Consider the following 230,686-nt stretch of genomic DNA (forward strand, 5'->3'; position numbering starts at 1 on the left):
GGCAGAGGGGCAGAGGGGCAGGGGAGAGAGTACCTTCATTCCCCCCTGCTCCCCTGCTCCCCTGCTCCCTTGCAGGGTCTACACAGCAATATTGGGTTGGTGAACTACTAGAGGTTTGTTGGCAAGAAGAAGATGCAGCCACATGGGATGAGGAATTTTTGCGCGATCGCCTCATTAAAGCAGCATACCATCCCTTCAATCTAGAGCAAGATTCTTTGATACGGGTGCGCCTATTTGCTCGCTCACCAACAGAACATATTCTGTTACTTGTTGTTCACCACATCATCGCGGACTTTTGGAGTCTCACCGTCTTAGTCGATGAGTTAGGAACACTGTACCAAGCCCACAAAAATCATACACCTGTGACTCTGCCGCCTTTGGTCTGGCAATACAGCGATTATGTGCGAGAACAGTCTCAAATGCTGGCAAGTCCAGCAGGCGATCGCCACTGGGACTACTGGCAAAAACAGTTATCAGGAGAATTACCTATATTAAATTTGCCCACTGACCGTCCGCGTCCCGTCATACAAACTTATCAAGGCGCGTCCTTGAGCCACAAACTGAGTACAGAATTAACTCAAAAGCTCCAAAATTTCAGCCGCCAACGGGGAGTTACGCTTTACATGACCTTGTTAGCGGCCTTTCAGGTGTTACTTTATCGTTATACAGGTCAAACAGACTTTTTCATAGGTTCCCCCACCACAGGCAGAACTCGAACTGATGCCACAGGAGTGGTAGGGTATTTTGTGAATCCGGTAGTATTGCGTTCACCCCTATCAGAAAATTTCACCTTTGATGAGTTTCTCATTCAAGTACGTTCCTGTGTGTTGGCTGCTCTTGATCATCAAGACTACCCCTTTGCCCGACTAGTTGAGCAACTACAACCAAAACGCGACCCCAGCCGTTCGCCCTTATTTCAAGTGATGTTTGTTCTGCACAAAGCTCACCTACTCAATCAAGAAGGTTTGGCGGCCTTTGCTTTAGGGGAAACAGGCGCAAAGATCACATTAGGAGAATTAGAGCTAGAATCCCTCGCCCTCGAACAGCGAATTGCTCAGTTTGACCTGAACCTTGTCATGGCTGGGGTAGATGACAGCTTATCTGCTTCTTGGCAATACAACACAGACTTATTTGATGCTGGTACTATTGCGCGGATGGCTGGTCATTTTCAAACTTTGCTAGAAAGTATTGTTGCTGACTCACAGCAGCAAATCTCACTCTTACCAATTCTGACGAAATTAGAACAGCAACAATTATTAATCGAGTGGAATACAACCCAAGTCGATTACACCAACCAAACTTGCCTTCATCAACAATTTGAGGCTCAAGTCAAACAGACACCAGATGCAGTGGCGGTAGTCTTTGAAACCGAACAACTCACATACACTGAATTGAATCGACGAGCCAATCAATTAGCTCATTATCTGCAAACTCTGGGAGTAGAACCAGATGTGTTGGTTGGGATATGCCTGGAGCGATCGCTTTTCATGGTAATCAGTCTCTTGGCGACACTCAAAGCCGGGGGCGCTTACCTTCCCCTAGATCCCTCCTATCCCCAAGAACGTCTAGCTTTCATGGTGGAAAATGCCCAAGTTGCCGTATTGCTGACCCAAGAGAAATTCCTGACAGCTTTACCTGTTCAGGGGGCGCAAGTTGTCTTGGTGGACAAAAATCATGAAGTTTGGGCTAGTGAAAAAGTAGACAACCCAGTTAGCCAAGTAACAACTGAGCATTTAGCTTATGTGATTTACACCTCCGGTTCCACTGGCAAACCCAAGGGAGTGATGAACCTTCATAGAGGCATTTGCAATCGTCTATCTTGGATGCAGGAAACTTATCAACTAACAACCGTAGATAAAGTGTTGCAAAAAACACCTTTTAGTTTTGATGTTTCCGTTTGGGAATTCTTTTGGCCTTTAACTACAGGGGCGCGTTTAGTCATCGCCCGTCCAGGAGGACATCAAGATAGCAGCTACTTGGTTGAGATTATTGCCCAGGAACAGATTACCACACTACATTTTGTGCCTTCGATGTTGCAAGTTTTTCTGGAGGAAGCTGATTTAGAAGCTTGTAACTGCTTGAGGCAGGTGATGTGCAGTGGAGAGGCGCTGCCTTTGAAACTGCAAGCAAGATTTTTTGAGCGTTTGGATGCAAACTTACATAATTTATACGGCCCAACGGAAGCTGCGATCGATGTAACATTTTGGGCTTGTGAACGTGAGACTCGTAAACAGACTGTTCCCATTGGTCGCCCCATTGCCAATACGCAAATTTATCTCCTAGATCATCACTTGCAACCAGTACCGATTGGTGTACCAGGAGAATTATATATTGGTGGTGTGGGTTTAGCGCGGGGTTATCTAAATCAACCAGAATTAACAAATATCAAATTTATTCCCAACCCGTTTAACAAGTCAAAATTACAATCAGAACGCCTTTATAAAACTGGGGATTTAGCACGCTACCTCAACGATGGCAACATTGAATACTTAGGACGACTTGACCATCAAGTGAAATTGCGGGGGTTCAGAATTGAACTAGGAGAAATTGAAGCGTTACTCAGTCAACATCCTGCCTTGCAACAAGTTGTGGTTTTGATCAGAGAAATTGAGCAGAAAAAACAGCACCGAGATTTCACCCCAGTGGTTGACGTAGAAAGTTCCTCAGCAATTACTGGTTTGCGTCGCTTACTCAAAGGAGAATCAGCTAATTCTCAGGCAGATTTTAGAAATCAGCAATTAGTTGCTTATTGCGTCACCCGGCATCAACCAGCACCCACCACTAGCGAATTACGTCAATTTTTGTTAGAAAAGCTCCCCGAATACATGCTTCCGGCGGCTTTTGTCTTACTGGATGCCATCCCTTTAACGCCAAATGGCAAGATAGACCGTCAATCTTTACCAATTCCTGGGAAAGTCAGACCTGAATTAGCAAAAGCATTTCTAGCACCCCGCACTTTTATAGAAAAAGCATTAGCAGAAGTTTGGCAAGAGGTGTTGGACATTGAACCGGTGGGGATTCACGACAACTTTTTTGAGTTGGGAGGAGATTCAATTCGCAGCATCCAAGTGCTATCTAGAGCTACTGCAAAAGGTTTAAGTTGCTCCTTAGCGCAGATTTTTCAGTATCAGACAATCGAATCCCTGGCTCAAGCCATTACATTTGTAGAACCAACAGCTTTAGTTACTAACAAAACAGAGCCATTTAGCCTAATTTCCCCCGCAGAACGGCAAAAACTCACCAAAGATATAGCTGATGCTTATCCCTTGGCTAGAGTTCAGGCTGGGGTGATTTTTCACACTCAGTCTCTGCCTGATGAGCCGATGTACCATGATATTTTTCTGTACAATTTGCAAGTTCATCTAGACATTGCGTTGTTTCAACAAGCTCTACAACAGGTTTTAGCTCGTCATGCTATCCTGCGGACATCCTTCGATCTGACTAACTTTAGTGAACCCTTACAGTTAGTACATCAACACGTTACTGCGCCTTTTCAGGTTGAAGACTTGCGTGATTTATCACCACAGCAGCAACAACAAGCACTCGCCACTTGGATAAAAGCTGAAAAACGACGAAATTTTGATTGGTCTTCCCCACCATTGATTCGCTTTTTTATTCATCGCCTCACAGAACAGTCTTTTTATCTCACCTTTAGCTGTCACACTTCTATTCTTGACGGTTGGAGCAAAGCTTGTTTGCTGACGGAATTGCTATATCATTATGATGCTCTGCTCAAGGGTACAAGCAATACCAATGAACCAGCCCCAACCATAGCTTATCGAGATTTTGTAGCTTTAGAGCGTGCAACATTGCGATCGCCCGATGCTCAAGATTTCTGGCGGCAAAAATTAGCAGGTTGTGTCACTACCAGATTAGCCCGTTGGGTAGGACTTCATCACAGCACAACTACCCCGGAAATTGGCTTTTTAGATGTCCCCATCTCCCGTGAACTTTCTGCGAAATTGCAAAAACTCGCCCGGTTAGCAGAAGTTCCCCTGAAAAACGTCTTGTTGGCTGCACATATCAGAGTCATGGGTTTGGTAAGTGGCGAGAGTGATATCCTCACAGGGTTAGAGTCTAATGGGCGCGTGGAAGCAGGTGACGGCGAAAAAACTTTGGGAATCCATTTAAATACCGTTCCCTTGCGTTTGCAACTGACTGGGGGAACTTGGTTAGAGTTGGTGCAGCAGGTTTTTGCAGCCGAAAAAGAGTTATTGCCCTTTAGACGTTATCCTTACGCAGATTTACATCAACTGGTTGGTCGTCAGGCTCTCCAACCCTTAGTAGAGACTGTGTTTAATTACACTAACTTTCATGTGTATGAGAGTCTGCAAAATCTCCAAGATGTAGAAGTTTTAGGGGCGAGGGGTTTTGGTGAAACTCATTTTACCTTGCGGTCGGAATTTAATCTCAATCATGCCTCAAATTGCATCCAACTCGATTTAGAGTGTGATTTGACACAGATAAGTCATGCCCAGTTAGAGACGATTGGCAGTTATTTTCAAGAAACTCTGACGGCAATGTCTACACAGCCCTTAGCACGTTATGAGTCGCAATGTCTTTTGGGCGATCGCCAACGTCAAATTTTACTGGAAGAATGGAATCAGACTGGCAGTAAATACCCTCAAGATTGTTGTATTCATCAATACTTTGAGGCTGTGGTAGCAGAAAATCCTGATGCGATCGCGATCGTGTTTGCAGATGAACAACTCAGCTACCAACAGCTAAATCAGCGAGCTAATGCTTTAGCTCATTACTTGCAGCGTCTAGGAGTAACTGCCGATGTGCCGGTGGCTCTGTGTGTCGAGCGTTCTTTAGAGATGATTGTGGGAATTTTGGCAATTCTCAAAGCCGGAGGAGCCTACGTACCTTTAGACCCCACCTATCCCCAAGAAAACCTTGCTTTTATCTTGGAAGATGCTCAAGTGCCAGTTTTATTAACTCAAGCGCGGCTAATTGAAAAGCTACCTAGCCACACAGCCAAGATTGTTTGCTTAGACTCAGATTGGCAGACAATAGCGCGGGAAAACGTCGCCAATCCCAGCAGTACAAGCACCTTAGACAACCTCGCCTACATTATTTACACATCAGGCTCTACAGGCAAGCCAAAGGGGGTACTCGTTACCCAGCAAAACTTAGCCCATTCCACCTTTGCCCGGATTAGTTATTACCCACAACCCGTTACTAATAGTTCACCAACCCAATATTGCTGTGTAGACCCTGCAAGGGAGCAGGGGAGCAGGGGAGCAGGGGGGAATGAAGGTACTCTCTCCCCTGCCCCTCTGCCCCTCTGCCCCTCTGCCAGCCACCACGCAAAGTTATCTTGGCAGACTACTAGGTGCTTCTGGAATTGTTGTATAGGTTTTCCGTCAATATTTGAGAAAGTCGCCCCCAAAATTGGATGGCGCTCCACTAAACTCTGAAAAGCTTGATGCAATGCCGTAATATCTATCTCACCACGAAGACGCACAGCATTTGCAATGTTGTAAGCCGGACTCTCTGGTGCTAACTGGTGTAAAAAGTACAAAGCCTGTTGACCGTAGGCAAGCGGGTACTCGGTGACAGTCTCACTAACTTGGGCTGGAAGGCTTTTAGAGACAGCAGAAATATCTGTTAACTGGGCAAGTATAACGGTTGCTAGTTGGTTAATACTCGAACCCCCCAGAAAACTAGTCATTGGTAAGACTATACCCAAGTTAGTTTCAATAGTGTGCTGGAGTTCGATCGCCATTAAGGAATCAATTCCCAAGGTGGTCAAGGGTTGCTCTTGATTAATTTGGGAAGAAGCTAGTTTGAGTACCTGAGCTACTTGCTGCTGGAGATAACAGGTTAACTGTAACTGACGCTCTTGCGGCTCTAGTGCCAGAACATCTGTATAAGTCAGACTAGCTCTATTGTCTGTAGTCGGAGATGCTTCTAAAACACTGCTGGCAATACTTTCCCAACTTCCTGCCAAAAAATTAGTCCGACAAGCATGGCGCTGAATTTTACCGCTAGTAGTTTTGGGGATACTACCGGGCTTGAGAAGTAACACTGCATAAACTTGCAGTTCATGTTCCGCTACTACTGCTTGACGGATAGTTCTAATAACTTCTTCTGTTGCCAAGTTCCGCAAGAAACTACGCTTTACTTCTTGAGCAATGATTAATTTTTCTTCGCCGTCAACATCAATAGTGAAGGCTGCACCACCACTAGGTTGTAATGAAGGGTGACTTTGTTCTACCGACCATTCAATGTCTTGGGGATAATGATTCCGACCCCGGATAATAATTAAATCCTTCAGACGACCTGTGACAAACAACTCTCCTGCCTGCAAAAAGCCCAAGTCTCCCGTCCGCAGAAACGGCCCTGCTTGAGTATCTTTCAGGTAGGCTCGGAATGTATATTCTGTTTGCTCTGGTTGATTCCAGTAGCCTTGGGTGACGCTTGGCCCTGCTACCCAAATTTCGCCTACTTCATTAGGTTGGCAACGAGTTAATGTTTCAGGATTAACTATGGCTATCTTTAAATCTTGTAAGACTTGACCGCAACCAACTATAGTCTGTATGCCTAGTTCATGTTCACCAAAAATATCAGGTTCAAAGCCTCGCCCCTTGTGGGTAATTGCTCCCTTGTTCCCCTGTCCCTCAACTTCCCCTGCTCCCCTGCTCAACGGCAGTTGCTCCTGGGGGAAACCCCCAAGACCGCACTGCCTCCCCTGCTCCCCTGCTTTTTCATTGGCTGGAACTATTTGATTTTGTAATAGTGCTTCTGACTGGACTGGTAACAACACAGGTGAAACTAATTTACTACCACCAGTCACAATCAGCGTTGTTTCTGCCATACCGTAGCAAGGATAGAAACTCTCACGCCGGAAGCCACATTCCGCAAAGGTGGCGCTAAACTGCTCTAGGGTTTGTTGCCGAATCGGTTCAGCACCGTTAAAGGCAACTTCCCAACTACTTAAATCCAAGGTAGCCCGTTGTTCAGGGGTAATTTTGCGGACACACAAATCATAAGCAAAATTCGGGCCACCGCTCGTTGTTGCTTGATATTTAGAAATTGCCTGGAGCCAGCGCCAGGGCTTTTGCAAAAATGCCACGGGGGGCATGAGTATACAAGGTATCCCCAAGTATAGGGGCTGGAGGAGATTCCCGACTAAACCCATGTCATGAAACAGGGGCAACCAACCCACGAAAAGGGTGTTTTCTGTGTGCTGCATTGCCTGTTGAATCAAGAGTTCGTTGTGTAGCAAATTCCCATGACTGACCATGACACCTTTAGGTGTACCTGTAGAGCCGGAAGTGTACTGCAAAAAAGCTAGGTCATTGTTATTTATCGATGGTTGTTGCCATGAATTGGTGAGGTCGAGAGGAATGTTATCGGTAGCAAGTAAATATAAAGTTTGTAAATTCTGATATTGGGCGAATTGTGCCTCGATATTGGCAAGAATCGTTTTTGTAGTTAGAGCAATTGTGGCTTGTGCGTCCGCTACCATAGCCTGGAGTCTGGACAAAGATTGGTTTGCCCTGGGTGGATAAGCCGGGACGGCAATTACCCCAGCATATAGACATCCGAAAAACGCCGCAATAAATTCTAAACCAGGGGGGTAGAGCAGTAGTCCACGCTCTCCTTTTTTGACCCCATAACTTTGCAGTCGGGCGGCAATACTTTGAGCTTGACGGTCTAGTTCTTGATAAGTCAAATACGATGCTTCTACCTCTCCATCCAGCAGAAAAGAGTAAGCCTTCTGCTCAGGTTTGAGAATTGCTCTCCAATGGAGAAGTTCAACCAATGAGGTGAATTGCTTCGGTAGTTGCCAAAGGTTTCTGCCCATTCATCCTACTCCATTTATGTAAGTATCTAGGTGGAGCCAAATTTATAGTTGGCGTGAAATGCGATCGCATTTTCAGCTTTTATTGATAGAGAATTTCACCGCATGAGCCAATAGCGGATTTTTTTGAGAAACAAGTTTTTATTTAAGAGTCGAAAACTTAACAGCGCCACCAATTCACACAAATTATGACTGAATTTGACAGCTTGGTAATATTCAAATTTTATCTATCTTTAAGGTTAATAAAAATCTTTATCATTAATTTTATCTGATTGTCAAGCATCTTCCTGTATACCAACAATTTTTATTTAAAATAGGTAGGCTTAGATTTTGATTATGGCTGTAAAATACTTATCAATACAGTCTATAAAAGCTAATTTTTCACTTAGGAATAACAAAAAACGAATAGGACAACTTGTCGAATTTTACAGAACTTATATCAAGTAGATTTTCTAGAGAAAACCGGTATACCATCAAAAAAACAAAAACCTTACCGATAGATGTACCAAATATTTCTATAGAAAAAATTAAATACAGTTATTTTTTTAACAAATAATTGTTTGTTTAAAATCATGAGAGACGTTGGTAATAATTCAGAATTTTGCCAATCAAAATAAATATAAATTTTGCAGTTATTTACTGTAGCAATTGCCAGTAACATTCGATGGCGATCGCGTGTAATCAATTCAGTGTGTCTTAATTTCGTCAATATTGTGGTGTGGAGGAAAATTTTGAAACTAAGACAGATGATCTATCTAGGGATTGTCGGAAGTATTTTTTTGTTGGAGACTCAAGCTGTCAAAGCACAATCAATCGCAAATATTCCCCAACTCAGTGATATTCCACGTCCTCACACCAATGTGAAAGACTGGCTGGCGCAGCAAAATCAACAACCTGAAGTCATACCAGTGACAGGCGTGAGTCTAAACCTGACTGCTAGTGGATTGGAAATTCTCTTAGCAACACCGACATCAGATAAATTACAAACCACCATCAAGAACGAAAACAATAGCTTGATTGCAGATATCCCCAATGCTCAACTGCAATTAACAGGTGATACTTCTTTCCGTCAAGAAAAGCCTGTGGCGGGAATTAAGGAAGTAGTAGTCAGCAATATAGACACCAATACTATCCGAGTCACAGTCACGGGTGAAGAAGGTATCCCGAAAGTCGAGTTAGACGATGATGACACAGGCTTAATTTTTGTTGTCACACCAGTTGTATCCTCCACACCAGCAGCACCAGATACCTCTCAACCTAATACTGAAACAACACCAACTCAACCAGCAGCTGATGTTAAAGAACCGATTGAACTGACGGTGACAGGAGAAAGTGATAGCTATTCAGTACTCGATGCGAGTACTGCAACCAGGACAGATACACCACTGAGAGATATTCCCCAATCAATTCAAGTGATTCCGCGTCAGGTGATTGAAGACCGCAATGTGGTACGTCTTTCGGAATTGGCAGATAATGTCAGTGGCGTACAACCAGAACGGGGATATGGGGGATTATCGTCATTAGGATATCGGGTGCGTGGGTTCCTGACGAATTTTGAAACTTTACGCAACGGTTTTCCTGATTATGGTTATTTCAGCCCGCGAGATGTGGCGAATATCGAGAGGTTGGAAATCCTCAAAGGGCCAGGGGCGGTACTATATGGCGGTAGTCCCACACAGTATGCAGGCGGAAGTGGTGTGGTGAATACAACTACTAAAAAGCCCCTGACAGAACCTTATTACAGCGCGAGTATGACCTATGGAAGTTACAACTTTTTGCGTCCGACTTTAGATATTAGCGGGCCACTGACGGATGACAAATCAGTGCTGTATCGTTTAAACGTCGCTTATGAAAGTTCCGAAAGTTTTCGTGATTTTGTAGAGTATGACAGCTTTTTTATCTCGCCTGTGGTAGAGGTGAAAGTAGGCGATCGCACTAAACTTTCCTTTGAATACGAATACCAAAAATATAACTTTGTTTTTGATAATGGTTTTCCCATTGAGCCAGAAATTCTCCAGCTTCCCCGCAGTCGATTTTTAGGAGAACCCAACTTTGCGAATGGGGAAGTGACATTTAACTCATTAACTTATAGATTAGAACACGACTTTGACGACAACTGGAAATTTCGCCAAGGATTTAATGTTCTCAATTCTACTTTAAGTGATGCAAGACAAGCATCTACTGGTTCTTTACGAGATGACCGTCGCACATTAGACCGTTTTTTCTTCGCTTCCGATGAAGAACACGAAAATATCACTTTCCAAAACGAAATTTCTGGCAAGTTTGCTACTGGTTCGATTCGCCATAATGTACTGTTTGGCGTAGATTTAGCGCGAAATTTATTTAACTACCTGTTCGCTCCAGACAGGGAATTATCAATAGATATTTTTGACCCTCAATATGGTGGAACCCCTACACTGGTCGAGGGAGGTTCCCCCTTTGGACGCAGAGTTGTCTCTGAGAATGTTGGTTTATTCGCTCAGAACTTAATTGAACTGACACCTAATTTCAAAGTTTTATTAGGTGGTCGCTTGGACATTAATGATTACCGTCTTCAAGACCGTGTAAGTGGCGATTTTCTGAATGAACAATCCAATACTCGATTTTCGCCGCGAGTGGGAGTGATATATCAACCAAGCGATACGACTTCCCTGTACTTCAATTGGTCGAATGGTTTTTCTCCGCAGTTTCAAGCCAGAAGTCGCACCAATGAACAGTTTGAACCTCAAACTAGCCAGCAATTTGAAGTGGGGATCAAACAAGATTTTCTCGACAATAAACTTTCTGCAACTTTGGCATTCTTTGACATTACTAGGCAGAATGTGTTGACACCAGACCCAGTAGATGATTTATTCAGTATCCAAACTGGAGAACAACGCAGTAGAGGAATTGAATTAGATATTGCAGGTGAAATATTACCTGGTTGGAAAATCATTGCCAACTATGCTTATATCGATGGCAAAGTGACCGAAGATAATCGGATTCCTGTAGGAGATAGATTATTTGGTGTACCAGAACATAGTGCCGGATTGTGGACAACTTATGAACTGCAAAGTGGTAGTTTGCAGGGGTTAGGATTTGGTGCTGGGTTATATTTTGTGGGCGAACAGGAGGTAGATTTACCAAATACATTTACACTACCAAGTTATTGGCGAGCCGATGCTTCTGTCTTTTATCGACGGCAAAATTATCGATTTGCAGTCAACTTTAAGAATATTTCTAATGTTAAATATTATGAGGTTGATGGTTTTAGTATTGATGCTGCGCCACCATTTACGGTGTTGGGAACAGTTTCAGTTGAGTTCTAATTGCCCAATGACTCATACCAATTCTCTATGAAGAAGCAGTTAATTTTTTTACGTAGACGCGCAAGCGGCTTGCCGCAGGCTACCGCCAAGAACGCCAAGTCAGACAAAAATAATTATTTCGTGCCAGCTTACAGAGAATTGGTATTAGCAGTGTTGACGCTGGGAATAATTTCAGGCTGTTCCAGCAATTTTGCTACCTCAAATGATCCTGACTCGAATGGGAGAAAATATACACCATTCACTCTGAAGAATTGTGATTTGACAATTACTTATAAACAACCACCAAAACGGGCTGTGACCATGATGCAATCGGCGACGGAAGTCATGTTAGCCTTGGGTCTAGAAAAGCGGATGGTGGGTACAGCCTACCTGGATAATCCGATTTTGCCAGAGTATCAACAGGCATATTCCCAAATTCCGGTATTAGCACCAAAGTACCCATCGCGGGAAGTTTTTTTGGCAGTCGAGCCGGATTTTGTCTTTTCTAATGAGGAAAGTGCTTTTGCCAAAGAAGTAATTGGCTCACAATCAGAGTTACTTAAACTAGGTATTTCTTCTTATTTGTTGCCCATTGAATGCGATCGCCCAGAACTCAGACCTGAGCGCGTAACGATGGAAAATTTATATCAACAAATTCGGGAAATTGGGCAGATTTTTGCAGTAGAACAACGAGCAGAAAAGTTAATTGGAGAATTGCGATCGCAACTCGCAGCCACCCAACAAAAGCTAGGGAAGGTGACAACCAAAAAGCGGATTTTTTGGTACGATTCTGAAGACCCTCCCCTAACTGTTTCTAATTGGGGAATGCCTAATCATATTATTGAATTAGCTGGGGGAGAAAATATCTTTAAAGATATCCAAGAAAAAAAAGCATGGGTAACAGTTAATTGGGAAGATGTGATTGCACGTCAACCAGATGTAATTGTGCTGATTGATGCTAACTGGTCATCGGCCGAAGAAAAGCGTAAATTACTCAAATCTCATCCTGTTTACTCTCAGTTAAAAGCAGTGCAGCAGGATAAATTTATTGTCATCGGTTTTAGCTACACCATGCCAGGAATTAGGAATGTTGCAGGGGTGAGAAAATTAGCCGAGGCTTTGTATCCAGAAAATTTTCAATGAGTAGGGGAGATGAGGGGACAAGGGGGACAAGGGGGGCGAGGGGGCGAGGGAGACAAGGGGGACAAGGGAGACAAGGGGGACAAGGTAGATAAGTCTGTAATATGACCAATCACAAATGACGAATGACCAATGACCAATCACAAATGACCAATCACAAATGACCAATGACTAATCTGATACCAAAGCAATTGCGAAAAAACAAGCAGCAACGCTACAAGCTGCTCATGGTAGCAATGGTTGTGATATTGTTGGTGTCTGTAACTTTGGCGGTGATGATTGGGCCTGTGCCGATTCCGCCTTTGCGAGTATGGCAGATAGCTTTATCCCAAGTGTTTCCCCAGGTGACAGGAGACTGGACGCAAGCACAAGTACAAATTGTCTGGCTGATCCGCTTTCCCCGTGTGCTGTTGGCTTTTTTTGTGGGTGCTGGACTATCGGTGGTTGGTGTGATTATGCAAGCACTGGTACGTAACCCGTTAGCTGACCCATTTATTCTCGGTATTTCCTCTGGCGCGTCCGTTGGTGCTGTTTTAGTCATTTTATTTGGGATTTTCTCATTTTTTGGTGTATATGCCTTATCTGTTGGGGCTTTTCTCGGTGCGCTGTTGGCATTTTTTGTGGTGTTTTTTTTAGCACGACGACAGAGAAACCTCTCCTCTACCCGCTTAATTTTAGTTGGTGTAGCAGTATCCTCTTTATTTGAGGCGGTAACAAGTTTTTTGGCGATTAAAGCGGGAAGTGGAGAAGCGACAAGACGAGTGTTATTTTGGCTATTGGGAGGACTTTCGGGAACAACTTGGACAGACTTAATTCTGCCTGTGCTGGCTTTGGTCTGGGGAATTTGGTATTTATTACTTCAGACGCGATCGCTCAATGCACTTCTCATCGGTGAAGAAACAGCACGGACTTTAGGAACTGACACCGATAGTTTCCGGAAACAGTTATTTTTTGTTACTTCCCTATTGACAGGTGTCATAGTTGCTGTAAGTGGTGTCATTGGCTTTGTTGGGCTAATGATTCCTCACAGTGTGCGTTTCCTTGTCGGTTCAGATCATCGCCGGGTGTTACCTGTGAGTCTTTTGCTGGGCGGCATTTTCCTCATTTGGGCAGATGTCCTAGCACGTACCATTGTCGCTCCAGAGGAACTACCGATTGGGATTGTGACTGCACTTTTCGGCGCTCCTTTTTTCATTTGGTTGATGCAAGGTAAAGGGGATGGAAAATGAATTTAGAGGTGAAACACCTATGTTGGAGTATTGAGGGAAAACAGATTTTGCATGACATTCATCTGCAAGTGTCATCGGGTGAGTTAGTAGGGCTGATTGGCCCTAATGGTAGTGGTAAATCAAGTTTGCTCAGATGTCTCTATCGTGTCCTGAAGCCAGATAGGGGGGTGATAACTCTCAACGGTAAGAATATCTGGCATTTGAGTACCCGTGAAATGGCACAAACTACAGCAGTTGTTTTGCAAGAGACATCTGCTGATTTTGACTTTACAGTTGCAGAAATGGTACTAATGGGGCGTAATCCCCATCAAGGTTTGTTTGACCGCGAGACAAAAAAAGACCACTTGATAGTTTTGAATGCTTTAATGCAGGTGGGAATGAATGACTTTGCAGAACGTAGTTTTATTTCCCTTTCTGGTGGAGAAAAACAGCGTGTATTAATTGCACGCGCCATCGCTCAACAAGCACAGTTTTTAATTTTGGATGAGCCGACTAATCACCTGGATATTCGCTATCAATTAGAACTTTTGGAACTGGTGAAGGGTTTGGGGGTGACGGCAATTGCAGCGTTGCATGATTTGAATTTGGCTGCTAGTTATTGCGATCGCATTTATGTTGTTCATCATGGCACAATCACAGCAGTCGGAACGCCCCAAGATTTATTACAACCTAGTTTAATTTGGGAAGTGTTTGGTGTGGGTTCAACCGTAGAAACCAACCCAAAGAATGGGAAGTTACACATCAGCTTTTTCTTAGATACAAAATAATACCATTTTGGATTTTAGATTTTGCGAAAAGTTGCGTGGGCGGGTTCCCCGACTTGAGCAAACTTTTCAAGACAGATTTTGGATTGGGTAAGGGTTGAACGGTAAGCTTTTGAGCCATCAATCTGTCGCAATCATTTTTTAATTTGGTATAAGTCAGTGTGAAAAAACAAAACTAAGTTAAAAAAAAGTCAACAAGCCTACCATCCTTTTCCCTCCCACCTCGCTTTCAAGCTAGGAAGCAAGAGTTTAAAATTCTTACTAGTAATGGCTTTAGAGCTTTTTTGCTAAAAAATATCGCTGATGACCGGGGGGAAAATCCTCTAAAATACCAAAGATTTGATAACCGAGACGTTGGTAAAAACCCAAGGCTTGAAAACTAAAGGTATCTAAGTATGCGTTGCCACAACCGCGTTGTTTAGCTAATTTTTCTGCCTCTAGCATCATTTTGCTGCCATATCCTTGACCGCGCAGTGTTTCGGATACCCAAAGATGCGAAATATACAGCCATTCCCAATTTGTTTTACCAACTAATCCAGCCACAATTGTACTGTCAGCATCTCGCACCCAAATAGCTAAAGGCTCGTATACATCTGGCTGTGTCTGACTGTTGTTATATTCCACCAGATGGCTGATGACAGTACGAATATCTTTTGCATCGGGTTGATGATCGATTGTAATTTTTAGATCACTCATCTGCGTCATTCGTACTAAATGGCGCTAGAATAACACGGAATCGCACTGCCGTAACTTTGGTCTTTCCGAGTCAAGCCTTTGTAAATCCTTCAACTATCTCAAGGTAGAGGTTTGGTAGCGGATTTGACACTATACCCAAATTAGGTTTGTAGCATCTATAACGCTAGTAAGATTTTTATGAATTCCCGGATTCGCTTTTTAATGTGTCCTCCTGACCACTATGATGTAGATTATGTGATTAATCCTTGGATGGAAGGGAATATTCACAAATCCTCACGCGATCGCGCTGTTGAACAGTGGCAGGGTTTATATCAAATTCTCAAAGAACATGCCATTGTAGATTTAGTTACACCGCAAAAAGGCTGGCCTGATTTAGTTTTTACCGCCAACGCCGGTTTAGTTCTGGGGGAAAACGTCGTTCTCAGCCGCTTTTTACACAAAGAACGCCAGGGAGAAGAACCATATTTCAAACAATGGTTTGAAGAAAATGGTTATAAAGTATATGAACTGCCCAAAGATTTACCATTTGAAGGTGCGGGTGATGCACTTCTAGACAGAGAAGGGCGTTGGTTATGGGCGGGATATGGTTTCCGTTCTGAATTAGATTCGCACCCATATCTGGCCAAGTGGCTGGATATTGAAGTGTTATCTCTGCGTTTAATTGATGACAGGTTCTATCACTTAGATACTTGTTTTTGTCCGTTAGCAAATGGCTATTTACTGTATTATCCCGGCGCGTTTGATTCTTACTCCAACCGCTTAATTGAAATGCGCGTCGCCGCAGAAAAGCGCATAGCCATCGCTGAAGCTGATGCTGTCAACTTCGCTTGCAATGCAGTGAATGTTGAGAGTATCGTGATTATGAATAAAGCCAGCGATGCTTTAAAATCTCGGTTGGCAGAAGTTGGTTTTCGAGTCCTGGAAACACCCCTCACCGAATTTCTCAAAGCTGGTGGTGCAGCTAAATGTCTCACTTTACGGGTGACAGAACCAGTCCGCGACGAAGTTCATGCCAATGTTTCTGTCGAAAGTCGGATTATTCGTTTAGAAGGACATTTGCTAGATTCTGGTTTAATTAACCGCGCCTTAGATTTGATTGTTGATACAGGTGGAAGCTTCCAAGTATTGAATTTCAACTTGGGAGAACAGCGCCAAAGTACATCGGCGGCTGAAGTCAAGGTATCAGCGCCATCTCACGAGGTGATGGAAGAAATTATCTCCCTGTTAATTGATTTGGGTGCGGTAGACTTACCCCAAGATGAACGGGATGCGAAACTGGAACCTGTGATTATGGCTGGTGTCGCGCCTGATGATTTCTACGTCAGCACAATTTATCCCACAGAGGTGCGGATCAATGGGCAATGGGTGAAGGTAGAAAATCAACGGATGGACGGTGCGATCGCCATTACTCAAAGTGCCAATGGTATAGTAGCAAGATGTAAAATTCTGCGGGATTTGGAAGTTGGGGAACAGGTAGTTGTCGATGTACTTGGTATCCGCACCATCCGCAAAACAGAATCGCGCGAACAACGCAACGCCCAAGAATTCAGCTTTATGTCCGCCGGGGTTTCCAGTGAACGCCGCGTAGAATTAGTGGTGGAACAAGTCGCTTGGGAATTACGTAAAATCCGTGATGCTGGTGGTAAAGTAGTTGTCACGGCTGGCCCTGTGGTGATTCACACTGGCGGTGGTGAACATCTTTCTCGCTTGATTCGAGAAGGTTATGTGCAGGCTTTACTGGGCGGAAATGCGATCGCTGTTCACGACATCGAGCAGAATATTATGGGAACATCTCTCGGTGTAGATATGAAGCGGGGTGTTGCAGTCCGGGGTGGACATCGCCATCACCTGAAGGTAATTAATAGCGTTCGTCGTCATGGCAGCATTGCCAAGGCTGTAGAGGCGGGGGCAATTAATAGTGGTGTGATGTATGAATGCGTCCGCAATAATGTACCGTTTGTCTTGGCTGGTTCTATTCGGGATGACGGGCCTTTACCTGATACCCAAATGGATTTAATCAAAGCGCAGGAAGAATATGCCCAAAATTTAGAAGGCGCAGAGATGATTTTAATGTTGTCATCAATGCTGCACTCCATTGGTGTGGGGAATATGACCCCATCTGGTGTGAAAATGGTTTGTGTGGATATTAACCCGGCTGTGGTGACTAAATTGAGCGATCGCGGTTCGATTGAATCGGTGGGTGTTGTGACAGATGTGGGATTATTCCTCAGTTTGTTAATCCAGCAGCTTGATAAGTTGACAAGTCCCTACGTTTCTAAGGTAGGTTAGTCAACAGACTACACTAGACGCACACAAAGGAAATGGTAAGAGTAGCTTTAACAAGAGAGTTGCAGATTAACTGGGTTAGTTTCATCGCTGACTTTATGTTGGTAGGAATGGTTTTCGGCCCTCCCATTGCTCCTTTTTTGGCTGCGTCTGGATTATGGTTACTTGGGGGTATTGCGAACATCATTTATTTCATGGGAAATCATGTGTGTCCGCAACCAGAAATGGGCTTAGATTTAGCACCCCCATTTATCATGGCTGTTTGTATGCGCTGTTATGGTACGGTTACAGGTTTGTTAATTACTCGGCTGCTGTATGCTGTGACTGGTGGTAAAGGTTTTTACTGGTTAAGTCAATACGGCTGGAATGGTGCTGCTTTCGCCAGTGTGTTGATGATGGCTTACCCGTTGGAATTAGCAGCACAAATTTTTGACTTGTGGGATTTTAATAATTATCTGGTTACGCCCTTTGGGTTAATTACAGGTTTGGCTTGGGGGCTGTTTACAATGCCGATTTTGCATAATGGGCAACGTGATTGAATACTGTATGAAGTAATAAAGGTGGGTAAAATCTACATATAAAGGCTAACTTATACTTAAACTATGCCTAAGTTAGATATTATTCACAATGCAGTAAAAAATGCACTGATAAAAGATGGCTGGGCAATTACACATGACCCTTATGTAATTCAGTATCGAAGAACAACATTATACGCTGATCTGGGTACTGATCGGGCGATCACAGCTCAGAGCTAATTACTTTATTGATGGCTCAACCGATTTCGGCGCTTGAGTAAAGATTATGAGGTTTATTCCGACGTGAGTGCAGCGATGATTTATGGTTCTTTGCTTCGTCTCATGGTTAGGCGATTAGCTATTTAATATTTACTTTACGAATCAGCTCTTATCCTGTGTTTATGCAATATTTTACAGAAAATAGGCGATCGCCTGCATACACAGCATAAGAGTAGGCTGAGTGCGATCGCATTAGAAGATTTTTCTATCCTCATAGTGAAAAAAAGCAGGATATTAAGGGCTATTCCTGCTTTCTACTATGATTTTGCTTGAACATTTAAAGCATATTCTTTAAATCTTTCTAAATCAGCCTGAATTGTTGATTCGACAACCCTGCCTAAAAACAGGTTATCCATAATTTTGCCAATAATGCCAGGGATAGCATAGGACACAGTTAGCTTGACAATACTACTAGTGTGGCGATCGTAAAACCGAATCGCTCCCTGATTTGGCAAACCATCAATTGATTTCCACTGGATAATCTGGTTAGGGATAATTTTGAGAATCTGAGATTTCCAGGTAAATTCTAAACCGCCAGTGTTGAGTTTCCAAATAGATATTTCTGGATCATCAGGCGGTATTTTGACCGAATCAATCCATTTCATCCATCGGGGCATTTGTTCTAAATCAGACCACAGACTCCACACTAAATCAATGGGAGCCTCTACTTCTACCTGTACACTATGCTCTAGCCAATCTGACATTCTTTGTTGTTCCTCTGGGGTGCGCTACTGCTTGATTGTCTCTAAAATCGCTTTTGCTGCCCGTCTTCCAGAAATTGTTGCTCCTTCCATACTATCGATATAATCTTGCTGGGTATAGCTACCTGCTAGGAAGAAATTAGGAATGGGAGTTTTTTGGTTGGGGCGGTATAAATCCATCCCTGGGGCTTCTCGATAAAGAGATTGGGCAAGTTTCACAACACCATACCAAGTCATGTTGAGTTCCCGCGATGAGGGGAAAAGTTCATGTACTTGCTTGAGGACGTGCTGGGCGATCGCTTCGTTACTTTCCTTAATAAATGGATCTCCCGGTGTGAGTACTAGTTGCAGTAACGAACCTTGTCCTGGGCGATAGTAATCACTAGGACTAGTCAACGCCAAGTCAGCAAAACAAGAAAAGTCTGCATCAGCAGTATACAGCAAGTTATCTATGCCTGCGGCATGGTTGAGTTGTTGACGTTTCTCAGCATCTTGCAATTCTGTCACCCAACCATCAAAACGCAACTGGACTGTAGCTACAGGTACTGCATCTAATTTATAAATATTGTCAAATTCCGACCATTTTCGCCAATCTGCGGGTAATATTCGCTGAATGCCTGGAATATCACAGGCGCAGACATAAGCATCTGCGGTGATGGTTTCTGTGGTATCACCTTGAGCTACGACTATCCCAGTAACGTGGGTTTGTCCATCTGCTTCGGCAAATTGAATTTCTCGGACTTGGCGACGAGTATAAACTTTCGTGCCTCTGGCTGCCAAATATTCCAGAATTGGTTTATGTAAATACCCTTCCGGGGAACCTTCCAACATCCGCAACACAGAAGCTTCGCTTCTGACTGCGAAAAACTGGAAGATAGTTAACATACAACGGGCAGAAATATTTTCACAGTCAATGAATCCCAACGCATAAGCGATGGGATTCCACATCCGTTTAATGCTACCTTCACTACCACCGTGACGACGAAACCAATCAGCAAAGCTAATTTTATCTAGGTTGCGGATGGTTTTCATTGCCCCGTCAAAGTCTACTAATCCTCTGACAATGGGACTGGTACCAAGGGCGATCGCATTTTGTAACTTATCTTGTAAAGATAGTTGGGAAGTTGTGAAAAATGCTTTCAAGCCATTAAAAGGCGCACCTGTGAAAAAACGAAAATCTAATGCACCGGTGCGTCCGCCCTTATTAATAAAAGTATGGGTGTGTTCTTTCAGGCGTAAATGTGACAACGCACCCACTTTTTCCATTAACTCAAACAATTGATAGTAGCAGCCAAAAAAGACGTGCAAACCCATTTCTACATGGTTGCCATCGCCATCTACCCAACTGCCGACTTTACCACCAACAAACGGACGGGACTCAAAAATCTGGACTTCACAGCCAGCATCGGCTAAATCTACTGCGGTTGCTAGTCCAGCCAATCCCGCACCTACAATTGCAACGCGCATTCCGTTCTACCTCTTCAGTTTCTTTACAAATTGTAACTGGGTTGGTGTCGGAATTTGCCACTAGCATCAAGCCGATTTGCGAGGTTTCACACTCGCTGAGTTAGAAATTAGTTGTCAGAGATTGATCAGGAGTCCACCAGTATGTAGATGCACTATGGGGTTCAACCCAGGAGTAATAAAAGCTATTTTATTACTTGATTTAATTCCTGATTACTAAATTTACTTCCTGCAAAATGCTTGTGTGGGGTTACACAAACAGAAGTAAAGGTGGACTGAAAAAGCATAATAGATATTTCTAGTCAAAGTAGTGACTATTCTAGGATGCTTTTTCTTTTCTATTTTGCTTCCTTGTTGTCATCAGATGTTGGTAATCCTCGAATCAGTTCTCGAATTACATCTGTTGCAGGTCTACCTGTCTGCTGACAATATTTTTCTAGCTTTTCTGCTTCCTGTGTTGCTAGATTCACAGTTATACGTTTAACGGCCCATTTTTTATTAGTCATTATCATGCTATCTGCTGTATGTTAACACCATCAAAACAACAAAAGACTCCAGATAAGGAGGTATAAGATTATCAGAGTTTGTGTCAAGAAACAAGCAATGCTACAGACACAAAAATCATCATTTTGTCAAATTATTCATCATTTTTGTGGAAGATAATCAGAACGGGATCACTATTGTGGCAGGAAAAGTCCTTGGTGTACATTCATGAGTTGTAACAATTGCACTAATGATGTTTTCAAGACAACCTGACATGAAATTTCATCAATTAATTTGAGATACCTAAGCTTCACTCAATTGAGATTACCGATATTTTTATTCAGAAAAAGTATTTCAACTTTTCTGCTGCATCACCTCATTTGTCAACAACGTTAGACGCTAATACATCTACTAGTTATTTAGGTGTGTATATTTGACTGGTAATTACCCAATAGTAAGCACCTACAAAGGTTCACTCCCAATATTCACCAGTTTTTATCTGAATTTAGGCATGATTTTTTGGTACTCATTGGGTGAATATATCAACAAATTATGGTTGATGATTTCAGCAATCATTGACTGACTCTTTTATCTCAAATGGGTAAAAATGAGATTTGATTAATTACTATTTTTAGTAGTAATACAGTGATGTTTGAGTTGATTACAAATTCTGTGCTGAAGTTTTCGTAAATTTTGCAATTATAGTTTTGTTCTGCACACATCACTATTTTCGTTTCATGATTTGATCAACTATGACAAGTCTCTAATTGATGAAACGAATTTTAGTCAGTCTGTCGTACAAACTTAGGAATAAATCTCAATTTGCTTTGGAAAAATTTTAATTCTTTTTTAGCTTCCCTCCTTGGAAATTCCAGTCCAAAATTATTTAATCAGCACTCACCTCATAAGGGAATAGTTGCTTGATTTTTAGTGTTAAGGCTATTATAACCATGATTTTTCGGCTTTAAATAATCTTCATTTAGTACTTGATTAGCAGGTTTATCGAACTTTATAAAAAAAATATAAAGGATAAAATGTCTGAAATAAAGTTTTCAGTAATTACTGAGAAAAATAACCTTGATGATTATCAAGAAGCCTCAGAATTTCAACATTTTAGGATAAAGTTCAAATAGTTATTTAACTTCCTCATTAAGATGTTCAAAAAATGATCACTGGAATAGTTATCATAATTTAGTGAAAAAATTACCGAAAATTTCCAGCATATCTATGCTTCATGAACTTTGCATAAAGTAATTTAGCCAAGCCCTAAATATTGATGGGCAGAATAATCTAAAAACACAAGCAAATCTGCTTTGTATTTGTCTTCACTAGCCAACTAAACAAATCCTGAAATTTTGGGATTTTGGGGGAAGATAAGGGAAAAGAGGCAAGAGGGAACACTGATCCTGCTGGAGACGCTACGCGAATGACAAGCTATACCAAGTTGCAATCAAAGACATTAATTTGAGCTGGGAGTGGGGAGTAGGAATACTATTTCTGAACGCAACCTATACCAAATTGAAGAATGATTGCGACAAATGAATTGCCCAAAAGCTTACCAGTAAAGCCTGTCTCAATCCAAAATCTAAAATCTAACATGGTATTGGTATAAGGATTTTAGACACATACACCCCTATACCCTCGCCAAAACCCTTGATTTTTCGTTTTTATGCGTAAGTTCTCATGTTGATGAAATTACAGTTGTGGCATAAGTTGTAAAGTGCCAAGACCCAAATCTTTGGGTGAAAGCGATCGCGCTTCAAACAAAGCCACCATATCGCGCAGTTGAGGATTACCGCGAGCTGCGCCGGTTAATCCTTTGGCAATAATTAAACCGCAGTAACCTTTGGTGTTCTTACACCTCTGATTCCATTTTTTGCGAGCTTCGACATGGATGGGATCATCATCTAAAAATTCGCCGAATAAAAACAATTCACCATTTTGAGTTTGCAGCAAACCCAAGTCGTAGCGATCGCCATCAAACGGATCAGCGCCAGGATTAAAGCAGATGGCTTTGAGTCCACCAGCCGCTTCTATATTTTCAATTACCGTCTTGGCTTTGGGGCGGGAAGTTTGAATCAAGATTACAGGTAATCCATCACCTACCTGTTTAATTTCCCCTGCTGGATGATAAGTTACACCTTTGCGGAGATATTCCAACATTTCCCAAGACACCACACCCAAGCTGAGAAAAGAATCTTCAGGAATTAAGTCATCGCGTAAAGACCGGAAAATCGGGGAATCTGATGTGTCTATTTCCGATTCATCTGTACCAAAGCCAGCCATTTCCTCTAACTCAGCAGCCAATTTTGGCATCGAAGCAACCTTCACTGGAACCGATTTAGTTGCGCCCTCGGCTTCGGGAAGAGAAATTCGATAGCGATGGCTGAGTTCCGGGAAGATGTCATCAGATAACTGACGACGATGGTCACGAATAAAACGACATAAACTTTCTAAAGCAACATAAACTACTAGCGCCTCTTCGTCATATAAAACAGAACGCAGTCCTTCTAAGGGGTGAATGTTGCCAAAAGTCGGGGCGATTTCTGATAACTCCATCTCGGCTAAATCGTCTGTTTCATCTTCATCCTCGTCATCCGCATCGAGGCTTTCAAAAGTGAGAAATAGACAATCTTGCTTGAGAAAAGCTTCTTCTAAATGTCCTTGGGAATCTTCATGTTGCAAAACTGCGGCCCGAAAACGTTGCAGGGATTCTTCCGAGCGATAAAACAAAATGCCGTACTCCATCCCCAACATTCCCATGACTGAGGCATAAAGTTTCCCGACATCCCATTTATTAATTTCGATGGAGATAATTTGCTGTTCTTCCAAAAATTCCCAAGGGGCTGCTTGCCAAAGGGCAAAAGCCTTTTCTTGCAAAGCTTGGGCATACTGTGGCGGTAAATCTGGAATTTGGCTATCAACAATTTCTGCAAAGCCGCGAAATAATTCATCAATTAAGGGTAAGTCTGGGGCGTAGTCAATCACAATATCTAAATCTTGCAGCACGCCACGCAGGTAAAATTGAATTTCTCGGTCTTTGACTACAATTTTTTGGGGTCTGGCAGGTTTAGCCGGACTGTGGGGATGCTCCATTGCCCGCATCAGGGTGCGAACAATTGCTTCTGGGCCTGTTTCGGGAGGTACTACATCCATGCCACGAACAACACCTTGTGAGCCATCAACCCAAAGAATACAATCACCATTGGCCGATGAGTCGGAATGCGGGATTGGTGACGATGACAATGGACGGCGATCGCCCTCCCATACAGAAGGAATTTGGGGTAATTTATTCAACCGACGATTGGTAGAGCGATTAAAACTTGTCATAGAGTCAGTTCATCAAAGGAAGCAATTTGTATATCAACTGTTGGGGATGGCTAACCTGGAAAGAAATTTTCCGGGCTGTACCTGGAGAGGAATGGCGACTCAGGTTGCCACAAGGCTGAAATTCTGAAAATACCGAATGTTTAAATACACCGAGTCTCTCAATTCTAGAATAAAAAGCTTTGCCTGCTTTTGACGGAGTGTTTACAATTGGCAATTTCTGGCCTCAATGTCGCTAGAATATATACACAAATTACCCATCAACCCAGCAGCAATTACAAGTTTGTATAAAGTTACTAGTTATTAAGGAGTTAACAAAATATGACACAAGCAACCCAACCTCAACAACGTGGCATTTTATTAAGCGAAGCAGCTTTGCGCCAAGTCAAACTCCTGCAAGCGCAACAAGGTCAAGATTTATGCCTGCGGGTAGGAGTGCGACAAGGGGGATGCTCCGGGATGTCTTATATGATGGACTTTGAAGACAAGAGCAAGATCACCCCCCAGGATGACGTTTTTGACTATGACGGCTTTCAAATTGTTTGCGATCGCAAAAGTCTGTTGTATTTGTATGGCTTGATGCTTGACTATAGCAATGCAATGATTGGCGGCGGTTTTCAGTTCACTAACCCTAACGCTAGTCAAACCTGTGGTTGTGGTAAGTCATTTGGTGTGTAGTAAGATTGTCATTTGTCATTTGTTCTTTATATTGACTAATGACTCTTGACCAATGACTATTGACTCTTGACTAATGACTAACACCGTTGAATCCTTGTTTGATGAAGGTTTGGAACGTTATAAAGCTGGCGAATCAGTGGATGCTTTGATCCCTGTGTTTAAGGAGGTATGCGATCGCGCTCCCAAAACCGCCGCCGCTTGGATTTGTCTAGCATGGTTATATATGTTAGACAACAAGTCCAACTTAGCTTATAAGGCTGCACAAAAAGCTGTCAAGCTAAGTCCCCAAGACCCACAAGCCAGAGTTAATTTAGCTATAGCAATGCTAGAAACTGGTCAAAAAGGGTTACGCCAACACATTGATGTTGTACAACAGTTATTCTTGGTAAACCCAGAATGGCGCGATGAAATTAACGGTAGTATTGAAGACGGTCTGAGTCGAAAACCAGACTGGGAAAGTCTCAGAAAAGTTAAGAAGTGGTTATTTGAAGAGTAGAGGTGAGAGGATAGAGGTTAGCGGCTAGGGGCTAGAGGTGAAAGTAACATCCTTAGTGAGCGTCACTTTGTCATAGCTAATTTATATTGCTTAATTTTTATATTCCTAACCTCTAGCCCCTAGCCCTAGCCCCTAGTCTCAAATTGTCGATATGAAAGATAAACTACTAAATTGGCTGAACTTGATTTTGGTAGCCGATGTGTTCTTGGTGTTATTTGGCTTTGGTTGGTTTGCGATCGCAGTTTTTGGTGATGCTGCGGGCATAAATTTGGGTCTTGATTTATGGCACAAGCTTTGGCAACCATTATTTAACCCCGCTATTGGCATCCTGATGGGGGGTGCAATTTTAAGCGGAATTATCAGTTGGGTATCTCGGAAATTTCTCACTGATTAGTTATTTGTCAATAGTCAATAGTCCAGTTTTTTGACTATTGACTATTGACTTTTATTATAAAATTTGCTTCAAAGCTGGTTGTAAATTGGGATATTGATAGGTGAAACCTGATTCTAAAGTGCGCTTTGGCAGAACCTGTTGACCTTCTAAAACGACAATTGCGCCGTCTCCCAGTAAAGCTTCAATGGCAAAAGCCGGAACAGGCAACCAAGAAGGACGATTTAAGACTGTTCCGACAGTTTGAGCCAGATCATTCATCCGTACCGGATTTGGAGCAGTGGCATTATATACTCCTTCCATATCTGACTTGCTTAAAGCTTGCAAAATTAAGTTCACTACATCGTCAATATGAATCCACGAAAACCATTGGCGACCACTACCAATTGGCCCTCCAGCAAACATCTGAAAAGGTGGAATCATTTTGGCTAAAGCTCCACCCTTACCAAGAACAATCCCAAAACGCAGAATTACCAGTCGCACACCCGCATCTTTAACCTTTGTGGCTTCTGCTTCCCAGGCTTGGCAGACTTGAGCCAAAAAATCATTACCCGATACACTGGCTTCATCAAAAGTAGCGGTTTCACTTGTACCGTAGAAACCAATAGCAGAAGTGTTAACTAATACTCTGGGTTTGGAGTTAGCTTTAGCTATGGCTTCAACTATTTTCTGAGTACCTAGCTGACGACTATTGAGGATTTCTTGCTTACGTTCTGCTGTCCAGCGTCCCTCACCAATAGGTTCGCCTGCCAGATTCACGACAGCTTCGCAACCACTAACGGCATCTTGCCAAGTACCTGATGTTGTTGGTGTGTATGTAATAATTTCTACACTAGGAAAATTGACGGCTGGAAACACCTTTTGAGCAAAACCAGCATTACGTGTTAATACCAATACTTGATGACCTTCGGTTTGCAGTCTTTCTACTAAACGACTCCCGACTAATCCTGTTGCTCCTGTAATTGCTACTTTCATTCTGCACCTCCCCAAAGCCTTATACAATTTTGGATTTTAGATTGAAAATTGCTGTCTCAATCTATGTTCGGCCAATCCATTTCCCGCCATTCTCTAGAAAATTGGACTTATTTTAAAGTTTTTTATCAAATTTTCAAGATGTGTTTCTCTGGTAAGTTAGGGAAAAGCACTGAATTTCAGCCAATTTGCCAGTACCTTTATGTAATCAATCTGTAATGTATTGCCGTTTGGCGGCTTTGGTATTATACGATGGACGGAGTGTTGCAATGCTTGGGGCTATTATGGCTCGCTATACCTGTTCATTTACAATTGGTCTTTCGATTGACCGTCTTCAGCCATTATTGTTAGAACTTCTCCAAGGCTGCGATTTGGAAATTCAGTATTACAAGTCAGATTACATTCTGGCTCGTGAAATTCCTGGTAATGTTTTCTTTTCTAAATCGGTCAAAGTTGAAGTATTCATTGACAGATCAAGCGCCACTGAAACAGAATCCCGGATGAGTGTCATTGTGAAAAATGAAGAATTGCCCATTTACTTGGAGAATCACTGCCAAAAAATGTTTGAATTTGTCAAACAGGAAATTGAACAAAGTCGCCATTGGCATTTAATTCAAAGTCTCGCTGGTTAATTACAGCAGATTTCAAGTGAGTGAAATACATCATTTAGTTGTTAAAGCTAAATAGATAGCCTATTCTCATTGTGAATTCTGCTGTAAGTGGAAGGCTACTAGTACAGGTCGGCTTAAATAAACAGACCACACTTCGGCTGCGCTCAGTACAAGTACGCTCAGTGACCATAAGAAATTGCTAAAAGGCTTGTGGTATAGTTATTATTTCTTTTTCCTTTTGCCTTATTGTACTAGGCTAACTGCGACAAATTGAGCTGGTGTAAAACAGGCGAACTATCCGCAAATTAGCTGATTTTTATTTTTGCACATCTTCTGGATCGTCGGTCATACCAGGGTTAATTAGAGTGATATCGTACTCACTGGAATCAGTTTGTCCTGAACGTTGAGTATTTCTCAAGAGATAATAAATGGCGCGTACTTGAGGGCCAAAAACAATTTCATCTTCATTTTTTAAATCGTGGGCTGGCATTTTGCGCCCATTAATCATCAGTCCATTGGCACTAGGTCTACCTTTGGCATCACCATCTACAATTCGATAGTAATCTGTTTGATTGTTTTTTCCTCTTGGCAATCTGACTAAGGTAGCATGATGGCGAGAGACAAACTGAGAGAATAAACGGATGTTGCAATCACGGTCTCGACCAATAGAGTAAACAGGATTTTCGAGAGAAAATTCCTTACGACCTTGATCATCTTCAAGAATCAGTAGATGGCTTTCATGAGTTTCTGGTGCCATTGATATATCGTGATCACTATCAACAGAATTTTGATTAATTAATGTTGGTCTATTATTATTTACTACCATTCTTGCTTACTACAGTCTGTGGTGATAACTCTGACAAACTTGAAAGCTGTTCTGACTCAGAAGAGTAGAACATTAAGGTTCTACTCTGTAAAACCATTTCACTTAAAAAGTGATACAGATACAAAAGCCGCGCCTCGACTTCTCCTGACGGAGACGCTGCGCGAACGCTCGGCGAACAGAAGGAGAGGTGCAGATAAAGTGATTTGTATCAGTAATTTCGTGAATTGGTATAAGATGTTTTACACCTAACTAACAATTCAGTTTAACCTGTGTTGAGAAAACTGGCATTCAGTTTGCATTCTCAGAAAATACTGAGTCACCGAAGTTTGCTCAACGCGGGGAACCCGCGCACGCAACTTCTCGCTGAGTGCTGAGTAAAAATACTAATAGGACTTACACAGTCAAACGAAAAATCAAAGGTGTAGAGAAGGGTGTGAAGGTATATGAGTATATATATCCAAAAACCTTACACCCTCAAACCCTTTCACCCCCACACCCAGTCTCCACAGACAATCTTTGTGCATAAGTCCTAACTAAGCTGATTGCCTGTGAGTTAGTCTTCGTAAGAATATGGAGTTAGTCACAACACTGACTGAACTAAAGGCCATGAGTGCGGCGGCGTTTGATGGACTGAGGACGAAACCCATACTAGGTAATAAAACACCAGCTGCTAAAGGAATCCCCAAGGTATTGTATGCAAAAGCCCAAAATAAATTTTGGCGGATTTTGTTGAATGTGGCACGACTGAGGCTAATGGATTCTACAACGTCACTTAAGCGATCGCGCATCAAGATAATTTCCGCAGTTTCCATTGCTACATCTGTGCCTGAGTGTAAGGCAATCCCGACATCGGCTTGAGATAAAGCGGGTGCATCATTAATGCCATCTCCCACCATCGCTACAATTGAGTGCCGAGTGTTGAGTGCTGAGTGCTGAGTCACCGAAGTTTGCTCAACGGGGGGAACCCCCGCACGCAACTTCTCGCTGAGTGCTGAGTGTTGGGTTTCAGTTTGTAGAGATTTAATTAGTTCGGCTTTTTTACTGGGTGGGACTCCGGCGACGATATCAGCATGATCTAATCCTAGTTGTTTACCGATCGCATTGGCGGCTTCTTGGCGATCGCCACTAAGTAACATTACCCTTAAACCCTTATGCTGCAATTTTTGTACTGTGGTTTTGGCATCAGGTCGTAAGGTATCTTGAATGGCGATGAGTCCCACTAAACTACCCCCAACAGCAACACATACAACTGTTTTGCCTGCTGTCGCCAGTCTTTGAATTTCGTATTGGGCAATTTCACTAACCACAACTCCATGCCAACTTAACCAATCTTGATTGCCTAACAGCACTATTGTTTCTTCTACTACCGCAGACACTCCTAACCCTGGTTCGGTATGGAAATCAACGGCATTGGGAATAGTTAATTGCTGACGTTGTACTTCTTGTTGAATGGCTTTAGCTAAGGGGTGATAAGTGCCACTTTCTACTGCTGCGGCTAGTTGCATGAGGGAGTAGGAAGTAGAGAGTGGGGAGTGGGCTAGTTCTAGGCAATCAGTAACAGTAGGATTACCAGTGGTGAGTGTGCCTGTTTTATCAAAAACGACTGTATTTAGTTTGTGGACTTTTTCTAAAACGTCACCGCCTTTGATTAATAAACCGCGTTCTGCGCCTATACCAGTGCCGACGAGAATGGCTGTGGGTGTGGCTAGACCTAAAGCACAGGGACAAGCAACTACCATCACGGCGATCGCTAGTTTTAAGCTAGTTAAGAGTGCTGAGTGCTGAGTGCTGAGTGCTGAGTTTGTATTGTGGGCGGTGTGACTCATCATTTCCATACCACTGGAGATGATGATATCAGGCCAAATGTTTGTGCCAAAAAAGTACCAAAAGACAAAGGTGAATACAGAAGCGGTCAACACGCCGTAGGTGAAGTATCCAGCGACTTTATCGGCTAATTTTTGTACAGGTGCTTTGCGGGTTTGGGCTGCTTCTACTAGGGCGACAATTTGCGCCAAGGTGGTATCGTTGCCTGTACGGGTTGCTTGAATTGCGATCGCACCTGATTGGTTGATTGTGCCGGCAGTAACTAGATCACCTGCTTGTTTACTTACAGGTACAGCTTCGCCCGTTAACATCGACTCATCTATGGTTGTCTGCCCAAAGCGCACTTCACCGTCTACGGGAATTTTATCTCCAGGTAATACCTGCAACCATTCACCCACCCGCACTTGTTCGGCGGGGATTTCGATACTGTTAGCCGCAATTCCCAATTTTTCTGGGTCTGGGTTGGGAATTAACCTGGCTACCTGTGGTTGGAGTGCGAGTAATTGCCGAAAGGCGTTAGCCGCCCTACCTCTGGCTTGTCTTTCTAAGGTTCTGCCCAAAAGGATAAAGCCTAACATCATCACTGGTTCATCAAAGAAGCACTCCCAACCCATTTGGGGAAACAACAGCGCCACTAAACTCGCAGTGTAAGCGGTGATTGTTCCCAAACCGATTAAGGTGTTCATATTGGGAGAATTGCGCCGCCAACCCAGCCAGCCATCAACAATAATAGGACGGCCAGGAAATAACAGTGCTACTGTTGCGAGTCCACAATGAAACCAGATGTTGTCTAATATTGGCCAAGTTATGCCAAAGAAACTGCTCAGATGCCCAATTCCCGACAACACCAGTAATATAGCAGCGATCGCTAATTGTCGGAATGCTGCACGCATTTCTTGGTGCTGTCTGTTGGCAGAATCTTCTAAAGCAGCTTGTTGGCTAGATTTGCGGGGTTGAGTTGGAAATCCAGCAGTAGTTAATCGCTTTGCCAGTGCATCTGCATCTACCGCCCCAACTTCTGACTCTACGACTGCAACTTCTGTCGCCAAATTGACGCAAGCAGTTTTGACCCCCGGATATTGAGTTAGCTGACGTTCTACAGCACTTACACACCCAGCACACTTCATCCCTCCCACATCCAGAATAATTGTCTCGGAAGCGGGGGCTAGTTCTGGGTCAAGGTTCGTTTTCGACACAAGTTGCATGGCAAGTTTTTAGATTCACTACGAACATCTAACGCCTGATTATAAGCGTCTCTATTTCGAGCGTAGGCGAAATTTGGAACTATGACTGAATATCAATAACATTAATTTTTCGGCGTTGCTAATGAGTGGGATGAATTTTGTTTCGCGCAAAGGCAAGGCACTTCCACCCTCACTGCGTCTGAAAAATATTCTGCACCATCACTTTATCTGTACTGCTTGCGGCTTTATCTAACTCTGCTATTTCGCCAGCATCGAGTTGCCAACCCAACGCACCAATATTATCTTGTGCTTGGGCGAGGGATTTTGCACCAGGGATGGGAATAGTCCCTTTACAGATACACCAGTTAATGGCTACCTGTGACATGGTTTTATTTTTTGATTGGGCGATTTCTTGTAAACATGCTAACAGCGATCGTACTCCCGGTAATAACTGTCTAAATAACAACCCACGCACACCTTTGGGAACATTCCCTGTCTCGGAATATTTACCTGTTAATATCCCCAAAGCCAAAGGACTGTAGGCAATTAATTTAATCCCCAATTCATCACACACATCTTTGAGTCCCAGTTGCGTCACCGGATAAGTCGATAATAAAGAATACTGCACTTGCAAGGTGGAAATCGGCACACCTCGTTCGGCAAATCTTTGCTGCACCATTTTTAAGCGTTTTGGCCCATAATTCGACAACCCAACACCTTTCACTAAACCTTGTTCGTAAAGATCAGCCAAACCCTCTAATAAACCTTTTTCTTGCCAAGGTGCATAATTAGCCGTAGACCAGTGCATCTGTACTAAATCAACATTTCTACCTAAACGCTGGGCGGAAGACTGACAAGCTTTAATCATTGACTGGCGCGTCCATCGCCAAGGATACGCAGCCAGCTTTGTTGCAATGCAAATCTTTTCCTGGTTTAAACCTTGATATGCTTGAGCAAATCGCCCCAAGAGTAACTCACTACGTCCATTTAATCTCCCAGTACCGTAAGAATCACCCGTGTCAAATAAAGTTACACCATTACTGACACATAAGTTAAACACAGCTTGTAGCTGCTCATCCATGTTTTCGTTGTATCCCCACAGCAGTTGGTTTCCCCACGCCCAAGTTCCGCAACCCATTTTTGCTAGGGATAGTTCTCGACTGATTTGCATTTTGATTGTCAATCACGCACCATCTGTATTATCGGCATACATCGGCCTTTAATTTCATCCTGAGTGCTGAGTGCTGAGTGCTGAGTGCTGAGTAATAAATTGTCTCCTACCTCCGGTTGGTGAGCTTGTCCTGAGCGTAGCCGAACCACTCCCCAACTCCCTACTCCCAACTCCCTACTTTTTCAAGCCAAGTGCATAAACACAAGTTTCAGCAGTTCTGCACGGGTAAAAGGTTTAGTTAAATAACCAGAGGCTCCGACTAATTTAGCTTTGACTTTATCCACAATTCCTTTATTACCTGTGACAAAAATAATCGGAGTATGTTTAAAGGTAGAATTATTGCGAATTATTTTGCATAATTCATAACCATCAATTCCAGCCATGTTGAGATCCAACAAAATTAAGTCTGGTTTATGGCGAATAATTGACATCACCGCTTTGAGGGGATCATCAATTGTCACTACAGAAAAATTCTCACTTTCCAAAAAACGACTAATTTCTTTGAGAATTGTCTGGCTATCATCCACAGAAATGATTTTATAGGTCTTTTTGGCGGTGACGGTAGTAGTCGTTACTCTTTCGGGCGGAGAGTTTATGGTATTTGGTATTGTTAATTCCTGAAGATTGTGAATTGATGGTGAGGTTGCTTGGGGCGATCGCACCACCAGGTTAAAATCTTCAACAGCCAGCGCCGTTTCTGCTTCTAGATAGCGACTACTGGGTTCTACTACTGTGTCGATGAATTGTCTGTTGAGTAATGCTGTTGTATATCGAGCAGATCCTGAAACTTCCGGCTGATGCTTTGGTAATTGATCAAATGGTGGATCTGGTTCGTGCATAATTACCCCTCCTTGCACAATATGAGGGTATAAATGTTGAGCCAGTTGCATTTCATCTTGATTCATAATTACAGCCAGATGTCGCAGGCTAAACCCTTTCATCCAAGCTGTTAATTCTCGTGGTAGTTGCGGTAAGTTCTTGCTGTGGAAATTCCTGTTAATTAACAGATATGGACGCTGATAAGGTGAAGAAATTTGGGGAGCGAAAGATTGCCAATTTTGTAGTCTAATGTGACAAATTTCTAGAGTTTTTTCGACATCCAGACGACAAATTTTGCTCAATGTTTGGGTTGCATCACTTAAAGCATAAGTACCTGTTTTTACTAACAAAAATGATTCCATCACTTCTTTGACAAGTTCTTGAATCAAAATTGTCGCTTGTGCATCATCCAGATAACCTTCTTTAATTAGCCAATGAATTGCTTGATAGTCAGCAGGCTGAGTTGATAAATCGTTGCTATTAGCAATGGCATGATTAAAAACATCAGATTCAAAATTCATGCGTAATTCTACGCGAATTTCGCTACTGAGCAAATTCAGGCGGCGCAGCTGGCGTTCTAATCTATCAAAAGGTTCAACTGAGTTTGTCGCGTAGGTGATGTTTCCCTGTTCTAAATAAATTAGCCATGTTACTAGGTTGCTAAATGCTTGTATACAAGTCGTTTCGACACTATGAGACAGTTGTTTTAATAAACTATGAGGACGTAAAACTGTAAATGTACCGAAATTAGACATTTTAAAAAATTGTTTTAGAAAATTATACAGAATCTATGCAAATTTGGATTCTTAAGTATGTTTTACTTTATTAGTTTTAATCTGTCTCCCGGACAATTATTCTCTCGACCGATAAAATAAATCGAGATTAACAGCTATGGAAATCAAAGTCTTACCCAGTCAGCTTGACAATCTACGAAGACAAAACAGCAATACCTATAAAATACTTTTCATTACTATTTCTGAAAAGTCATAGTGGAAGTTAGTATTTTTACTCAGTCAGGAGTCAGAGCTTACGCTTTACCAATCTTTACCCACAAATATTACCTTTAGGAGGCTCAAGTACCAACAGATCCAAGACACCAACCTAAATCAATCGAAATTTGACATTTGATTAAGAGTTACCCACACCCTAGATTCAAGCCCAGGAAAATACATCTGTCATCAGATAGATTATTTATGAAGAAGAATTAAGAACACATCCGTCAGAGTTCAGCATGAATTTTGTACGACACTTCTCCTGGCGGAGACGCTACGCGAAAGACAAGCTCAGTGCATCGCTGGATGATGAATATTGGTTTAAAACCTTGCCCCTTACGATGCACAAGGAAATTCAAGTATTCTTCCGACTAAAACTCCATCCCTCCATGAGTAGCGTATTCTGAATTCTGAATTCTGTTTTCTGACTCCTTTTTATTTTTGAGCCAGCTTGAGGAAAATGAATCAAAAACAAAATTTTTACTAGCTCAATTCCGTATTTAGCTAAAAAACCCGCTTGCAAGGTGACTGGAATGAGCAATTGAACGAGTTAATACTTTTGCCGGAGATAAAAATGAATATGTTCCACATAAAATCTTTAAATTTTTATCTGGGCAACTTTTGATGTTTATTATATTCTAGCGGTTGCCCTACATAAATCTTTGTAGTTCTGAGAATGCCGAAAACCAGAACTCTTGGTAAATTTGCGGTTGAGCAACGGTAACTTGATGAAAACTTTAATAAATGTGTAGAGAATTTAGGGAAAAGTATTTGTTTAATAGTACATAAAGACTCGACTGGCGATCGCCCGAAATTTGCTTATTCCCTGTGAGACTCCGGAAACTGAAATATATACTTTGAAAAAAGGAAAATAAAGCTTTGGACTATAACATAACACAAAAAGTTATGCAAGATACATTAACCCTGGATGAAGTAGTAGAATTTGCGGAAAACCCCGAACCCCGTTGCCCTTGTGTATTGTTACTAGATACATCTGGTTCCATGCAAGGCGAACCCATAGAAGCATTAAATCAAGGTTTGCTGAGTTTAAAAGATGAATTAGTCAAAAATTCCTTAGCATCTCGTCGAGTTGAGGTAGCAATAGTAACATTTGATAGTCAAGTAAATGTCGTCCAAGACTTTGTAACCGCCGATCAATTTAACCCGCCAATTCTCACTGCCCAAGGACTCACCAGTATGGGCGCAGGCATTCACAAAGCCTTAGATATGGTGCAAGAGCGTAAATCCTTATATCGCTCCAACGGCATTGCCTACTATCGCCCTTGGGTATTTATGATTACCGATGGTGAACCACAAGGTGAACAAGAACATTTAGTAGCTCAAGCCGCCCAAAGAGTTCAAGGAGATGAAGCCAGCAAGCGCGTAGCCTTTTTCTCTGTAGGTGTAGAAAATGCCAACATGACAACGCTCAATCAGTTAGCTGTGCGGACACCACTGAAATTGCGTGGATTAAACTTTGTGGAAATGTTTATGTGGTTGTCAGCAAGTATGGCGGCTGTTTCTCATTCCCAAGTGGATGAACAAGTAGCCTTACCTCCAATTGGCTGGGGTTCCATTTAATCGCCCTCGTGGGGTTTCATACTTACACAGCTAGCCCAGACACAGAATCTATGAACACATCAAAACAGATTGATCATTGGCGGGTAGTCGCCGCATCTGTATGTGGTACCAGCCACATCAGAAATAAGCAGCTGTGTCAGGATGCTCACAACTGGCAACTATTACCAGACAATATATTAGTAGCCGCAGCAGCAGATGGCGCAGGTTCTGCCAGTCAGGGGAAAATTGGCGCAATGGTGGCGACAGAAGCAGCTGTAGAACATTTATCGCACAAAGAAGTTTCTCGCGCTGTGTTAGCGGATGATTTGGAAGTGCAATCTTTGTTGAGTGATGCCTTGCTGGCTGCGAAAAAAGCCGTAGAAACAGAAGCCGCAGCTTGTAGCCAACAGCCCCAAGATTTAGCAACTACCTTAATCATTACCATCGCTACACCCCAAATGGTAGCAGCCGCCCAAATCGGTGACGGAATGGCAGTCGCAAAAAATCGTCAAGGAAATTTAATTGCGCTAACCATACCCAATAACGGAGAATATATCAACGAAACGACTTTCTTGACTTCCTTAGATGCTATAGACACAGCCCAAATGAGATTATGGCGAGAAGAAATAGTCAATGTTGGTATCCTCACCGATGGACTACAAATGCTGGCTTTAAACATGGTTGTTGGCGAACCTCACAAACCCTTCTTTTTTCCTTTGTTTGACTTTATCGAAAACGCCGAGGATAAGTCCTTAGCAAAAGAGCAACTCGTGAGGTTTTTAGGTTCTGAGCGGATAACACAACGTACCGACGATGATTTAACACTAATTATTGCTGCCTTCAACCGCTCATAAACAAGGATTCTGCAAGTTCGGTCTTTTTATCTAACCCCCGTTAACAGTGACTTAAACATGAAGGTACTACGTTGTCTTCCCCAGCCAGAAATTATCAACCTCAGCGTCAGCTTAGGACGAGGTGGTGAAGCCTGTGTTTATGCAGTGCCATCTGATGGCGATTTAGTGGCGAAGGTTTATCACAAACCCACAGCCAATCATGCTAAAAAACTGCAAGCGATGTTGGCAAACCCACCGGAAAACCCGACAGCTAATTTGGGGCATATTTCCATTGCTTGGCCACAGGAGTTAATCAAGACAGCAGATGGGAGTAAAACTGTCATTGGCTTTATCATGCCTCGGATTCGCGGGATGCGGCCAATTATTGACTTTTACAACCCCAGAACCCGTCGCCAACACTGCCCGTTATTCAACTATCAATATTTAGTGCGGACAGCGCGGAATTTAGCGGCGGCTTTTGCAGCCCTGCACAGTAGTGGTTATTGCGTGGGTGATGTCAACGAGTCCAACATCTTAGTCAGTGACACAGCACTGGTGAGTTTGGTAGATACTGACTCTTTCCAAGTGCCAGATTTAAATAATAATCTTGTCTATCGTTGTGCAGTGGGTAAACCAGAGTTTACTCCCCCAGAACTGCAAAACAAAGTTTTCGCCCAACACGATCGCACAATTGATCATGACTCCTTTGGTTTAGCAGTGCTGATCTTCCAATTATTAATGGAAGGGACACATCCTTTTTCGGGGATTTTTCAAGGCACTGCCGAACCGCCAGCCTACGAAGCCCGGATTGCGGCTGGACACTTCACCTACAGCCAAAACCGCCAAGTTCCTTACCTGCCGACTCCCATTGCGCCTCCTTGGGAAATTCTACATCCTAGCTTGCAGGCATTGTTTATCCAGTGTTTTGAAACTGGCCACAACAACCCGCAGCTACGTCCCAATGCTCAAGCTTGGTTGTCGGCTCTGACGGAAGCTGAAGATGCTTTAATTACCTGTACTACCAATCCTCAGCATCGTTACAGTAATCACTTGCATAGCTGCCCTTGGTGTGAACGAACTTTGCGTTTAGGCGGCCGAGATCCTTTTCCTTCACAACGGGCAATTGAAAATCGAGAACATCTCAAACCTGCCACCATCCCCACCAGACGCTACAATCAACCTCATCGCTTACCACAGCCAGTGATGTCATTTGCCAAGGGTAATTCTTGGCAACCAAATAATCAGCCGAATTATTTTCCTTATCAACGGCGCAAGATATCCAAAATTTACCCGATTGTTTTAGGTTGTCTGGGCTTAGGGATGTTGGGTTATTTGGATGTGATGGTGAAATTTACCCGTCCGTTTGTGTCGCAAAATGCCTATACTCAGCAAACCTTGATGACACATACCGCACCAAATCGGCAGGTGCTACATTTTGCTGATTATTACAAACAAGGTCATACTGCTTACCAAGTGCGTGACTATAAGCAAGCAGTCGAAAGTTTTACCAAAGCCATCCAAGAAGAACCAAAATACGCCAAATCTTTTATTAATCGAGGTAATGCTCGTTACAATCTTAAAGACTACGAAGGGGCATTAACAGACTATACGACAGCGTTGGAAATTAATCCCCAGGAAGTGAAAGCTTTTGTAAATCGTGGTAACGCTCGCTACATGCTGGCTGAGTATAGCAATGATCCAGATCGAGAATATCATTTAGCGATCGCAGATTTTAACAATGCCATCCGCCTCAACATCAAAGAAGCCGAAGCATATATCCGTAGAGGGATTGTCCGAGCGCAAATCGCCAAGTATAGTGGTGAATCTCTCAAAGAGTTCCAGCAAGCCATAGCCGATTTTTCCGCAGCGATTAAACTCAACGCCTCCAAAGCCGAAGCGTATTTTCAACGCGGCTCGGTATATTACCAAATGGCACAGTACAGCACCGAATACGCTCAACAATACCAAAATGCGATCGCTGACTTTGACCAAGCATTAAAACTTAACGAAAAATTGGCAAAAGCTTATCTCAAACGCGGTATGGTGCGCTATGAAGTCGCTCAATACGGTGGTAAAGAAGCAGACAAAAATAACCAAAAAGCCGTCGAAGACTTGCAATTAGCCGCCAAACTCGCCTTAGAACAAGAAGATACAGAAAATTATCAACAAGCACTCAGCAGTATGTGTGTGATCATTGAAAGTCAATGTAATGCTTTACTGCAAAGTTCTAGTGCTTGGGGAACTGTAGGCACAAATTAGCGGTAGTCATTGGTCATTTGTCGTAAGAATTCAGGAGTCAGAATTCAGAAGCCAGAAAAGTTGAAGAATGAGGAGAATTATTTGATGAATCAATTTACTAATCTACTAAATACCTCTAAATTCTGACTTCTGACTCCTGGGTACTGAATACTTACCATTTGTCAATAGTTCTTCTTCAATATTGAACAATTAGATACCTGACTTCTTAAAGAAGTCAGGTATCTGAGTTTATGTAAAAATTGGCACTAATTATTACTAGAAAATATTTTCTGCACTGTCCACAAAAGCTACAAATAAAACAAATCAATCAAATTCTTAATTGATCGGCGGTTAAATTTCTGATCTGATACTAAGTTGCGATCAAACATAATATTTCAACGCCCTATTCCCCATTCCCTACTCCCTATCTACACAACTAGATTCAGGAATCAAACCGTATTCCTATATATTACGTATATATTTATATTACACGTAAATTGAAATCATATTTTTGTTAAAAATTATATTCATTTACGTGATAATTTTTTTGTGTAAAAACTATTCATAAACCTTTTACACATTCCAGATTTTAATTTACTTTTCCTTCATACAAGTAGCAAAAATTCTAGTTAGATTATGTACGGAGAAAAACAGAGCAAAGACAAATTCTCTCCAACCAAGTGCATCCTCTTCATCTCCAGAAAATAAAAAATAATTCCCTACAAATCTCCGAGGTAATTGCATGAAAGCGGTGATTTTGGCTGGTGGACTTGGTACACGCCTCAGTGAAGAAACCAGTATCAGACCAAAGCCAATGGTTGAAATTGGTGGTAAACCAATTCTTTGGCACATAATGAAAACTTATTCTGCCCACGGCATTAATGATTTTATTATTTGTTGTGGTTACAAAGGTTACGTGATTAAGGAGTATTTTGCTAATTACTTCTTACACATGTCAGATGTAACTTTTGATATGCGTTTTAACCAAATGAATGTACATTCTGGTTATGCAGAACCTTGGCGTGTAACATTAGTCAATACTGGCGACAGTACCATGACTGGTGGACGCTTAAAAAGAGTTGCTGAACATGTCGGAAATGATACTTTCTGCTTTACTTATGGTGATGGTGTGAGTGATATAAATATCACTGAGCTAATTAAATTTCACAAACAACAAAAAACATTAGCGACACTCACAGCAGTACAACCAGCCGGACGTTTTGGCGCTATTTCCTTAGAACAAGAGCAAACAAAAATCACCAGCTTCCGTGAGAAACGCGACGGTGAAGGTGCTTGGGTAAATGGTGGCTATTTTATCCTAGAACCAGATGTTATCGATTTAATTGCGGATGACAGCACCGTTTGGGAGAAAGAACCATTAGAAAAGTTAGCTGACATGGAACAGTTATCTGCTTTTAAACATAATGGTTTTTGGCAGCCAATGGATACCTTGCGCGATAAAAATCATCTCGAAGAACTATGGCAGAGTGGTAAAGCGCCTTGGCAAGTATGGTAAGAAAAGTAGGAAGTATGAAGTCTGAAGTATGAAATTTTATGCTCAAGCTTCTACTTTCAGCTTTTTGACAAATGACAAATGACTAATGACAAATAATATGTACGATTTTGCGATTGTCGGCGGTGGCATAGTAGGTTTATCAACAGCGATGGCCTTGGGTAAACGCTATCCACAAGCACGCATTTTAGTATTAGAAAAAGAAAGTAACTGGGCATTTCACCAAACTGGCAATAATAGTGGGGTAATTCACTCTGGCATTTACTACAAACCAGGGAGTTTTAAAGCTAAATTTTGCCGTGATGGTAGTCGCTCGATGGTGGAATTCTGCCAAGAGCATGAAATTGACCATGAAATCTGCGGTAAAGTTATTGTTGCTACCGATGAACAAGAAATACCACGGTTAGAAAATCTCTATCAACGTGGTTTAGAAAATAACTTAAAAGTCCAGAAAATCAGCCCAGAAGAGGTAAAAGAAATTGAACCTCATGTAAGCTGTGTGGCAGGTATTCGGGTATTTTCAACTGGTATTGTTAATTACAAGCAAGTTTGTTTAAAATACGCCCAATTAATTCAAAATCAAGGTGGAGATTTACGCCTCAATACCAAAGTATTGAAAATCTCTGCGAGTGGGAAAAATCAAGTATTGGAAACCAATCAAGGCAACTTTGAAACGAAATTTATCATCAATTGTGCCGGATTGCATAGCGATCGCATTGCTAAGTTAGGTGGAGTCGAACCCAAAGCGAAAATCGTACCTTTCCGGGGCGAATATTACGAACTCACCCCAGAAAAGCGGTATCTGGTAAAAACCCTAATTTATCCAGTACCAAACCCTGATTTTCCCTTCCTGGGCGTTCACTTTACCAAAATGATTGATGGTACAGTTCATGCTGGCCCCAACGCCGTTCTCAGCCTCAAGCGCGAAGGTTACAAAAAAACCGACTTCGACTTGCGGGACTTTGCAGAAGTCATGACTTACCCCGGTTTCTGGAAACTTGCAGCCAAACACGCTGACGAAGGTATCCAAGAAATCATTCGTTCCTTTAGCAAAGCAGCATTTGTCAAAAGTTTGCAAAAACTGATTCCCGAAGTTCAAGCCGAAGATTTAGTTCCCACCCATGCGGGAGTCCGCGCCCAAGCTTTAATGGATGATGGCAAACTAGTAGACGACTTTTTGATCATTCCTGGTCAAAACTCCATTCATGTGTGCAATGCGCCTTCGCCCGCAGCCACATCTTCTTTAGAAATTGGCAAAGCGATCGCTTCTCAAGTTCCTCAACAGTCCCATCTTGAAACTGTAATTGTTGCATAAGTATTGGGAGTTGGGAGTGGCGTAAGTATCCCAGAGTGCCAGAAAATGCGTCAAAGTCCCCCTTTTTAAGGGGGATTTAGGGGGATCTCAAATGTCTTACTAGCAAATAGAGGGCTTTTAAAACATTTTCTGACTCCTGAATTTTTACCTCAAAACTTTTAAAGGAATTTCCACAAATGAAAATATTAGTAACCGGAACAGAAGGCTACTTAGGTTCTTTATTGCCTCCTCTGTTAATTGAACGTGGCCATGAAGTCATCGGTGTTGATACAGGCTTTTATAAAGTTGGTTGGCTATACAACGGTACAGAAATTACCGCTAAAACCCTCAACAAAGATATCCGCCACATCACCCCAGAAGATTTAGAAGGTGTAGAAGCAATTGTTCACATGGCGGAACTTTCCAACGACCCCACTGGACAACTAGCACCCAATATTACCTACGAAATCAATCATTTAGGTTCTGTACGCCTTGCTAATTTAGCTAAAACAATGGGTGTCCGACGCTTCGTCTATATGTCTTCGTGTAGTGTTTATGGTGTTGCTACAGAAGGCGATGTGACAGAAGAATCTCCCATCAATCCCCAAACTGCTTATGCAGAATGTAAAACCCTCGTTGAACGCGATGTTAGACCCCTAGCAGATGATGATTTTTCCCCAACATTCATGCGAAACGCCACAGCTTTTGGCGCTTCTCCTAGAATGCGGTTTGACATTGTATTAAACAACCTCGCTGGTTTAGCTTGGACAAGTAAAGAAATTAAAATGATCAGCGATGGTACACCTTGGCGGCCATTAGTCCACGCATTAGATATTTGTAAAGCCATTATCTGTGCCTTAGAAGCACCACGCGACCTTGTACATAATCAAATCTTCAATGTTGGTGATACCAGTAATAACTATCGCGTCAAAGAAATTGCCGAAATTATTGCTGATGCTTTCCCCGGCTGTAAACTAAGCTTTGGTCAAAATGGCGCAGATAACCGCAGTTATCGCGTATCCTTCGAGAAAATTAATAGCATTCTCCCTGGTTTTAAATGTGATTGGAATGCTCAATTAGGCGCACAACAATTATTTAACTTATTCAGTCAAATTGATATGACGGAAGACACCTTCTTATTTAGAGGTTTTACTCGCTTAAAGCAGCTAGAGTATCTCATCCGTACCGAACAAATTGACAAAGATTTCTTCTGGACTAAAAAGTAAATCCCAGTCTTAACAAAGTTATATCCCCGACTTCTTAAAGAAGTCGGGGATATAAGAATTAAGCCAATATTAACAATACTAAATTTCATCCTGTAATATATCTTAGCAAAAAAATGAATAAGTTGCTCACCATTGCAATTCCTACTTATAATCGTGCCGCACTGTTAGAACAACAACTATCTTGGTTAGCTAAATCCCTGCCAGGATTTGAATCTGAGTGTGAAATTATTATTTCTGATAATTGTTCTACAGATCACACTCAAGAAATCATTAAAAAATGGCAACCAATCTTTAGTGAAACTACATTTAAATATTATAGAAATCAAGAGAATATAGGTTTAATGCCTAACATCGCTGCCTGCATTCAAGCTGCTAGTGGTAAATATGTTTGGACAGTTGGCGATGATGACCCAATTCAAGATAATGCTCTAGCTTTTTTGTTAAAAACTATCAAGCAAAATCCTGAGACAGCACTGATTTTTTTGAATTGCTATGGCAGGGATAAGTTAACAAATGAAATTACTGTAAAACGCTGGTTTAACAGTGATAGTGATGCACCAATGACTAATGGCGAAGCGGCTTTACAACATTATCTCAAAGAAAGCTTTGGCGGCGTAATTTTTATGACTGCAACAGTTTATCAAACAGCATTAGTACAACGCGCTCTGCAACAGTGGCAATCTGCTTGTAAAAATTTGGCATCCCAAGCATATTGGACAGGATTTTGTGCAAGTAATGGCAGTGTGATTGTCACTAAAGATAATTATTTGGAATGTACAATGCACGCGAGTTATTTGGAGCAAGACCCAAAATGGTCATTCATGATGAGGTTTGTTTATATACCGGAAATTTATGCCAAACTTTTAGAAATTGGCTATTCTAAAACATTTTGTCTGCAAATGATTTTGCAGAATATCGTTACTAAAAGTGACTGGATAATTTTCTTGGGAGCTTTAAGAAGATGGCCAGGTTTAGCCATAAACATTATTATTTCATATCTAGTTTTAGTCATTGCATCTATACGTAAGTCATTTTTACCCGCAAAAGCACTAAAAGTTAGTTAATAAACCTGAAAAATTTCTCCATTTATGAATAAATTACTCACCATTGCCATTCCTACATATAATCGGGCTGAATTACTAGATAAACAGTTATCATGGCTCGGAAAAGCAATTCAAGGTTTTGAATCTGAATGTGAAATTTTAGTTTCTGATAACTGTTCTACAGATCATACTCAGGCTGTGATTCAGAAATGGCAAGCAAAACTGAGTAATATCACCTTTAGGTCAAATAGAAATCCTGAAAACTTAGGTGTAATGCGGAATATTATGTATTGCCTAAGTTCTGTGACCACCAAGTATGTTTGGACAATTGGAGATGATGATCCAATTCAAGATAGAGCTATTCCTTATGTAATTCATAAGCTCAAAGAACATGAAGATTTAGGATTATTATTTCTCAATTTTTCTGGAAGAAATAAAATTACCAACGAACCAGTTCATCCCCCCACAATTATGGGAAATCGCTGGTTTGATGCTGATGCAGAAGATGGTCGTGGAGATAGTAAAGCGATATTTGAACATTGCTTTGCTAAAAGCGTTGGCGCAGTTATTTTTCTCACAGCTAGTATTTACCGCGCTGACTTTATAAAACGTGCCTTACAAATTTGGCCGGATGCTGCAAGTAATTGGATTTCTTTAGCATATTTGGCTGGCTATTGCGCTGGACACGGTAAGATAATCGTCACTAAAGAAACTTATTTAGAATGTATTGTGGGTGTGAGTTATTGGCAAAAAGAGCCAAAATCAGCCTTATTAATGCAGTATAAACATATTCCCGAAGTCATTTTGAAACTAGAGGAATGTGGCTATTCTAAGCAATTTTGCAGACGGATGCTATTACAAAATGGCAAAGAAGTTAATTTAAAAGTTTTCTTGGGAGCTTTAAGAAGATGGCCTGTATCTGCCATTAAAGTAGCGGTTCCGTTTGTTGCTTTAGTTAGTCTTTCGGTGTTTGATGTGATGGCGTTGGGAGACTTGAAACTTGCCGAAGCTCACGAACCAACTCCCCAAGAAGTACGATGTGCAAATAACAGGCGATCGCAACCAAAATCTATTATCAAAACAAAATAATCTACCTATGCTAAATATACTTCAAGACAAGATAGAAGCAATAAACTCAGAGTTAGCTTATAGAATCAAACTCTGGCAGTATACTCCAAATTTACCAACCCTAGACCCAGGCGATCGCTTAATCGTTGATACCCTCAAACGCGAAGGTATTTACATAACAACACTCGCTGATTTGGGATTAGCCACTACACCACAATTACTCGAAGCTGCTAATAGCTTATTACCAAATATTGGTACTGATAACTATACAGCTTCTGCTCAAAATCCTCCAGAAATTTACACAGTTACCCATTTGCCTAACTTTTATAACTGGGGAAAGGAAACAAGGCTGTTAAATATTCTGGAAAATTATATTGGTCTTCCTGTTGCCTATCATGGTGTACAAGTACGTAAAGACTTTGTAAATACTAGTCAATTCAGCACCATGCTATGGCACAGAGATTCAGAAGATCGCCGGATTATTAAAATTATCATTTACTTAAATGATGTAGAACAAAAAAACGGCCCTTTTGAATATGTACCAGCATCGTTTACTTCTATCTCTAATCTTAATTTCTATCGCCTGTATTCCAAAATTTATAACACAGGCATTGACGATGCAACCTTAGACAAAATTGTGCCTAAATCAGCGTGGAAGTCATGTCCAGGTAAAGCCGGTACCGTCATTATCGTTGATACCCAGCGACTTTTACATCATGGAACTGTACGCACTCAAGAGCGTTCCACACTATTTTTTGTCTACACTGCTAACCCACCTAAACGACCAGGACTTTGTACTCAATACTGGGATGATACTTATCCTAAACCAGAAACACTCCAGAAAATCTAAGGATTCAGAATACGGAATTTAGGAGTCAGAGTTGAATCAAATTTGACAATTAATACATAGAAACTTACAAAATTTCTATCTAGCAGAATTCTGACTCCTGAATTCTGGTTTCCAACGCTTATTAACGTAATCACAGTAAATTAATGGGGTATTTGTGCCATGCTGAATACACTAAAAGGCAAAATGGCAACACTCAACTCAGAGTTAGCTTATAGAATGAGAATCTGGCAGCATACAGCCAAACTGCCGGCATTAGAATCAAGCGATCGCTTGATTGTCGAAACCCTCAAACGAGAAGGTGCTTATGTAACCACACTTGCCGATTTAGGCTTACCATCCACCCCAGAAATGCTACAAGCTGCTAATCAACAATTAAGCAGAATGGCAGATGTTCATAACTCTCATTTGAATAAGCGACTACCACAAATTTATACAGTCACAGATTTACCAGAATTTTATCAATGGGGAAGTAATAACAGACTATTAAAGATAATTGAAAATTATTTAGGTTTACCCGTTGCTTTTCACGGTGTACATTTACGCAAAGACTTTCCAAATGAACATCAATTCGGCACATTATTATGGCATAAAGATTCCGAAGACCGCAAAATGGTTAAGGTAATTATTTATCTCCATGATGTTGAGAAACAGCACGGGCCGTTTGAGTATATTCCTTTATCTTTAACATCATATCCGCACTTAAATTCCTATCGAATTGACCACAAGTTGCGTCAGTCTGGTTACTTAGGAATTAACGATGAACAAGTAGAAAAAATTATTCCCAAATCAGCTTGGCAATCTTGTATAGGGAAAGCCGGTACAGTACTCATTGCAGATCCCAGAACTGCTTTACATCACGGTACCATCCGCACCGAAGCAAGGTCAGCACTATTTTTTGTTTATACAACTAATCCACCCAAACGACCAGAACTTTGCACTCAATATTGGGATGACACTTTTCCGAAACCAGAAATACTGCAAGAAATTGCTTAGTGATACATAGTATCACTCTAGTAATTGAGGAAATAAATTCCCAACTGTTGACTGACAATTTTCGACATCATAAGCTCATGCTAAAAAAAATTAAATACAAAATATTTTCCCTATACTCCGACTTGGTTTTTAACCTCAAACGTTGGCGACATACTAAAAATTTACCAGTATTAGAATCACGCGATCGCATCATTGTCGAGACTCTCAAACGAGATGGTGTTTATGCGACAACTTTGGCAGATTTGGGTTTAGATTTTAGTGCTGAACTACTCCAAGCTGCTAATTATCAATTGTCGCGGATACGAAAGCCCAACAATGAAAATTTAGCCGAAAAATGGCCGCACATTACCACAGTGACGGCTTTACCCGAATTTTCTCAATGGGCAACGCAAAAAAGATTGCTAAATATAATTGAAAATTATATTGGCCTACCTATCACTTTTCATGGTGTACACTTACGCCAAGATTTCCCTAGTGATCATCAATTCGGCACTTTATTATGGCATAGCGATGCTGAAGACCGCCGCTTAATCAAAATCTTTGTTTGCTTGCATGATGTAGAAGAAAAAACTGGCCCTTTTCAATACATTCCCCGTTCTTTAACACATTTATTTAGTCTGAAATCTTGCTGGCTTTACTACCAGCTTTTAAAGTCAAGCTATATGGGGATTGATGATGAAATTGTCAAAAAAGTCATACCTCAATCAGCTTGGAAATCTTGTCCAGGTCCAGCAGGTACAATCATTTTTGTAGATACTAAAAATACTTTACATCACGGAACTGTACGCAGCGAAACACGCTCAACCCTGTTCTTTTGCTACACAGCTAACCCTCCTGAAAGACCAGACCTGTGTACACAATTTTGGGATGATACCCATCCCAGAGCTGAAGTGACTGTACCTGAATCAGAAAAAGTTCTGGTTTCACAAATTAAGTAAGAGTTTATAACTCAGTATTCAGAAGCGATGCCCTGAGCTTATCGAAGGGTGAGTATTTAAAATATATCTAGGAGAATTGATATTTATATTGATGAATTTTCCTGATTTTTTAAGTATTTTGAGTACTGATTTATAGCTCCCAAATTCTGAGACAATCAAACATTAATATTGAGGTAATTCATGATTTTCACCGCTACAAGTCTTCAAGATGCTTACATTATTGACTTAGAAGCCAAAAATGATCATCGCGGTTTTTTTGCTAGATATTTTTGCGCTCAAGAATTTGAAGCCCACGGATTAAAACCAGTAGTATCTCAATGTAATTTATCTTATAACTATAAAAAAGGTACTCTGCGGGGAATGCACTATCAACTCCACCCCGCAGCCGAAACAAAATTAGTGCGCTGTACTCAAGGGGCAATTTATGACGTAATTATTGATATGCGTCCTAATTCACCAACATTTTTACAGCATATTGGTGTGGAATTAACAGCCGAGAATCGTCGGGCTTTATATGTTCCTGAAATGTTTGCTCATGGTTATCAAGCACTGACAGATGATGCAGAAGTTATCTATCAAGTTGGTGAGTTTTATACACCAGGATATGAGCGTGGCTTACGCTACAATGACCCATTTTTCAACATTGAATGGCCTGTAGAAGTCACAGAAATTTCTGAAAAAGATTTGAATTGGCCATTGCTGAGTATGATGCGTGTTGGAGAAGCTGAAGCTGTTTCGGCAAATGTATAAGTAAGTAGGTGCAAATCAAGGTAACTACTTAAGGTTGTCATTTGTCATTAGTAAGATAATGAGACATATTTACGCTGACAATTTAGTTAATAGTTGATATTAACCACAGATAATTTAGTGATATTCAAAGAGGGATTTCATGATTATTATTGATAATGCTTTAAAAGCTCGTGCTGCTGCTGGTAATCCCATCAAAGTAGGAATGATTGGTGCTGGCTTTATGGGGCGAGGAATTGCTAATCAAATTATTAATTCTGTTCCGGGAATGGAGTTAGTTGCTATCTTCAACCGCAGTATTGATGGAGCCAAAAGAGCTTATACAGAAGCTGGTATTGCAGATGTGCAAGTGGTGAACACTGTCAGCGATTTAGAAGATGCGATCGCCAGTGGCAAATATACAATCACCGACGATGCTAAAATCATCTGTCAAGCTGAGAGCATTGAAGCAATTATTGAAGTAACTGGCGCAGTTGAATTTGGCGCTCATATCGTTATGGAAGCGATCGCCCATCGCAAGCATGTCATTATGATGAATGCTGAACTCGATGGTACTGTCGGCCCCATCCTGAAAGTTTACGCCGACAAAGCAGGCGTTATCCTCAGTGCTTGCGATGGCGACCAACCAGGGGTAGAAATGAATCTGTACCGCTTCGTGCAGAGCATTGGTTTAACACCATTACTGTGCGGTAACATCAAAGGCTTGCAAGACCCCTATCGCAACCCCACCACCCAAGAAGGCTTTGCTAAACGTTGGGGACAAAAAGCCCACATGGTAACAAGCTTTGCTGATGGTAGCAAAATTTCCTTTGAGCAGGCGATCGTGGCTAATGCAACCGGGATGCAAGTCGCTAAACGGGGAATGCTGGGCTATGACTTCACAGGTCATGTTGATGAAATGACCAATATGTATGACATTGACCAACTCAAAGAATTAGGCGGTATCGTCGATTATGTAGTTGGTGCTAAACCCGGCCCCGGTGTATTTGTCTTCGCTACCCACGACGACCCCAAACAACGCCACTACCTCAACCTCTACAAATTAGGTGAAGGGCCTCTCTATAGCTTCTATACTCCTTATCACCTCTGTCATTTTGAAGTTCCCTTATCAGTGGCTCGTGCTGTCTTATTCCATGATGCAGTCATGGCTCCAATTAATAAACCAATGGTCGATGTAGTCACAACGGCCAAAATCGATTTGAAAGCTGGCGAAACTCTCGACGGCATTGGTTACTATATGACCTACGGTCAATGTGAAAATTCACCCATCGTTCAAGCACAAAAACTTCTACCAATGGGTTTAGCTGAAGGCTGTCGCTTAAAACGAGATATTCCCCGCGATCAAGTGCTGACTTATGACGATGTAGAGTTACCCGAAGGTAGACTTTGTGACCAATTACGCGCAGAACAAAATGCTTATTTTGCTTCTGAAAAAGTTCTCGTAGCTGTTGGGTAATCCCATTTTGAATTTTAGATTGTAGAAGTGAGTAGAGACGTTGTATTGGTAAGGCTATCGAGCATTGAGCGTTCGCGTAGCGTCTCCCTTGGGGAGAAGTCGAAATGCGTCTTCTCAATAATTATGTCAACCTACTTACAACGTCTCTACAATAAATCTATTTCTCACAATCATTATTCAATGTGGTGTAAGATTTGGCTTTATCTAATTCTGATTCCTGAGTTCTGACATTTAATTTAATTATTCGTGAGTAACCAGATCCCCGACTTCTTAAAGAAGTCGGGGATCTGAGTCTAGCAATTTTTCCAATTCGGTCTTTATTCTATCTCTAAAGAAATATTTTTGCTGAATAATGAATTTTGATCAGAAGTAACTATTATAAATAATTGAAGCAACTAAAAAAATCAGATAAATATTGCCAAAAAGTATTCTATTGAACCAATGAATTGGTTATAAAATTTTATAGTTCTAAACACTAAAGTTTTAACAGTAATTGATTAAATTACTTGTCTAATAAAATTTGGTAGCAGGTTGAATTAAATTTATGAAAATTGCTCTTGTCCATGATTATTTAACACAGCGTGGAGGGGCAGAGCGCGTATTTGAATTATTATGTAGGCGCTACCCCACAGCCGATGTTTTTACTTCGTTGTATGACCCACAAAAAACTATTGATTTAGGTGAGCGGATAGTCAATACAACTTTTTTACAAAAAATTCCGGGTGCAGCCAAATATTTTAGAATGATGGCACCCTTTTACTTTCCTGCTTTTCGAGCTTTGGATTTGCAAGACTACGATTTAATTATTAGCAGTAGCACTAGTTTTGCCAAAGCTGTACGCAAAAGACCTGATGCTCACCATGTTTGTTTTTGTCATAATGTCACCCGTTTTTTGTGGGATACAGAAACATATTTACGTGAGTATGGAGATTATCGATATTTCGCGCCGTTAATTGAACAAATTTTTCAATTGATGCGGAATGTAGACTTGAAATATGCTCAGGAACCTGACCTATATATTGCCAATTCCAGCGTTGTTGCTAAGAGAATTCAACAGATTTATGGTAAACCCGCAATTGTAGTTAACTATCCAATTGATACCAGTAAGTTTGTTTATTCTGATACCAAAGAAGATTATTATTTAGCATCTGCACGGATGATCAGTTATAAGCGGCTAGATATAATCATCGAAGCTTTTAATTGGTTGGGGTGGCGATTATTAATCTCAGGTGACGGCCCAGAACAAGCACGCCTCAAAGCCAAGGCATTAAATAATATTGAATTTTTAGGTCATGTTAGCGATCGCAAACGTAAAGATTTGTTTGCAAAAGCCAAATCAGTGATTGTTGCCGCCTTAGAAGATTATGGATTAGTTCCTGTAGAAGCTAATGCTAGTGGTACACCAGTTATTGCCTATGGTGCTGGTGGTGTTTTAGATACCCAAATTCACGGCGAAACTGGAGTCTTTTTTAAACGACAATCACCAGACTCTCTACAAGCTGCATTACTAGAGTCCGGACGCATCACTTGGAATTATGAAAATATTCGTAATCATGCAGTGAACAATTTCTCAGAACCAGTATTTTTTAGGAAGGTTGAGCAACTTATTGATCAAACTTGTATGTAGAAGAATTCAGAAGTAAGAAGTCAGAATCAATTAGTGCGTGATTTATACCCGCAGCTAATGGAAAACCTCTCAATTTTCAATTTAGAGGTAGTTTTAAAACCGTTTATTCATCCACGAGTCGCACAGAATTTATACTCAATTCTGGCTCTTGACTCCTGAATTCTATTCTAATTATTCATCTGGCTTGTTAGTTGTTCGTGTAGCGTCTCGCAGAGAAGGATAATAAAAGTGGTTCAAACTAGTCTTAATCCCAGTGTAAATAAAATTACTGATACAGAGCCGGGTTATGGACAACTATTAGCAGTTTTTATTCGTAGGTTTCCTTGGTTTGTCGCAGTATTCGTAGCTTCAATTGCGATGGCAGCAATTATGACTGCTAAGACTAAACCTACTTACAAAAGCTCAATGCAACTGTTAGTAGAACCTAACTATCAAGGTAAACAAGAAGCAGGTGGAGTTGAAAATCAGTTTACTGAATCAAATGTAGAAATAGACACAGGCACTCAGCTAAATCTCATGCAGAGTTCAGGGCTGATTCAAAAGGCAGTGGATAAACTGCGTAAAGAATATCCAGACATCACTGTAGGTGAGATTAAAGGCGCTTTAGCTTTAAATCAACTCAAAACCAAAGAAGATAATATCGCCACCAAAATTTTCCAAGTAGACTACACCGACAGAGACCCCATCAAAACCCAAAAAGTTTTAACTGCTGTTCGGGAAGTTTATGTGGAATACAACAAACAACAACAAGATTCTAGGCTGCAAAAAGGTCTACAAGTTATCCGGGAACAGTTGAGTAAGGCCAGTGAAGAAGTCAATGCGGCTGAGTCTAACCTCCAAAGATTCCGTCGTAACCAAAATTTAATCGACCCGGTAGCTCAAGCCAAAGCTTTGGAAGATGCACTGAATAATGTTGAGCAAGAACGTCGTACAACTCGCGCTCAATATCAAGAAGCTATAGCACGACAGAAATCTTTAGAAGAACAATTGAACCGTTCTCCCCAAAATGCCCTCGTTGCTTCCCGGTTGAGCCAATCTACACGTTACCAAGGCTTACTCAACGAAATTCAAAGAACAGAATTAGCTTTAGCTCAAGAACGTTTGCGCTTTACTGATGAAACTCCCAATGTACAGAAGCTACAAGAGCAGTTAGGTAGTCAAAAAGCATTATTAGAACAAGAAGTAGGCAGAACTCTAGGCGGAAGATCATCTGGTGTAGTTGGTTCTAGAGACTCGCTGTTAGAACAAGGACAGTTTGGCCAAATTGATTTGAACTTGGCGAGTGAACTAGTAGAAACTCAAACAACAATAGTTGCATTGAGCGCCCGTGATCAAACTTTGGCGCAAAAAGAAACTCAATTACGGTTTGAAATCAAACGCTTCCCGCCTTTGTTGGCTTATTACAATCGCATCCAACCACAGTTGGTATTTAGCCGCGAAAGATTTGAGCAGTTGTTAAGAGCCGAACAACAACTGCGCCAAGAATTAGCTAAAGGTGGATTTAATTGGGAAGTTGTAGAAGAACCCCATGTGGGTGTGCAGTTAGGCCCCAACTTGCAACAAAACCTTTTATTAGGTGCTGTGGTGGGGTTAATGTTGGGCGGAATTGCAGCTTTCTTACGTGAGGCTTCTGATGATGCGGTACATACAACGGCTGAGTTAGAAAAGCAAGTTGCTTTACCTTTGTTGGGAACAACGCCAAAATTACCCCCCGCTAAAGCCAGAGATTCAATTATCAAGTTACCCTTTGGGAAGCCAGAAACCCCTGCACCTTGGACAATTCAGGTGTTACAGTCGCCTCCACGTTGGGAATCTCTAGACTTAATTTACAAAAACATTGAACTGCTCAATACTGTATCTAGTTTGAAGTCTTTGATGATTACTTCGGCTTTACCTGATGAAGCTAAATCAGGTATGGCTTTGGGTTTGGCGATGAGTGCGGCTCGCTTACACAAACGAGTGCTGTTGATTGATGCTAACTTACGCAATCCCAGTCTGCACGAACAGCTAAATTTGCCTAATGAGCAAGGACTTTCCACTTTACTGGGTAGCGAGATTACTTTACCGAATCAGATTGGCATTCAATCTTTGGGTTCAGCTTATATTGATATTTTGACGGCTGGGCCAAAACCGACTGATCCCGCCCATTTGTTGAGTTCTCCGCGCATGATGCAACTGATGAGAACCTTTGAAGAAAATTATGATTTGGTACTGATAGACGCGCCGCCTGTATTGGGTTTGGTAGATGCAATGTTAACAGCATCGTCCTGTCGGAGTGTGGTGTTAGTGGCTAGTATGGGTGTGGTGACTCGTAACCAACTTGCTCAAGCTACAGGAATGTTGAGTCGGTTAAATCTGATTGGGGTAGTGGCTAATGGTGTTTCTAGCTCAGATAGCAGTTTTGTCCATTATCCCAAAGAATACCGTTTGGCTTTGAAACAAGCGGTAGAAAAATAGTACAACTTGGAAGTTTATAGATATGTGCGATCGCTCTTTTGGTGGATGCGATCGCACATATTTTTTATGTCCTGGAAAAAATAGATCCCCGACTTATTCAAGAAATCGGGGATCTAAGTTTTTTATTTTTAATGTCTTGATTAAACATTTTAATTGTCAAAATTAAATCCTATTTACTGTGTGGAAAATCAGTATATTTATCTCAGCTTTATAATTATGATGATTAAGTCTCATGATTTTAAAGACTAAATAAAGAATTTGCTTCCGTATATAGTCAATTCTACAGACTCTTATATCCTAGAGATTAAAGCCCCTTCCAAGCAGCTAAAAGACAACAGTGGACTAGTTTTTCTCAACTGAGAAAATCAATAACAAAGGTAGATAAAGTTCAACATAGTTCTCATCCATAACCTAAAGGAATATTGGATGATTTGCCTCTACATCTATCCAATATTTCTTTTACTCACAAAATACCAAGTTTACCTGCAAGTTTTCCCTAAATATTGATTGCTATATCAGTTCCATTTGATATGTAAACAACAGAGACAAGGGAGAGCCACTGCGTTGGGCGGCTCTGCCGACTCCCTCAGTGGCGTGACAAGGAAGACAGGGTAGACAAGGGAGAAAGAAGTTTATAAATCATTTAGGATTGCTATATTACGTGGTGTGCAACTTTCTCTCAAACCTAACCCCCAACCCCTTCCCTACGTTCGCGCAGCGTGTCGCAGACAGGGAAGGGGGGCAAGATTCAAAGCCTCTCTCCGCTTCGGGGAGAGGTTTGGAGAGGGGTTTCAAGAATAAGTCGCACATCGCGTTATATTCAGAATATTCATCAGCATCAACAACAAGTTTGCTCCCATCAAATTTAGCAATCATACTGAATTACTTCTGACTCCTGGGTACTGAATTCTTACTAATCATTCATCTACTAATTTTAAGAGCAAGACAAGATTCAGATCAAAGTCTTTGGCATGAATCGCCTTCGAGATCAGCAACTTACTATCGTACTAATCCAAAGACACATGACTAGCTCATTAGTTCGTACTCCACAGACTGTAACTCTACAACCTACAACCGAAGCTACCTCATACTGCACACTACAATGGCGGCGGGATAAATTGTTAGTGAAATCTCCCGGTAAATTTCAACAGCCATATTTGCCAGCTTTAGAAAACCAGCAATTATTAATCGATTGCTTAAAACATTCTCCTGTAAATTTGGTGAGCGTAGACCCTCAAATTGGTGAGACTTGGGTAAAGTTTTGGGCAGATGCTTGTAAAAAATCTCATAAGCCCATGTTTCTTTACGGATCTTCAGAAAATTTACTGTTTAAACAAAATAGTAAACCTTGGGGATGGTTCCTGCGACTGATTGATTGGATAGCAGCTTTATTTCTGCTGCTATTACTAAGTCCAGCTATGTTGGGATTAGTAATGTTGTTGCAAATTACCTCACCTGACTCTCTATTTTCTACTGAGTGGTATGTAGGAGAACGAGGTAGGCTTTTCCAAGCTATTAAATTCTCCACTACAAGCAAACCTAAGCTTACACCCTTAACTCTTTGGATGCGTAAATCTGGTCTAGAAAACTTACCACAGTTATTCAATGTACTGCGGGGTGATATGGGTTTTATTGGGTCTCGCTCTTGGACTTTAGCAACAGCAATAAGATTAAGTTCAGAAGCTCAAATTTCCCTGAATCAATTACCTGTGATGACAAAATCTTGGTCAGCCCAGGCGGAATCAAACTTAATAATTCATAATTCATAATTATTAACTGCCGTCTTCTCTATCTAGCTAACAACCTCTACAAACAGTGCGGTAATTGATCACATCATTTGCCGCACTTAGGCTAGAGCTAAATATCATAGAGCATCTGTAGCCACCTGTAGAAATTAGAAAACATTTATTCGCAAACTCATGCTTGTTAAACTAAACCAACAATTAAATAATATATTTAAAGCTACTACATTTTGGCAAAATAACTATTTAATATTGCGAGAATTTAAACATTTTCGCAAGGTTGCTATATTTGCTTTAGTCTTCTCTTTTATAGCGGCAACATTTGAAGGTTTTAGTATTGGGTTTTTGCTGTCATTTTTGCAAAACTTAACTGACCCCAATGCAAAACCAATTCAAACTGGTGTCGAGTGGTTTGATACTTGGATTTTAGCTGCAAATAGTTCGGCAATTAATCGGTTGTATCGGATATCTTTGCTGATTTTACTCAGTACTTGGTTCCGGGCTGGTTTTAATTATTTAGCGCAAGTCTATACAGAAAGCACTCAGCTATATTTAGCCGATCGCCTGCGGAAGCAGATTTTTGAACAGTTACAAAGTTTGCCCCTCAGTTACTTCGCAAAAACTCGCTCTGGGGAACTGATTAATACAATTACGACAGAAATTGAGCGCATCAAACAGTGGTTTAGTGGTACGGCATTTTTAATGACCAGAACTATCACCGCTACTGTCTACTTTATCTCGATGTTTTTGCTATCTTGGCAGTTATCGATTGCATCTTTATTACTATTTACCTTGGCTGGTGTCGGCTTATCAACTCTCAATGCGCGTGCGCGAGAAAGTAGTTTTAGTACTTCTATTGCTAACGGTCATTTTACTTCCACAGCCATAGAATTTATTAACGGGATTCGTACAGTTCAGGCATTTGGGACGCAAAATTTTGAACGTCAGCGTTTTTATCAGGCTAGTGATAATGTACTTAAAAGTTCCAAAAAAGTTATCTTAATTTGGGCAATGGTGAGACCATTAGCAGAAAGTATCGCTAGTACAATTCTCATCGGGATGATCATTTTTGCTTTTACAGTTTTTGTTGTGAATGGCACACTGCAAGTTGCGTCTTTACTAACATTTTTCTTTGTGCTGTTTCGGGTAGTGCCGATTGTGCAGGATATTAATGGTACGAGAGCGCATTTGAGTACCTTAGCAGGTGCAGCCGACAATATTAAAGATTTAGTGAGGACTGATGATAAAACCTATTTACAGAATGGCAAACTTCAATTTATTGGGTTAAAACATTCAATTGATGTTGTGTCTGTAGATTTTGGTTATGACCCCAATTATTTAGTATTAAATAATGTCACACTCAGTATTGAAAAAGGCAAAACCACAGCCTTAGTAGGAGCCACGGGTGCTGGTAAAAGTACCTTAATTGATTTAATTCCGAGATTTTACGACCCCACAGAAGGTCATGTGATGATTGATGGAGTTGATATCCAAAGATTTGATATCAATTCATTACGGCAAAAAATTGCCGTTGTTAGTCAAGATACATTTATCTTCAATACTTCTGTTTGGCAAAATATTGCTTATGGGACAACAGGCGCGACAGCCGCAGATATTCGAGAAGCAGCGCGGTTAGCCAACGCTGTAGAATTTATCGAAGAAATGCCAGAAGGCTTTGACACCAAATTAGGAGATAGAGGCGTAAGATTATCTGGTGGACAACGCCAACGAATAGCGATCGCGCGGGCTTTGTTACGCGACCCAGAAATTTTGATATTAGATGAAGCCACCAGCGCACTCGATTCTGTGACTGAACGCTTGATTCAAGAATCCATCGAAAAGCTATCGGTAGGTCGGACGGTAATTGCGATCGCTCATCGTCTTTCTACTATCGCCAACGCCGATAAAGTTGTTGTTTTAGAACAAGGACGCATCGTCGAACAAGGTAAATATCAAGAACTCTTAGAGCTAAAAGGTAAGCTTTGGGAATATCACAAAACTCAGTATGAAATGGGACAAGCAGGGTAAGAATTAGGGGCTAGAGGCTAGAGGCTAGTTAACTCACTAAATCTCATTTTCAAAAGCTTTAGTCCCTAGTCCCTAGCCTCTGTTATTTATGTGCGGTTAATTATTCTTCTAATATTTTGAGGTTAAATAAATGGTAAATATTGGCTACCATGCTGCTAGAATGCAAGGTAGATTTATCCGTAACATCTACACCAAGTTTATTAATATAATTAGCACTTTACCAATCAAGCAAACTCGCCAGATTGATATCACAGTTTATTCGCTTTCTTGCGAGCGTGATTTACCAGAACAAGTCGCTAGTATTCGTTCATTTATTCGGAATATTGGTATACCAAAAAGATTTATTGTTATTTCTGATGGTAGTTATAGCGACTCTAGCTGTAAATTACTTTGTCGGATTCATCCTTGTGTAGATGTTGTCCCTGTCACGAAACTCATTCGGGATGATTTACCTCAATGTGTTACTAATTATGCTCAAATTCATCCATTAGGTAAAAAGTTAGCTGCATTGATGTCAATTCCGGTAAACGGTACAACTATTTATACAGATTCCGATATTTTATTCTTTCCTGGTGGTGTAGATTTAGATAACTTCACTAAGGTAGCTGATAAATCTTGCTATTATCTTCCTGATTGTTCTGCTTCTTTAGATGAACGACTGATCTATGATGAAAACGAAAAATTGCAGCCAGTTAATGCTGGATTTCTTTTATTTAACCATCAATTAGATTGGAGTTGGGCAATTGAACGGTTGGCAAAATTGCCAGATCAGCCTATCTATTTTACAGAACAAACAATTGCCCATTTAACAATGCACCATAATCATGCTAAACCTTTCTGTTCGCAAAAATATATTTTGAATGTAGAAGACCAATTCATTTATCCAGATAAATTTGCCAGTCCAAAGATTGCCATGAGGCATTATGTCAATGATGTTAGACATAAATTGTGGTTAAATGTCGGTTTGTGAAAGGAAACAAGGAATAAGCAACAGGTAAAATTCAAACTTTATCCTGGCTTTTTCTAAATAAAATATTACATAAATCCAGATATTTTTCTTTTCTATCCCCGATTTCCGATTACCAGTAAAATGAGCAAAAATGTAACCCATACAGAGATGATTTACCACTGCACAAACACTAATATTAACGGAGGAGGGGGAATTGAAACTTATGTGGCTTCTTTAGCACTTTCACAAATTTCAGAATCTTGTGATATCTCCAAACAAGCAACAGTACATCAACATATTCTCAAGTCGATTAAGACAGAGGATCAAAAGCAATTTAAATTACTACACCTTCACGACCCAGAATTTTTAGCGGATTTACGCGAAGAATGTCCAGCTATTTTTACCCTGCACAATCATTGTAGTTACTGTCCGAGTGGAACCAAATATTTAGCAGACCGAGGTAAAATTTGCGATCGCGTCATGAATCCTTTAGGCTGTGCTTGGGGTCATGTAGTTGATGGTTGTGGTAGTCGGCGACCACACAGAATTTTAGGTAATTGGTGGAATGCTTACAATCCCTTAAATACCCTGAAAAAATTGAAAATCCCTGTAATAGCTAATAGTGAATATGTTCGTCAGCAAATCATTAGTGCTGGAATATCACCAGAACGAGTGATTACACTACGTTGCGGTGTGCAGTTACCCAAGGTGGAGACAGAACCTCTGAGTCGAACAATTTATCAAAATCAGCACATTCTTTTTGTTGGTCGGATAGTTCCCGATAAAGGTTTAGAGTGGCTACTCAAAGCCTTAAGCAAAACTGAAAAACATATCCATTTAGATATTGCTGGTGATGGTTGGGATAAAGCCAATATGGAAAAATTAGCCGATGATTTGGGTCTAGGCGATCGCATTACTTGGCATGGTTGGTGTAATTCTGAACAATTAGAAACTTTATATCAACAGTGTTTGGCGGTGATTTTTCCCAGTCTTTGGCCAGAACCTGCTGGTTTAGTCACCTTAGAAGCTTATGCGCGTTATCGTCCAGTAATTGCCAGTGCTGTCGGGGGCATTCCTGAACATATAAAAGATGGCAAAACTGGGCTTTTAGTTTCACCTAATAATACTGCACAATTAGCGGCGGCAATTAATGAATTGGCAACCAATTATGCCAAAGCGAAAACAATGGGTGAAAAAGGACAAGCTTGGTATCAAGAAGAATTTACGATTGATGTTCATGTTCAGCGTTTAAATCAAATTTATGCCCAGACTATTGCTGAATTTCATACTTTGATGAAAGTAGAAAATACGAAATTTAGCAATCATCAATGGGGTTTTTAGAAAATAACTAGGGATGCTTAGTCTCCAGATAAATCTATTAAAAAAGATAACGATTTAATTGTATGTCTAGCAGTATTGAATTAACAGAACCATTAGTTAGTGTTGTTATTCCTACTTACAATCGCCCAGAGTATTTAAAGCAGGCGATCGCCAGTGCTGTCAATCAGACATTTAAAAATATTGAAATTATTGTTTGTGACAACTGTAGTGATATCAGTCCTCAACCAATAGTCGAAGCTTTTCAAGATGAAAGAATTCGGTTTTGCCGCAATTCACATAACATTGGGATGGTTGCCAATATTATTAACGGTTTTGTCATCGCTAAAGGTAAATATGTGGCCAGCCTCCATGATGATGATATGTGGGAACCTGATTTTTTAGCCAAGCTTGTTCCCCCTCTGGAAGCTAATTCTGATTTGGCTTTAGCTTTTTGTGATCATTACGTGATTAAAGCTGATGGGCAGATAGATGATAAACTGACTCAAGAGTGTTCCAAGACATGGAAACGAGCTGATTTAACAGCAGGAATTCATCAGCCTTTTTATAAAATTGCTATCGAAAATATGTCTGTAGCTACTGCCAATGCTGCTGTTATTCGTAAAGATGTTGTAGATTGGCAAGCATTTCCTTTAGAGGTGGGTGGCTTTTACGATTTGTATATCAATTATCTCTGTTCTCGCTCTGGTTTAGGCGCTTACTATACTCCAGAAAAACTCACTCGTTACCGTGAACATGAGTTAACAGATACATTAACAGATAATGCTCAAATTAATATCCGTAAGGCAAAAAATCACATTTTCTGTTATGAACATTTTATGCAAGATACCAGATTAAAAGAGTTATATCCACATTTTCAGCAGAGATTAATCGAAGCTAATCAATATCTAGGTATGAGTTTATTAAAAGCTGGACAGCCAGAATCAGCACGCCCTCATTTTTGGTATGTCTGGCAAAAGAAAAAGCTGAGTGTAAGAGCGATCGCAGCATTGCTATTCAGTTTTATCTACAGCTTATTAATCAATACATTTATCAGTGTGAAGGGATATGTTACAGCAGAACGTAAAGCAACCTCTGGTTAGTGTTGTTATCCCAACTTACAATCGACCAGATTATTTAAAGCAAGCGATCGCCAGTGCAGTTAACCAAACTTATCAGAATCTTGAAATCATCGTTTCTGATAATTGTAGTGACGAAAGCCCCCAAGGAATTATCGAATCTTTTGATGATTCACGCATTAGATTTTGGCAACATCCTGAAAATGTGGGGATGTTGTCTAATCAAATGAATGCTTTCAAAATGGCACAAGGTAAATATGTTGCCAGTCTCCATGATGATGATATGTGGCACGAAGATTTTTTAGCGAAACTTGTGCCAATACTGGAAGCTCATTCTAATGTGATTTTGGCTTTTTCTGACCAATATATTATTGATAGTGACAGTAATATCAATCATCTTGGTACAGAAGCAAATACACGCGGTTTCAAAAGAGATATTTTAGCCCCAGGTATTCATACATTTTTCGCTAAAATTGGTTTAATTGATAAAAGTATCCCCACGGCTGCTGCTTGTGTAATTCGTAATGGTGTCATTGATTGGGATAGCATTCCGCAAGAAGTCGGCGGGATGTGGGATTTATATCTAACTTATCTCTGCTGCATTTCGGGTTATGGTGCGTACTATTATCCCGAAAGATTAACTTATTATCGCGCCCATGAACTCACCGATACAATGTTAAGTGGGAGTAGAAATGCTAACGCCAAAATTCGCAAAGCCCAAAGCGAAATCTTTTGCTACAAAGCATTCATGGAAGATGGCAGATTGCAAGAATTTCATGAGTATTTTCAAGCGAAATGGTTAGAATCACATACCACTTTAGGCATTGGTTTACTGCGGAATCATCAAACAACAGCAGCACGTCCTTACTTATTCCAAGCATTTAAAAGACAAAAATTGAACCCCAGAACTTTAGCAGCACTGATACTTAGTTTTACTCCGCAACCATTAGCTAATCAATTTCTCAAAGTCAGTAGAACAGCATGAATATTTATCGTTAGGTAAAGGCAGGAGGCAGTGGTTCGGCTGCGCGGTAATCGAGCGAAGCAATGCACTGAGCTTGTCGAAGTGTCGAGATTCACCAACCAGAAGCAGGAGGCAGAAGTGAAGAAGGTTTTGTTTTAATTTATTTAATTGTTCTTCACTTAATCAGATTGTTTATAGTAGTTATCCTTATGAAAATCAATGAAACTTTGCATTGTTACCCACAAACTTAAAAAAGGTGATGGACAAGGAAGAGTCAACTATGAAGTTGCTCAAGAAGCGATTCTTCGTGGTCATCAATTAACATTATTAGCTAGTGAAATATCACCAGAACTTGCCCAAAATAATCAAGTTAATTGGGTACAAATTCCTGTTGATGGTTATCCGAGCGAGTTCATTCGGAATTTTATCTTTGCTTATAAAAGTGCGTCTTGGTTACAAAAAAATCGTTCAGAAATCGATTTATTAAAAATCAATGGCGCAATTACCAATGTGGCAGCAGATGTGAATGCTGTACATTTTGTGCATAGTTCTTGGTTGCGATCGCCTGTACATATTTCTCGTGTTCGCCGCGATGCTTACGGTTTTTATCAATGGCTGTACACCGCCTTAAATGCCCGTTGGGAAAAACAAGCTTTTCAACGCGCTAAAGTTGTAGTTGCTGTCTCAGAGAAAGTTGCCCAAGAGTTAATTAAAATTGGCGTACCACGCGATCGCATCCGAGTCATCGTCAATGGTGTCGATTTGCAAGAGTTTATCCCTGGTATTGCTTCTCGCCAAAAATTAAACTTACCAGAGAATGTAAATTTAGGATTATTTGCCGGAGACATCCGTACACCACGGAAGAATTTAGATAGCGTCTTACAGGCCTTAGTGAAAGTACCTGATTTACACCTAGCCGTAGTCGGGAGTACTGATGGTAGTCCCTTTCCACAGTTAGCCGCCGATTTAGGCATTAGCGAACGGGTACATTTTCTCGGTTATCGCCGGGATATTGCCGAAATCATGCGGGCGGTAGATTTATTTGTCTTCCCCTCCCGTTATGAAGCTTGCACCTTGGTCTTGTTAGAAGCCCTCGCCTCTGGGTTGCCTGTCATTACCGCCACAGCTACCGGTGGGGCAGAGTTAGTCACACCTGAATGTGGAATTGTTTTACCAGATTCAGATGATGTGGAAGCCTTAGCTGCTGCTTTGTCATCTTTAGCCAGCGATCGCACCTTGATGCAACAAATGGGTCAAGCCGCCCGCGCCGTCGCCCAACAACACAGTTGGTCAACAATGGCCCAAACCTATATGGATCTATTTGAGGAGTTACAACAGCATGAAGAACACAGTTCTCATCCCGACCTATCGCCGTCCTCTGGATCTATCTCGTTGCCTTTCGGCACTGCAAGCGCAAACTAAACCCGTTGATCAAGTTATCGTCGTTGTGCGGGATACAGATACCCAAACTTGGCAATTTCTCCAAGCCTTTCCTGCCCATCATTTACCTTTACAAATCGTCACCGTCGCCATTCCTGGAGTAGTCGCCGCCCTCAACGCTGGACTTGCAGCCGTTGAGGGAGATGTTTTATCTATTACTGATGATGACGCTGCACCTCGTCCTGATTGGTTAGAGAAAATTAACGCCCACTTACTCGCAGATGCCAAAATAGGCGGTGTTGGTGGGCGTGATTGGATACATTATGGTGACAAAATTGAAGATGAATCTCGCGCTGTGGTGGGTGAATTGCAGTGGTTTGGGCGTGTAATTGGCAACCATCATCTTGGAGTCGGCGCAGCTCGTCCAGTCGATGTCCTCAAAGGTGTGAACATGAGTTTCCGTACTCAGGCGATCGCCAACTTACGTTTTGACGAGAGAATGAGAGGTTCAGGCGCACAGGTACATTTTGAAATGGCATTCACCCTCGCTTTAAAACGTGCTGGTTGGCAGATCATTTATGACCCACAAGTTGCAGTAGACCACTATCCCGCCCAGCGATTTGACGAAGACCAACGCAATAATTTTAATGCGATCGCACAAATTAACTTAGTTCATAACGAAACTTTAGTATTACTCGAACATTTATCACCCCTACGTCGCCTCATCTTCTTGCTGTGGGCAGTTTTCATTGGTACTAGAGATTGTTTTGGTTGCCTGCAATGGCTAAGATTCTTCCCCAGCCAAGGCCGACTCGCCACCCGCAAACTTTTAGCCTCCTGGCGCGGTCGCTGGCAAGGATGGCAGACATGGCAAGTTACAGGTGACAGGTTAGAGGTGACAGGTTACAGGGGTGCAGCACTTCGACCCTTCGACAGGCTCAGGGCGGCGCTGCGCTCAGTGACCGGGGTGCAGGGGGAGCCAAAGAACTAATGACCAATAACCAATGACAAATGACCAATGACAAATAACAAATTGGTATGATATCTCAATCATTACTTTTTAATAGTTTTTCAGAAACACCATTTTCACCAAAACAGCGATCGCTACAAGGTTGGAGTGCCATCCTCGGTTTTATCTTGCTGAGTGTAACCTGTTACTTTGCGGGTGTAGCTGGTAGTTTACGCCTAATTTATCCAGTCACCGCCTTAATCGTAGCGATATTTTTATACTTGCGACATCCGATTTTATACATCGGTTTTACTTGGTGGATGTGGTTTATCACACCCTTAGTTGCCCGTTTAATTGATTATAAGGTTGGTTGGGACCCTACCCGCCAAATTTTGATTGCACCATATTTAGTTGTATTTGTCACAATTGCCACCTTCTTACGACACTTTCCTAAAGCCTCTCGTCAGGGAGGTTTACCTTTTATATTGGCTTTTGTCGGCGTAATTTATGGTTTTCTCGTCGGCTTAATTTATAACACTCCAGTCCCCGTTGCACGCGGCTTGCTAGACTGGCTCAGTCCAATTATTTTTGCTTTTCACCTATTCATGAATTGGCGAGATTATCCCAGTTATCGCCAAAATTTACAAAGGACATTTCTTTGGTGCGTATTGCTAACTGGTGCTTACGGCATCTATCAATTTGTCGTCGCCCCGGAATGGGATAGATATTGGCTAATTCAGTCAAAATTATTTACCAGTTCTGGCGACCCTGTACCATTCGGAATGCGTGTTTGGAGTACGTTGCACTCAGTCGGGCCGTTTGGTGCGGTGATGCAAGCAGGCCTTTTGTTGTTATTTACCAGTTCAGGCCCCTTAATCTTTCCGGCTTCGGCTGTTGGTTACTTATCATTTTTACTCACACAAGCGCGGACTAACTGGGGAGGCTGGTTATTAGGAGTCATCATGATTATGGGTTCAGTCAAAGCCCGTATTCAAATGCGACTCATCATCTTGATTTTAGTTATAGCCGCCTGTGTTGTGCCATTGACTACTATCGAGCCAATTTCTGACGTGGTGGCAGCGCGTTTAGAGACTTTTACGAATCTGCAAGAAGATACTAGCTTTAGGGATAGATCGGGAAGTTACGACAGAAACCTCAGTTTAGCTCTTTCTAATTTATTAGGTAATGGCATCGGCAATACTTGGAAAGTCAATGAAAAGACTGGACAAATCGAAGTTTTTGTAATTGACAGTGGTATTTTAGATATGTTTTTCACCCTTGGCTGGTTTGGAGCCGTATTTTATCTGGGTGGATTAATCTTGACGCTTTTTAGCGTTGCTAATTACACAGAATCACGTTTTGATAGCTTTATAAGTACAGCCCGTGCCATTGGTTTTAGTGCTACTGCCCAGCTAGTTATCGGCAGTGGGATGTTAAGTATCGCCGGAATAATTCTGTGGGGATTTTTGGCTATGGCGATGGCAGGACATAAATACCACCAGTCGCAAAAAATCACCCAACTTCATTAGAGGTTAATTATATGAAAGTGATGATCCTGATGCCATTGGCTGAACAACGCGGTGGCAGTGAAATGACTTTCTGGGATCTGTTGCAGCAAGGACGAAATAGTGATATTGAGTGGTTAGTAATTTTTGGTGAAGATGGTTCCTTAGTCAAACAAGTGCGATCGCTTGGTATTGATGCACAGGTTTTTCCTAGTGGTCGTGTCCGTCAATTACACCGTTTAATTGCCACAGCCATCAAGATAGCACTCATAGCTAAACGTCAACAGGTAGATGTAATTATCAGTTGGATGTGGCTATCCCATTTAACAGGCGGACTGGCAGGATTACTAGCAGGTAAACCGGCACTGTGGTATCAACAAGAAACACCTGATGGGAAGAACTTTTTAAAACGCTTAGTTAATCTAATGCCGGCGCGTGGCGTAGTCACCATTACCAAAGCTATTCAAGCAGCGCAATCAAAAATCACCCCACAACTACCAGTATCTTTAGTGTATCCAGGGGTAGCTTTAGATCGTTTTGATCCTGCTATTTTGCCTACTCCTGCTATGGCGCGGCAAAAGTTGGGTTTGCCATTACAGGGGCCGCTAATTGGCATTGTCGGCAGAATGCAACGCTGGAAAGGAATGCACGTCCTCGTTCAAGCAATGCCAAAAGTTTTACAGAAATATCCCAATGCTCATTGTGTGGTAGTTGGTGGTAAGCATGACTTAGAAGCAGACTACGAAGACTTTCTGAAATCAGAAATAGTAAATTTAGGACTGCAAGAAAAAGTCATTCTGCCCGGACTCCAGCGCAATATCCCCGAATGGGTGCAAGCGATGGATGTTTTTGTCCATGCTTCTGATCAAGAACCATTTGGCATTGTGATTATCGAAGCGATGGCGCTAGGTAAACCTGTCATTGCGGGTAATGCTGGCGGCCCCACCGAAATTATCACCGACGGAGTGAATGGCTTATTAACACCTTACGGTGATTCTGAAGCATTGGCGATCGCAATTCTCCGCTATCTAGATGAACAAGACTTTGCCCAAAATGTCGCGATCGCTGCACGCCAACGCGCCCTCGATTTTTCCACCCAGAACTACGCGCAAAACTTTATTAATACTCTGCGTTCTCTGATACCTGGCGTTTCGTAAATATAGCTAAATATCGATATGCTCAGATCCCCGATTTTTTTAAGAATTCGGGGATTTTGTATTTCACGCATAATTTAGGAATACAAACCTTCAGCTTGACAATATATTTTTGCTGGCGCTTGCTCAAAATATTTAAATAACGCTGGACATAACCAACCTTCCAGACCTTTTTCCCGCCACAAATACCAATTACCGTTGTACTCCTCACGTAACCAAGTTAATTCGGCTTGATAACCAGGGAAAGGACTAGCAGAAAACAGCAGTTTAAATCCTTCATCCACATTAGCTATACCCTGAACCAGAATATCAATCATCTCAGGTACACCACTCACAAACGGTTCTTGCACCAAACCCAGACGCTCATCATCAAATACCCATGTTTGATTGTGCCTGTATGGAAAAATCACCATCATTGAGTTAGTCATGAGCAATTATCGGTTAAGTAATTGGTAAATAATTTTGTAGTCAAGGTTACTAATTACTAGAGAATAATATAACTTGAAAAAATTGTAGTGTATCAGGAGGTTGGCAGGGTGAAGACGGCAAGTATAGGGCAAACTCATTTACAATTCAGGAAATTCTCAGCCAAAAAGCTTATTCTGTACTGCAATTGGGAGTAAATACTTTTATCATGTGCCGTTTACTTGCCTATCTTGGTTCGCCTGTATCTTTGGAACATCTTCTGTATAAACCAGAACATTCTTTGATTGTCCAAAGTTATCAACCCCGTGAAATGAATTCTGGGGTAGTAAATGCAGATGGTTTTGGTATGGGTTGGTATCATAGTCACAAAGATACTGCTCCCTACATCTACAAAAATACATTGCCGATTTGGAATGATATTAACTTACCCCATCTGAGCCGTTACGTAGAATCAAGTTGCGTATTAGGTTATGTCCGCAGTGCCACAATCGGACAAGCTTTAGATTTTGCCAATTGTCAGCCATTTAATCACGAAAATTGGCTATTTCTGCATAACGGATTCATTGAAAATTTTCGGCAAACATTACACCGCAGAATTCGTAGCACTTTAGCACCAGAATTTTACGACAAAATTTATGGCAGTACAGATTCTGAACATTTATTTGCGTTGTTACTTTCTCAGCGTCAAATTAACAAACATCGTCCGCCAGAATATGCCTTACGCACTACTTTGTTAGGTATTGCTGAACTAGCGAAACGTCATCAAATCAAGGTTTTAGCTAACATTATTTTCAGTGATGGTAAACGTTTGATAGCTTCGCGTTTTGCTATTGGTGCAGCAAATCCGTCTTTGTATTGGATACGAGATGATCTGAATTTCCCGAACTCAGTAATTATTGCTTCGGAACCTTTATTTCCTGGTAATTGGAATCCTTGCCCAGAGAATAGCATCATCAGTGTGGGAGAAGACTGTGATATCAAAATTGAGCAAATCTACTAGCACCAAAGAATTTATTTATTATGCTTTAAATGATTGTCGAAAAAGAACTTTAAAGCTGTTGGATGAGCTAGACGATATTACATTTTGCAATCAGTATCATCCTGATTTTAGTCCTATTGGCTGGCACTTAGGACATATTGCTTACACTGAGTCTTTATGGTTGCTAGAACATAGTGCGGGTTTAAGGTGTTTATTTCCGCAATATCGTAAGCTGTTTGCGGCTGATGGTTTACCCAAGTCAGAACGTGTCAAATTACCAAACTTAGCCGAAATCCGTTATTACTTGCAGACAGTCCGCGAGAAAGTGCTGCAATATCTGGAAGTGGTTGATATTAAACCCCAAGAACGTCTGTGGCGATTTTTAATTCAGCACGAAAGTCAACACTGTGAAATTCTCAGCTATGTGTTGGAATTGTCGAAAAGAGGAAAGGGTGTAGGGGTGCATACTTCGACTGCGCTCAGTAACCCTACTTCGACTGCGCTCAGTAAGCAAGGGTGCGAGGGTGTAGGGGTACAAGGGAATAACATCACACTCAGCACTCAGCACTCACACTTCGACTCCGCTCAGTGTACAGCACTCAGCACTCACACTTCGACTCCGCTCAGTGTACAGCACTCAGCACTCAACACCCAGATGGTGATGATTCCGGCTGGGGAATTTGAAATGGGAAATAATTCTTTGGATGCGTTGGATAATGAGAGTTTTTGTCATCGAGTATATCTGGATACTTATTGGATTGACCGTTACCCGGTGACTTGTGGGCAGTATCGGGAATTTATGGCGGCGGGAGGCTATAAAAATCCTGAGTGGTGGTCTGATGCTGGGTGGCAATGGCTACAAGTAGAACAGGTAACAGAACCGCTATATTGGCAGAACGATCGCAGTTATGATGATCATCCAGTCTGCGGTGTAAGTTGGTACGAAGCGGAAGCATATTCGCGGTTTGTTGGCAAGCGTTTACCCACAGAAGCCGAATGGGAAAAAGCTGCTAGTTGGGATGCTCAAGCTCAACGTCGGCGCACCTATCCTTGGGGTGAAGAAATGCCCTCACAAAAATATTGTAATTGCGATCGCCTCATCGGTCAGACAACCCCAGTCGGTAACTACCCTGGAGGCGAAAGTCCCTACGGCTTATTAGATACCCTCGGCAATGTTTGGGAATGGACAGCTTCTTGGTTTACACCATACCAAGGTTTTCAAAGTTACCCTTATGTGGGTTACTCGCAAGTTTATTTTGATCACCAACACCGTGTATTAAAAGGCGGTAGTTGGGCAACTCGTCCCTGGGTAGCACGTTGTAGTTTTCGGAACTGGTACTATCCCTGTGTACGCCAAGTTTTTACAGGTTTTCGCTGTGCTACAAGTGTTAATTAACGAAAGTTTATGGCTTTTTTAGTGGTAAATACGCAAATTTAGTGTTAAACCTTGATTGATCTAGCTTAAGCGTGAGGTTAGCAGCTGTGGCTGTGTGTTTCACTAGCTAGAGGAAAGCTTGGGTTGCCAAGCAATCTACTACTGCAACTCTACGGAGGTTAAATGACAATATCTCAAGCTGTCAACAGCAAAGTTACTTCTCTAACCAGCCTAGAAGAACGTTTGCAAATACAGCGTTTGGTAGAAGCCACAAAAGTAGTCACATCAACAGCAGGACGTGATGTAGTCAAGGGATTAACGCACAACCCCAAATATTTACCTCCATACTACTTGTATGATGACCAAGGCTCTGATTTATTTGAACAAATCTGTGAATTGCCCGAATATTACGTAACTCGCACAGAAACAGCAATTTTGCAACAGTATGCAGATGAAATTGCTCAAATCACAGGTGCTTGTGAATTAGTAGAACTGGGTAGTGGGAGTTCGACCAAAACCCGAATTTTGCTGGATGCTTATCAAAAGTTAGGGGGGCTTCAGTGCTATTTGCCAATAGATATAAGCGCGGGAATGTTGGAAAATAGCGCGAGAAAGTTACTCGAAGAATATCCCTCACTGCAAGTTTACGCATTGGCGGGAACTTATGAAATGGCTTTAGCACAACTCCCACCAAAACAGTCACCAAGTAGGATGATTGGTTTTATTGGTAGTTCTTTGGGAAATATGACAACCCAAGAGTGTGATGCTTTCTTTTCGCAAATTACCAATGCACTGCAAGTAGGTGAATATTTTTTACTGGGAGTCGATTTACAAAAACCAAAAGAAATTTTGGAACCAGCTTATAACGATCGCCAAGGTGTGACAGCAGCATTTAACATCAATATGCTGGAGCATTTAAATCGCAGATTTGAAGGCAATTTTGATACCACACAATTTGAACATTGGGCATTTTATAATGAAACCGCAAATCAAATTGAAATGCACTTGCGGAGTATGCGATCGCAAACTGTGCAATTAAAATCTCTCAACCTCACCGTTAACTTTGCCACAGGCGAAACTATCTTGACCGAAATCTCGCGCAAATTTAACCTGAACACCATTAAACAACAACTCCAAAGCCGTGGTTTAGTTCCGGTTCAAACATGGACTGATACAAATCAGTGGTTTGGTTTGTTATTATGTCAGTTTCAATCTGCTTGAAGAAGTTAGAAGTTAGAATCCAGGAGTCAGAATCAAATAAGTAGCTGTCTAGCCTGGAAACACATCTAAATATAGCAGTCTAGGCATAAGGTAGGACATTTCAAAAGCACAAATGGCAGGTAGAGTAATAATATTTACCTCCTGCCTCAACCTTGTAGCGGTAAGTCAAAAGGCAAAAGTTAAAAGTCAAAGATCAAGAGTACTTTTGATTTTTGGTTTTTTACTTTTGACTTTTCTGTGCCTTTTTTATAAAACACCTTTAGAACTAGGAATTGTCCCAGCGCGACGGGGATCAACTTCTGTAGCCATTCGCATAGCTCTAGCAAAAGCCTTAAATGTTGCTTCAATAATGTGATGGGAATTAATACCATCTAATTGACGAATGTGTAAGGTCATTTGGCTATGATTCACCAATGCAACAAAAAATTCCCTCACTAGCTGAGTGTCATAAGTACCAACCCTTTGGGTAGGAATTTCTAAACCATAACTGAGATGAGGCCGTCCCGAAAAATCTAACGCCACCTGAATCAATGCTTCATCTAATGGTGCTAAAAAATTACCAAAACGAACTATTCCTTTTCTATCACCCAACGCTTGATGCAAAGCTTGACCTAAAGTAATCCCAACATCTTCATTAGTGTGATGATCATCAATTTCCCAGTCTCCTTTGGCTTGGACATCTAAATCAATCAAACCGTGAGAGGAAATTTGATGCAACATGTGGTCTAAAAATGGAATACCCGTTGCAGCATGACATTTTCCTGTCCCATCTAAATTGACAGTTACTTGCACATCAGTTTCACCAGTCACACGGTGAACCGAAGCAATACGCGCCGTGGTTAAGTTAACTTGGTGCAGAATTGAGTCTTTGTGAGAAGTATCGCTGATTTGCATAGTTAATTGAGGGAGTTGGGAGTTGGGAGTGGGGAGTTGGGAATAAACCTGGATTTCTCACAAGAGAGAAATCCAGGGGGGTGGGAGGTGTGGGAGGATGGTGAAGAAATCTTTCCCCCCACACTCCCCTCTCTCCCCACACTCCCCACTCACTACTCCCCAAATCTTATTACATTCCCATAATTTCATATCCTGCATCCACGTACAGCACTTGCCCGGTAATACCACTGGCTAAGTCACTGCACAAAAAGGCCGCAGTATTACCCACTTCTTGTTGAGTTACAGTACGTCGTAAAGGCGCTACCTCTTCTACATGGTGAATCATATCTAAAATTCCCCCAACAGCCGAAGAAGCCAAAGTCCGAATTGGCCCAGCCGAAATAGCATTAACCCGAATATTTTGCGGGCCGAGTTCTGCTGCAAGATAACGCACGCTTGCTTCTAAACCTGCTTTGGCAACTCCCATCACGTTGTAATTCGGCACAGCTCGCACGCCACCCAAATATGTCAAGGTGACAATGCTACCGCCTTCGGTCATTAACGGTTTCGCTGCGCCACTTAACTGGACTAGGGAATAGGTACTAATTTCTAAAGCTGTATTGAAACCCGAACGGGAGGTTTGGCTAAAGCCTCCAGTCAAATCATCTTTATTTGCAAAAGCTAAACAGTGGATGAGGATATCTAATCTACCCCACTTTTCTTGCACCGCTTCAAAGGTAGAGTGAATCTGTTCATCATTTTGAACATTACAGGGAACAAATAAGCTGGGATTCAGAGGTTCTACCAATTCCGCAACTTTTTTCTCCATCTTGCCACGTTCATCGGGGAGGTAAGTAATACCTAAGTTCGCCCCTGCTGCGTGCAGTTGTTGGGCGATACCCCAAGCGATGGAGCGATTATTGGCAATACCTGTAACGAGGGCGTTTTTTCCAGTCAGATTCAGCATAGAAATTATTAACAGGATCAATCATGATAAAAGATGTCTGAGCAGTATCAAAGATTTTTCCTGGATTTCTCACAAGAGAGAAATCCAGGGATGTGGGAGTGGGAGGATGGTGAAGAAATCTTTCCCCCCACACTCCCCACACTCCCCACATCCCCTACCCATACGTGAGAAATTCGGGTTTTGCTCCCCCTAATCACTGTTTTTGACTGCTGTGTGGCTGTGTTCACTTTTCTGTTTCAAAGGCAATTACAGCCAGAAGTCTAAATTTTCTAGGGGAATTGAGGATACTTCAACTGCTGAGTGTATCACCTGGGACTTTTTCAGACATCCTCTTAGGAGGATACTAGAAACTGAGGCCTGTTTTTCTTGATTTATCAAAATCATGTTTCACAGGCCAGAATCAAGAAACCAGAAGCCTGAATTGAGGGTGAAATTCTGTGAGGCTAGTGGATGAATCGACAAACAACACAGCAAATTAAGTGGTGAGTGTTTTTCTCCATTGACTAATTTTGCGTCTTCAATTCTGCTATCTGAATTTTTCTTTAATTCAATTGGTGTGTTTGCTGCATAAAAATTGTCTGCTATTCCTGAAGATATTCTCAAGATATAATGAATTTTTTAGCAAAAAACCTGATGAATAGGAGTTTGTAAGTACTTATAACAACTACTAGCTAAAAAGGTGAAAAATTATGTATCATTATGAACAAATAAGTCTGAAGTTCGGCTTTTGAGTATAGGAAAGTACAGAAAGGTTGACGGTGATTTATTGATTTTTCAGGTGTATTCTTAGGTAATCAGTTTATTTGTTTTTCCGGCATTGGGTAGGGGAAGGGAGATGATCGTGACACAAGATAAAGCCCTAGCAAATGTTTTTCGTCAGATGGCAACTGGGGCGTTTCCGCCAGTGGTGGAAACGTTTGAAAGAAACAAAACGATCTTTTTTCCGGGCGATCCTGCTGAACGAGTTTATTTTCTTCTTAAGGGTGCTGTAAAACTTTCCAGGGTATACGAAGCAGGAGAAGAAATAACGGTAGCACTGTTACGGGAAAATAGTGTTTTTGGTGTTTTGTCTTTGCTGACTGGAAATAAGTCAGATCGGTTTTACCATGCTGTTGCATTTACACCTGTAGAATTGCTATCAGCACCAATCGAACAAGTAGAGCAAGCACTCAAGGAAAATCCAGAATTGTCTATGTTAATGCTGCGGGGTCTATCTTCGCGGATTTTACAGACAGAGATGATGATTGAAACTCTCGCTCACCGGGATATGGGTTCTAGATTGGTGAGTTTTTTATTAATTCTTTGTCGTGATTTTGGTGTTCCTTGTGCAGATGGAATCACAATTGATCTGAAGCTATCTCATCAAGCGATCGCAGAAGCAATTGGTTCGACTCGCGTCACAGTCACTAGGTTACTTGGTGATTTACGCGAAAAGAAAATGATTTCTATTCATAAAAAGAAGATTACTGTGCATAAACCTGTTAGCTTAAGTAGGCAGTTCACTTAAAACAGAAGTCAGAAGTCAGAATCAAACCTTGATTCATTCTGCATTTGGGCTTTCTGACTCTGGCATTGTTGGTTGTTCAAAGCAATTGGAGGTAATGAAGTTGGCAAGTCTGGTGTTTTTGCAGATAATACCCATAGCTGGAGGCAAATCATAAATTGATAAATCTTCGCTATTGCCAATTTCCAACCCTCCACAGACAATGGTCGAAAGTAGTAGGCTGTATCTGGAACCATTTCGGTAGCTGAAGATGACCACCGGGTACATCCTCATTGCAGCAATTTTAATTTTGGGAGGCGTAATAGCCACTGTGGGCGATCGCATTGGCACACGGGTTGGCAAAGCTCGCCTCTCACTCTTTAAGCTTCGTCCCAAAAATACGGCGGTGGTGGTGACGATTTTTACTGGTGGCTTGATTTCTGCATCAACTTTGGGCATTTTGTTTGCTGCGGATGAAGGCTTGCGTAAGGGAGTCTTTGAATTAGAAGATATTCAAAAAGACTTGCGAAACAAGCGGGAACAACTCAAAACCGCAGAAGCCCAAAAAAGCCAAGTCGAAACAGAATTAAGTCAAGCCAGAAAAGAACAAACCCAAGCGCAACAAGACTTACAAAGAATTAATAAATCTTTGCAAGCGGCAAATGCAAAACAACGGGAAACCCAAGCAAAACTTAACCAAACTCTAAGCCGCCAAGCAAAGATCCAAGGGCAATTACAAAGCACTCAAGGGCGTTTGAATCAAGTTGCAACTCAATATCAGCAAGCGCGGTCAGAATTAGAAAACGTTTATAACCAAAGAAAAGCCTTACAAGTAGCGGTAGGACAATTAAAGGCAGAACAACAAAGATTGTACGCAGAAGCGAAAAAGGCGATTGATGAAGCGAAAACAGCTATTTCCAAACGAGATCAGGAACTCGCCAATCGTCAAGAAATTATTGAACAGCGCGATCGCAAAATCGCCCAATTAGATAAACTCATTCAAAATCGCAATTTAGAAATTACTGCCAGAGAACAGGTAATTGCAACCAGAGAAGCTCGCCTCAAAGAATTAGAAAGACAACAGGATTATTTAGAACAAGAAGTAGCCAGACTCGAAAAATATTATCAGTCTTATCAAGACCTGCGTTTAGGCAAGTTGGCGTTAGTGCGTGGTCAAGTTTTAGCTGGTGCAGTAATTCAAGTCAGTCAAGCCTCGGCGGCGCGTCAGGCGGTGTTGCAACTTTTAGGCGATGCTAACCAAAATGCCATCTTTCAATTAACTGAACCGAGTGCAACGCCAGAAAATACCCAAATATTGCGCGTCACTCCCGAAAGAGTTGAGCAGTTGATTAGACAAATTAGTGATGGTAGGGAGTATGTCGTGCGAATTTTCTCCGCAGGTAATTACGTCCGGGGCGAAAAACAGATAGAATTTTTTGCAGATGCCGCACGTAATGTCTTAGTCTTTGCGGGAGGAGAGGTGTTAGCCAGTACTAGCGCCGACCCCAAAACCATGACATCTTATCAGTTACGGCAAAGATTAGATTTGCTGATTTCGGCTTCCCAGTTTCGCGCCAGAAATGCCGGCATTGTAGAAGGCGTGCAAGTAGATGGCACATTTTTGCGCTTTATTAACCAGCTAAGACAATATGATCAGCCTTTAGATATTAAAGCGATCGCCGCCGAAGATACATACACAGCCGGGCCTCTGCGCGTGAAATTATTAGCTGTCCAAAACGGTAAAGTGATTTTTAGTACTTAAATTAGTATTGACTATTGATTCTTGGACAGCCACTTCTTTCAAGATGTTCATTGGGCCTGTGTTTTTGAGGAGTTGCATTTCTTGTTCATTTCGTACTAGTAAAGCACCAGCGAATCCTAATGAGTTAACAGAAATTGATTGGTATTTTTCTTGCGATCGCGGTAAGATTAACATCCATTCTTTAGTTGCTAGTAAGTTGTAAGCCGCAGATGGTGTTTGACTATCAACTATTTCTATCCCCACAGCACTTAACAAATTGTGATATACCTGCGACATAGCTTCTGCTGAAGTTAACGGAGATTCCACCCAATTAGGATCTAAAGTGGCAAAAGCATTAACAAATGGTAGTTGCGATATTTTTCCCACACCATCTTTCAATTCTGCTGACGCTAGTAATGGTTGAATAGGTATCTGCACTCCAGCAGGAGCGAGTGGCAAAGGTACTATCTGTAAATGTTTGTGTCGCTGACTAGCACCTGCGATTTTACCACTGTTGTAAAAAGCTAAACCATCAAAGTCAGCTAAACACGCCAATAAAGCCGCAAAATCTTCCGGGGTGAGTAGGCTTTCTTGTTCTTCAAAAGCGCGGGTAATGAGGAGTAGATGATAGTCAACAACGTTGAATTTGTTCAAAATACAGACATGAGTATCGGAAATTTCCGCCACAAATAAATCTTGTTCATAGGGAAGAAAAGGGTTGAAATCCTTACCAGCATTAGTTTGTTTATCTTGCTGTTTCTTGGCTGCGTCTTTGCGGGTTAGGTTCAATAAAATTCGGACTAGAAAGTTAACGCCATCTTGCTCAACAAATTCAAATTCTGTGGGAATAGAAAGCAAAGCCCCACATTTGAGAGCATGTAACGTAGTTTCTTTGACACTTGTCCATAAAGTGCCAGTTTTCAGGAAAATTTCTCCCTTGAGCATTGATGAGTGCATGATTTAACATTCATCAGTCTAAATCAGGTTCAACGCCAAGCGATCGCAATTGTGCAATTAATCTTTCTGTTTTTTGTCGTTCCTGTTCGGCGCGTTGTCTTTCGTATTGTACTTGTTGACTTTCTTGTTCAGTCGGAGTCAATACCCAATTGCCTCGATGATCATACCAACGTAACCAAGGCTGTTCAGCACTTTGATAGCAACCTTGCCATATAGCCAAGCCTAATTCTAATTCTGGTATCCAAAAGCGTGGTTCTGTTAAAGCTACTTCAGTATAATGACCACCATTTAATTTAAAGATTTTTAACTCATATTTGTAGCGATCGAAAATTGCGTAATAAGGAATTCGCAAAACTTGTTCATAAACTTGCCATTTTGTAGGCGGTTGTTCTATGTCTCGCAAGGTTTGACCTAAATCTTCTTTTTCTGTACCAGGAGACAGCAATTCAATCACAATAAAGGGGTTTACTCCCTCTTGCCAAACCACATAACTTAAACGCAAATCTCTTTGTTCGTAAAGCCGCGAACCACCCACAACTGCAAACCAATCTGGTCGCTTGTACCACAGTGGATGATGCAAATCGTAATATAAGTTTAAGTCACTAGCGGTAAATACTTGGTCGCTGGGGTAATTTGGCGGACGAAATGTTTCGTCTAACAAGCGTGGTTGTAATAAATGAAACTGATCTGGCAAACCAGGTTCCTCTGGATCTTCACTTTTGAGATCATACATCGTGGGTAAGAATTCTTTGGGAGGGCGGGGTGGGTCAGTTTGATACATAGTCAATCAGTCCTGGGATTGAGACGCTTGAGTTTATTATTCAACTTATTTCAGTTATGGATAAATTAACGAAAGAAACTTTTAACCTCAAGGTACGGTAAACACCATTATTCATAATTTAATAAGTAGTAGCAAAGTTAATCAATAGTTAAGAAATAGTCGATAACTTACTGAGTACGGTAAACTACCATACAATGCTTAACAAATAGCCTTTAGAATAAAAGACAAGAAACAAATTGAGGAGCCTTGCAGGATGCAAGTTTCATACGATTCTGATAAGCGCAAGTTGCTATCATCTCTGTGTCATGGGGCGATTTTTTTTAGTACGGCGTTGTTTTCAGTTGGTGTGCCGATTGTTATTAACATTATCTCGGATGACCCAGTTGTTAAAAGTAACGCTAAGGAATCAATTAATTTTCACTTCAATGTTTGGTTTTGGGCAACTGTAGTTGGTGTACCCATTGCTGTTTTATCTTGGCTGACTTTTGGTATTGGTGGAATTTTGTTTTTTCCCGTTGTCGCTTTTGGCTTTTTATTACACTGGGGATTAACAATTGTTGCACTTTTACACTGTTTCAGTAATCCTGATGAGCCTTTCCGTTATCCGTTTATTTTCCGAGTTTTCTAATTGTTATGGGTGTAGATAAAGTTAGTTATAGAAAGGGATGAATAAATCATCCCTTTTTTATTAGACAATGTTAGGAATATTATTCACAAGTGGTACATAAGAATTTAGGACTTACGCAGTAAGACGAAATATTAAGGGTGTAGGGGTATAGGGGTGTATGTATCTAAAACTCTTACACCCCATACCCTTTCACCCCTATACCCAACCTCCACAGACAATCTTGGTGCGTAAGTCCTATCTAATAATTGTTTACGTATATTAAGACAGTACTAATTATGACGATGAACGAGAGTGGCGCTGGCTTGATTTACTGGCATAAGGATGACTTCGTTAATGTTAACGTGGGGCGATCGCGTGGTGCAGAAAAATATCACATCAGCAATATCATCAGCCGTTAAGGGATTTACGCCTTGATAAACTCGCTTGGCGCGTTCTGTGTCGCCATGAAACCGCACTTCACTAAATTCTGTTTCTACCATCCCAGGATCAACAGAAGTGACGCGGACTGGAGTACCTAACAAGTCTTGTTTTAAACCTTCGGAAATGGCTTTAACAGCAGCTTTTGTTGCACAGTAAACATTACCACCAGGGTAAGTTTGATGTCCGGCGATGGAACCAAGATTGACGATATGACCACGACCACGGCTGACCATTCCGGGAACGACGTAGCGGGTGAGGTAAAGCAAACCTTTGATATTGGTATCAATCATTTCTTCCCAGTCTTGAAAGTCGCCTTCGTGCAACTTATCTAAACTGCGACTCAAACCGGCATTGTTGATGAGAATATCTATATTCGACCATTCAGCAGGCAGATTATTGATTGCTGATTCTACCGCAGGGCGATCGCGCACATCTAGCTGTAATAAATGAGTGGCTGTACCAAATTCTTGATTTAAACTGTCTGCTAACTGCTGCAAACGTTCTAGCCGTCGCGCCGCTAAAATCAACTTTGCACCAGCACCTGCAAAAACTTTGGCACAAGCAGTACCAATTCCACTGCTTGCGCCAGTAATTAACACAATTTGATTTTGTAGGGAAATCATTGTTAGTCAATAGTCAATAGTCCAGTGTTAATTGTCCAATAATTCTGAACTATTGACCAAGGTGAAGATGAAAGGAGTTGGTGGTTCGACTGCGCTCACCAACAGGAGGATCTACAAACCGCGCAGGCGGTCATTGCGATTGCCGAAATACGGGGTTTGTTTGTATAGTATGTGCTTCAAATCTCCGACTTCATTTCACTACTCTTAAACGCTGACTTACCATTGTGATTCCTTCACCGCGAACAACCACGGCGGAAACCCATTGATTACCGGGTGTAGCAGGTGCGCGTCCAACCTTAAAAATGCCGCCGGATGTGAGTAATTGCAAATCTAAAGGTGCGGGGTTGAGATATTTTTCGATTTTGACTGGTTCTTCCGTGGCTGCTCCTAGCAGAAAATCTTCTCCCAATGGTTCTTTCACAATGGCATCAAAACTATACTGCTGCCCAACTTTTACCTGCTGGGGTAATTTAACATCAAGTTGGGGTGGCTGATTACCTCTAGTAATCAGAGTCCGTTCGCCTAAGATGTCTTGACTGACAATTTTGCCGCCTGCAATTCTTTGACGGGATGTAATTGTGGCATTTAACGCCAAATTATTAGCGTTAGTGGATGGGGCGCTAGAAATGTTAGTAACAGTTTCGGCAATAATGGCATTACCTTCTGATTTCCAAGATTGCAGCTTTGTGGTGTAGCGTAATTGGGGGTATTGTTTCCAAAGAGTCACCAGGGCTTTTTCCAAGTTTGTACGGTTTAAGCCATCTCCATTGGTAAAATTGGGACTATAGAATTGAAGTACGGCTTGAGCATTGCCTTTACTAGCGGCTGTATCAATTTGCGTTAGTAAATTATTTAGTTCTGCTGGTGCAGCTTGGGGAGTAGCGGCTTGCACACTGTGTAAACTGCTAGTTAAACCAAGTGTGAGTAGCGATAATAACAGCCAACTTGGAGTTAAAAATCGGGGTTGGCGTTTGCGGAATATAGGAATAATGTTAGTCATTGGTAACAGTTTACTGATTTTATTCATGAAGGTCGGGAAATTGTTTTATCTTAGTTAAGCTAGGCGCTAAACGGTAGAGGTTTGATGACAAACGCACCGATAAGATTACTCATAGCTGCCAGTGGGACTGGTGGACATTTGTTTCCGGCGATCGCACTGGCAGAAAAACTGCCAAACTATGAAATTGAATGGTTGGGTGTGCCGAATCGACTAGAAACGCAACTTGTTCCCAAACAGTATCCCTTGAATATTATTGAAGTTGAAGGGTTCCAGCAAGGGTTCGGACTTGCATCTCTAAAGATTTTGGGTAAACTCACTGGTTCGATTATAGAAGTTCGACGAATTCTCAAACAGGGGAAATTTCAAGGGGTGTTTACTACAGGCGGTTATATTGCGGGGCCTGCGGTAATTGCGGCGCGTTCTTTGGGTTTACCTGTAGTTTTTCACGAATCTAACGCTTTACCAGGAAAAGTAACAAGGTTTTTTGGCCCTTGGTGCGATGCAATGGCGCTGGGGTTTGAAGCGGCTGCTAAGTATTTACCCAAAGCGAAAAATGTTTGTGTTGGTACACCAGTGCGATCGCAATTTTTAGCAGCAGCAGTTCCCCCGCTCGATTTAAATATTCCTGAGAATGCACCGTTAATTGTGGTTTTTGGGGGTAGTCAAGGCGCAGTGGCTGTAAATAAATTCGTCCGTCAAGCGGCGAGTGCTTGGTTAGATACTGGTGCTTATATTGTGCATTTAACAGGCGATCGCGATCCCGATGCCGGGATTTTTAAACATTCGCAATATATAGAGTTACCCTTTTATGACAATATGGCGGCGCTGTTGCGACGTGCAACTTTAGCAATTAGTCGTTCTGGTGCTGGTAGCTTAACAGAATTAGCCGTGTGTGGTACACCTGCAATTTTGATCCCTTACCCCTTTGCGGCGGAAGATCATCAATCTTACAACGCCGAGGTATTTACTAAAGCTGGCGCAGCAATTACAGATAAACAATCAGAGTTAACCGCCGAAAAATTGCAAACTCAAGTTTTAGAGTTATTGCAAAATCCCGCCGAGTTAACCAAAATGAGGGAAAATGCCAAAGCGATCGCAGTTCCTGATAGTGCGGATAAATTGGCTTCTCTGTTGCGAGAAGTGCTGGAAACTTAAATAATTCAGCAAAGCAAATCTTATCTAGAGACACGAGATTTCGTGTCTTCTTTTGTTTTATATTGTTGTTATTCTACAACAGGTGTACCCAGCAACCCTAGTAATATCTTGAACAATATTTCTAGTTGATCTGGTACTATGTAAAAATTCAAATCCTCATAAATTAACTTCTCTTGCTGCTCTAGAAAACCAAATTTCCAGATATTACCAATTGTTACCGCACCATAAATCTTGGTTGATTCCGACTCATTAATTTTTGCCAATGCTATCAACTCTACAGCTAGTTGAGTAAAACCCCTAGTCAAGTCAGCGTTTTTAGCTTCCACCACTAACAATTCTTTGCTGTTTTTGATGTAATAATCTAATGTGCCTTTTAAATATTCACCGGCATTCACCGGATACTCAATGTTCAGCTTAGTTTGATAATAATCGCACACCTCGAATAATATCGGAGCGATCGCCGCTTGTTTTCTAGCATCCTCTGTCAACAAACTAGTCAGCCGTAGATTTCTGTTGATAGTTGTATTTAACTGCTCAAAGCTACTGGGAAGATTCTCGACAACAGGTAAGTCTAATTTTTGACTAGTATAATTGTAGTCAAGCTCTTTTAATATATCTTCTACTGGAAAGGACATTTGGAAGTAATTACTAAAAGTGTAACTTTGTCCTGGTTGTAATATTTTAGTCATATTTCAACTTCTCAATATGTTGATTTTAACCAAGTCAAGATTTCACTAATGTAGAGACGTTATATACATCACTTTTGAAGTAAGTGAGATACAGCATGAGTATTAAGTAATGAGTAATGAGTAATATAGCCTTTCCTAGTCTGCTGAGGTACAAATTTATCTGCGTCCATCTGCGTTTAATTAGGGCTTGCTTGTACTTCACTAGAATAAGAAACGCTATAAGTAAATTTATGACTCATTACTCATTACTCATTACTTTTAGGACTTACGCAAAAACACTCTCGAATCCTATTAACTTCGTGTCCTTTGCGCCCTTTGCGGTTCCTTTTTTCATGATTCTGCGTAATTCCTGACTTTTTTCAATCATTTTTTGTACCTCATAAACATCGAATTTGCTGTATAAAGTCTCTACATTGATGTTCACCAGATGTCTATTTACTCATCACTAAATAAATACCCCAAATTGCCATTGCACGAAGATAAGTACTAGCGCGGAAAGTCCCGGCGGCGGTAATGGCTTCTGGGGTGCGGAATTGCAAGCCGTTGTTGTAAATTTGCTGCACAACAGCTTGTGTGACTCGTAAAGCTTCATCCTGCATTCCCATCTGCACGAGAAAAGCCGCTAGTCCAAAATTGATTCCTGTCCACACTTCTAAAGGATGGGTGGCTTTGGGGTTTTCTGGGGAACCATCGGGAAGTACACCATTCGCCGCACCAAATTCACCATTTTGGAATTTCAAGAAACAAGCATCATAAACAGTCTTCAGGGCAGAAAGGGCGCGATCGCTCGGTACAATATCTGGTAACTCTAATAATCTGGCATAAAATTGTCCACATAATTGATCTGCCATCACCACAGCAGAACCACTGCCACTATCTAACCGATAATATTGTCCATTCCACAACTTTTCCTCATAGATAGGACGAGATTGCGCTAACCAACCCTCATAAATAAACTTTTGCTTCTCTTTCTCCGCGCCCTCTGCGCCTTGGCGGTTCGTTATTAAAATATCACTAATTGCGATCGCTGCTTCCAAAGCCGCCAACCACAACCCGCCACAATAAGCACTCACGCCCTGTAACCGCCAATCATCAAAAGTTTGGTCTGGTGCGCCAGAATTTTCTGGAATACCATCGCCATCTTTGTCGAAAGTTTTCAGATAATCGAGAGTTTGGACAATTGCATCCCAACAATCTGCCAAAAACTCTACATCATCAGCACCAGTCAGCAAATAATCGCGGTAAACTTGCAAAACAAAATCAGAGCTTAAATCTTTCCACAAATTACAGTCTTGATAACAGGTGTAATTCGTCTTCTCCCAAACATGTTCATTAGGTGCGCCTAAATCGTGGGGTGTTGCACCTGCAACTTTACGGGTGGCAGTTGTCGTATCTGCACCAATGGTATAGTAATAGCCAATAATCCTCTGATGGTCATCACTTTGAGGAATTGCCCTAGCAAAAGCCCGCATCACCGACTTTTCTAATTCGGGGAACAGCAACAGCAAGCCAAAGGAACCATACAACCGCACATCTAAACTTTCATACCAACGGTAATCTAAACATTCCAGCACGGCAAATTGGCCGATAGGGTCGAGTTCTGAAGCTGCACTCCAGAGAGTACCACCACTAGTTAAGTCGTATAATTCGTTAAATAACGCCATTTTGAACCAATCTGGCAAATCTTCGCGGTTGAGAATTGGTGCTTGCCAACTTTGAATTTGCGATCGCCATGTTTGATAATTGTCTAAAGCAGTAGTCGCAATTTCCCAAGCATGATTGCCATTTTTACCAAAGAAATCTGTATATCTGCGGTAATAATTCACTCCCGCCGCAAATTCCGTCACTGGTAAATCCCAAGCCAACACAAAAGGAATTTCTAAAGTTTCTCCTGGTTGGAGAGTAAAGCGAACTGCGATCGCACTTCCTAACTGTTGATTTTCTACCGCCGGATTGGTATCTAGATAGTTAGGCAAAGAACCATCACTAGCAAAGCTTTGCCATACCTCCTCACCTGTACCTCCAGGATGCCATTTACTGTGGTGAAAAACTTCCACTTGCGGATGTTTCACCGTTGCAATACACCAACTCCCGTCACCTTCCTGCACAGGTTCCGTAATTCCAACCCTTCCGAAAACACAACCAAAGTATTGCGAATTTTCCACTAATTGATTGTAATTGCCCTGACTTTCGCCCCAGCGCGGCTGATATTCATAAACTGGGCTACCATCATCGCGTATCTTGACTTCCGGCGACTTCAACGCATTAGTAAACCAGCCCGCCATATTTTCCCAAGTCAACATAATGCTGAGAGTAATTGGTACATTGCTGGGGTTATGCGCCTTCCACAAAAACACCGCCACCGGATAGCTAGTTTCTTGATAATTATCTGCCCAAATCGGCGAAAACTGCTCACAAGTTAATTCTGCTTGAAAGACATTTTCATACACAAACCAACTGCGTGGGTATAAAGCATGATAAGTCCCGGTGGAAGTTGACTCACTACTCGCTGGGTACCATTGCCAAGTCTGGAGACTACCATCTTCCGGTGATTGAGTCGATAAAGCATAAACTTGAGAAGTTGTGCCATTGGACTCAAACACACTGAATTGACAAGACGGCACATTTTTAAAGATATGTTCACCGCCATCGATGTGCCACAGGTTAAAATCTCCCCTCGACGAACGCCCAATGCAGCCTGCACCAAAACCACCCAAAGGCATTCCATGCCAAGGGCCATCGTCAAGATTACTGGCATAGCGGACGGTATAAGGTTTATCCCAACCTAACCCGATGGGACGGTTCCAAGTACAAGAAGGAATTTCGTGGGAGTTTTGATTTGTCATCGCCTGATGTCACAGCGTGCAGTTACGCTTAGGAAGCTTAACGCGATGTGTAATTTTTCTCAAGTTTTTTCTGTAAGTAAAAATGACTTCCTTTAGAGAGATGAACTGTCAAGCTAATATTTCTACATTAATCACGGATGTCTGCTTAAGCACTAGGACATTTTAAGGCTTAACAAAACGTTAAGCCTTTTTCTTGAAAATGAATAACGCAGTGAGATGAAAAATCAAGGGTTTAGGGGTTTGAGGGTGTCAGGGTGTAGGTGTGAAAAACTTTTACAGCCCATACCTGATATTGTTATGCAAAAATTCAATTCAAAATATGCAATTATTACATGAATGCGGATGCAATAAACCCTGATAAGTGCGATTCTCTTTTATGTAGGAATAGGTTGATGCTGATAGAGATAGATACCCCTGGTAAACACCGGGGGCTTTTTATTTGCAACCTAGCTATAGTAAAGTTTTGAGCCGCTAGATCCCAGAAGTCGGGAATCTGAACAGATGTAATCATTCAGAGTAATAGGTTAAGATTTGGAACTCTTCGTTACAGAAATTCCAGATTTTCGTGTATTTAAATAATTTACTGTTACTTACCAACTTTTCTCGTGTTAGGTTGGTAATTAGATGAATTAAAAACTGGCAATGAGTTTTAAACGCATTTTAGCTTTTAGTTGTTGGTTATTCTTCGCTTGTCTATTAGTTATTGGTTGTAATCAAGCAAATACACCCAACTCAGCCACAACTACTAGTCCAAAAGCCCAAACCACCACTTTAACTATTTCAGCCGCAGCTAGTCTCAAAGATGCACTTGAAGCCATCAAACCAATTTACAATCAGGCAAAACCAAGCGTGAACCTAACCTATAACTTTGGTTCATCGGGTGCTTTACAGCAGCAAATTGAACAAGGTGCAAAAGTTGATGTTTTTATCTCCGCCGCAAATAAACAAATAGATGCACTGGATAAAAAGGGTTTGTTAGTTGATGGTACTAAGAAGGATTTACTAAAAAATCAACTAGTATTAATTGCCCCACAAAACTCGACAAATATATCAGATTTTAAAGATTTAACTTCAAATCAAATTAAGAAAGTTGCTTTGGGTGAACCAAAAAGTGTCCCTGCGGGACAATATGCTCAACAAGTTTTGACTTCGTTAAAAATTGCTGACAAACTTAAAGGTAAGGTTGTTTACGCTAAAGATGTACGCCAAGCTTTAAATTATGTAGAATCCGGTAATGTTGATGCTGGGTTAGTTTATTTTTCCGATGCAAAAAGTAGTTCAAAAGTTAAAGTGGTAACTACTGCACCTGAAAATAGTCATTCTCCTATAGTTTATCCCATTGCAGTGATTAAAAGTAGTAAAAACATTGATGCTGCTAAAGAATTTGAGCAGTTTTTATCTAGTAATAATGAAGCTAAAAATGTATTTGAAAATCAGGGTTTTGTGTGGGCTGGAGGTTGATTTTAGAGGTTGGTTCGACTTCGCTCACCAATCTTGGTTCGATGGCGATAACTAACCGTTGTTCGACTTCGCTCACTAACCATTGTTCGACTTCGCTCACTAACCATTGTTCGACTTCGCTCATCAACAAGATGCAATATTTGGAATACATCAAATAAGAAAATATTGTGTGCTATAGGACTCATATTTGATTTATGAAAAAAATCAGTACACCCAGATCAGCCGTCTTTCCTACTCCCTACTCCCTACTCCCCATTCCCTATTTCCTGCTTACACAACTAGATTCAGGAATCAAACCGTATCCCTATATTTTTTGTCATTATCTCTTGGGAAAAGTTGAAAATATTTGATTATATAAACTATGCCACAGGATTTATCACCGCTTTGGATATCGCTAAAAACTGCATTATTGGCAACATTTATCACTTTTTTTGTGGGCATTGCGGCGGCTTATTGGATGCTCAGTTATCGTGGTAAGGCTAAATCTTTAATTGAGAGTATTTTTGTTGCGCCGCTAATTTTACCACCCACAGTTGTCGGCTTTTTATTGCTGTTATTTTTTGGCAAGAATGGGCCTGTGGGGAAATTCATGGAACCTTTTGATTTCACGATTGTTTTTACTTGGTATGGTGCAGCGATCGCAGCGACGGTGGTTGCTTTTCCATTAATGTATAAAACAGCCCTGGGAGCTTTTGAACAAATTGATGGTAATCTGCTGCGGGTGGCGAGAACCCTGGGTGCAAGTGAATCGAGAATTTTTTGGCGAATTAGTTTACCTTTAGCCTTACCGGGAATTTTAGCCGCGACAACCTTGGCTTTTGCCCGTGCTTTGGGTGAATTCGGCGCAACCTTAATGTTGGCGGGGAATATTCCTGGACAAACCCAAACGATTCCAATGGCAATTTATTTTGCTGTGGAAGCAGGCGCAATGGATGAAGCTTGGTTTTGGGCGATCGCAATTATGGTAATTTCCCTGTCGGGGATTATTGCGGTAAATTTTTGGCAAGAAGTCAAAGAAAAGGGAAGACACAAGGAAACAGGAACAAGAAAATCAGAAAGACGAGTGGCTCAATCTTATGTTGTGTCTGCGCCAACTTCCGAAATCGGTCTGTTTGTAGACATTGAAAAAAAATTACCCAGTTTTCATTTGCAAGTTTCCTTTAGTACCAACGAACAACCACTAGGCTTGTTGGGTGGTTCCGGCGCAGGTAAAAGTATGATTCTGCGTTGCATTGCAGGAATTGAAACCCCAACTAGAGGGCGGATAATTTTGAATGGTAGGGTGTTATTTGATTCTGAAAAAGGCGTTAATGTACCTAGCCGCGATCGCCGCATTGGTTTTTTAGTCCAAAATTATGCTCTGTTCCCGAATATGACAGTGGCGGAAAACATCGCTTTTGGCTTACCCAAGGGATTATCTGCGTCAAGTGTCCGACTGCAAATCGAAGCACAACTAGTAGCAATGCAGTTACCTGGATTGGGCGATCGCTATCCCCATCAACTTTCCGGTGGTCAACAACAACGGGTCGCCTTAGCCAGAGCCTTAGCCAGTCAACCAGAAGCATTACTTCTCGATGAGCCATTTTCCGCCCTCGATACTCATCTGCGGAGTCAACTAGAACAACAGATGACCGAAACTCTAGCCGATTACCAAGGTGTAGCTTTATTTGTCACCCATAACATGGATGAAGCTTACCGCGTTTGTCCAAATTTATTAGTCTTGGAACAAGGTCAAGCAGTACATCACGGTTCCAAATATGAAATTTTCGAGCATCCTGCTAGTGTGAGCGTAGCTAAATTAACTGGCTGTAAAAACTTTTCTCGTGCTGCTGTTCAAGGAACACAAACAATCCAAGCCCTAGATTGGGGTTGTCATTTGCAAGTTGTTCAACCAATTCCTGATGAACTCTCTCACATCGGGATTCGCGCTCATCAACTTATCTTTTCCGCAGATGAATCTCCCGTTAATACCTTTCCCTGTTGGTTAGTGCGAACCAGCGAAACACCCCATAGGATGACATTATTTTTAAAACTACACACCGCCCCTAATAATCTGCAAGACTATCACCTACAAGCAGAGGTCTTCAAAGAGAAATGGGTGAATATCAAAGACAAACCTTTCCCTTGGTACGTGTGTTTAGACCCTCTGCGTTTGATGTTGATGGAAAATTAGTACAACAAGGCAAAAGTAAAAAGGTGAGCCATTGCGGTGGACGGGTTTCCCGGCATAAAGGAGACAGTGCCGTGGTGAAGCAGTCCGGTCTTGGGGGTTTCCCCCAGGAGGAACTGCTGAAAGGGTCTCCCGACTTGAGGCAACTGTCGTCAAATGGTGAACCCGAAGGGCAAAAAGAAAAAGAAAGAATATTGATACCACAAGCCTTTTAGCAATTCCTTATGGTCACTGAGTTTCGGCTTCGCGGTAATCGAGCGAAGCGATGCACTGAGCTTGTCGTTCGCGTAGCGTCTCCGGTAGGAGAAGAGAAGTGTCGAGATTCAACTACCGCGTGGTCGAAGTGTGGTCTGTTTATTTAAGCCCAATACGGTTCAGGTAAGAAAAATAAATTACAACAAAACCAGTAAATGATAACTCAAAAAAAACAGCCAAATGATTTTGGAGGGGGTTTGGGGGACGCAACCGTCCCCCAATCGGGGGCTTGGGGAGCCACTGCGTTGGGCGGCTTTGCCGACTTGAAGCATGTGGCGTGGAGAATCCCCCAAATCTTTCTCATTGTTTAATAGGTAGAGCAGAACCGTATTGTATTTAAGCCGACCTGTACTAGTCTTTTTGTGAGTGCTGAGTAAAGAGTAAAGGTGTAAGTGTTCCAAACCCTTACACCCCCATACCCTCACACCCAATCTCAACAAACAACCTTGCGCGTAAGTCCTATATCTATGCTTTAACTGCTGTGTTGAAAATTATTTGTTGACAATTCCGATATATCGGAATATATTTTATTTAACGATAACGATATATCGTGATACGTCAAACAAACACAAGGAGTTACATAATGTTTAGACCATTTCATTCACGTTTTCCTGTACCAGCCCACGCTGGAGAAGGATTTTCCCAGCAATTTTCGGGCGGTGGACGACGTGGACACAGAGATTTATTGGGAGATGAACCACGCACCCGGCGCGGTGACATCAAATTGAAACTGCTGGGACTTTTATCGGAGCATCACCAGCATAAATTTGCCCATCAATTTGCTATGAGTGGACGACATGGACATGGACACCGGGGTTCATTTGGTGGTGACTGGGGAGATGAGCCACGCACCCGGCGCGGTGACATCAAATTTATGCTGCTGGCGCTTTTATCGGAGCGTCCCCAGCATGGTTATGAACTGATTAAAGAGCTAGAAAATCGTCGTGGAGGCTTTCGTAAGCTGAGTCCAGGCTCAGTTTATCCAACACTACAAATGTTGGAAGAAGGCGGTTATTTGACTAGTGAACAAGTCGAAGGTAAGCGCATCTACACAATTACAGATAATGGTAGACAGTTACTAAGCGATCGCCAACAGCAATCTCCTTCAAAAAATCCTTATGACAGTTTTGCAGAAAACAAGCCTTCGGAATTGATTGAGTTGCGCCAAACTTTAATAGAGTTACATGATGTCGTCGCACAAATTGGTCGCAGTGGCAATTTAGAACAAGCAAACCGAGTCAAGGAATTGCTTGTTCAGGTAAAGCGTGATATTTATAAATTCCTCGCTGAACAGTAGCCTATTTTGCTGATGTTAACGATATTGCTTGGCTTGAGTTTCATATAAGTAGGCGTAGCGATTACCCATTTGTATCAGTTCGTTATGAGTCCCACTTTCAATAATTGTGCCGTTTTCCATCACATAAATGCGATCGGCCATTTTGACAGTAGACAAGCGATGACTAATTAAAATCGCCGCCTGATTTTGGATAAGTTGACGGAATTTTTCAAACACTTCATATTCCGCTTTCGCGTCCATTGCACTGGTAGGTTCATCTAAAACGATCAACTGGGAATCTCGTAAAAATGCCCGCGCTAAAGCGATTTTTTGCCATTGACCAACACTTAATTCTTCTCCTTGGTCAAATAGTTTACCCAAAATTGTGTCATAACCTTTGGGTAATTTGCTAATGACATTATCCGCACCAGAACGACGCGCCGCCGCTATAATACTCTCTCTATTAGCTGGCAAGTCAATATTAGCTAACCAAATATTTTCTTGTGCGGTAAAGTTGTATTTAGCATAGTCTTGAAAAATCACGCTGATGTCACGGCGTAATTCAGAGATTTGATAATCTTTAATATCAACACCATCAATTGTGATGCAGCCAGAGGATGGATCGTACAAACGACACAGCAATTTAATTAAAGTCGTTTTTCCCGAACCATTCTCACCTACCAGTGCGACTATTTCTCCTGGTTTAATACTCAAATTAATATTATGGAGTGCCTGACGAGTGGTAGTAGAATATTGAAAACTCACATCATGAAACACAATCCCAGTCTGCATTGGTCGCGGTATTGGTTTGGGATTTACTGGGTCAGCTAATCTTGGTTGGAGGTCAAGAAATTCGTAGAGATTACCTAAAAATAAATTATCTTCGTAGAGTGCTGAAACGTTAGCTAATAAACTTTTAATATCGTTCTGCCCTCGTTGGAGTGCTTGGTAATAAAGCACTAAATCACCCAAACGCAGCACACCATTGATCGCTTGATAGATAATTAAAGCATAAATCGCAAATATGAGAACCCCGGCGATCGCTTCGGCGAAAAAGTTAGCAATAAAGCGCCTAGTGAAAATTTTCAGGCTTTCTTTATAGATTTGTCTGCGGATGCGAAGATACCAATCACTAAAGTAGTGACCTAAATCAAATAAGCGAATTTCTTTCGCAAATTGGTCTGATGTCAACATCCAAGCTAAATAAAAACCTTGGCGTTGCATTGGTGTCCATTTTCGCTGCCAATCATACATAATGCGGCTATATTTAATCCGCACTAACATAGCAGGCAAAGCAGCTACAAATAAAACCCCCAGAATTCCCCAATGGAGTGTTAGTAGCAACCCAATCATTGCTACTAAGGAAATACTATTTTGACCAATTTGTGCTAGACGATTGAGAATTTGCGGTGGTCGATAAGGTGCTTCTTGTTGCGCTCTTTGTAAGGTATCGTAATATAAAGCATTTTCGTAATACTCTAAATCAGCCGCAATCGATTTAGCATTAATAATTCCTTGCATATAGTCAGTTACCCGTTGAGAATGGGCAGTGGTGACTAGTTCTGTTAAGGAGTTAGCCAAGGTTGTTAATAAAGTAATTCCACCCGCCAGCGCAATTAATACTAAGACATTCCGAAATGCTAATGTTTTATCTGCTAGGCTCAAGTTAGCAGCGACCGTATCAATAATCAGTTTTGAAAGATAAATTGAGACTACAGGTAAGATACCTTGAATTATTAGTAAAACGACACGGGCGATCGTCCAACGGGGGCTACTTTGCCATACTAAGCGCAATGCCGGCAAAAGTCGCAGAGTATTTTGCAGTCTATCTCGAATTTTTTTGCCTAGTTGCATATTTAAAATGGCGATCGCACTAAATTTAATTTCTTAAACTTTGATTGTAACTGGAGACAAGTTTCTTTCAGCCAAATCATTTTCCACTAGCTTCACCAACTCCGGTAGTGCAGCTAAAGAACGTTGCCGTTGTAAACTACAAATCGGCACTTGTTGAACTACACTCAGACATTGCTGGAAATGTGCTTTGAGAAATTCTGGTGCTGTCAAGGCTTGCATTTCCCTAGAATGTCGCACTAATTCACCAAAGCTTTGTTTTGGTTCTAAAGGAACGATTTCTGGTTGGGTTCCGCCAGCTAACACATAAATCTTCTTCAGGGGTACAGATTTCTGAAAGAAACCATCTTGCAGTCGATGAACCCGCTTGATGGTTTGGGAATTTAGTAAAGGTAAACTATCTGGAACATGACCAAAAGAAGTCGCCGCATCAGGCCACAGCTTAATTTGAGGAAAACCCGGAATGACTAGTGGCTGTTGTTCACCAACTTGAATGGCCAAAACATCATCTGTCAAAATGCTGTAGCCGTGAGCGTGAAAACATTCCGCCAGAGTTGACTTGCCAAAACCAGAGTCAGCCATAAAGGCAACTGCACTACCATTGATGACTACACTACTAGCATGAAGTACAAGCAAGCCTCTCTGTCGGAGCAAGACGCAAATAATCGCACCCAACAGAAAAGTCCGTGTTAATGCTTCATCAACACCAGGATCGGGATCAAGGACAATTTCTTTTCCATCTTTCAGCAACACCATCCCGAATTGGGCAATTCTCGCTAACAGGTAGTTACCACCATCACTAAAGTTTTGTTGTTGATCATTTAACTTACCAAAACGGATGACTACATCTGCTGGTTTGTCACTGGGGATGAGTTCAGGTAAGGGTAATTCCGAGTGAATGCCTAAGTTGTATGCTGTGTAAACGTACATCTAAAATATTGCTGGATAACGAGTGAATTTTTATTTACGCAAAACTCAGTTTTACTATCACTTTTGAATTGACAAAGCTCTGACAATCTGTAATAAAGGAAGCCATCAGGAAATAGCGTTCCTGATGTTTCCAAACATCTCATTTAGATTTTGCAGTAATCCTAAAACTAACTTACTTTTTTAGGATTACCTTCTTTCTTAGCTCTAGATTGGATTTAAGGATAATAGTATCCGTGATGCTATTACACCTATAACCTTGCTAAAGCTATGGTCTGGGTGCGGGAGTAACTACACCATCTCTAGAACCCTCGAAGCCGACAGCAGGAAAAGTTTCATTTCCTATGATGAAATTATCTTGTGCGCCTCTTCTCCCAAAAGCATTGGTAATATTCTGTACGCTACCGTAGTTTGTCAGTTGAGGCGCTTCGTAAGCTTTTTTCATTGTTAAGTCTCCTGTTGTTTTGTTGGTTTTTGACTGGACTAGATATTGGCTTTGAAATTTAACCAAATCAGTCTAGGTAGGAGCAGGCTGAGACTGCACTGCCCCTAGTCCGACTTATGGTTTTTTGAGTATGATTTAGCCACAGAGAAAGTGTTAGCACGTTCCAAACTGGCATTAATGAATCATCGTTTATCTCCTTTGTTGTCGATATCAGGTTGTTGTAGAATCTGTAGAGCAAGTTGGTATCCACAAATTCTTGAATATTACTGACATCATTAGTAATCACTTCATCTAGCAATGCGCGATCAAGATGTAATAAACCGCGCTGGAAGTTTGGTGTCATATCTGTTTTGCCACCACGCCACTGCACTTCTTGGGGAAGAATACCATCTAAGGCTCTCCGCATAATAAAGCGAGACCATCCTTGATAAAGTTTTTGATCTGGTGGTAAAGACAGGCAAAATTCAATCAAGCGTTTATCCATAAAGGGATGACGCGACTCTAGAGAAAATGCTGCCGCACATAAATCTCCCAGTTCTAGTACTGTGGTAAATAGGGCAGAATTTAGGGTACGCCACTGTTCTTCTCTCACTGTGACGGCTTGTTCCTGAGATGGTGTTTGCGGATTTATCCCCACTTGTTTGGCGAATTGCGGGTTGATTAAAGAAGTGACTTGGGGTTGATTTTGCTTTTTACCCCGGAGCGATCGCCAAATCTTTAAGATATACTCAGGAACTAAGGGTTTAATTCCATATCTAACAAGCAATCTCCGCCGCGACACTCGAAAATGCTGTCCAATTTGCCAAACAGTTTGCAAAAAGGTGAAATATTTTCTCTGTTTGACTAATTCTTGTAAGTAGGTAATGGCATATTGATAAAAAAGGGCGGCTAATGAAGTATTAAAGTGTTGTGATACGGCTTGAGCTTCTTGGATAAATTTCTGCCATTTTCCTTGACGTGCTAATTCGGCAAAGTATGTCACGCCATGAGATACGGTTGTATCACCATCAAAACCATCTAAAGAAATCCGAATCCCTGCTTGTTGGGAGGCACGATTTAATTCCCACACCAGAAAATGGCTAGGCCCAATAAAGGGTTCTTCTATATATTGATAGTATTTCTGCCATTCTGATAAGGGGCCTGATTGATCAGCGTGGACGTAATGGGGGACAAATCCGCCTTGGTTTAATACAGGGTTAATGTATTGGCGTTCATCGCATTCTGGAACTTCTTCAAAGATGTTGGAGAAGGTGTGCAGCTTGATACCTTTAGTTTGTAAGATATCCCTAGCTACACAAGCAATTGAGGAAGAATCTAAACCACCACTCAAATGACAGCCAACAGGAAATGCACTGCGTAAACGACAACGCACTGCCTCGATAAATATCTCTCGGAAAGCGGCGGCATATTCAGCATCGGAGTTGAGTTTTAACTCTTCACCAATTTCTAAAGCCCAGTAAGCGCGAGTTCTTAATTTACCTGTGGAACTCACTGTCATTGTGTGCGCCGGAGGTAATCGATGTATATGTTTGTAGGATGTAATTGATTTATCTTCTGTGAATGGGTGTAGGTGATTGGCGATCGCAATTTCATTCACCTTTTTCGGCACTTCCGGTAAACACAACAGCGCCTTCATTTCCGAAGCAAAGTAAAATTTCTTACCTGGTTGATAGCAGTAATATAAGGGTTTGATGCCAAAATGATCTCTCGCACAGAATAATTTCTGTTGATTTTGATCCCAGATCACAAATGCAAAGTCACCAAGCAATTTGGTTGGGCATTGTTCACCCCATTTTTCGTAAGCTGCTAGTACTAACTGGCTATCTGTGATTTTTTCTGGTGGACAGTGATTAATCGATAAGGCAGAGATTAGTTCATCACGGTTATCTATGCGTAAATCGGCTGTAATGACTAAATTAGCGGTGTGATCAACAAAAGGTAGTTTTTCTAACAGTGATTCTGGTGTTGTCCACAGCATCCGATGACCCAAGCCAACTGCACCAGCACACCAGATATCTGCACCATCCGGCCCCCGATGAGCGATCGCATCTACCATCAAGACCAGCTTTTTCTGTTCAATTGCCTGATTATCTAGATTGTAAATGCCAACTATACCGCTCATGATTTATATCCTTGCCAAAGACGGTAATGGAGTAAAGCGCGAGAGATCAGGAAGATAGCCAATGACAACATACCCTTGAGTTTCAATCCAAGCATGAGCTTCTAAATTGCCAGCTTCACTTTTAACAACTCCGATTCGCAATTCTGGTTTGTAACCATAACGAGTCATTAATACTTGGCAAGTTAAAGCCCGCGCTAGGCACTTGGCTCCACCTGGTGTGTAGCGCGTGCTAACATTTATCGCCCAAACAATTTTGTGCAGAGAAATTGGTTCTAGCTGGAAATTTGGTTTACTGATTTTGTTGATCAGTTTTCTTAACTTATTAAACGATAGTAACCACATTCCCAGCCGCACTAACCCCAGCAAAACGAACGTCCTCAATAAAAATTGGCGATCGCTATTGCTGAGTTGCCATAATTTAAGCAGCCGCTTCATTGTTTATTTCTATCAATCCTTGATCTGCTAAATCTTCTAGCAAAGCGGATATATCACGTTTGCAGACATCCGCATCTACTTCGTATTCCGCTAGGATGGCATCTTCAATTTCTTGGACAGTTTTTGGTGATTGGATGAAGTTCCATATACTTGCTCCTACTTGATTCAAACCATAGTACGCACCAGATTTAATATCAAGAATTACCACCTCTCCTTGCAAGTCTGAACAGATTTGCTCTCTAGAGGCTACTACACTTAAGTTTTCTGATGAACTTAGTTTTGTTGGCATCTTTATAGTATAATCACTGATTTTCAACTGTTCACACTAAAAACAATTTATATCACCCTTGTGGAAATTACTGTTACGTAAGCTTGATATCTTCATCCTTTGTTTTAAAACTCGCTAACTTTATAAAGCAATTGTGAAGTAATATAAATAATCAATTAATCTGACTGTCAACAATTAATTACTCTCATCATTGATCACTACAAAATTGAGGTAGTAATTAAAGTAATCAATCCATCAATTATTAATTAGGTAATTGGAATTAATGATACAGTTATTTGCTGCACAAATAATTAATATCTTGTTCGAGTAATCTTGGAACAATAACTACAACTCGGAAAATAGGCAAACATATACTCAGCAAGGATTAAGCAATCAGGAGTCACAAGCAATATCTTGAGCTTATCGTAGGATCAAAACGTAAAAGTAAGTCAGGATGATTTATCTATTGATTGATAATAAGTGGCATCAGCTTACCTAAATTTTGGCTCCTGAGTTCCTAATGTACTTGCAATTTTTATCTATTAATAAAAATGTTGCAAATTGATTTGTCTTAAGTCAATATATCTTTGGAATGATATTGCATGCAAGTTGAATTGAAAGTATCTTGATTTCAATTGGTATAACAACAAGATAATTCAGCCTTGTAGACTAAATAACTCACAAAAAGTTCCCTGAAAAAGAAACAAGTTTTTCTATCTACTTACAGTAATGATTTCAGCTTAAAACTTTAAATCGGGATGACTGGATTCGAACCAGCGGCCCCTTCGTCCCGAACGAAGTGCGCTACCAAGCTGCGCTACATCCCGCCAAAAAAAGGCAATATCTTGATTATGATATCATAAATGTCCGAAAAAAGAGAGTAGGTAGAGCAACCAGAAAATTAGCTGATCTAAAACTGCATAGATGTCATCACAACAAAATAACCAATGACAACTATATATATAGATTGCTTGCTAGGATTAGATTTGTATAACTTTCAGTGGTAAAAGCGGATTGTGACAGTAAAGCCAGACTGGTTGCGAGTTAAAGCGCCTCAATGGGAGCGCGTTGGTAACGTTAAAGAAATTTTGCGGGATTTAGCACTCAATACGGTTTGCGAGGAAGCATCCTGTCCGAATATTGGTGAGTGCTTCAATGCGGGTACTGCCACTTTTTTGATTATGGGGCCAGCTTGTACCCGTGCTTGTCCTTACTGTGACATTGATTTTGAGAAAAAACCAAAACCTTTAGATCCTACAGAACCAGCCAGATTAGCCGAAGCAGTCCGCCGTATGAGGCTAAATCATGTGGTGATTACTTCTGTTAACCGAGATGATTTACCTGATGGTGGTGCTTCGCAGTTTGTCGAGTGCATTACGGCGGTGCGGAATGTGTCACCTCAAACCACAATTGAGGTATTAATTCCTGATTTATGTGGTAACTGGGATGCTTTGGCAATAATTCTACAAGCTAACCCAGAAGTAGTTAACCATAATACAGAAACGGTTCCTCGCCTGTATCGTCGGGTGCGTCCCCAAGGAAAATACGATCGCACATTGGAATTATTGCAGCGATCGCGGCAAATAGCACCTTGGCTCTATACTAAATCGGGCATCATGGTAGGACTTGGCGAAACCGATAGCGAAATTCGCCAAGTGATGCAAGACCTACGGGCAGTCGATTGTGATATTTTGACAATTGGGCAATATCTCCAACCCAGTCAAAAACATTTGCAAGTCGATACGTTCATTACCCCGGAACAATTTGCTGCTTGGCAAGCCTTTGGTGAAGAACTCGGATTTTTACAAGTCGTTTCTTCTCCCTTAACCAGAAGTTCATATCATGCAGAACAAGTCCGGGAATTAATGGAACGTTATCCTCGACGAGTGCTGAGTGCTGATAAATCAGTTATCAGTCATCAGTAAACAGGGAGTAGACTTGATAACTGATAACTGATAACTGATAAAAGTGGTGCAAGAAACTACCATTGCAATTTTAGGTGCAGGTGCTTGGGGTACAGCTTTAGCAAATCTAGCAGAGGCCAATGGTCACAAAGTTAGACTATGGTCACGTCATGGCACAGAAACACTAGAAGCTGTTCTCCAAAATGCTCAAATAGTGCTATCTGCTATTTCCATGAAAGGGGTAAGAGATGTTGCTTTGCAAGTAAAATCTTGTCCCCTTTCACCAGAAACAATTTTTGTCACAGCAACCAAAGGCTTAGAACCACAAACAACTGCTACGCCGTCACAAATTTGGCAAGCTGCATTTCCTGATCATCCAGTAGTGGTATTATCTGGCCCGAACTTATCAGCAGAAATTCAACAATCATTACCAGCTGCAACCGTAGTGGCCAGCAACATCACCACTGCGGCGGAAAAAGTGCAGTTAATATTTTCTGCACCACGTTTCCGGGTTTATACAAATCCCGACCCCCTGGGTGTGGAATTAGGGGGAACACTCAAGAATGTGATGGCGATCGCAGCTGGTGTCTGCGATGGCTTAAAATTGGGAACCAACGCCAAAGCTGCTTTAGTCACCCGTGGACTTACAGAAATGGTTCGCATCGGCAATTTTTTAGGTGCGAAAACGGAAACTTTTTATGGTTTGTCTGGTCTGGGAGATTTGTTAGCTACCTGCAATAGTCCTTTGAGTCGTAACTACCAAGTCGGCTATCAAATGGCTGGTGGTCAAACCCTGACAAATGTCCTCGCTAATTTGCCAGGAACGGCCGAAGGAGTTAACACTTGCCAAGTTCTGATGCAATTAGCCAAGCAGCAAAATATTTATATGCCAATTACAGAGCAAGTTTATCGCTTACTCCAAGGTGAAGTTACTCCTCGACAAGCACTCGATGAACTAATGCTACGAGATATCAAGCCGGAATATCACTGAGTGAGTCAAAAGTAAAAAGTTAGAGATAAAGGAGATTACATGGAACTTTCTGTTATGCTTTTTCTCCCTGTACTACTGAGTATTTGAGAGATTATGCAAAAAATTGATTGTGATACCATAAATTCAACCTGAAGCATGAGTTTTTCTTATGGCTACCTTACGAGACATTGAAGCAGCCATCAAACAATTACCTGAAAGTGATATCCGCCAACTCTCTGTGTGGCTACAAGAGTATTTGGATGAGATGTGGGATCAGCAAATTGAAACAGATGCAGTGTCAGGAAAGTTGAATAAGCTGATTGCTAAAGCAGAGGCAGATATTATAGATAACAAAGTAAGGGATCTTGATGAAGTCCTTCACAACCCCTGACTTTTGGCAGGCCTATGCAAAATTAGCTCCAGAAGTTAAGGAACAAGCAAGAAAAGCATATCAACTTTGGCAAGAAAATCCTGTGCATCCTTCTTTACACTTCAAAAAAGTAGACAAGAATCTATGGTCTGCGCGTATTAGTGGTGGTTATCGCGCATTAGCTTTGAAAAAGGGCGACGATTATTATTGGTTCTGGATTGGTAATCATGACGAGTATGAAGCTCTGCTGAATTAGACGATGGTTTCAGCTATCAATTACAGATGATATAGGACTCATATTTGATTTATGAAAAAAACCAGTACACCCAGGTCAGGCTTTTTTCCTACTCCCTACTCCCCATTCCCTACTCCCTGCCTATCGCGCTTGCGCTGCGCTTCTCTGCGAGACGCTTTGCGAACGCGCACCACACAACTAGATTCAGAAATCAAATCGGATTCCTTCCTATACTCAACCGAGTTTGGTAGCGAGTTGAGGCGGCTACATTAGATATAAGAATAATGTCCAGGGTGCGATCGCCCAAAATTGGTGTAGCAACCTGACTGGGATGAAAAGCTATTCATCATTACTTTTTCCTCGGTTGCCTACTTTGCCTGTCTAAACTCTGCCTTTGTTTTACTTCACATATTCCCGAAAAATCCCTAGACAGAAAATACTAAATCGTCAGGAAATTACTTTAATAACCATGTAGATATGACTAACCCAATGTTAAACATAAATTTACTGACAGATGTTTATACCAGTTAAAAAAGTAACACTTAATACATATTACGTCGAAATGCTGATTAGGTAGCTCAGAATTTAAAGCTTATCTGTAGATTTGAATAGCTATTGGTTCAATCAAATGTTCAACGGCCGAAGGATTTCGGCATTAATGTTGGAAACACTAGTGCAGTTTTTGAAAAAAAATTGTATTGGAATCCTCTACCGTGTTATTTCATCGTGAATCACGGGAACAATAGCAACAGTTGATTTTGATTAGCTGACCCTTCGGGGAACGCAGTCGCTTACGGAGGTTATATCCTCCCGCCGCGCTGACTCACCGTAATCTATTGTTACCTGGAGCCATTGAGACGATATGCCAGCAACATCTTTTTACCCGGATGCCGCCTACAATTCCCAAAAGTCCCGCCAGGTTTTAGACCCAGATATCACGGTTGACGACGGTGATTTATCGGTCGAAGAGCTTCACGATTTGGAGATAGTTTCTGTTGACCCTGCTAGTTTTGGCGCAAATACTAATCGCCGCAGTACAGACCTGGTACGTCTATATCTTCAGGAAATTGGACGAGTCCGGTTGTTGGGGCGTGATGAAGAAGTTTCAGAAGCTCAAAAAGTTCAACGTTACCTACGGATGCGGACAGTACTTGCCAATGCTGCCAAGCAAGGTGATGCTGTAGTTGAGCCTTATTTGCGATTAATTGAAGTTCAAGAGCGTTTAGCATCGGAGCTTGGCCACCGTCCATCATTAGAAAGATGGGCTAATACTGCTGGTGTGCAAGTGTCGGATCTCAAGCCGATTTTGTCAGAAGGTAAACGCCGTTGGGCAGAAATTGCCAAAATCACAGTCGAAGAATTGGAGCAAATTCAATCTCAAGGACTGCAATCTAAAGAACACATGATCAAGGCGAATCTACGTCTTGTGGTTTCTGTTGCCAAGAAATACCAAAATCGTGGCTTGGAATTATTAGATTTAGTCCAAGAAGGAACTCTTGGTTTAGAAAGAGCCGTAGAAAAATTTGACCCCACCAAAGGTTATCGCTTTAGTACTTATGCTTACTGGTGGATTCGTCAAGGGATTACAAGAGCGATCGCAACTTCTAGTCGCACAATTCGCCTCCCAGTTCATATTACAGAAAAATTAAACAAAATTAAAAAAGCGCAACGCAAAATTGCTCAAGAAAAAGGTCGGACTCCGACTTTAGAAGACTTGGCAATTGAATTAGAAATGACACCATCTCAAGTGAGAGAAGTGTTGTTGAGAGTGCCACGTTCTGTTTCTCTAGAAACCAAAGTTGGTAAAGATAAAGATACAGAGTTAGGAGAATTGCTAGAAACCGATAGCGTGACTCCTGAAGAAATGTTAATGCGAGAATCTTTACAAAGAGACTTGCAAAATCTGTTAGCTGATTTAACTAGCCGCGAACGAGATGTCATTCTGATGCGGTTTGGTTTAGCTGATGGTCATCCTTATTCTTTAGCCGAAATTGGCCGCGCCCTGGATTTATCACGGGAACGAGTACGCCAAATTGAATCGAAAGCTTTGCAAAAGCTCCGTCAACCCAAGCGTCGTAATCTCATCCGCGACTATCTAGAGTCTCTGAGCTAATTGATGTATGAAGTGTAAAGTGTGTAGACGCGCTTTGCGTGGCTTCCTGTTCGCGTAGCATCTCCCTTGGGAAGAAGGGTAGCGTGACGTATGAAGATGAAGTTTTATCCTTCATTCTTTACACTTCTATAGATTTTTGACTTTGGATTCTTCCGTTTTAGCACAGTTAATTTGGATTTTAGTGCTAAAAATTCTCTAGCTTATGAAAAACTTTTGCAGCTAGTCTTGGCTATACTGCCAGACACTGCTGCTGAATTGTCCGAGAGTATGGGATCGCTACTCAAGTAGGGATTTAAGAACTTTACGGATTATTTATGGGAACTTAACAAAGATTGTCAATAAGCATTGTTTGTTGCAAATTGCTCCGAACATTTGTTATATTCTCAACTAATAGGCTTTGTTGAGAAAAATTAGTATGACTGTCTACACAACTACTTCACTCAAAGCAGAGTTAAATGAAAGAGGCTGGCGTTTAACTCCCCAACGAGAAACAATTTTACACATTTTTCAAGAGCTACCACAAGGTGAACACCTCAGTGCCGAGGATCTTTACCATCGATTAGAAACCGATGGCGAAGGTATCAGCCTTTCAACTATCTACCGGACGTTGAAGCTGATGGCACGGATGGGCATTTTGCGGGAATTGGAATTAGGCGAAGGTCATAAACATTACGAAATTAACCAACCTTACCCGCACCATCACCACCATTTAATTTGTGTCCGGTGCAACAGTACAATTGAGTTTAAAAACGATTCGATTTTAAAAATTGGTGCGAAAACTGCTCAAAAAGAAGGGTTTCATTTACTCGACTGTCAAATGACCATTCATGCAGTATGCCCCAAGTGCCAAAGGGCATTAATGCCGCTATAGCATTGGGGCAGGATAACCAAAGAATTTTGGATTTTAAATTTTGGATTTTGGATTGATCAATCAGCCAATCTAAGACTCAATTGGTGATAGACCAAAAAATCTAAAATTGGCAGAGTTATCGGAGGGAAGCAACCTATTGGGGATTCACATCGACAAGCCATAGCGGATGTTAAAAGCGTCCGCTTCTAATATCACTAAGACTGACACCGTAAAATTCTTGGGCTTGCTTAATGGCTTTTCTTGTGTCTTCTGCCATAACACCATTGAGCTTTCCTTTATAAAAGCCCTTGTCTCGTAGCCGTCGTTGAATTTCTAAAACACTAAAGTCGCTTTTGGGCGCATTGCTCACCTTACTATATAACCTAGCTCTGGTGGTAGGGCCAGCAATTCCACTGGCGGCTAAGTAATTGTCAGATTGGAAGCGGCGTACAGCATCGGAAGTGTAAGAACCAAAGTAGCCGTTTGGTTCTCCTTGTAAATATCCGGCTTTAATTAATTGTTCTTGCAGCATTCTCACGGCTTCACCGCGATCGCCCATGCGAAGATTATCTTTATCAGCTGCACGTCTTGGCGGAGCATCTTCACCATAACCTACACCACTCCCTGGCAGTTTGCTGATAGTTGCCGGGCCAACAATCCCATCAACGTTTAGTTTATAGGCTTCTTGGAACCGCTTCACCGATTCTTCGGTAATGGGGCCAAATATCCCTGTCGCATTTCCGTAGTAGTAACCTGCTACCCGCAATTTTTCTTGCAGAACTCTCACTTGTTCCCCTTCATCACCTCTCATCAGGTATTGAGAATTACTGCGTTTGGTAGCTTGGGTTGTGGTTTTGTTGACTGATGTACTAGATGTACTAGCAGCCGCAACTCTTGTGGTTTGAGTTGTCCGCACAACTGTTGGTTTTTTTGTACTAGATGTACTAGCAGCCGCAACTCTTGTGGTTTGAGTTGTCCGCACAACTGTTGGCTTTTTAGCTTGGTTAGTTGCAGATGACTTACGCCAGTTGTCTAGTTTTTGGATTGCACTTGCACCCATCACGCCATCAACAGGTAAACCCGCAGCTTTTTGGAAGCGTCGGACAGCTTCTTCTGTGGGGAAATCGTAAACTTGCGTGATAGGTGCTTGATAAAAGCCTGCTTGTTGGAGTTTTTGTTGCAGACTTCTCACAGAAGGGCCTTGATCTCCTCGCTCTAGAGCCAAGACACTATTAACACTACTGAGAATAGACAAGGTAAGCGCCAGAGGTAACATATACTTCCAAGCCTTACCAGAGAGTTTACTCCAGTCTGGGGCTGAGGCTTTGTTTAATAAATCACTCAGCAACACCAAGTCACTGGATTCACAGTCTTCATAGGCGAAAGCTAGGTGCAAATATGCAAGGTTGTCCATAGTAGATTCCTACACCGTTGATTTGTCTGGAATATATTTTTCTTCGATGGCTGCTTCTGCTTGATGTACTAAATTTCTTAAATTTTCCAGTGTCAGTATATCGACATTCTCCCATAAACCACGCTGGTGTGCTTCAAGTAATCTTTCAGCAATATCACGCAACGCATGAGGATTATTGTACTGAATAAATTCGGAAACGGTAGTATCAAATAAATAAGACTCCGCTATCCCTTGATACATATAGTCTTCTACGCATTTGGTCGTGGCATCGTAGGCGAATAAAAAATCAACAGTTGCTGACATTTCAAAGGCACCTTTATAACCGTGGCGCATAACTCCGGCAATCCACTTAGGATTAATCACACGGGAACGATATACTCGCGCAATTTCTGTTTGCAGTTTGCGGATGCGGGGATTAGCGGGAATAGAATGATCACCGAAGTAAATTTGCGGATTTTTACCTTGCAAAGAACGGGCAGCAGCCGTTAAACCACCTTGAAATTGATAATAATCATCAGAATCGAGCAAATCATGTTCGCGGTTATCTTGGTTTTGCAGAACAATTTGCATTTGCTGTAAACGTTGCCCAAATGCTTCTGGCGCAGCAATTCCGGTGAGTTTGCCCTTTTCTTGGCTGGCAGTAATGCTGCTGTAGGCGTAACAACTCCAGTTGATGTAGGCGCGGGCTAAATCTTGGTCATCAGTCCAATTTTGCGATTCCATTAAACCTTGGAGTCCCGCACCGTAAGCACCGGGTTGAGAACCAAAAATGCGATAACGCGATCGCAACTTGGCCTCTGATTCTGGTAATCCTTGCGTTACCCAATACTCTGTATCTTGCTGCACTTGCACTGCTAAGGGATTTTCCTCTGGCGATTCATCCAATGCGGCGACTGCGATCACTGCTTGTTCAAATAAGTCAATCAGATTGGGGAAGGCATCACGGAAAAATCCAGAAATTCTTAAGGTAACATCTACACGCGGACGACCCAAAATCGACAGGGGTAAAATTTCAAAATCGATGACTCGCCGCGCTGCACCATCCCACACAGGACGCACACCCAACAAGGCTAAAGCTTCAGCAATGTCATCACCACCAGTCCGCATGGTTGCTGTCCCCCACAAGGATAAGCCTAGTGTTTTGGGATACTCGCCATGTTCTTGGGTGTAAGTTTCAATTAAGTTCTCTGCTGCTTTTCTACCGACATCCCAGGCTGTTTCGGTGGGTAAGGCGCGGATATCTACTGAGTAAAAGTTTTTGCCTGTGGGTAAAACTTCTGGTCTGCCGCGTGTGGGTGCGCCGGAAGCGCCACTGGGGACGTATCCGCCATCAAGTCCATGCAGTAAGTTGGTGATTTCTGCGGGGGTTTGTTGGAGGGCGGGGAGGAGTTTGGTGTTGATCCAGTCTAGGGTTGTGTTGAGTGCTGAGTGCTGTACACTGAGCGAAGTCGAAGTGTGAGTGCTGAGTGCTGAGTGGGGGAGTTGTTCTACTAGTTCGGCGGCTTGTTGTTCTAGGAGTTCGACTACATCGCCGATGGTGCGACAGGATTTTATTTTCGCGCAAAGGCGCAAAGGCGCGGAGAGTGATTCTGAGGGGGTGAAGGGGGCGCTAAATTCGTCGGTGAGGGGGTCGATGTCTAATCCCCAGGCTTGGGATAGGGCGCGGGTGATGCCGATGGAGTGGCGGTTGGGGATGCGGGCGATCGCAACTATTAAGTCGCGTAGTTGTCTATCTTGGGGACATTGCCCGAATATATGCAAACCGTCGCGGATTTGAGCTTCTTTGAGTTCGCATAGATAACCATCTAATGAGTTTAATATTGATAATTCAAAGTTGAAGATGGCTTCTTTGTTTTCTAGTCCTAAGTCGAGGTGGAGGTTTTCGTTGATGACGAGTTCGCGGATGCGATCGCGGATGGCTGGTAATCGAGAAGGATCTAAACTTTCGGCTTCGTAAAATTCATCAATTAAGTTTTCTAATTGTTGCAAAGCCCCATACAATTCTGCACGAGTCATTGGTGGTGTGAGATGGTCGATAATCACCGCTTGGGCGCGGCGTTTGGCTTGGGAACCTTCACCCGGATCATTAACAATAAAGGGGTAGAGGTGAGGCATTGCACCAAAAGCAACTTCGGGATAACAATCGCTGGATAAAGCTAAACTTTTCCCTGGTAGCCATTCCAGGTTGCCATGTTTGCCAAGATGTACCACAGCATCCGCACCAAAGTATTCTCTTACCCAGTAATAAAAGGCTAAATAAGTGTGGGTTGGTTCTAAATCTGGGGCGTGATAATTCAAACTAGGGTCGATATCATAACCCCGCGCTGGCTGAATCCCAATGAAAATGTTGCCGAGTTGGATTCCGGGAATGGGAAAAGGAGAATGGGGGTAAGAAATTTCTTCTTGATTCTCTACTCCCGACTCCCCACTCCCGACTCCCCACCGTTCCTTAATACCTTGTTTAACTGATTCTGGTAATGAGGCGAAATATTCCTGATATGCTTCATTTGAAAGACTTTGCTGAATGGGGCGTAATTCTCTGGCTTCGGGGTCATTGGTTACGCCATCTGTAAGAAGTTTGATTAATTCGTTACCATCTTTTGGCAAGTCATCTACTGCATAACCAGCCATTTGTAAGGCTTTGAGAACTTCTACGCAACTGGCGGGAGTATCTAAGCCAACACCATTAGCAAGGCGACCATCGCGGTTTGGGTAGTTAGCCAAAATTAGGGCAATGCGCCGTTCTTGTGGTGGTTTAGTTCTGAGACGTACCCAATTAGCCGCAAGTTGAGCGACAAAATCGATGCGATCGCTCACTGGTTCATAAACAACGACATCTGTTTCTAGGTCAGAATTGCGTGTTTGCAAAGCTTTAAAAGATACTGCGCGGCTGATAATTCTGCCGTCCACCTCTGGTAGTGCCACATTCATAGCAATATCACGGGGAGACAAACCTTGAGACAGTGACTCCCACTGTTCCAGCGAACCACCACTGAGAATTACTTGTAAAACTGGCACATCTAGTTTTTGCCAAATTTCTGTTTCGGGTGCTTCTGTGTCTAAACGCGCCAAAGAAAAACTAGTAGTATTCAAGAGGATGGCTATTTGTTCAGCATCTTTTGGCTGGAAAATTTCACTCAATTCATCTTGTACACTGGGGTCACGTAATGAAGAAACAAACACTGGCACTGGTTGTAAGTTTCTGTGCGCTAAAGCTGTACACAAAGCATCAATTACCTGAGTATTTCCCGCCAGATAATGAGCGCGGTAGAACAAAATACCCACTTTGGGGATTGGGGAGTCGGGAGTTGGGAGTCGGGAATCGGGAAGAGGAAGTTCGGGATTTTTCTTTCTGTATTCCTCCTGTGTGAGTAAGGCTGTTTCACCACTCCCCACTCCCCACTCCCTACTCCCAATTGTCCATTCATACAACCCCACACGAGGAACAATTTGCGGTGGTAGGGGTTGAAAGGATGTTTCTAAACAAGTGTCAGCAATAAATTGCAAAGCATTAACAAAATTATTAACACCGCCTTCATTGAAGTATTGCCATGCTTGGTTAACAATCTCTACAGGTACAGTAGATTGAGCAACTAATTCTGGGTCGAGGGCATCATCTCCAGGCATTACAATTAAGGTTGTACCGTTACGTTGTACAATTTCCTGCACGACTTCTAAACCGTAACCCCAATATGCACGTCCGCCTAAAAGACGTAAAATAATTACCTCGGCAAGTTCTAAAACTTGCTCGCTGTATGTGTCAATAGTGATTTGTTGTTGTAACTGCAATAAGTTAGCGACTCTTAATGCAGGAAAATTCGTCGGTAATTTGGTAACTGCTGCTGCCAAAGTTTGAATGTCAGTATCCGCAGCCGTAATAAATATAAACGGTGCTGGAGTTTGTTCTAAAAACATTAAACTTTCTGACTGATTCCATCCGACTGATTTAGCATTTATTCGGTGCATGATCCCGCCTTACCGTCTTAAACTGTTGGTTAGAACACGATTTAAAGAACATTTCAGCCTAGCACAGCCAGTTGCTAAACAAGAGGTAACACCTCCCATAAACTGGTTCTTCAACCCCTCTCACTAGACTTTGAAAATGCTTAGTTCACCTGATTTGAGCTTTTCTCAAAATTTGCCTTTAGTTGTATTTAATCAGCTTGGGGAATTGTTACAGCAAATGGCTCAATCTGTGGAAAGTTCTGTGCTAGTGCTGACAGAATCTGTGCTGGCTAGAGTTCTCATAACTGAAGAATGGCAAAGTCAAAGATTCACTTTGGTGGTTTCAGAACAGTTTAGTGCGCTGTTACGAGGCGCTTTGACGCAGGAGGAGCAAGAAGCAGAAGAAAATCCCCACTCCCCATTCCCAACTCCCAACTCCCAACTCAGCACTAGCTTGACGTTTAATTCAGAAGCGATCGCCGACTTTGTTAACAATTTGAAGGGTTTGTTTGCTAGTGATTGCGAGACTTATCAAAATCTTGACTACTACAGTCAAATTCTCCGCCCTAATGATGCTACCCTTCAAAGTCGATTCACGCTGTTGTTATTAGAGTATCTGCTACCTCAAAAACATCAGGCGGTAACAGAATCTTTTAATACCAGTCAGTCAGAGAATGCTTGTCAAGCGATTGAAATTGCTTTACAAAAACAAATCTCCCAAGAGCGATTGTTAAATCAAGTTACAACTCAGATTCGCAAAAGTTTAGATTTGCCAGTGATTATGGCAACTGCGATCGCCCAAGTGCGTGAGTTTTTGAAGTTAGACAGGTTAGTAATATATAAATTTGAAAGGTCAGGGGTCAATACCCAAAACTCTACAGCAAATGGGCAGAGTCCTACTCCATCCCTGATCTCAGACTGGCAAAAGTATGGTGGTTGCATTGTTTATGAAGTCAGGGCGACGGATGAGATTTCTTCGGTGTTACATTCCCAAGAGACAACTTGCTTTACTCGCCATTCGCTTTGCTGGGAGAAGTATCGCCAAGGTTTTACCTTAGTGGTGGAAGATGTGGAAAAAACTTATGCGCTGGAAGAGTGTTTGTTGAATTTTCTCCGCGCTAATCGAGTTAGGGCAAAGTTAGCAGCCCCAATTATGTTTGAGGAAAAACTCTGGGGTTTGTTAATTGCTCATCAGTGCGATATTCCGCGCCAGTGGACTGACAATGAGCGAAATTTACTTTCTTCCATTGCTGAACAATTAGCGATCGCTATTCATCAATCAGAGTTAATGCGATCGCTCACTCAAGAAAAACAAACGCTCGAACAACGGGTGTTAGAGCGTACAATGGCTTTACGTGATGCTTTATTGGCTGCTGAAGCTGCCAGCCGTTTACGTAACGAATTTCTTGCCACCATTAGTCATGAATTACTCACACCGTTAACTTATGTAATTGGGATGTCTTCTACTTTGTTACGTTGGCCGATAGGTGAATTGAGCCAACGACAACGAGATTATCTGCAAACCATCCACGACAGTGGCGAACATTTATTAGAAATGATTAACGACATCCTGGATTTATCACAAATCGAGGCTGGAAAAACAGTTTTAAATATTAATGAATTTTCTTTGGCAAAGATAGCGGAAAGTGCTATATCCGCCTTAATTGATAAAGCGAATAACCAACAAGTTACCCTCAAACTGGATTTACTAATTGATCCTCGACGCGATATCTTTAGTGCTGATGCCGAGCGTATCGAACAAATTTTATGGAATTTGTTAACCAATGCGATTAAATTTACACCAGAAGGTGGCAGTGTTACTCTCAGAATTTGGGTAGAAGATAATACTGCTGTTTTTCAAGTTGAAGATACAGGAATTGGGATTTCTGAAGAGCAATTACCATTAATGTTTGAGAAATTTCAGCAGTTAGATACGCCTTATCGTCGCCGTTATGAAGGTACTGGATTGGGTTTAGCTTTAACTAAACAACTGGTAGAATTGCATCGGGGTCGAATTGAAGTAGAATCGACTGTGGGTATCGGCTCTATTTTTACTGTCTGGATACCTCCCCAATCTGCGAAAGTTCTCAGTGGTGAGTCATAACTGGTGAATTTTGCGATCGCTCCAGTTCAGTTGTTAAAAAAATATTTTATTTGCTCACGTAAAGATAAGGGAGACAAGGGAGACAAGGGAGATAGATATTTGTAAATGATTTAGGGTTGCTATACGTAATCAATGTGAATATGAAAGTCAAATACAAATAAAAATTCTACTATGGCAGAAATTGAAGACTTAGGTGTAAGTGTAGAAGAATATTTAGATGGATTGGCCGCAGGCATTGACATTCTGGAATTGAAGCGGTTAGAAGCCAAGGGGATTCCTACCCATTTAGCTTTAGAATTGATGGAAATTACGCCAAAAGTAATTGATGGCACAGCTACTCCTGAAGAAGTTGTCAGAGGATTAATGATTCTGACTCCATCTCTCAGAGAGCAACTGGAATAATTGAGATTGTATATACAGTAGTTCTATCTCAAATGACCAATGACCACTTAATTCATACCTTAAAAAACGGACTGATTGTATCTTGCCAAGCACCTGTTGATTCACCTCTACATGAACCAACTATTATTGCTGCAATGGCGCAGGCTGCGGTTAATAATGGTGCTGTTGGTGTACGTATAGATACTCCAACTCATATCCGTGCGGTAAGAGAGCGAGTGCAAGTGCCGATTATTGGGTTATGGAAACAAGTAATTCCTAAATACGATGTATACATTACACCCCAGTTTCATCATGCTACGGCTGTGGCGGTGGCTGGAGCCGATATAATTGCGATCGATGCTACAACAAGGCATCGTCCTGATGGTGAGACAGTGGCAGAGATCATCAGCCGCATACATCAGGAATTAGAGAAACCAGTGATTGCTGATGTGGATACAATTGAAGCCGCTAAAGCCGCCGCCTCTGCTGGTGCAGATATTATAGCGACGACTCTTTATGGCTATACTCCCAAAACTAATAATGATTCTCCACCTAGCTGGGAACTTTTAACTCAGATATTAGAGGAGTTAAAAGTTCCGATAATTTGTGAAGGAGGAATTTCTTCACCGCAAATGGCACGCCACGCTTTAAATTTAGGTGCTTATGCTGTTGTAGTTGGTACTGCAATCACTGGCATTGATTTGCAAGTGAAGAATTATCAACGAATCATGCAAAACTGAGGATAATGTTGAATACTATTCCACGGAATTCCTGATACAAATTCCTTGACCTGCTCTTGCTACTCTAGGGCAGGTTTATTTCAGACAATCAGCTAAGAATGCTACCTTCTTTCTAATACCCTGCTTGCTTATCTACGACATTGCGTAAAGGCTGAGAAGTTTGGTAGCGGTTGAAGTTGTCCAGAAATAATTCCACTGAACGCTGTTTGACTTTGGGAGAATGACCAGAACAGTGAGGGGTAATAAAAATATTGGGGACTGACCACAAAGGGCTATCATCTGGTAATGGTTCTGTAACTACTGTATCTAAAGCAGCACCAGCAATCCAACCTTCGGTGAGGGCTTTAATTAAAGCTGATTCATCAACCACAGCACCACGAGCAATATTAATCAGATAAGCATGAGGCGGCAGCGATCGCAATACAGTCTCATCAATTAAATTATGGGTTTCTGCTGTCAGGGGTGTTGCAACTACAACATAATCCGCCTCTGGTAAATATGAACGCCATTCATCAACACCGACAACCTGATCAAAATTTGCTAATTCTTGTGGGTGGCGACGAGTACCAATAATTTTCATCCCAAAAGCTTTAGCACGAGCAGCGATCGCTTGACCAATACCACCAGCACCGATAATTAACAAAGTAGCATCAGTTAATTCTTGAATCGGAAAACCTCTTTTCCAGTGGTGTTCTGCTTGTAAGGCTTGCAATTCAGCCAGATTTTTAGCATGAGCAAGTATATAAGTTAAAACAAATTCTGCGATCGGAATTGCATGAACACCTGCACCATTCGTCAGAATCAAGTCCCGTTCTAAATAAGTCGGAGTCAAAATATGATTTACTCCTGCATTCGGCGCATGATGCCAACGTAAAGCGGGTGCTGCTGCTAACACTTTATGCAACACATTGCTTTTGAGAAAAAACCAACTTAAATAAATCTCTGCATCCGTCGCATCTTGATCAAGATTGCCATCACTATCAACCAGTACAACCTTAGTATCTGCCGATAGATGTGGCTCAATTTCGGCAGCGATTTCGATAGGCAAAATGATTTTCATAGTTTAAGTCACCGAATTACAGGGTCGTTTTTTCTTGTGCGGAAACTTGACTGGGATCAGGATATGATGGCGTAGATTTTTCTATGGACTTACGCCTCAAAACGAAAAATCAAGGGTTATGGCGAGGGTTCAGGGGTATAGGGGAGCCACTGGCGTGGGCGGGTTTCCCGACTTGAGCCAAGTGGCGTGTGTACTGATTCAAAATCCTTACACCCCAAACCCTTTCACCCTTACACCCAATCTCCACAGATAATCTTTGTGCGTAAGTCCTGTTCTATCTACACCATCACAACCCCTACACTCCTTTGTCACACCCTTTACTTTTCCTATCACCACATTATTCTTGAATTAATAACTGCCCAACTGCAATAATTCCTTGTAAGCATAGCTACCTTCTCGATTCATTACTTGGTCGAGAATTGTTTCTCTGATGCTCACAAATACTTCATTACCTCTATCTCTGGGGCGGGGGAGATTGACAGGTAAATCAAGAGCAATTCTGCCGTCTTCAATTAAAATTACACGGTCTGCTAACGCTACAGCTTCTTCCACATCATGAGTTACTAAAAAAGCTGTAAACTGCTGTTCTTGCCACAGTTTTTCAATCAATTTTTGCATATCAATTCGAGTCAGAGCATCTAACGCGCCTAGAGGCTCATCTAATAGTAATAAACGGGGTTGACTCACTAAGGCTCTAGCTAAAGATACCCTTTGTCTTTGTCCTCCAGAGAGTACCGATGGCCATTCTTCCCCTCTATCATCCAATCCCACCTGTTCTAATGCCCACTGGGCTTTTTCGCGCCAATTGTTTTGTAATCCTAAGCCTACGTTTTGAATGACGCGCTTCCATTCCAACAAGCGGGGATCTTGGAACATCACTCTGACGGAACTACTCAATTTCCGTAATGGTTCTCCATCTAACAGAATCCCGCCAGCACTTGCTTTTTCTAACCCAGAGACAAGGCGTAATAAGGTACTTTTACCACAACCACTACGTCCAACAATGGCAACAAATTCTCCAGGTGATACTTCCAAATTAATGGAATTTAAAACAGTTTTTTTACCGAAAGCCTTCGTTAAATCTAAAATACTTAGTTGGGTTCCTTGTGGATGAATACTCATAATACCTCCTTAGTACATTGTCCATTTTTGTTTGTGAGAAAACCTACTCCCTACTCTCTTTTTTGATGAGAAGTGAGAATTACTAGACATTTTGATAATTAGGATGCCAAGCCAACCATTTTCTTTCTAAAAATCTGGCAGTTGCATCTGCTAATTTGCCCAACAAGGCATAAATAAAAATACTCAAAACTACAACATCAGTTTGCATAAATTCACGGGCATTCATCGCCATGTAGCCTAATCCAGAATCAGCAGCGATTGTTTCGGCAACAATCAGTGTCAGCCACATAATTCCTAAAGAAAAGCGTACACCGACAAGAATTGAAGATAATGCCCCTGGTAAAATGATTTGCCACAAAAGTTGTACGGGCTTTAATCCATAGACTCGTCCCATTTCAATCAATCCTGGATTGACGCTACGAATTCCATGAAATGTATTTAAATATAAAGGGAAAAATACACCCATAGAGACAAGAAATAATCTGGCTTGATCACCAATACCAAACCATAAAATTACTAGGGGAATTAATGCCAAGTTAGGGATTGTTCGCAGCATTTGTAATGAACTATCCAAGAGTTTCTCTGCAACAGGAAAAATCCCATTGAGTAAACCCAAACTAAACCCAATACTGCCCCCAACTAAAAAACCAGAAATTGCTCTTCCGGCACTAATTCCTATATGTTGAAATAATTCGCCACTGGCAGCTAATCTAAGTGCTGTAATTACTACGCCACTGGGCGCAGGTAAAATCCGATTGGAAAGTAAACCAACTCTGGATGATAACTCCCAAAGTATGACTACACTAATCGGCACAATCCAAGGGACTATTTTTTGGACTTGCTGATTTTGGAATAACTCACTCAGCGAGATGCTGATATTTTTGGTGTTTTTTAAGGTAATAGTCATGAGGCACTCGTTAGTTGTTTCGCAAATTTTTCACTGGCGATAGAAGTCAAAACTGGTTGTGTGGATGGTGCCGGTTCAGTTTGCAACGGCAGGTGCGGAAATAATAATTCGGCAGTCCGATAAGCTTCTTCTAGATGGGGATATCCAGAAAATATGAAGGTTTCTATGCCTAGTTGTTGATACTCCAACATTCTGGCGGCTACGGTATCGGGATCACCAACTAATGCTGTACCAGCACCACCTCTGACTAATCCAATTCCTGTCCAGAGGTTAGGGCTAATTTCTAGAGTTTCTCGACTGCCGTTGTGTAGTTGTGTCATCCGTCGCTGCCCCTCGGAATCGGAACTAGCAAAGGCTTTTTGGGCTTGGGCGATCGCATCTTCATCGACGTATTTAATCAACTCGTTGGCTGCATCCCAAGCGGCGGACTCGGTTTCCCGCACAATGACGTGCAAACGAATCCCAAAACGCACGCTTCTACCTTGGGCTGCTGCTAGTTGCTTAACTTCAGCAATTTTTTGGGCGACTTGTTCTGGGGGTTCTCCCCAAGTTAAATAAGCATCTACGTGTTTGGCGGCAACACGCTGGGCTGCTGCTGATGAACCGCCAAACCAAAGTGGCGGATAGGGTTTTTGAAGGGGTGGAAATAACAGTTTACCGCCTTGAATATCCAGGTATTTACCTTGGAAATCCACTGTTTCCCCACTCATAATTCCCCGCCAAACTGTGAGGAATTCATCAGTTAAGTCATAGCGATCGTCATGACTTAGATGCAAGCCATCCCCTGCTAATTGCTTTGGTTCTCCACCTGTGACGACGTTAATTAGCAATCGCCCATGCGACATTCTGTCAAACGTTGCTGCCATCCGTGCCGCAAAGCTGGGTGAACTAATTCCAGGACGAATCGCTACTAAAAACTTCATCCTTTTGGTAACAGAAATGAGTGAGGCGGCTGTTATCCAAGCATCTTCACAAAAAGGCCCTGTGGGCAATAAAGCGCCTGTATAGCCTAAGTTATCTACAGCTTGGGCAATTTGCTGTAAATACTCTGGAGTTGCATCCCGTCCCCCAAGTTGTGTTCCTAAATATTGTCCGTCACGCGCCGTAGGTATAAACCAAAGAATTTGCATTATTGTTAAGCTAACTTAATAAACTACGGTTTTTCGGTAGAGTTACCGTATTTAATAGTGATGATTATACCGTAAATCATGAGAAACACAAGTCCAAATTTGACAATTTCTTTTTTTTGTCTTAGAAGCTAAAGGTAGTCCGCAATGCACCTACCCAAATTGCATCATTAGCATCGTTATGTTCTGGACTTGTAATCACATAAAAAGTTGGTGTCACCCGCACGTTATCATTCACGCGGAATGTATAAAAAGCTTCTAAATGTAAAGACGTATCTGGGTCTTCCCGACGTGCGGCGTTTGCTCTAGGCCGATAATCGTTGCTCGTAACTTTTGGTGGTACACCCACGATAAATCCACCAACATTACCTTCTTTAAATAAGTCTGGAAAAGCAAGTGTGAGTGCGCCATTAATGATTGTGGCATCGTTATCAGGTCCACTTTCTTGATGAGCCAATGTATAGCCAAACCAACCACCAACAACAACGCGACGGCTGGCTCTCCAATTAAATTGCAACCCAAAGTTATCGGTTGAGGTGGAGTTTTGTTCAAACGGATTTCTGGCGAAAGCACTACCTGTACCACCAGTTAAGTTAAACCCAGTTCTAGTCCCAAAATATTTATGTGCGTAGGTGAGACCAATATCTAACTGACGGCTGGGCGATAAAGTTAGCTGACTGAAAATGATGTTATTAGCATCAGTAAATCCGTTACCTGTGCCATTAGGGACACTAGCCTGGAGGTTATCGGCTGTGTAGGCTAAACTCAATTGTATTTGATTACTAAATTTGTAACCCAAAGCCGCACCAGCACCATCAAAACCAGGTCTGTAAACAGTTGGGTTAAATGTGGCAAATCGAGAAACAGCGCCATTTAGCCCACCTATAGCAGAGTTTAAAGTTGGAGCATAAAGAGCTGGTTGCAATGCTCTTGGCCCTACCCAAATAGTGGCATTTTTCCCTAGAGGAAAACGGTAGACTAATTGGCTTAGAAATACGCCTTCATCATTACCTCTATCAAATGTGAACCGCGTCATGGCTGTGCCAGTGCTGCTGGTTAAGTTAGGAATAGTGTTGGATGATAAGATGGCTGAAAGTTGGTCTCTGCCCGTAAAGCTAGTTTGTAAAATTAACCGAGAGCGATAGCCAAAAACGGTTTGAGTATCATCTTTTGTATCATTGGCGGGGCGATTGTTGGCGCGATCGCCAAAGGTATCAGCTACTATAAATACAGCATCACCCACTAGTTTAGTCGTAGTAGAAAATTGATTGGCTTCTACTTCCGCAGTCCGCGCTTCTAAACTATCTAGTCTTGCGCGTAATTGTTGTAATTCCGGGGCGAATTCTGCTTGTAGTTTTTCCAGTGTCGCTAAATCTTCTTTCTTAACTAAATCAGCAGTATTAGAAGCAATCAACTCACTCAGGCGGTCAAGTGCAGCATTTAAACCTGCGGCGAATTCATAGCGACTTAAAGCACGGTTGCCTTTAAATGTACCATCTGGATAGCCTGCGATCGTACCATAGCGTTCTACCAGAGATTGCAAAGCCTGAAATGCCCAATCTGTCGGTCTGACATCAGATAGTTGCGAAACTGATGTCACTTGTCCAGTCATTTCAGTGGCAGAATTGTTGACTTCCTCAAGTTGCGTAATTGTCTTGGGGATTTCTTGTGTTGCTTGAGTTTCTGTTGGTGTGACGTTAGAAACATCTGCATTTGCTACTGAAGATAGAAATAAAAATCCATAAAAAACGGTGGGGATCACTAGCAAATGTTTCCACAAAAATTTAGACATGGGTTGTTCTCACAAAATCTGGATTTATGTTCTAGCAAAGGTAATAAAACCTTATGTAAGAGCAAAAATAGGGATGATATTATTCCTGGAATTTATGTTTTCCAAGTTATTTAGTTGCAATATTTACTTGTTAACTATCAATCAATTTTTACAAAACAATTTTGTCAGCATGAAGGAATGATAATTTTAGGAGTTAAGATGCTGAGACAAAACAGAAAACATTGATCAAGCAAAGAATCGATTATCCTGGATTTTTGGGAAATTCCTATTTATGATTCCTGATTGCTGAATTCTTAAAAAATAATTAAACACTGAATCAATGCAGATGCTGATAAATTTTGTTTCCGACAATCCAAATCCTTTAGTTCCATAGATTATTAATTCAATTGCCCCGATTGAACTAATAAAATATTATTGATGATTCATTTTTTCAGATTTTATGGTGTATTTGTCAAGCGAAAAATTCAAATTTTTATACAAATTTCATGACAAATAAAAGTTGTTTGGAGAAAATTACACATTTCTAGTAAAAATTTTTAACTGGCATAATTCGGCTTGTAAATCTAGTGATAATATCTCGAAGTACCTAGTTGATATCAATTTCTGCCAACTCAACAAACATCAGAGTCGGGTTGGTAATGATAGATAAATAGCCCAAACTTGGTTTATGTTTGATACTAGATACTTAAACAACGGTAAATCGATAGAGTTTATGTTGTTTAGGATTACTCTTGTGATATTTGCATAAACTAATGTAAAAAGCAAGCCATTTGTCTGGGCATAAAGGCTGCTTCATATAACGTTACTTGGGAATTGATCAAAGAGGCTTGCTTTTTTTAGAGAACCATGAGAGACTTCGTTATGGTTAAAACTACGGTAAATTGGTCAAGTTACCGTATTAATAAGACAAATCTGCTAATCATCAGCCACAAAAACTGATGTACTAGGACTGTTATTAAGCAGTTAGCAGAGTAAGAAAAGAATTTTCTCCGGTGTGCAGCTATCAATGGGGAGAGAAGGTGAATGTTGAAGACGTTGGTAAATAATTTTGCACTCAATTTAGAGGCAGATGTACTTGTAATTGGAGGTGGCCCGGCAGGTACATGGGCTGCTTGGAGTGCTGCGTCTGGTGGGGCGAGGGTGGTATTGGTAGACAAAGGTTACTGTGGTACGTCGGGATGTGCGGCGGCCTCTGGTAATGGCGTGTGGTATGTACCACCCGAACCAGAAGCACGAGAGACTGCAATGGCGAGTCGAGAATCATTGGGGGGATTCTTAGCCGATCGCAGTTGGATGAAGCGTGTTTTGGATCAGACATTTACGAACGTCAACTTATTAGCTGATTGGGGTTATCCCTTCCCCACCGATGATGAAGGTAAACCATATCGGCGATCGCTTCAAGGCCCAGAATATATGCGGCTAATGCGGCGGCAAATTCAACGTGCTGGAGTCAAAATCTTAGACCACAGCCCCGCCTTAGAACTTTTGGTAGACGCAGAAGGCAAAGTTGCCGGCGCAACGGGGATTAACCGCCAAACTCATGAAAAGTGGAAAGTCATTTCAGGAGCGACCATCATCGCCACAGGTGGTTGTGCATTCTTGAGCAAAGCGTTAGGGTGCAACATCCTAACTGGGGATGGTTACTTGATGGCGGCAGAAGCAGGTGCCGAAATGTCGGGTATGGAGTTTTCCAATGCTTACGGCATCTCTCCTGCCTTTTCCTCAGTCACCAAAACCCTCTTCTACAACTGGGCTACCTTTACCTATGAAGATGGCACGCCCGTACCTGGCGCAGGTTCCCAACGTGGACGTTCTGTAATTGCGGAAACCCTACTGCAACAGCCTGTTTACGCAATTTTAGATCAAGCGTCCCCAGAAATGCGCTCATCTATGCGTTCAGCCCAGCCCAACTTCTTCTTACCCTTTGATAGAGCGCGAATCGACCCATTTACCCAGCGTTTTCGCATTACCTTACGCCTAGAAGGTACAGTACGCGGTACAGGTGGCATTCGGATTACCGATGACACCTGTGCTGCTTCCGTTCCTGGATTGTATGCAGCTGGTGATGCGGCTACCCGCGAATTAATTTGTGGTGGGTTCACAGGTGGCGGTAGCCATAATGCCGCTTGGGCAATTTCCTCTGGTTATTGGGCGGGAAATTCGGCGGCGCAGTATGCCTTAAGCTTAGGACAGCAAGCAAATCAACGCCTAGTTCGCGGCGTGGGTGAAGCAGTATTACAACCAAAAGCTGAGAACGCTTCTAGCCCAAACATCAACGAATTTATCCAAGCCGTACAAACCGAAGTCTTCCCCTACAATCGCAATTACTTCCGCACAGAAAAAGGCTTATCCGATTCTCTTTCCCGCCTGGATAACCTGTGGCAAATAATCCGCGATACCCAAATAGAAGACAGTCAACTCATCCGAGCGCGAGAAGCAGCCGCAATGGTAGCGACAGCAAGATGGATGTACAACAGTGCCTTAGAACGCAAAGAAACACGGGGTATGCACAAACACCAAGACTATCCCCAACAAGATGCTAATCAACAGCATTACTTAATTAGCGGTGGTTTAGATCAAGTTTGGGTCAAAACTCAACCACTCAGCAGTACCGATAAATCTTTATCAGTAGCAGGAGCAGCAGCGTGATTGAGTTAGTCAGCGAGTCACGATGTATTCAGTGTAATCTCTGCGTTAACGTTTGCCCTACCAACGTATTTGATATTGTATCTGATGCACCGCCCACAATTGCACGTCAAAGCGATTGTCAAACCTGCTTTATGTGCGAATTGTACTGCCCCGTTGACGCTCTTTATGTAGCACCAGACACGGAGCTACAAACCTCAGTTAACGAGGCAGAATTGGCGGCTACCGGATTATTGGGCAGTTACCGCAAAAATGTTGGTTGGGGAAAGCAGCAAACTTCTACTGCCAAAACCGACCAAACATTTCAAGTCTTAAAACAGATGAAATAAGGAGTAATCAATATAGATATGCTGTCGTTCGCAGTAGGAAATAGTTTCTTCAGACCAAAAACAATATCAACTGTAGTTGTTTGCTTCCTGCTGCTACTAACAACAGCTTGTAGCCAAGGCAGTAATAATTCTAAAGTCCAAGCGGAAAATGTTAGTCCGGCTGTAACTACCTTACGTATAGGCTATGTGGGGAGTGCAGAACCTACAGGGCCTTTAGGTTGGGCAAAAAAACAAGGAATATTAGAACGAGAACTGCAAAAATCTGGATTTCAGAATATTACCTTTGCCAGATTTGGTAACGGCCCAGATTTAAATGAGTCTCTGGTTGCAGGACAAATAGATGTTGGTTTTTTGGGGGATACACCAGCCATCGTTCTGAAAGCTAGGGGTATTGATACTAGGTTGCTGCGGATTACTCAATTTAATAACACCGCTTGGCTAGTAGCGAAAAAAAACGGGGCAAATTCTTTGACTGAGCTAAAAGGGCAGAGAATAGCTACCCAAAAAGGCTCATATATGCACCGTTACTTGTTGGGTCTATTAGATCAGACAAAATTGGCTAAAGATGTCAAAGTTGTTCACTTAATGAGTACTGAAGCTAAATCTGCTTTAGAACGTGGTGATATTGCGGCTTATGCAACTTCTAGCGATATGGGGCCTTTTCTCAAATCCCAAGGGTTTCCGATAATTGATTCATCGGCAGATCATCAAGGTTTGTCGGGGACATCATTAGTAGTTGCAACAGAAAAGTTTCTCGCCCAAAAGCCAGATTTTCCCCAGAAGTTCAATACAATCCTGACAACATCTGTCAAAGATTTAAAAGCTAACTCCGAAGAATATTACAAATATCACGCTCAGACTAGTAAATATCCAGTCAACATTATCAAGACATCGTACCCACTCAATCAAGTTCCTGAAGAACCATTTCCATCTGAAGGAGTGAAACTTTTAGAAGGTACGAAAAATTTTCTGGTAGCGCAAAAGTTAGCGAAGTCAGACTTTGCTTTATCAGATTGGATGGTGAAATAATCTTGCATCATCTCTAGTCTGAGTTAAAAAAGATTGCCATCCCCGCCATGTACTGAAAACATATCACCGGGATTATTCCTATGACTATTGCATTAGAGCGTCCGAAAAAAACTAAATCGGCGCAGATTCGGGAGAAATTGGGTTATCCCATCATTGATACAGATGTTCATACCCAAGAATTTCCCCCTGCTTTTTTAGATTATTTAGAGCAAGTTGCTGGAAGCAAAATTGTTGAACGTTTCCAAGATCATTTACCAGGTTCATCTCGTTCTAAATGGTTTAAACAATCTTGGGAAGAACGTCGCGCTTATCGGACTGCACGTCCACCATTTTGGACTCGTCCAACCAATGATGCGCTGAATTTAGCCACTATTAGTTTGCCAAAGTTACTACACGAAAGATTGCAAGAAGCTGGTACAGACTTCGCTGTTGTGTATCCTAACTTGGCAACAATGGCTCCCCACATTGGTAACGAGGAAATGCGGTTGGCTGTTTGTCGGGCGGTGAATACTTACCACGCCGACATTTTCCGCCAATATGCCGATCGCCTGACACCGATCGCAGCAATCCCGATGAACACTCCCGAAGAAGCGATCGCTGAATTAGAATATGCAGTCAAAGTCTTAGGGTTAAAAGCTATTCAAATCCCTGGACACGTCCGCCGTCCGATTCCCGCCTTTGAGAAGTATGGCCAAGAAGTTGCCAATGAAGCTATTTGGATTGATACCTATGGCTTAGATAGTAAATATGATTACGACCCCTTCTGGGCGAAGTGCGTCGAATTAAAAGTTGTTCCTACCACCCATTCTAGTGGTATGGGCTGGATACAACGTCGCTCCATATCCAACTATCAATACAACCACATTGGACATTTTGCTTCTGCTGGGGAAGCACTCTGTAAAGCTTTGTTCTTCGGTGGTGTGACTCATCGCTTCCCGACCTTGAAATTTGCCTTTTTAGAAGGCGGTTCGGCTTGGGGTGCGAGTCTCTACACTGATTTGATTTGGCACTGGGATACGCGCAATAAAGACCACATGCTGGAATTTAACAACCCAGCCAATGTCAACCGCGAAGAACTCTTAGAGTATTACCTCCGCTATGGTGGCGAACTTGTACATGGCCGTTTGGATGGCTTGGGGAGTGGTTTAGGCTTCCACGCCGATTTGGTAGCACCCCATGATCCTGGTGAACTGGATGAGTTTGCTTTAGCAGGAGTGAAGCAGCCAGAAGATATCCGCGATCGCTTCTTAAATAGCTTCTACTTCGGCACAGAATCAGATGATACCCGTGTTGCCCATGCCTTTAACCGGAAGGCGAATCCTTATGGCGATCGCATCAAAGCTTTCTTAGGTTCTGACTCTGGTCACTGGGATGTGCCTGATATTACTGCGGTTGCGGCTAATGCCTATTCTTTTGTCGAACGCGGGATTTTGAACGAAGAAGATTTGCGTTATTTCTTGTCGATTCATCCGTTGGAATTGTACACCAGCCTCAACCGCGATTTCTTCAAGGGAACGGCGGTGGAAACAGCAGCAGAAGAGTATTTGGCAAGTCAATCAGTTTGAGGAAGTAAAGAAACGAACCGCAAAGGGCGCTAAGGGCGCGAAGAAGAGTTTGAGAGAGTTCTTGCATAAATCCCATAACTCTTTGCGCCTCTGCGTGAGACAAAAAAATTCTTCTTCTCCAACATCAGTACCAGAAGTCTAATAGGTAAACCATCATGACCATTGCCTTAGAACGTCCACAAAAATCTAGGTCAGCGCAGATTCGGGAAAAGCTGGGTTATCCGGTCATCGATACCGATGTTCATACCCAGGAATTTGAACCAGCAGTCTTAGATTATTTAGAACAAGTTGGTGGAAGTGCGATCGCCGAACGATTCAAGGAACATTTACCAGGGGCTTCCCGCTTTAAGTGGTACAAGCAAAGCTGGGAAGAGCGTTTTGCATATCGCACCAATCGGCCTAACTGGTGGGGTCGTCCTACCAAAAATACTTTAAATCTAGCTACTATCAGCTTGCCGAAGTTACTCCACGAACGGCTGCAAGAATCGGGTACAGATTTTGCTGTCGTCTATCCTAACTTGGCGACGATGGCTCCCAATATTGGCAATGAAGAAATGCGTCGGGCTGTTTGTCGGGCGATTAACATTTACCACGCTGATATTTTCCGTCCCTATGCTGATAGAATCACCCCAATTGCAGCTATTCCAATGCACACGCCCCAAGAGGCGATTGAAGAATTGGAATATGCAGTGAATGTTTTGGGACTGAAAACAATTCAAATCCCTGGTTACGTGCGTCGTCCGATTCCGGCTTTTGAGAAGTATGGCCCGGAAGTAGCCAATGAGGTGGTTTGGATTGATAACTTTGGCTTGGATAGTGAGTATGATTACGATCCATTTTGGGCGAAGTGCGTTGAATTGAAGGTGATACCAACGACTCACGCTTCTAGCCAAGGTTGGACGACTCAACGCTCCGTTACTAACGCCCAGTATAATCACATCAACCACTTTGCGATCGCTGCCGAAGCACTCTGTAAATCCCTATTCTTTGGTGGTGTCACCCGTCGCTTCCCCTCCTTAAAATTTGCCTTTATGGAAGGCGGTTCAGCTTGGGGTGCTAGTTTATACGCCGATATTATCTGGCATTGGGAAACCCGCAACAAACAGCATTTGTTAAGTGGGAATGACCCCAGATTGGTAGATAAAGAAGCCCTCACCGAATACTATGCGCGTTATGGTGGCGAATTAGTGCATGGTCGGTTGGATCAAATTGGCGATGGTTTGGGATTCCACCATCACTTATTGGCTCCTGAAGACCCAGGTGAACTAGATGAATTTGCCCTAGCTGGAATTGAGAAACCAGAAGACGTACGTGATCGCTTCTTGAATCACTTCTACTTCGGCACAGAATCCGATGATACACGGGTATCACAGGCATTTAACCGAGCAGCCTTACCTTTTGGCAATCGAGTCAAAGCTTTCTTAGGTTCCGATGCTGGTCACTGGGATGTGCCGGATATTACTGCTGTTGTTGCCAATGCTTACGCAATGGTAGAACAAGAAATCATCACAGCAGAAGATTTACGTTATTTCCTCTCCATCCATCCTTTAGAGTTGTACACCAGCCTCAACCGCGACTTTTTCAAAGGTACAGCAGTTGAAAAAGATGCAGAAAAATATTTGCAAAAGTCTGAAGTATGAAGTATGAATTCTGAAATCAATACAACTTCATAAATCAGGTTTTCTGCAATTGATCATGTCAAAAAAATCATGATTAAGAAGTAAAAGTCTGAAGGATAAAAATTTTCCACTTCATACTTCAGACTTCACACTTCAATACAGTTGTCTACTCGTTAACTCTAGGGTGGGCATAATTAAATGTCCATCCTATTTTCCTAACTTGAAAGGAAATTTTATAATGGTACAAGCATTAAAAACCCTTCCTAATTATGACCCAACCTTATTTGAAGGTGCTGCGGAAGGTTACGCTCAGTACAGAACTAAATATCCACCTGAGTTATTTGCTAAATTAACAGAAATATTTAAGCTTAACGGTCAAGGCAGACTTTTAGATTTAGGCTGTGGCCCAGGATTAATTTCTATTCCTTTGCGGACTCAATTTGCCGAAGTAATTGCGATAGATCCTTCTTCAGAAATGTTGCAAGAAGCGCAACGTCAAGCAGCAGCAGAGGGAGCTAATAATATTACTTGGATAGAAAAAGGTGCAGAACTTATTGACTCTAGTTTAGGAATATTTAATTTAGTTACCATCGGTAGAGCTTTTCATTGGATGGAGCGAGAATTAGTATTAGAGAAACTTTATGAGCTACTTGCTGATGATGGTGGCATAGCTCTAATTAATACTAACGAAAACCCTTGGTCAAGTTCTCTTCCTTGGAAACAAGCTGCTATTAGTGTTGTCAAAAAATGGTTAGGTGAAGAACGTCGGACTGGACAAAGGGGACAAGGTGTTCGTAAACCAGTAGATCCACCTCATGAAGTGGTAATTGCTAATTCTGCTTTTGCTCGTCAAGAAGTGTTTGAAGTTCCATTTCAAAAAACTTGGACAGTCTCTAGTTACCTTGGCTATTTATACACTACAGCTTTTGCCTTAAAAATTTTCTTTGGTGATAATGCTCCAGCATTTGAAGCTGATTTACAAGAGACATTATTAGCAGTTGAACCTTCTGGAGAATTTACAGAAGAAATTACAGCTAATATTCATGTGGTTTGGAAGCATTAACCAAGCAAAATTTAAAAGTTAAGAGAAGGTTGATGTCAGAGATTTTGACTAATCTGTAACCTTCCAGAATATAAGTTTTTAAAAGTTGCCTCCTAACAGTTGATTGAGTTTTCAGTCCCTCATCGAGTCAATACAGGGTGGGTAAGTAATATCCACCCTATTTCTTAATTTTTATCCAAGCATTACTCAGCGAACTATGTCAGTCTCACCCGAAAAATTTAATTTTCTGAAACATCTCAAAATTAACCGTCGTTCTCTACTATTTGTAGCTGGTTATTCTTTGGCATTATCAACGACTCTGTTTAGTTGTAATGCACCATCTAATAATAATCAACCGCAAGCATCTGCACCCAATAATGCCGCACCAACTAACACTAATACTGAAAAAAAAGTGGTGCGAATTGTGCGGTCAAAACAACTTTCAGCACTAGCTGTTTTAGAAAAACAAGGTAATTTAGAAAAACGATTAGAACCACTAGGTTATAAAGTAGAATGGCCAGAATTTGCTGCGGGGCCACAACAGTTAGAAGCTTTAAATGCGGGTGGACTTGATATTGCATCAACCGCAGAATCACCACCAGTATTTTCCCAAGCCGCAGGCACACCTCTGGTCTATCTAGGTACTACGCAACCTAGTGGTAAAGCTGTCTCACTGTTGGTTCCAAGTAACTCTCCTGTGAAATCTATTGCTGACTTGAAAGGTAAAAAAGTTGCTTTTCAAAAAGCCTCAATTGGTCACTATCTTTTAGTTAAAGCTTTAGAATCAAATGGATTAAAATTAAGTGATGTACAGTCTGTTTTCTTACCTCCACCTGATGCTAACGTAGCATTTAGCCAAGGCAAAGTAGATGGGTGGTTTATCTGGGAACCATTTGTAACTAGAGCCGTACAAAAGAAAGTTGGTCGCGTACTTTTAGATGGGGGAAGTTTACGCGATACAGGTAATTTTTACTCAACTACAAGAGAGTTTTATCAAAAACATCCTGATGTCATTAAAGTGTTTTTTGAGGAGCTAGAAAAAGCAGAACTCTGGACTAAGGAGAATCGTGCAGAAGTCGCAAAATTACTAGCTCCAGTGACTCAGCTTGATGCGCCTACCCTAGAAATTATGCACGAAAAGTATGACTATGGCTTGAAACCAATTACCGAACAAGTGATTGCTAAACAGCAAGAAGTTGCAGATAAATGGTTTGCATTAGGTCAAATACCGAAAAAAGTAAATGTGAGAGACGGATTTTTAACTCCTGAAGAATATGCCAAAATCACTCCGGCGGATGTGTTGGCGAAAAAGTGAGAAATAGGGAGTAGGGAGTGGGGAATAGGGGATTTTGTAGAAATTTTTCGTGCAACCGTGAGGAGAGATTATGCCAACATTGACGTTAACAGAAGTAAAAATTACACCAATTGATGCACCTTTGGGTGCGGTAGTTACTGGGTTGGATGCGAGTCAACCTGTTGCACCGGAAGTAATTTTACAACTGAAACAAACTTTGCGCGATCGCCACATTTTAATCTTCAAAAATCAAAAGTTGACTGATGACCAACTGGTGAATTTTGCCTATTATTTTGGCGATTTATATGTTCCGCCAGATGATGTTCCTGTGTTGGCTTCTCAACCAGGTGTCACACCAGTAGTCATTAACGTTTCTAATGTCGATGGTGGTTATACAGGTACGGGAGAATTAGCCTTCCATTCTGACCACCATTGGACTCCGCGTCCTTCTGCTGGTTCGTTGCTTTATGCTTTGGAAGTGCCAAGCCAAGGTGGTGATACTTATTGGTTGAACCTGAATTTGGCTTATGAAACTTTGGATGAAGCAACTAAACGCCGAATTGCAGATTTACAGTTAATTACCTACAATCCATTTTTACGGGAACGTAACGCACCCAAAACCAAATATCGTCTTGACCGCAATATTCCGTTAATTAGTCCTGTTTTCCCCCATCCTTTGGTCAGAACACACCCTGAAAGCGGGAAGAAAATTCTTTATTTGGACTACGCCACAGAAGTTGAAATTGTTGGTTTAGAACCAGAAGAGGGTGCAGAACTCATCGAACAGTTGCGAGATCATTTAAATCAACCGCAGTTTTACTACCAACACAAATGGTCTGTCGGCGATATTGTTTATTGGGACAATCAAGCTACCTTACACTACCGTCAAGCTTTTGATGCAAATGAACGCCGCGTGATGAAGCGAGTTAGCCTTGCAGGTAGCAGTCCTTTCTAAATTTAAATTTCCCAGGTACCGTACCGCGTGATTTTTTTGGAGTAGCACTACCTACTCCAATTTTTTATTTTTCTCTCTCAAATGACATTATTTCTCAAAAATCTTTTAGCTTGATATTTGTCAGAGGTCGTTATAAGATGACATAGTTTAGTGATAATAGGTGGCAATAACTATGAGCTTTTCCAGCATTGCTATTGAGCAACGTTCTAAAGAAGCTCAGGCTCTGAAGTTTGTTCTGGGTTACAGTTTGGTGGGTTCTCTGGCGTTGCATATTGCATTGCTGGGTTCTGGGATAGGTAACTTTTTGGCAAGATTACCTGCTAATGATAGTGAACCAGTAGAATTAGCGATCGTAGAAGCTCCAGCTACTCCAGAATCAGAAATAGAAAAAGCTCCGATAGAAGAAAAAAAGGAGCCGCCTGATCAAGTTGTATCTCAGTCTGAAACTCAGATTCCTGAAAGGTCGCCTGTTATTCCTCAACAACAGTCAGTAGCAATTGCTCCAGTCCAAAAATTTGTTGAAAAGCCTCAAGTTCAGCCTGTTCAACAACCAAAACAGCCTGTTTCATCAGATAAGCCTTCCACTACTACGGCTAGAACTACCCAGACATCGACCAGCACTAGTACTACATCTGAATCAACCAGTACTAATAACGGTGGCGGTTCAGGATCAAGTGGTAGTACGGGAATTTTAACTGGGAGTGGTAGTGGTGTTGGTGTTGCTAGTGGCAGTGGTACAGGCACTGGCATTGGTAACGGTAACGGTACAGGCACTGGCACTGGCACCGGGACTGGGAGTGGCAGTGGTACAGGCACTGGAACTGGTAACGGTAACGGTACTGGTACAAGCAATCCTAATCCAGTAGCTGTTGCTCCCAGTCAGCCAAAAATTGAAGCACCAGCGCCACCATCGACCAATCGTAGTAGCGGTAATGGCCGTGCCGCCTGCCGTCAGTGCGATAACAAGTATCCCGAACAAGCCAGACGCAGAGGTATTGAAGGCAAGGTAGAGGTTGCAGTTGATACTGATGCTAAAGGTAATGTTACTAATGTGAGATTAACTCGTTCGAGTGGTAATCGAGAGTTAGATGAAGCCCACCTGAGACAAGCTCGTGATTGGAAGTTAAAGCCAAGTGAAAGTGGTAGACAAGGCGTATCAATTGCTACAGATTATGCAATTCGTGGCTCCCGGAGATATCGAGAAGCCCAAGAACGTAAGCGACAAAGACAAGCAAGAGAAACCGAACAAAGAAATCAAGCGACAGCTACTGCTAATCAAAGTACAACCAGCGAAACTACTAGACGTAGGCGGCGTTTAACTTCTGGAACTATTGTTGATGTTCCCCCAGAAAGAAGAACAATCAGAGAAGCAGCCGCTACATCCGAAAGTACTCCGTTGCGTCGTCGGTTGCGCCCACGTACTGAAACTCCTGCGCCAGCATCACGTCCGAGTCAAGCAACAACATCTAGTGGTGAAAATAACGCGCCAAGGGTGCGCCGCCGTCGTCGTCCAGATTCTGCTACCACATCTGATAGTGCTAGTAAGTTGCGGAATGCACTGCGTCGTTCTCGACCATCATCAGAGTCTGCGCCTGCTGCTGCGCCTGGGGAGTCTAAACAATAGTAGGACGGAAGAAAGAGGTTAGGGGTTAGGGGCTAGAGGCTAGATTTTGATAAGTGTCTGGCCTCTACATCATTAACTTGCGGTTTTTAGCGTGGATATCTGAGACAAGGCGATTTGTTATCGGTGGTGGCTTCATCACCATAAATTGCCAAGGTATGATAGCCAGGGTCAGAATCTGTATACAGCACGCGAAATGTGTACAGCTTACTTTTGCCTTGAGCTTCAGTAATGACGGTTAACAGTGTTTTATCTGTGTTGGGAAGTCCGGGAATTTTTAATTTGGGAATGCGTCGCATTTGGATGACATTGGCGGCAGAGTTTTTACAATCTCCAGAATTAAAATTTTGGTTTTGTCCGAATTGGGTACAAACTGGCCCATCAAAGTCTATGGTTACTTGTGATGGGTCATTTAACCAGACTTTTTTAATTGTTTCACCAGCAGGTAAAAAGCTTAAATTTGTACCTTGGACATAAGATACGGTAATAGTTGGTTCTATACCACTTAAGCCTTGTGCTTGACAAGAAAGCATAGAACGCAAAACGGTATTTTGAGCAATAGCACGGCCAGCTAATAATATCACTCCAGTGGAAACAATTAAGGAGGCCAGAGACAGGAAAGGAGGAAATTTGGCATTTTTCATGACTGCGATCGCTAAACTAAGTCAAAATTAAAACTGTAACTGTTGATTGACGTAGACTTCCACTTCTTTACCCGCAGAGATAAACCACACATTGGTTTGTTGAGTTAATTGGGCAATTGCTTGCTGGTTTCGTTGGGAAATTTGGGGAATTACAGAGTTAAAACCACCTTCTAATACCCCAGCTGCAATGTTACGTCTGGGATTAGTGTTACTTACAATCGTACCTGTAGCAGTTGTTGTGACTACTTGAGCCTCTGTACGGTTAAATAACTCTGCGGCTTTACCAATACCGCCCAAGACAAATAACCCTAAATCCATACTTGCGATCGCACCACTGGCATTAGGAAATTTATTTGCGATTAACGGTCTACCTTTCACACCACGAATAATAAGCGCATTTTTGGGCAAGGTTGTTTCTGTCAAAACACCGTCTTTTTGGGAGACAATTTTGGTCACATTCAACTGCAACAAACCTTGATCAGACAGAGATTTAATTTCAGCTAACAACTCAGTTTTTGCGGGAATCGCAACTTGACCGTCGATAGATTTTAAAGGTTGTTTTAATTGAATGACAAAGACATTTTTATCATCATCATCATCATCTCTGGCGTTACCTCTGGTTCTGGTAGTTTCACCAAAAATCGCTGTCGCAACTACGGCTTTAGTACTAGTACCAACTGCTACTGTCTTCGGCCCTTGAGTTTGGGTTGTACCAATTCCAGGACTTGTTTGAGGTTGTGGTTGGGTTGGAGATGGTGTGACTTCTGGTGACGTAACTCTATCGTTATTGTCAACTGGGGGAACTTGACTGATATTTACTCCCGATGTTCCAGTGGTGGAAACTTGACCGTAACTGCCTAATTTAGCTAACTTTGCCCATTCTTGTAGCGGATCTGGTGGCGCAGGTGGAGTTGTCACAACTGCTTGTGGTGGTGGTGGAATGTCTGGAACTGAGCGAGTTTCGGGGATAAAAGGTGGAACAACAGCAGGTCTGGCTAGAGGTGGATTAACTTGACGTGGAACATACACTACCTGAGATGGCCCTTGGACTGCTGGGCGGACATTTCTGGCTGTACGGCTCGGTCTACTATCTACTGATGCAACCAATCTAACTGGATTTCGCAAGCTTTGTTGGGATGCAGCGACTTCATCAGCTTGTTCGGATAGGGCTAATTTGGTTTTTAAATCTTCGATTTGTTGTTGTAAGTCTTGCTGGCGGGGTGCTGTATTGGCTGCGGCTGGAGTGGGAACGGAAACAGGACGAGTTGCCGATTTTTGACCACCGCTCATAATTTGCGATAAAAAGCCACCAGCTAACAAAACTACTACTAAGGTGGCAGAGCCGACTAAAGTTAATTTAGCAAAAGGATTTGATGATAGGGGTTGGGTGGTTTTAACTTCTTGTGGTTCTTCGATTAAAGCTTCGGGAATGTCTGGTTCTTCGGTGGCTTCGACATTCACCGTTTTTGATTCATCTTCAAAACCTACCAATCTGGCGATTTTTGATTCCCAATCGGAAGATTCTGCATGTTTTTGCGAATCGGAATGAGAGCGATTTGTTAGCCCTTGGGGGTTAAGTTCTGAAGAAATGGAATATGAAGTCATGGTATATGGCTTTGGTAATAATGTTTAAGAACAATTTTTGTCTTTTATGTCACATATATTGTAAATTTGTAGCCTTGCTTCGCCAAGACGGTAAGCAGCAAAATCCCAGGATAAGGGTTTGTCTGGTAATGATGCTAAGGGTTCATCAACAACTTGGACAAGAATTTGTTTATTAAAAGGACTGGACACTCCTAGTTTGTCATAATTTGTAAAACTTAATTGGTGAGCATACATTTCTACTTTCCAGGTTCCTTCTGTGATTTTGGTAGGTTGGGAAATACTATCAATCACTAATACATATTCACTACCTTTATTAATAGTTTGAAATTGTGAACCTGATTTTAAACTGGTGATTTCTAAGAGTAATTTTTGTTTAATGTTATTGGATACCATCTGAGAACTAATATCCCAGGCTGTTTGCGGTGGTTGTTGTTCCGACCAAGTGAGCATCAGGCTTATGGTTTCGCCAACAAACCGCCGAATGGTTTCGGGATATCTTTCAACGCTGGGTTTAGGATCTACTGTTACAGCTTGACCATCTATTAGTTGTACCAAACTTTGGGGCGTTAGTTGTTGTTTCAGAGCTTGTAACATTGACCCATGAAACATTAATAGCAGTAAGGCAAATATATTTAACCCAAAGGTAGCGACGGCAAATAAGGGAAGAATATTGCTTTTTTTATTTTCGGTTTTGAGGATTTGCATGAATAATATTTTTGTGGGAGTGGGGAGTAGGGAGTGGAGAATGGGGTTTAATTATTGCTAAAATTTATCTGAGAAAATTACTGTTTGATTTATTATTGAGACATTGCTTGGTTTGGTCGTCTGGGGAATTATATTCGTCTATTAAACATAAGTTCCGAATTTCATAAATTTCTAATTTATCTGTGCGGGTGCTGTATATGGCTTTTTGTAAGTCTGTGCTGTTTTCACTCAAGGGATAGGGAAAATAATCAACTGCACGGACTAATAAATCTTTATTAAATGCTGTAACTTTGCGGCGATTATCGGAACGTTTGGTTTGTACTAAGTCTGCTACCATGCTGACACGCCATTTACCAGGGGAAATTTTTTGGGGTGGATAAAGGCGCTTAATGACTAATTGAGCAGTAATGCTTTGGGAGTTGTTAGCAAAAACTTCTGGGGGTGTAAGTTCCGCGATCGCACTTAACAAACCTTTACGAAAGTCTTCGGAAATCGCAAAACTCGCTATCCAAGTGCTAGTGGTGACGTTTCTGTTACCACCTTTGAGAGTTCGCACTTGAATTCCTGGGTCTGGTTTAGGTTTGGCGACTTCTTCAATATTTTGGGGTGGTAAGTTTCCCGACCAATTAAACATAGCGGTCATGGTTTTACTGACAAATTGGCTGATGCTTTCCGTGTCTCGTTCTAACTCATCAGTGGCGGTGGGTGTCTTACCATCAATCATCTGCACAAAGTTAGGTGGTTTTCTCAGACTCAGTTGCCGGATATTTAAACCTTGAATAATAAATAAAATTAGCACTAAGATTTGCAAACTGAAAGTGGCGATCGCAAAAGTTGTCAATACACTTCCTGTTTGTTTGGCTTGTCTTTTTTTAAGTAAATTGACCATACGATCTAGGGAGTAGGGAGTAGGGAATGGTGAGTAGGGGAAGAAAGTCTGTCTTTAAATTTCTGAAAACCTTACTATAAGAGTTTCTCCATTTCATACTTCAGACTTCACACTTCAGACTTTTTTTGCTATATTCTATTCCTCACTAAACTTTCAGTATTATTGATCGCGCTGAAAACTGCGAACCCTCCAGCCGCAGCTAAAAACAACGATAATAACGGCGCTAAAATTCCCAAAAAGATAATAAACCACATTAAATCAGGACTAGCGTTAATATCTTGTCCTGGGCCATTGATAATCACTGCGGATGTTAATGCAGCCACAATATTAAAAGAAATTTTGGCAATTCCCGCCGCTAAAAATCCGGTAATCCAAGCGAAAACAGGTTTACCAGCTACAGGTAATAATGAAGCCCCGACTGCTATGGGGCCTAAAGCTGCTATCAGCAACATCGTAGCTTCTAGCAAATTTTGAAAAGCATATTGTAATGAAATTAAAAAGTTTTTAATAGTTGTTTGTCCTGTATTGCCTAACAGCGCGTTAAATGCTGCGTCGGTGATAATTCCTGTACCGAATTTAATTTGATTAACTTGATTTTCTAATCTATCTATCCAAGTTCGATTACCGTATCTATTTCTATATTCTTGCCAGAGGTCATCAATTTGTTCAGTGGCTTTATTTAAACATTGAGTTTGTTGTTCACCAGTCAGTGCTTGACAAGGACGCAGTAGGGAACCTGCAACTTCTTCCGCCACACTCATACTAATGGCTTGCTGATAAGTTTGTTCAGCATCGGCGGTGGTGACTACTTGTTGATTTACCGTATTAATAAAATTCCGCACACCCAAAGTCAAATTAGAAAGTGCGCTACCATTGCCAGGATTACTTAATAAAACTACCACTACAAATGGCCAAATTAACCCAGATATTGGGCGAGAATATTCACTGTAAATGACATCTTTTAGCCACTGCACCATAAAAAATAACAGTGTCCCAACAGCAAAAAATACACCTAAATTGGTGATGGCTCCATATAAGTTATTACTAGTGTCATTTTGTAATAAATTCACCCATTGATTATCCCAGCTTTCAGCGATACTTTTAGCTGTTGTTGCTCCATTTTCTAGAGTATCTGTAATACCGGGAAAAACCTGTGCAAGATAAAGCTGCATTTTAAATCACATTGTTTGATGATGAATGATTATGGTTCGCGTCCAAATAAATCTGTTTGTGAAGCAGTTCTTAAAAGTCTGGCTGCTTCTGTAGCAGAATCAACTCGCCGAGCGCGGTTGGCTTCTTCAACTTGCTGAGAAATATTCGCTAAATTTAAATTAGTGTATTGTATTGACTGATTTGTTTGGATGGTTTGAGCAAGATTTTCCGCGTTAATTTTTGCTTGTTCTTGGAGAATTTTAACAGTTGTATCTTGTTGGATACTCGATTGACACAAGCTTTGATTGGCAACATTTACAGCGCCGGCTGAACCTGTTATCTTACATACCTGGTCTTTCAAATCATCCAGAAAATTATCAGCATCTTCAATAGTCTGGGCAATAGTTTCAATACTTCTTTCTGTATCTTCTAATTTGGTTTTTAAGCGTACTTGTCCTTCTCTACCCAGCACCCCAACTACAGCACCGCGAGTAACTACGCGATTAACTTCATTACTCACGCCTGCGCCATTGACTGCGGAATTATTTTCATATCTTCCTGAGATGGAGTTGATAATAATATCGCTGCGTACTTGTTTACCTGCTGAAACTGGATCAGGTAAATTCAATTCACCACTATAATTACTCAGCGCCCCTTGAGTTCTAATATCTAGTGGTCTAAAAGTTTCATTGACATTACTTCTGAGATAGTTTTGTAAATCTACCGAATAATATTGAAAATCAGTCCAAACTTTGCCGAGTTGTGCCATTGCTGGCAAAATTAATAAGCTAGAAAATAATAATGTGAATAAAGTTGTTTTCCGCATAAGTTTCAATTGTCATTTGTTAATTGTCATTTGTCATTTGTAGTTTCTTACAAATGATTTTAGATTACGAAACTAGAATGTTATCCTCCGCGCAGAGAGGCTAATAATTGACGGGCAAAAATAGAAACTGCTTCGTATTTATCACTATGTTGTTGCATGGCTTTTTTGCGGGCAGTTTGCTCATTGGGGTTATTGGCAACTACCGCTAATTGTTCGTAACCTGGATAGTAGCGGCAAAATGTATAAATGCCGTTATCATCTAATAACCATTGGCTGTAAACTCCTTCTTTGCGCGGGAAAAAGCTTTCAGAAGCATTACGGGCAATAATATCGCGGGGATATTTCAAAATACTGATGAAACTATCAACGGCGACTGGTTGAATCCGGCCGATGAGTCTGGTGGATAAGTTTTGCAGAATTTTGGATGAGGCTTTCGATTTAGCAATGGTATCAGGGTCTTGGGCTGATAAGATAACGCGAATACCCGCCTTGGCACCGTTGGCACAAATTCTGCCAACTAAGTCGGCAATTTGGTCAAATTCAAACAAAATGGGAGCTTCATCAATAAAGAAGATAGAAGCTGGACTACTTAAGGCGCGGCGCAAGGCGGCGGAATAGGCGCTTAAGGAAAGGACGGCGGCATCTTCGTTGTCAGCGAGGTTTCGCAGTGCAAAAACCAATAATTGAGCATCGGTGGGAAAGCTGGACGGTGAAGAAATCGCTTGTCCTACACGACTGGATAGCCAAAACCGCAAGCGCAGTTGAATTTGACTGAGTGCATCTTCAACTCGACCACTCACAGAATCGAGACGGAGATGTTCTGGTGAACAGAAATAAAGAAAATCTTGTAAAGTTGGGGTTTTTTGCCATTCTGGGCTGCCAAATCCACCGTTAATAGCGAGGCGATATCTTTCTTGAATACCTTCATCAGCAAAAAAGGCTCCCAATGCGAGGTTGAGGAGAGAACGTACAGTTTGGGAGAGGAGTTGATTTTCGGTAGATGAGCCTAAGACCATTGTCATTAAGGCTGATTCGAGAAAGGCGACATAATCCAGGAGGCGATCGCGTTGTTCTTCCGCAGAGAGCGATCGCAAATCTGGTTGTTCAAATAAGTTATTCGATTGTTTGGAAATATCAAAGTACGCCCCATTCCCTTCCATAAACTCGGTATAGTCGGTAAAGGTCGATGAGCCATCTGGTTTGGGGAAATCTAGAGCCACGACGGGAATATTATGAGCTAAAGCCTGAGTTAAAATTCCCGATACCAACACTGATTTTCCGGCGCGGGTAGTAGCAAACAACGCCAAGTTTTTGTGTTGGTGAAACATATCTAAATGTATGGGTGTCCCACCTTCTTCAGCAATCAACTCAAAGCCATATTTATCGCCGGCTTTAGTCATTACTAACGGCATTAATCCAGGCACTTCACTGGTTAAATACAACTGTCGGCGGTTAAAGGGTTTAACTAACAAACCTTCCCAAACAATTGGCAGAGATTGTAACCAAACTTTCCAAGCATATTCGGTTTCTCGAATTACCTGCGCTGGACGTTGAAAACAGTTTTCAATATATCTGATGGCTTCATCTAATTTGACTTGGCTGGGACGATGGACAAAAATGGCAATTCCTGTATGAATCGGTACGGCTCCTTCATACAATTGTTCTTGGGCTGCGACCGATTTTTTTAATTTTAATTGGGCGTTGACATCAATTGTTTTACTTTTTTCCTGTGCCAAAAGTGCTGAGACATTTGATTGTTTCAGCACTCGTTGTAATGTAGTCTTGACTATGGCAGGATTGGCGGCGGTTAATTGGCAAAAGATTTCGGTATCAACGACACTTTCCCTCGCCAATAATTCCCATAAGTACCGCAGTTGCGAAAATTTATTCGGCCAGCCACCTGGTTTTTCTAAAAAGGTCATCGCACCGACGTAGTGATTGTTGATATATACCCAACGGCGATCGGCACGAGGCACACTTGATTCCATCAGTAAAGTTGTACTGTGGACATTCTCGACCAATAATTTACTACTAGATAAATCAGAGTTAACTTGTTCGTGTAATCCTGTTTCATCTAAGGTGAGTAATTGCGGAATTTCTATGGGGGTTGTATCGTTAAATCTCAACCAAACTTCTTCCCAAAGTTCTTCTGCATTTAAAGGTTTAATATCTAAACCCATTTTGTTAGATAACAACTGTTCCCAACGGCAAAAACCTTGTTTATAAGCCTCAGTAATTACAGTTTCAAGGCGTTGATTCTCAATTTCTTCAAGTTCGCCTTTAAATTTCAGCCACCAAGATTCTGCTCTAGCCAAAAGTTTTTCAATCCAATCATCGGCATTAGTAGAATTTTGTTCTACGGTATAAGTAACATAAATCCGTAAAAATTTTGGTTTGCGAATGCCAGCGTTAGTCAGTTCTCTAATTCTGGCTCTTTCTGCCATAATTAAATATTTAATGTCATTCGACGGCGTGCTTTTAATTAAATCTGCTAGTTCTTGTTGACGCTGTTTGTCGGAACTAAAAGACCCTATATGTAAGGTCATTCTTTCACCTTCAGGGATATCTTTCAGCCCAGATTCAATATTATTAAATATAGTATTTATCTGTTCACTTCTTAAAGTGGTATGGATGCCTTTACATTCAAAGCCAAAGACAAAGCAAAATCTATCTCTTTGCGTGCCTTTCGCTAAAATATAAGCGCCAAGATCACGTCCATCCACTGCAATACGGAGCATTGTTGCTAGGTGTAAAGCGTCTTCAAATGGCGTTAATCTACTTTCGTTTCCTGGGGTGCCGATGCTCTTTTTTCCGATTTTTTGCTTCATGATTAATTTCCAGCAAGCTTTGATAACGAGCAAAGCCTCTAGTCCAAGTGGGAACTCCGATAAATTTGCTTAAAAAACGCCAACTCCTACCACCAGATAATATCCACCAAGTAGCGATTCCCCAACCAGCAATTAAAAATGTCCACAACCATTTTTGAAATTCATCGGTGAACAAGCCACCAAAAACGCCATTAATAATAAAGTATGCCGTTAGGGCAATTACTAACCAAGGAAAAATTTGATCGGCAGGAATTGGCCCTAACGATGGTTGTGCGCCTAAAATCTGATTTACTGGTCGAAAATCTTGTTCTCGTTCTTCAGACATACCATTAATTACCAATCACGAAGCCTGTCATGACATCGGCAATTGTGACAGCCAAAACAACTAATAATGGGGTTCTCGCAATACTTTGCCAGTCTTCATCTTTCCGTACGGCATTAATTACCCCAATTAACGAAACTGCAATATAAAGTAGATAAATTCCTCTCAGAACATTGAATATTAAACTAACGGCTGTTTCTGTACCAGCAGTATTGGTATTAGCACCTTGTGTCAGATTAGTTTTGAAAAATCTTTCGGCTTTACCAAAAAATTGGGCCTGGGCTGGGGCAGCCAAGTAATCTAACCAAAATAAGCTTAAAATTACGATTGGTGCCAATATTTGTAAGGCAATCCGCCACCGATTTGGTAAGTTGACTAATTGCCCAATTTGTTGTATCGATATAACAATTAAACTACCAATTAATAAACAAAAAAGCAGTACTGGGCTGTGTAAGCTGATCACACTCAAAAATACAGTGCAAGCCAGCAAAAATGGCACTGACTCTAAAAAAGTCATCCGCCAAAATTCCAAGTTTTCTTTGAAATTAGGCAATTTCTGTCCAGCGTGCTGCTTGTTAATTTTACGGATGTTGTCTGCTCGATAACCCTGTCTAAACATTTGTGAGTTTCCTTAGTTGTTTAAAAAAAGTTAGTTGTTGTTGTGGGAAAACCATGTTAATTTATCACAAATGATGATTCATATAATAAAAATTATGTACCAAAATCATGATATGTATTCAGGCTCTTATTAATTATTAAGAACAAGTTAACCACGTCTTAACATTGAGTAAATGCCTGAACTCTTTACTTTTTTTTAAGTTTTTGTTTTGAGAGAAAATTTTCTTCTTTAAGTTTATTTATTGCCGAATTAATTGATTTCATCAAAACTTTTTACTCCTAAAAAATTTACTTAAACGTGATATTTGTGCCTGGATAAATGCTAGACAGTGAAACAATTTATGATTGATACTCTATTGATTGCACTGTGTAACTCACAATGTGTACTGAAATAGAAAGCTAGTGTAATTGTGCAACAGTTGTCAATCACGATGGTAGATGTTGTTTGCTGAAATCAGGGATATTTTTTACACAGCGATCGCCTCAGCTTGTATTCCTACAGGCAGATAACCACTGTAGCGTTAATCTGTGATTATGCTTAGGACTGAAACGTAATTTTAGAGCTTTTTCATCAACGAGCGATCGCTTACAATACTGGTGATAATTAGCAGTAGATGAGCTTTGCTCTACGTGATTACCCGCAATTTTCTTGAGGTTGATCTGGAGCATTGGCACGTTTTTGTGAAAGAACTGTAATTTATCAGTAATTTTGTCAAGTCTAGCACAATCGGGAATATTTTTTTTACATAAAAAGAATAAACAATAGGCAGAGAATGGAACTAACCAGCCAATTAGCTGGGTTTGGCAACTCAAGCCTACACTGATGCCTAGCACAGTTGTAATCGGGAAATGTACGGTGAATAAGCAATATAGGGTTTTAATTTCACCCAGTAAACTACTGAAGTAAACATTACTTTTCCGCAAATAACAGTAGGTTTAGTTGGGGAATTATGAAAATTCTCAAAAAATCTTGATCAAAGTTTTCTTGGTGTCGAAGATAACTCATAATATCTTCACATTCAAGCGAAGAATTCTTTAAGTTGCCGATGAATACGAATGCTCGTTTACAAGCAATTTTAACTGACACAGCGATCGCAACTGTGTTACCCGCGATCGCCCAAGTCAACTTACCTAACTGGTGGTTAGCTGGAGGTGCAGTCCGTAACAGCGTTTGGCGGTCAATATTTGGCGAAGACTGCGCCTTAGTCATCAATGACTTTGATATTGCCTTTTTTGATGCAGATGGCGATCGCTCTCAGGAATTAGCGGCTAAAACCATTCTCACAGAAAAATTCCCTAACTATAAGTTCGATGTCAAAAATCAGGCTAGTTTTGCCCTGTGGCGGGCTGGTAGGCGGACTTACACTAGTACTGAAGATGGTATACAAGATTGGTTACATACTGCCACTGCTGTTGGTGTCAGGTTAAATAGCCAAGGTGAATGGGAGTTTTTGACACCTTACGGACTAGATGACCTGTTTTCTGGAATTATTCGACCAACACCAGCCCATATTCACAACCCAGATGCTGAAAACAAAGCAGCAACATTTCTCGCTAAGTGTTCTCATTTGAGATTGGCATAATTTATGGTTTATCAAGAACAAATTGCGATCGCCACAAAAGGTCATGGCGAAATGCACGATTTGACCGAGACAGTCCATCAAATAGTTAAAAAATTGTTGTACTAATCCCTAACCCCTCTTTCCCAGATTGAGCAATTTTTAATAATATCCTGTTACAGATTCAAGGAAGTCGAAGGTAGAGTATAGGTCTTAATCATCTATACTTTGTAATTCTCCATGTTACGACAACCTGCTTTTGGCATCGCTTTAAGTACGCTTGTCCTTGCTAGTGGATTTATCACTACTCCGATACCAAGCCACTCATCTACCAACAGCACAACTCATCCCATTGCTTCTAGTCAACTAGCCTCATCCACTACTACCTTTAACACCACTGCATTAGAAAAATCAGTTTTTGAACAAATCAACCGCTATCGAGCTTCTAAAAAACTGCCAAAGTTAACTTTGAATGCCAATATCTCTCGACAAGCCAGGATTCACAGTCAAAATATGGCTAAAGGGAAAGTTCCCTTCAGTCATAACGGATTTGAAAAGCGTGTTATGGCGACTACAATTCGCTTTAATAGTGCAGGCGAAAATGTGGCAGTCAACCAAGGATATAGTAATCCTGCCTCTCAAGCTGTAATTGGGTGGCTAGAAAGTCCGGGACATTTGAAGAATATCAAGGGAAATTACAACTTAACTGGTGTTGGTGTGGCGACTAATCAGCAAGGTGAAGTCTACTTAACGCAAATTTTCTTACTGACTAGATAAATTGACTTGCTGAAATTATGTAGTGTCTAAGGGTATTCTTTTGTGGAAGACACTGCATTTATGGTTTAGTAATTTATGACATTACCAGATTTTCAGGTTTGCGATCGCGACATTAATGACTCTACCCTCAGTGAGTACTTAAAAGCCGAGGTGATCGCAGTTGATACGGAAACTATGGGATTATTACCACAGCGCGATCGCTTGTGTCTTGTGCAGTTGTGCAACCCGGAAGGTAAAGTCACAGCCATCCGCATCGCCAGAGGACAAACAGAATCTCCCAATTTAAAACAGCTTCTCGAAGCCAAAAATATACTAAAGATATTTCACTTTGCGCGGTTTGATGTTGCTACTTTACGCCACAACTTAGGAATTTTCGTCCAGCCTGTTTTTTGTACCAAAATCGCCAGTAAATTAGCCCGTACTTATACCAACCGTCACGGACTTAAAGAGGTAGTACAAGAATTAGAACAAGTAGAACTTGATAAAAGCGCCCAGAGTTCTGACTGGGGTAATGCTGCTAATTTAACAGAAGCGCAATTAAGCTATGCTGCTAATGATGTGCGTTATTTAATTAGTGTCCAACACAAGCTGAGTGAAATGCTCAAACGAGAAGAACGTTGGCAACTCGCACAAGAATGCTTTCAAGTCTTACCAACAATTGTTGCATTAGATTTATTACAGTTCAAAGATTTATTTGAACATTGATTGAAAGTCAATAGCCAAGAGTCAAAGCATTCTCCTATATTCACCTCTTGCACCAAGCGACTGAAGTCGCAGCTACACGAACAAAACCCACCTACGCAGGTTTCTCACTACACCTTTCAAAGCCTGTGCAGGGGAGCAGGGGAGAATGAGGTACTCTCTCCCCTGCCCCTCCGCACCTCTGCCCCTCTGCCCCATCAAACGCCTGAAGCTTGTGAGAAATGCGGGCTACGCGGGTTTCAAACCCCAGATTTAGCGTTAGTCCGCGTAGGCGGACTTTGTTTGTATAGCCACGAATTCTATTCGTTAGGGCTTGGTGCTATTTGACCAAAATCTAGACTTCTTTTTGCTGATTTTCGGCGTGGTTTTTCAGCCGAGAGACAACATTATAGTCATCTGCACCTGCGGGAGTTCTAGATTCCACAATACCTTCTGTTGAGCCGCCGATCGCCTTCCAGGCAGCTAAACCACCCTTGAGTTGAGAAACATGCACAAAACCAGCAGAACGCAGAACTTGTGCAGCTTGGGCAGATTCTTGATCATTACCACCGTAAATATAGATATCACGGCTTTTGTCTAAAGATGGTACAGATCGCTCTGCTAGTTCATCAATGGGCATAGGCATGGCTCCCATGATATGACCTTCGTTGTAGGTCTGGCGATCGCGCACATCTAAAATTGTCAAAGCTGGTTCGCCCCATTCCAAACGCGACTTAAGAACATGAGCATCAGATACCGGCTCAACTGGTGGCTGTTGAGGAATAATACCACCTATTAAGTTATTCATAAAATATCCTTAACTGACTTTGCTAAGAGCAATTTAACGAGATGAAGCTATTAGATTGCTCTTTCTCAGGTATGAATACTATAAAAGTCTTTCTTCCGGTATATTCGGTAGTTTTGGAAAATTAAAAACTCTATAATTCAGCTTTTGATTTCTGAGATTACTAACAACAAAGTTCCTTCAATTTCTTCTCTAATTGCAGGCGTTATCTTCCGGGACACATTCAGGCAATTTATCAGTAATTTATTCGCACTATAATATTGCTGAATTAATTCAATTTGCTGTTTACTAAACTGCCAATCATGACAAATATTGCGATATTGAATTAGGAGTTCCCTAAATTTTCCACTCCAGAATTTACCGTGTTCTATCCACCACTTACGAAATTTATGTGGATGATTTTGAGCATTTGGCAATTGTTTCTTGAGGTTGTGGAGAAATTGCTTAAATTGAGACTCAATAACTAAATTTAGGGCTTTATCAAAGGCAATATTTAACGCATGGGCATAGTCAAAGACAATAGCATCATTCAAAATATAATGACAGGCAAATTCCAGTTCAGCCGCACAAGCAAAAGTACTAGTCAAAAACTCATCAATCGCCAATTCTGGATTGAATGCTAAATTACCTAAAATAGCACGTTCCAGACCATAACTAGATGAATTACCAAATACTTGCTGTTGAGGACAATTACTTGCTTGCGAACACACTTCTAAAACACGACCGACACAAACTAAATAAAAAGCCCGAATTGCACCTGCTTTATATTGAGTAGCTACAGAATTTGATTTTTGATTGAGCCATAAGAAAAAATCTTGAATTTTCTGGTCATTAGCTACTAAATTATCTATTTTTTGTTTCATTAATTGCAGCATTATTTCTGCATTGGGCAACATACTCACAGTCAATAAGAAAATATTTTGCCAGCGTTTTTCGGTGATATGAGTAATTAGCTGATTTACAGACTGTTCATGGTAATTGATGACAAAATTTTTCGCCGTTAAATATTCTTGTAAAGCCAGATGAGAGAAAGAGTAAATACCGTGCGATCGCTGCACCAATAAACCATATTCAACCTCGATTATTTTCAACCATTTTTCACTATCGTGCAACTGCTGATTTACTAATTCTAAGTCAGTAGCATAGTAATTAAATTGACTTAAATACTGAGATATTAACGATTGTATGTGTTCTTGCTCAAAAAAATAATCTTCTTGCTCAAAAGTAATAGCCGCTATTTGTGCCAGGAGCTTTTTAGGATTAAATAACTTGAAGTTCTCTGTAATTGACTGTCTGTAAATACCTCTCACATCATCCCATCTACCCAGCAAAATATTTAAAGCTTGTTCATATAACTTAGCTACGTTAAATGTAAATTCAGATTTTGTGTGAAAAAATAAACAAATTAAATGTAATAATATTGGTGCGATCGCTAATTCGCGTAATTGCTTGTTTTCTGGCAAATTCAATTGATGAAGAAATAAATTTCCTATAGATTCGCCATCTTCCTTAGATTCCTTAGCAACTACTACAAACCATTGTTTTACAAAAATATCGGCTTGCTGCATATCAAAATCAGCAATTTCAACCTCAGTAAATCCTGGGAATTTATATTTTTGCGCCCCGATGCGACAACTAATTACAAAGCGATTTTTGTAATAAGTCTGAGAAAATCGCCGAATTTCTTGATTAACTTGATTGATATCTATCGTCGGTACTTCATCTAATCCATCTAAAAAAATTAATCCTTTGCCTTCAGTTAAAACATTTTGCGTTGATTCTGCTTCAATGCCACAACTAACAAATTCTTGGCTAATATACTTCAATAAACTCAAATCACTATTATCTTTCAAGTCTTCAGCAAAGTCTTTCAGGTTAATAAAAATAGCTACATAACTCGGTTGAAATTGACCTTGATTACACTCAAGCGCCAAATATTTTAAGAATATTGTTTTACCTGTACCTGGTTTACCCAATATCATCAACTTTGAGTAAAGTGATGCTACTTCTAAACCTAGTAATTTTTTTTGGTTAAATTCTTGTAGTAAATCATCAATTTCTAACCATCTTTGACTTGTGATTGTTTCTAATATATATATAGGAGTATATATATCACGCAATGGAATTGTCTGAGCAATATCCATCATTTGTAAAGTACCGCACTGGTCTTGAATTTTGTCTTGGCGCTTTTGACGTATTTCCTGCACCAATATATTTAAATCTCTATTATTAGTTTGTGATTTAGCACTAGCATCTGAAGTTATATCTTCCGGTAGGGCAGCAATTTTTTGCCAAGATAACCCTAAATGTTGACAAATTTGTACAAAGCAACTGCGCGAAACTGGTTCACCTGCAAAAAACTTGGATACGGGTTGACGTGTAATACCTAAAGCTATGGCTAATTTGTGTTGGCTTAAAGTTTTGTCAGTTAAAGCTGTTTTTGCAGCTCTAATACCTTCTGAGGAAGCTCGGAGTCCTTGGCTGGTCATACAATCAGCTTTTTAAGTGTATTTTCTTACAAGTAGGAATGTAGCTGCACGTAGACCCACCCTGGACAGATGGCTTGACTTTTCCAAAACAGTTGACTTTGGAAAATTGAGAGTCAAACATTTTAGCAAATTTCAGTTGAGTCTAGCTGGATATGCCATTGACTTTCTGTCTGAAGGGTATTTGTTCTTTAAAAATCCTCAATAAATTGAATTTCTTTTAAAGATAAGAGTACTTAATTATACGGTTATGTTCAAAAACATACAAAAATCATACAAAACTTATACATTTGGTATGCAATATGATGGCTGAAGTTTTCCGAAATTTAATAGAAAATTAAGTGTATCTCAGTAGAGTAGTGTCCATGTCTGGCAAAAACTCGTTTATGTCTAAGTAATCAACTTGGGTAAATGTCAAGAAAATCTAAAAAATCTTTGTAATTGATAGACTTTTCCACAGTGGCTTCTCGTATGCCCAAAAAACTATCTCAACTACGAGTTGCCCAATGAATCATAGGCTAGAACTTTATGGTTATGCTTCCTGTTACAAATCCCAAAATTTTGGTTGTAGATGATGACTTTGGTGTCCGTAATCTAATCTATCGTTTTCTCGGTCGAAAATATCAAATAGAGTCTGCGGCAGATGGCAAAACGGCGTTATCGTTATTTGAGCAATTTGATCCAGCTTTAGTAATTTTAGATTGGAATTTACCTGATATCAGTGGCTACAATTTGTGCGAAGAAATGCAGAGTCGAACGAATGTCTTAGTCATGATCCTAACCAGTAGAAATGCGGAAGAAGATAAAATTAAGATTCTTTCGGCGGGTGCTGATGACTTTTTGACTAAACCATTTAGTCTCGCGGAGGTAGAAGTCAGAGTACAAGCACTGTTAAGACGTATACGTTCTATCAACCCATCTCCTGTACAACGCTTGATATTTAAGCAATTAGCCATTAACCCAGAAGGTAGAGAAGTCACACTCAATGATAAGCCGCTAAATTTAACAGCATTAGAGTTTAATATTTTACATTTTTTAGCGAGTCATCCTGGCCAAGCTTGGAGTCGTCCACAACTCATCCAAAAAATTTGGGGTTGCGACTATGTGGGCGATGGACGTGTTGTTGATGTACACATTGGTCAATTACGCAAGAAATTAGAAGTTGATCAAAATGTACCTGAGTTTATTAAGACAGTCCGGGGCTACGGTTATAAATTTGAATTGCCAGAAGTAACTAGTGCTTAATCAGTGAATCACCTCACTGTAATTTACGCTTTAATTTATAAATCATTTTTTATCAACTCAAATTGCCGAATATCTTGATATTTCGGATCAGGTTTGGTTAGGTGCTACAAAGACTTTATATTATCCAGTGCAAGGGAGTTGAGTTTGTATAGCCGCGATTGTCAATTATCTACTCTTCTATTTATAGCAACATCTTTTGTCTTTTTTAAAGACAAAAGATGTCTAATTATGTCGTTGAATTATTGAATCTGACTAATGGAGATTTCCGAGCGATCGCACATTGCTTGTGACTAATATTGATAATCGAAATTACAATTAAAATTGTGATTTTATCTTTGTTTTTAATTTATCAAATATCTGCATAATAATTCATCCATTGCATAGTAAAATTAATATTTTACCTGCGGACATAATTAGTCATTTTAGGACGTAATTATCTTCTTGACGCTATTGAATAACAGATTTTTTTTCATAAAAATGTTCAGTATGAATTAGGCGATGCAAGCTTGATCCATACATAAACAAATGTTTTCTGCCAATTTTGATTGGAGGAAAAAGAATGGAAAAAATGAATAAATCTGAAGCAAATCCTGTGGGTGCTAAACTTTTCACAGATGCCGAAAGCTTTTTAGAAGACTTAGGTGATACAGCAGCGATGGCTGTACAAGGAGGAGAAGGTGCTTTTTTCCTTCCATATATTGCCTACGGTCAGAAGTTTCTAGAGTACGGCGTGAACGGATTTGCAATCAATAATATTGCATCCATCGCCAAGTCATTTAGTGCTGCTGGTGTCGGTGCTGCTGGGGTTGGTAATGGAGACGATACTGGCGGTGCTGGTAATAGTGGTGTTGGTGGTGCCGGTAATGGCGGTGTTGGTAATGGTGGCAGTGCTGGGGGTGTTAGTTCTGCGCCAGGCCTCAGTGGCACTATTACCTATAAGTTGTAGTTTTCTAACAACTAAAAATCTCAAAATCAACAACAAAACAACGAACAATTCACGCTATTAAATCGGAGAAAAAACAATGGTCAAGATGAATGTATCTGCTATCAATCCTACTGGTTCTGAATTATTTACAGATTCCGAAAACTTTCTCGAAGACTTAACTGATACAGACGCAATGGCTGTACAAGGAGGAGAAGGAGCTTTGTTTCTCCCATACATTGCCTATGGTCAGAAGTTTCTAGAGTATAGCGTGAACGGATTTGCGATCGCTAATATTGCATCAGTCGCCAAGTCATTCAGTGCTGCTGGTCTTGGTGGTGCTGGTGGTGGTGCCGGTGGTAACGGTGGTGCTGGCGCTGTTTGATAGATTGTCATTTGTTAGTCTATAGGATTCATTTATTAATAGCTGAATCCTACTAAAATCGGATGATTACTAGTAAATTCATTGATGATTGTTAGCCATTAATTACTTTCCTTAGTTTTAAGTATTTATCTTAGACTAAGGATTTTTTATAATTTAAATTCCATAAATATTTTATACATTTAATTTTCACTTATTAGGAAAATAATAATTTCAATCCTGCTAAAGATAGAAATTAAAGTACATATCACCCATCTAATTTACTACTATTTATGGCTGTGATTGGCATAAATGTTTTACTAATATTAAATCTATTCAAATCAGGAACAAATTATCTATTGCATAAATTTAAGTTAGCCATAATCAAATCCCCATTTAGATTGATTTTTCTCTTTGGATAAGGTTTTGAGGATATATGTCACATAAAATCAATCAATTTCCAGATTTAGAAAGCTATAAAATCAATCCCAGCAAGCTTTTAACACCTTTTCAGAAAAAAATTTTGCTCAAAAATTTACAAACAAATTTACAACCTGAATATCGTCGCCGTATCGAAGTTATGTTGCTGGCAGATCAAGGTCAATCTCCAAGTAAAATTTGTCAAATATTAGGCTGTTCTTACCACATGGCAAGATATTGGACTAGTATTGCTAAAGCTGGATTAGCTCACCAATGGCAGGAACAAAAAATAGGTCGTCCAAAACTTATTAATGAGCAATATCTCGACCGCCTAAAACAATTAGTCACTCATAATCCTCAAGAATATGGCTATCCGTTTCAAAACTGGACTGCACAATGGTTAAGTAAACATTTAGCTAATGAAATGAGCATTAAGATTACCGAACGTCACATCAGTCGGTTACTTAAACAAATGGGACTTTCCACAAAACAAAAAAATAATTCTAACCAACAAGAAACTAAGGATATGAAAGATTCAGAAATTATAATATATGATTTGTATTTAAATGGTGAAAATAATAATTTATCAGAATTATTTGATTTTGTGAATACTTATGAATAGAGAGTATTTTTCAAACAGGGATAAATTGATGAATGATGTTTTCATTATTGCTTCGGAAGATATATTGTATCAACTCAAGCTTTCTTGCCAACTGCCAGATATAATTGCTGCGATCGCAACTCGCAAGATTATTACTGATGCTGCTACTAAAGCAGATATAGAAATTAAAGCAGGAGAGCTTCAGCAAACAGCAGATAAATTGCGTTTAGTAAAAAAACTGATCACAGCCAAAGATACTGAAACATGGCTAGAAAAACATTATCTGTCTCTCAATGAATTCAAAGAATTAGTTCAAACTTCTTTACTGTCTGCCAAGTTAGCTGAATATCTCTTTGCTGAACAAGTCAAATCTTTCTTTGCGGCACATCAGCTTGATTACACTCAATCTATCACCTATGAAGTTGTTTTAGATGACGAAGAGTTAGCTTGGCAGCTATTCTATGAACTGCAAGAAAATAACATATCTTTCCAAAATATTGCTCAACAATACATCCAGGAACCAGAATTACGTCGTCTAGGTGGATATTGTGGAATCAGATATCGTAGTGATGTGATACCAGAAATTGCTAATTATGTTTTTACTGCCCATCCGCCACAGATTCTTAAGCCCATTCTCACACATAAAGGAGTGCATCTAATTTGGGTTGAAGAAATTATTCAGCCTCATTTAGATGAAAAATTACGCTGCAAAATTCTCCGAGATTTGTTTGCTAGTTGGTTACAGCAACAACTGGAGGAAATGAGAATTGTGGTGCAAATTTAATCTCGGTATCAACTTTTAATAGCGTAGGTTGGGTGGAGGAACGGAACCCAAAATCATCACATATCTTGCACCAAGCCCCGACGAATGGAATTCGCGGCTATAAAAACAAAGTCCGCCTACGCGGACTTTCATTAATCACATATCTCAACTTAGTTGTTCATACTTAAATTTCCCCTTAATAAACTTATTAAAATATTGACCTTTAGATGGTGCATTATCTAAGTCGTCCTTGACATTAGGAGGTACTTTAAAATACTGATAAACACTTCCACTATCAAATTCAAGAGTCAGCGTTTGAGTTTTTGAATCATAGCTAAATTCCTTAATAAAGCTACCTTCTGGTTTGAGTAAGGGGAAAGCGATGACATCCCGAATGCTTGCGGAGTCAGTTAATAACATGACTAACCGATCAATGCCAATACCTAAACCGCCTGTAGGTGGCATTCCATATTCCAGGGCGGTGAGGAAGTCTTCATCTACACTTTGGGCTTCTAAGTCACCAGCAGCTTTACGGGCGGCTTGGGCTTCTAAACGTTCCCTTTGATCGATAGGATCTGTTAACTCTGAGAAGCTGTTAGCAGTTTCGCGTCCCACAATAAATAACTCAAATCGTTCTACCAAACCCGGTTGAGAACGATGGGGTTTTGCGAGTGGCGAAATTTCTACAGGATAGTCAATGACGAAGGTAGGTTGAATTAAATTTGTTTCTACCTTTTCTTCAAAAGCTAAATTGAGTAACTTGCCAATTGATTCGGCTTCATCTGTACCAGGAATACCCGCATTTTTGGCTGCGGCTTTTGCGTCTGACAAACTTTGGAAAGAATTAAAGTCTAAGCCTGTGACTTCTTTCACTAAGTCGTGCATTGTCACCCTCCGCCAAGGTGGTGTTAAATCTACAGTTTCACCTTGGTAGGTAATTTGCAATGTGCCGAGAACTTCTTGGGCGACGCTGGTAATAATGCCTTCCGTCAGCGCCATCATATCGTTGTAGTCGGCGTAGGCTTGGTAAATTTCAATTGAGGTAAATTCGGGGTTGTGTCTGGTGGAAATTCCTTCATTGCGGAAAATCCTTCCCATTTCAAATACTTTTTCAAAACCACCGACAATCAACCGCTTGAGATGGAGTTCTGTGGCAATTCGCAGATACAGTTCCATTTCTAGGGTGTTGTGATAGGTGATGAAAGGACGTGCATCTGCACCACCAGCTTCACTTTGCAAAACAGGCGTTTCAATTTCGAGGAAATCTCGCTGTTCCAAATAGCGGCGAATACCGGCGGTGATTTGGGCGCGACGGCGAAAAGTTTGGCGGACTTCGGGGTTAACAATCAAGTCAACGTATCGCTGACGGTAGCGTTTAGCAACATCTGTTAATCCATGCCACTTGTCGGGTAGGGGCAGAAGGGATTTGGTGAGGATGGTGTATTGTTTGACGTAGACTGATAATTCGCCCTTTTCAGTCCGTTTAATTGTGCCTTTAACTCCTAGAATATCGCCTGCATCTGTGAGTTGCTTCAGGTGGTTGAAAGCTTCAGCATCAATTTCTGCCATGCTTTCTTGGATACGATTTTTCTCCAGATAAAGCTGTATGGTGCCGGTTTCGTCTTGCAAGGTGAAGAATGCTAGTTTACCGAAAACACGCCGCGCCATAATGCGTCCTGCGATCGCAACTTCTAAGTCAACTTCTTCACCACTAGCTAAATCAGCAAATTTTTCCTGCAATTGGGCAGCGTTATGGGTGGATTCCCAACGATAGGCGTAGGGATTAGCCCCTAACTGCTTAATCTGGTCTACTTTTTCCAGCCTTGCGGCACGGATATCTTCTTCCGACATGGTAACGAACTAAAATAGGGCAAGATTAATTATAGATGCTGCAATCAAGTGGGCGCTGACAAAATAACTAAGTTCGCTGCGACTGTTGAGTGAAATTAAACATAGCAGTTCTAAATAACTGACAAAAAAATCTACTCACTCCCCACTCTCGATTTTTGAGCTTCCACCCCCGCAAGCAAACATGTGTAGACATAACTGCTGGGAAAGTTCTTTACAAACTTCAACTCCCCGCACGCTGTTACCTCGCGCATCTAAGGGTGGCGAAAATACTCCAATACCCATTTGATTGGGGACAACTGCAAAAATTCCGCCACAAACGCCACTTTTAGCGGGAATACCGACTGTATACGCCCATTCGCCAGCAAAGTTGTACATTCCACAGGTGTACATGACGCTGAGAATATCCTTTATATATTGATGATCTACAGCTCGTTCGCCTGTGATGGGGTTTATTCCTTTGTTTGCCAATGTCGCGGCCATCACGGCTAAGTCGTGACAATTCACTATCACAGCACATTGCTTGAAATAAAGGTCTAATGCTTCTTCAAGATTTTGGTCAATCATACCAAAGTTCAGCATCAGGTGAGCCATTGCGCGGTTGCGATGTCCGGTGCTGCGTTCGGAAGTAAATACAGACATATCGACGAATACATCATGACCAGTGTAGCGGCGAAACATTTTTAAGACGCGGTTGAGGCGTTCGGTTGCACCATCTCCTTTAATTAAGCTGGTGGTGGCGATCGCACCGGCATTTACCATTGGGTTATATGGTCGCTTCGATCGCTCATCTAAAATAATTGAGTTGAATGCTTCTCCAGTCGGTTCTACTCCCACTCTTGTCAACACATAATCTCGCCCATGATCTTCTAGTGCTAGTCCATACGCAAAAACTTTCGACATGGACTGGATAGTAAATAGTTGTTGATAATCTCCAACTTCATACACTTGGCCATCTACAGTCACGATGCAAATGCTAAATAAATCCGGGTTTACTTTGGCTAATTCTGGAATATAGTTGGCGACTGCACCTTCTTGCAAAGACTTGTACTTAGAATGCAAGTCTTGGAGAACGGACAACAATGATGATGAATTTATTTCTAAATCTCCTGAATTTGCTTGTTTTGCCATGAAGCTAATAGTTTATATAAGAAAATCATAAATGATCAATTAGTTTAATTTTGAGGTAACTTTTGCTACATTGTAAAACTCGTTAATATACGTCCATCCGCTTTTTTTAATTTTCTCATTCTTATTTTTCTTTTAATTGTAAAAAATATTAGTTGTAAAAGCACCGATTTTTTTTGCTCCTGACTGCTAAAAATACGGGTTTTCTATATTACTTTTGTTTCTCGTAAAAACAGTATATTTCCTTGTAATTATTCACTACATGAGTTTTTTTAAAACATTCATGTTTTTTGTCAATCGAAGGATACATTCTGCCCAAAAACCTTGATTTAAGAAGTTTGTAAGCAATTCTAAAGATTGTATGAATCTAGTCTAAATCAGTATTGACACTGGTTTTTTCACTTCAATATATTTAAAGCTTATAGTTTATATTTAAAAAAAATATATGTTCTATAACATACAAATTTTTTGAGGAAACTAACAGGTAAATCGCACAAATTTCGCCAAAATCGAATCTGAGAGGATTGTAAAGTTTTAATAAGAAAAATGTTCGTAGCCGAAAAAAACGCTACACACCCAAAATCCGCATTTGAACAAGGTTTCACTGTTTTGATGAGCATTTAAATTTGAGAAATTGAAGTTTGATTACGCTAAAACCCTGATCCCCAAGTCCAAAAGTTCGTGTTAGTCTGTTGCAGTTATGAAAAACAAAGTGAAAGCGGAACGAGTTCGATTTTAAGGAAAACTTTTGCTGTTTATGGCAATAAATTCCGTTAATCAAAAAAACTACTGTTCTACAGTCGCTTGAAAATTGGACGCATGAACCAAAGACATTTGTGGACTATTGTCGCCTTGTTTGTGACTCTTACCGGGATACCCTCAATGGGTCGCACTCAAACTACAACTCAAACCACCAAGGAAATTCAACCAGTTTCCCGAAAATCACCAGCAGGTGATGTGGTTAAGGTAGGTGAGTACCAATCCCCTACAGAGCAACAAAACTCGGATGCTGTGATTACAAGCATTCATACTCACAGCATTAGGGGTCTTCAGGCGGCAACCCTGTACATCCGGAACATACCAGTACTCACTTTCGTGGGTTCCAAGCCAGTTGCGAGTAGTGAAACGAAACAAGGTGTTGTAGGAGAAGGACGGGGCGTGCAGTCGTACGCCCTTATTGCTGGAAACTCAACTCAAGTGGCAAGTACTGGCAATGTAGTAAGTTCCGGGAACCAAGTCGGCGCACTAGAAAATGACCCAGTTCAAAGAGCTAGTGCGATCGCAGCCAAAATCAACCAACTGATTCAAGACAACGTTGATGCCAAGGAAATCACAGTCAGTTGGAAAGATAGCAAGACTGCTAATCTCGCCCAAGATAAAAGCTCTACTGCACAGCAACAGTCTAGCGATCGCTATACAATCAAAATCAAAGACCAAGAATTGGTGGAAATCAACGAAAATACCCGCCTAGCAGACACCACCAAAAATCTTGCACAAGACGCATTACAAGCAACTAACCGCCTACGCAGACTGATTGGTAACGCATCTCCCATCGATAAAATCGCTAATTTACCATCGCGTTCACCATTGTCTATCCCACCGTTACCACAACAAATTGCCGTTGGTAACGTCAGACTTACCTTTAGAGGCATGGCTTCCTTTTATGGCTATGATGGCTCAGGCAGCATGACAGCCAGTGGGCAAAGATTTAATCCTGAAGCCATGACTGCTGCACACCGCACCTTACCCTTTGGGACAAAAGTTCGTGTCACCAATACCCGTAATGGTCGTTCTGTCGTAGTACGGATTAACGATCGCGGCCCATACATCCGGGGTCGAGTCATTGACTTATCTACTGCTGCTGCTCGTACTATCGGCATGATTGGTAGTGGTGTAGCACCAGTGCATATCGAAGTACTGGGACGATAAGTCTGAGGTAATTTGTCAGGATGCCAGGACAGTTTGACATAATTTTGGATTTCTCAGTTCCCAATCCAAAATCTCAAATATCAAATCCAAAATTTATTGGCTGTTCGGCGTAGTGTTTTCCCTCAACGCGCTTGGCGCAAATTAATGACAAAGGCTCAATTTAAAATCTCATCCTGCATCCTGCAAATTTACCTATTTTTGATATTCCCCTAGTTCTCACATCTTTTCCCCAATTTCAGATATAAACTAACGGGGGAGGGTTAGAAGAACTAGGGGAATTTTGTGCGCCTGTTGACAACAGTCGCAGCTTTACGCTGCTATTTAAATAAACTTCGCTCAGACAGCCAACTAACAGTTTCAGAGGATCTGGTGGCAGATGAAATGAGCAGTTGGGATCGGACAGCAGTCGGTTTGGTACCGACAATGGGCGGCTTACATCAAGGCCATTTAAACTTAATTAAACGCGCCAGACAAGAAAACTCAACGGTGATTGTCAGTATTTTTGTCAATCCCTTGCAATTTGGCCCTAACGAAGATTATGCACGCTATCCGCGCACATTAGAGCAAGACCAAAAACTATGTGAAAATGCGGGAGTTGATGCAATTTTTGCACCTACTCCGGACGTGATGGGAGTAAGAGCGAAAAATATACAAGATTCTTTAATTACCCAAGTCATTCCCCCATCTGCTATGATATTAGGTTTGTGTGGCCGTTCTCGGCTGGGTCACTTTCAGGGTGTAGCAACGATTGTGACAAAGCTTTTGAATTTGGTACAGCCTGACCGCGCCTACTTTGGTCAAAAAGATGGTCAGCAACTAGCGATTATTAAACGACTAGTGGCTGATTTAAATTTGCCTGTAGAAATTGTTGCTTGTCCGACAGTCCGAGAAGCTTCTGGTTTAGCTTTTAGTTCGCGCAATCAGTATTTGAGTGCAGCTGAAAAAGAGCAAGCGGCAGTTTTATATCGAGGCTTAAAAAAAGCTGAGGCTGCTTTTAAATCTGGTGTGCGCCATAGCAGCCAGCTAATAGCAGTGGTAAAACAAGAAGTGGCTAGGGTAAATACTGTTTTATTGGAATATATTGAATTGGTTGAACCGACTACGTTAATGTCATTAGAAACAATTGAGGAGGAAGGAATGCTGGCGATCGCAGCTCGTCTTGGTTCTACACGTTTGATTGATAATACCATTTTGCGCGATCGCCAACCCATCATCGCTATTGATGGGCCAGCCGGAGCCGGGAAATCTACTGTAGCACGCCAAGTCGCTGCGGAGCTAGGGTTAGTATACTTAGATACGGGGGCGATGTATCGAGCGATGACTTGGTTAGTGATTCAAAAAGGAATTGCCCTGGATGATGAATGCGCGATCGCCGAATTAGCTCATACTTGTAAAATTGAACTCACTCCCAGTCAAGATTTAAAATCCCCCGTGCGGGTTTGGATTGATAATGTTGATGTAACACAGCAAATTCGTACTGTTGAGGTCACATCTAAAGTATCTGCGATCGCAGCCCAAACTGCTGTACGTCAAGCTTTAGTTAACCAACAGCAAAACTGGGGTAAAAAAGGTGGTTTAGTCGCCGAAGGACGAGACATTGGTAGCCATGTCTTCCCCGATGCAGAAGTGAAAATCTTTTTAACCGCCTCAGTGAGTGAACGCGCTCGTCGTCGCCAGCAAGACTTTAAAAAACAAGGTCAACCCGAAGTTAGTTTAGAACAACTAGAACGGGACATAGCAGAACGCGACTGGAAAGATAGCACTCGCAAAGTTTCCCCCTTACAAAAGGCGGCGGATGCAGTCGAACTTCAAACCGATGGGATGAACATCTCTGAAGTTGCAGCCCAAATCATTAACTACTACCATCAAAAATTATCTCAATGGTAATCATAGAGATGAGTATCTAGTTTTCCTGACAGCCGAGTGGTGAGTAACTCATGACCTACCCACCACTTGTATATCTGATTGTAATTAACTATATATAGTTTGACTTTAGCGTTGTAGATTATATTTTAAGAACTTTAAAAATTAATTCATCCCACTTAAGGCTGAGTTGCCAAGTTTCTCATAACTACACCTTAAGGTAGAAGTATCTTAGGTTAAGAATTAACTAAATATATGTGTGGGCAAATTGCTTCCACAATATTATAAACTCTGACTGTAAAAACCAAAGTTAATTGCCAAAGCATTACCTCTTTTCATTCCCCCCGGCTCTGGGGGGAATATCTTTCTATGTTTAAAATACCTCAGCATTTAAATATTAGTTGTTTTTATTTAAAGCTCTGATAGCATCGGCATTTGACTTATAGCAAAAGTCTTTTGTTTTCATTATCACTTTGGTAGTAGAATGACGATGTTAAGTTTTATGATTCTTGAGTTCAAGGACATCAAAACTCATAAACACAAAACCTGTAATTTTCTAAGCTTCCAGTAATAGCTTTAGGCCGGGAAACTGTAAAGAGAGGATTTCATAAAATGGCATTTACACAGCCCCCCTTACCCTTTGACTTTAATGCTTTAGAGCCTTATGGTATGAAAGCTGAAACTTTCGAGTATCACTATGGCAAGCATCACAAAGCTTATGTCGATAACCTCAACAAGCTCACTGAAGGTACCGAACTAGCTGATAAATCCTTAGAAGAAGTAATCCAAATCTCCTTTAAAGATTCCTCTAAAGCAGGTATCTTCAACAACGCGGCGCAAGTTTGGAACCACACCTTCTTTTGGAACAGCTTAAAACCAGCAGGTGGCGGCGCACCCACTGATGAAGTTGCAGCCAGAATTGACAAAGACTTTGGTAGCTTCGACAAATTCAAAGAAGAGTTCTCCAATGCTGCTGCTACTCAATTTGGTAGCGGTTGGGCTTGGTTAATTGATGATGGTGGTACTCTCAAGGTCATTAAAACACCTAACGCCGAGAACCCCTTAGCCCACGGCAAAAAAGCATTACTCACCCTTGACGTTTGGGAACATGCTTATTACATCGACTTCCGCAATGCGCGTCCTGCATTCATTAAGAATTTCTTAGACCAATTGGTTAACTGGGACTTCGTTGCGGAAAATTTGGCTAAAGCATAATATCTATCTGGCAGAAGGTGATTGTACACTTCTGCTAGATATCTAAAGTACAGATATTCAATTGATATCGAAAATATCAGCAACAGTCACGACTTATATTCGTGGCTGTTTTTGCTTCAGTTAAATATTCTGCGAACACGGTAGAAGCGATCGCTCCTCTGAATTATCTTGAAAGATAGAGAGTCGGAATTTGAAAGCCGCGTCGGTAATCAACTTCTTAATTCTTTTTGCCAAAAAAAACATTAAAAAAAGCAAAATATTATGGATAGCACAGAACTAGCACAATATCTCGAAGCCACGGATAGCATCACTAAACCTTGGATGCTGGTACAACTACGCCTGAAGAAATTACAAGAACGCCGCGACACAATTTCTGAAGATACCTACGCGAATGAGTTAGCCGATATTCACCAAGATTTAATGAATTTGGGTGAATGGTGGCGCGGTATAGAAGATGAGGTCTTCTAATGCGGTAATATCAATAGTCCATAGTCAACCAATTTTGGATTTTAGATTTGCGATTTTGGATTGACCCCGACCACAAGGGATAAACAATTTTGGATTTTAGATTTGCGATAGCGCAGCGTTAGCGACGCAGGAGCGTCTTTTAGATTAAATCCAAAATTTAAAATCCAAAATCCAAAGTTCTGCGGGGTGGGGCTTGTACCCTAAAGAATCCAAAATCCAAAATCTAAAATTCGGAGGGTCAATAGTTGATAGTACATTGACTAATGACCATTGACTAATGACTAATGACTAATGACCATTGACGATTAACTAACTTTTATGGATTATCGGGATGCAGGGGTTGATGTTGAGGCTGGTAGAGCCTTTGTTGATCAAATTCGCAATTTAGTTCAAAGTACTTTTCGACCAGAAGTACTCGGTGGACTAGGTGGTTTTGGCGGGTGCTTTCAACTCCCCACAGGTTACAAGGAACCCGTGTTGGTTTCGGGAACTGATGGTGTTGGTACAAAGCTGAAAATTGCCCAAACTCTCAACTGTCATGACACCGTGGGAATTGATTTAGTGGCTATGTGCGTCAATGACGTGCTGACATCTGGTGCAGAACCCCTGTTTTTTTTAGATTATGTAGCAACAGGTAAATTAGATAAAGAACAGTTGACACAGGTAGTAGCAGGTATAGCTACTGGCTGTAAATTGGCTGGTTGTGCTTTATTAGGCGGAGAAACAGCAGAAATGCCCGGTTTTTATCAAGTCGGAGAATATGACTTGGCTGGGTTTTGTGTGGGAATTGTCGAAAAAAGTCAGATGTTGGATGGTTCCCAAGTGCAAGTGGGGGATGTAGCGATCGCACTTGCTAGTGCTGGTATACATAGTAATGGTGTCAGTTTAGTCCGTAAAATTATTAGTGATGGTGGTTTTGCTTGGAGCGACACCCCAGAATTATTAGGTGGCGAAACCATCGGTGAAACTTTTCTCAAACCAACTCGCATTTATGTCAAACCAGTCCTCGCCGCCCGTCAAGCTGGTTTAGAAATTCATGGAATGGCGCATATTACAGGCGGTGGTTTACCAGAAAACTTACCCAGATGTTTAGGCAAAAATCAAGCAATTAAAATTAACCCCAACAGTTGGCAAATTCCCGCCCCATTTCAATGGTTAGCTGAAGTTGGTGCAGTCAGCAACGAAGCCATGTTTAATACTTTCAATATGGGGATTGGATTTGTACTCTTAGTTCCACCCCAGCAAGTAGAGCAAACAATTACCTTTTTTACATCACAAAATCTTTCCGCCTTCGCAATTGGCGAAGTAATTTCCGGCACAGGTACGCTGGAGGGATTGGTTTAGTTGGGAGTGGGGAGTGGGGAGTGGGGAGTGGGGGAGACAAGGTAGAAATAGAAATATTGCCCCCTTGTCCCCCTTGTCTCCCTTGTCTCCCTTATCCCCCTCTTCTCCCCTGCACCCTAGCCCCCTGCACCCCTGCCCCCTAGCCCCCCCTTCCCTTCCCTCATCTGGTATTCATTTTAAAAACCAGTGTCAGTATTTACCTGAATTTTTGAGAAATATTTTTAACTGACACTTATTAAAGCAATCGAAAATACTCATGCTCATTATCATTTAGATTTGCTAACGTAGTCTTAACATATTGCAAAATTAAGCTGAGTAAGCTAACTGAATACTTGCTAGTACTGATTATCCGTGCTGGTGATTTCTTATCTATTAAGTGTGGTGTTTGAGTTTGTGAATAACTGCGTATATTTGTGCAGAGGATATTTATGGTGATGAATTGTACGCGGACATCGACTTCTTGCGAACTTTTAAAACAAGTATTCCAGAAGATAGATGCCCAAAGTTGTCCGAGATTCTTTAATTTTCACATGCACACTGTCTATTCTGACGGGAAGTTAGAGCCGAGTGCATTGATGGAACAAGCGATCGCAATTGGCTTAAAAGGATTAGCGATTACTGATCATCACAATATTGGTGGCTATTTAGCTGCAAAAGCTTGGTTAGAAGACTGGAAGTGGAACAATCCTGATAGTAATATTCCTGATTTGTGGAGTGGTACAGAAATTAATGCCAACCTCTTAGATAATGAGGTTCACATTTTGGCTTACGCCTTTGAACCAAATCACTCTAGTATTAAACCTTACTTGCAAAGACACGCTGTCACTGGTAGAGAATATGAAGCAATTAACGTGATTGCAGCGATTCATGAAGCTGGTGGATTAGCGGTTTTAGCACACCCCGCACGTTATCGGCGATCGCATTTTGATTTAATTGCGGCGGCGGCGGAACAAGGAATTGATGGTGTAGAAAGTTTCTACGCTTATAATAACCCCAACCCTTGGAAACCAAGTCACAAAGAATCAGAACAAGTGCAACAGTTAGCTATTGAATATGGCTTATTTAATACCTGTGGTACTGATACTCATGGTTTAAATTTACTCCAGCGATTGTAAATGTATATTTAATTGCCTGAACTACTCCTGGTTGAATCAGCCAGGGGACTATACCATATTGGGTTCTAGATTGAAAAAAGGTTTACTGGTAAGCTTTTGGACAATCCATTTGGCGCAATCATTCTTCAATTTGGTATTAGTTAATAACCAACTTTTATCAAGCTAATATCTACATCTATGGTTAATTTTATTCAATAAAATCTACTAAATTCACTAGAAATAATTCACAGCTTTAACTCCCCGCCTTTTGAATCAAAGGCGGGGATTTTGTTATGGAAAAAAGTGTAGCAAGACATACATTATTGCAACAGCTTTACAATATATAGTTCAAAAAAACATATATCTATAGCCGTATACAACATCTACCTTAAGATACAATTAATTTCAATGGAGCCAGAAAAATTCTTTGCAAGACGCAACTTTAAATCGCCAGACTTCTAATCTTTGACGTTAAATAATTCTGTGTCTGACTACAGTGAATTGACACAGCTAGTCAGTCTTAAGTATTGAATAAGTCTTGAAAAATACAGTTTTGCCTCGACACAATCACTACTGCACAAACAAAAGCTAAAGAATGAAACACTGGATCGCCAAATTAGCAATCTGCATAATATTTCTATATAACTTTTTCTGCAATAATAGTTGGGCAATTGCCAATCAACTTTCAGAACCAAATCCTCAAGAAATAAATTCAATTCCAGGAGTAGAAAATTTAGTAGATACTAGTGATTTTGGCGAAAAGAAACCAGCAGAAACACAGCCATATCAGCCTATAGAGAAAGGGATAATTAAACAAGCGGGACTATTCACAACTTATCAAGACACAGAATCTGGCAAAGTTTATTTAGCAATTAAGCCAGAACAGCTAAATAAAAGTTATCTCGCTACAATTACTTTAGAATCTGGGATTGGGGAAAGTGGGATTTATAGTGGATTACCTTTAGCTGATTTTTTGTTTTATTGGCGGCGTGTCAAGGATAATTTGCATTTCGTAGTTCAGAATGTCAAATTTCGGATAAAATCAGGTGAAGCTGAACAGCGATCGCTAACTCGTTCCTTCAGTGATTCAGTACTTTATTCTGTGGCAATTGATAGTATTGAACCAAGCACAAACAGTCTAGTTATTGACCTAGAAGAACTGTTAATGCAGGATTTTTCCGGTTTAGCACCTTTATTAAAATACTATTTACAAGCTGAATATCACTTTGATAAAACTAAATCTTATTTTGGTGATGTGCAGAGTTTTTTGGATAATGTTGAAATTGATTCTATTTATGGTTTTTCCTCACCAGAAGGGGCAAATTTAACAACATTGCCAGACAGTCGCGCCTTGAGTTTAAAAGTACATTATAGTTTTTCCCAACTACCAGAAAATAACGGCTATATTCCCAGAATTGCTGATGACCGAGTAGGTTATTTTATTACTGCCTTCCAAGATTTTTCGCCAGATCATCTGCAAGAACCATTTGTCCGTTACATTAATCGTTGGCATTTAGAACCATCCGACCCTAACGCACCTTTATCTCCACCGAAAAAACCGATTGTATTTTGGATTGAAAATGCTGTTCCACCAATATACCGAGATGCCATTCGAGAAGGCGTTTTAATGTGGAATAAAGCCTTTGAAAAAGCAGGATTTCAAAATGCTGTTGAAGTGCGACAAATGCCAGATGATGCTGAATGGCATCCCGCAGACGTGCGTTACAACACTATTCGCTGGTTCAACTCTTTAGATGCTGGCTTTGCTAGGGGGCCAATGCGTGTAAACCCCCTCACAGGCGAAATCTTAGACGCAGATATTATTGTTGATGCCAACATGGTGCGCTCAGTTCAACAAGAATATCATGCACTGATCGAGGCTTCATCAATGTGTCAGACAGAAGAGACGCAGGCGGCAGGGCGCAGGGGTGCAGGGGAGACAATGGGGACAATGGAGACAAGGGAGACAAGGAAGATAAGGGAGAGGTCTTTCTACCTTGTCTTCCCCCACTCCCCACTCCCCACTCCCCACTCCCAAGACACAGAGACTTGTTACGGCACAGAGTCTACCGAACAAGTTGCTATGGGGGCGTTAGCATTATCACTGCTGCAAAATACCAAGCCCAATAGTGAAATGATGAAGGAGTATGTTCATCAATACTTGCGTTCTGTTATTGCCCATGAGGTGGGACACACTCTGGGTTTGCGGCACAATTTTCATGGCAGCACAATGTTAGCGCCGCAAGAATTGAATAACCCAGAAATCACCCAAAGCAAAGGTTTAACAGGTTCGGTGATGGACTATTTACCTGTGAATATTGCCCCTCAAGGAGTGCCGCAAGGTGAGTATTTTCCGAGTGTAGTCGGCCCTTATGATGAATGGGCAATTGCTTATGGTTACAAAAAACTACCTGATGTCGAGGGTGAAATAGTTACGCCGGAAACTGAAAAAAGCTTTTTAGAAGCAATTGCCTTAGCATCACCGCAACCAGAATTGTCTTACGCCACTGACGAAGATATCCGCGACATCAACCCGTTAGCGAATGTTTGGGATATAAGTAGTGATGTGTTGGTGTATTCTCAATGGCAAATGGACAACGCCCGTGTGATGTGGCAACGTCTGGATGAAGGTTATTTACCCAAGGGAGAAAGTTATAGTAGCTTGCGGGTGTTGTTTAATAGAGTGCTGAGATATTATTTCCGCAATGCCAGCTTACTTTCTCAATATATTGGTGGGCAGTCATTTCGGCGGCTTCATGCTGGTGATGAGATTTCTTGGGCTTTTGTACCCGTTTCCCTAACCCAACAACGTCAAGCATTAGCCAAGCTGCAAGAATATGTGTTTGCGGAAGATGCTTTTAGTTTCTCACCGCAGTTGTTAAATCAACTTGCACCGTCGCGCTGGCAACATTGGGGTAGTCCCATACATCATACTCGTCTTGATTATCCGATTCACGATCGCATTCTCAGTTTCCAGAGTGCCATATTACGATCGCTGTTAGATAGCGATCGCATCAATCGGCTGCGGGATGTAGAATTAAAAGCTCAACCTGGACAAGCACTGTCTTTACCAGAATTATTTGATACCCTGCAAACAGGTATTTGGACAGAAATTTTCACCCCAGAACCACCAAAATCAATATCTAGTATTCGCCGTTCCCTACAACAAGAACACCTGAACATCTTGTTAGAGATGCTGTTGAAGACTCATGATGAATTAGAAGATAGCCGCACACTAGCTTGGTATGAATTGCGACAACTGCAAACAGCCATTGATAACAAGCTGAAAGAATTTGGCGAAACATTCGATATTTACACAATAGCTCATTTAGAATTTGCAGGCGATCGCATTAGCAAAGCCTTAAATTCCCAGTTGCTTTCCAAGAGTTATTGAGATAGGGAAACGTCATCACAAACTTTTTTGTCCCTACCTTCTACATCATCGCTATTAGCCAAGTAATCTTTTACCCATTCACAAGCACTGGCAAGCAACCTATTTAAATCAGTTTCTTCCACATTCCACAATCGCACAGTATTATCCCAACTACCAGAAGCCAAAGTTTTGCCATCGGGACTAAAGGCTACAGTTGTGACGACAGACTCATGTCCAAAATATGTGTTTAACAGACGACCATCTAAATCCCAAAGTTTGATAGTTTTATCCTTACTACTAGAAGCCAAATTTTTACCATCAGGACTGAAGACTACACTTGTTACCTGAGATTCATGTCCTTTTAAGATATGCAAGAGATTACCATTTAAATCCCAGAGTTTGATATTTTTATCCTTACTAATAGAGGCGAGGATTTTACCATCAGGGCTAAAGGCTAGTTGTGTAATTTCACTTTTATCTGACAATGTTTTCAACAGATTACCATTTAAATCCCAAAGTTTGATAGTTTTATCTTTACTACCAGAAGCTAGAATATTTTCCTTGGGACTAAATACAACTTGTGTAACTTCATTTGTATGTCCTTTAAGGGTGTGCTTAAGATTACCATTTAAATCCCAAAGTTTGATGGTTTTATCCTGACTACCTGAAGCTAAGAGATTACCATCAGGACTAAAGGCTAGTTGTGTAACTTCACTTTTATTTGAAAATGTTTTCAACGGCTTACCATTTAAATACCAAAGTTTGATAGTTTTATCGCTACTACCAGAGGCAATTATTTTACCGTCAGGGCTGAGAGTAATGCTAGTCACTGTAACTGTATTATTATCACTTGGCTTTAATTCTATTTCTTGTGGTTTTTCACCCTGTAACTTCCCTGAAATTATATATTTTCCCTTAGTAGCCGCAATTAAGTTTTTCCCATCAGGAGACAAGATTATTTTGGCAATATCATTGTCAAAAAGGAATTCTTGTGGCTTTTCTTCCGTATTATTTAATTTCCAAACTTTAATGAATTGATCATAACCACCAGAAACTAAAGTTTTGCCATCCTGACTAAAAACAACACTTGTAACTGTGTCTGAGTGCTTGAGAGTTTGCCCAATTTTGTTCAGCTTCCAAACTTTAATAGTTTTATCTCTACTAGCACTAATCAGTATTCTTTTATAAGGATGAAAAATAGCACTAGTGACTGCGGCTTGATGTCCTCGGAAGGTTTGTAGCAGTGTCCCATTTAAATTCCAATATTTAATTGTATTATCTTCGCTTGTAGATGCAAAAGTGTTAGTTTTGGCATCAAAAACAATGCTAGTCACGGCTGCTTGATGGGCTGTTAATGTACGCAAACTTTTATTCTTCACCCAAAGTCTAATAGTACCATCTGCACTGCCAAAGATAATCTGATGATCATCACGACTAAAAACTACACTTGTAATAGGCGCTGAATGATTTTTATCTTTAAAAGTTGATGATGATAGTTTACCCTGTAAATTCCAAAGCTTCAGTGTGCCATCTTCGCTACCAGAAGCCAAAATTTTATCATTGTGGCTAAAAGCAATGTTTGTAATGGCTGCTTGATGACCGTTTAGCGTTTGTAGTAACTCGCCTTGAAAATTCCAGAGTTTAATGGTTTTGTCTTTGCTGGCTGTAGCGATAATTTTATTTTTGTGACTAAAAACAATACTGGTAATTGCATATTTATGACCTTTGAGGGTATGCAATAAATTACCGTTTACATCCCAAAGATTAATAGTATTATCACTACCAGCAGAAGCTAAGATATAACCACCAGGACTATAGGCAATATTGGTTAGTGAATAGTTATTGTTTGTCAGTTTATGTAATAATGTGCCATCTAAATTCCAGATAATGATTTTATTATCATTACTGGTAGAAGCTAAAGTTTGATTATCGGGGCTGAATGCAATATTGGTGACTGCATATTTGTGTCCTGTTAATGTATGTAAAAGTTTGCCATTCAAATCCCAGAGTTTGACTGTATTATCATCACTGGCAGAAGCTAAAAATTGACCATTAGAACTGAGCGTCAGACGATTAACGGCGGCTTCATGTCCTGTAAGAGTATTTAAAAGTTTGCCATCTAAATTCCAGAGAATAATAGTATTGTCTCCACCTGCTGAGGCTAGGGTTCCGCCATTAGGGCTAAAAGCAACACTAGATATATCAGCTTGATGACCCTTTAAACTAGTTTGTAATTTTTGAGTATTTAAATCCCATATTTGAACAATTTTATTATCACCATAAGCCAGAGTTTGACCATCTGGGCTGAAGGCTAATAAGTCTAGAGCTATATTAATATCTTCACTTTTATCCTGAGTATCACTAGGCGGCTTTAAGGTTTTTATTGGCTGACTATTTAACTGCTTTAAATCCCAAATTTTCACTACACGATCAATACTTGCAGCAGCTAAAGTTTTATTGTCAGGACTAAAAACTATACTGGAAATTGTATTTTTCTGGGCTGTAATAAATTGGGTATATTTTTTGGGTTTATCTTCTAAATTCCAAAATTCTATAGTACTCTCTTTCAGAGGACTACCATCGAAACTAAAATTTTCATTATTTGCCTTGGCAATTGCTAATATCTTACCATCTGCGCGTAAGGACACACTTGTAATAACGTTATTTCTTTCTTCCTCTATCAGCCATTCTCCTTCTTCATCCAGTTTCTTTAAATCCTTGATTTTGACATCATATAAACCAGCAATAATTAACTTTTGGCTATCAAGGGTAAAACTGATTTTTGTAACAAGATTTTCTTTTAAAGTTTTATTTGAAATTAAATTTTTATTTTTCTCATCAAAATCTGCCAAATTCCAGATTTTTACCTCACCATCTTCACTAGCAGAAGCAAGAGTTTTACCATCGGGGCTAAAGGCAAGACTTGTAATACTAGTTTGATGTTCTTTGAGAACTGTTAATTCTTTACCGTGTAGATCCCAAAGCCTAATAGTTTTATCGGCACTACCGGAGGCGATAATTTGGCCATTCGGGCTGAAGGCAATTGTTTGAACAGTAGCCTCATGTTTAATTAGGCGATTGCGTTCTTTAATTTGGTATACAGCTTTTTGTAAAGCTTCTATAACTCTGGGTTGTGATTGATCGAGTTTTTGCTTGCTCTTGCCGACATTGATTTTCTCTAGGATTTCTCTGAATGGTTCAGGCGGATGAACCAGTGATAATGGTTCGGAAAAGAACAGTTTAATGTTGTTTTGTGTCTGTCGTTTTTTGCCTGCCTTAATTGCTAAGATGACTGATTGTAACTCTTGATGAGAATTAAACAGCGCCAAAGAATTTAAACTACTGGCATTGATTTCATTAAATTCTCCTTTGCGCCACAGGTCTAATGATTTGAATAACAAACTTGTAATAATTAAAGTAATTATTGTCCCGCCACTCATGAAAAGGATGGTGGTAATATCACGACGGCGACGATTAATTTTTTCTTGTTCTTGGCGTAAGTGAAATGCTGCACAAGTAGAGATATATTCTGATTCGAGTTGATTTAAAAAGCCTGATTGTTTTAAAAGTTCTTGGGATTCTTTTAATCTACCGCCGCGATGAATGAGATAATTTTCGTCTTTTTGTTGTTTTTCCCACTCAAAGGCTGCTTGGCGAATTGTTTCGCGCAGTTGCAAACTCACACGATTTTCATCTAACCAAGTAATTAACCTTGGCCAATGGCGAATTAAGGCTTCGTGGGCGACTTCGACTTCTTCTTGAAATGTGGCTGAATTAACACTAACTACTATCAGTCGCGCACCTTCACCAGCTAACCGCTTGAGGAGATTTTTGGTTAATATTTGCTTGTCTCCGGCGGGAATTAATTCTTCTAACCCAACGCGGCGGCGTGTATCTCTGCGCCTTTCACCTTGGACGGCGTTTTCGTCTAAGCGAGTTAACCGAATAAAGATATTTTTAACTTGTTCTTGTTCGTCGGCTGACAAACTATTGTAAACTTCATCGGCAGTTTGGGCGATCGCTTTCTGCACACCCCCAATGGCTTCATATTCCTCAACGCGCAGCCACCGTCCGTGTCGCCGTTTCCATAACTCTAACAAGGCGTGTTGCAATAAGGGCATTGCCCCTGGTTCGCCTTGCACATCATCTAAAATGTTATTGCTCAACCCAGCTTCAAAACGTAACCCTACTTGTGCGGCTTGTAATTCCATTGCTTTTCGCAATTCCGCCGAGTCCATAGGCCCGATTAATTTTTGGTGAGACTCCATCAACTCTTTGAGTGGACGATAAGTTGCACATTCACCCCAAAAATCTGCCCTCATGGTGACAATTACAGGCTGTTGCTGAGTCAAACTCAATAATTTTTGAATAAACTCTTGGCGCTGAGTTTCGTCACTACACAGGGTGAATAGTTCTTCAAATTGGTCAACTACAATAATTGATGGTTGATTCTGCACCGCCGATAAACTAGCTTGCAGTTGTTCGCTGGGGTTATTGTTGGGGGTGAGATAAGCCAAGACTAAATCAGGCTGTTTTTCTTGCAAAGTGGGAATTAACCCCGCCAAGACAACGGATGATTTACCACTCCCCGATGCACCCAACACCGCCAAAAAGTTATGTTCTGCTAGTTTTTGTTGCAGTTGGGTAATTAATTGTTCTCGCCCAAAAAAGAACTCGCGGTTTTGTTGGCGGAAAGGATACAAACCCAAAAACGGACAACGGCTATCGTAGGCTGGTAATTGCTTATTCAACGCCACCGCATTAAAACTCAAGTCCAAGACTTCCAGCGCCAAGTTATTGACTTCGATTAACGCTTGTTCTCGTTCTTGTTTCGTTTGGGGACTTAAAGTGGTGATATCTGTGCCGAAAGTATCGGTTAATTTTTGGGATGGGTTGTGGAGTTTGGGGTATAGTGTAGGCGATCGCTCTAACAATAATTTCTCTAATTGTTTCAGACCAAACTCGATTTCTGCGGCTGTCAAATCTCTATCTAGTTGGTCACTAAATAGCGGTCTACCACCCAAGCGACTAAACAAAGCCGGCACTGTCACATCATACCTTTCAGCCAAGGAAGCCGCCGCCTCTTGTAGCGCCTTGTCAACTTCCCCAGACTCGTGTAGTTGCTTATAAAAATGTTCTGCTAAAGCTTGGGCGGTTTTCACCGAAACTTTTTCTGTCATAGCGACAACCGCCGGCATTCCCAAATCTCGCACCAAACGCTGTCCCAAACCACCTAATCCTGCCTCTGCATCTGGATGGGCGCTTTCACAAGTGCAGAGAAAGGTAAAATGGGGTAATCCCTTTGCGCCACGTAATAACCGCAGTCTATCTAACAACCGTGTTGCTGTGACTGGCTCAACTGTATTATCAGCCTTTGACCAATAAAGCACTGTCTCGCCATTGTCGAGTAATTTACCGTGGCTGACAAAATGTAATAATGTATACTGCTTGGTTCTGTCTGTTAAGTGAGTGCAGAGTTCATCTAAAGTTGGTAAACCCATTGCCCCATCAACAGTTGCTAACACATCACTGGGAATATCACCCAAAGCAGAACGCACACTTTTAACAGTACCTTCCACATCAAACAAATCTAATTGATACTTTTGCGAATCCGAGGGACTAGCAACTAAGATTAAGGCGCGTAAATCTCGCCGTCCAATGGGGGGGAAACGTCGGTCTGTGGTGGCGGGAATATACAAAGAAAAAGGCACTCGCTGATCAAGTGCTAACATTTGCCAACCTTCATCTAAAGGGGCGCACAACCTTTCCCAACGCAGAGTTCTGAGTTCTTTATCAACAGCCTCGATGAACAGCAAAACCCGCAAACAATCTTCACTCTCCCGAATTGCGGCGGTAAAAGCATCACGGATTTCATCTTGGAATAAAGCTTTACCTAAGAGTATGCCGTATTTTTGTGGTTGTCCTAGTAAACTAATTTGTTGTTGTAAATCTGTTTCCTTTAGCTGGAGATTACCTTCTGCACGCAATGGTAAAAGTGTTCCCGGCCGACTATATTCGACCACAATCGGCCAGCTATCTCCTGATTTGCGTTGGATGATAATCTCGAAGGTATTCATGGGTTGGGGAGTAGGGAGTGGGGAGTAGGGAGTAGGGTTAGGTTTGAGAGAAAGTTGCACACGGCGTTAATCAGGAAAAGCTAGAGACACGGGATGTTTCACTAGTCCCTAGCCTCTAGCCTTTAGCCCCTAAGTTTTCATTACCGAATTAACCTAATTTCTTGAGAGTTTCCAGTAAACTCACCACAGTAGAAACTGTGACTTGAAGTTTTTGAGAGCGATCGCCTGCCGTTTGATCAACAGCTTTGATAAACTGCTCCAAGGCTTGGGATAAGTTTGCTTGGGCTTGTTGAATTGCAGGTGTATCCGATGATGTCTGCGGTGTTGCGGGTGCTGTGGGTAACTTGATCGATTCAATCACAGGGCGATCGCCTGTGGAATTGTTACCGACAACTAGCCTAACTGCGGGGTCGCCAATAATTGCGTAACTGCGAGCATCATTATTCGCTGTCCACATTCCTGACAACGTGATGGGATTAGCCATCGCCCCATATTTAATTTCTTCTAATTCTGTACTTAAATCAGAAGATAATTCCGCATAGCGTTCGTTGAAATATTCTACGGCTGACCCGACTGGATGTCCTTCTAGTAAGCGTTTTAAGGTACTTTGAAAAACTGCCAATTGCTTACCAGTTTTTTCCCACACAAAAGAACAACCCCAAGCCCGTTCGACGTGACCAATCACCGCCAAAGCCCCGCCATTGGGGTGACTTAGTAACCGTCGGGGTAAAGGTGCAATGAAAGATTTAGGTGCGATCGCTAATCTTTCATTCGAGCCTTTTTGATGAGCAAATTCATCTAATTTCGGAGTCCCCGCACCGTAACAAGCAAAGTGAAAAGCAATTAACCCTAACAACTTGGCATCACTACCAATATCATCAGCCGAAAAGTAAAAATCTTCGGGAATTGCTTCGCGCCATGTCAACGGGCCTGGCCAGTCTTGACACAATAACGCTCCTTGGTGGCGGAGTTGCTTTTCATGACCATTGGGAAAACCCATACCATGACTAGCAGTAAACAACAATGCTGGTGTTTCTTCCCCACCCAATAATTTGCCTAAGCGGGCTTTAGTTGCTTCTTCTGCCAGAATACTGTTAACTGTCCACTCGTTGTCTTTCTGCTCATTCAGCATCCAGTCAGCTAAAGGCCGAATCAAGTTCTCGGCGCTGAGTTGAGTGGCTTGATCTGCGGCGTTACGTACCCCAAAAAAGCTGGCGCGGCGAGGTAGTGCTAAATTAGTGGTTTCGGCTTGCACCACACTCCGCGCATACTGAGCATATTCCTCTGGGGTATCGAAGTAAATGCGACCCACCGCATACTGCACATCTAATTGATATTGAAAACGATAGGGAATCGTTTCTGGATCACCCACAATCAACAGGTAGTATGGCATTTTATCTGGGTCGGCTGGGCCTGGCCCAACACCATGACGCGATAAAAATTGATTCTTCGATTCCCCAGGACGATAACCTTTCGGGCCTATGTATTCTTTATAATAATGCTCGTTTTTTGCTGTTGCTTGTCTTTGGCGATGCTCTAATAATTCTTTCAGAGCTTCTTTAATCGCTGGGTCAGCATTAAAAGCAAAAATCACACCCCAACCTGTTTCGGCCAAGTTTTTCGGGTCTATCCCTTCCATCGGCGCAAAATGCGGGTCTAGACCTTTTACTTTCTGGTCTTTTTGCTGAAGTTCAATGAGTTCTTCAGGGTCAAAACTTTCACCCTGAGCAATTTTTGCCAACTGTTCTGGTGTTAATGGTGGCAATAAATAGCTACCAGAAGCAGCATCAATACCGTTGAAATATAGTTCTTCGGTTAGTGGTTCTACGACCATATTCAGTACACCCTGTGTTTTAATTTTAATTGTTGAATTAACTACCAAAAGCCGCAGCCCAAACAGCATGAGCTACTTCCGGCTTATCAATGCTGTTGTGAGCATCGTCATCTTTTTTGCCATTTAAATTACGGATAAATTCGCTACTTTCTAAGTTGTAAACTTTACCCGCTTGGAAATTGTAGGGCTTGTCACAGGGGTACATTTTGAGGCTGATACTTTCGTTAATCCCCTGAATACCAAATGTGCCAATACTGCCATATTCAGGAAATTCCGACTCAGTACCGGCAAAGTTAATATCTTGACCTTGGAGCCTACCAAGTACACTGGCTGCTGGATAAAGTTTGGTCACAGAACTGTCGTGAATCGACCGAGTAGTAACAATTGGGCCTGTAACTTTGCGTTTATTGATAATAGAAGAAAAACAACCAGGTAAATTTTTGCGGCGGGGAATATCAGGACAGTAAGACCAAAGTGATAAAGCACCTTGAATTAATACTAAAGAATCAACTGGGCGGACTAACTGACTATTGTCTTTTCCAGCCACAATTGAAGAAACCATAATACATCCAAAACTATGTCCTACCAAATGAAATCGGACTGTTTTAGCGGCAGCTTTTTGCAGTTGAGTTAATAACTTAAAGCCACTGTTACTACCAATTTCCCGCGCCCGTTCTTTCATCTTCCAATAGGAGAGATAACCTAAAACGTCCAAAAATGGATTAGTTTTAGCTTGGAAAAAATCACCAATTCCAAAACTGATTTCTTGGGTTTCTGGTTCATCTGCTATCAGAGATTGATAAATATTTGCTGGGTTTAAGTTGAAAGATGCGTTATCTTCTTCTTCACCGTTTAAAGCAGCTTCCTTGATTAACACCTCATAAGCTTGGTTCACTTCCGGTGGTAAGCTTTCTGGCGGGTTGGCATATTCTATGGAAGCTGCAAAAATTGTTCTGAGTGCATCACGGGCTGCTTCTGTATCAGCTACATCTTGGGCATATTCTTCAATTAAATTATTTAACTCTGATCCCGATGTGTCGTAGGATGTGGGTTGAGCGTATAAGTCTTCATTCCCCCAAGGTTGACTCGGCCAATGTAACCCAATTAATAAGGGGCGAAATTCTTGGTTTTGTGACTGGCGTAATTCTTTGATTTTTTGGATATCAGTAGAGTTACGCCCCATAGCTGTTATCCATTTGGTGTACTGTTCTTTAGCGGCTGGAATGTCACCCCTCCATCCGTGGCTAATCAAAAATACGTCTGTTATGGGTTCAGTTGCTAGTATATCTACTAACTTTTGACTCATGAAACCAGTGTCTTCTAAACGTTCATTGCCGTTAGCATCAAAAGCAATGAGATAGTAGTCTAACGATAAGTTAACATTAGTAATGTTTACAGTTTCAAGTGGCATGGAACAATTTTAGTGTGGGTGTAATTTTGATATACTGCACCAAGAAATTTAGCAAGCGATCGCTCACCATTGATACAGCTTCATAAGTGGTAGATGCACCGCATAGGTAGCATTGCAATACTCATCGAATTTTTAAATTCGTCATCACATATACTTAGTTATGCCTACACACTTAAATACACCTTAACCGTAAAAAAACGGTGAACCCTCAGTGATAATACGTGGTTTTTCCCGAAAGTTTTTGCAAAAAATTATTATCTTTAGTTACGATTTATACAATAAATTATTCCGTCAGAGTAAAATCAAAGTCACAGCACTTACGCAGTGATAGAGATGGAATTCGCGGCTATACACTTTATATAGATGATTAAGCGGGGCTTGAGAAAAGTTGGTGATACTAATACCAATTTGCAATTCGCAATGACGCGATGCTCGTTCCTCGCTAACGCAATTAAAAACTCTAGCTCCAGTAAGACTTTCCTGATTTATATCTGTCGCATTCTTCTTTCAAATTGGTATAAGTTGCTTTCAGAAACAGTATCCCTACTCCCTACTCCCTACCTACTCCCTACCTACTCCCTACCTACTCCCTACTCCCTACTCCCTACTCCCTACTCCCACTCCAAATCATTGTGGTCTTAAGTCGTTAGATAGTTCTACGATACCCCTAGAGCCATCAATTCTGACCCGTTGACCATCTTGCAACAACCAAGTTGCGCCTTTAACATCCATCACCGCCGGGATACCATATTCACGGGCGACAATTGCGCCATGAGATAATCTACCGCCAACTTCCGCAATCAGCCCACCAGCCCGGACTAACAAAGGAGCCCAACCAGAATCGGTGTAAGGGACAACTAAAATGGTATCGCGGTCAATTTGGGGCAAATCTTGTAAGTTTCGCACTACTTTGACTCGACCTTCGGCTTGTCCGTGGCTGGCGGGAATACCTTGTAATATTTGGTCAGAGTAGATAGGAGAAGGTGCTAGGGGATGGGGTGGTGTATGTCCGTAAATCAAAATCGGGACTTGGGGAATTTTGCTATCTTCGAGAAATTGCGATCGCCGATATTCGATAATTTCTGGTAAGCGTTCTCGCAATGAGGTATCAGCTTCGGCAATTAGCTGTCTAATTTCTGCCATTTCTAGGAAAAAGATATCGCCCACCTCTTTGAGTAACCCAGATTTTAACCAAGTTTTTTCAATGGCGACAAATCGCCAGCGCAATTCTGCCAACAGGCGGGAATAAATCTCTGTCACCCTGCCTTTAATATCCACCCGTTCTTGGACAAAGCCACGCTTACGTTTACCCGATAAAGCCCGGTTAATTGGGTCAATATCGCCTGTTTCTGGTTGATTACCTTGAATTAGTTGCACAAATAACTGCTGCACTGGGCGGGGGTCTTCTTTCCAGGTGGGAACAGCAATGTTAGTCCCGATATCACTTAAATAACCGTAATCTTCCAGTAGTTCGTTAAATTCGTAAAGAACTTTTTGACCTTCTGGTGTTTGTTCTAACTGTTCAAATACTTGGTCTGGTTCAAATTCTGTTAATATTCTTCTCGCATCGGCGGCTAAAGCACTGAGCGATCGCAAAGCAGCAACTTCTGGTGTCACACTATTATCAATCTGTCCATCTTTCACCCGAAAGATGCCTTGTCTAATAGCGGCACTCAAAGGCGCTAAAATGCTGTAATAAGTGCCACGCCGCAGTAATTCTAAGTTAAAATCTATTCTCTCTAAGATTTGCGCTGGCTCCATCTCCTCAATTGATTCATGGGCTAATTGCGATAACCCAGGAATAAATAACTGGCGGTAGTCGTGCTTAAAGTCTTTGTCTAAATTCAATTCCTGTTTCAACAACTGCATTAATCCTGGGAGATTCTGCATTGTGGACTGCAAAGGCGGCTTACTCATTTTTGCGCCTCTGGTGAGAAATTCCAAACTTTCCGGCGGTAAACCCATCCGCAGAAAAATATCTCCTAAGAGGGAGGCATTAAAATAAGCCCTAGAGTAGTGCAGGGTGGCAGTTTCCGTAAAATCTAACCCAGAAGCGCGATCGCCTAACACAATTGTGAAAATATCTCCCCACACGCCACAAGTTAACGGGCGATTAATTGACCAAGTTAAAGGATGAATCACTCCCGGAATCACTTCGGCGGCGATTTTCCTTGTCCAGATTGGTAATAAGGTAGTAATTGGTCTGGCTTGTAACACCCACAAAGTTTGACCGTCATAACACCACTCAATATCTTGGGGTATGCCGTGATAACGTTTTTCAATGCGGTGGGCGAGATAAGCCACTTGTTTGAGGATGGCTTGGGGGACTTGTCCTGTCCCTTCGATGTGAATTGAAGAAATATTATCTGTCTCGACAACAAAGGCGCGATATTGTTCGGGTGTGACTTGTCCAGAGACGACTTGAATCGGACTACCGGGTAAGGCTTCAATTAAAATCGCATCACCTTGCTGGGTGATGGGATCACGGGTAAAGGCCACTCCCGAATAGACGCTTTGGACTTGCTGCTGCACCAACACAGTCATTGCTGTTTCTGGTAAACCGCGATCAATCCGGTATTGTACCGCACTGGGATGATTGTAAGAATCTCGCACTTGGGCGATCGCAGTTTGCAATTGTTCTTTACTGGTGACACTTACCACCGTTTCATACTGTCCGGCGGCGGAAGCTTGTTCGGAATCTTCCCCAACGGCTGAGGAACGCACAATTAAGGGTGATAAATCGGAAGGTTTGAGGAAGGCGATTACTTTTTCGGGATCTGCACCGGGGACAATTACCCAGCCCTTGGGGACAGGATAACCCCAACGCTTAATTTGAGAGAGGGTAGCGGCTTTTTGTCCGACTATTGCCCCATCTAGTTCATTATCTAAAGTCAAAATTGGGCGATCGCTTTGCAAGGTTGCTAAGGTTGCTTGAGTATTGGTCTGGGCTGATTCTACTGGTAAATCTAAGTCATCCGGCATTTGCCGATAAATCCACCCCAGCAACACAGCTAAAGCGATCGCAGCCAGAATTCTGAACAAATCATCAGAATGCAAAACGATTACCAGTAAAGGAAACAGCATTAATACTCCGTACTTTACTGGTTTTTTGGCACGAAATACTAAAAATGTAGTGATTGCTAAAAAACTAACAAATACTGTCACCAATGGATCATGAATTAAAAATCCCCAAGCAGCATTTGTTGTTCCCGCCCCTTTACCTAACCAAAATCTCCCTAAAACTAAAGCAATTATGGCGATAATTTCCCAAGGTGAACCATCTGGGAAAAAAATCCGAGTCAGAAAAACGGCGGCGATTCCCTTTAAGGCTTCTGAGACTACCGCCAAAAGCCCTACCCATGTGCCGCCATGATAAAAAGCGGCTGAGACGCTGATGTTTTTTGTGCCTATCTGTGATAATTGCCTACCCGTCAACCCGTTGGTGATCCAGGCGATTAGCGGTATGCCGCCTAATAGGGGGCAGGCAATTAAAATAACTAAGGCACCCCAAAGTTCAAGCATTGTTGATGTTTGATTTTAGATTTATATTGCATCTAAAATCTCAAATCGCAAAATCTAAAATTTTTTGGAAGTTTTTTCTCAATTTTCGAGGCACTTTATTAATATGTCTCAAATGGACACTGGGCAGAGGCAGCAATCTAGGTTTTGCTAAAATTCTGCCCATATCCAAATGAACACTAATTTTTCAGAACTGGTTACTTAATTTAAGGCATAAGCAGCTTGCAGCGCCCAAATAATTAGGCCAGCAATCGAACCCAATAGCAAAACTGTAGAAATAGTCACTACTTTGGGGGAGTCTGCACCCTCAAATTTCATAATTCCTCTATTTAAGTCGGACATCGCGTTTAATCCTCCTTCGTTAGAGTCCTAATTTGTCCGTTTTGATTGTAGTCCTTCTATTAGCAAAACTAGTTAAGGTTCTGCTTTTATTTTGTTTAAGCTTTGCAACGAATACATCCCTAATTTTACTTACGTCGCTAGTGGTAGTAGTTCAGTTTATACAAATCAGGTAGGAGTAGTGGTTCGGCTACGCGGTAATCGAGCGAAGCGATGCACTGAGCTTATCGTTCGCGTAGCGTCTCCGGTAGGAGAAGTGTCGAGATTCACCGTACTTATTACTGTACACTGAGCGCAGCCGAAGTGTGAGTGCTGAGTACTCTTTTTCTTACTCAGCACTTTCAAGTAAATCTACGAGTTGATATATTTATCTTTTTTTAAAGAAACACTGAAAAAATAGCGTATAGTTAATTACTTTAGCTGGACGAATATAAATAATTTATAGGTGAGGATTTAGCAGTGAAAGTAGTCATATTCATGATTTTGGTAGTGATAGTGCTACTGGTAATTATTGAGATTGGGTTGCGATCGCTTTTTGGTTTTGGTAATCCCTTAATTTACATTGGCGACCCCCAGATAGGTTACTTGTTAGCACCAAATCAAAGCACGCGCCGCTTTGGGAATCGTATTGAAATTAATGAATTTTCGATGCGTAGCAGCCCCATCGCCAAAATCCCTGCACCGCAAACTTTGCGTGTCCTGTTGTTAGGAGATTCCATTGCTAATGGTGGCTGGTGGACTGATCAAAAAAACACCATCTCCAGCTTAATCATGAATTCCCTCAAATCAGAGATTGCTGACAAATATCAGCAGGTAGAAGTTTTGAATGCTTCGGCTAACTCTTGGGGGCCAAGAAACGAATTAGCTTATTTGCAGCGATTTGGCAATTTTTCAGCCCAGGTAATAATTTTATTAATTAATACTGATGATTTGTTCGCCCATTCTCCCACGGCTTTACCAGTAGGACGCGATCGCAACTATCCAGCGACGAAACCGCCTTTAGGATTAGTAGAAGTATGGCAACGTTATGCAACTAAACAACAGCCCATTCCTGAATTGCAAGCACTCCAAGCCGAACCAGGCGATCGCGTCGGTGTAAATTTAGAAGCAATCAAACAAATTCAACTTATCACTAGTCAACACCACAGCAAATTTCTCTTAGCCATGACTCCCTTACGGCGAGAACTTGGTAAACCCGGCCCCTTGGATTACGAAATCACTGCACGTAAAAGATTGAGTGAGTTTACCCAAACCCAGCAAATTCCCTATATAGATTTTCTGCCACTATTTAATCAAACAGACAACCCACAAGCTTTATATCATGACACCATTCACATGAACTTACAGGGTAATCAATTTGTGAGTGGAGTGATTGAGCGATCGCTTTTAGAAGTTTTGGGACAAGCAAGTCAATTAGGACTTACACAGTGAGACAAAAAATCAAGGGTGTAGGTGTTCAAAACCCTTACACCCCTACAACCTTACAACCGTCTCCACCAAATATAAAAAGCGCCAGTTAAAGCGGAATCAAACTGGCGCGATCGTGTTATCGGTTTGTTAGCGTGTTATAAACAAAGTGAATTAAACAGAAAACAAAGCTTGATTTCTTAAGAAATGACTTGCTTTCCGTTATCAGTTTACCTAAAACAAATTACCTTAGAAAAACTACGGTTTTTCTAACATTTTCCTTTAGGTACAAATTATTGCTAGGATAGCATAAGCATCAGAAAGACTGAGAATCTCTCTTAGTATTTCTTAATGTATTGTCTAGATAGTAATTTAATTTACTAAATAGATTTATATAGCAACACCAATTGTTTGACAAACATCTCTCTCCCTTGTCCACCTTGTCTACCTTGTCTACCTTGTCTACCTTGTCCCTCTAGCACTTTTAGTTCACATCTCAAATAAGATAAATTTATAGGGCTTTCCTCCTGCCTCCTAAAAAAATAACCTCCGGGGTCAATTAACCACTGGAGGAGATGAGCAAAGACATTTTGTGGACTAGTCTAGATATAAATTTAGCTCCATTAATTAATCAATGCACTCCATCTTAAGAACAATTAAAGGTTAAGTTGATCAGTGATTTTGATAACAATTTTATTAACTGCTTATTTGACTGTTTTTGTCAGGAAGTACAAGATAAATATCAAATATTCGTAAATATGGCTGTAGTTGTTTTTACGATTGGTTATAAATAATTATAAACCCAATCATTCTAAATATATATTTGCCAAAACTTTTGGGCAGATTTCCCTGATAAATCAGAGGTTTGGCATTTTTGATATATGTGGATATCAATATACAAAGCTGGGGGTGATTGTGGGATTTAGCCATTCAGTTGTACAATAATTTATAGATGCGATCGCTCTTCACTATTCACCTTACAGCAAACTGCCTTTGAGCAATTGTTAGCATCCTGTGGTAAGTTGAGATGCAGAGGGAATAGATAAAGAGCCTTATATTTATAGACAAAGGGAATATCTCGTAAAACTCGCTCTAACAAGAGTTAACAACTCTAGAGAGTTTACCTTTGGAATCTGCAAAATTAACACAATTTCTGTGTATCGAGCTCATCCAACTAAGTATTAATTCATTAGTCATTTTGCTGCTTAAACTCATCAATATTCATGACTAATGACATCACACAAACTCTGCAAGCCAATGTGCGACTTAGATAGATAACAGCTTCAGCACAAATAATGCCACATCCTTTGTTGCTAGGTAAATTAACTAGCACAAATCCTATCTTGCTAATTTCTCAACAATCTTCACAAATTTAAAATTTCCGAGGAGTCAATGACTTTCACTAATTTTACCAAAGCCAACAACGTATATAAACACCTGGAACCAGAATCGCCTTCATCACCAAAGATGGTCTTGAAAAATCCTGCCAAAAGTGAACATTATCACAATCGAGAACCGAGAACCAGCGCCTCAACAATTAACGGATTAAACCGTGGGCGAGTTGCTATTTTTATCGATGGTGTTAATTTATTTCACGCAGCTTTGCAACTAGGAATTGAAATTGACTATCTCAAATTACTTTGTCGTTTAACCTCTGGTTCGCGGCTATTACGGGCTTTCTTTTACACAATAGTGGATGTTAATCGCCCTACTCCCGCACGTCCACGAGCGAATGACAAACAACAAGGCTTTTTATTTTGGATGCGGCGAAATGGTTATCGAGTAGTTACTAAAGAAGCACAACCGACAGACAATTCTAAAAAACCTAATTTGAATGTAGAAATTGCTGTCGATATGATCACTTTAGCACCCTATTACGATACAGCCATATTAGTCAGTGGCGATGGCGCGTTAGCTTATGCAGTGGAAGCAGTGACTAGCAAAGGTGGTCGAGTAGAAGTTGTGAGTTTGCGCCCCATGACTAGTGATAGCTTGATTGATGTGGCTGACTACTTCCTTGACTTGGATAGCATTAAACAGGAAATTCAAAAAGACTCCCATTTAGGTTACAACTATCGATCGCTTTCTAATTCTCACCTGTAAAATCTGTTACTCATCACCCATCGCAACTTTTTAGAGTACAATGCAAGCCAGGAAATAACTCTGCGTATTCCATTGAATTTTGAACAGCGATGGATATTTTAATTGTTGAGGATGAAGCTGAAATTGCTCAGTTAATCCAACTGGCTTTAGAAAAAGAAGGATTTTCTTGTCGTGTTAGCCGCGATGGTGTAAACGCCTTGCGGATGTTTCAGGAACAACCACCTGATTTAATTATTCTCGACTTAATGATTCCTGGGTTGGATGGCTTGGAAGTTTGCGCCAGAATTCGCCAAAAACCTGGAAGCAAAGACCCTTATATTTTGATGTTGACCGCCAAAGGCGAAGAAATCGATCGCGTCATCGGCTTATCTACTGGTGCTGATGACTACATGGTTAAACCCTTCAGTCCCAGAGAATTAGTCGCCAGAGTCCGGGCGTTATTGCGGCGGAGTCTGCGTCAAGGCGGACAACATCAAGTTACACGAACGCAAAACTTTATTGTAGATATTGAACAACGCACCGCTTCTCGCCAGTTAAATTCTCAAGAAGCAGAAATTCTCGACTTAACCAACCTAGAATTTAATTTATTAAGCACCTTTGTCAGCAACCCTGGGCGAGTTTGGAACCGCACCCAACTAATTGATAAACTTTGGGGTGATGATTTTTTTGGTGACGAGCGAGTTGTTGACACCCATGTAGCAAGGTTGCGGAAAAAAATTGAGCCAGATCCTGCTAACCCCTCGTTTATTAAAACTGTTGTTGGGGTAGGTTATAAATTTGAAGACTCTCCTGTAATGTGAGCGTGATGAAAAAACTTCGACTGCTCCCTTCAACGCTCCCTTCGACTTCGCTCAGGGAGCGTTGAAGGGAGCGTTTGCATTGTTTGGTAGAGAGAAGATTCCTTGAACTTTGCGCCAAAACTGTTCCCTGAGCGAAGTCGAAGGGAACAATCTGGGTAACGACAGAGCAGCGTAAGTCAATTATTATGGCTGACACGCCCTGAGCGTTTGCGTTGTTTGGTAGAGAGAAGATTCCTTGAAATTTGCGCCAAAACTGTTCCCTGAGCGAAGTCGAAGGGAACAATCTGGGTAACAACAGAGCAGCGCAAGTCAACATCATGGGTGACACGCCCTGAGCGTTTGCGTTGTTTGGTTGAGAGAGCATTCCTTGAACTTTGCGCCAAAACTGTTCCCTGAGCGAAGTCGAAGGGAACAATCTGGATAACAACAGAGCAGCGCAAGTCAATTATTATGGCTTACATGTACATTCTTGAGTGTGTTGATGGTAGTTATTATACGGGTAGTACAAAGAATCTTGAGCGGCGGTTGTGGCAACATCAGCAAGGTGAAGGTGCAAATTACACGGCAAAACGCTTGCCTGTAAAGTTGGTTTTCTGTGAGTATTATCAGTCTGTGGTGGATGCTTTTGAGCGTGAAAAACAAGTGCAAGGTTGGAGTCGGAAGAAGAAGCAAGCTCTGATTTTAGGGGATACAAATTTGTTGCATAAGTTAGCTGAATGTCAAAATGAAACTCATTACAGCAGGTTGGCTGGTTTTGACGGTTTGATATGATTAATGCTCTTATATAAGGATGCTCCCTTCGACTTCGCTCAGGGAGCGTCGAAGGGATGGTTTTGGTGTTTTGCGTACTTTGTTGCAGCTTACGCTTTCACTTTATATAGCAATCCTATCTGAGTTGTGAAAAATATTCTTTTTAACGTAGACGCGAAGCGGCTTCCCGAAGGGTAGGACACAAAGAAGGAGAATAAAGAGAAGAAAGAAAATTTCACAAATGATTTAGGATTGCTATAGTCATTCATAATTACAAATTGAGATAAAGCTATTTTTACTTTTTAAAATGAGTTGGCGTTGGACAAAATCCTTGCCTTTGGCATCACGTTTATTTGTTTCCCACTTGGTAGTGATGATTGTGGGGGTAGTCAGCTTTGTGATTATCAGCAAAGTTTCGTCACCACGTTTTTTTGTGCTGCACTTAGAGAGACTACAAAGCCAGGGATTAGATTTAATTAATGTTCGGACTGAACTAGTAGAAGGCTTTGAAACAGCTTGGCGACGCAGCACAATTTGGTCGGTGATTGTTGGGACTACGGCGGCGGGAGGATTGAGTTATTGGGTTTCCAAAAGAATCATGCAGCGTTTAAGTGAAATGGAGCAAATTACCCAAAAATTTGCCGTTGGTGAGTTAGATGCTCGATTACCCCTGTCTGATATTCCTGAACTAAATCGCTTGGGTACTAGTTTTAACCGTATGGCTGCAAGTCTAGAGGGTGTAGAAGCACGACGGCGAGAACTGATTGGTGATATGACTCATGAATTGCGGACACCACTAACAGTTGTGCGTGGTTATTTAGAAGAATTGGCAGATGGAGAAATAGAACCATCGCCGGAAATTTATCGACGTTTAGCGAAAGAAACTAGACGCTTAGAAAGATTAGTCAATGATTTGCAAGAACTTTCTAAAGCAGAAGCCGGTTATTTACCAATTAAAATACAGGCAATAAATCTGCGCCCGTTGTTGGAGTCTTTAGTAGAAAGATTTAGCGAACAATTGTTAGAAGATGGGCCTGTGCTGCATTTGGATTTTCCCGCACAATTCCCAATGGTATTGGCGGATGTCGATCGCACTGAACAGGTGTTAGTCAACTTACTCGGTAATGCCATCCGCTACACTACCAAAGGTAAAATTACTCTGCAAGCTTGGCCAGAAGCCTCGAAACTTTGGATTGCTGTGATTGATACAGGTATTGGCATTTCCCCGGAAGATTTACCCCATGTATTTGAACGCTTTTGGCGAGCTGATCAATCACGCGATCGCCATTCGGGAGGAACTGGTATTGGTTTAACTATTTCTCGGCATTTAGTTGAATTACAAGGTGGACAAATTCAGGTAGAAAGCGAATTAGGAATTGGTAGTACATTTAGTTTTTGCCTACCTTTGGCTTAATGGCTGTTACAAAGCTTTCAAATAACTAGCTTTATACTCAGCACTGTCACTCAGCACTTTATTTGTACAAAGAATTGACACAAGGTAGTCGCATGACTGTCATACTCAATTGATAGCTTGAAGATATGCAAAATAAAGTTTTAATTCATTTTTGATATGACTACTCTTGTTCTGGCTTCTTGCTTAGTGAGTTTGCTAACTGTTTCTGGATGGGCTGCGATCGCCTATTTATTTCCACCAAATCATTCCCAAGATCCATAATGGGAATAATCAACTACCATCCTCTTCCCAATTTTCGCTACCTAACAAGTCAATAATTCTATCTCTGAGCAGAAATTCGTTTTTTTCTAGCTCAAGTTCAAACATACACCATTCACGTTCAGGGATATACTTACATAATGCGTAAATTGGTCGCTGACGGCTAATCAGTCCCTTTTGAACTAATTGACGTGCTTCTTCTTTAATCAGTTCAATGTCGTATTTAACAGCAGTATCCATAATTAGTTCCTTTGTTTATAATCAATGAATTAAATGCCAAGACAAACAATACTTGGTCTTTATCTTAAAGGTATCAAAAAAAGTTGAGAGAATCGTGAGGAAATACATCAATCAAGCTAACTAAAACTATGTAATTGATGAGATTAGTTGAAATTCGTAAACATATATAATTAATTTTGATTTTCATCAAGTCACAGGTAAATATATTCTGAATATCCACACTTTGCCCAGAATGACATATTTACAGAAGCTTGTGATCAGCCTCTAGGTAGAGCAGATTCAGAAAATTTTACGTAGATTGATTAAATTGATACAATGATGAGCTATTCTTCTTGCTCTAAGGCGAACTTTGCTTGTAGAAGATGTTGTTGAGCTTCTTCACTAACGGTAGGGTATTTTAACTTGAGTGACTCTAATTTAGAACAGATAATATCAGCAACTACCATCCGCATAAACCATTTGCGATCGGCAGGAATAATATACCAAGGCGCATGTGTAGTACTGGTGTGATGGAAAACCTCTTCATAAGCGGCCATATAATCTGACCAAAATGCCCTTTCTCGGACATCATTAACTGAGAATTTCCAATTTTTTTCAGGAGCATCAATTCTTGCTAAAAATCTTTTTTTCTGTTCTGCTTTCGAGACATTCAGAAAAAATTTGAGAATCACAATTCCATTATCTACTAAATATTTTTCAAAATTATTGATTTCGGAAAAACGCTGTTGCCAGATTTTATTACCTTTTGGCAAGTGAGGAAGTTGCTGCTTTTGCAAGATTTCTGGATGAACGCGCACTACTAATACTTCTTCATAATAAGAACGATTAAAAATGCCTATTCTACCTCTTTCTGGCAAAGCTTTCATTGAGCGCCATAGGTAATCATGGTCTAGTTCTTCACTGCTGGGAGATTTAAAACTAAAAACTTGACAACCTTGGGGATTAATCCCAGACATGACGTGTTTAATTGTGCTGTCTTTACCAGCAGCATCCATCGCCTGAAAGATAATTAGCAAGGCATAGCTGTTTTGGGCATACAGAGTATCTTGAAACTTAGCTAATCGTTCAATATCTGAGCGTAATTTCAGTGTTGCATCATTGCGGTCATGGTAATTAGCAGTATACCCAGGGTCATAATCTTTTTGCAGAGAAACCTTAGTACCTGGCGGCACAATAAAAGCATCATGATTCATGTTAAATAAAGTATGAAGTGTAAAGTCTGAAGGTGCGATCGCCTATATAGAAGTTGCATTCTATAAATTATGTAGAGAAGTTGTACACAACATCTCTACAACAACCGATAAATTGCATCTTCATTTTTAGCTTTAATTTATACCAACCTATTTAAAATTTCTTGGCTTTTTTAGCTTGATGGTTGGTCGCATTGTTTCTCGACCAATCATAAACATTCCCGCTATCCCGAAGCAGACAAACCAAACATATTGATACCAGTATTTGTGAATCTGTCCTACTGTACTGAGTTCAGGATGTAGGGTATTTAAGTATAGCAGCAACACTAAAATCATCAATGCGCCAAAACCCACAAAGCATAAACCCACACGTAGCCGCACGGGTTGTAATTCCCAGTCAGTAATTTTTTCTAGGTCAATTTCTGCCAATTCTTGCAAAGATGTTTCCGCAACAGTTGAGACTTCTTGCATTCTGTTACTCAACTTTGGGGGTAGAATCGGCACTAACTTTGCTACAGCAGGGCGACGTAGTAAAGCCTCGGTATCTCGTAACAATTCTAGCGGTTTACGTGCCGTTACTGATTGAGCAAATTCTGTGTTACTTGGAGCAGTTGTGGTGGTAGCTTTGCCTTCAAAATCCATAGCAGGCTATAGAAGTAAGAGGATACAAATAGCCTAGCGAATCAGTTGGAGTCACGCAAATATCTTTGAATTTCTCACTTATGGGTAGCGGGTGTGGGGAGAGAAGGGAGTGTGGGGGGAAAGATTTCTTCACCATCCTCCCACACTTCCCACCCCTCCCACACCTCTGGATTTCTCACAAGAGAGAAATCCAGGTTTCGTATTTGTGTCTTGATGGTTCAATTTCGCCATCAAGACAGATATACAAAATCTACGATGCTGAAGATTGTAATTGTTCTAATCTCGCCAGCACTTCTTGACTGTGAACGGATGGGTTAACTTTGACAAAAGTCTCGCGCAAGATTCCTTCTGGGTCAATAATAAAACTGTGGCGCATCGAGACAAAGCCAATCCAAGAACCATAAGCTTTGCTCACTGCACCAGTGGTATCAGCTAATAAGGGAAATTTTAATCCCTCAGAATCGCAAAATTCAGCATGAGAATCGACATCATCAGCACTCACGCCAATTATTTGCGTATTTTTGGCTAAATATTTGGGTAAGTCTTGCTGAAAGCGTCGTGCTTCGATAGTGCAACCAGAGGTAAAGTCTTTGGGATAAAAGTACAGTACTACCCACTGACCACGCAAGTCAGCTAGAGAGATTTTGCCGTCGCCTGTATTTGTTGGCAATGCAAACTCTGGCGCAGGTTGATTTACTGCTGGTAGTTTACCACCCAGGGCGTTAGCCGCAGGTGAAAAGTTGAACCAACTAATGAAGGCAAAGCAGCTGACAAATAATATACTCAAAAAATTGCGCCGTGAAATCATGGTGTAGACCAGAATTACAACTTTACATAAGTTTACAATTCTTGGTCACTATTATCACTTGATTCGGATTCACCAGGGGTATCGGTGCTTTCGATGTATTGGCTATCAAGAAGAAAAGCACCTCTATTAAAGCGGATACCCCAATAACCTCCAGGACGGCGGTCAAGGACTATACCTTCTTCACCAAGAGTTATCACGTCTGGGGGACGTAACATTGGCATCGGGTCGGCGGTTTTGACGTAGGGTGGTAGCGCCACGACTTTGACTTTGCTACCAACAGCGAATTCTTTGGTCATATAAAAAAAGCTAGAAGTTTGAATTAACTCCTAACTTTATCCTAAAGGGGTTGCCAATTTTGTTATTAGTTGGGAAGGAAATTAGGGAATGCGAAAGGAGATGGAACTTCTCCCCTCTCGCCATCTTCTGCAAGGAAGCTTAAGTAAGTAAAAAGTCAAAAATCAAAAGTTAAAAGTTTATTTGCTAACAGAAAATATTGCTTGTACTTCAGTCAGGGGTAAGTGCCAAACTAATTCCGGTTGCCAAGTATCGGGGTCAAAGTTGGAGTGACGACCGCGCTGATATGCTTGCCATAATCTTTGCCAAGCAAATGCTTGACGAGAATCGAGATTTTTATAAATAACTCTTAATAGCCCTAAGCCTAATAGAACATTAAATAAGCCGAATTTTGCGCCTAATAAAAATGCTTGTACTTCTGCTTCGCCTATGGGGTCTGCACCGTAACCAGTGAGGACGTGAACGCCATCATGAAGTTGTTTGCGGCGCATACCTGTAGTGAAAGGTTTGAGGTTGTGTGCATCAAGAAAATCAACCCAAGCTTGACCAAAACTACCAACAGGTAGCGATCGCAATTTTTCTACATAAACAATTTGTGGCACATTTTTACCGCGTGCTTCGGTAATGCGATCGAGTTTGTCTAAAAATTGTTGGATGGGAGGAGTTGATTTGGAGGAAGCAAGATCAGTTTGCATAATTCTGAGATGAAAGTATTAATGGGGGTGGGGAAATAATGCCCACCCTGGCTAAATAACTAGTCGTGCTTATCGCGGTAGATGGTACGAGAGAGACGATTTTGACGGCGGTTGAGTTGTCTTCTTTCTTGAGGAGTTAGGTGTCCGTCACTACGAATATCCCGTCTTCTGGCAGCTTCTAGGGATGCTTCTCGCCGTTCTAATTGCCGTAATTCTGCTCTATTGATTGAGCCATTTTTAACACCGTGATAGATGCGCTGCTGCTGATTAACTTCCCGTGCATAGATTTCGCCAGCAGATGCTACTGTAGGTAAGAAAACAGCAACAGCACATATAGCAGCATAGGTAAAGCGGTTCATAAAATAACCTTGTAAGTAGTTATTGTTGTGGCTCTCAATTTCAAGGCTGATTTGCCAGAATTAGCTATTGGGTTGACGGCGTTGTTGACGGCGTTCTTTACCTTCTTGGCGTAATTGCTGAAGTTTTGTTCTTTGTTCGGGAGTTAACACTGCTTCAATTTGTTGTTTGGAAGATTCACGTATTTGCCGGATTTGGGTTTTTTGCGCTTCGGTTAAATTCAAATCAGCAAAATCCTTACCACCTCTGCGTCCAGCACGCTGTCCTGGTTGACCTTGGTTTGCTTGTCTTTCGGCGCGGCGTGCTTCCATTGCGGCTTTGATTTTTGCCTTTTGTTCTGGAGTGAAAACGTTTTCAACTTGAGTGCGGGTGTTGCGTTGAATTTGCTCAATTTGGCTCTTTTGTGCGTCATTTAAACCTAATTCTGCCCAAGGGCCTTTTTTACCTTGCCAGCGCCCTTGTCCTTCTGCTTGGGCTACTAACAGAGGAGAATGGGAGAAGGCTTGAGCTTTGACAGCTAAGGAGGTTGTTGTCAGAGTTAGAGCGATCGCACCAGCAATGAATGATAATGACTTAAGTTTCATTTTGTACCTTGTTTTCTGTTCCGTTTGAGGATGTCATCATCATAGGAATTTACTCTTATTCATTACATGAGGCGAAAGTCATGGTTACACCCATGACTTTAGTCATGCTTTATTTTTCTGCTATTTGAGTAACAATAACTAGTAATTTCAAGTGACAACAAAAGGCGGGATTAGGTATAATCTCGCCCTTTTCTACTAAAGCTCTAACGCTCATATTGCTATGAACGAACCTATTCAAATTCACAATCATCCCTTTCGGTTTTTACTATATTTAGAATGGATATTGCTGACTCTTGCTATTTCATCATCTACTTTTCCTGACCATTCACCGCGATTTGCGAATCAATTTCCTGAACTGACGATTGGTTGTTTAATTATCTTTGGGGTGATGGGTTTAAGAATCCCTACAGGTAAACCAATCAATAAGATAATTTATACGGCGATTGAGATTTTATTACTATTTATTACGGGGATGTTTGGTGGGCGAGTGGCGCGGTTATTTCCATTTATATATTTAATTTTAGTCACCCGTAGTTGTTTAATTTTTCAATTACCAGGGCGTTTAGTTGTTACTGGTTTATCTTTTAGCTTATTTTTAATTACTTTAAATTCTCGCTTACCCAAGGCTATACCGCCACAAGCCCAAGAGCGATTTCGGTTTATTACCTTCAATACAGCATTATTATTTGGGTTAAGTTTGGTTTTCGTTTTATTATTAATGAATACAGTTTTAGCCGAACGGCAGAGTCGAGAAAAACTAGCGATCGCTAATGATAAACTCCGCCAATATGCTTTACGAATTGAAAATCAAGCCACTTTAGAAGAACGCACCCGCATCGCGCGGGAAATTCATGATTCTTTAGGACATTCTTTAACGGCTTTAAATTTACAATTAGAAACGGCTTTAAAATTATGGAATGCTAACCCAGAAAAAGCCCAAACATTTTTAGCTAGAGCTAAAGAATTAGGTTCTAAAGCTTTAAAAGATGTGCGTCAGTCCGTTTCGACGATGCGGGCTAATCCCTTGCAAGAAAAAACTTTAGAACAGGCAATATCTGTACTTTTAGAAGATTTTTATCGAGCTAATAATATTAGTCCACGTTGTTTTATTAATTTAGATTATCCTCCACCAACAGATATTAATATTGCCTTGTATCGGATTATTCAAGAATCATTGACTAATATTTCTAAACATGCACAAGCAACAGAAGTCATCATCGCCCTCACTAGTAATAAACAGAGTTTACGGTTGATGGTGCAAGATAATGGTAGAGGTTTTGATATTCAGGAAAATACCACTGGTTTTGGCTTACAAAGTATGCGTGATCGCACTTTAGCATTGGGAGGAGAATTTAATATTCATACTAGTCCTAATTTTGGCTGTCAAATTACCGTTGATATTCCTTTATTGAGTTTAATGCCATGATTAAAGTCTTATTAGTAGATGACCAAAACTTAATCCGCCAAGGGCTAAAAGAATTATTAAAATTGGAAGCAGATTTAGAAATTGTTGGCGAAGCTGAAAATGGTAAAATAGCTGTAGAATTAGCAGCAAAATTACAACCAGATGTGGTATTAATGGATATTAGAATGCCCATTATGGATGGTGTAGCAGCTACCAAAGAAATTCATCAACATTATGAGAACATCAAAATTTTAGTGCTGACAACTTTTGACAATGATGAATATGTTGCGGCGGCATTACAATATGGAGCGATGGGTTATTTACTCAAAGATACACCCTCAGAAGAATTAGCTGTGGCAATTCGCGCTGTTCACAAAGGTTATACTCAATTGGGGCCAGGAATTGTGCAGAAACTCTTAAATCAGTTTCCGCATGGTATCCCAACACAGTCAGAACCTGTACCGCCGAGTTTAACTGAACTCACACCCAGAGAAAAAGAAGTTTTAAAGTTAATTGCCACAGGTGCGAGTAACCGCGAAATTGCCCAGGAATTATATATTTCCGAAGGGACGGTGAAAAATCACGTCACCAATATTTTGAATCGGTTGAGTTTGCGCGATCGCACTCAGGCTGCTATTATTGCAAATACATTTTTAGCTTATTTAAATGAGTCTGATTAATCCAGTTAAGCCAGCCAAACCAATTATTGTTTAAATTTAATACCCAACAGTCTTCAAATATCTAACTTTCCCTAAACAAAGCCAAACATTCATCTTTTAACACACCTTTTGTCACTTTGATATTTCTAAAAGACTTGGCGATGATCTCATCACAAAAAACATGAATTTGTGACTGATTCATAGAGATTAAATCTTGGATAGAACCCCCATAAATAATTTCTGATATACCAGCCCAAATGCAAACTGTTGCACACATAGGACAAGGTTCACAAGTCGTATATATGCTGTAACCCTCTAAAGAAGGGTTTTTTAGTTTATTTGTTAAACTGCGAATAACATTCATTTCTGCATGGGCAGATGGATCATTATTTCGTTGCACAGTATTATATGCTACCTCAACCACTTCGTCATCCTTGACAATCACAGCACCATAAGGCCAATCACCTTTTTTGGCAGCTTCCAGTGCGAAACGCATAAAATATTCTTGGTTCATTATTGTTATTACTAGTTAAAAATCAAGCTCAATCATATTCCACAGAGATTAAATTTCAGTGAAAGTTTTAAAGGTCGAAAAAATATGTTAATAAGTAGAGAAAAAACAGAATTTTACTTAACAGACTTGGAAACACCTACTGGAAAATTGATTAATCTGACAATTGCAGCTTTAGTGCTAATTTCGTCAGGAATTTTTGTTGCCCAAACTTATAATATTCCTTATAATGTTAGATTACAGCTTGATTTTATTGATACTGCTATTCTAGTAATTTTTGCAGTAGAGTATATTATTCGCCTCTGGAGTGCTGAAAACAAGCTAAAGTATATTTTTAGTTTTTATGCAATTTTAGATTTAATGGCGATATTGCCATTTTTCTTAGGCGCAGTAGATATCAGCTTTATTCGCCTGTTGAGATGGTTTCGGATTTTAAGATTAATTAGGTTTATTGATCAGAAATTTTTGTTTGCTAGTGTCAGCAGCGAAGATAGTTTAATCTTCGTGCGGATATTGTTTACATTATTTGCGATTATTTTTATTTATTCGGGGTTAATTTATCAAGTTGAACATCCAGTCAACCCGCAAGTTTACACTACATTTTTGGATGCGTTTTATTTTTCTGTTGTCACGATGACGACTGTCGGGTTTGGGGATGTCACACCAATTTCCGAAGCAGGAAGATTGTTGACGGTCTTGATGATTTTAACAGGTGTCACCTTAATTCCTTGGCAAGTGGGAGATTTAATTAAGCGGTTGGTAAAAAATGCTAATCAGGTAGAAACGGTGTGTTCCGGCTGTGGGTTAGCTTTTCATGATTTAGATGCAGCTTTTTGTAAAAGATGTGGGACAAAATTGAGAATTAAAAGTGGGGAGTAGAAATTAAATTTCTCTAATTTTCCGTAGCAATAGTATATGGAATTGTATAATTTTCTCAATCAATCCTTACAGCAAAAAGAGTTGAATCTTAACTTATGGATAAATTATTACTTACAATTATAAGTATGTTGCTGATAGTGACTATTCGTAGCCCCTTGAATAACCCAATTGCAAATATGTATGGGCCGCACTTTTTGGTGTTTTATGCTGGCATTATTAGTGTAACTTTATTGGCAAGTTACTATAATTTAAAGTTTGACGCAACGGCACAATTACCTTTACCATCGATTCCTACCAATCCTGATCCTTATAAAATTGCATATTTACGTGGTGGAGAAAGTGAGGTGATAAGTTTGGTAATATTGAATCTGCTTCAGGATGGTTATTTGCAAATTAATCAAGATACCATAGAGCAATCAACTACATATTCTTATCCAGATAATTTATCGCTCATAGAGCGCCAAGTATTTGACTATTTTGTGTTTCCAAAATTAGCTAGTCAAACACTCAGTTACACAATTTCAAACACAATTATCCACAAATACTGGTGTGAAACTTACGAAGAATCGCTACTAAATGAGCAACTCTTACTACCCAAAACCGCCAGAGACTTAGCAAAGAAAATCAGTGTTTTGGGAAGTTGTATTATTTTGGGATTGGGTGGTTATAAGCTTTCAATAGCATTGCTTAAAGGATATAACAATGTTTTCTTTCTCATTATTATCGGTCTAATTTATTGGATTATTTTTATACTGCTCTCTTGTCCATCCAGACGAACTCAACTGGGAGAAAGGTATATAAAACAACTTCAGCAAAGTTTTATACAACTTAAAAACAAAATCATTCGCACCATATCCGATGACAGAAATGACACAGATTTGAATATGTTGTTGCCTGTAGCCATTTTTGGTGTAGGAATCTTACATGGAACTTCCTACACGGATTTTGCAAAAATTTTCGCGCCATTATTCACTAGCCATGATACGGGAGGAAGTGACGGTGGTGGTGGTTGTGGTGGCGGTGGTGGCGGTGGTGGTGGTGGTGGATGCGGTGGTTGTGGTGGTTGTGGTGGTGGCTAAAACTGAGTGTGATATACTACTGAGTAGAGTTGAAAAAGCGAGATGAATTAAACAACCGCTACCAAAATTTTGACAATTAATTGTTCCTAACAAGGAGTAAAAGTAATGGATACATTACTGCACAATTTCGTTGCAGATATGTATGGGCCGAACTTTCTGCTATTGTATGGTATTGTTATTGCCGCAACTTTGTTATTGTGTGGACGATTAGTCCAAGATCCGACAAAAAATCAGCCTTTACCGCTAATTCCGGCTGAACCAGATCCTTACAAAATCGCTTACTTGCGTTCTCAAGCAACCGGAATTGCTCATTTAGTCTTATTCAACTTGATTCAGCAGGGTTATTTGCAAGTTAGTGGACAGACTATCAGTAAAACATCAGATCATCCTGACATATCAAATTTACAACCAGTCGAACGGCAAGTTTTTGAGAAAATTTCTGAACCTGCTACGGCTAAAACATCTTTGTGGTTAGCTACCGAGTGTGTACAACCATTCTGCATTGCTTATCAAGAACAGTTGGATGATGAGAAATTACTGTATGCAGGTAAATGGCAAATACGTAACGTTCAATTTGGCTTAGTGGGGGCAATGCTGATTTTCAGCTTCGGTTGTTATAAGCTGCTGATAGCCTTGCATAAGGGACGCTACAACGTGGGTTTTTTGATACTCATGGGGGTATTATCGATTATCTATCTGCTGTGGTTTGTGAGTCAGCCCCATCCGCCCCTAAGTCATCTCGGAAACATGTATCTGCAACAACTCCAAACCACCTTCAACCAACTGCGCGAAACTTCTATCGTCAACAACAACTTACTGGTATTAGCACTATTTGGTGTTGAGTCTTTGGCTGGAACTGCCTACGATGCTTACTATAAAGCGTTCTTGCCGCCAGCTTATTCTACAACAAGTAGCCGCAGTAGTTCGTCTTCTAGTAGTTCCTGTAGTAGTGGTTCTGGCGGTAGTTCTTGTAGTAGTAGTTCATGCAGTAGCGGGAGTTCTTGTGGTGGTGGTGGTTGCGGCGGTTGTGGTGGCGGTTGTGGCGGTTAGAGAGAATGTCATACAACAGGCTGTCTGAAAAATTGAGACGGAAAGAATGTTAGATAAAGCTGTACCAAGCACAATTACAAAATCGGTAATACTCAAGTTACTGATTATTTCAGTGGCGATAGGTTCAGTGGTGGCGATCGCTAAAATCATACCAGACACAAATGACTCTGAATTTCTGCTGTTTTATGGTGCTGTCGTGACTGTCACAGTGCTAGTTAGTAGTTGGCTAGTGCAAGATCCCACACAAAATCAACCTTTACCGTTAATTCCTCTTGAACCAGATCCTTACAAAATTGCTTACCTGCGTTCTCAAGAAATCGGAGTCGCTAAAGTAGCAGTGATGGACTTGTCACAGCGCGGTTATTTACAAATCACGGAAGAGTTGATTCAGCAAGCAGAAAATCATCCTGATGTATCTCTGCTAACAACAATACAGCGTGAAATATTTGATTGGTTTGCTACACCCACAACACCAAGAACATCTGGATGGTTATTAGCCAGACAATTACAGCCACACTGCACAATTTATCAGCAGCAACTCCTAAATGAACAACTGCTAACTTCCGACAGCCTGAAAACTAGAACAGAGTTAATTAGCTGGATAGGGGCTTCTATCATTGTGGGGTTGGGCGGCTTTAAGTTGGTAGTAACTTCGTTACATAGTCGCAATAATATGGGTTATCTCGTGCTGATGGGAATATTCTCGTTTTACTTTCTTCAGAATGCCTGTCAGATAACTCAACATAGAAGTCTACTAGGGGTAGAGTACCTGAAACAACTGGAAGCCACATTCAAGCAATTAAAACAAAAAATTCAAGCTGATATCCCTGAAGCAACCTTCGCCCAGTTAAAACAAAAAGTAGAAATTGGCATTCCATCGGAATTAGAATACAAATTGGCTGTCGCACTTTATGGTTTTGAATTACTCGCCGGAAGTCGCTACGACAGATTTCAAAATATTTTTGTACCTGTGATAAATACCGCCTACAAGCAAAATAGTAGTTCTGGTGGCTGTGGTGGCGGTGGCTGTAGTGGCGGTTGTAGCGGTTCTTGCGGCGGTGGGTGTGGTGGTTGTGGTGGTTGTGGTGGAGACTAAAAAATGATGTTATCTCAACTTCCTAGTTTGGGTGTCGGGTTGGGTTTTCGAGAACCATTCAAAAGTGATTTGTTTCTCAACCGTCCACAAGTGGACTTTTTGGAAATTGTCGCGGAACATTATCTTGATGCACCAGTACAAAAACAACAAGAGTTAGAAATACTGGCTGCACATTTCCCGATAATTCCCCACGCCATTAATTTGTCGCTGGGTAGTGCGGAAGGTGTAGACACAAATTATTTACGCAAACTTGCAACCTTAATTCAACAACTTAACCCGCCTTGGTGGAGTGAACATATTTGTTTTACTAAAGCTGGCGGTGTGGATATTGGGCATTTGTCACCCTTACCTTACACCAAAGAGGCGGTAGATATACTCTGTCGGAATATTGCCGAAGTGCGACGCTTTGTTGATGTGCCGTTAATTTTGGAAAATATTACTTATATGGTAAAACTTCCTGGTGCAGAGATGAGCGAAGCGCAGTTTTTGGCGGAAGTCGTAGAACGTGCTGACTGTGGGTTGCTGTTGGATGTGACGAATTTACATACTAATGCGGTGAATTATGGTTATGATGTCCAAGATTTTTTCAATGATTTACCTTGGGAACGTGTTGTACAGTTGCATTTCGTCGGCGGACATTGGCATGATGGTGTATTAATTGATAGTCATTCCCAGTCAACCCCTGCGGAAGTTTGGCAAATAATGGCGGAAGTTGTCGCCCGCATTCCCGTTAAAGGGATAGTTTTAGAACGGGATGAAAATTTACCTCCGTTTACAGAAATAGTCCAAGAATTGCAGACAGCACGAAAGATTCTCATACCAAGTTGCTTGGGTGGGTGTGGGGAATAGAAAAAAACGAACCGCCAAGTCGCCAAGAACGCCAAGAAATCGTAGATACAAATTAAATACTTAACAGCTTAGGAGTTATCAAAGATGGGGTTAGCACAAACCCAGCAAGTTTTAGCCCAGCTTTACACCAATACTGAATTTCGAGGGCGTTTTTTTGCCAACCCGCAAGCGGTGGGTGTGGAGTTGGGTTTGAGTGATGATGAAGTACAAAAGTTAGCCGAAGTTTCATCACAGGAAGTCAATATATTTGCCAATTCTCTCAAGTGGAAGCGGTTAGGGGAAATACGGGAACTGTTACCCAGAACTGCTAAGGTGTTGGGCAAAAATTTTAATACCTTGTTTTGGCGATATGCGGAAACTTATTTACCCACGGGAATAAAAAAACATCGGGATGATGCGATCGCTTTTGCTAACTTTATGATTAAGGTGGCGCAAAATGAAAACTTAGAACCTGCTTGGATAGGTGATTTAGTCAGGTATGAAAAAACTTGGCTGTTAACTTATGAACCTGGAATTTGTTTAAAATTTTGTTGGTTGCGTTACGCCATCCATCGTGATTTTACTGCGAAACCAACTTTGGCAATCTGGTGGCGTTGGTCGGGGCGATCGCAGTTACGTCATATCATTTTATGATATTGTCTCACGCAGAGTCGCAGAGGCGCGGAGAGTATCAGGAGTTGTAGATTAGTTTACTCATGAATAAAATAGACCGTCAACGGGAACATCAAGCCAATGAACGAACTTTTCTCGCTTGGTTGAGAACTTCCATCGGTTTAATTGGTTTTGGTTTTGCCATTGCGCGATTTGGTCTATTTTTACGCCAATTAAATACGGCAATTACGCAACAAGAACCAACAGTACATCCGTTATTTAACTCGGAGAATTTAGGAGTTGCTTTAGTAATTGTGGGAGTAAGTGCGATCGCTCTAGCCGCGTGGCGATATAATCAGGTTTTCTGGCAAATTGAACGGGGAGATTATCAACCCAATCGTTTACCTGTGTGGATACTCACCGCAGTGGTGATGATTTTAGGTTTACTGAGTATTCCTTTATTGTTTTTACGCAATCATCTGACACCACGCCCATCTTCAATATCACCCCAGCCCCAAACTAAAAATATTAACCCAAAATAATTCATGATTTATTTATGACCATAGACATATTTAAATTATGACTATTGGCATATTTTTCAAATTAATTTTGTGCTTTTAAATATCAGCCGCTAAAATTTTAGAATAGATTAATCAGGCATATAAAGCTGTTTTGAAAACTCAAATCAGTTCCCGCACCTCTACCCCCACAAATCAAAAGCATCTATTCAAAAGTCTTGAAGAGAGATTGTTTCTGCCCTTGAGTACATCGTTAATAGATATTATTAAATAAAGTATTTCGGATGAGATACTAAGAGCATACAATCACTATTTAGAGTCAACTCCAAAGCCCGCAAGTGGTCAATCAAATATTATCCTAACCAGGGATAATCCTACCTACACATATTGGATTTTCCAGTTGGATGCAGCTAACACCAACCACCAACTTCCAGGCTTTAACTATTTCTAATTAGTACCACAACGCTGTCTGATAGTGCCGTTTAAAGGCTAGGACTACAATTATGAGTCAAACCTTTGCAACCATCGACGGGAATGAAGCTGTTGCCCGTGTTGCTTACAAATTAAATGAAGTAATTGCTATTTATCCTATTACTCCCTCTTCCGCGATGGGTGAATGGGCGGATGCTTGGTCAGCAGAAGGTCGTCCCAATCTTTGGGGTACGGTTCCCAGCGTTGTGCAGATGCAAAGTGAAGGTGGTGCGGCTGGTGCAGTTCATGGGGCATTACAAACAGGTTCTCTGAGTACCACATTTACGGCTTCTCAGGGGCTATTGTTAATGATTCCTAACCTCTACAAAATTGCGGGGGAACTCACTAGCACAGTTGTTCATGTGGCTGCACGCTCATTGGCTACTCATGCTTTATCCATTTTCGGCGATCATAGTGATGTGATGGCGGCGCGGGCGACTGGCTTTGCCTTGTTGTGTTCCGCTTCAGTGCAAGAAAGTCACGACTTAGCCCTCATCGCCCATGCAGCTACTCTCAAATCAAGAGTTTCGTTTATGCACTTTTTTGATGGGTTCCGCACCTCTCATGAAGTGCAGAAGGTGAAATTATTGGCGGATGACGATATCAAATCGCTCATTCCCGACGAGTTAATTTTAGAACACCGCGCCCGTGCTTTGACCCCAGACCGCCCTGTGTTACGCGGTACTGCCCAAAACCCTGATGTTTACTTCCAATCGCGGGAAGGCGCAAACCCTTACTACAACGCCTGTCCAGAGATTGTCCAGAACATCATGGATCAATTTGGCGATCGCACAGGTAGATATTACCGCATTTTTGAATATCACGGTGCTGAAGATGCGGAACGGGTAATTGTCATCATGGGTTCTGGTTGTGAAACTGTCCATGAAACAGTTGATTATCTCAACGCCCGTGGGGAAAAAGTCGGCGTGGTGAAAGTACGCCTCTACCGTCCCTTTGATATCCAAAGGTTTGTGCAAATGTTACCAGAAACTGTACAAGCGATCGCGGTTTTAGACCGCACAAAAGAAGCAGGTAGCACCGGCGAACCACTATATCTCGATGTGGTCGCAGCTATCCACGAAATCTATGCTGAACGCGGTAGTGGTAGAGACAAGGTTCCCTCGGAAATTGTCGCTGCCCGTGGTAGTGGCAGAGATGAGGTTCCCTCAGAAATTGTCGCTGCCCGTGGTAGTGGTCGAGATCAAGTCCCACCGATGATTATCTGTGGGCGTTACGGCCTTTCCTCCAAGGAATTTACTCCTGCAATGGTCAAGGCCGTTTTCGATAACTTGTCTCAACCAAGACCAAAAAATCATTTCACTGTGGGTATTCACGATGATGTTACCCACACTTCCCTTTCCTTCGACCCCAACTTTTCCATCGAACCCGATAGCGTTGTCCGGGCAATGTTCTACGGGTTGGGTTCCGATGGGACGGTGGGGGCGAATAAAAACTCCATCAAAATTATCGGTGAGGGAACCGATAACTACGCCCAAGGTTACTTTGTCTACGACTCGAAAAAATCCGGTTCCATGACCGTATCTCACCTGCGGTTCGGGCCGCAACCGATACGGTCTACTTACCTGATAGACAAAGCCAACTTTATTGGCTGCCACCACTGGGTATTTCTAGAAAAGGTCGATGTACTGCAAGGGGCGGCAACTGGGGCGACAATTTTGTTAAACAGTCCTTTTGATAAAGAGACAGTTTGGCAAAATCTCCCCGTGAAAGTCCGACAGCAAATTTTAGATAAGCAGCTGAAATTGTATGTCATCAATGCCAACCAAGTCGCCCGTGAAAGTGGCATGGGAGGACGCATCAATACAATTATGCAGGTGTGCTTTTTTGCCTTAGCGGGGGTATTGCCACAAGCGGATGCGATCGCCAAAATTAAAAAGGCGATCGAAAAGACTTATGGTAAAAAAGGCGCAGATATTGTCCGTATGAACCTGCAAGCGGTCGATATGACCTTAGATAATCTGCATCAAGTCAATATCCCCACCGCAGAACAAGGTAAATGGCTAGATGAGGAATTATTCTCGACCAATTCCTTACCTGTGAGTGCGCCCGAATTTATCCAAGAAGTCCTCGGTAAAATCATGATTTGGCAAGGCGATGATTTACCTGTCAGCGCCTTACCAGCAGACGGAACCTTCCCCACAGGCACAGCCAAATGGGAAAAACGCAACGTCGCCCAAGAAATCCCCGTTTGGGAACCGGATGTCTGCGTACAATGCAGTAAATGTGTGATGGTTTGTCCGCACAGCGCCATCCGTGGCAAAGTATATCAAGAAAGTGAATTAGCTGATGCACCATCCGCCTTTAAGTCGGTGAATGCCAAAGATAAAGATTTTAATCATCAAAAATTTACTATTCAAGTTGCTCCCGAAGATTGTACAGGTTGCGCTATTTGTGTAGATATTTGTCCTGCTAAAAGTAAATCTGAACCAACGAAAAAAGCCATTAATATGGCGCAGCAACTACCTTTAAGAGAACAAGAAAAGCAAAACTGGGATTTCTTTTTAAACTTACCCAATCCTGACCGCAGAAATTTAAAATTAAACCAAATTCGTCAACAACAATTACAAGAACCCTTATTTGAATTTTCTGGTGCTTGCGCTGGTTGTGGTGAGACACCTTATTTAAAATTATTAACACAATTGTTTGGCGATCGCTCAGTTATTGCCAACGCCACCGGCTGTTCCTCCATCTACGGCGGAAACCTCCCCACCACCCCTTGGACAACTAACGCCGATGGACGTGGCCCGGCTTGGTCGAATAGTTTATTTGAAGATAACGCCGAATTTGGTTTTGGTTATCGCTTATCAATAGATAAACAAGGCGAATTTGCCGCCGAATTATTACAACAAATCAGCAGTGAAGTAGGCGACAACCTCGTTCATGCCATCCTCAGTGCCGAACAAAAAAACGAAGCCGATATTTGGGAACAACGAGAAAGAGTTGCATTATTAAAAGACAAATTAGATCACATTTTAACTTCAGAAATTGATGCTAATTTAAAATCCAAAACTTGCAATTTAAAATCTATTGCAGATTACCTCGTCAAAAAAAGCGTCTGGATTATCGGCGGTGATGGTTGGGCCTATGATATTGACTTTGGCGGTATTGACCATGTGTTAGCCAGTGGTCGCAACGTCAATATTTTGGTGATGGATACAGAAGTATATTCTAATACTGGCGGTCAATCTTCCAAAGCCACCCCCAAAGCAGCCGTAGCGAAATTTGCCGCCAGTGGTAAGCCTGCACCGAAAAAAGACTTAGGCTTAATGGCGATGAACTACGGTAATGTCTACGTAGCCAGTGTAGCTTTAGGTGCAAAAGACGACCACACCCTCAAAGCCTTCTTAGAAGCCGAAGCTTACGACGGCCCATCATTAATTATTGCCTACAGCCATTGCATCGCCCACGGCATCAACATGACCACCGGCATGAATCACCAAAAAGCCTTGATAGAATCAGGGCGGTGGTTGTTATATCGCCACAATCCCCTATTAAAAGAACAAGGTAAGAACCCCTTGCAATTAGATATGCGCCCTCCTACAACATCTGTAGAAGCATCCATGTATCAAGAAAATCGCTTTAAAATGCTCACCAAGAGTAAACCAGAAATTGCCAAGCAGTTGTTAGAACAAGCACAAGCCGAAGTTGATGCACGTTGGCAAATGTATCAATATTTAGCACAACGTAATATCTAGATCATAAAAACCTGTTTATTTGACATAAATTACTCACCTGCAATTTGCAGAATAGTTGTATACAACTGTTCGCTGACACGAAAATCCGCTTGTTCCATTAATTGGTCAATAAGCGGTTTAACAATTGGAATTAAATTATTCCGTTTAGCTTGTACAAGCACTCCCAATAATCCAGTCACTTGCAAACCATAACTTTTTGCTACTATACGCCCTCGACGTTCATCCATTAACAGTAAATCAGCTTTAAGTTCTAAGGCTAAGGCGATCGCTTCAGCTTCACCCAAGTCAATATTTTCTTGACTTTCCTGAATTATAATTACTTGTTGTAAATCTTTAACTGTCTGAGTTTGAATCCAGGCAAAGGTTTGCACTTCCATAGCACCAGGAACAAGTTTATCAACAAATACCATTTCGTTGTAAACTGCTGCTGGAATAATAATTTGATTGTAAAGTTTTTGCAGCAAATCTAACTGCGCGATCGCTGCCAAATTTGTAATAGGTGATGTATCACTAACAATAATCACAATAGCTTCATCGACTGCAAAGTTTTTATATCCGCTTCAAAATCTTTTACATCATAATTAATACAAAGTCCACGCTTGGCAAGTTCATGTTGGAATTCAATTACTGTCAATCCCGTCCAAGTACGAGCTTTACCGCTACTAATTTTTTCTTGCTTGTAAAGCATAATAGCGATTTCTAACTTTAATTCATCCTCCGTCATTCTTGCGGCGCGGAGAATATCGTCAGGGATTACAACGCTCATAGGAAATGTGCTTGGAGTTATTTACTCTACAATTTTAAAATATGTAGAGTAGAAGTATGAGATAGTCAGACATCAGCTACACAATCTGTAGAATTATCCATGTATCAAGAAAATCGCTTCAAAATGCTCGCCAAGAGAAAACCAGAAATTGCCAAGCAGTTGTTAGAACAAGCACAAGCCGAAGTTGATGCGCGTTGGCAAATGTATCAATATCTGGCAGAACGGAATCCTTAAAACCAACGTCTTTACTCTGGGGATGCGGAAAGCTTTGAATTTGACCTAAAAATCTGTGAGGATAAGGCCAATTTTTCAAGAGTGATATTCAGAATAATTCTGGATTTTACTTTGAATTCGGTAGTTATACAGAAAATTTACGTATAATTAGGTAGTTGGATAGCTTTTCCTCCCTTTTTTTAGCGTGAAGTAGCTTGACGATGAGTACAAATTTGAATGGTATACCTCAAACAGTCATTTTCTTAGAGCAAGTAGCTAAGAATAGCCGTCTTAATAAACACCAACACTTTAATGCTGCTGAGAGAAATCTTTTTTATAATAATATTTTTGGTTCGGCGGCAATAGTTATTAATGTAATTTTAGGTTCTGTGTTATTTGTAACTGTTTCCAGCAATCTCCCAGAGTTTGCAAAGTGGGCGAGTGGATTTATGGCTATGATTGCTGCTGTCTGTGGCGGTATACAAACCTTTTTTAACTTTCAAAAGCTTTTTGAAGGACATCGAAGAATTGCTAATAACTATCTTGAGCTTCAGCGTGAATGTGAACAACTTTTAGCAGCATTTTCTGATCAGTTAATTAATCTAGAGCAAGTAGTTAAAGAAGTTGAAGTCATCAATAAGAAGTACAATACTATCAATAGTGATGCAGAAGTTTTCCCAACAGGAGATAAGGATTATCGTAAAGCTAAACGGTATGAAAAAGAAAAACATTTGGCTTGATGGGAAAAAGGTATATAGAGCAAAAGTATGGAATATTTGTGCCAGCAAAAGATATTTATCATGATACTGTAAAACGAGCTTTGCAAAAGGATGGATGGACAATTACCCATGATCCATTTCCCTTGCAAATTGGTAAAAAGCGTTTGTCGGCTGATTTGGGTGCAGAACTCCTTATCAGTGCAGAGAAGGGAATTCAAAGAATTGTTGTTGAAGTGAAGAGTTTTGTCGGACAGTCTGATGTAAAAGATTTAGAACAAGCACTGGGACAATATATTTTGTATCAGCAAATTCTTAACGAAATGGGAATTGAGAGAAACCTTTATCTAGCCATATCTCAACAAACATTTAATAGCGTATTCACTATAGAATTAGGACAGGTATTACTTAAGAATCAGGTTGTCAAGTTAATTGTCTTTGATGATGAAAGTGAGGCGATTGTGCAATGGATACCAGATTAAAATACCAGAGCATTATTAAATATGTCCTTCAAAACCATGCAGACTATCGTGCTACTCTGCCTGATGGTTACACCTGTCAAGTTGTATTTGATGATGAACGAGGGCAGTATTTAGTTCTAGACATGGGTTGGAATGGTGATAAATATCTCCATGCAACTCCCATTCATATTAGTTTGATTGATAATAAAGTCTGGATTCAATCTGATGATACAGAAGAAGGTGTTGCAACTGATTTAATGGCAGAAGGTATATCTAGAGAAGATATCGTACTTGGTTTTCGCCATCCAAAAATCCGGCAACATACAGGTTTTGCCGTGGCTTGATAGACAAGTGTGGTTGTGAAATTGTCCAATTACGAGAACAAGGTAATCACTAGAATCTTTCAAAAAACACTAACGCCAGTGCTTCAGTCATTTTTGTGTCTTAGGTATTGAGTCAGCAACCTAAAGCAGTGGTCATCGTTAACCCCTGGTAGCTTGTCTTGTAATGCAGCATAAGCATCTTGAGTCAAAAGTATGGGGTATCCTATCTCAAAGTCATCAGTGTTCGATGATGTGATTTCACCTAATTGATCTATAACTCTCAAGATTGTTTCGCTAACAATTGTTGTATCTAGTGAACCCACAAGTCGCTGTAATTCTCTCTTGGTTGATTCCGTTAGCCAAACTCTGATTAAGCCTGTATTCAAAACCTCTCCAATTACAGTGAAGATGTAAAGATTTGGATCAATTGGAGATGGAATATCAAAGTAAGGTTGAATTTTAGCACCTGCTGATGTCGTGACAGAGTATCTTTTCTTGCCAGTTTCTCTTTCATAAATCCATAAATTTTGACTTTGTTTTCTAGAACCGCCACCTGAAGGTCTCCATTCTGCATAGTAATCATCTGGATTAGGAATGAGCATTTCTTCTTCAAAATATAAAAATTGTCGTAAGCTTTCTTGCCAAAGCAACCATCCAGTTCTCATGTCAGGAATACCAGAAGATTGGGCTTGCTGACTCACCTTATTTTTCCTTTGATTAATCAGTTCACCATATTGTGTTAGGACATTACGCATAACTTGATTTGGATCTTGATCATCGACTGGAATGCGGATTGAGCGGGTAGCTGCTGGGTGCATTAAAGTTGTACCACAGGCATCTCTTAAATCAGGTTTTGATCGATAGCAAAGCATCTTATGCTCTACGCCTAGAAGATCATACATCACATCAATATTTAAATTAGACCACCCAGCTTTGGGGATTCCTTTTGCACGACAGTAAACATCTGCCCAATCTCCTTCCTCAAACTTTCGACCCATCATATAAGCTACTTTAATAGCAAGATAGGTCTGAGCATCTTCATATTCTTTTTGGGTAAAGGCTGGTAATGTTCGAGGTCTGTGCATCTGTGTATTCTCTAACTTAATTTTATCGACGAGTTCTCGAAAAGATTCAAAACTAATCGAAATTAAACTGTCTTTGATAGCTGTAGCTAACCACTTAGAATATAAACGTCGATAGTCAAACTCAGGTTGACGTGCAACATGGAGAAAGCTTTTAGTAAAAGTTTTTTCTTGAGCCAAATATTTTTTGATAAATTTGATGATATTTTGCTGTACTATCTGGTCATTATTTTGCTTTATCTGTATGTTTTTTTGTGGATATAATTGAATATTGTCTAATTTTTGACAATGCAATATTAAATCGTAGCCCACAGCATTATCTGACACAAACATCTTAAATGTGCCATGCTTTTTATCGAAGATTTGAGTTCCTTTAATTTCAAAACCTGCATCTGCTAAAGCTTTTTGAATTACCATCCATACTTTTTCCGATGAGTTATGAAATGCAACAGTTAACCAACTCTTATCTTTTAAGACTCGTTTAATCTCCATAAAAGCTTTAGTGAGAAGATTCTGATAATCTGCATAACTTTTACATTGAACAGAATTGACGATCGCTTCTTCTGTATTATCTGTCCATTGTTGCAGCCAACTTTCCCAAATCAGATTCATTTCCGAATAATTAATGTTCGCGCCAAAGGGAGGATCTGTGAACACATAATCAATGGATTTATTCGGTAATTGGCTAAGGCTACAAGCAGACTGAGTACTGACTTGAACAGTACGGGGAATATGAGCAGATTCTCGAAAATACCAACTAATTGTTGCAGCTTTTCTTTGAAAAGTTTGAAATACATTCTGCTCATTCATGATAGTTGGTACATTGAAATTTGCGGTATTTCCACTACCACCCCAAAATCTAAACTCACTAAAAACTGTTACACGTTGGTATAAAGATGTTAATGTAAACAAAAGCTTTTCTCGAATTTCTTTATCTGGCCAATTAGATGCTTCTTTCCAGAGAAATGCCATTGCATATAAAGCTCTACGGGTATAGCATTGGTCGATTGTAGTTATACCAGCAGAGATAGGCTGGCGGGTATTTACCCCGACTGGAATCTTATTTTGTGGGAACCAAAGATTTTCGGGAATTAATGAACTTTCTATTGAATCGATCAGATGATAATCAAAAGTGTCCAAAGGAACGCAACTTTCTTTTAGGCGATGTCCGCAACATTTGTACCCAATAGCTACAGGGTAACGTTGAGTTCGTTTAAGATTACGTTTTTTAAGTAAAGCATTACAGTGAGGACAGTTGAATTCTTTTTTGATTTTACTTTCTTTAACAGAAGGTTTTTCATCACGTCCAACATCCCAAAAAATAAACTCTCGCTGACAATGATTACAAATTAATCCGTAACTCCAAACAGTATATAAAACATTTGTTTCTGAACCACATTCTCGACAGTGAGTGGTATATAATTTTTTTTGCAGTTGTGCTGCACGATTTAAAAGAGTGTTAACTGCATTGAGATAACAACCAGAATCAATAGGAGTATTAATGTTATAAGCAATAAAAGCTGCTGCTGGCGATAGATCAGATAATAAAGCTTTGCGTCCGAGTTCTGTTGCTGCTACTCCAGTCATACCTGAACCACAAAAAGGATCTAAGACGACATCTCCAGGATTTGTATAATGTTCAATTAAAGGTTTAATTCCTTGTGGTGGAACTTTAGTATGATATGTATGAGCGTCATAAACATAAGAATTTTTACCAGCAGTGATATCTTTTAAAAAAGGTTCATTTACTGTTTTAGAAGGTTGATTAAAATTAATTATCTCTGTAAAATTGGGATTTAATGTAAAACTGAAATTTGCATTGTGATGATAATTAGTTAACTCTAAATTTATGTGTGAGTTTTCCATCAGTTAGCAGGAGATATATAGCAGTAAACTTACCAAATCTAGCTGCTAGTTTATCGATAAATGTAGCCTTTTAACAAGGTGTTGACGTAATTGTATATAGAGGATAGCAGATATATCTAAAAAAGATATCCTGCATAGTTTAAGTCATCCCAAAATACAGCAGAATACAGGTATTTATAACTCTTTTGTTACCTTCGGCAGAGAATAATCCGAAACTCCTAGTTTTAAGTTTCTTCTCAAAAAGGGTGTTTAAATGATAAAGTGGGCTGGCGATCGCTCAATTCATTAATTTGTTTAGCATTCATCAGTGGGTTAGTATTTTTCTCTCCCTGTCATAACAAAAAAGCGACAAGAACGGGAGATAGTTCTTGCGTAAGTTCTATTTATCAATCCTAAATGATTTAAAAACCTATCTCTACCGCCTATCTACCTTATCTCCCTCAATTAGAACTGCCATACTCCATCCCATTAGCCTCAGCGTAACGGTGCATAAAACGCATAAAGCGTTCCCAATGATCATCTTGTTCAATTTCAAATTGGCATTCTACCCGTTGTAATTCATCACCCTCATCACCACCAAAAATAAACTTAGTTGAAGAAGGAGTTACGCTAATTTCACCTTCTTCATCAGTTAACAGTAAGGAATTTAAAGATGGTTTTGTAAAACTATTAAAGCCTTCTAAAGCTTGTAATTGATTAAAAGTCATAGCGACAATGCGGTTTCCCGAAACTTTGCCACGTCGCAAACTCACATTGCTGAGTTCTTCAAAAATGCCTGCAAAAAACTGAATTGTGGGTGGGGTAGATGTCATGAAAAATGCCAAGTTACAAATTTATCTTGGGGGATAATACTGAGGGTTAATGGCTGGTGATTGATAGCCAGTCATTGGGATGTTATTAGGGACAGTAGGATTCATTATAGGTGATTGATAACCACTCATGGGCATCATCCCAGTAGTATTCGGTACGGGAGAACTAATAGCTGGGGATGGATAAGGATTTGTGGGGATATTGTTATTGATTGTATTTGCTGGGCTACTTTGACTGAGGTTTTCGTAAGTAATCCGAGAAATGGAACTAATGAGTTTTTCGGCACGGGGGTCGTTATTTGGGCGTTTGACCATCAAGGAAATGATGTAACGCTTGCCATTGGGAATATCCACTAAACCCGTATCTGCCAACATTGTGCCAATATCACCTGTTTTGTGGTAGATTCTGGCACCTGCACCTAAACCAGAAGGTAGGAGATTATCTCTTTCGGTACGACGCATAATATCCAACATAATATCGCGCGATCGCAGACTCACAAAGTTACCTTGATTCAGCATTGCCATCAAGTTACCCAATTCTCTGGGACTGGTGATGTTTGTACCTTGTAAATCTGGCAATTTATTTTTAATTACTGTTGTGGTTAATCCCCAACTACGAAAACGTTGATTTAATGCGTCTATGCCTCCCAGTCGCGCAATCAGCATATTTGTGGCTGTGTTGTCGCTGATGGTAATCATTTTGGTGGCAACTTCCAAGGCACTATACTGTGTGCCAACAGGCTTAAATTGGAAATTCCCCGAACCACCAGCTATCATATCTTGCTGCATGGTCAGCATTTCATCTAGGCGAATTTTGCCTGCATCAACATCTTGGAAAAATGCTACCAAAATCGGGACTTTAATGGTGCTGGCGGCAGGAAAACCAACGGCAGCATTAATATCTACATAGCCACCATTATCTAAATCAACTAAGAAAATACCCGGTGTGAGGTCTGGGGTGGTAGCTGCCAAATTCTGCACAGCATTTTTGAGTGGAGTAATTTCTTGGGACAGGTATAAACCGGAAGTTGGCGCTACAGGATTAGGGGTGCTTTGTGACTGAACTTGGCCAGAATTATTAGTATTTGATGACACGGGCGAGTTGGAATTGATGCGAGTAGCCGGGTCGAGAGCTGATAGTACTGTACCAACGATCGCACCCATACCGACTCCCACAATTAACAATCGCAGGATATATAACATCGTTCTCGCCATTGGCTTGAGCCGTGTCTTTTTTGACACTCTTTTAGTTCCTTTGGGCTGTGGCGGCTTTTGTACCCGCACTGTTTTTACCTTAACAGTGTTGGGGTACGGGGGTGGAACATAAGCGGGTTTTCTGGGGATGGGTTTGACAGCCGTTGGCATGACTAGCCCTGGTCTTGGCCGGGGAACTCCGCCCATTGCGATCGCGCCTGATGCCAGTATCTGTTCTCTACCCACAGGTCGTTGCTGTGGCTGGGGAACTTTCACTTTTTTTGGTTGTGCTTTTGGAGCTTTGCGCGATCGCGGGCGGCCATTTACGGGTTGTCGCCGCGAGAAAGCTCTTAGTTTGTCACTTGATTCTGTCACTGGTACTCCTTGTGACTCACTCGAATTTTTTCTTGCAGACTTCCGGCCTAAAACTGACTGTTCATACAGCTTGATGCTGAAATCAACGTTGACTACTCAGTAGTGTGTTTAGTTTAAGCCATATTATCTATTTTGAGGGAGATTCCGTATATATTAATCGATACATCATAAGTTTTCATCATCATTACGATTGTTTAGCACCCACTCTACTTGCCGAAAAATCCCCCGCAGCATTGCCACTTCATTAGTTGTCAGTCGGGCGCGATTATATAGTTGGCGAAATTTCTCCATCCGACTCGCGGCTGTATGGGGATAGAGATAACCAATATCTAACAGTAGCGATTCTAATTGTTGGTAGTAGGCTTCTACCAGTTCAAAAGGTGCTAATTCTGTTGGTTGACTGATCTGCGGTTGGGCGATTTCTACCTGTTGCGCCAGTTCATAACAACAAATTCCGACAGCCGTGGCTAAATTTAATGAGGGATATACCTCACTGGTGGGAATGCGGATAAATCGCTGGGCATAATTTAATTCTTCATTACTTAATCCCCGGTCTTCTCTGCCAAAAATCAACGCCGAGGGTTTGTCTGGTTCTGCGAGTAACCAAGGTAAGGCGGTACGGGGTGTTTCTAATGGTGTTCCCCAATCACGCACACGCGCAGTAGTGGCGATCGCTCTGACGCATCCTTGCAAAGCCTCTGGTAAAGTTGCTACTTCTAGGGCAGATTCTAAAATATCCTTGGCATGGACAGCCATTTTCATTGCTTCTGGCGATCGCGGGTCACATTGGGGGTTAACTAATATGAGGTTGTACAAACCAAAATTTTTCATCACACGAGCGATCGCACCCACATTAATTGGGCCAGCTGGTTCTACCAACACAATCCTGACCCCAGTTAATGCCATTTTTTATTTCTCCATATCTTTTACTTTGTGCATTTTACATAATTAGTGATTAAAACCCACAGAAAAGCACCAAGATACTATAAGTTTTTATTCAATAGGACAGTTGGGACTAGGGCCTTTTAAAGAATAGTGATCAACCTGCACCCAGCTATCTTGTCCTAAAGCCCAGAAACCAGTAAAAATGTTATAAGTGGTAGCATTCCCAGTACGGAACTGTAACGTTAGCTTTGTATATTGTGGTAAACTGCCAAACTTGAGTTCAGACCAAACTTTCTGTTCAGTATCACGCATTCCAAAATATCCATCTGTGACATTGGGTGATGTCCGCACATAAGCTTCTAATATATAGTTAGAATTGGGCTGGAGGCGTACTTGCTGACGAATGCCATTCCAATCCGAAACATTCCGCATCCAGGCATTATTTTTACCACTAAAACTATATCCTTTATTCACATCAAAACCTGCACGTCCTTCAGTTTCCCAATAAGATGAGGGATGTGGTTGTTGCTCAAAGTCTAGATTGCCATAAGGGGCTGTACATGATGCTTGTCCTTGATTTATAGAAATGTTGGTTAATAATATCGAACTAACAGCAACAGTAAAAATATTAATGAATATGCTTTTGGTAAGCAATTTTATATTTTGGGGTAATTTTATTAAGTAATCAGCTAATTGATTGGACATAATCTTAAGTAAAACAGCTTAAATAATTTACGCTATATCATTGCTGTAGAGACTGGGTGTAAGGGTTTTAGGTAAATCCTATATCCCTTCACCTTCTCCCCAATCCTTGTTTTTTTTATGCGTCAAACATCAGCATTAATTGTTGGAGATGTTTAATACTATGAACAACTTACCGATAGAGTGGATTGGTGATGATAAAAGTTGCATCCTGTCTGAATAAATCACTACCATCTGATGATTCTAACCACAACTCAAAATTTTTGTGACGGATGTAGTGTGCGGGAAAGTTTAGAGATTCAAATGAACTACTATGAGGATTATCACCAAAGAGTCTATTCTTAATGCAAAAGGTAGCATCTTCTCTAAATAACTGCTGATTGATTCTCCTGGACAACTTGATCTGGAAATTTTCGTGTCTTAAGAAGTGACCTGGAAAGTTAACAGATTCAAATGAGCTACATTTGTTATTAGCTAATCCTGGAACTATTTTAAAGGTTGCATCTTTTCTTCCAAGTTCATCACCAATTTGCTCTATATAACCTACGAAATTTTTGTGGCGAATATAGCGATCGCTCAAGTTATATGATCTAAAAGAAACCGCTTCATTGCTGTTTTGGGAATGAACTGATGAAGCTGATATCAAAAACATTCCCCAAACTGATAAACCTATAGTTGAAACACTCAATAATTTTTTTAGCCAGTTAAATTTCATTGAAATAACTACTGATACATATACTAACAGTAGTTTAACTGAGATTTTTTCAGCTTAAAATGTTTTTTTGATGAAAAAATCAGTAAGAAATACTCAAGCTGTGACTAGTACAACAAGGCAAAAGGAAAAAGGCAAAAGGAAAAAGAAAGAATAATGATACCACAAGCCTTTTAGCAATTTCTTATGGACTGTTTATTTACGCCTTATTGTACTAGTTTGTTTTATCTACTGCTTGTCTGAAATGAAGATATGCGTGGGAGATATAGAAAATTTTCGGGTATGAGTAAAAGTTTCGTTCATACCCCAAACCTATTCTTAGCTTTATGATTCTGTAACTTGAGAAGAACGCAACCGACGTTGACGACGCAAATAAGCTAAACCAACTCCTGCTAACAATGTACCCCCCATTGTGATTGGTTCTGGTACAGGTTCAGCGTTTCTAGGAGTTAGCAAGAAAGGACGGATAACATCAGGTTCAATGGAATTGCGCTTGCGCCCATAACCAACAATTTCACCTTTGTTATTAATGCCTGCTAATACTTCTAATTTCCAATCTACAGTGGGATCAAAAGAAATATCGAGTTTGGTTACACCAGTTTCAGGACTCCATAAACAAAATTCTGTCCATACTCCGGGACAATAACCTACTACTTGACCCAAGTCATTAATATCCGATGCTCTTATGGGGAGTGGGATTATACCAGCCTCTTGAGTCCACAAGAAGCTACTCCCTCCATTATTACTACCAGAAAAGCCCAACACCTGACCTTGATTGTTAATTGCAGAGGCAATACTGTAATCTCTTCCTGGCAAGGTGCCAATGTCTTGTACACCCGTTTCTGGATTCCAAAAAAAAGCACGATTATCACTAAAATTATTGTTTGAATATCCTACTACTTGCCCCGAATCATTGATGGCAGTTGCATAACTCCTTTCTCTACCAATAAGAGTTCCAATATCAATTCTTTCAGTGCTACTATTCCATAAAACAGCATGATCTTTGCCCTCAAAGTCTAATAATTCTCCTATATCGTTGTATATAGGCTCAGAAGAAAAATTGGAAGAACCTACCACTTGGCCAAGATTATTAATGCCATAGGCGGCATTACTCTGAAAGTAATAGCTTCTTTCTAAAGGAGTAACGCTACCGTTTTCGCTCCATATACCAGTCCAACTACCATAATCAGCACTCCTTCTATGTACTGATACCTGTCCTAAATTATTGATACCAGATGGGATAATTGCAATGGTATCTACTTGCCCAGAACTATCGTTAATCCAAACTCTGCCATTTTCACGACTCCACAGCCAGCCAGGATTATAACGATTAGTTTCAGGAACAGATATATACCCTACTATCTGACCAGCATCATTAATGTCAGTAGGTATGTCATTGTAAACTGGATAACCAACAGAAATATCTTCTGGATTAATATCTATTAAGTCATACAAAATTGCTGCCATTGCAGAGGTATTAATCCCCAATGTCATGAATACGGCGCTACCACTCACAATCGCTAGATTTTTGATTTTTGTTGTTAATCTGTCGATTTTCAACATATACTTTACTCCTCATGAAATATCAATTTGTAATCACAAGTTCATAAATCTATCTTTTGGTAGTTGTCTCGCATAAAAGTTACCAAAAGTTATATCAGTCAAGAATTGCAATGCGAAGTTTGCAAATGCCAGGATTATAAAATTCAGTGTTTTTTCTCCTGATTAAAAGATTGAGTCTTCACAAAAAATCCATATAAATAACACGAAAAATTTATAATCTTTAATACACTTGTTTGTGTTCTCATAACAAAGATTTCTTGAGACAACAGATCATCTCAATTAATTAAGATTTACATCAACTTTGATTAACTAAGTCAAAATACATCCAAAACTATCTGAAGATTTAATCATTAGTGTTGATGAAATGACTAGTTAGAAGCTTTGTATAGTCAAGCGATCGCCTAGAATTTTCATCAACCTAGAGATAAATTTTAAGTTTTGTTAAATTAATAACTTTTAATACGCATCTTCAAAAACATGCAGTATAACGTAGCAGTGCGAGTAGTAAGTTAGACACAAAAGTTAAATTATTATTTAAAACTCATGGTTTTCAGAAATATTTTTGCTGTGACTAATTTGCTTTATTTGCGGCTTGTCTGAAATTAAGATATGTGTAGGAGAACCCAAAAAATGCAAAGTATTGTGAAAAGAACTATTTTACTTTCCACTACAGCAGCGATCGCAGTTACATTTACAGGTTGCGGCGAAAGCAAAGTAGCTCAATGCAATAAAATTATCAAAGTTGCCAATCAAGCAGTAACCTTAAGTCAAGAATTTAGTAAAAATTCGCAGCGCGATACAGGTTCTAAAACATTCACAGAAATTGCAGATAAACTTGGTAATTTGGCGAATGAAATGAAAGCATTAGAAATTAAAGATGAAAAATTAAAAGGCTTTCAAGGACGATTTATCAAGTTATATCAAGATACCAGCAAAGGTTTCCGTGATACTGCTGCTGCTTTTGATAAAAAAAATCTCAAAGCCGCAAACACTTCTCTAGCATCCTTAAAAAAGAGTGGTAGTGATGAAAGTGCAATAGTAACTGAAATTAATAGCTACTGTTCTGGGAAGTAACGTCAAAAACCGGATTTGGCGTAGGTTGGGTTTAGCTATCGCCTTACCTAAGCTAAAATTATCCTTAACTTCTTTTGCTTTTTAACTTTTAACTTTTGCTTTGTTCGGTCATTCACCTTTACACCTCTTGATTTAATAGGTTCCTAAAAGGGGAAGTACCTTTTTCTTTAATATCTCAATTAAAGCTGGTTCCATATATTCAAAATCATCTGGAATATCTAAACAGATGATTTTCTTATTTTTAAGAAAAGGTTGAAAGTTTTTTGTTAACTTGCGTTTATGGGACTGTTCCATCACAAAAATAATATCAGCCCATTCAATTGCTTCTGTTGAAACTGGAACTTCAGCGTAATGGTCTAATCCTGCTGAGTCAGTTTCTAGTCCTTCATATTCTGCAAATACTACCTCAGCCGTAGGACTCCGTAATCTATTTTGGCTACAGATAAATAATATTTTTTTCATTAATTGATACTATCATATATAGGAATCCGGTTTGATTTCTGAATTTATTTGTGTAGGTAGGGAATAGGGAGTCGAGAGTAGGAAAGAAGCCTGATCTGAGTGTACTGATTTTTTTCCCAAATCAAATATGAGTCCTATAGCAATTTCCACTTAATCTATAATTTCAATTTGATAACTATAACCTTGCTCAGTTAAAAATAACTGACGATGACGGGCAAAATCTTCTTCACAAGTACGTAGCGAAACTAAAGTGTAAAATTGCGCGGGACGACCATCAGATTTAGGGCGTAAAACTCTACCCAAGCGTTGGGCTTCTTCTTGGCGAGAACCATATTTACCAGATACTTGAATGAGAATATCTGCATCTGGTAAATCAATGGCAAAGTTACCAACTCTGGATAAAACGAGTCCGCCTAATTCCCCTTCTCGAAAACTTTGATATAGTTTTTCTCGCTCTTTTTCGGGGGTTTTACCAGTAATTAAAGGTAGTTGGGTAACTTGGGCGATCGCTTCCAATTGCGACAGAAATTCGCCAATAATTAAAATGCGGTGTCCTGATTCTTTTGCTAACAAGTCTTTGATAACTTGCAGCTTGCGCGGATTTTCGGCGGCGACACGAAACTGATTGCGCCTCGGTGCTAAAGCATATTCCATTTGGCGTTCTTTATCTTGAGATACGCGAATTTCTGTACAACTCGCCGTGGCGATAAAACCTTCACCTTCTAATTCGCGCCAGGGGACATCATACCGTTTCGGCCCAATCAGGGCGAAAACATCACCTTCTCTACCATCTTCCCGAATCAAGGTGGCGGTGAGTCCCAAGCGGCGACGGGCTTGCAGTTCAGCAGTGATGCGGAAAACTGGCGCGGGGAGGAGATGAACTTCGTCGTAAATGATTAAACCCCAAGAACGCGCACTAAATAAATCAAAGTGGGGAAAGTCACCGTCGCGCTGATGGCGATAAGTCAGAATTTGATAAGTTGATAAGGTAATCGGCCCTGTATTTTTGACTTCGCCACTGTATTCTGCGATCGCATCTTCTGGTAAATCTGTTTTATCCAACAATTCCCGCCGCCACTGTCGCACCGATGTTAAACTAGTTGTTAGTACAAGTGTACTCTCTTGCACGGCGGCAATTGCAGTCATACCGACAATTGTCTTACCTGCACCGCAGGGTAGCACAATTACGCCACTGCCACCTTGTACTCTTCCCGACTGATAAAATGCTTCTGCTGCTTGACTTTGGTAGTCCCGCAGCAGAAATTTTTTGCCTGTACGTGTCTCTTCGCGCAATTGAATTGCTAAAGCATCGCCTGTGACATAACCTGCAATATCTTCCGCCGGATAACCAGCCGCTAACAAAGCCTGTTTAAGTACACCGCGTAAACTCGCCGCGACTTGAAAGCAAACTTCAGAAAGACGCGCACCTAATAATGGTGCAACTTGCTTATCCCGTGACAGCAACTCCGCTAATGGCTGGTCACTCATCCGCAGCAGTAGATTATCCCCATCCCGTTCAATTACCGTCAAGCCATAGCGACTACCCAAAGTGCTGATTTCTTGGGCGACTGCTTCCGGGATGGGATATTTGGCATATTCCCGCAAAGCTGCTACCATCGCTTCTACCTGCAACCCCGCCGCTCGTGCATTCCAAATACTTAGCGGTGTAATTTGGTAAGTGTGGATATGTTCGGGACTTTTGATTAGTTCAGCGAAAGGTGCGATCGCTTCTCTAGCTTTAGCTGCTGTGGGAGAATGTACTTCTAAAAGAATAGTGCGATCGCTCTGCACAATCAGCGCATTTTCTGGGATGTAAGACATGATTTTGTCAGCTAAATCCTACGAAATATAATAAAGTAATAAATGGTAATGAAAAAGTAAAATCATCATAGTTGTTGAGTTTCGCTGGCGCTGCACCCAACCTACAACACCTAGAAGATACAGAATATGTTTAAAAAGCAGAAGTGAGGTAAACTTGTGCAAATACTAGAACCACAATATTTTACCATCCAAGAATATTTAAACTTAGAAGACAAAGCTGATTTTAAAAGTGAGTATATTGACGGAAGAATTATTCCAATGGCTGGTGGAACTGCAAATCATAATCGAATTTCTGGTAATTTTTATGCTATTTTGAATTTTGCTTTTAGGCAACAAGATTATGAAGTATTTAACAGTGATATGCGTTTGTGGATAGCTAAACAACGTATTTATACATATCCCGATATTTCTATTGTTGTAGGTAAAATAGAATTTCTAGAAAATAGGACAGATACAATTACGAATCCAAAATTAATTGTTGAGGTATTATCAAAATCTACTGAAAGTTATGATAAAGAAGGGAAATTTAAAGCATATCGTACCATACCATCCTTTGAAGAATATTTGTTAGTTGAGCAGGATAGAATTTTTGTAGAACATTTTTATAAAACTGCTAATAAGCGATGGTCTTTACAAGAATATGATGCCGAAGACGAGTTGATTAATTTAGTTACTGTTCCCTTGGAAATTAAATTACAAGATTTATACAACAAGGTAGAGTTTGAAGTTAAATCTGATGTTTAACAATGATCGCTCACATTAAACTACCGATTTCTATAACCACCATTAATCACAATATCTTTAATACATAAATAAATAATCAATACAGTTACTAAAAACTGCATAAATTGTAAAATTGGGTCTAATCGCCAGCCTTGAAAAATCAGAATCATCCCCGAAGTTAGCAGAAAAATAGGGATAATTATAGTTTGAAAAACATAAAGAATTAAAGAGAAAGTTTCTAATCTTCTAGCACGTTGAATCAGCAGAATTATCATAGCCAGTATGTAAGCTACAGCAAAAATAATCTGCACAAAACCAATCAAACTGGCTACATTGAAACCAAAATTTACTTGCATTAAAATTAAGTCATTCATGAGGAATTTTAACCACTCAACGCAATACTATAACCCAACTTTTTCACGGCATTACGGAATTTAGTTTCTGATTCGCTAGGCACAACTAAATGCTTTTCTCCAGCTAAGAAACACAGCTTTTTCGTGCGGGAATCGTTGGCGATTAATACAGCTAAAGCAGCATCAGTGCATTCTATCAACCGAGCTTGACCGCGATCGCGCAAACTATTGCCTCGCGCTTCAATATCTGCTAAAAATTGATTGACTGTCTCTGGTATTTCATGACCGCTCCGGGCTTGCAGAAATTCTCGTAATTGGGTGATGCTTTGTCCTTCTTCTATCGCACCCAATAACTTAGCTGTCTCTAACCGCCACACCGCATCCGAAATTTTTTGGGCGTAGACATCTAGTACGAGAGTATCAGCAGGGGTAAGTGGTTCGCCAGTCGCGGCTATTTCTAAGTTTGGTAATACGCGAAATACCGCCCGTACTTCTAATGGTGGCGGTGTATAGTCGTTTTGCAAACCCAAGCAGTATGCACCCAAGGGTGTTAACTGCATACACATCAAACCATCGTAACGGCTGAGAAATGGTAAGTCATCGGTTCCCCATAAGTCTGTATAATCAGGACGAACGCCGCCGGGGTTAACATAGCCGATATTAATCATTCCCAAAGTGGCAACATATTCAAATAACAGACATAAAGCATATCTGCCTTGCAAAATCTCCCAATCATCGCCACCATTACCTAAGCTACCGTAATGGGAGTCACTAATATACAAATTCCAAGGATTGCGGGTAACTTCAAAATTGTAGCCTTTGGCGAGAATGCAGCGAAACAGTTCATTAACGCCCATCCAACGCCCCACAGGACACTCGGCTAAGGCTTTGGTAATGGCTTCGCGGCGTTTGTCTGGGGCGGTTAAACCTTGCTTACCTTTGCCTGTTTGCCCTTTAATAGCATCTATGCGGCGTAATTCGTCTAATACTTTATTTTTTAGCCATTTTTTCCAAATATTGCGGATGGTGGTTGCGGGTGGGTTTGTCAGGGCTTTTTGTCCAGTTTTAGTTAAGACTAGACGTTTGCTAGAAAGTTCGGCTAAACCTGCGGCTTGGACTAACATTGCCCAGGCGAAGGGCTTAATAAAACCGATTTTTTCGTATGATGGTGTAGATTGGTCGTCGTTGTAATAATCACCACCAGTTAGTACAGAGGCGATCGCACTCATACCACTATTATTTGGATATCCGGTTTTATCGCTAACACTGAGTTTTCCAGCGTTAATTAATCGCAGTACCGCGAGTAAATCTTGTTGTGCAGCAGTTTCCATTTCACACTGCTTGACGACAATTTCTTTTTCATGGGTTTCTCGTTCGCGGGTTTTCCAGTTCCATTCTCGCCACTGCAAACGAAAAACCTCTGGACATTTATCTAAGCTAGTAATTGAAAATTCTGCTGGTGGCAAAACAAAGGCTTTCAAGCGTGTTTGTAAATCTTGAGGAATAATATTGCTGTAGATAAATAAACACAATAACGATGGTTGACGCTTGTAACCGAATGCGTCGGATGTCCCCCAATTAGGTTCTTCCAGATATTTAGCATAGAAACTTGTAGCGTTAAACAAACCATCTGTGTTGTAAATTGTTTCCGCTACTGCCTTTTGTTGCAGATGATCTAGTTCTCGCCACAATTGTTGCAGATTTTCCCCCACAAGATAACGGTGAATCACTGCAATGATTTCCGCTTTGCGTGTGGGTTTGCTATTAGTATTTAGTAACGCTGCCAGCTTTTTTAGTTGATCAACAGATAATTGTTGTAAAGCCTCATCAACTGTGGAAATGCTTAACTGATCCTGATAGTAAGGCATGGCAATGCACTGGAAATAACCTGCGATTTTCGACCTATAAGCAAGATAGGTTTAGGAAAATCTTACAATATTAAGTGCTGAGTGCTGAGTGCTGAGTCAAGAAAATATACTAACCTCTAGTCTCTAACCTCTAACCTCTAACCTCTAACCTCTAACCTCTAACCTCATTTCTTTTTTGAAGAATAATTCTGAGATTGATTTTCTTGGCGTAATTGTTGTCTGCCATTGGTGATAATTCTTAACATATCTTTGAGGTCTTGCTCGATATTTTCGAGGACAGTATCGGCATATTGATCAGCACCATCTTCAATTTCTTGAGCTTGTGCGATCGCAGTTTGACGCATTTGTTCTAATTCTTCCATACAAACTTGCCGCCTGCGTTCAATTTCCGCAAGGGTTTCTTGCATCATCGCCTCGCATTCTTGCTGGGTTTTGCGCCGTAGCTGTTCTGCTTCGTGTTCCGCCTGCCTGAGAATATCACTTTCTGCCAAAATTTGCGCTCTTTTGGCTTGGGCAGCTTCGACAATTTGCTGTCCATATTCTTCGGCTTCTAACATGACATCTTGCTTGTGTTGCAAAATTTCCGTTGCTTCTTGGAACACCGAAGGTAAAGAAACGCGAATAAAATCAAGCTGTTCAAAAAGTTTGTCTTCGTCTATTAATGTGCGCCCCGTTAGGGGAACTCGCCAACTCGACAAAATCAAATCTTCTAAACGGTTGAGTTCTTGCTGAATATCTACTCCTGTTCGGGAGTTGTCCCCGTTGCCGACTCCATTGGGATACTCTGGAGGGGCGGGATAACTGCCGTTGTGGTTGGGTTCGCTATTGGATAGTTGTGGTTGTAACATTTGTGTATATCTAAAGCAATGTGCGGGGGAACAAGATGATCGACAGAACCACCAAATCTTGCGATCTCTTTTATCACACTACTACTTAAAAAACTATACTCATTTGATGTTGCGAGAAAAACTGTTTCAATTTGAGTAGAGAGAGTTTTATTCGTGTGCGCCATCTGTAATTCTACTTCAAAGTCAGAAATTGCTCGTAAACCACGTAACAACACTTGTGCTTGGCGCTGTTGGGCATAATTTACAGTCAACCCATCAAAACTATCTGCTTCAACATTTGGTAAGTGTTGTGTAGCTATCCGAATTTGTTCTAATCGTTGCTGCACAGTAAACAACGGTACTTTATGAGGATTCCGCAATACAGCGACAATTACCTTGTCAAACAGCCGACTACCACGTTGAATAATATCAAGGTGTCCTAAAGTAATGGGATCAAAACTGCCGGGATAGATAGCAATCACAATATTCGATGTATCACAGTTATTGAGGTGATTATATCGGATTCCACTGTGCGGAGTGGGGAATGGGGAGTTGGGAGTTGGGAGTTGGGAGTTGGGAGTTGGGAGTTGGGAGTTGGGAGTGGGGAGTTGGGAGTGGGGAGTTGGGAGTTGGGAGTGGGGAGTTGGGAGTGGGGAGTTGGGAGTTGGGAGTTGGGAGTGGGGTAGACAAGGTAGAGAGGGTAGATAAGGTAGAAAGATTGCTCCCTTGTCCCCCTTGTCCCCCTTGTCCCCCTTGTCTCCCTTGTCTCCCTTGTCTCCCTTGTCTCCCTTGTCCCCCTTGTCCCCCTTCCCTCTAACCTGTCACCTGTCACCTCTAACCTGTCACCTCTAACCTGTCACCTCTAACCTGTCACCTCTAACCTGTCACCTCTAAAGCCCATACTGACGATAAACCTCACTCGCCGCGCGATGGATGAGAGAATGTCGCCACACTAGAGATTGCATATCATCGGCGTATCCACCGCCAATTACACAGGCGACGGGATAACCTGCGCTGACACAGGTATGTAAAACTTGCATTTCTCGGCGAAATAGTCCTGTGTCAGTTAAAGCTAATTTGCCCAAGCGATCGCCTATATGAGTATCCACACCCGCATCGTAAAATACTAAATCAGGACGAATCTCTGATAACAAATCTGGCAAATATTCAGCCAAGGTTTGCAAATAAGCGTCATCTTCCATTCCTATAGGAAGAGGGACATCTAAATCACTTTTTTGTTTTGTACCGGGAAAATTAATTTCACAGTGCATTGAAAAAGTAAATACACTGGCATCATCCTCAAATATAAAAGCCGTACCGTCGCCTTGATGTACATCCAAATCGACTATCAGAATTTTCTGCACCAGTCCGAGTTTTTGTAAAACGCGAGATGCGATCGCTAAATCGTTGAAAATACAAAAACCAGATCCATAACTGGGGAAGGCGTGATGAGTTCCCCCAGCCGTATTGCAAGCTAAACCCTGACTTAACGCCATCTGAGCCGTGAGTATCGTACCACCAACCGCCACACAGGTACGATTGACTAAAGCTGGACTCCAAGGCAACCCGATGCGGCGTTGGGCTTTATAATCTAGGGTTCCATCACAATATGCTTGCACATAATTTGGTGTATGCACCAACTCAATCAACTCTGGTGATGGACGCTGCGGAGTGTGAAACTGTTCTATTTGCGCCACACCATCATTTAGTAGTAATTCATACAATTTCCTAAACTTAGCCATCGGGAAACGATGTCCTTCTGGTAAAGGTGCAACATAGTCTGAATGATAAATTATTGGCAAGTCCATATTATGTATTTTTTACCATATTCTGATACTAAATATACCTAAAGATTAAAATAATCCTGTTTTTGTCAGATGAGCTTTAGCAATAATTGTTTTATAATGTTCCTTTAATTTTTGTCGTTAAATTTAAGAAATCACATTAATTATGACCCAATGGATTTTACCGGCCGCCCTAATTTTATTTAGCTTGTTAATTGGTATAGTTTGCGAGAAATTCTTATTTCATAAGTTTAAAAAAATTATTATCCAAAAACATATTCCTGGCAGTCGGCTAATTTTCCAAGCTTTACATCGAGTAACTTTTATTTGGTTTTTATTAGCAGGTTTTTCATCAGCTTTAGTTGCTGCATCTCCCAACCTCAGCCCAGAATTAAAAATTTTACTGCAAAGAATCATCACAATTATTTTTCTCTGTTCCGTAACTTTAGTTTTAGCAAGGCTGACTGCTGGTTCTGTCAATTCTTGGACGCGCAAAGCTGACGGAGTTTCAGCTTCACTGATTTCTAATCTGGCAAAAACGGCAGTTTTTATTTTAGGAACATTAATTATCTTACAAACATTAGGGGTAGCAGTTACACCACTAGTCACGACTTTAGGAATTGGTGGTATCGCTGTTGGTTTAGCACTGCAAGATACATTAGCAAATTTATTTTCTGGTTTTTACTTAATTATTTCTAAACAGGTAAGAACTGGTGATTATGTCAAACTTGATGCTGGACATGAAGGTTACGTTACAGATATTACTTGGCGCAATACTACAATTAGAGAGCTTTCCAATAATGTGGTGATTGTCCCTAACTCAAAATTAGCCTCAGCAATTTTCACCAATTACCATCTTCCCGCCAAGGAAATTACTTTAACAATGAATGTGGGAGTTAGTTATGACAGCGATTTAGAACAAGTAGAAAAAGTTACTGTTGAAGTTGCTAAAGATGTCATGCGAGAAATTGCCCCAGAATTAATTGCCAATGAACCTTATATTAGATTTCATACATTCAACGATTTTAGTATCGATTTTACTTTGTATATGCGAGTCAGTGAATATTTTGATCAGCGTATGGGTAAACATTTGTTTGTCAAAAGATTACACAAACGTTATCAAGAATTAGGGATTTCAATTCCATTTCCCATTAGAGAGATTTATGTTCAGAATAATAATTGAATCTAGGGGCTAGTACAACAAGGCAAAAGGAAAAAGAAATAATAACGATAACACAAGCCTTTTAGCAATTCCTTATGGTCACTGAGCGTAGCCGAAGTGTGGTCTGTTTATTTCCGCCGACCTGTACTAGAGTATATGTAATATCATGTCCGATAAAAGACTTATCATAAAAACCGCAGACTTTGTTGGGTTACGCGATCGCTACACCCAACCTACTATTCTCTTAACTGAACCGTATTGAGTCATAGAGATAAAAAAGAAGGTAAAAGATAGACCATCAAAAATGATTTTCATCTTTTACCTTTGAGTTGTATCCTACTGTGCATTGGTAGAAACGATGAATAGCGTTTCTACAAAACTTGAATATTATCTTCTACCAGGAGTTCTCCCACCTTCGTCGTTGCTACCACCGTGGGGATGAGAGTTACCAGGATCGCAGCCTTCAGAACCGTTACCAATTCCTTGGTTACAATGACGGCGGAGTTTTCTGGTTGCGGTTGTATTACTTTCTTCCAGTTCGGCTTGCTGCTGTGTTTCTTCTACAGCGTACTGTGAGTTAATCTCGACAGCCTCACCAGTGCTGACTAACGCTTTATATATCAAGGCGGCAACTTCGGCTCTTGTGGCTACCTTGTCAGCATTGAGAGTTTGAACATTGGGATAGTTAACTACAATACCGCGTTCTGTTAGTGCAGCGATCGCATTTCGCACGTCACTACGAATAGTTGTAGCATCTGAGTAAGCTGCCAAAATTGATTCTGTGGAACCACTAAAGGTGTAGTTTAAGCCTCTGGCTAACGATAGCAAGACTTCTAAACGAGATAAGGCTTGTGTAGGGTTAAATTTATTCCCCGAAATTTCGAGAAAGCCTGTAGAATATGCCTTACGGATAGCAGTGTAAGCCCAATAATTGGCCGATACATCTCTAATGCTCACAGTCTCACGAATGTTAGCTTTTTGAAAGGCTTGGCTAATCATCGCGGCAAATTGGGCGCGAGTTACCTGTTCATCGGGGCGGAAAGTTCCATCAGGAAAACCTTGAATAACTTGCAAAGCTGCTAACTCGGCAATAAAATCACTAGCCCAATAGTTACTCGAAACATCGCTAAACTTAAACTGGATACCTTGAGCTACACCAATTTCCCGGTAACTCATCATCATTTGACCAATGTCATAAGTAGAACTATCATCATCACTAACTTCGTTAAGTTCTACTAAACGGCCGGGTTCAGCTTTTAAAGCTTCTGCCAAGCTGTAACTGAAAGTGCTGATTGTTTGGCGTATTAAGGCAAATTTACCACTACTCAAGGATGTCGGATAAACGCTATTTACCGCAACGGAGGAGACATTTTCTGACTCAAACTGGTTGACTTTCACAGTTTGGGAACTGCTGAGAAAAGTTACCCGTTGGTCGCTAACTTGGGTGAAGTAGTCGTAAGTGGCGCTACCAGAATCAATTGTGCCGTCTTCATCTGCATCAACTCCGTAGACAGTGCGAACAACTTGATATTCGCTGGGATTAGCTGACAAAATTAAGTTCACAGTGCTGAATGCTGATAAACATTCAAATTCGCTGTAGCCAATAAAGCGGTTTTGAGTATCGTATAATCGGACAACTATGCGATCGCCTGCTTTAATACCTTTAACAAATTTTGCTCTGTGCTTGAGTTTATATTTATAGTCACCGAGAAATCTTTCTTTTAAGAAATTGTTGTGGCGTTTAGATTTCAAGGAAACACGGGCAATGATTTCCGAAAATTCCCCAGATGGTTGCAAAATAGCCAAATTAAAACCCGTCTTTTTGGCTTTAACTGCTGTACTCGCTGCACTCACTTGGGTATTGCGTTGGGCGACGACATTTCGTTGAATCCTAGTACGACTAATTTGACGAGTGCTAGTTTCTCGACGCTCAATTAAAGTTGTCAAACTCTGGGTAGACTCTTCATCAAGTTTAGCAACACTTCCCGACTCATCTGTGCGGTATACCCAAACTTGCTTGGCGTTGGCAACTACTACATGCCAACCAGGGACTACTGCTTGAGAACAGTTATCTTCTGCTTTTAAACCCAAACAGCCATTCGACCAAGTTTGCTGTTGGGCTTTAATTACACGTAAAGTTGAAGCTTGTGAACCTGTGCGACTGGAAATATCTTCTAAAACAGCATCTTTGACGGATTCTGGTAAATCTGACTCTTTACTACCTAACTCATCTGCTAACAGTTGTTGCGTTGTAGAGTTAACAGGTGTTTGCGCGATGGTGGTAGAGAACCGAGGAGTTGCAGAAGCTGAAAAGATGGGCGAAAACATTGCCACTGAAGTAGCAGCAACGATAACTTGGCTCAAATGAGCAAAAGAACGATTTTTTTTGTGTTTCATCTCACACCATACCAATCGGTGAGTAAGTGAAGAGAATGTAAATTCCCTTGACTTATTAATCCCGTTGTGCAGATGAAATTAACACTTCTACAAATAATTTGGATTACTTAACAATAGTGCGATCGCCTGCTCTTTAAAGATGTGTTCAAAAAATAGAGCAATCCTAAATAATTTACAAACCCCTCTCTCCCTTATCCCCCTTCTTCCCCTTATGACATCAAACGAGTCACTTCATCTATCGGTAAATTCAACGCACTGGCTATCTGTTCTACATTTAACCCCAAGTCCAACAATTTCGGTATTGCGTCACGTCGTGCTTGTTCAGCTTGTTGACGCGCTTGTTCTGTTTCTTTATGACTCAAAAGTTTCTGCCCTGTTTGGGGATCAAAAAAGCGTAATTCACCATTAATTAGTCTCAAGTCTAAACCCAAAACTTCACTGTGAATTGACAGCACGCCATCCGGTAAAAAGTTAGGTGTCAGAGATTGATATTTGCCTTTTACCAACCGAGAACCCTTCAGTTGTGGCTTGAGATAGTCACCAGTGGGATCATACTGAAAGTACTCCTGTACACCTAAGAAAGCATATTTTTGGGGTTTATCTTCCTCATCATTTTCTTGGGTACTTGCAGAAGTAATTTCTAAAACAAAGTTAGGCACTTTACCACCTTCTTGCCAAACTTTGTAACTAGAGCGTTTTTTCTTTTCTACCCCAAAGACAACAAACACATCGGGCGCAATTACAGCACTCGGAATACCTTGCTTATAGTATATATACAGATTTCCTGACACATAAATATCACTACGTGCTTGGAAATAAATATCTAACGCTTCTACTGCATAAATTAAATAATCGCGTGCTGGGTCGCTTTCCGCCATTGGTTTGCCGTCGGAATCGGGATAGAATATTTCGGTTTTGAGTTGGTTACTAGAAATGGTCATAGACAAAAGACCTCAACTCAACTGTAACTAGCTTAAAAATAGCATTTTGGCTGAAATTATATGAAGAAGCAGTAGTGCGCCTATTTTAGTTAATAAAGTCACACACGAGCGATCGCTTAATTAAGCTACTTGCAACGGTTTTGTAGGCAGCATTCGGGGTTCTGGCAGTGGGATATTATCTTCCATCAGCATTTCTACAAAAGCTTCAATTACTTCCTGACCATTTTTGGCAGCTTCCTCGTAAGTCCTACCATGAGTATGAAATTGTTGCCAGGGAAACTCAGGCAAGTGAACCAAGAAAAGTTGATCTTCTTGTGACCATTGAATCACCATGCTGTAGTGATAGATCATTCCTCATCTTCCTCGTTTGCAAGTTTTTCGAGTTCTTCCAACTTTTTCAGTACTCGTTGAATACCTCTTTCTAAATATAGTGGAGCATCATCACCATCTTTGCCAGGAATAGTAAGGGGTTCTTCCGGTAGCATTGGATGTTTCCAAAATGTATGACTTCCTTTGCCTCGTCCTGGCTGAAGGATAAGTAAACACGCAAAATTAATTACAGTCATTGCGAGCGAAGCGAAGCAATCCCAGCCCTTGCGATTGCTTCATTTCGCTTCGCTCCATTCGCAATGACTTTGTGTAATTAATTATGTTTAACTACTTATACCCAGCTTTTGCCACCATTGCTTTTAATTCTCTGATTTTTTTTGGCATTGCCCCTTAGCTATCAATTCCTCGCGTATTAGTGCGATCGCCTAGTGAGTGAAGTAACGCACAAGTGATCGCATTGCCCAAAGTTCTCTAGACTTTACTATATAAAGTAATAGTTTAGGAATCTTAATAATGACCTTAACCACCCAGCAACTACCATCAGTCGATTTAGAAAAATTTATTTGGACTTGGCAGGGGCATAAAATTCAATATACCGTCATGGGTACAGGCAAGCCCTTAGTATTGGTGCATGGCTTTGGGGCTTCTATTGGACATTGGCGGAAAAATATCCCGGTGTTAGCCGAGGCTGGTTATCGGGTATATGCTGTAGATTTGTTGGGTTTTGGCGGTTCTGATAAACCACCATTAAATTACTGTGTAGAAATCTGGGTAGAATTACTCAAAGATTTTTGGACGGCGCATATTCAAGAACCTGCGGTATTTATCGGGAACTCCATTGGCGCACTGATCAGCTTGATAGTATTAACAGAACATCCTGAAATTAGTGCGGCTGGGGTGTTAATTAACTCAGCAGGTGGTTTAAGTCATCGTCCCCACGAATTGAACCCACCACTACGTATTGTGATGGCGACTTTTAATCGTGTGGTGCGATCGCCTTTAACTGGTAAATTTGTCTTTAATCGCATCCGCCAAAAATCTCAAATTCGCCGCACTTTATATCAAGTTTACCGCAACCGGGCTGCTGTTACTGATGAATTAGTTGATTTACTTTATACACCTTCTTGCGACCCAGGAGCGCAACAAGTATTTGCTTCCATCCTGACAGCGCCGCCAGGCCCTAGCCCAGAGGAACTTTTACCCAAAGTCGAACGTCCTTTATTAGTGATTTGGGGCGCTGATGACCCTTGGACACCCATTACAGGGGCGAAGATTTACGAAGAGGCGCGTGCGAATGGCAAAGATATCAAAATTATTCCCATTCCTAACGCCGGTCATTGTCCCCATGATGAAGTTCCAGATATTGTCAACACCCAAATGATCAATTGGTTAACACAAATCTGAAGTGTGAAGTATGAAGTGTGAAGTCTAAAGTGTTAATTTCAGACTTCATACTTCATCCTTCATACTTCATACTTTATTTGCCGGGTGAGTACCTTTTATTTTGATTGCACTTTGACCAAATCAAACTCAGGTGGTGTGTAATGGAGCTTGATGTGCGTAATAAAGGGACAATTCCCGTAATTCACCATCCCTATTTTTCTGTACAAGGCTATCGAGTGATTCGAGAATTGGGACGTAATCACGCAGATAAACGTATTACTTATCTTGCAACTGACTGTAAATCTCAACAACCAGTAGTCATCAAAGAGTTCAATCTTGCCCATGAAACTACTGATTGGTCAGGTTCAAAAGCTTACGAACGTGAAATTGCTATCCTGCAAAAACTCCAGCATCCCCGCATTCCCCGCTACATAAATTCTTTTGCAACCTCAAAGAATTTTTATCTAATTCTAGAGTATAAAAATGCTGTACCTTTGGGGGCAAAATATAACTTTTCTCCGACGGAAGTTAAGCAGATAGCCATCTCACTTTTAGAAATTTTGGTTTATTTGCAACAACAAATTGACCCAATTATTCATCGGGATATTAAACCAGAAAATGTTTTAGTTGACGAACAACTCAATGCTTATTTAGTTGATTTTGGTTTGGCTCGCCAACAAAATGCCAAAATCGCTTTCACTACCTTATCTGCTGGTACTCCTGGTTTTCTTCCCCCAGAAGAACAGTTTGGTTATGCTTTGACAACAGCTTCAGATTTATATAGTGTTGGCGCAACATTGATTTGCTTACTCACCAATACCCAAACAGTGAATATTGGTTATGGTGGTTTACAATTTCCCAAATTAGCAAATTATCTCCATCCTAGTTTTCGGTCATGGTTATGGAGGATGGTGCAACCTAACTGGAAAAACCGTTATTCAAATGCAGCAACAGCTTTAGCTGCACTCAAATCAATTCCCGTGACAGGTAAGGCTTCTGTCATTGAAATTTTACTGGCTGCAATCAAGTTGAAAAAACGTACAGCGATGTTAGCCTTAGCTGGGTTGGGAATGTTAGCAGTCGGACTAACAACGTTAGTTTTTTCGCAACCAGGCGGCGCAACCCAGCAGTTAGAAGAAAGCCAATCTTTAATTGATTTCCAGTAAACCCGGTGGTGGTAAAATTTCCACGCGCCGAGATGGGATATCTACAACTGGTGTGATTTCTTTGACAAAGGGAATTAAAACTTTTTTGTTGGCTTTTTCATGATTGAGTAATTCGACTTCCAGTAAATCATTACCAGCAGGGATGACATCTACCACTTTCCCCAACAATTCACCGGATGTTTGTAAGAAAACTTCCAAACCAATTAAATCGACAACATGATATTCATCTTCGCCTAATTCGGGGCGATCGCTTGCCGGCACAAATAACCGACAATCACGCAATTCCTCAGCTTGGTTACGATTGTCTACACCAGCTATGCTAATCACGTATAAATTTTTTCCTTCCAAATAACGCCCGTCTAATAATTCTATTGGTTGCGGTTCTGTTTGGCCAGGACGCAATAACCAACGTGTTCCCGGTTCTTCAAAGCGTTCAGGAAAATCCGTTTCTGGATAAACTCGTAATTCCCCAGCCAACCCTTGAGGCGCAACAATTTTCCCAATTGCCAACCAATCATCTAAATTGGGGAGTGGGGAGTTGGGAGTTGGGAGTTGGGATTTTTTTTCAGTTTTTTGATTCTTCGGTTTTTTGGTCATTGGTGATTATTCTTCTCCTAGTGTCTACGGTGTACAAAAAAATCTTCGTGTGGTAAGCCTGTCCCGCCTCGGAATTTATTCCGAGTCTCTTAGCGCAAGTCCTCTCAAGAGGACTCAAGGAAAAACCCAGTCCACAAAGCGTGGACTTTTGCTATGAGCCTGGAACTTTAGTTCTAGGCGGGATATGGTTTCAATACACAAATTGCTCCTTGTGTATACACTGTAGCCCTCTTCCCGACTCCCCACTCCCAACTCCCTAATTCTCACGCACTCACCGCCGCCTGCTGATAAACTTGCTCGGCGACTTTGGCGAGACGTTGCATAGCAGCTACAATCTCAGCATCACTGCCTGTTAAGCTAATGCGTAAACATTGGTGTTTGTGTGACCATTCTTCTTGTAAACCAGGGAAGAAGGTACTACCAGGAACCACAATTACCCCGACTTTTTTGAGTTCTTGGTAAAATTCCCAATCAGTGATGGGTAAATCTTTCAACCATAACCATGCAAAGATTGCGCCTTCACCACGGTGGAGGAACCAAGGTAAATCTTTAGGCATAGCAGCATCTAGAGTAGTTTCTAGAACTGCAAATTTGTTTTGGTAAAAAGGACGAATGACTGTTGCAGCAATGTCTACTAGTTTACCGGAGTTGATCGCACGAGAGGCGATCGCTTGTCCATAACGAGAAGCATGAATACACAAGTTGGTCTGGAAGCATTCGAGAACTTGAATTAACTTTTCATCACCAA

General features: G+C 41.0%; 189 protein-coding genes, 1 tRNA gene and 2 pseudogenes (1 of these 192 cut by a window edge). 105 read left to right on the forward strand and 87 right to left on the reverse strand.

The genetic code is table 11. The features are described 5' to 3' along the window. Positions 1-53: 53 nt before the first annotated feature. Positions 54-5,111, forward strand: a pseudogene (locus H6G79_RS04190) (amino acid adenylation domain-containing protein); the annotation flags it as partial. A gap of 56 nt (positions 5,112-5,167) precedes the next feature. On the opposite strand, the gene H6G79_RS04195 reads toward H6G79_RS04190, so the two are convergent. Continuing rightward, positions 5,168-7,816 carry an AMP-binding protein gene (locus H6G79_RS04195; RefSeq protein ID WP_191049342.1) on the reverse strand — a complete coding sequence of 883 codons (2,649 nt, stop codon included), beginning with the start codon at positions 7,814-7,816 and terminating at the stop codon, positions 5,168-5,170. A gap of 623 nt (positions 7,817-8,439) precedes the next feature. On the opposite strand from H6G79_RS04195, the gene H6G79_RS04200 reads away from it, so the two are divergent. The 4 genes from H6G79_RS04200 (at position 8,440) to H6G79_RS04215 (ending at position 14,236) form a co-directional block, all read left to right on the forward strand. Further along, complete coding sequence (locus tag H6G79_RS04200; protein ID WP_313933880.1) at positions 8,440-11,121, forward strand: TonB-dependent siderophore receptor; 2,682 nt, start codon at positions 8,440-8,442, stop codon at positions 11,119-11,121. A 27-nt stretch (positions 11,122-11,148) separates the two neighbouring features. After that, positions 11,149-12,243, forward strand: coding sequence for an ABC transporter substrate-binding protein (locus H6G79_RS04205; protein ID WP_190590661.1), 1,095 nt, complete (start codon positions 11,149-11,151; stop codon positions 12,241-12,243). A gap of 164 nt (positions 12,244-12,407) precedes the next feature. Further along, positions 12,408-13,469, forward strand: coding sequence for an iron ABC transporter permease (locus H6G79_RS04210; protein ID WP_190590662.1), 1,062 nt, complete (start codon positions 12,408-12,410; stop codon positions 13,467-13,469). Beyond that, complete coding sequence (locus H6G79_RS04215; RefSeq protein ID WP_190590663.1) at positions 13,466-14,236, forward strand: ABC transporter ATP-binding protein; 771 nt, start codon at positions 13,466-13,468, stop codon at positions 14,234-14,236. The genes H6G79_RS04210 and H6G79_RS04215 overlap by 4 nt, the downstream gene beginning before the upstream one ends. A gap of 270 nt (positions 14,237-14,506) precedes the next feature. Here the strand turns inward: H6G79_RS04215 and H6G79_RS04220 are convergent, their stop codons facing one another. Further along, positions 14,507-14,929 carry a GNAT family N-acetyltransferase gene (locus H6G79_RS04220; RefSeq protein WP_190590664.1) on the reverse strand — a complete coding sequence of 141 codons (423 nt, stop codon included), beginning with the start codon at positions 14,927-14,929 and terminating at the stop codon, positions 14,507-14,509. 177 nt (positions 14,930-15,106) lie between these two features. On the opposite strand from H6G79_RS04220, the gene H6G79_RS04225 reads away from it, so the two are divergent. From H6G79_RS04225 to H6G79_RS04240, 4 genes and pseudogenes are all read left to right on the forward strand, one after another. Then, the gene (locus H6G79_RS04225) at positions 15,107-17,218 is read left to right on the forward strand and encodes a TIGR00300 family protein (protein WP_190590665.1); all 2,112 of its coding nucleotides are present in this window, start codon (positions 15,107-15,109) and stop codon (positions 17,216-17,218) included. A gap of 32 nt (positions 17,219-17,250) precedes the next feature. Continuing rightward, positions 17,251-17,754, forward strand: coding sequence for a DUF2085 domain-containing protein (locus H6G79_RS04230; RefSeq protein ID WP_190590666.1), 504 nt, complete (start codon positions 17,251-17,253; stop codon positions 17,752-17,754). A gap of 63 nt (positions 17,755-17,817) precedes the next feature. Beyond that, positions 17,818-17,970, forward strand: a complete 153-nt coding sequence (locus tag H6G79_RS04235; protein WP_242048195.1) for a XisH family protein — start codon at positions 17,818-17,820, stop codon at positions 17,968-17,970. A gap of 12 nt (positions 17,971-17,982) precedes the next feature. Then, a pseudogene (locus tag H6G79_RS04240) lies at positions 17,983-18,096 on the forward strand (IS5/IS1182 family transposase); the annotation flags it as partial. A gap of 170 nt (positions 18,097-18,266) precedes the next feature. On the opposite strand, the gene H6G79_RS04245 reads toward H6G79_RS04240, so the two are convergent. The 4 genes from H6G79_RS04245 to H6G79_RS04260 form a co-directional block, all read right to left on the reverse strand. Further along, entirely contained in the window at positions 18,267-18,713 is a 447-nt protein-coding gene (locus H6G79_RS04245) for an SRPBCC family protein (RefSeq protein WP_190590667.1), read from the reverse strand. A 24-nt stretch (positions 18,714-18,737) separates the two neighbouring features. Then, entirely contained in the window at positions 18,738-20,177 is a 1,440-nt protein-coding gene (zds, locus tag H6G79_RS04250; protein ID WP_190590668.1) for a 9,9'-di-cis-zeta-carotene desaturase, read from the reverse strand. A 335-nt stretch (positions 20,178-20,512) separates the two neighbouring features. Continuing rightward, positions 20,513-20,686, reverse strand: coding sequence for a hypothetical protein (locus H6G79_RS04255; protein WP_015115823.1), 174 nt, complete (start codon positions 20,684-20,686; stop codon positions 20,513-20,515). 1,666 nt (positions 20,687-22,352) lie between these two features. Further along, positions 22,353-23,987 (reverse strand): DUF6930 domain-containing protein, encoded by a 1,635-nt coding sequence (locus H6G79_RS04260; RefSeq protein WP_190590669.1) that lies wholly within the window; start codon positions 23,985-23,987, stop codon positions 22,353-22,355. A gap of 318 nt (positions 23,988-24,305) precedes the next feature. On the opposite strand from H6G79_RS04260, the gene H6G79_RS04265 reads away from it, so the two are divergent. From H6G79_RS04265 to H6G79_RS04275, 3 genes are all read left to right on the forward strand, one after another. Next, complete coding sequence (locus H6G79_RS04265) at positions 24,306-24,662, forward strand: iron-sulfur cluster assembly accessory protein (RefSeq protein ID WP_190590670.1); 357 nt, start codon at positions 24,306-24,308, stop codon at positions 24,660-24,662. Between the two features lie 73 nt (positions 24,663-24,735). Next, positions 24,736-25,158, forward strand: coding sequence for a hypothetical protein (locus H6G79_RS04270; RefSeq protein ID WP_190590671.1), 423 nt, complete (start codon positions 24,736-24,738; stop codon positions 25,156-25,158). A 151-nt stretch (positions 25,159-25,309) separates the two neighbouring features. Further along, on the forward strand, positions 25,310-25,552 hold the full coding sequence (locus tag H6G79_RS04275; protein WP_062297575.1) for a hypothetical protein: 243 nt from the start codon (positions 25,310-25,312) through the stop codon (positions 25,550-25,552). A gap of 54 nt (positions 25,553-25,606) precedes the next feature. Here H6G79_RS04275 and H6G79_RS04280 read toward each other — a convergent pair whose 3' ends face one another. Continuing rightward, positions 25,607-26,524: a TIGR01777 family oxidoreductase gene (locus H6G79_RS04280; RefSeq protein WP_190590672.1), complete on the reverse strand. Its 918-nt coding sequence runs from the start codon at positions 26,522-26,524 to the stop codon at positions 25,607-25,609. 281 nt (positions 26,525-26,805) lie between these two features. Here H6G79_RS04280 and H6G79_RS04285 point away from each other — a divergent pair, with 281 nt between their 5' ends. After that, positions 26,806-27,153 (forward strand): hypothetical protein, encoded by a 348-nt coding sequence (locus tag H6G79_RS04285; RefSeq protein ID WP_190590725.1) that lies wholly within the window; start codon positions 26,806-26,808, stop codon positions 27,151-27,153. A gap of 295 nt (positions 27,154-27,448) precedes the next feature. On the opposite strand, the gene H6G79_RS04290 is transcribed toward H6G79_RS04285, so the two are convergent. The 5 genes from H6G79_RS04290 to H6G79_RS04310 all read right to left on the reverse strand — a co-directional run bounded on the left by H6G79_RS04290 (position 27,449) and on the right by H6G79_RS04310 (position 33,711). Continuing rightward, on the reverse strand, positions 27,449-27,958 hold the full coding sequence (locus H6G79_RS04290) for an FHA domain-containing protein (RefSeq protein ID WP_190590673.1): 510 nt from the start codon (positions 27,956-27,958) through the stop codon (positions 27,449-27,451). A gap of 533 nt (positions 27,959-28,491) precedes the next feature. Then, positions 28,492-30,987: a cation-translocating P-type ATPase gene (locus H6G79_RS04295; RefSeq protein WP_190590674.1), complete on the reverse strand. Its 2,496-nt coding sequence runs from the start codon at positions 30,985-30,987 to the stop codon at positions 28,492-28,494. Between the two features lie 169 nt (positions 30,988-31,156). After that, positions 31,157-32,137, reverse strand: coding sequence for an aldo/keto reductase (locus H6G79_RS04300; RefSeq protein ID WP_190590675.1), 981 nt, complete (start codon positions 32,135-32,137; stop codon positions 31,157-31,159). Between the two features lie 8 nt (positions 32,138-32,145). After that, positions 32,146-32,286, reverse strand: a complete 141-nt coding sequence (locus H6G79_RS04305; protein WP_190590676.1) for a hypothetical protein — start codon at positions 32,284-32,286, stop codon at positions 32,146-32,148. A gap of 33 nt (positions 32,287-32,319) precedes the next feature. Continuing rightward, positions 32,320-33,711 (reverse strand): response regulator, encoded by a 1,392-nt coding sequence (locus H6G79_RS04310; RefSeq protein ID WP_190590677.1) that lies wholly within the window; start codon positions 33,709-33,711, stop codon positions 32,320-32,322. A gap of 1,143 nt (positions 33,712-34,854) precedes the next feature. On the opposite strand from H6G79_RS04310, the gene H6G79_RS04315 reads away from it, so the two are divergent. The 25 genes from H6G79_RS04315 to H6G79_RS04435 all read left to right on the forward strand — a co-directional run bounded on the left by H6G79_RS04315 (position 34,855) and on the right by H6G79_RS04435 (position 66,861). Further along, the gene (locus tag H6G79_RS04315) at positions 34,855-35,529 is read left to right on the forward strand and encodes a VWA domain-containing protein (protein ID WP_190590678.1); all 675 of its coding nucleotides are present in this window, start codon (positions 34,855-34,857) and stop codon (positions 35,527-35,529) included. Between the two features lie 50 nt (positions 35,530-35,579). Next, the gene (locus H6G79_RS04320) at positions 35,580-36,362 is read left to right on the forward strand and encodes a PP2C family serine/threonine-protein phosphatase (RefSeq protein WP_190590679.1); all 783 of its coding nucleotides are present in this window, start codon (positions 35,580-35,582) and stop codon (positions 36,360-36,362) included. 57 nt (positions 36,363-36,419) lie between these two features. Continuing rightward, positions 36,420-38,600 carry a tetratricopeptide repeat protein gene (locus tag H6G79_RS04325; protein WP_190590680.1) on the forward strand — a complete coding sequence of 727 codons (2,181 nt, stop codon included), beginning with the start codon at positions 36,420-36,422 and terminating at the stop codon, positions 38,598-38,600. Positions 38,601-39,321: 721 nt separating this feature from the next. Next, entirely contained in the window at positions 39,322-40,095 is a 774-nt protein-coding gene (rfbF, locus tag H6G79_RS04330) for a glucose-1-phosphate cytidylyltransferase (RefSeq protein WP_062287188.1), read from the forward strand. Positions 40,096-40,192: 97 nt separating this feature from the next. Then, positions 40,193-41,407, forward strand: coding sequence for an L-2-hydroxyglutarate oxidase (gene lhgO, locus H6G79_RS04335; RefSeq protein WP_190590726.1), 1,215 nt, complete (start codon positions 40,193-40,195; stop codon positions 41,405-41,407). A 176-nt stretch (positions 41,408-41,583) separates the two neighbouring features. Further along, on the forward strand, positions 41,584-42,612 hold the full coding sequence (locus H6G79_RS04340) for an SDR family oxidoreductase (protein WP_190590681.1): 1,029 nt from the start codon (positions 41,584-41,586) through the stop codon (positions 42,610-42,612). Positions 42,613-42,725: 113 nt separating this feature from the next. Further along, positions 42,726-43,676, forward strand: a complete 951-nt coding sequence (locus H6G79_RS04345) for a glycosyltransferase family 2 protein (RefSeq protein WP_190590682.1) — start codon at positions 42,726-42,728, stop codon at positions 43,674-43,676. 24 nt (positions 43,677-43,700) lie between these two features. Continuing rightward, the gene (locus H6G79_RS04350; RefSeq protein WP_190590683.1) at positions 43,701-44,744 is read left to right on the forward strand and encodes a glycosyltransferase family 2 protein; all 1,044 of its coding nucleotides are present in this window, start codon (positions 43,701-43,703) and stop codon (positions 44,742-44,744) included. A 7-nt stretch (positions 44,745-44,751) separates the two neighbouring features. Continuing rightward, positions 44,752-45,573, forward strand: coding sequence for a phytanoyl-CoA dioxygenase (locus H6G79_RS04355; RefSeq protein WP_190590684.1), 822 nt, complete (start codon positions 44,752-44,754; stop codon positions 45,571-45,573). Positions 45,574-45,732: 159 nt separating this feature from the next. Beyond that, on the forward strand, positions 45,733-46,566 hold the full coding sequence (locus H6G79_RS04360) for a phytanoyl-CoA dioxygenase family protein (protein WP_190590685.1): 834 nt from the start codon (positions 45,733-45,735) through the stop codon (positions 46,564-46,566). A gap of 77 nt (positions 46,567-46,643) precedes the next feature. Further along, positions 46,644-47,504 (forward strand): phytanoyl-CoA dioxygenase, encoded by an 861-nt coding sequence (locus H6G79_RS04365; protein WP_190590686.1) that lies wholly within the window; start codon positions 46,644-46,646, stop codon positions 47,502-47,504. Between the two features lie 180 nt (positions 47,505-47,684). Beyond that, positions 47,685-48,254 carry a dTDP-4-dehydrorhamnose 3,5-epimerase gene (gene rfbC, locus H6G79_RS04370; protein WP_190590687.1) on the forward strand — a complete coding sequence of 190 codons (570 nt, stop codon included), beginning with the start codon at positions 47,685-47,687 and terminating at the stop codon, positions 48,252-48,254. 139 nt (positions 48,255-48,393) lie between these two features. Further along, on the forward strand, positions 48,394-49,707 hold the full coding sequence (locus H6G79_RS04375; protein ID WP_190590688.1) for an NAD(P)H-dependent oxidoreductase: 1,314 nt from the start codon (positions 48,394-48,396) through the stop codon (positions 49,705-49,707). 544 nt (positions 49,708-50,251) lie between these two features. Beyond that, the gene (locus tag H6G79_RS04380; protein WP_190590689.1) at positions 50,252-51,334 is read left to right on the forward strand and encodes a glycosyltransferase; all 1,083 of its coding nucleotides are present in this window, start codon (positions 50,252-50,254) and stop codon (positions 51,332-51,334) included. 228 nt (positions 51,335-51,562) lie between these two features. Further along, positions 51,563-53,791, forward strand: coding sequence for a polysaccharide biosynthesis tyrosine autokinase (locus tag H6G79_RS04385; protein ID WP_190590690.1), 2,229 nt, complete (start codon positions 51,563-51,565; stop codon positions 53,789-53,791). Between the two features lie 1,022 nt (positions 53,792-54,813). Beyond that, on the forward strand, positions 54,814-55,560 hold the full coding sequence (hepC, locus tag H6G79_RS04390; protein ID WP_242048197.1) for a heterocyst development glycosyltransferase HepC: 747 nt from the start codon (positions 54,814-54,816) through the stop codon (positions 55,558-55,560). Positions 55,561-55,710: 150 nt separating this feature from the next. Then, on the forward strand, positions 55,711-57,561 hold the full coding sequence (gene hepA / locus H6G79_RS04395) for a heterocyst formation ABC transporter subunit HepA (RefSeq protein WP_190590692.1): 1,851 nt from the start codon (positions 55,711-55,713) through the stop codon (positions 57,559-57,561). A gap of 130 nt (positions 57,562-57,691) precedes the next feature. Then, the gene (locus tag H6G79_RS04400; protein ID WP_190590693.1) at positions 57,692-58,531 is read left to right on the forward strand and encodes a hypothetical protein; all 840 of its coding nucleotides are present in this window, start codon (positions 57,692-57,694) and stop codon (positions 58,529-58,531) included. 120 nt (positions 58,532-58,651) lie between these two features. Next, entirely contained in the window at positions 58,652-59,851 is a 1,200-nt protein-coding gene (locus H6G79_RS04405; protein WP_190590694.1) for a glycosyltransferase family 4 protein, read from the forward strand. A gap of 62 nt (positions 59,852-59,913) precedes the next feature. Then, positions 59,914-60,930 (forward strand): glycosyltransferase family 2 protein, encoded by a 1,017-nt coding sequence (locus H6G79_RS04410; protein ID WP_190590695.1) that lies wholly within the window; start codon positions 59,914-59,916, stop codon positions 60,928-60,930. Then, the gene (locus H6G79_RS04415; protein ID WP_190590696.1) at positions 60,896-61,891 is read left to right on the forward strand and encodes a glycosyltransferase family 2 protein; all 996 of its coding nucleotides are present in this window, start codon (positions 60,896-60,898) and stop codon (positions 61,889-61,891) included. Before H6G79_RS04410 ends, H6G79_RS04415 begins: the two co-directional genes overlap by 35 nt. A gap of 198 nt (positions 61,892-62,089) precedes the next feature. Beyond that, entirely contained in the window at positions 62,090-63,292 is a 1,203-nt protein-coding gene (locus H6G79_RS04420) for a glycosyltransferase family 4 protein (RefSeq protein WP_190590697.1), read from the forward strand. Further along, positions 63,210-64,241: a glycosyltransferase family 2 protein gene (locus tag H6G79_RS04425; RefSeq protein ID WP_190590698.1), complete on the forward strand. Its 1,032-nt coding sequence runs from the start codon at positions 63,210-63,212 to the stop codon at positions 64,239-64,241. The genes H6G79_RS04420 and H6G79_RS04425 overlap by 83 nt, the downstream gene beginning before the upstream one ends. 47 nt (positions 64,242-64,288) lie before the next feature. Continuing rightward, on the forward strand, positions 64,289-65,728 hold the full coding sequence (locus H6G79_RS04430) for an O-antigen ligase domain-containing protein (protein ID WP_190590699.1): 1,440 nt from the start codon (positions 64,289-64,291) through the stop codon (positions 65,726-65,728). A gap of 11 nt (positions 65,729-65,739) precedes the next feature. Continuing rightward, positions 65,740-66,861: a glycosyltransferase family 4 protein gene (locus tag H6G79_RS04435; protein ID WP_190590700.1), complete on the forward strand. Its 1,122-nt coding sequence runs from the start codon at positions 65,740-65,742 to the stop codon at positions 66,859-66,861. A 74-nt stretch (positions 66,862-66,935) separates the two neighbouring features. Here H6G79_RS04435 and H6G79_RS04440 read toward each other — a convergent pair whose 3' ends face one another. Further along, positions 66,936-67,286, reverse strand: a complete 351-nt coding sequence (locus H6G79_RS04440; RefSeq protein WP_190590701.1) for a DUF6717 family protein — start codon at positions 67,284-67,286, stop codon at positions 66,936-66,938. A 206-nt stretch (positions 67,287-67,492) separates the two neighbouring features. Here H6G79_RS04440 and egtC point away from each other — a divergent pair, with 206 nt between their 5' ends. The 3 genes from egtC (at position 67,493) to egtD (ending at position 70,859) form a co-directional block, all read left to right on the forward strand. Beyond that, on the forward strand, positions 67,493-68,284 hold the full coding sequence (gene egtC, locus H6G79_RS04445; protein ID WP_190590702.1) for an ergothioneine biosynthesis protein EgtC: 792 nt from the start codon (positions 67,493-67,495) through the stop codon (positions 68,282-68,284). Then, entirely contained in the window at positions 68,256-69,659 is a 1,404-nt protein-coding gene (locus H6G79_RS04450) for an ergothioneine biosynthesis protein EgtB (protein ID WP_190590703.1), read from the forward strand. The genes egtC and H6G79_RS04450 overlap by 29 nt, the downstream gene beginning before the upstream one ends. Positions 69,660-69,821: 162 nt before the next feature. Then, a complete protein-coding gene (egtD, locus tag H6G79_RS04455) occupies positions 69,822-70,859 on the forward strand; it encodes an L-histidine N(alpha)-methyltransferase (RefSeq protein ID WP_190590704.1) in 1,038 nt (345 codons plus the stop codon). Between the two features lie 246 nt (positions 70,860-71,105). Here the strand turns inward: egtD and hisB are convergent, their stop codons facing one another. Continuing rightward, positions 71,106-71,753, reverse strand: coding sequence for an imidazoleglycerol-phosphate dehydratase HisB (gene hisB / locus H6G79_RS04460; protein ID WP_190590705.1), 648 nt, complete (start codon positions 71,751-71,753; stop codon positions 71,106-71,108). 169 nt (positions 71,754-71,922) lie between these two features. Beyond that, complete coding sequence (fabI, locus tag H6G79_RS04465) at positions 71,923-72,699, reverse strand: enoyl-ACP reductase FabI (RefSeq protein WP_190590706.1); 777 nt, start codon at positions 72,697-72,699, stop codon at positions 71,923-71,925. Positions 72,700-73,534: 835 nt separating this feature from the next. Between fabI and ntcA the strand changes: the two genes are divergently transcribed. Beyond that, positions 73,535-74,206 (forward strand): global nitrogen regulator NtcA, encoded by a 672-nt coding sequence (gene ntcA, locus H6G79_RS04470; protein WP_015113299.1) that lies wholly within the window; start codon positions 73,535-73,537, stop codon positions 74,204-74,206. Between the two features lie 8 nt (positions 74,207-74,214). Here ntcA and H6G79_RS04475 read toward each other — a convergent pair whose 3' ends face one another. Continuing rightward, the gene (locus tag H6G79_RS04475) at positions 74,215-74,439 is read right to left on the reverse strand and encodes a hypothetical protein (protein WP_206757507.1); all 225 of its coding nucleotides are present in this window, start codon (positions 74,437-74,439) and stop codon (positions 74,215-74,217) included. 14 nt (positions 74,440-74,453) lie between these two features. Here H6G79_RS04475 and H6G79_RS04480 point away from each other — a divergent pair, with 14 nt between their 5' ends. Then, the gene (locus H6G79_RS04480) at positions 74,454-75,944 is read left to right on the forward strand and encodes a DUF3084 domain-containing protein (protein WP_190590708.1); all 1,491 of its coding nucleotides are present in this window, start codon (positions 74,454-74,456) and stop codon (positions 75,942-75,944) included. Here the strand turns inward: H6G79_RS04480 and H6G79_RS04485 are convergent. Both H6G79_RS04485 and H6G79_RS04490 read right to left on the reverse strand, forming a co-directional pair. After that, the gene (locus H6G79_RS04485) at positions 75,906-76,868 is read right to left on the reverse strand and encodes a phosphorylase (RefSeq protein ID WP_190590727.1); all 963 of its coding nucleotides are present in this window, start codon (positions 76,866-76,868) and stop codon (positions 75,906-75,908) included. The genes H6G79_RS04480 and H6G79_RS04485 overlap by 39 nt on opposite strands. Before the next feature lie 25 nt (positions 76,869-76,893). Beyond that, positions 76,894-77,661: a Uma2 family endonuclease gene (locus H6G79_RS04490; RefSeq protein ID WP_190590709.1), complete on the reverse strand. Its 768-nt coding sequence runs from the start codon at positions 77,659-77,661 to the stop codon at positions 76,894-76,896. Between the two features lie 253 nt (positions 77,662-77,914). Between H6G79_RS04490 and H6G79_RS04495 the strand changes: the two genes are divergently transcribed. Continuing rightward, positions 77,915-78,289 (forward strand): DUF4870 domain-containing protein, encoded by a 375-nt coding sequence (locus H6G79_RS04495; protein WP_190590710.1) that lies wholly within the window; start codon positions 77,915-77,917, stop codon positions 78,287-78,289. Between the two features lie 269 nt (positions 78,290-78,558). Here H6G79_RS04495 and H6G79_RS04500 read toward each other — a convergent pair whose 3' ends face one another. Both H6G79_RS04500 and H6G79_RS04505 read right to left on the reverse strand, forming a co-directional pair. Beyond that, positions 78,559-79,332 (reverse strand): SDR family oxidoreductase, encoded by a 774-nt coding sequence (locus tag H6G79_RS04500; protein ID WP_190590711.1) that lies wholly within the window; start codon positions 79,330-79,332, stop codon positions 78,559-78,561. Positions 79,333-79,522: 190 nt separating this feature from the next. Further along, entirely contained in the window at positions 79,523-80,332 is an 810-nt protein-coding gene (locus H6G79_RS04505; RefSeq protein WP_190590712.1) for a nuclear transport factor 2 family protein, read from the reverse strand. Between the two features lie 84 nt (positions 80,333-80,416). Here H6G79_RS04505 and murG point away from each other — a divergent pair, with 84 nt between their 5' ends. After that, positions 80,417-81,487 carry an undecaprenyldiphospho-muramoylpentapeptide beta-N-acetylglucosaminyltransferase gene (gene murG / locus H6G79_RS04510; RefSeq protein WP_190590713.1) on the forward strand — a complete coding sequence of 357 codons (1,071 nt, stop codon included), beginning with the start codon at positions 80,417-80,419 and terminating at the stop codon, positions 81,485-81,487. A gap of 68 nt (positions 81,488-81,555) precedes the next feature. Here murG and H6G79_RS04515 read toward each other — a convergent pair whose 3' ends face one another. Beyond that, positions 81,556-82,176 (reverse strand): hypothetical protein, encoded by a 621-nt coding sequence (locus H6G79_RS04515; protein ID WP_190590714.1) that lies wholly within the window; start codon positions 82,174-82,176, stop codon positions 81,556-81,558. A 431-nt stretch (positions 82,177-82,607) separates the two neighbouring features. Continuing rightward, positions 82,608-85,022 (reverse strand): GH116 family glycosyl hydrolase, encoded by a 2,415-nt coding sequence (locus H6G79_RS04520; protein ID WP_190590715.1) that lies wholly within the window; start codon positions 85,020-85,022, stop codon positions 82,608-82,610. Positions 85,023-85,664: 642 nt separating this feature from the next. Here H6G79_RS04520 and modA point away from each other — a divergent pair. Next, the gene (gene modA, locus H6G79_RS04525; protein WP_190590716.1) at positions 85,665-86,483 is read left to right on the forward strand and encodes a molybdate ABC transporter substrate-binding protein; all 819 of its coding nucleotides are present in this window, start codon (positions 85,665-85,667) and stop codon (positions 86,481-86,483) included. Here modA and H6G79_RS04530 read toward each other — a convergent pair. Continuing rightward, complete coding sequence (locus tag H6G79_RS04530) at positions 86,437-86,607, reverse strand: hypothetical protein (protein WP_190590717.1); 171 nt, start codon at positions 86,605-86,607, stop codon at positions 86,437-86,439. The two genes, modA and H6G79_RS04530, sit on opposite strands and share 47 nt — an antisense overlap. Before the next feature lie 237 nt (positions 86,608-86,844). Between H6G79_RS04530 and modB the strand changes: the two genes are divergently transcribed. Together modB and H6G79_RS04540 are read left to right on the forward strand one after the other, a co-directional pair. Further along, positions 86,845-88,656, forward strand: coding sequence for a molybdate ABC transporter permease subunit (gene modB / locus H6G79_RS04535; protein WP_190590718.1), 1,812 nt, complete (start codon positions 86,845-86,847; stop codon positions 88,654-88,656). 835 nt (positions 88,657-89,491) lie between these two features. Further along, on the forward strand, positions 89,492-90,205 hold the full coding sequence (locus H6G79_RS04540; RefSeq protein ID WP_242048199.1) for a PadR family transcriptional regulator: 714 nt from the start codon (positions 89,492-89,494) through the stop codon (positions 90,203-90,205). Between the two features lie 15 nt (positions 90,206-90,220). Here the strand turns inward: H6G79_RS04540 and H6G79_RS04545 are convergent, their stop codons facing one another. From H6G79_RS04545 to H6G79_RS04575, 7 genes are all read right to left on the reverse strand, one after another. Continuing rightward, a complete protein-coding gene (locus H6G79_RS04545; RefSeq protein WP_190590044.1) occupies positions 90,221-92,038 on the reverse strand; it encodes an ABC transporter ATP-binding protein in 1,818 nt (605 codons plus the stop codon). A gap of 33 nt (positions 92,039-92,071) precedes the next feature. Next, positions 92,072-92,965: a serine kinase gene (locus H6G79_RS04550; protein ID WP_190590043.1), complete on the reverse strand. Its 894-nt coding sequence runs from the start codon at positions 92,963-92,965 to the stop codon at positions 92,072-92,074. A gap of 265 nt (positions 92,966-93,230) precedes the next feature. Continuing rightward, the gene (locus tag H6G79_RS04555) at positions 93,231-93,407 is read right to left on the reverse strand and encodes a lasso peptide (protein WP_190590042.1); all 177 of its coding nucleotides are present in this window, start codon (positions 93,405-93,407) and stop codon (positions 93,231-93,233) included. A 67-nt stretch (positions 93,408-93,474) separates the two neighbouring features. Continuing rightward, positions 93,475-95,529, reverse strand: a complete 2,055-nt coding sequence (locus tag H6G79_RS04560) for a lasso peptide isopeptide bond-forming cyclase (RefSeq protein ID WP_190590041.1) — start codon at positions 95,527-95,529, stop codon at positions 93,475-93,477. 3 nt (positions 95,530-95,532) lie between these two features. Continuing rightward, positions 95,533-95,964 carry a lasso peptide biosynthesis B2 protein gene (locus H6G79_RS04565; RefSeq protein WP_190590040.1) on the reverse strand — a complete coding sequence of 144 codons (432 nt, stop codon included), beginning with the start codon at positions 95,962-95,964 and terminating at the stop codon, positions 95,533-95,535. Beyond that, on the reverse strand, positions 95,948-96,253 hold the full coding sequence (locus tag H6G79_RS04570) for a lasso peptide biosynthesis PqqD family chaperone (RefSeq protein WP_190590039.1): 306 nt from the start codon (positions 96,251-96,253) through the stop codon (positions 95,948-95,950). The genes H6G79_RS04565 and H6G79_RS04570 overlap by 17 nt, the downstream gene beginning before the upstream one ends. Positions 96,254-96,985: 732 nt before the next feature. Beyond that, a tRNA-Pro gene (locus H6G79_RS04575) sits at positions 96,986-97,059 on the reverse strand. A 189-nt stretch (positions 97,060-97,248) separates the two neighbouring features. Between H6G79_RS04575 and lipA the strand changes: the two genes are divergently transcribed. From lipA to H6G79_RS04605, 6 genes are all read left to right on the forward strand, one after another. Beyond that, positions 97,249-98,157 (forward strand): lipoyl synthase, encoded by a 909-nt coding sequence (gene lipA, locus H6G79_RS04580; protein WP_190590038.1) that lies wholly within the window; start codon positions 97,249-97,251, stop codon positions 98,155-98,157. A 46-nt stretch (positions 98,158-98,203) separates the two neighbouring features. After that, complete coding sequence (locus tag H6G79_RS04585; protein WP_190590073.1) at positions 98,204-99,127, forward strand: NAD(P)H-dependent glycerol-3-phosphate dehydrogenase; 924 nt, start codon at positions 98,204-98,206, stop codon at positions 99,125-99,127. A gap of 148 nt (positions 99,128-99,275) precedes the next feature. Beyond that, positions 99,276-99,497 carry a hypothetical protein gene (locus tag H6G79_RS04590; RefSeq protein WP_190590037.1) on the forward strand — a complete coding sequence of 74 codons (222 nt, stop codon included), beginning with the start codon at positions 99,276-99,278 and terminating at the stop codon, positions 99,495-99,497. After that, positions 99,475-99,732, forward strand: a complete 258-nt coding sequence (locus H6G79_RS04595; protein ID WP_062295366.1) for a type II toxin-antitoxin system RelE/ParE family toxin — start codon at positions 99,475-99,477, stop codon at positions 99,730-99,732. Before H6G79_RS04590 ends, H6G79_RS04595 begins: the two co-directional genes overlap by 23 nt. Before the next feature lie 841 nt (positions 99,733-100,573). Beyond that, positions 100,574-101,824, forward strand: coding sequence for an RNA polymerase sigma factor SigC (sigC, locus tag H6G79_RS04600; protein WP_190590036.1), 1,251 nt, complete (start codon positions 100,574-100,576; stop codon positions 101,822-101,824). A 415-nt stretch (positions 101,825-102,239) separates the two neighbouring features. Continuing rightward, positions 102,240-102,695 carry a Fur family transcriptional regulator gene (locus H6G79_RS04605; RefSeq protein WP_062295370.1) on the forward strand — a complete coding sequence of 152 codons (456 nt, stop codon included), beginning with the start codon at positions 102,240-102,242 and terminating at the stop codon, positions 102,693-102,695. A 169-nt stretch (positions 102,696-102,864) separates the two neighbouring features. On the opposite strand, the gene H6G79_RS04610 is transcribed toward H6G79_RS04605, so the two are convergent. Together H6G79_RS04610 and cobN are read right to left on the reverse strand one after the other, a co-directional pair. Continuing rightward, a complete protein-coding gene (locus H6G79_RS04610; protein ID WP_190590035.1) occupies positions 102,865-104,088 on the reverse strand; it encodes a peptidoglycan-binding protein in 1,224 nt (407 codons plus the stop codon). Between the two features lie 9 nt (positions 104,089-104,097). Further along, positions 104,098-108,054, reverse strand: coding sequence for a cobaltochelatase subunit CobN (cobN, locus tag H6G79_RS04615; RefSeq protein WP_190590034.1), 3,957 nt, complete (start codon positions 108,052-108,054; stop codon positions 104,098-104,100). A 136-nt stretch (positions 108,055-108,190) separates the two neighbouring features. Between cobN and H6G79_RS04620 the strand changes: the two genes are divergently transcribed. From H6G79_RS04620 to H6G79_RS04630, 3 genes are all read left to right on the forward strand, one after another. Then, entirely contained in the window at positions 108,191-110,137 is a 1,947-nt protein-coding gene (locus H6G79_RS04620) for a GAF domain-containing sensor histidine kinase (protein ID WP_190590033.1), read from the forward strand. A 171-nt stretch (positions 110,138-110,308) separates the two neighbouring features. Next, the gene (locus H6G79_RS04625; protein ID WP_190590032.1) at positions 110,309-110,539 is read left to right on the forward strand and encodes a hypothetical protein; all 231 of its coding nucleotides are present in this window, start codon (positions 110,309-110,311) and stop codon (positions 110,537-110,539) included. Positions 110,540-110,571: 32 nt separating this feature from the next. Continuing rightward, on the forward strand, positions 110,572-111,258 hold the full coding sequence (locus H6G79_RS04630) for an N-acetylmannosamine-6-phosphate 2-epimerase (RefSeq protein ID WP_190590031.1): 687 nt from the start codon (positions 110,572-110,574) through the stop codon (positions 111,256-111,258). Between the two features lie 112 nt (positions 111,259-111,370). On the opposite strand, the gene H6G79_RS04635 is transcribed toward H6G79_RS04630, so the two are convergent. The 5 genes from H6G79_RS04635 to H6G79_RS04655 all read right to left on the reverse strand — a co-directional run bounded on the left by H6G79_RS04635 (position 111,371) and on the right by H6G79_RS04655 (position 117,266). Continuing rightward, entirely contained in the window at positions 111,371-112,318 is a 948-nt protein-coding gene (locus H6G79_RS04635) for a D-2-hydroxyacid dehydrogenase (protein WP_190590030.1), read from the reverse strand. A gap of 348 nt (positions 112,319-112,666) precedes the next feature. After that, entirely contained in the window at positions 112,667-113,440 is a 774-nt protein-coding gene (locus H6G79_RS04640; RefSeq protein WP_190590029.1) for an ATP-binding cassette domain-containing protein, read from the reverse strand. Positions 113,441-113,522: 82 nt separating this feature from the next. Then, positions 113,523-114,347 carry an aliphatic sulfonate ABC transporter permease SsuC gene (gene ssuC / locus H6G79_RS04645; protein ID WP_190590028.1) on the reverse strand — a complete coding sequence of 275 codons (825 nt, stop codon included), beginning with the start codon at positions 114,345-114,347 and terminating at the stop codon, positions 113,523-113,525. After that, entirely contained in the window at positions 114,344-115,477 is a 1,134-nt protein-coding gene (ssuD, locus tag H6G79_RS04650) for an FMNH2-dependent alkanesulfonate monooxygenase (RefSeq protein WP_190590027.1), read from the reverse strand. Before ssuD ends, ssuC begins: the two co-directional genes overlap by 4 nt. A gap of 121 nt (positions 115,478-115,598) precedes the next feature. Then, positions 115,599-117,266 (reverse strand): iron uptake porin, encoded by a 1,668-nt coding sequence (locus tag H6G79_RS04655; RefSeq protein ID WP_190590026.1) that lies wholly within the window; start codon positions 117,264-117,266, stop codon positions 115,599-115,601. Positions 117,267-118,289: 1,023 nt separating this feature from the next. On the opposite strand from H6G79_RS04655, the gene H6G79_RS04660 reads away from it, so the two are divergent. The 9 genes from H6G79_RS04660 (at position 118,290) to H6G79_RS04700 (ending at position 129,369) form a co-directional block, all read left to right on the forward strand. Then, a complete protein-coding gene (locus tag H6G79_RS04660) occupies positions 118,290-119,915 on the forward strand; it encodes an FAD-dependent oxidoreductase (RefSeq protein WP_190590025.1) in 1,626 nt (541 codons plus the stop codon). Next, positions 119,912-120,241 (forward strand): 4Fe-4S binding protein, encoded by a 330-nt coding sequence (locus H6G79_RS04665; protein WP_190590024.1) that lies wholly within the window; start codon positions 119,912-119,914, stop codon positions 120,239-120,241. Before H6G79_RS04660 ends, H6G79_RS04665 begins: the two co-directional genes overlap by 4 nt. A gap of 18 nt (positions 120,242-120,259) precedes the next feature. Next, positions 120,260-121,270 carry an ABC transporter substrate-binding protein gene (locus H6G79_RS04670; protein ID WP_190590023.1) on the forward strand — a complete coding sequence of 337 codons (1,011 nt, stop codon included), beginning with the start codon at positions 120,260-120,262 and terminating at the stop codon, positions 121,268-121,270. A gap of 80 nt (positions 121,271-121,350) precedes the next feature. Then, positions 121,351-122,835: an amidohydrolase family protein gene (locus tag H6G79_RS04675; RefSeq protein WP_190590022.1), complete on the forward strand. Its 1,485-nt coding sequence runs from the start codon at positions 121,351-121,353 to the stop codon at positions 122,833-122,835. Positions 122,836-122,990: 155 nt separating this feature from the next. Continuing rightward, on the forward strand, positions 122,991-124,475 hold the full coding sequence (locus H6G79_RS04680) for an amidohydrolase family protein (protein WP_190590021.1): 1,485 nt from the start codon (positions 122,991-122,993) through the stop codon (positions 124,473-124,475). Between the two features lie 217 nt (positions 124,476-124,692). After that, positions 124,693-125,517 carry a class I SAM-dependent methyltransferase gene (locus H6G79_RS04685; RefSeq protein WP_190590020.1) on the forward strand — a complete coding sequence of 275 codons (825 nt, stop codon included), beginning with the start codon at positions 124,693-124,695 and terminating at the stop codon, positions 125,515-125,517. Positions 125,518-125,713: 196 nt separating this feature from the next. After that, positions 125,714-126,811 carry an aliphatic sulfonate ABC transporter substrate-binding protein gene (locus H6G79_RS04690; protein WP_190590019.1) on the forward strand — a complete coding sequence of 366 codons (1,098 nt, stop codon included), beginning with the start codon at positions 125,714-125,716 and terminating at the stop codon, positions 126,809-126,811. A 70-nt stretch (positions 126,812-126,881) separates the two neighbouring features. Next, on the forward strand, positions 126,882-127,745 hold the full coding sequence (locus H6G79_RS04695) for a TauD/TfdA family dioxygenase (protein ID WP_190590018.1): 864 nt from the start codon (positions 126,882-126,884) through the stop codon (positions 127,743-127,745). Positions 127,746-127,917: 172 nt separating this feature from the next. Beyond that, positions 127,918-129,369: an energy transducer TonB gene (locus tag H6G79_RS04700; RefSeq protein ID WP_190590017.1), complete on the forward strand. Its 1,452-nt coding sequence runs from the start codon at positions 127,918-127,920 to the stop codon at positions 129,367-129,369. An 86-nt stretch (positions 129,370-129,455) separates the two neighbouring features. Here H6G79_RS04700 and H6G79_RS04705 read toward each other — a convergent pair whose 3' ends face one another. The 9 genes from H6G79_RS04705 to H6G79_RS04745 all read right to left on the reverse strand — a co-directional run bounded on the left by H6G79_RS04705 (position 129,456) and on the right by H6G79_RS04745 (position 138,956). Further along, entirely contained in the window at positions 129,456-130,010 is a 555-nt protein-coding gene (locus tag H6G79_RS04705; protein WP_190590016.1) for a hypothetical protein, read from the reverse strand. A gap of 27 nt (positions 130,011-130,037) precedes the next feature. Then, positions 130,038-131,615 carry a TrbI/VirB10 family protein gene (locus tag H6G79_RS04710; protein ID WP_190590015.1) on the reverse strand — a complete coding sequence of 526 codons (1,578 nt, stop codon included), beginning with the start codon at positions 131,613-131,615 and terminating at the stop codon, positions 130,038-130,040. Between the two features lie 24 nt (positions 131,616-131,639). Further along, a complete protein-coding gene (locus tag H6G79_RS04715) occupies positions 131,640-132,320 on the reverse strand; it encodes a hypothetical protein (RefSeq protein ID WP_190590014.1) in 681 nt (226 codons plus the stop codon). Positions 132,321-132,384: 64 nt separating this feature from the next. Beyond that, the gene (locus H6G79_RS04720) at positions 132,385-133,209 is read right to left on the reverse strand and encodes a hypothetical protein (RefSeq protein WP_190590013.1); all 825 of its coding nucleotides are present in this window, start codon (positions 133,207-133,209) and stop codon (positions 132,385-132,387) included. Between the two features lie 128 nt (positions 133,210-133,337). Continuing rightward, complete coding sequence (locus H6G79_RS04725; RefSeq protein WP_190590012.1) at positions 133,338-134,381, reverse strand: hypothetical protein; 1,044 nt, start codon at positions 134,379-134,381, stop codon at positions 133,338-133,340. Positions 134,382-134,410: 29 nt separating this feature from the next. After that, positions 134,411-135,187 (reverse strand): hypothetical protein, encoded by a 777-nt coding sequence (locus H6G79_RS04730; RefSeq protein WP_190590011.1) that lies wholly within the window; start codon positions 135,185-135,187, stop codon positions 134,411-134,413. An 80-nt stretch (positions 135,188-135,267) separates the two neighbouring features. After that, positions 135,268-138,015, reverse strand: a complete 2,748-nt coding sequence (locus H6G79_RS04735) for a hypothetical protein (RefSeq protein WP_190590010.1) — start codon at positions 138,013-138,015, stop codon at positions 135,268-135,270. Continuing rightward, positions 137,963-138,340 (reverse strand): hypothetical protein, encoded by a 378-nt coding sequence (locus H6G79_RS04740; protein WP_190590009.1) that lies wholly within the window; start codon positions 138,338-138,340, stop codon positions 137,963-137,965. Before H6G79_RS04740 ends, H6G79_RS04735 begins: the two co-directional genes overlap by 53 nt. A 4-nt stretch (positions 138,341-138,344) precedes the next feature. Beyond that, the gene (locus H6G79_RS04745; RefSeq protein WP_190590008.1) at positions 138,345-138,956 is read right to left on the reverse strand and encodes a hypothetical protein; all 612 of its coding nucleotides are present in this window, start codon (positions 138,954-138,956) and stop codon (positions 138,345-138,347) included. 1,045 nt (positions 138,957-140,001) lie between these two features. Between H6G79_RS04745 and H6G79_RS04750 the strand changes: the two genes are divergently transcribed. From H6G79_RS04750 to H6G79_RS04765, 3 genes are all read left to right on the forward strand, one after another. Further along, complete coding sequence (locus H6G79_RS04750; protein WP_190590007.1) at positions 140,002-140,538, forward strand: nucleotidyltransferase family protein; 537 nt, start codon at positions 140,002-140,004, stop codon at positions 140,536-140,538. 216 nt (positions 140,539-140,754) lie between these two features. Beyond that, a complete protein-coding gene (locus H6G79_RS04760; protein WP_190590006.1) occupies positions 140,755-141,291 on the forward strand; it encodes a CAP domain-containing protein in 537 nt (178 codons plus the stop codon). Between the two features lie 75 nt (positions 141,292-141,366). Continuing rightward, on the forward strand, positions 141,367-141,996 hold the full coding sequence (locus H6G79_RS04765) for a ribonuclease H-like domain-containing protein (protein WP_190590005.1): 630 nt from the start codon (positions 141,367-141,369) through the stop codon (positions 141,994-141,996). Positions 141,997-142,327: 331 nt separating this feature from the next. On the opposite strand, the gene H6G79_RS04770 is transcribed toward H6G79_RS04765, so the two are convergent. Both H6G79_RS04770 and H6G79_RS04775 read right to left on the reverse strand, forming a co-directional pair. Further along, complete coding sequence (locus H6G79_RS04770; protein WP_190590004.1) at positions 142,328-142,780, reverse strand: rhodanese-like domain-containing protein; 453 nt, start codon at positions 142,778-142,780, stop codon at positions 142,328-142,330. A gap of 137 nt (positions 142,781-142,917) precedes the next feature. Further along, the gene (locus H6G79_RS04775; protein WP_190590003.1) at positions 142,918-145,266 is read right to left on the reverse strand and encodes an NACHT domain-containing NTPase; all 2,349 of its coding nucleotides are present in this window, start codon (positions 145,264-145,266) and stop codon (positions 142,918-142,920) included. Positions 145,267-145,791: 525 nt separating this feature from the next. On the opposite strand from H6G79_RS04775, the gene H6G79_RS04780 reads away from it, so the two are divergent. From H6G79_RS04780 to H6G79_RS04800, 5 genes are all read left to right on the forward strand, one after another. After that, the gene (locus tag H6G79_RS04780) at positions 145,792-146,508 is read left to right on the forward strand and encodes a response regulator transcription factor (RefSeq protein ID WP_190590002.1); all 717 of its coding nucleotides are present in this window, start codon (positions 145,792-145,794) and stop codon (positions 146,506-146,508) included. A gap of 559 nt (positions 146,509-147,067) precedes the next feature. After that, positions 147,068-147,454 (forward strand): hypothetical protein, encoded by a 387-nt coding sequence (locus tag H6G79_RS04785; protein WP_190590001.1) that lies wholly within the window; start codon positions 147,068-147,070, stop codon positions 147,452-147,454. A gap of 76 nt (positions 147,455-147,530) precedes the next feature. After that, a complete protein-coding gene (locus H6G79_RS04790; protein WP_190590000.1) occupies positions 147,531-147,815 on the forward strand; it encodes a hypothetical protein in 285 nt (94 codons plus the stop codon). 412 nt (positions 147,816-148,227) lie between these two features. Further along, positions 148,228-148,833 carry a helix-turn-helix domain-containing protein gene (locus H6G79_RS04795; protein WP_190589999.1) on the forward strand — a complete coding sequence of 202 codons (606 nt, stop codon included), beginning with the start codon at positions 148,228-148,230 and terminating at the stop codon, positions 148,831-148,833. 28 nt (positions 148,834-148,861) lie between these two features. Further along, on the forward strand, positions 148,862-149,596 hold the full coding sequence (locus H6G79_RS04800; RefSeq protein ID WP_190589998.1) for a peptidylprolyl isomerase: 735 nt from the start codon (positions 148,862-148,864) through the stop codon (positions 149,594-149,596). Positions 149,597-149,740: 144 nt separating this feature from the next. Here H6G79_RS04800 and lysS read toward each other — a convergent pair whose 3' ends face one another. Beyond that, complete coding sequence (gene lysS, locus H6G79_RS04805) at positions 149,741-151,426, reverse strand: lysine--tRNA ligase (RefSeq protein ID WP_190589997.1); 1,686 nt, start codon at positions 151,424-151,426, stop codon at positions 149,741-149,743. A gap of 135 nt (positions 151,427-151,561) precedes the next feature. Next, positions 151,562-152,554 carry a glutaminase A gene (gene glsA / locus H6G79_RS04810; protein WP_190589996.1) on the reverse strand — a complete coding sequence of 331 codons (993 nt, stop codon included), beginning with the start codon at positions 152,552-152,554 and terminating at the stop codon, positions 151,562-151,564. A gap of 816 nt (positions 152,555-153,370) precedes the next feature. Here glsA and H6G79_RS04815 point away from each other — a divergent pair. The 7 genes from H6G79_RS04815 (at position 153,371) to H6G79_RS04845 (ending at position 163,858) form a co-directional block, all read left to right on the forward strand. After that, positions 153,371-154,480, forward strand: coding sequence for a septal ring lytic transglycosylase RlpA family protein (locus tag H6G79_RS04815; protein ID WP_190589995.1), 1,110 nt, complete (start codon positions 153,371-153,373; stop codon positions 154,478-154,480). Between the two features lie 282 nt (positions 154,481-154,762). After that, entirely contained in the window at positions 154,763-156,367 is a 1,605-nt protein-coding gene (locus H6G79_RS04820; RefSeq protein WP_190589994.1) for a bifunctional pantoate--beta-alanine ligase/(d)CMP kinase, read from the forward strand. Between the two features lie 588 nt (positions 156,368-156,955). Then, positions 156,956-157,558, forward strand: coding sequence for a superoxide dismutase (locus tag H6G79_RS04825; protein ID WP_190589993.1), 603 nt, complete (start codon positions 156,956-156,958; stop codon positions 157,556-157,558). A gap of 261 nt (positions 157,559-157,819) precedes the next feature. After that, complete coding sequence (locus tag H6G79_RS04830) at positions 157,820-158,026, forward strand: hypothetical protein (RefSeq protein WP_190589992.1); 207 nt, start codon at positions 157,820-157,822, stop codon at positions 158,024-158,026. 318 nt (positions 158,027-158,344) lie between these two features. Next, positions 158,345-159,370: a phosphoribosylformylglycinamidine cyclo-ligase gene (gene purM / locus H6G79_RS04835; RefSeq protein WP_190589991.1), complete on the forward strand. Its 1,026-nt coding sequence runs from the start codon at positions 158,345-158,347 to the stop codon at positions 159,368-159,370. A 428-nt stretch (positions 159,371-159,798) separates the two neighbouring features. Next, a complete protein-coding gene (locus H6G79_RS04840) occupies positions 159,799-160,485 on the forward strand; it encodes a PHP domain-containing protein (RefSeq protein ID WP_190589990.1) in 687 nt (228 codons plus the stop codon). A 574-nt stretch (positions 160,486-161,059) separates the two neighbouring features. Further along, positions 161,060-163,858, forward strand: a complete 2,799-nt coding sequence (locus H6G79_RS04845) for a zinc-dependent metalloprotease (protein WP_190589989.1) — start codon at positions 161,060-161,062, stop codon at positions 163,856-163,858. Here H6G79_RS04845 and H6G79_RS04850 read toward each other — a convergent pair. From H6G79_RS04850 to H6G79_RS04870, 5 genes are all read right to left on the reverse strand, one after another. Further along, positions 163,852-169,914: an eIF2A-related protein gene (locus H6G79_RS04850; RefSeq protein ID WP_190589988.1), complete on the reverse strand. Its 6,063-nt coding sequence runs from the start codon at positions 169,912-169,914 to the stop codon at positions 163,852-163,854. The two genes, H6G79_RS04845 and H6G79_RS04850, sit on opposite strands and share 7 nt — an antisense overlap. A gap of 148 nt (positions 169,915-170,062) precedes the next feature. After that, complete coding sequence (locus H6G79_RS04855; RefSeq protein ID WP_190589987.1) at positions 170,063-171,748, reverse strand: C25 family cysteine peptidase; 1,686 nt, start codon at positions 171,746-171,748, stop codon at positions 170,063-170,065. Positions 171,749-171,785: 37 nt separating this feature from the next. Continuing rightward, the gene (locus tag H6G79_RS04860; RefSeq protein WP_190589986.1) at positions 171,786-173,159 is read right to left on the reverse strand and encodes a hypothetical protein; all 1,374 of its coding nucleotides are present in this window, start codon (positions 173,157-173,159) and stop codon (positions 171,786-171,788) included. 627 nt (positions 173,160-173,786) lie between these two features. Next, complete coding sequence (locus H6G79_RS04865) at positions 173,787-176,681, reverse strand: glycerol-3-phosphate acyltransferase (protein ID WP_190589985.1); 2,895 nt, start codon at positions 176,679-176,681, stop codon at positions 173,787-173,789. A gap of 198 nt (positions 176,682-176,879) precedes the next feature. Then, positions 176,880-177,020 (reverse strand): hypothetical protein, encoded by a 141-nt coding sequence (locus tag H6G79_RS04870; RefSeq protein WP_062289360.1) that lies wholly within the window; start codon positions 177,018-177,020, stop codon positions 176,880-176,882. Positions 177,021-177,476: 456 nt separating this feature from the next. Between H6G79_RS04870 and H6G79_RS04875 the strand changes: the two genes are divergently transcribed. Next, on the forward strand, positions 177,477-178,448 hold the full coding sequence (locus tag H6G79_RS04875) for a GDSL-type esterase/lipase family protein (protein ID WP_190589984.1): 972 nt from the start codon (positions 177,477-177,479) through the stop codon (positions 178,446-178,448). A 1,165-nt stretch (positions 178,449-179,613) separates the two neighbouring features. Here H6G79_RS04875 and H6G79_RS04880 read toward each other — a convergent pair. Continuing rightward, positions 179,614-179,757, reverse strand: a complete 144-nt coding sequence (locus tag H6G79_RS04880) for a hypothetical protein (RefSeq protein ID WP_190670304.1) — start codon at positions 179,755-179,757, stop codon at positions 179,614-179,616. A gap of 59 nt (positions 179,758-179,816) precedes the next feature. On the opposite strand from H6G79_RS04880, the gene H6G79_RS04885 reads away from it, so the two are divergent. The 4 genes from H6G79_RS04885 to H6G79_RS04900 all read left to right on the forward strand — a co-directional run bounded on the left by H6G79_RS04885 (position 179,817) and on the right by H6G79_RS04900 (position 183,491). After that, positions 179,817-180,527, forward strand: a complete 711-nt coding sequence (locus tag H6G79_RS04885) for an NYN domain-containing protein (protein ID WP_190589983.1) — start codon at positions 179,817-179,819, stop codon at positions 180,525-180,527. Positions 180,528-180,616: 89 nt separating this feature from the next. Beyond that, positions 180,617-181,327 carry a response regulator transcription factor gene (locus H6G79_RS04890; RefSeq protein WP_190589982.1) on the forward strand — a complete coding sequence of 237 codons (711 nt, stop codon included), beginning with the start codon at positions 180,617-180,619 and terminating at the stop codon, positions 181,325-181,327. Positions 181,328-181,777: 450 nt separating this feature from the next. Continuing rightward, positions 181,778-182,098, forward strand: coding sequence for a GIY-YIG nuclease family protein (locus H6G79_RS04895; RefSeq protein ID WP_190589981.1), 321 nt, complete (start codon positions 181,778-181,780; stop codon positions 182,096-182,098). Positions 182,099-182,384: 286 nt separating this feature from the next. Beyond that, positions 182,385-183,491: a cell wall metabolism sensor histidine kinase WalK gene (locus tag H6G79_RS04900; protein ID WP_190589980.1), complete on the forward strand. Its 1,107-nt coding sequence runs from the start codon at positions 182,385-182,387 to the stop codon at positions 183,489-183,491. Between the two features lie 270 nt (positions 183,492-183,761). Here H6G79_RS04900 and H6G79_RS04905 read toward each other — a convergent pair whose 3' ends face one another. From H6G79_RS04905 to H6G79_RS04940, 8 genes are all read right to left on the reverse strand, one after another. Beyond that, positions 183,762-183,989 (reverse strand): DUF4327 family protein, encoded by a 228-nt coding sequence (locus H6G79_RS04905; RefSeq protein ID WP_190589979.1) that lies wholly within the window; start codon positions 183,987-183,989, stop codon positions 183,762-183,764. A gap of 323 nt (positions 183,990-184,312) precedes the next feature. Next, complete coding sequence (locus tag H6G79_RS04910; RefSeq protein WP_190589978.1) at positions 184,313-185,182, reverse strand: polyphosphate kinase 2 family protein; 870 nt, start codon at positions 185,180-185,182, stop codon at positions 184,313-184,315. A 147-nt stretch (positions 185,183-185,329) separates the two neighbouring features. After that, entirely contained in the window at positions 185,330-185,821 is a 492-nt protein-coding gene (locus H6G79_RS04915) for a hypothetical protein (RefSeq protein ID WP_190589977.1), read from the reverse strand. Positions 185,822-186,071: 250 nt separating this feature from the next. After that, a complete protein-coding gene (locus tag H6G79_RS04920) occupies positions 186,072-186,629 on the reverse strand; it encodes a peroxiredoxin (RefSeq protein ID WP_190589976.1) in 558 nt (185 codons plus the stop codon). A gap of 32 nt (positions 186,630-186,661) precedes the next feature. Next, positions 186,662-186,925, reverse strand: a complete 264-nt coding sequence (gene sipA / locus H6G79_RS04925) for a regulatory protein SipA (protein WP_190589975.1) — start codon at positions 186,923-186,925, stop codon at positions 186,662-186,664. Between the two features lie 177 nt (positions 186,926-187,102). Beyond that, complete coding sequence (locus H6G79_RS04930) at positions 187,103-187,618, reverse strand: Coq4 family protein (protein ID WP_190589974.1); 516 nt, start codon at positions 187,616-187,618, stop codon at positions 187,103-187,105. A 59-nt stretch (positions 187,619-187,677) separates the two neighbouring features. After that, positions 187,678-187,977: a hypothetical protein gene (locus H6G79_RS04935; protein WP_190589973.1), complete on the reverse strand. Its 300-nt coding sequence runs from the start codon at positions 187,975-187,977 to the stop codon at positions 187,678-187,680. 60 nt (positions 187,978-188,037) lie between these two features. Beyond that, a complete protein-coding gene (locus H6G79_RS04940; protein ID WP_190589972.1) occupies positions 188,038-188,559 on the reverse strand; it encodes a Spy/CpxP family protein refolding chaperone in 522 nt (173 codons plus the stop codon). A 220-nt stretch (positions 188,560-188,779) separates the two neighbouring features. Between H6G79_RS04940 and H6G79_RS04945 the strand changes: the two genes are divergently transcribed. Further along, a complete protein-coding gene (locus tag H6G79_RS04945) occupies positions 188,780-189,985 on the forward strand; it encodes a sensor histidine kinase (RefSeq protein WP_190589971.1) in 1,206 nt (401 codons plus the stop codon). After that, positions 189,982-190,644, forward strand: coding sequence for a response regulator transcription factor (locus H6G79_RS04950; protein ID WP_190589970.1), 663 nt, complete (start codon positions 189,982-189,984; stop codon positions 190,642-190,644). The genes H6G79_RS04945 and H6G79_RS04950 overlap by 4 nt, the downstream gene beginning before the upstream one ends. Before the next feature lie 61 nt (positions 190,645-190,705). Here H6G79_RS04950 and H6G79_RS04955 read toward each other — a convergent pair whose 3' ends face one another. After that, a complete protein-coding gene (locus tag H6G79_RS04955) occupies positions 190,706-191,137 on the reverse strand; it encodes a nucleoside deaminase (RefSeq protein WP_190589969.1) in 432 nt (143 codons plus the stop codon). An 84-nt stretch (positions 191,138-191,221) separates the two neighbouring features. Between H6G79_RS04955 and H6G79_RS04960 the strand changes: the two genes are divergently transcribed. The 8 genes from H6G79_RS04960 (at position 191,222) to nifJ (ending at position 201,383) form a co-directional block, all read left to right on the forward strand. Next, a complete protein-coding gene (locus H6G79_RS04960) occupies positions 191,222-192,013 on the forward strand; it encodes an ion transporter (RefSeq protein WP_190589968.1) in 792 nt (263 codons plus the stop codon). 95 nt (positions 192,014-192,108) lie between these two features. Beyond that, the gene (locus H6G79_RS04965; RefSeq protein WP_190589967.1) at positions 192,109-193,092 is read left to right on the forward strand and encodes a TIGR04222 domain-containing membrane protein; all 984 of its coding nucleotides are present in this window, start codon (positions 192,109-192,111) and stop codon (positions 193,090-193,092) included. Positions 193,093-193,197: 105 nt separating this feature from the next. After that, complete coding sequence (locus H6G79_RS04970) at positions 193,198-194,142, forward strand: TIGR04222 domain-containing membrane protein (RefSeq protein ID WP_190589966.1); 945 nt, start codon at positions 193,198-193,200, stop codon at positions 194,140-194,142. 46 nt (positions 194,143-194,188) lie between these two features. Further along, a complete protein-coding gene (locus tag H6G79_RS04975) occupies positions 194,189-195,238 on the forward strand; it encodes a TIGR04222 domain-containing membrane protein (protein ID WP_190589965.1) in 1,050 nt (349 codons plus the stop codon). A 3-nt stretch (positions 195,239-195,241) separates the two neighbouring features. Continuing rightward, a complete protein-coding gene (locus H6G79_RS04980) occupies positions 195,242-196,087 on the forward strand; it encodes a DUF692 domain-containing protein (protein ID WP_242048201.1) in 846 nt (281 codons plus the stop codon). Positions 196,088-196,171: 84 nt separating this feature from the next. After that, positions 196,172-196,720, forward strand: coding sequence for a hypothetical protein (locus H6G79_RS04985; protein WP_190589964.1), 549 nt, complete (start codon positions 196,172-196,174; stop codon positions 196,718-196,720). Between the two features lie 62 nt (positions 196,721-196,782). Next, the gene (locus H6G79_RS04990) at positions 196,783-197,220 is read left to right on the forward strand and encodes a YidH family protein (protein WP_190589963.1); all 438 of its coding nucleotides are present in this window, start codon (positions 196,783-196,785) and stop codon (positions 197,218-197,220) included. Between the two features lie 479 nt (positions 197,221-197,699). After that, a complete protein-coding gene (gene nifJ / locus H6G79_RS04995; protein WP_190589962.1) occupies positions 197,700-201,383 on the forward strand; it encodes a pyruvate:ferredoxin (flavodoxin) oxidoreductase in 3,684 nt (1,227 codons plus the stop codon). A gap of 29 nt (positions 201,384-201,412) precedes the next feature. Here nifJ and H6G79_RS05000 read toward each other — a convergent pair whose 3' ends face one another. Further along, complete coding sequence (locus tag H6G79_RS05000; RefSeq protein ID WP_190589961.1) at positions 201,413-201,907, reverse strand: DUF3368 domain-containing protein; 495 nt, start codon at positions 201,905-201,907, stop codon at positions 201,413-201,415. After that, complete coding sequence (locus H6G79_RS05005; protein ID WP_190589960.1) at positions 201,904-202,149, reverse strand: UPF0175 family protein; 246 nt, start codon at positions 202,147-202,149, stop codon at positions 201,904-201,906. The genes H6G79_RS05000 and H6G79_RS05005 overlap by 4 nt, the downstream gene beginning before the upstream one ends. 99 nt (positions 202,150-202,248) lie before the next feature. Here H6G79_RS05005 and H6G79_RS37245 point away from each other — a divergent pair, with 99 nt between their 5' ends. The 4 genes from H6G79_RS37245 (at position 202,249) to H6G79_RS05020 (ending at position 203,883) form a co-directional block, all read left to right on the forward strand. Beyond that, the gene (locus H6G79_RS37245) at positions 202,249-202,383 is read left to right on the forward strand and encodes a hypothetical protein (RefSeq protein ID WP_277877211.1); all 135 of its coding nucleotides are present in this window, start codon (positions 202,249-202,251) and stop codon (positions 202,381-202,383) included. 200 nt (positions 202,384-202,583) lie between these two features. Beyond that, the gene (locus tag H6G79_RS05010) at positions 202,584-203,102 is read left to right on the forward strand and encodes a DUF4231 domain-containing protein (protein ID WP_190589959.1); all 519 of its coding nucleotides are present in this window, start codon (positions 202,584-202,586) and stop codon (positions 203,100-203,102) included. A 38-nt stretch (positions 203,103-203,140) separates the two neighbouring features. Further along, on the forward strand, positions 203,141-203,560 hold the full coding sequence (locus tag H6G79_RS05015) for a XisH family protein (RefSeq protein ID WP_190589958.1): 420 nt from the start codon (positions 203,141-203,143) through the stop codon (positions 203,558-203,560). Next, on the forward strand, positions 203,545-203,883 hold the full coding sequence (locus H6G79_RS05020; RefSeq protein WP_190589957.1) for a XisI protein: 339 nt from the start codon (positions 203,545-203,547) through the stop codon (positions 203,881-203,883). Before H6G79_RS05015 ends, H6G79_RS05020 begins: the two co-directional genes overlap by 16 nt. 83 nt (positions 203,884-203,966) lie before the next feature. On the opposite strand, the gene H6G79_RS05025 is transcribed toward H6G79_RS05020, so the two are convergent. The 7 genes from H6G79_RS05025 to H6G79_RS05055 form a co-directional block, all read right to left on the reverse strand. After that, on the reverse strand, positions 203,967-206,810 hold the full coding sequence (locus H6G79_RS05025) for a DNA methyltransferase (protein ID WP_190589956.1): 2,844 nt from the start codon (positions 206,808-206,810) through the stop codon (positions 203,967-203,969). A 440-nt stretch (positions 206,811-207,250) separates the two neighbouring features. Next, positions 207,251-207,622 carry a photosystem II reaction center protein Psb28 gene (gene psb28, locus H6G79_RS05030; protein ID WP_190589955.1) on the reverse strand — a complete coding sequence of 124 codons (372 nt, stop codon included), beginning with the start codon at positions 207,620-207,622 and terminating at the stop codon, positions 207,251-207,253. Positions 207,623-207,643: 21 nt separating this feature from the next. Further along, positions 207,644-209,188, reverse strand: coding sequence for a serine hydrolase (locus tag H6G79_RS05035; protein ID WP_190589954.1), 1,545 nt, complete (start codon positions 209,186-209,188; stop codon positions 207,644-207,646). 165 nt (positions 209,189-209,353) lie between these two features. Then, entirely contained in the window at positions 209,354-210,094 is a 741-nt protein-coding gene (locus H6G79_RS05040) for an RNA methyltransferase (RefSeq protein ID WP_190589953.1), read from the reverse strand. Between the two features lie 87 nt (positions 210,095-210,181). Continuing rightward, positions 210,182-210,778, reverse strand: coding sequence for a hypothetical protein (locus H6G79_RS05045; RefSeq protein WP_190589952.1), 597 nt, complete (start codon positions 210,776-210,778; stop codon positions 210,182-210,184). Positions 210,779-210,947: 169 nt separating this feature from the next. Further along, positions 210,948-211,490 (reverse strand): AbfB domain-containing protein, encoded by a 543-nt coding sequence (locus H6G79_RS05050; protein ID WP_190589951.1) that lies wholly within the window; start codon positions 211,488-211,490, stop codon positions 210,948-210,950. Between the two features lie 321 nt (positions 211,491-211,811). Next, positions 211,812-213,050, reverse strand: a complete 1,239-nt coding sequence (locus tag H6G79_RS05055; RefSeq protein WP_190590071.1) for a PEP-CTERM sorting domain-containing protein — start codon at positions 213,048-213,050, stop codon at positions 211,812-211,814. Positions 213,051-213,680: 630 nt separating this feature from the next. On the opposite strand from H6G79_RS05055, the gene H6G79_RS05060 reads away from it, so the two are divergent. Further along, the gene (locus tag H6G79_RS05060; protein ID WP_190589950.1) at positions 213,681-214,124 is read left to right on the forward strand and encodes a hypothetical protein; all 444 of its coding nucleotides are present in this window, start codon (positions 213,681-213,683) and stop codon (positions 214,122-214,124) included. Between the two features lie 132 nt (positions 214,125-214,256). On the opposite strand, the gene H6G79_RS05065 is transcribed toward H6G79_RS05060, so the two are convergent. Together H6G79_RS05065 and H6G79_RS05070 are read right to left on the reverse strand one after the other, a co-directional pair. Next, on the reverse strand, positions 214,257-214,586 hold the full coding sequence (locus H6G79_RS05065) for a low molecular weight protein tyrosine phosphatase family protein (RefSeq protein WP_190589949.1): 330 nt from the start codon (positions 214,584-214,586) through the stop codon (positions 214,257-214,259). Between the two features lie 150 nt (positions 214,587-214,736). After that, positions 214,737-216,407: a DNA repair helicase XPB gene (locus tag H6G79_RS05070; RefSeq protein WP_190589948.1), complete on the reverse strand. Its 1,671-nt coding sequence runs from the start codon at positions 216,405-216,407 to the stop codon at positions 214,737-214,739. 156 nt (positions 216,408-216,563) lie between these two features. Here H6G79_RS05070 and H6G79_RS05075 point away from each other — a divergent pair, with 156 nt between their 5' ends. Continuing rightward, entirely contained in the window at positions 216,564-217,151 is a 588-nt protein-coding gene (locus tag H6G79_RS05075) for a Uma2 family endonuclease (protein WP_190589947.1), read from the forward strand. Positions 217,152-217,171: 20 nt separating this feature from the next. Here H6G79_RS05075 and H6G79_RS05080 read toward each other — a convergent pair whose 3' ends face one another. From H6G79_RS05080 to H6G79_RS05100, 5 genes are all read right to left on the reverse strand, one after another. Further along, positions 217,172-217,504 carry a Ycf66 family protein gene (locus H6G79_RS05080; RefSeq protein WP_190589946.1) on the reverse strand — a complete coding sequence of 111 codons (333 nt, stop codon included), beginning with the start codon at positions 217,502-217,504 and terminating at the stop codon, positions 217,172-217,174. Positions 217,505-217,512: 8 nt separating this feature from the next. Then, positions 217,513-219,351: a helicase-associated domain-containing protein gene (locus tag H6G79_RS05085; RefSeq protein ID WP_190589945.1), complete on the reverse strand. Its 1,839-nt coding sequence runs from the start codon at positions 219,349-219,351 to the stop codon at positions 217,513-217,515. A gap of 164 nt (positions 219,352-219,515) precedes the next feature. Further along, a complete protein-coding gene (locus H6G79_RS05090) occupies positions 219,516-220,199 on the reverse strand; it encodes a DivIVA domain-containing protein (protein WP_190589944.1) in 684 nt (227 codons plus the stop codon). Further along, positions 220,088-220,660 carry a pantetheine-phosphate adenylyltransferase gene (coaD, locus tag H6G79_RS05095; protein ID WP_190589943.1) on the reverse strand — a complete coding sequence of 191 codons (573 nt, stop codon included), beginning with the start codon at positions 220,658-220,660 and terminating at the stop codon, positions 220,088-220,090. Before coaD ends, H6G79_RS05090 begins: the two co-directional genes overlap by 112 nt. A 408-nt stretch (positions 220,661-221,068) precedes the next feature. Next, positions 221,069-221,986 carry a histone deacetylase gene (locus H6G79_RS05100; RefSeq protein WP_190589941.1) on the reverse strand — a complete coding sequence of 306 codons (918 nt, stop codon included), beginning with the start codon at positions 221,984-221,986 and terminating at the stop codon, positions 221,069-221,071. Positions 221,987-222,128: 142 nt separating this feature from the next. On the opposite strand from H6G79_RS05100, the gene H6G79_RS05105 reads away from it, so the two are divergent. Further along, a complete protein-coding gene (locus H6G79_RS05105) occupies positions 222,129-223,145 on the forward strand; it encodes a mechanosensitive ion channel family protein (RefSeq protein WP_190589940.1) in 1,017 nt (338 codons plus the stop codon). Positions 223,146-223,511: 366 nt separating this feature from the next. On the opposite strand, the gene H6G79_RS05110 is transcribed toward H6G79_RS05105, so the two are convergent. The 4 genes from H6G79_RS05110 to H6G79_RS37715 form a co-directional block, all read right to left on the reverse strand. Continuing rightward, entirely contained in the window at positions 223,512-225,521 is a 2,010-nt protein-coding gene (locus H6G79_RS05110; RefSeq protein ID WP_190589939.1) for an S-layer homology domain-containing protein, read from the reverse strand. A 209-nt stretch (positions 225,522-225,730) separates the two neighbouring features. After that, the gene (locus H6G79_RS05115; RefSeq protein ID WP_190589938.1) at positions 225,731-226,462 is read right to left on the reverse strand and encodes a Uma2 family endonuclease; all 732 of its coding nucleotides are present in this window, start codon (positions 226,460-226,462) and stop codon (positions 225,731-225,733) included. A 120-nt stretch (positions 226,463-226,582) separates the two neighbouring features. Next, complete coding sequence (locus tag H6G79_RS05120; RefSeq protein ID WP_190589937.1) at positions 226,583-226,813, reverse strand: type II toxin-antitoxin system HicB family antitoxin; 231 nt, start codon at positions 226,811-226,813, stop codon at positions 226,583-226,585. Beyond that, positions 226,810-227,028 (reverse strand): type II toxin-antitoxin system HicA family toxin, encoded by a 219-nt coding sequence (locus tag H6G79_RS37715; RefSeq protein WP_190589936.1) that lies wholly within the window; start codon positions 227,026-227,028, stop codon positions 226,810-226,812. The genes H6G79_RS05120 and H6G79_RS37715 overlap by 4 nt, the downstream gene beginning before the upstream one ends. A 277-nt stretch (positions 227,029-227,305) precedes the next feature. Here H6G79_RS37715 and H6G79_RS05130 point away from each other — a divergent pair, with 277 nt between their 5' ends. After that, entirely contained in the window at positions 227,306-228,196 is an 891-nt protein-coding gene (locus H6G79_RS05130; protein ID WP_190589935.1) for an alpha/beta fold hydrolase, read from the forward strand. Between the two features lie 140 nt (positions 228,197-228,336). Further along, the gene (locus H6G79_RS05135) at positions 228,337-229,341 is read left to right on the forward strand and encodes a serine/threonine-protein kinase (RefSeq protein WP_190589934.1); all 1,005 of its coding nucleotides are present in this window, start codon (positions 228,337-228,339) and stop codon (positions 229,339-229,341) included. Here the strand turns inward: H6G79_RS05135 and rimM are convergent. Continuing rightward, the gene (gene rimM, locus H6G79_RS05140) at positions 229,324-229,938 is read right to left on the reverse strand and encodes a ribosome maturation factor RimM (RefSeq protein ID WP_190589933.1); all 615 of its coding nucleotides are present in this window, start codon (positions 229,936-229,938) and stop codon (positions 229,324-229,326) included. The two genes, H6G79_RS05135 and rimM, sit on opposite strands and share 18 nt — an antisense overlap. 263 nt (positions 229,939-230,201) lie before the next feature. Continuing rightward, positions 230,202-230,686: the 3' end of a valine--pyruvate transaminase gene (locus H6G79_RS05145; RefSeq protein WP_190589932.1), read on the reverse strand. The gene runs 799 nt beyond the window's last position; the window shows 485 of its 1,284 coding nt (coding positions 800-1,284); the start codon falls outside the window, past its right edge; it ends in the stop codon at positions 230,202-230,204.

The organism is Anabaena sp. FACHB-83, assembly GCF_014697485.1.
Taxonomy (GTDB): Bacteria; Cyanobacteriota; Cyanobacteriia; order Cyanobacteriales; family Nostocaceae; genus Nostoc_B.

Coding starts and splice junctions, on each gene's coding strand:
- H6G79_RS04870 (WP_062289360.1), bottom strand. CDS start 177,020: ATGTCCGACTTAAATAGAGGAATTATGAAATTTGAGGGTGCAGACTCC.
- H6G79_RS04860 (WP_190589986.1), bottom strand. CDS start 173,159: ATGCCACTTGAAACTGTAAACATTACTAATGTTAACTTATCGTTAGAC.
- murG (WP_190590713.1), top strand. CDS start 80,417: ATGACAAACGCACCGATAAGATTACTCATAGCTGCCAGTGGGACTGGT.
- H6G79_RS04705 (WP_190590016.1), bottom strand. CDS start 130,010: ATGAAAAATGCCAAATTTCCTCCTTTCCTGTCTCTGGCCTCCTTAATT.
- H6G79_RS04210 (WP_190590662.1), top strand. CDS start 12,408: ATGACTAATCTGATACCAAAGCAATTGCGAAAAAACAAGCAGCAACGC.
- H6G79_RS04865 (WP_190589985.1), bottom strand. CDS start 176,681: ATGCTTGAACTTTGGGGTGCCTTAGTTATTTTAATTGCCTGCCCCCTA.
- H6G79_RS04420 (WP_190590697.1), top strand. CDS start 62,090: ATGAAACTTTGCATTGTTACCCACAAACTTAAAAAAGGTGATGGACAA.
- H6G79_RS04310 (WP_190590677.1), bottom strand. CDS start 33,711: ATGTCTAATTTCGGTACATTTACAGTTTTACGTCCTCATAGTTTATTA.
- modA (WP_190590716.1), top strand. CDS start 85,665: ATGAGTTTTAAACGCATTTTAGCTTTTAGTTGTTGGTTATTCTTCGCT.
- H6G79_RS04910 (WP_190589978.1), bottom strand. CDS start 185,182: ATGAATCATGATGCTTTTATTGTGCCGCCAGGTACTAAGGTTTCTCTG.
- H6G79_RS04260 (WP_190590669.1), bottom strand. CDS start 23,987: ATGACAAGTTTTAATCGCTCTACCAATCGTCGGTTGAATAAATTACCC.
- H6G79_RS04375 (WP_190590688.1), top strand. CDS start 48,394: ATGATTATTATTGATAATGCTTTAAAAGCTCGTGCTGCTGCTGGTAAT.
- H6G79_RS04730 (WP_190590011.1), bottom strand. CDS start 135,187: ATGCGGAAAACAACTTTATTCACATTATTATTTTCTAGCTTATTAATT.
- fabI (WP_190590706.1), bottom strand. CDS start 72,699: ATGCTGAATCTGACTGGAAAAAACGCCCTCGTTACAGGTATTGCCAAT.
- H6G79_RS05135 (WP_190589934.1), top strand. CDS start 228,337: ATGGAGCTTGATGTGCGTAATAAAGGGACAATTCCCGTAATTCACCAT.
- H6G79_RS04920 (WP_190589976.1), bottom strand. CDS start 186,629: ATGATTTCACGGCGCAATTTTTTGAGTATATTATTTGTCAGCTGCTTT.
- psb28 (WP_190589955.1), bottom strand. CDS start 207,622: ATGACATCTACCCCACCCACAATTCAGTTTTTTGCAGGCATTTTTGAA.
- H6G79_RS04225 (WP_190590665.1), top strand. CDS start 15,107: ATGAATTCCCGGATTCGCTTTTTAATGTGTCCTCCTGACCACTATGAT.
- egtD (WP_190590704.1), top strand. CDS start 69,822: ATGACAATATCTCAAGCTGTCAACAGCAAAGTTACTTCTCTAACCAGC.
- H6G79_RS04700 (WP_190590017.1), top strand. CDS start 127,918: ATGAGCTTTTCCAGCATTGCTATTGAGCAACGTTCTAAAGAAGCTCAG.
- H6G79_RS04405 (WP_190590694.1), top strand. CDS start 58,652: ATGAGCAAAAATGTAACCCATACAGAGATGATTTACCACTGCACAAAC.
- H6G79_RS04480 (WP_190590708.1), top strand. CDS start 74,454: ATGACCACCGGGTACATCCTCATTGCAGCAATTTTAATTTTGGGAGGC.
- lysS (WP_190589997.1), bottom strand. CDS start 151,426: ATGTCGGAAGAAGATATCCGTGCCGCAAGGCTGGAAAAAGTAGACCAG.
- H6G79_RS04815 (WP_190589995.1), top strand. CDS start 153,371: ATGAACCAAAGACATTTGTGGACTATTGTCGCCTTGTTTGTGACTCTT.
- H6G79_RS04725 (WP_190590012.1), bottom strand. CDS start 134,381: ATGCAGCTTTATCTTGCACAGGTTTTTCCCGGTATTACAGATACTCTA.
- hisB (WP_190590705.1), bottom strand. CDS start 71,753: ATGCAAATCAGCGATACTTCTCACAAAGACTCAATTCTGCACCAAGTT.
- H6G79_RS04610 (WP_190590035.1), bottom strand. CDS start 104,088: ATGGACAACCTTGCATATTTGCACCTAGCTTTCGCCTATGAAGACTGT.
- H6G79_RS04850 (WP_190589988.1), bottom strand. CDS start 169,914: ATGAATACCTTCGAGATTATCATCCAACGCAAATCAGGAGATAGCTGG.
- H6G79_RS37715 (WP_190589936.1), bottom strand. CDS start 227,028: ATGACTGTAATTAATTTTGCGTGTTTACTTATCCTTCAGCCAGGACGA.
- H6G79_RS05010 (WP_190589959.1), top strand. CDS start 202,584: ATGAGTACAAATTTGAATGGTATACCTCAAACAGTCATTTTCTTAGAG.
- H6G79_RS04840 (WP_190589990.1), top strand. CDS start 159,799: ATGGTGATGAATTGTACGCGGACATCGACTTCTTGCGAACTTTTAAAA.
- lhgO (WP_190590726.1), top strand. CDS start 40,193: ATGTACGATTTTGCGATTGTCGGCGGTGGCATAGTAGGTTTATCAACA.
- H6G79_RS04560 (WP_190590041.1), bottom strand. CDS start 95,529: ATGAGCGGTATAGTTGGCATTTACAATCTAGATAATCAGGCAATTGAA.
- ntcA (WP_015113299.1), top strand. CDS start 73,535: ATGATCGTGACACAAGATAAAGCCCTAGCAAATGTTTTTCGTCAGATG.
- rimM (WP_190589933.1), bottom strand. CDS start 229,938: ATGACCAAAAAACCGAAGAATCAAAAAACTGAAAAAAAATCCCAACTC.
- H6G79_RS05110 (WP_190589939.1), bottom strand. CDS start 225,521: ATGAAACACAAAAAAAATCGTTCTTTTGCTCATTTGAGCCAAGTTATC.
- H6G79_RS04660 (WP_190590025.1), top strand. CDS start 118,290: ATGTTGAAGACGTTGGTAAATAATTTTGCACTCAATTTAGAGGCAGAT.
- H6G79_RS04680 (WP_190590021.1), top strand. CDS start 122,991: ATGACCATTGCCTTAGAACGTCCACAAAAATCTAGGTCAGCGCAGATT.
- cobN (WP_190590034.1), bottom strand. CDS start 108,054: ATGCACCGAATAAATGCTAAATCAGTCGGATGGAATCAGTCAGAAAGT.
- H6G79_RS04380 (WP_190590689.1), top strand. CDS start 50,252: ATGAAAATTGCTCTTGTCCATGATTATTTAACACAGCGTGGAGGGGCA.
- H6G79_RS04400 (WP_190590693.1), top strand. CDS start 57,692: ATGGTAAATATTGGCTACCATGCTGCTAGAATGCAAGGTAGATTTATC.
- modB (WP_190590718.1), top strand. CDS start 86,845: ATGCCACAGGATTTATCACCGCTTTGGATATCGCTAAAAACTGCATTA.
- H6G79_RS04565 (WP_190590040.1), bottom strand. CDS start 95,964: ATGAAGCGGCTGCTTAAATTATGGCAACTCAGCAATAGCGATCGCCAA.
- H6G79_RS05055 (WP_190590071.1), bottom strand. CDS start 213,050: ATGTTGAAAATCGACAGATTAACAACAAAAATCAAAAATCTAGCGATT.
- H6G79_RS04825 (WP_190589993.1), top strand. CDS start 156,956: ATGGCATTTACACAGCCCCCCTTACCCTTTGACTTTAATGCTTTAGAG.
- H6G79_RS04985 (WP_190589964.1), top strand. CDS start 196,172: ATGGGGTTAGCACAAACCCAGCAAGTTTTAGCCCAGCTTTACACCAAT.
- H6G79_RS04285 (WP_190590725.1), top strand. CDS start 26,806: ATGGCTCGCTATACCTGTTCATTTACAATTGGTCTTTCGATTGACCGT.
- H6G79_RS04940 (WP_190589972.1), bottom strand. CDS start 188,559: ATGAAACTTAAGTCATTATCATTCATTGCTGGTGCGATCGCTCTAACT.
- H6G79_RS04895 (WP_190589981.1), top strand. CDS start 181,778: ATGGCTTACATGTACATTCTTGAGTGTGTTGATGGTAGTTATTATACG.
- H6G79_RS04515 (WP_190590714.1), bottom strand. CDS start 82,176: ATGACTAAAATATTACAACCAGGACAAAGTTACACTTTTAGTAATTAC.
- H6G79_RS05115 (WP_190589938.1), bottom strand. CDS start 226,462: ATGACCATTTCTAGTAACCAACTCAAAACCGAAATATTCTATCCCGAT.
- H6G79_RS04970 (WP_190589966.1), top strand. CDS start 193,198: ATGGATACATTACTGCACAATTTCGTTGCAGATATGTATGGGCCGAAC.
- H6G79_RS04545 (WP_190590044.1), bottom strand. CDS start 92,038: ATGCAACTAGGCAAAAAAATTCGAGATAGACTGCAAAATACTCTGCGA.
- sigC (WP_190590036.1), top strand. CDS start 100,574: ATGCCAGCAACATCTTTTTACCCGGATGCCGCCTACAATTCCCAAAAG.
- H6G79_RS04270 (WP_190590671.1), top strand. CDS start 24,736: ATGACTAACACCGTTGAATCCTTGTTTGATGAAGGTTTGGAACGTTAT.
- H6G79_RS04220 (WP_190590664.1), bottom strand. CDS start 14,929: ATGAGTGATCTAAAAATTACAATCGATCATCAACCCGATGCAAAAGAT.
- H6G79_RS04975 (WP_190589965.1), top strand. CDS start 194,189: ATGTTAGATAAAGCTGTACCAAGCACAATTACAAAATCGGTAATACTC.
- H6G79_RS04635 (WP_190590030.1), bottom strand. CDS start 112,318: ATGAAAATCATTTTGCCTATCGAAATCGCTGCCGAAATTGAGCCACAT.
- H6G79_RS04855 (WP_190589987.1), bottom strand. CDS start 171,748: ATGGTCGTAGAACCACTAACCGAAGAACTATATTTCAACGGTATTGAT.
- H6G79_RS04795 (WP_190589999.1), top strand. CDS start 148,228: ATGTCACATAAAATCAATCAATTTCCAGATTTAGAAAGCTATAAAATC.
- H6G79_RS04475 (WP_206757507.1), bottom strand. CDS start 74,439: ATGGTTCCAGATACAGCCTACTACTTTCGACCATTGTCTGTGGAGGGT.
- H6G79_RS04485 (WP_190590727.1), bottom strand. CDS start 76,868: ATGCTCAAGGGAGAAATTTTCCTGAAAACTGGCACTTTATGGACAAGT.
- H6G79_RS04365 (WP_190590686.1), top strand. CDS start 46,644: ATGCTAAAAAAAATTAAATACAAAATATTTTCCCTATACTCCGACTTG.
- H6G79_RS04530 (WP_190590717.1), bottom strand. CDS start 86,607: ATGAGCGAAGTCGAACAATGGTTAGTGAGCGAAGTCGAACAATGGTTA.
- H6G79_RS05050 (WP_190589951.1), bottom strand. CDS start 211,490: ATGAAATTTAACTGGCTAAAAAAATTATTGAGTGTTTCAACTATAGGT.
- H6G79_RS04890 (WP_190589982.1), top strand. CDS start 180,617: ATGGATATTTTAATTGTTGAGGATGAAGCTGAAATTGCTCAGTTAATC.
- H6G79_RS04685 (WP_190590020.1), top strand. CDS start 124,693: ATGGTACAAGCATTAAAAACCCTTCCTAATTATGACCCAACCTTATTT.
- H6G79_RS04915 (WP_190589977.1), bottom strand. CDS start 185,821: ATGGATTTTGAAGGCAAAGCTACCACCACAACTGCTCCAAGTAACACA.
- H6G79_RS04205 (WP_190590661.1), top strand. CDS start 11,149: ATGAAGAAGCAGTTAATTTTTTTACGTAGACGCGCAAGCGGCTTGCCG.
- H6G79_RS04735 (WP_190590010.1), bottom strand. CDS start 138,015: ATGAAGCAAAAAATCGGAAAAAAGAGCATCGGCACCCCAGGAAACGAA.
- H6G79_RS04655 (WP_190590026.1), bottom strand. CDS start 117,266: ATGTCTAAATTTTTGTGGAAACATTTGCTAGTGATCCCCACCGTTTTT.
- H6G79_RS04300 (WP_190590675.1), bottom strand. CDS start 32,137: ATGCAAATCAGTCGAGAACTATCCCTAGCAAAAATGGGTTGCGGAACT.
- H6G79_RS04670 (WP_190590023.1), top strand. CDS start 120,260: ATGCTGTCGTTCGCAGTAGGAAATAGTTTCTTCAGACCAAAAACAATA.
- H6G79_RS04215 (WP_190590663.1), top strand. CDS start 13,466: ATGAATTTAGAGGTGAAACACCTATGTTGGAGTATTGAGGGAAAACAG.
- H6G79_RS04440 (WP_190590701.1), bottom strand. CDS start 67,286: ATGACTAACTCAATGATGGTGATTTTTCCATACAGGCACAATCAAACA.
- sipA (WP_190589975.1), bottom strand. CDS start 186,925: ATGACCAAAGAATTCGCTGTTGGTAGCAAAGTCAAAGTCGTGGCGCTA.
- H6G79_RS37245 (WP_277877211.1), top strand. CDS start 202,249: ATGTATCAAGAAAATCGCTTCAAAATGCTCGCCAAGAGAAAACCAGAA.
- H6G79_RS04620 (WP_190590033.1), top strand. CDS start 108,191: ATGCTTAGTTCACCTGATTTGAGCTTTTCTCAAAATTTGCCTTTAGTT.
- H6G79_RS04315 (WP_190590678.1), top strand. CDS start 34,855: ATGCAAGATACATTAACCCTGGATGAAGTAGTAGAATTTGCGGAAAAC.
- H6G79_RS04295 (WP_190590674.1), bottom strand. CDS start 30,987: ATGCAACTTGTGTCGAAAACGAACCTTGACCCAGAACTAGCCCCCGCT.
- H6G79_RS04625 (WP_190590032.1), top strand. CDS start 110,309: ATGGCAGAAATTGAAGACTTAGGTGTAAGTGTAGAAGAATATTTAGAT.
- H6G79_RS04740 (WP_190590009.1), bottom strand. CDS start 138,340: ATGTCTGAAGAACGAGAACAAGATTTTCGACCAGTAAATCAGATTTTA.
- H6G79_RS04320 (WP_190590679.1), top strand. CDS start 35,580: ATGAACACATCAAAACAGATTGATCATTGGCGGGTAGTCGCCGCATCT.
- H6G79_RS05085 (WP_190589945.1), bottom strand. CDS start 219,351: ATGCCTTACTATCAGGATCAGTTAAGCATTTCCACAGTTGATGAGGCT.
- H6G79_RS04950 (WP_190589970.1), top strand. CDS start 189,982: ATGATTAAAGTCTTATTAGTAGATGACCAAAACTTAATCCGCCAAGGG.
- H6G79_RS04930 (WP_190589974.1), bottom strand. CDS start 187,618: ATGCAAACTGATCTTGCTTCCTCCAAATCAACTCCTCCCATCCAACAA.
- H6G79_RS05060 (WP_190589950.1), top strand. CDS start 213,681: ATGCAAAGTATTGTGAAAAGAACTATTTTACTTTCCACTACAGCAGCG.
- H6G79_RS04490 (WP_190590709.1), bottom strand. CDS start 77,661: ATGTATCAAACTGACCCACCCCGCCCTCCCAAAGAATTCTTACCCACG.
- H6G79_RS04350 (WP_190590683.1), top strand. CDS start 43,701: ATGAATAAATTACTCACCATTGCCATTCCTACATATAATCGGGCTGAA.
- H6G79_RS05020 (WP_190589957.1), top strand. CDS start 203,545: ATGGATACCAGATTAAAATACCAGAGCATTATTAAATATGTCCTTCAA.
- H6G79_RS04495 (WP_190590710.1), top strand. CDS start 77,915: ATGCAAGTTTCATACGATTCTGATAAGCGCAAGTTGCTATCATCTCTG.
- H6G79_RS04790 (WP_190590000.1), top strand. CDS start 147,531: ATGGTCAAGATGAATGTATCTGCTATCAATCCTACTGGTTCTGAATTA.
- H6G79_RS04630 (WP_190590031.1), top strand. CDS start 110,572: ATGACCAATGACCACTTAATTCATACCTTAAAAAACGGACTGATTGTA.
- H6G79_RS04540 (WP_242048199.1), top strand. CDS start 89,492: ATGTTTAGACCATTTCATTCACGTTTTCCTGTACCAGCCCACGCTGGA.
- ssuD (WP_190590027.1), bottom strand. CDS start 115,477: ATGCAAATTCTTTGGTTTATACCTACGGCGCGTGACGGACAATATTTA.
- H6G79_RS05100 (WP_190589941.1), bottom strand. CDS start 221,986: ATGGACTTGCCAATAATTTATCATTCAGACTATGTTGCACCTTTACCA.
- H6G79_RS04500 (WP_190590711.1), bottom strand. CDS start 79,332: ATGATTTCCCTACAAAATCAAATTGTGTTAATTACTGGCGCAAGCAGT.
- H6G79_RS04230 (WP_190590666.1), top strand. CDS start 17,251: ATGGTAAGAGTAGCTTTAACAAGAGAGTTGCAGATTAACTGGGTTAGT.
- H6G79_RS04505 (WP_190590712.1), bottom strand. CDS start 80,332: ATGACTAACATTATTCCTATATTCCGCAAACGCCAACCCCGATTTTTA.
- H6G79_RS05070 (WP_190589948.1), bottom strand. CDS start 216,407: ATGTCTTACATCCCAGAAAATGCGCTGATTGTGCAGAGCGATCGCACT.
- H6G79_RS04520 (WP_190590715.1), bottom strand. CDS start 85,022: ATGACAAATCAAAACTCCCACGAAATTCCTTCTTGTACTTGGAACCGT.
- H6G79_RS05005 (WP_190589960.1), bottom strand. CDS start 202,149: ATGAGCGTTGTAATCCCTGACGATATTCTCCGCGCCGCAAGAATGACG.
- H6G79_RS04265 (WP_190590670.1), top strand. CDS start 24,306: ATGACACAAGCAACCCAACCTCAACAACGTGGCATTTTATTAAGCGAA.
- glsA (WP_190589996.1), bottom strand. CDS start 152,554: ATGGCAAAACAAGCAAATTCAGGAGATTTAGAAATAAATTCATCATCA.
- H6G79_RS04415 (WP_190590696.1), top strand. CDS start 60,896: ATGTTACAGCAGAACGTAAAGCAACCTCTGGTTAGTGTTGTTATCCCA.
- H6G79_RS05025 (WP_190589956.1), bottom strand. CDS start 206,810: ATGGAAAACTCACACATAAATTTAGAGTTAACTAATTATCATCACAAT.
- H6G79_RS04965 (WP_190589967.1), top strand. CDS start 192,109: ATGGATAAATTATTACTTACAATTATAAGTATGTTGCTGATAGTGACT.
- purM (WP_190589991.1), top strand. CDS start 158,345: ATGGATTATCGGGATGCAGGGGTTGATGTTGAGGCTGGTAGAGCCTTT.
- H6G79_RS04290 (WP_190590673.1), bottom strand. CDS start 27,958: ATGGTAGTAAATAATAATAGACCAACATTAATTAATCAAAATTCTGTT.
- H6G79_RS04715 (WP_190590014.1), bottom strand. CDS start 132,320: ATGCAAATCCTCAAAACCGAAAATAAAAAAAGCAATATTCTTCCCTTA.
- H6G79_RS04750 (WP_190590007.1), top strand. CDS start 140,002: ATGAATACGAATGCTCGTTTACAAGCAATTTTAACTGACACAGCGATC.
- hepC (WP_242048197.1), top strand. CDS start 54,814: ATGACTAGCTCATTAGTTCGTACTCCACAGACTGTAACTCTACAACCT.
- H6G79_RS04845 (WP_190589989.1), top strand. CDS start 161,060: ATGAAACACTGGATCGCCAAATTAGCAATCTGCATAATATTTCTATAT.
- H6G79_RS04360 (WP_190590685.1), top strand. CDS start 45,733: ATGCTGAATACACTAAAAGGCAAAATGGCAACACTCAACTCAGAGTTA.
- ssuC (WP_190590028.1), bottom strand. CDS start 114,347: ATGACTATTACCTTAAAAAACACCAAAAATATCAGCATCTCGCTGAGT.
- H6G79_RS04275 (WP_062297575.1), top strand. CDS start 25,310: ATGAAAGATAAACTACTAAATTGGCTGAACTTGATTTTGGTAGCCGAT.
- H6G79_RS05130 (WP_190589935.1), top strand. CDS start 227,306: ATGACCTTAACCACCCAGCAACTACCATCAGTCGATTTAGAAAAATTT.
- H6G79_RS04595 (WP_062295366.1), top strand. CDS start 99,475: ATGAAGTCCTTCACAACCCCTGACTTTTGGCAGGCCTATGCAAAATTA.
- H6G79_RS04980 (WP_242048201.1), top strand. CDS start 195,242: ATGATGTTATCTCAACTTCCTAGTTTGGGTGTCGGGTTGGGTTTTCGA.
- H6G79_RS04710 (WP_190590015.1), bottom strand. CDS start 131,615: ATGACTTCATATTCCATTTCTTCAGAACTTAACCCCCAAGGGCTAACA.
- H6G79_RS04695 (WP_190590018.1), top strand. CDS start 126,882: ATGCCAACATTGACGTTAACAGAAGTAAAAATTACACCAATTGATGCA.
- H6G79_RS04590 (WP_190590037.1), top strand. CDS start 99,276: ATGGCTACCTTACGAGACATTGAAGCAGCCATCAAACAATTACCTGAA.
- H6G79_RS04345 (WP_190590682.1), top strand. CDS start 42,726: ATGAATAAGTTGCTCACCATTGCAATTCCTACTTATAATCGTGCCGCA.
- H6G79_RS04255 (WP_015115823.1), bottom strand. CDS start 20,686: ATGATAATGACTAATAAAAAATGGGCCGTTAAACGTATAACTGTGAAT.
- H6G79_RS04800 (WP_190589998.1), top strand. CDS start 148,862: ATGAATGATGTTTTCATTATTGCTTCGGAAGATATATTGTATCAACTC.
- H6G79_RS04640 (WP_190590029.1), bottom strand. CDS start 113,440: ATGAGTATTCATCCACAAGGAACCCAACTAAGTATTTTAGATTTAACG.
- H6G79_RS04905 (WP_190589979.1), bottom strand. CDS start 183,989: ATGGATACTGCTGTTAAATACGACATTGAACTGATTAAAGAAGAAGCA.
- H6G79_RS04770 (WP_190590004.1), bottom strand. CDS start 142,780: ATGAATAACTTAATAGGTGGTATTATTCCTCAACAGCCACCAGTTGAG.
- H6G79_RS04570 (WP_190590039.1), bottom strand. CDS start 96,253: ATGCCAACAAAACTAAGTTCATCAGAAAACTTAAGTGTAGTAGCCTCT.
- H6G79_RS04775 (WP_190590003.1), bottom strand. CDS start 145,266: ATGACCAGCCAAGGACTCCGAGCTTCCTCAGAAGGTATTAGAGCTGCA.
- egtC (WP_190590702.1), top strand. CDS start 67,493: ATGTGCCGTTTACTTGCCTATCTTGGTTCGCCTGTATCTTTGGAACAT.
- H6G79_RS04830 (WP_190589992.1), top strand. CDS start 157,820: ATGGATAGCACAGAACTAGCACAATATCTCGAAGCCACGGATAGCATC.
- H6G79_RS04430 (WP_190590699.1), top strand. CDS start 64,289: ATGATATCTCAATCATTACTTTTTAATAGTTTTTCAGAAACACCATTT.
- H6G79_RS04785 (WP_190590001.1), top strand. CDS start 147,068: ATGGAAAAAATGAATAAATCTGAAGCAAATCCTGTGGGTGCTAAACTT.
- H6G79_RS04720 (WP_190590013.1), bottom strand. CDS start 133,209: ATGGTCAATTTACTTAAAAAAAGACAAGCCAAACAAACAGGAAGTGTA.
- H6G79_RS04195 (WP_191049342.1), bottom strand. CDS start 7,816: ATGGGCAGAAACCTTTGGCAACTACCGAAGCAATTCACCTCATTGGTT.
- H6G79_RS04280 (WP_190590672.1), bottom strand. CDS start 26,524: ATGAAAGTAGCAATTACAGGAGCAACAGGATTAGTCGGGAGTCGTTTA.
- H6G79_RS04690 (WP_190590019.1), top strand. CDS start 125,714: ATGTCAGTCTCACCCGAAAAATTTAATTTTCTGAAACATCTCAAAATT.
- H6G79_RS04780 (WP_190590002.1), top strand. CDS start 145,792: ATGGTTATGCTTCCTGTTACAAATCCCAAAATTTTGGTTGTAGATGAT.
- nifJ (WP_190589962.1), top strand. CDS start 197,700: ATGAGTCAAACCTTTGCAACCATCGACGGGAATGAAGCTGTTGCCCGT.
- H6G79_RS04745 (WP_190590008.1), bottom strand. CDS start 138,956: ATGTTTAGACAGGGTTATCGAGCAGACAACATCCGTAAAATTAACAAG.
- H6G79_RS04555 (WP_190590042.1), bottom strand. CDS start 93,407: ATGAAAAAAGCTTACGAAGCGCCTCAACTGACAAACTACGGTAGCGTA.
- H6G79_RS04235 (WP_242048195.1), top strand. CDS start 17,818: ATGCCTAAGTTAGATATTATTCACAATGCAGTAAAAAATGCACTGATA.
- H6G79_RS04900 (WP_190589980.1), top strand. CDS start 182,385: ATGAGTTGGCGTTGGACAAAATCCTTGCCTTTGGCATCACGTTTATTT.
- rfbC (WP_190590687.1), top strand. CDS start 47,685: ATGATTTTCACCGCTACAAGTCTTCAAGATGCTTACATTATTGACTTA.
- H6G79_RS04935 (WP_190589973.1), bottom strand. CDS start 187,977: ATGAACCGCTTTACCTATGCTGCTATATGTGCTGTTGCTGTTTTCTTA.
- rfbF (WP_062287188.1), top strand. CDS start 39,322: ATGAAAGCGGTGATTTTGGCTGGTGGACTTGGTACACGCCTCAGTGAA.
- H6G79_RS04990 (WP_190589963.1), top strand. CDS start 196,783: ATGAATAAAATAGACCGTCAACGGGAACATCAAGCCAATGAACGAACT.
- H6G79_RS05090 (WP_190589944.1), bottom strand. CDS start 220,199: ATGTTACAACCACAACTATCCAATAGCGAACCCAACCACAACGGCAGT.
- H6G79_RS04355 (WP_190590684.1), top strand. CDS start 44,752: ATGCTAAATATACTTCAAGACAAGATAGAAGCAATAAACTCAGAGTTA.
- H6G79_RS04550 (WP_190590043.1), bottom strand. CDS start 92,965: ATGTACGTTTACACAGCATACAACTTAGGCATTCACTCGGAATTACCC.
- H6G79_RS05080 (WP_190589946.1), bottom strand. CDS start 217,504: ATGAATGACTTAATTTTAATGCAAGTAAATTTTGGTTTCAATGTAGCC.
- H6G79_RS04760 (WP_190590006.1), top strand. CDS start 140,755: ATGTTACGACAACCTGCTTTTGGCATCGCTTTAAGTACGCTTGTCCTT.
- H6G79_RS05040 (WP_190589953.1), bottom strand. CDS start 210,094: ATGGCATTAACTGGGGTCAGGATTGTGTTGGTAGAACCAGCTGGCCCA.
- H6G79_RS04425 (WP_190590698.1), top strand. CDS start 63,210: ATGAAGAACACAGTTCTCATCCCGACCTATCGCCGTCCTCTGGATCTA.
- zds (WP_190590668.1), bottom strand. CDS start 20,177: ATGCGCGTTGCAATTGTAGGTGCGGGATTGGCTGGACTAGCAACCGCA.
- H6G79_RS04955 (WP_190589969.1), bottom strand. CDS start 191,137: ATGAACCAAGAATATTTTATGCGTTTCGCACTGGAAGCTGCCAAAAAA.
- H6G79_RS05105 (WP_190589940.1), top strand. CDS start 222,129: ATGACCCAATGGATTTTACCGGCCGCCCTAATTTTATTTAGCTTGTTA.
- H6G79_RS04765 (WP_190590005.1), top strand. CDS start 141,367: ATGACATTACCAGATTTTCAGGTTTGCGATCGCGACATTAATGACTCT.
- H6G79_RS04325 (WP_190590680.1), top strand. CDS start 36,420: ATGAAGGTACTACGTTGTCTTCCCCAGCCAGAAATTATCAACCTCAGC.
- H6G79_RS04435 (WP_190590700.1), top strand. CDS start 65,740: ATGAAAGTGATGATCCTGATGCCATTGGCTGAACAACGCGGTGGCAGT.
- H6G79_RS04945 (WP_190589971.1), top strand. CDS start 188,780: ATGAACGAACCTATTCAAATTCACAATCATCCCTTTCGGTTTTTACTA.
- H6G79_RS05120 (WP_190589937.1), bottom strand. CDS start 226,813: ATGATCTATCACTACAGCATGGTGATTCAATGGTCACAAGAAGATCAA.
- H6G79_RS04675 (WP_190590022.1), top strand. CDS start 121,351: ATGACTATTGCATTAGAGCGTCCGAAAAAAACTAAATCGGCGCAGATT.
- H6G79_RS05045 (WP_190589952.1), bottom strand. CDS start 210,778: ATGTCCAATCAATTAGCTGATTACTTAATAAAATTACCCCAAAATATA.
- H6G79_RS04340 (WP_190590681.1), top strand. CDS start 41,584: ATGAAAATATTAGTAACCGGAACAGAAGGCTACTTAGGTTCTTTATTG.
- H6G79_RS04245 (WP_190590667.1), bottom strand. CDS start 18,713: ATGTCAGATTGGCTAGAGCATAGTGTACAGGTAGAAGTAGAGGCTCCC.
- H6G79_RS04605 (WP_062295370.1), top strand. CDS start 102,240: ATGACTGTCTACACAACTACTTCACTCAAAGCAGAGTTAAATGAAAGA.
- hepA (WP_190590692.1), top strand. CDS start 55,711: ATGCTTGTTAAACTAAACCAACAATTAAATAATATATTTAAAGCTACT.
- H6G79_RS04885 (WP_190589983.1), top strand. CDS start 179,817: ATGACTTTCACTAATTTTACCAAAGCCAACAACGTATATAAACACCTG.
- H6G79_RS04960 (WP_190589968.1), top strand. CDS start 191,222: ATGTTAATAAGTAGAGAAAAAACAGAATTTTACTTAACAGACTTGGAA.
- H6G79_RS04410 (WP_190590695.1), top strand. CDS start 59,914: ATGTCTAGCAGTATTGAATTAACAGAACCATTAGTTAGTGTTGTTATT.
- H6G79_RS05065 (WP_190589949.1), bottom strand. CDS start 214,586: ATGAAAAAAATATTATTTATCTGTAGCCAAAATAGATTACGGAGTCCT.